This window comes from Desulfosoma caldarium (assembly GCF_003751385.1).
GTDB classification, from domain to species: domain Bacteria; phylum Desulfobacterota; class Syntrophobacteria; order Syntrophobacterales; family DSM-9756; genus Desulfosoma; species Desulfosoma caldarium.
Genome location: NZ_RJVA01000015.1, coordinates 1 through 190,335 on the forward strand (window position 1 = coordinate 1; position 190,335 = coordinate 190,335).

163 protein-coding genes, 3 tRNA genes, 1 other RNA gene and 5 pseudogenes are annotated in these 190,335 nt (G+C 56.9%); 99 read left to right on the top strand and 73 right to left on the bottom strand.

What is annotated here, in order from left to right:
* Nucleotides 1-226: 226 nt before the first annotated feature.
* Nucleotides 227-490: a hypothetical protein gene (locus EDC27_RS13540; protein WP_123291178.1), complete on the bottom strand. Its 264-nt coding sequence runs from the start codon at nt 488-490 to the stop codon at nt 227-229.
* Between the two features lie 207 nt (nt 491-697).
* Here EDC27_RS13540 and EDC27_RS13545 point away from each other — a divergent pair.
* The 5 genes from EDC27_RS13545 (at nt 698) to EDC27_RS13570 (ending at nt 4,766) form a co-directional block, all read left to right on the top strand.
* Nucleotides 698-774, top strand: a tRNA-Trp gene (locus EDC27_RS13545).
* Nucleotides 775-1,177: 403 nt separating this feature from the next.
* Nucleotides 1,178-1,378: an ATPase domain-containing protein gene (locus EDC27_RS13550; RefSeq protein WP_281273161.1), complete on the top strand. Its 201-nt coding sequence runs from the start codon at nt 1,178-1,180 to the stop codon at nt 1,376-1,378.
* Nucleotides 1,379-1,931: 553 nt separating this feature from the next.
* Nucleotides 1,932-2,768: an ATPase domain-containing protein gene (locus EDC27_RS13560; RefSeq protein WP_170161823.1), complete on the top strand. Its 837-nt coding sequence runs from the start codon at nt 1,932-1,934 to the stop codon at nt 2,766-2,768.
* Nucleotides 2,725-3,060, top strand: a complete 336-nt coding sequence (locus EDC27_RS13565; protein ID WP_123291182.1) for a circadian clock KaiB family protein — start codon at nt 2,725-2,727, stop codon at nt 3,058-3,060. The genes EDC27_RS13560 and EDC27_RS13565 overlap by 44 nt, the downstream gene beginning before the upstream one ends.
* Nucleotides 3,057-4,766, top strand: a complete 1,710-nt coding sequence (locus EDC27_RS13570) for a hybrid sensor histidine kinase/response regulator (RefSeq protein WP_123291183.1) — start codon at nt 3,057-3,059, stop codon at nt 4,764-4,766. The genes EDC27_RS13565 and EDC27_RS13570 overlap by 4 nt, the downstream gene beginning before the upstream one ends.
* Before the next feature lie 58 nt (nt 4,767-4,824).
* Here EDC27_RS13570 and EDC27_RS16945 read toward each other — a convergent pair.
* A pseudogene (locus EDC27_RS16945) lies at nt 4,825-5,235 on the bottom strand (efflux RND transporter permease subunit); the annotation flags it as partial.
* A 920-nt stretch (nt 5,236-6,155) separates the two neighbouring features.
* Between EDC27_RS16945 and EDC27_RS13585 the strand changes: the two are divergent.
* Nucleotides 6,156-6,716 (top strand): hypothetical protein, encoded by a 561-nt coding sequence (locus tag EDC27_RS13585; protein ID WP_148045772.1) that lies wholly within the window; start codon nt 6,156-6,158, stop codon nt 6,714-6,716.
* 152 nt (nt 6,717-6,868) lie between these two features.
* Here EDC27_RS13585 and EDC27_RS13590 read toward each other — a convergent pair.
* Nucleotides 6,869-8,182: pseudogene (locus EDC27_RS13590) on the bottom strand (IS1380 family transposase); the annotation flags it as partial.
* 18 nt (nt 8,183-8,200) lie between these two features.
* On the opposite strand from EDC27_RS13590, the gene EDC27_RS13595 reads away from it, so the two are divergent.
* From EDC27_RS13595 to EDC27_RS13620, 6 genes and pseudogenes are all read left to right on the top strand, one after another.
* Nucleotides 8,201-8,635, top strand: coding sequence for a GAF domain-containing protein (locus tag EDC27_RS13595; RefSeq protein WP_123291185.1), 435 nt, complete (start codon nt 8,201-8,203; stop codon nt 8,633-8,635).
* Between the two features lie 211 nt (nt 8,636-8,846).
* Nucleotides 8,847-9,155, top strand: coding sequence for a sensor histidine kinase family protein (locus tag EDC27_RS13600; RefSeq protein WP_148045773.1), 309 nt, complete (start codon nt 8,847-8,849; stop codon nt 9,153-9,155).
* Nucleotides 9,156-9,189: 34 nt separating this feature from the next.
* Entirely contained in the window at nt 9,190-10,215 is a 1,026-nt protein-coding gene (locus EDC27_RS13605) for an IS481 family transposase (protein WP_123291187.1), read from the top strand.
* A gap of 20 nt (nt 10,216-10,235) precedes the next feature.
* Nucleotides 10,236-10,448 (top strand): annotated as a pseudogene (locus EDC27_RS16095) (ATP-binding protein); the annotation flags it as partial.
* A gap of 78 nt (nt 10,449-10,526) precedes the next feature.
* Entirely contained in the window at nt 10,527-13,265 is a 2,739-nt protein-coding gene (locus EDC27_RS13615; protein WP_123291189.1) for a cation-translocating P-type ATPase, read from the top strand.
* A gap of 209 nt (nt 13,266-13,474) precedes the next feature.
* Nucleotides 13,475-13,810 (top strand): transposase, encoded by a 336-nt coding sequence (locus EDC27_RS13620; protein WP_170161824.1) that lies wholly within the window; start codon nt 13,475-13,477, stop codon nt 13,808-13,810.
* A 764-nt stretch (nt 13,811-14,574) separates the two neighbouring features.
* Here the strand turns inward: EDC27_RS13620 and EDC27_RS16950 are convergent.
* Nucleotides 14,575-14,928, bottom strand: coding sequence for a TrmO family methyltransferase domain-containing protein (locus tag EDC27_RS16950; RefSeq protein ID WP_170161846.1), 354 nt, complete (start codon nt 14,926-14,928; stop codon nt 14,575-14,577).
* Nucleotides 14,929-15,450: 522 nt separating this feature from the next.
* Between EDC27_RS16950 and EDC27_RS13635 the strand changes: the two genes are divergently transcribed.
* Both EDC27_RS13635 and EDC27_RS17100 read left to right on the top strand, forming a co-directional pair.
* Nucleotides 15,451-15,726, top strand: a complete 276-nt coding sequence (locus EDC27_RS13635; protein WP_123291192.1) for an RNA recognition motif domain-containing protein — start codon at nt 15,451-15,453, stop codon at nt 15,724-15,726.
* 416 nt (nt 15,727-16,142) lie between these two features.
* Nucleotides 16,143-16,346, top strand: coding sequence for a PAS domain S-box protein (locus tag EDC27_RS17100; RefSeq protein WP_407923355.1), 204 nt, complete (start codon nt 16,143-16,145; stop codon nt 16,344-16,346).
* A gap of 347 nt (nt 16,347-16,693) precedes the next feature.
* Here the strand turns inward: EDC27_RS17100 and EDC27_RS13645 are convergent, their stop codons facing one another.
* A complete protein-coding gene (locus tag EDC27_RS13645) occupies nt 16,694-18,847 on the bottom strand; it encodes a cation:proton antiporter domain-containing protein (RefSeq protein WP_123291194.1) in 2,154 nt (717 codons plus the stop codon).
* A gap of 66 nt (nt 18,848-18,913) precedes the next feature.
* Nucleotides 18,914-19,420: a hypothetical protein gene (locus tag EDC27_RS15825; protein WP_148045775.1), complete on the bottom strand. Its 507-nt coding sequence runs from the start codon at nt 19,418-19,420 to the stop codon at nt 18,914-18,916.
* 63 nt (nt 19,421-19,483) lie between these two features.
* Between EDC27_RS15825 and EDC27_RS15830 the strand changes: the two genes are divergently transcribed.
* Nucleotides 19,484-19,843 carry a hypothetical protein gene (locus EDC27_RS15830; RefSeq protein WP_148045776.1) on the top strand — a complete coding sequence of 120 codons (360 nt, stop codon included), beginning with the start codon at nt 19,484-19,486 and terminating at the stop codon, nt 19,841-19,843.
* Nucleotides 19,844-20,679: 836 nt separating this feature from the next.
* Here EDC27_RS15830 and EDC27_RS13655 read toward each other — a convergent pair.
* The 5 genes from EDC27_RS13655 to EDC27_RS16350 form a co-directional block, all read right to left on the bottom strand.
* Nucleotides 20,680-21,342 (bottom strand): response regulator, encoded by a 663-nt coding sequence (locus EDC27_RS13655; protein ID WP_123291196.1) that lies wholly within the window; start codon nt 21,340-21,342, stop codon nt 20,680-20,682.
* 9 nt (nt 21,343-21,351) lie between these two features.
* A complete protein-coding gene (locus tag EDC27_RS13660; RefSeq protein WP_123291197.1) occupies nt 21,352-22,500 on the bottom strand; it encodes an HD domain-containing phosphohydrolase in 1,149 nt (382 codons plus the stop codon).
* Nucleotides 22,501-22,509: 9 nt separating this feature from the next.
* Nucleotides 22,510-23,715: a response regulator gene (locus tag EDC27_RS13665; protein WP_148045777.1), complete on the bottom strand. Its 1,206-nt coding sequence runs from the start codon at nt 23,713-23,715 to the stop codon at nt 22,510-22,512.
* 146 nt (nt 23,716-23,861) lie between these two features.
* Nucleotides 23,862-24,122 carry a hypothetical protein gene (locus EDC27_RS16345; protein ID WP_211334911.1) on the bottom strand — a complete coding sequence of 87 codons (261 nt, stop codon included), beginning with the start codon at nt 24,120-24,122 and terminating at the stop codon, nt 23,862-23,864.
* Between the two features lie 281 nt (nt 24,123-24,403).
* The gene (locus EDC27_RS16350; RefSeq protein ID WP_211334912.1) at nt 24,404-24,784 is read right to left on the bottom strand and encodes an AAA family ATPase; all 381 of its coding nucleotides are present in this window, start codon (nt 24,782-24,784) and stop codon (nt 24,404-24,406) included.
* A 131-nt stretch (nt 24,785-24,915) separates the two neighbouring features.
* Between EDC27_RS16350 and EDC27_RS13675 the strand changes: the two genes are divergently transcribed.
* The 3 genes from EDC27_RS13675 (at nt 24,916) to EDC27_RS13685 (ending at nt 28,174) form a co-directional block, all read left to right on the top strand.
* Entirely contained in the window at nt 24,916-25,536 is a 621-nt protein-coding gene (locus EDC27_RS13675) for a pyridoxamine 5'-phosphate oxidase family protein (RefSeq protein WP_170161825.1), read from the top strand.
* A gap of 633 nt (nt 25,537-26,169) precedes the next feature.
* Nucleotides 26,170-26,727 carry a NapC/NirT family cytochrome c gene (locus EDC27_RS13680; RefSeq protein WP_123291200.1) on the top strand — a complete coding sequence of 186 codons (558 nt, stop codon included), beginning with the start codon at nt 26,170-26,172 and terminating at the stop codon, nt 26,725-26,727.
* Between the two features lie 97 nt (nt 26,728-26,824).
* The gene (locus EDC27_RS13685) at nt 26,825-28,174 is read left to right on the top strand and encodes a multiheme c-type cytochrome (RefSeq protein ID WP_123291332.1); all 1,350 of its coding nucleotides are present in this window, start codon (nt 26,825-26,827) and stop codon (nt 28,172-28,174) included.
* 119 nt (nt 28,175-28,293) lie between these two features.
* Here the strand turns inward: EDC27_RS13685 and EDC27_RS13690 are convergent, their stop codons facing one another.
* From EDC27_RS13690 to EDC27_RS13710, 5 genes are all read right to left on the bottom strand, one after another.
* Nucleotides 28,294-28,848: a hemerythrin domain-containing protein gene (locus EDC27_RS13690; RefSeq protein WP_123291201.1), complete on the bottom strand. Its 555-nt coding sequence runs from the start codon at nt 28,846-28,848 to the stop codon at nt 28,294-28,296.
* Nucleotides 28,849-28,887: 39 nt separating this feature from the next.
* Nucleotides 28,888-30,066, bottom strand: a complete 1,179-nt coding sequence (locus EDC27_RS13695; RefSeq protein ID WP_123291202.1) for an FprA family A-type flavoprotein — start codon at nt 30,064-30,066, stop codon at nt 28,888-28,890.
* 149 nt (nt 30,067-30,215) lie between these two features.
* Nucleotides 30,216-30,410 (bottom strand): ferredoxin, encoded by a 195-nt coding sequence (locus EDC27_RS13700; RefSeq protein WP_123291203.1) that lies wholly within the window; start codon nt 30,408-30,410, stop codon nt 30,216-30,218.
* A gap of 696 nt (nt 30,411-31,106) precedes the next feature.
* Nucleotides 31,107-32,651: a mercuric reductase gene (locus tag EDC27_RS13705; protein ID WP_123291333.1), complete on the bottom strand. Its 1,545-nt coding sequence runs from the start codon at nt 32,649-32,651 to the stop codon at nt 31,107-31,109.
* 219 nt (nt 32,652-32,870) lie between these two features.
* Nucleotides 32,871-35,957, bottom strand: a complete 3,087-nt coding sequence (locus EDC27_RS13710) for a DUF5714 domain-containing protein (protein ID WP_123291204.1) — start codon at nt 35,955-35,957, stop codon at nt 32,871-32,873.
* Nucleotides 35,958-36,806: 849 nt separating this feature from the next.
* Between EDC27_RS13710 and EDC27_RS13720 the strand changes: the two genes are divergently transcribed.
* Nucleotides 36,807-37,055, top strand: coding sequence for a hypothetical protein (locus EDC27_RS13720; protein ID WP_123291206.1), 249 nt, complete (start codon nt 36,807-36,809; stop codon nt 37,053-37,055).
* A gap of 350 nt (nt 37,056-37,405) precedes the next feature.
* Here the strand turns inward: EDC27_RS13720 and EDC27_RS13725 are convergent, their stop codons facing one another.
* Together EDC27_RS13725 and EDC27_RS13730 are read right to left on the bottom strand one after the other, a co-directional pair.
* Complete coding sequence (locus EDC27_RS13725) at nt 37,406-37,600, bottom strand: ferredoxin (RefSeq protein ID WP_123291207.1); 195 nt, start codon at nt 37,598-37,600, stop codon at nt 37,406-37,408.
* Nucleotides 37,597-38,067, bottom strand: a complete 471-nt coding sequence (locus EDC27_RS13730; RefSeq protein ID WP_123291208.1) for a universal stress protein — start codon at nt 38,065-38,067, stop codon at nt 37,597-37,599. Before EDC27_RS13730 ends, EDC27_RS13725 begins: the two co-directional genes overlap by 4 nt.
* 149 nt (nt 38,068-38,216) lie before the next feature.
* On the opposite strand from EDC27_RS13730, the gene EDC27_RS13735 reads away from it, so the two are divergent.
* Both EDC27_RS13735 and EDC27_RS13740 read left to right on the top strand, forming a co-directional pair.
* Nucleotides 38,217-38,909: a translation initiation factor IF-2 gene (locus EDC27_RS13735; RefSeq protein ID WP_170161826.1), complete on the top strand. Its 693-nt coding sequence runs from the start codon at nt 38,217-38,219 to the stop codon at nt 38,907-38,909.
* Nucleotides 38,896-39,549, top strand: coding sequence for a class I SAM-dependent methyltransferase (locus EDC27_RS13740; protein WP_170161827.1), 654 nt, complete (start codon nt 38,896-38,898; stop codon nt 39,547-39,549). Before EDC27_RS13735 ends, EDC27_RS13740 begins: the two co-directional genes overlap by 14 nt.
* Before the next feature lie 323 nt (nt 39,550-39,872).
* Here EDC27_RS13740 and cooS read toward each other — a convergent pair whose 3' ends face one another.
* Nucleotides 39,873-41,777 (bottom strand): anaerobic carbon-monoxide dehydrogenase catalytic subunit, encoded by a 1,905-nt coding sequence (gene cooS, locus EDC27_RS13745; RefSeq protein ID WP_123291211.1) that lies wholly within the window; start codon nt 41,775-41,777, stop codon nt 39,873-39,875.
* 137 nt (nt 41,778-41,914) lie between these two features.
* Between cooS and EDC27_RS13750 the strand changes: the two genes are divergently transcribed.
* Nucleotides 41,915-42,553: a TetR/AcrR family transcriptional regulator gene (locus EDC27_RS13750; protein ID WP_123291212.1), complete on the top strand. Its 639-nt coding sequence runs from the start codon at nt 41,915-41,917 to the stop codon at nt 42,551-42,553.
* A 57-nt stretch (nt 42,554-42,610) separates the two neighbouring features.
* On the opposite strand, the gene EDC27_RS13755 is transcribed toward EDC27_RS13750, so the two are convergent.
* The 3 genes from EDC27_RS13755 to EDC27_RS13770 all read right to left on the bottom strand — a co-directional run bounded on the left by EDC27_RS13755 (nt 42,611) and on the right by EDC27_RS13770 (nt 45,510).
* On the bottom strand, nt 42,611-43,666 hold the full coding sequence (locus EDC27_RS13755) for a methyltransferase domain-containing protein (RefSeq protein WP_123291213.1): 1,056 nt from the start codon (nt 43,664-43,666) through the stop codon (nt 42,611-42,613).
* A 608-nt stretch (nt 43,667-44,274) separates the two neighbouring features.
* Entirely contained in the window at nt 44,275-44,382 is a 108-nt protein-coding gene (locus tag EDC27_RS17105; RefSeq protein WP_407923356.1) for a hypothetical protein, read from the bottom strand.
* A gap of 696 nt (nt 44,383-45,078) precedes the next feature.
* Entirely contained in the window at nt 45,079-45,510 is a 432-nt protein-coding gene (locus tag EDC27_RS13770) for a pyridoxamine 5'-phosphate oxidase family protein (RefSeq protein ID WP_170161828.1), read from the bottom strand.
* A 331-nt stretch (nt 45,511-45,841) separates the two neighbouring features.
* On the opposite strand from EDC27_RS13770, the gene EDC27_RS13775 reads away from it, so the two are divergent.
* Genes EDC27_RS13775 through EDC27_RS13790 form a run of 4 tightly spaced genes read left to right on the top strand, consistent with a single transcriptional unit; the run spans nt 45,842 to nt 50,190 of the window.
* A complete protein-coding gene (locus EDC27_RS13775; RefSeq protein ID WP_123291217.1) occupies nt 45,842-46,861 on the top strand; it encodes a DctP family TRAP transporter solute-binding subunit in 1,020 nt (339 codons plus the stop codon).
* A 27-nt stretch (nt 46,862-46,888) separates the two neighbouring features.
* Nucleotides 46,889-47,368: a TRAP transporter small permease gene (locus EDC27_RS13780; protein ID WP_123291218.1), complete on the top strand. Its 480-nt coding sequence runs from the start codon at nt 46,889-46,891 to the stop codon at nt 47,366-47,368.
* A 15-nt stretch (nt 47,369-47,383) separates the two neighbouring features.
* Nucleotides 47,384-48,667 carry a TRAP transporter large permease gene (locus tag EDC27_RS13785; protein WP_123291219.1) on the top strand — a complete coding sequence of 428 codons (1,284 nt, stop codon included), beginning with the start codon at nt 47,384-47,386 and terminating at the stop codon, nt 48,665-48,667.
* A gap of 47 nt (nt 48,668-48,714) precedes the next feature.
* Nucleotides 48,715-50,190, top strand: coding sequence for a cryptochrome/DNA photolyase family protein (locus EDC27_RS13790; RefSeq protein WP_123291220.1), 1,476 nt, complete (start codon nt 48,715-48,717; stop codon nt 50,188-50,190).
* 48 nt (nt 50,191-50,238) lie between these two features.
* On the opposite strand, the gene EDC27_RS13795 is transcribed toward EDC27_RS13790, so the two are convergent.
* Nucleotides 50,239-50,871, bottom strand: a complete 633-nt coding sequence (locus EDC27_RS13795; protein ID WP_123291221.1) for a hypothetical protein — start codon at nt 50,869-50,871, stop codon at nt 50,239-50,241.
* An 84-nt stretch (nt 50,872-50,955) separates the two neighbouring features.
* On the opposite strand from EDC27_RS13795, the gene EDC27_RS13800 reads away from it, so the two are divergent.
* A complete protein-coding gene (locus EDC27_RS13800; protein ID WP_123291222.1) occupies nt 50,956-51,594 on the top strand; it encodes a hypothetical protein in 639 nt (212 codons plus the stop codon).
* On the opposite strand, the gene EDC27_RS13805 is transcribed toward EDC27_RS13800, so the two are convergent.
* From EDC27_RS13805 to EDC27_RS13820, 4 genes are read right to left on the bottom strand one after another with little or no spacing between them, the layout of a single operon-like run.
* The gene (locus EDC27_RS13805; protein ID WP_123291223.1) at nt 51,591-51,893 is read right to left on the bottom strand and encodes a PG0541 family transporter-associated protein; all 303 of its coding nucleotides are present in this window, start codon (nt 51,891-51,893) and stop codon (nt 51,591-51,593) included. The two genes, EDC27_RS13800 and EDC27_RS13805, sit on opposite strands and share 4 nt — an antisense overlap.
* A gap of 3 nt (nt 51,894-51,896) precedes the next feature.
* Nucleotides 51,897-55,031 carry an efflux RND transporter permease subunit gene (locus tag EDC27_RS13810; RefSeq protein WP_123291224.1) on the bottom strand — a complete coding sequence of 1,045 codons (3,135 nt, stop codon included), beginning with the start codon at nt 55,029-55,031 and terminating at the stop codon, nt 51,897-51,899.
* 53 nt (nt 55,032-55,084) lie between these two features.
* Nucleotides 55,085-56,224, bottom strand: coding sequence for an efflux RND transporter periplasmic adaptor subunit (locus EDC27_RS13815; RefSeq protein WP_123291225.1), 1,140 nt, complete (start codon nt 56,222-56,224; stop codon nt 55,085-55,087).
* The gene (locus EDC27_RS13820; protein WP_123291226.1) at nt 56,214-57,656 is read right to left on the bottom strand and encodes a TolC family protein; all 1,443 of its coding nucleotides are present in this window, start codon (nt 57,654-57,656) and stop codon (nt 56,214-56,216) included. The genes EDC27_RS13815 and EDC27_RS13820 overlap by 11 nt, the downstream gene beginning before the upstream one ends.
* Before the next feature lie 583 nt (nt 57,657-58,239).
* Between EDC27_RS13820 and EDC27_RS13825 the strand changes: the two genes are divergently transcribed.
* Together EDC27_RS13825 and EDC27_RS13830 are read left to right on the top strand one after the other, a co-directional pair.
* Nucleotides 58,240-58,425, top strand: a complete 186-nt coding sequence (locus EDC27_RS13825) for a hypothetical protein (RefSeq protein ID WP_123291227.1) — start codon at nt 58,240-58,242, stop codon at nt 58,423-58,425.
* Nucleotides 58,426-58,591: 166 nt separating this feature from the next.
* Nucleotides 58,592-59,491 (top strand): TIGR01777 family oxidoreductase, encoded by a 900-nt coding sequence (locus EDC27_RS13830; RefSeq protein ID WP_123291228.1) that lies wholly within the window; start codon nt 58,592-58,594, stop codon nt 59,489-59,491.
* 200 nt (nt 59,492-59,691) lie between these two features.
* Here the strand turns inward: EDC27_RS13830 and hutH are convergent, their stop codons facing one another.
* Nucleotides 59,692-61,221, bottom strand: coding sequence for a histidine ammonia-lyase (gene hutH, locus EDC27_RS13835; RefSeq protein ID WP_123291229.1), 1,530 nt, complete (start codon nt 61,219-61,221; stop codon nt 59,692-59,694).
* Nucleotides 61,218-62,309: a bile acid:sodium symporter gene (locus tag EDC27_RS13840; protein ID WP_148045778.1), complete on the bottom strand. Its 1,092-nt coding sequence runs from the start codon at nt 62,307-62,309 to the stop codon at nt 61,218-61,220. The genes hutH and EDC27_RS13840 overlap by 4 nt, the downstream gene beginning before the upstream one ends.
* 366 nt (nt 62,310-62,675) lie before the next feature.
* On the opposite strand from EDC27_RS13840, the gene EDC27_RS13845 reads away from it, so the two are divergent.
* From EDC27_RS13845 to EDC27_RS13855, 3 genes are read left to right on the top strand one after another with little or no spacing between them, the layout of a single operon-like run.
* On the top strand, nt 62,676-64,439 hold the full coding sequence (locus tag EDC27_RS13845; protein WP_170161829.1) for a gamma-glutamyltransferase family protein: 1,764 nt from the start codon (nt 62,676-62,678) through the stop codon (nt 64,437-64,439).
* Nucleotides 64,440-64,472: 33 nt separating this feature from the next.
* Complete coding sequence (locus EDC27_RS13850) at nt 64,473-65,015, top strand: TRAP transporter small permease subunit (protein ID WP_123291334.1); 543 nt, start codon at nt 64,473-64,475, stop codon at nt 65,013-65,015.
* Entirely contained in the window at nt 65,015-66,331 is a 1,317-nt protein-coding gene (locus tag EDC27_RS13855) for a TRAP transporter large permease (RefSeq protein WP_211334914.1), read from the top strand. Before EDC27_RS13850 ends, EDC27_RS13855 begins: the two co-directional genes overlap by 1 nt.
* A gap of 117 nt (nt 66,332-66,448) precedes the next feature.
* On the opposite strand, the gene EDC27_RS13860 is transcribed toward EDC27_RS13855, so the two are convergent.
* Nucleotides 66,449-67,549, bottom strand: coding sequence for a TRAP transporter substrate-binding protein (locus tag EDC27_RS13860; protein ID WP_123291232.1), 1,101 nt, complete (start codon nt 67,547-67,549; stop codon nt 66,449-66,451).
* 258 nt (nt 67,550-67,807) lie between these two features.
* On the opposite strand from EDC27_RS13860, the gene EDC27_RS13865 reads away from it, so the two are divergent.
* Nucleotides 67,808-68,818: a DMT family transporter gene (locus EDC27_RS13865; RefSeq protein WP_123291233.1), complete on the top strand. Its 1,011-nt coding sequence runs from the start codon at nt 67,808-67,810 to the stop codon at nt 68,816-68,818.
* Here EDC27_RS13865 and EDC27_RS13870 read toward each other — a convergent pair.
* The 4 genes from EDC27_RS13870 to EDC27_RS13880 all read right to left on the bottom strand — a co-directional run bounded on the left by EDC27_RS13870 (nt 68,766) and on the right by EDC27_RS13880 (nt 72,785).
* Complete coding sequence (locus EDC27_RS13870) at nt 68,766-69,470, bottom strand: Crp/Fnr family transcriptional regulator (RefSeq protein ID WP_245994600.1); 705 nt, start codon at nt 69,468-69,470, stop codon at nt 68,766-68,768. The genes EDC27_RS13865 and EDC27_RS13870 overlap by 53 nt on opposite strands.
* Before the next feature lie 250 nt (nt 69,471-69,720).
* Nucleotides 69,721-71,331, bottom strand: coding sequence for a cache domain-containing protein (locus EDC27_RS13875; protein ID WP_170161830.1), 1,611 nt, complete (start codon nt 71,329-71,331; stop codon nt 69,721-69,723).
* Between the two features lie 104 nt (nt 71,332-71,435).
* Nucleotides 71,436-71,780, bottom strand: a complete 345-nt coding sequence (locus tag EDC27_RS16100) for a hypothetical protein (RefSeq protein ID WP_170161831.1) — start codon at nt 71,778-71,780, stop codon at nt 71,436-71,438.
* A 135-nt stretch (nt 71,781-71,915) separates the two neighbouring features.
* Nucleotides 71,916-72,785 (bottom strand): DMT family transporter, encoded by an 870-nt coding sequence (locus EDC27_RS13880; RefSeq protein ID WP_123291235.1) that lies wholly within the window; start codon nt 72,783-72,785, stop codon nt 71,916-71,918.
* A 191-nt stretch (nt 72,786-72,976) separates the two neighbouring features.
* Between EDC27_RS13880 and EDC27_RS13885 the strand changes: the two genes are divergently transcribed.
* The gene (locus EDC27_RS13885; protein WP_170161832.1) at nt 72,977-74,236 is read left to right on the top strand and encodes an EAL and HDOD domain-containing protein; all 1,260 of its coding nucleotides are present in this window, start codon (nt 72,977-72,979) and stop codon (nt 74,234-74,236) included.
* Nucleotides 74,237-74,249: 13 nt separating this feature from the next.
* Here the strand turns inward: EDC27_RS13885 and EDC27_RS13890 are convergent, their stop codons facing one another.
* The 14 genes from EDC27_RS13890 to nuoF all read right to left on the bottom strand — a co-directional run bounded on the left by EDC27_RS13890 (nt 74,250) and on the right by nuoF (nt 89,656).
* A complete protein-coding gene (locus EDC27_RS13890; protein ID WP_170161833.1) occupies nt 74,250-75,086 on the bottom strand; it encodes a GAF domain-containing protein in 837 nt (278 codons plus the stop codon).
* A 37-nt stretch (nt 75,087-75,123) separates the two neighbouring features.
* Entirely contained in the window at nt 75,124-76,590 is a 1,467-nt protein-coding gene (locus tag EDC27_RS13895) for an NADH-quinone oxidoreductase subunit N (protein WP_123291238.1), read from the bottom strand.
* A 10-nt stretch (nt 76,591-76,600) separates the two neighbouring features.
* Complete coding sequence (locus EDC27_RS13900) at nt 76,601-78,169, bottom strand: NADH-quinone oxidoreductase subunit M (RefSeq protein ID WP_123291239.1); 1,569 nt, start codon at nt 78,167-78,169, stop codon at nt 76,601-76,603.
* A 30-nt stretch (nt 78,170-78,199) separates the two neighbouring features.
* Nucleotides 78,200-80,119, bottom strand: a complete 1,920-nt coding sequence (gene nuoL, locus EDC27_RS13905; RefSeq protein ID WP_123291240.1) for an NADH-quinone oxidoreductase subunit L — start codon at nt 80,117-80,119, stop codon at nt 78,200-78,202.
* A 23-nt stretch (nt 80,120-80,142) separates the two neighbouring features.
* A complete protein-coding gene (gene nuoK, locus EDC27_RS13910) occupies nt 80,143-80,448 on the bottom strand; it encodes an NADH-quinone oxidoreductase subunit NuoK (protein ID WP_123291241.1) in 306 nt (101 codons plus the stop codon).
* Nucleotides 80,449-80,523: 75 nt separating this feature from the next.
* A complete protein-coding gene (locus EDC27_RS13915) occupies nt 80,524-81,042 on the bottom strand; it encodes an NADH-quinone oxidoreductase subunit J (RefSeq protein ID WP_123291242.1) in 519 nt (172 codons plus the stop codon).
* Between the two features lie 20 nt (nt 81,043-81,062).
* Nucleotides 81,063-81,464, bottom strand: a complete 402-nt coding sequence (locus EDC27_RS13920; RefSeq protein ID WP_123291243.1) for a NuoI/complex I 23 kDa subunit family protein — start codon at nt 81,462-81,464, stop codon at nt 81,063-81,065.
* Nucleotides 81,465-81,488: 24 nt separating this feature from the next.
* Nucleotides 81,489-82,517 (bottom strand): NADH-quinone oxidoreductase subunit NuoH, encoded by a 1,029-nt coding sequence (nuoH, locus tag EDC27_RS13925; protein WP_123291244.1) that lies wholly within the window; start codon nt 82,515-82,517, stop codon nt 81,489-81,491.
* Between the two features lie 13 nt (nt 82,518-82,530).
* The gene (locus tag EDC27_RS13930) at nt 82,531-85,224 is read right to left on the bottom strand and encodes a molybdopterin-dependent oxidoreductase (RefSeq protein ID WP_123291245.1); all 2,694 of its coding nucleotides are present in this window, start codon (nt 85,222-85,224) and stop codon (nt 82,531-82,533) included.
* 2 nt (nt 85,225-85,226) lie between these two features.
* Nucleotides 85,227-86,402: an NADH dehydrogenase (quinone) subunit D gene (gene nuoD, locus EDC27_RS13935; RefSeq protein ID WP_123291246.1), complete on the bottom strand. Its 1,176-nt coding sequence runs from the start codon at nt 86,400-86,402 to the stop codon at nt 85,227-85,229.
* A gap of 9 nt (nt 86,403-86,411) precedes the next feature.
* The gene (locus tag EDC27_RS13940) at nt 86,412-86,894 is read right to left on the bottom strand and encodes an NADH-quinone oxidoreductase subunit C (RefSeq protein ID WP_123291247.1); all 483 of its coding nucleotides are present in this window, start codon (nt 86,892-86,894) and stop codon (nt 86,412-86,414) included.
* Nucleotides 86,891-87,427 (bottom strand): NADH-quinone oxidoreductase subunit B, encoded by a 537-nt coding sequence (locus EDC27_RS13945; protein ID WP_123291248.1) that lies wholly within the window; start codon nt 87,425-87,427, stop codon nt 86,891-86,893. Before EDC27_RS13945 ends, EDC27_RS13940 begins: the two co-directional genes overlap by 4 nt.
* Nucleotides 87,418-87,774 carry an NADH-quinone oxidoreductase subunit A gene (locus EDC27_RS13950; RefSeq protein WP_123291249.1) on the bottom strand — a complete coding sequence of 119 codons (357 nt, stop codon included), beginning with the start codon at nt 87,772-87,774 and terminating at the stop codon, nt 87,418-87,420. The genes EDC27_RS13945 and EDC27_RS13950 overlap by 10 nt, the downstream gene beginning before the upstream one ends.
* A gap of 34 nt (nt 87,775-87,808) precedes the next feature.
* Nucleotides 87,809-89,656 carry an NADH-quinone oxidoreductase subunit NuoF gene (gene nuoF / locus EDC27_RS13955; RefSeq protein ID WP_123291337.1) on the bottom strand — a complete coding sequence of 616 codons (1,848 nt, stop codon included), beginning with the start codon at nt 89,654-89,656 and terminating at the stop codon, nt 87,809-87,811.
* Between the two features lie 232 nt (nt 89,657-89,888).
* Between nuoF and EDC27_RS13960 the strand changes: the two genes are divergently transcribed.
* Nucleotides 89,889-90,485: an NUDIX hydrolase gene (locus tag EDC27_RS13960; RefSeq protein ID WP_281273160.1), complete on the top strand. Its 597-nt coding sequence runs from the start codon at nt 89,889-89,891 to the stop codon at nt 90,483-90,485.
* A gap of 89 nt (nt 90,486-90,574) precedes the next feature.
* Nucleotides 90,575-91,045 (top strand): GreA/GreB family elongation factor, encoded by a 471-nt coding sequence (locus EDC27_RS13965; protein ID WP_123291251.1) that lies wholly within the window; start codon nt 90,575-90,577, stop codon nt 91,043-91,045.
* A 25-nt stretch (nt 91,046-91,070) separates the two neighbouring features.
* Here the strand turns inward: EDC27_RS13965 and EDC27_RS13970 are convergent, their stop codons facing one another.
* Together EDC27_RS13970 and EDC27_RS13975 are read right to left on the bottom strand one after the other, a co-directional pair.
* Complete coding sequence (locus tag EDC27_RS13970; RefSeq protein ID WP_123291252.1) at nt 91,071-92,528, bottom strand: RtcB family protein; 1,458 nt, start codon at nt 92,526-92,528, stop codon at nt 91,071-91,073.
* Nucleotides 92,529-92,574: 46 nt separating this feature from the next.
* A complete protein-coding gene (locus EDC27_RS13975; RefSeq protein WP_170161834.1) occupies nt 92,575-93,021 on the bottom strand; it encodes an archease in 447 nt (148 codons plus the stop codon).
* Between the two features lie 306 nt (nt 93,022-93,327).
* On the opposite strand from EDC27_RS13975, the gene EDC27_RS13980 reads away from it, so the two are divergent.
* The 14 genes from EDC27_RS13980 (at nt 93,328) to EDC27_RS14045 (ending at nt 107,204) form a co-directional block, all read left to right on the top strand.
* Nucleotides 93,328-93,403 (top strand) — tRNA-Gly (locus EDC27_RS13980).
* Nucleotides 93,404-93,630: 227 nt separating this feature from the next.
* Nucleotides 93,631-94,143, top strand: coding sequence for a ribosome maturation factor RimP (locus EDC27_RS13985; protein ID WP_123291254.1), 513 nt, complete (start codon nt 93,631-93,633; stop codon nt 94,141-94,143).
* Nucleotides 94,144-94,209: 66 nt separating this feature from the next.
* Nucleotides 94,210-95,556, top strand: a complete 1,347-nt coding sequence (gene nusA / locus EDC27_RS13990; RefSeq protein ID WP_123291255.1) for a transcription termination factor NusA — start codon at nt 94,210-94,212, stop codon at nt 95,554-95,556.
* Nucleotides 95,557-95,558: 2 nt separating this feature from the next.
* Nucleotides 95,559-95,927, top strand: a complete 369-nt coding sequence (locus EDC27_RS16955) for a YlxR family protein (protein ID WP_123291256.1) — start codon at nt 95,559-95,561, stop codon at nt 95,925-95,927.
* Nucleotides 95,928-95,939: 12 nt separating this feature from the next.
* Nucleotides 95,940-98,888, top strand: a complete 2,949-nt coding sequence (gene infB, locus EDC27_RS14000; protein ID WP_123291257.1) for a translation initiation factor IF-2 — start codon at nt 95,940-95,942, stop codon at nt 98,886-98,888.
* A 54-nt stretch (nt 98,889-98,942) separates the two neighbouring features.
* Nucleotides 98,943-99,254 carry a DUF503 domain-containing protein gene (locus EDC27_RS14005; RefSeq protein ID WP_245994603.1) on the top strand — a complete coding sequence of 104 codons (312 nt, stop codon included), beginning with the start codon at nt 98,943-98,945 and terminating at the stop codon, nt 99,252-99,254.
* Between the two features lie 158 nt (nt 99,255-99,412).
* On the top strand, nt 99,413-99,760 hold the full coding sequence (rbfA, locus tag EDC27_RS14010) for a 30S ribosome-binding factor RbfA (RefSeq protein WP_123291338.1): 348 nt from the start codon (nt 99,413-99,415) through the stop codon (nt 99,758-99,760).
* Nucleotides 99,723-100,796 (top strand): DHH family phosphoesterase, encoded by a 1,074-nt coding sequence (locus EDC27_RS14015; protein ID WP_170161835.1) that lies wholly within the window; start codon nt 99,723-99,725, stop codon nt 100,794-100,796. The genes rbfA and EDC27_RS14015 overlap by 38 nt, the downstream gene beginning before the upstream one ends.
* 16 nt (nt 100,797-100,812) lie before the next feature.
* Nucleotides 100,813-101,775, top strand: a complete 963-nt coding sequence (gene truB / locus EDC27_RS14020) for a tRNA pseudouridine(55) synthase TruB (protein WP_170161836.1) — start codon at nt 100,813-100,815, stop codon at nt 101,773-101,775.
* Nucleotides 101,776-101,791: 16 nt separating this feature from the next.
* Nucleotides 101,792-102,061: a 30S ribosomal protein S15 gene (gene rpsO / locus EDC27_RS14025; protein WP_123291261.1), complete on the top strand. Its 270-nt coding sequence runs from the start codon at nt 101,792-101,794 to the stop codon at nt 102,059-102,061.
* A gap of 41 nt (nt 102,062-102,102) precedes the next feature.
* Nucleotides 102,103-104,220 (top strand): polyribonucleotide nucleotidyltransferase, encoded by a 2,118-nt coding sequence (gene pnp, locus EDC27_RS14030; protein ID WP_123291262.1) that lies wholly within the window; start codon nt 102,103-102,105, stop codon nt 104,218-104,220.
* Nucleotides 104,210-105,460 (top strand): M16 family metallopeptidase, encoded by a 1,251-nt coding sequence (locus EDC27_RS14035; RefSeq protein ID WP_123291263.1) that lies wholly within the window; start codon nt 104,210-104,212, stop codon nt 105,458-105,460. Before pnp ends, EDC27_RS14035 begins: the two co-directional genes overlap by 11 nt.
* An 11-nt stretch (nt 105,461-105,471) precedes the next feature.
* Nucleotides 105,472-106,257, top strand: coding sequence for an MBL fold metallo-hydrolase (locus EDC27_RS14040; RefSeq protein ID WP_123291339.1), 786 nt, complete (start codon nt 105,472-105,474; stop codon nt 106,255-106,257).
* 11 nt (nt 106,258-106,268) lie between these two features.
* Nucleotides 106,269-107,204: a universal stress protein gene (locus EDC27_RS14045; protein WP_123291264.1), complete on the top strand. Its 936-nt coding sequence runs from the start codon at nt 106,269-106,271 to the stop codon at nt 107,202-107,204.
* A 197-nt stretch (nt 107,205-107,401) separates the two neighbouring features.
* Here EDC27_RS14045 and fdhF read toward each other — a convergent pair whose 3' ends face one another.
* The 10 genes and pseudogenes from fdhF to EDC27_RS17170 all read right to left on the bottom strand — a co-directional run bounded on the left by fdhF (nt 107,402) and on the right by EDC27_RS17170 (nt 120,206).
* Nucleotides 107,402-109,447, bottom strand: coding sequence for a formate dehydrogenase subunit alpha (gene fdhF / locus EDC27_RS14050; RefSeq protein ID WP_123291265.1), 2,046 nt, complete (start codon nt 109,445-109,447; stop codon nt 107,402-107,404).
* Between the two features lie 51 nt (nt 109,448-109,498).
* Entirely contained in the window at nt 109,499-110,299 is an 801-nt protein-coding gene (locus EDC27_RS14055) for a 4Fe-4S binding protein (protein WP_123291266.1), read from the bottom strand.
* 127 nt (nt 110,300-110,426) lie between these two features.
* Nucleotides 110,427-110,831: pseudogene (locus EDC27_RS16105) on the bottom strand (hydrogenase iron-sulfur subunit); the annotation flags it as partial.
* Between the two features lie 46 nt (nt 110,832-110,877).
* The gene (locus EDC27_RS17160; RefSeq protein WP_342778663.1) at nt 110,878-113,259 is read right to left on the bottom strand and encodes an FAD-dependent oxidoreductase; all 2,382 of its coding nucleotides are present in this window, start codon (nt 113,257-113,259) and stop codon (nt 110,878-110,880) included.
* Between the two features lie 96 nt (nt 113,260-113,355).
* Nucleotides 113,356-115,326, bottom strand: a pseudogene (locus tag EDC27_RS17165) (NAD(P)-binding protein); the annotation flags it as partial.
* Nucleotides 115,327-115,352: 26 nt separating this feature from the next.
* Complete coding sequence (locus EDC27_RS14080; RefSeq protein ID WP_123291270.1) at nt 115,353-116,042, bottom strand: response regulator; 690 nt, start codon at nt 116,040-116,042, stop codon at nt 115,353-115,355.
* A 420-nt stretch (nt 116,043-116,462) separates the two neighbouring features.
* Complete coding sequence (locus tag EDC27_RS14085) at nt 116,463-117,902, bottom strand: sigma-54-dependent transcriptional regulator (protein ID WP_211334917.1); 1,440 nt, start codon at nt 117,900-117,902, stop codon at nt 116,463-116,465.
* Nucleotides 117,902-119,119 (bottom strand): ATP-binding protein, encoded by a 1,218-nt coding sequence (locus tag EDC27_RS14090; RefSeq protein WP_123291271.1) that lies wholly within the window; start codon nt 119,117-119,119, stop codon nt 117,902-117,904. The genes EDC27_RS14085 and EDC27_RS14090 overlap by 1 nt, the downstream gene beginning before the upstream one ends.
* Nucleotides 119,120-119,311: 192 nt before the next feature.
* Nucleotides 119,312-119,698, bottom strand: coding sequence for an ammonium transporter (locus tag EDC27_RS14095; RefSeq protein WP_170161839.1), 387 nt, complete (start codon nt 119,696-119,698; stop codon nt 119,312-119,314).
* Nucleotides 119,634-120,206 carry an ammonium transporter gene (locus tag EDC27_RS17170; protein ID WP_170161840.1) on the bottom strand — a complete coding sequence of 191 codons (573 nt, stop codon included), beginning with the start codon at nt 120,204-120,206 and terminating at the stop codon, nt 119,634-119,636. The genes EDC27_RS14095 and EDC27_RS17170 overlap by 65 nt, the downstream gene beginning before the upstream one ends.
* Nucleotides 120,207-120,566: 360 nt before the next feature.
* Between EDC27_RS17170 and EDC27_RS14105 the strand changes: the two genes are divergently transcribed.
* The 5 genes from EDC27_RS14105 to EDC27_RS14125 all read left to right on the top strand — a co-directional run bounded on the left by EDC27_RS14105 (nt 120,567) and on the right by EDC27_RS14125 (nt 123,345).
* Entirely contained in the window at nt 120,567-120,893 is a 327-nt protein-coding gene (locus EDC27_RS14105; RefSeq protein WP_123291274.1) for a DUF2845 domain-containing protein, read from the top strand.
* A gap of 195 nt (nt 120,894-121,088) precedes the next feature.
* Complete coding sequence (locus EDC27_RS14110; RefSeq protein ID WP_123291275.1) at nt 121,089-122,159, top strand: MASE3 domain-containing protein; 1,071 nt, start codon at nt 121,089-121,091, stop codon at nt 122,157-122,159.
* A 77-nt stretch (nt 122,160-122,236) separates the two neighbouring features.
* Complete coding sequence (locus tag EDC27_RS14115; RefSeq protein WP_123291276.1) at nt 122,237-122,542, top strand: MFS transporter; 306 nt, start codon at nt 122,237-122,239, stop codon at nt 122,540-122,542.
* A 41-nt stretch (nt 122,543-122,583) separates the two neighbouring features.
* Nucleotides 122,584-122,799 (top strand): hypothetical protein, encoded by a 216-nt coding sequence (locus EDC27_RS14120; RefSeq protein ID WP_148045779.1) that lies wholly within the window; start codon nt 122,584-122,586, stop codon nt 122,797-122,799.
* Nucleotides 122,800-123,120: 321 nt separating this feature from the next.
* On the top strand, nt 123,121-123,345 hold the full coding sequence (locus EDC27_RS14125; RefSeq protein ID WP_123291278.1) for a hypothetical protein: 225 nt from the start codon (nt 123,121-123,123) through the stop codon (nt 123,343-123,345).
* A gap of 130 nt (nt 123,346-123,475) precedes the next feature.
* Here EDC27_RS14125 and EDC27_RS14130 read toward each other — a convergent pair whose 3' ends face one another.
* Nucleotides 123,476-124,909, bottom strand: coding sequence for a sigma-54-dependent transcriptional regulator (locus tag EDC27_RS14130; RefSeq protein ID WP_123291279.1), 1,434 nt, complete (start codon nt 124,907-124,909; stop codon nt 123,476-123,478).
* A complete protein-coding gene (locus EDC27_RS14135; protein ID WP_123291280.1) occupies nt 124,909-127,461 on the bottom strand; it encodes a c-type heme family protein in 2,553 nt (850 codons plus the stop codon). The genes EDC27_RS14130 and EDC27_RS14135 overlap by 1 nt, the downstream gene beginning before the upstream one ends.
* 372 nt (nt 127,462-127,833) lie before the next feature.
* On the opposite strand from EDC27_RS14135, the gene EDC27_RS14140 reads away from it, so the two are divergent.
* From EDC27_RS14140 to EDC27_RS14190, 11 genes are all read left to right on the top strand, one after another.
* Nucleotides 127,834-129,588 (top strand): putative sulfate exporter family transporter, encoded by a 1,755-nt coding sequence (locus EDC27_RS14140; RefSeq protein WP_123291281.1) that lies wholly within the window; start codon nt 127,834-127,836, stop codon nt 129,586-129,588.
* A gap of 45 nt (nt 129,589-129,633) precedes the next feature.
* Nucleotides 129,634-129,801, top strand: a complete 168-nt coding sequence (locus EDC27_RS16110; protein WP_170161841.1) for a hypothetical protein — start codon at nt 129,634-129,636, stop codon at nt 129,799-129,801.
* A gap of 160 nt (nt 129,802-129,961) precedes the next feature.
* Nucleotides 129,962-130,825 (top strand): branched-chain amino acid ABC transporter permease, encoded by an 864-nt coding sequence (locus tag EDC27_RS14145; RefSeq protein ID WP_123291282.1) that lies wholly within the window; start codon nt 129,962-129,964, stop codon nt 130,823-130,825.
* Nucleotides 130,826-130,832: 7 nt separating this feature from the next.
* Nucleotides 130,833-131,723, top strand: coding sequence for a branched-chain amino acid ABC transporter permease (locus EDC27_RS14150; RefSeq protein ID WP_123291283.1), 891 nt, complete (start codon nt 130,833-130,835; stop codon nt 131,721-131,723).
* On the top strand, nt 131,720-132,487 hold the full coding sequence (locus EDC27_RS14155) for an ABC transporter ATP-binding protein (protein ID WP_123291284.1): 768 nt from the start codon (nt 131,720-131,722) through the stop codon (nt 132,485-132,487). Before EDC27_RS14150 ends, EDC27_RS14155 begins: the two co-directional genes overlap by 4 nt.
* Nucleotides 132,477-133,214: an ABC transporter ATP-binding protein gene (locus tag EDC27_RS14160; protein ID WP_123291285.1), complete on the top strand. Its 738-nt coding sequence runs from the start codon at nt 132,477-132,479 to the stop codon at nt 133,212-133,214. Before EDC27_RS14155 ends, EDC27_RS14160 begins: the two co-directional genes overlap by 11 nt.
* A gap of 93 nt (nt 133,215-133,307) precedes the next feature.
* The gene (locus tag EDC27_RS14165) at nt 133,308-134,462 is read left to right on the top strand and encodes an ABC transporter substrate-binding protein (protein WP_211334919.1); all 1,155 of its coding nucleotides are present in this window, start codon (nt 133,308-133,310) and stop codon (nt 134,460-134,462) included.
* Nucleotides 134,463-134,796: 334 nt separating this feature from the next.
* Nucleotides 134,797-136,521 (top strand): urocanate hydratase, encoded by a 1,725-nt coding sequence (gene hutU / locus EDC27_RS14175; RefSeq protein WP_123291287.1) that lies wholly within the window; start codon nt 134,797-134,799, stop codon nt 136,519-136,521.
* On the top strand, nt 136,518-137,435 hold the full coding sequence (gene ftcD / locus EDC27_RS14180) for a glutamate formimidoyltransferase (protein ID WP_123291288.1): 918 nt from the start codon (nt 136,518-136,520) through the stop codon (nt 137,433-137,435). Before hutU ends, ftcD begins: the two co-directional genes overlap by 4 nt.
* Nucleotides 137,432-138,691 (top strand): imidazolonepropionase, encoded by a 1,260-nt coding sequence (gene hutI, locus EDC27_RS14185; protein WP_123291289.1) that lies wholly within the window; start codon nt 137,432-137,434, stop codon nt 138,689-138,691. Before ftcD ends, hutI begins: the two co-directional genes overlap by 4 nt.
* 15 nt (nt 138,692-138,706) lie before the next feature.
* Complete coding sequence (locus EDC27_RS14190; RefSeq protein ID WP_123291290.1) at nt 138,707-139,351, top strand: cyclodeaminase/cyclohydrolase family protein; 645 nt, start codon at nt 138,707-138,709, stop codon at nt 139,349-139,351.
* A gap of 71 nt (nt 139,352-139,422) precedes the next feature.
* Here the strand turns inward: EDC27_RS14190 and EDC27_RS14195 are convergent, their stop codons facing one another.
* The 3 genes from EDC27_RS14195 to EDC27_RS14205 all read right to left on the bottom strand — a co-directional run bounded on the left by EDC27_RS14195 (nt 139,423) and on the right by EDC27_RS14205 (nt 141,452).
* Nucleotides 139,423-140,208 carry an ABC transporter permease gene (locus EDC27_RS14195; protein WP_123291291.1) on the bottom strand — a complete coding sequence of 262 codons (786 nt, stop codon included), beginning with the start codon at nt 140,206-140,208 and terminating at the stop codon, nt 139,423-139,425.
* The gene (locus EDC27_RS14200; protein ID WP_123291292.1) at nt 140,205-141,125 is read right to left on the bottom strand and encodes an ABC transporter ATP-binding protein; all 921 of its coding nucleotides are present in this window, start codon (nt 141,123-141,125) and stop codon (nt 140,205-140,207) included. Before EDC27_RS14200 ends, EDC27_RS14195 begins: the two co-directional genes overlap by 4 nt.
* Before the next feature lie 251 nt (nt 141,126-141,376).
* Nucleotides 141,377-141,452 (bottom strand) — tRNA-Arg (locus tag EDC27_RS14205).
* A gap of 541 nt (nt 141,453-141,993) precedes the next feature.
* Between EDC27_RS14205 and EDC27_RS14215 the strand changes: the two genes are divergently transcribed.
* Nucleotides 141,994-142,536, top strand: a complete 543-nt coding sequence (locus EDC27_RS14215) for a hypothetical protein (protein ID WP_123291294.1) — start codon at nt 141,994-141,996, stop codon at nt 142,534-142,536.
* A 269-nt stretch (nt 142,537-142,805) separates the two neighbouring features.
* Here EDC27_RS14215 and EDC27_RS14220 read toward each other — a convergent pair whose 3' ends face one another.
* Both EDC27_RS14220 and EDC27_RS17125 read right to left on the bottom strand, forming a co-directional pair.
* Nucleotides 142,806-143,015: a hypothetical protein gene (locus tag EDC27_RS14220; RefSeq protein ID WP_148045780.1), complete on the bottom strand. Its 210-nt coding sequence runs from the start codon at nt 143,013-143,015 to the stop codon at nt 142,806-142,808.
* 1,114 nt (nt 143,016-144,129) lie between these two features.
* Nucleotides 144,130-144,417 carry an AMP-binding enzyme gene (locus tag EDC27_RS17125; protein WP_123291296.1) on the bottom strand — a complete coding sequence of 96 codons (288 nt, stop codon included), beginning with the start codon at nt 144,415-144,417 and terminating at the stop codon, nt 144,130-144,132.
* 383 nt (nt 144,418-144,800) lie between these two features.
* On the opposite strand from EDC27_RS17125, the gene EDC27_RS14230 reads away from it, so the two are divergent.
* Together EDC27_RS14230 and EDC27_RS14235 are read left to right on the top strand one after the other, a co-directional pair.
* A complete protein-coding gene (locus EDC27_RS14230; protein ID WP_123291297.1) occupies nt 144,801-145,127 on the top strand; it encodes a hypothetical protein in 327 nt (108 codons plus the stop codon).
* 93 nt (nt 145,128-145,220) lie between these two features.
* Nucleotides 145,221-147,131, top strand: a complete 1,911-nt coding sequence (locus EDC27_RS14235; protein ID WP_123291298.1) for a PAS domain-containing hybrid sensor histidine kinase/response regulator — start codon at nt 145,221-145,223, stop codon at nt 147,129-147,131.
* Here EDC27_RS14235 and EDC27_RS14240 read toward each other — a convergent pair.
* A complete protein-coding gene (locus tag EDC27_RS14240; RefSeq protein WP_211334920.1) occupies nt 147,118-148,668 on the bottom strand; it encodes a DHA2 family efflux MFS transporter permease subunit in 1,551 nt (516 codons plus the stop codon). The genes EDC27_RS14235 and EDC27_RS14240 overlap by 14 nt on opposite strands.
* Complete coding sequence (locus EDC27_RS14245; protein ID WP_170161843.1) at nt 148,668-149,942, bottom strand: HlyD family secretion protein; 1,275 nt, start codon at nt 149,940-149,942, stop codon at nt 148,668-148,670. Before EDC27_RS14245 ends, EDC27_RS14240 begins: the two co-directional genes overlap by 1 nt.
* 333 nt (nt 149,943-150,275) lie before the next feature.
* On the opposite strand from EDC27_RS14245, the gene glyQ reads away from it, so the two are divergent.
* Nucleotides 150,276-151,160, top strand: a complete 885-nt coding sequence (gene glyQ / locus EDC27_RS14250; RefSeq protein WP_123291300.1) for a glycine--tRNA ligase subunit alpha — start codon at nt 150,276-150,278, stop codon at nt 151,158-151,160.
* A 49-nt stretch (nt 151,161-151,209) separates the two neighbouring features.
* Nucleotides 151,210-153,282: a glycine--tRNA ligase subunit beta gene (glyS, locus tag EDC27_RS14255; protein WP_123291301.1), complete on the top strand. Its 2,073-nt coding sequence runs from the start codon at nt 151,210-151,212 to the stop codon at nt 153,280-153,282.
* Between the two features lie 190 nt (nt 153,283-153,472).
* Here glyS and EDC27_RS14260 read toward each other — a convergent pair whose 3' ends face one another.
* Nucleotides 153,473-154,666, bottom strand: coding sequence for an MFS transporter (locus EDC27_RS14260; protein ID WP_123291302.1), 1,194 nt, complete (start codon nt 154,664-154,666; stop codon nt 153,473-153,475).
* A gap of 325 nt (nt 154,667-154,991) precedes the next feature.
* Between EDC27_RS14260 and EDC27_RS14265 the strand changes: the two genes are divergently transcribed.
* Complete coding sequence (locus EDC27_RS14265) at nt 154,992-155,663, top strand: OmpA family protein (RefSeq protein ID WP_123291303.1); 672 nt, start codon at nt 154,992-154,994, stop codon at nt 155,661-155,663.
* On the opposite strand, the gene rsmG is transcribed toward EDC27_RS14265, so the two are convergent.
* Nucleotides 155,644-157,119, bottom strand: coding sequence for a 16S rRNA (guanine(527)-N(7))-methyltransferase RsmG (gene rsmG / locus EDC27_RS14270; RefSeq protein WP_123291344.1), 1,476 nt, complete (start codon nt 157,117-157,119; stop codon nt 155,644-155,646). The genes EDC27_RS14265 and rsmG overlap by 20 nt on opposite strands.
* A 63-nt stretch (nt 157,120-157,182) precedes the next feature.
* Here rsmG and EDC27_RS14275 point away from each other — a divergent pair, with 63 nt between their 5' ends.
* From EDC27_RS14275 to EDC27_RS14360, 17 genes are all read left to right on the top strand, one after another.
* The gene (locus tag EDC27_RS14275) at nt 157,183-158,004 is read left to right on the top strand and encodes an RluA family pseudouridine synthase (RefSeq protein ID WP_123291304.1); all 822 of its coding nucleotides are present in this window, start codon (nt 157,183-157,185) and stop codon (nt 158,002-158,004) included.
* Between the two features lie 185 nt (nt 158,005-158,189).
* On the top strand, nt 158,190-158,732 hold the full coding sequence (locus EDC27_RS14280) for a nitroreductase family protein (RefSeq protein ID WP_123291305.1): 543 nt from the start codon (nt 158,190-158,192) through the stop codon (nt 158,730-158,732).
* A gap of 131 nt (nt 158,733-158,863) precedes the next feature.
* Entirely contained in the window at nt 158,864-159,010 is a 147-nt protein-coding gene (locus EDC27_RS16115; protein WP_170161844.1) for a hypothetical protein, read from the top strand.
* A 256-nt stretch (nt 159,011-159,266) separates the two neighbouring features.
* Nucleotides 159,267-160,133 (top strand): M1 family aminopeptidase, encoded by an 867-nt coding sequence (locus tag EDC27_RS14285; protein WP_148045781.1) that lies wholly within the window; start codon nt 159,267-159,269, stop codon nt 160,131-160,133.
* Nucleotides 160,115-161,401 carry a DUF3458 domain-containing protein gene (locus EDC27_RS14290; protein ID WP_123291307.1) on the top strand — a complete coding sequence of 429 codons (1,287 nt, stop codon included), beginning with the start codon at nt 160,115-160,117 and terminating at the stop codon, nt 161,399-161,401. Before EDC27_RS14285 ends, EDC27_RS14290 begins: the two co-directional genes overlap by 19 nt.
* Nucleotides 161,402-161,805: 404 nt before the next feature.
* Nucleotides 161,806-162,261, top strand: a complete 456-nt coding sequence (locus EDC27_RS14300) for a Fur family transcriptional regulator (RefSeq protein ID WP_123291309.1) — start codon at nt 161,806-161,808, stop codon at nt 162,259-162,261.
* Nucleotides 162,262-162,319: 58 nt separating this feature from the next.
* Nucleotides 162,320-162,895: a rubrerythrin gene (rbr, locus tag EDC27_RS14305; protein WP_123291310.1), complete on the top strand. Its 576-nt coding sequence runs from the start codon at nt 162,320-162,322 to the stop codon at nt 162,893-162,895.
* A gap of 71 nt (nt 162,896-162,966) precedes the next feature.
* Nucleotides 162,967-164,163, top strand: coding sequence for an FprA family A-type flavoprotein (locus EDC27_RS14310; RefSeq protein ID WP_123291311.1), 1,197 nt, complete (start codon nt 162,967-162,969; stop codon nt 164,161-164,163).
* 55 nt (nt 164,164-164,218) lie between these two features.
* Nucleotides 164,219-165,535: a cytochrome ubiquinol oxidase subunit I gene (locus tag EDC27_RS14315; protein ID WP_123291312.1), complete on the top strand. Its 1,317-nt coding sequence runs from the start codon at nt 164,219-164,221 to the stop codon at nt 165,533-165,535.
* A gap of 26 nt (nt 165,536-165,561) precedes the next feature.
* A complete protein-coding gene (gene cydB, locus EDC27_RS14320; protein WP_123291313.1) occupies nt 165,562-166,605 on the top strand; it encodes a cytochrome d ubiquinol oxidase subunit II in 1,044 nt (347 codons plus the stop codon).
* 2 nt (nt 166,606-166,607) lie between these two features.
* A complete protein-coding gene (locus EDC27_RS16120) occupies nt 166,608-166,850 on the top strand; it encodes a hypothetical protein (RefSeq protein WP_123291314.1) in 243 nt (80 codons plus the stop codon).
* A 410-nt stretch (nt 166,851-167,260) separates the two neighbouring features.
* On the top strand, nt 167,261-167,776 hold the full coding sequence (qrcA, locus tag EDC27_RS14335; RefSeq protein WP_245994609.1) for a menaquinone reductase multiheme cytochrome c subunit QrcA: 516 nt from the start codon (nt 167,261-167,263) through the stop codon (nt 167,774-167,776).
* Nucleotides 167,777-167,852: 76 nt separating this feature from the next.
* A complete protein-coding gene (locus EDC27_RS14340) occupies nt 167,853-170,261 on the top strand; it encodes a molybdopterin-containing oxidoreductase family protein (protein WP_123291317.1) in 2,409 nt (802 codons plus the stop codon).
* 74 nt (nt 170,262-170,335) lie between these two features.
* A complete protein-coding gene (qrcC, locus tag EDC27_RS14345; protein WP_123291318.1) occupies nt 170,336-171,097 on the top strand; it encodes a menaquinone reductase iron-sulfur cluster-binding subunit QrcC in 762 nt (253 codons plus the stop codon).
* A 37-nt stretch (nt 171,098-171,134) separates the two neighbouring features.
* The gene (qrcD, locus tag EDC27_RS14350) at nt 171,135-172,376 is read left to right on the top strand and encodes a menaquinone reductase integral membrane subunit QrcD (RefSeq protein WP_123291319.1); all 1,242 of its coding nucleotides are present in this window, start codon (nt 171,135-171,137) and stop codon (nt 172,374-172,376) included.
* A gap of 227 nt (nt 172,377-172,603) precedes the next feature.
* Complete coding sequence (locus EDC27_RS14355; RefSeq protein ID WP_123291320.1) at nt 172,604-173,392, top strand: hypothetical protein; 789 nt, start codon at nt 172,604-172,606, stop codon at nt 173,390-173,392.
* 24 nt (nt 173,393-173,416) lie between these two features.
* On the top strand, nt 173,417-173,866 hold the full coding sequence (locus EDC27_RS14360; RefSeq protein ID WP_123291321.1) for a hypothetical protein: 450 nt from the start codon (nt 173,417-173,419) through the stop codon (nt 173,864-173,866).
* A 324-nt stretch (nt 173,867-174,190) separates the two neighbouring features.
* Here the strand turns inward: EDC27_RS14360 and nadB are convergent, their stop codons facing one another.
* Nucleotides 174,191-175,858: an L-aspartate oxidase gene (gene nadB, locus EDC27_RS14365; protein ID WP_123291322.1), complete on the bottom strand. Its 1,668-nt coding sequence runs from the start codon at nt 175,856-175,858 to the stop codon at nt 174,191-174,193.
* Nucleotides 175,859-176,026: 168 nt separating this feature from the next.
* Between nadB and EDC27_RS14370 the strand changes: the two genes are divergently transcribed.
* The 3 genes from EDC27_RS14370 to ffs all read left to right on the top strand — a co-directional run bounded on the left by EDC27_RS14370 (nt 176,027) and on the right by ffs (nt 177,874).
* Nucleotides 176,027-176,746, top strand: coding sequence for an HAD family hydrolase (locus EDC27_RS14370; RefSeq protein WP_123291323.1), 720 nt, complete (start codon nt 176,027-176,029; stop codon nt 176,744-176,746).
* Between the two features lie 116 nt (nt 176,747-176,862).
* Nucleotides 176,863-177,492 carry a hypothetical protein gene (locus EDC27_RS14375; protein ID WP_148045782.1) on the top strand — a complete coding sequence of 210 codons (630 nt, stop codon included), beginning with the start codon at nt 176,863-176,865 and terminating at the stop codon, nt 177,490-177,492.
* A 126-nt stretch (nt 177,493-177,618) separates the two neighbouring features.
* An RNA gene (ffs, locus tag EDC27_RS14380) (signal recognition particle sRNA large type) lies at nt 177,619-177,874 on the top strand.
* 44 nt (nt 177,875-177,918) lie between these two features.
* On the opposite strand, the gene EDC27_RS14385 is transcribed toward ffs, so the two are convergent.
* Nucleotides 177,919-178,371, bottom strand: a complete 453-nt coding sequence (locus tag EDC27_RS14385; protein ID WP_123291325.1) for a hypothetical protein — start codon at nt 178,369-178,371, stop codon at nt 177,919-177,921.
* A 364-nt stretch (nt 178,372-178,735) separates the two neighbouring features.
* Between EDC27_RS14385 and EDC27_RS14390 the strand changes: the two genes are divergently transcribed.
* The 7 genes from EDC27_RS14390 to EDC27_RS14420 form a co-directional block, all read left to right on the top strand.
* Nucleotides 178,736-180,211, top strand: coding sequence for a hypothetical protein (locus EDC27_RS14390; protein ID WP_123291326.1), 1,476 nt, complete (start codon nt 178,736-178,738; stop codon nt 180,209-180,211).
* The gene (gene glnE, locus EDC27_RS14395; protein WP_170161845.1) at nt 180,192-182,987 is read left to right on the top strand and encodes a bifunctional [glutamate--ammonia ligase]-adenylyl-L-tyrosine phosphorylase/[glutamate--ammonia-ligase] adenylyltransferase; all 2,796 of its coding nucleotides are present in this window, start codon (nt 180,192-180,194) and stop codon (nt 182,985-182,987) included. Before EDC27_RS14390 ends, glnE begins: the two co-directional genes overlap by 20 nt.
* Nucleotides 182,988-183,067: 80 nt before the next feature.
* Nucleotides 183,068-183,346, top strand: a complete 279-nt coding sequence (locus tag EDC27_RS14400; RefSeq protein WP_123291328.1) for a hypothetical protein — start codon at nt 183,068-183,070, stop codon at nt 183,344-183,346.
* Between the two features lie 453 nt (nt 183,347-183,799).
* The gene (locus tag EDC27_RS14405; protein ID WP_123291329.1) at nt 183,800-184,189 is read left to right on the top strand and encodes a hypothetical protein; all 390 of its coding nucleotides are present in this window, start codon (nt 183,800-183,802) and stop codon (nt 184,187-184,189) included.
* A 1,588-nt stretch (nt 184,190-185,777) separates the two neighbouring features.
* On the top strand, nt 185,778-186,893 hold the full coding sequence (locus EDC27_RS14410; protein ID WP_123291330.1) for a class II glutamine amidotransferase domain-containing protein: 1,116 nt from the start codon (nt 185,778-185,780) through the stop codon (nt 186,891-186,893).
* Nucleotides 186,872-188,506, top strand: a complete 1,635-nt coding sequence (locus EDC27_RS14415; RefSeq protein ID WP_123291331.1) for a glutamate synthase-related protein — start codon at nt 186,872-186,874, stop codon at nt 188,504-188,506. The genes EDC27_RS14410 and EDC27_RS14415 overlap by 22 nt, the downstream gene beginning before the upstream one ends.
* A gap of 28 nt (nt 188,507-188,534) precedes the next feature.
* Nucleotides 188,535-190,335 (top strand): FAD-dependent oxidoreductase (locus EDC27_RS14420; RefSeq protein WP_245994611.1); only part of this gene is annotated, 1,801 nt, incomplete at its 3' end.

Consider the following 190,335-nt stretch of genomic DNA (forward strand, 5'->3'; position numbering starts at 1 on the left):
CTCCATGTTGCGTTTGAAACCATGACGCGCAGCCTCTCGCGGGCACGAAACAGCGGATAGCTTCTTCGTGGAATACTATAACATGGGACCCAACAGCTGGGTCCTTAGCGGTCCACATCAAGGCCCCGACGCGCCGCAGGATGCTCGTATCATGAGCCTCATGCAGGGATCAAGGATGGATTGGGGTGGGAAAACTGTCGTGTTTCGGCAAGATCCATCGAAACGGCTAGGCGCGCACGGCCGGCCTTTTTCTCTTTTCACGCCGCCTTCGGTTCATCTGGTTCAGGTATTCCCGATCCAACAGGTGGCACTTGAAAGGCTTGATGACCTCGCTCACTTCCCACTTGGGCCGGTTCACGTCCTGAAGCAGTTCCTTGATGCTGCTCCAGGTCACCGGGCTGTAGAACTCACAAGACGCCCCCTCATTGAAAAATTCACAATGCTGCTGACTCACATACTTTTCGTATTTCTTGCAATACTTGATCTTCATAGCACCCTCCTGGGCTTCCTTCACAGCTTGTCTTTACGACGAAAACACTTTTTTATCACAAAGTAATCTTAAGCACAAACCGTGCCGAAGGCAACCGTACCGTGATGCTCTTTCATGCGGGGTGGATTTTCGAACCGGAATCGCCGCGTAAAGGGCGACATTTTCCTTTACAAGCCTCACGGGAACCGCTATAAGGTGCCCGCGTGTAGGCCAGTAGCTCGAACGGCTAGAGCACCGGACTCCAAATCCGGGGGTTGGGGGTTCGAATCCCTCCTGGCCTGCCAACGACATCAAGGGGGGTGCCGTCAGACGGGTGGACCCTCCGATGCATCACAGACTGCCTTTCCGATTCTTCATCCATCCCCAGCTAAACCTCAAGCGCAACTTCCTCCGTATCTGTCGTGTTTTCGAGCCAATAACATGGTCCAGGATGTCGCGTGGGTCACTGCCTTTTTGGTGTTGGTAAGTTAAGCCTACCTAATTTGTCGCATCCGGCGGTTCTCGTCTACGGGCTTGATTTAAAAAAGCTTCATGCGAATCAACTTGGCCGGGGTCGGGACATTCCACTGGACTCGGAACCCCGATGGCTCCAATGGCGCATGGGCGAGTGGAGAAAACGTTCTGGAAAGCCACTAGAACACGGAAAAACAAGGGCATCGAATTCGTCTGAACAAGGCACCGACCTATATCGACGGGCTGGACGATATTCTGGAAGGAGGGCTCCCGCGAGGGCGCACCACCGTGGTCCGGGGTGGCGCGGGATCGGGAAAGACCCTTTTGGGCCTGGAATTTTTGTACCGCGGCGCTTCGCACGGGGAACCGGGGATCTTTTTCGGCTTTGAGGAATTCACTCAACAGCTTCGAGAAAACGGCGCCGTTTCGCGCTGAGCACGGAAAAGCCTCAATCAGCAAAACCGGCTCGCGCTGCTAGACGAGCGCATCGAGCCGGAAACTGTCATCAGCGGAGACTTCAGCCTAAAGGGGCTGTTGACCATCGCTTGGGGGATGCAGTCAACAATGAACGCTCGACGCATCGTCATGGACGCCCTTGAACTGGCTCTGCGCCTCTTCGATACCCCGCAGACCATGCGCAACGAATAGCATGCCCTCGGCGCTGGTTTCAAACGGCGGGGCTTTCGGCCGTGTTCACCATTCGAAAACCCCGCAGAGGGTCTTCGGTCTGGGAGGCGATCTTTGATTCCCTGGCTGATTGCCTCTTGTGCATGGATGCCCGAGTGGACGCGCAGATCACCACGAGGCGACTTCGCGTCATCAAATACCGAGGATCCAATTTCGGCCGCAACGAGTATCCCTACACCATCGCGACCGGCGGCTTGCGCCCATTTCCACTGTGGGACTTCGACACAAGCCCATGGGACAGCGCAACCACCGATATGTCGCGCCTGGACGACGTGCTGGGCGGCGGGTATCGGCGCGGAGCGTGCATTCTTTTTGCCGGGTTGCCCGGGACCGGGAAGACCCTTTGGCAAGCACCTTTGTGGCTGAAGCCTGCGGCCGAAGCGAACGGGTTCTCTACATCGGGTTTGAAGAATCCGAGGCGGTGATGCTGGAGTATGCCCGCAGTGCTGGTCTGGAACTGAAAATGCAAAGCGATTCTTGTCGTTTGTCTTTTCTTGTGCACTATCCCGAGGCCATGGGGGCGGAAGAGCATGACGTTCCAGCCATGGAGCGCATTCAGGCGTTTTCGCCCGCCCACGTCGTGGTGGATGCCATTTCGGCTTGCGAGCGCATGGGCGGAAAGCAGGCTTCCTATGAATACCTCATGCGTTTGCTCAATGGGTGTGAGGAGCGGGGCATCACGGTGTTTTTGATCAACCAGCTTTCGGGGGCCATCGGCTATGTGGAAATTTCCGGCAACGAAATCTCCTCCATGGTCGATACCGTCCTCGTTCTTCACTACCAGCCATGCTCCGGCGAAACCAAGCGTGTCCTTCAGGTGTTCAAATCCAGAGGCTCCAAGGATTCCAGTGTGAAGCACCCATTCGTCATCACCGGCGCCAGAATTCGTCTTCTTGACCCCTATGTGGGCCAAGGCGATGGGCTCACCGGCACACTGCGACAGCGCCAGGAACTCAAAGACCGTCTGAAAGCACAACGCCTCGCCTTTGGTATTCAGTTGAAGGAACTGGAACTGGAGCGATTGCGCCTTGCTCAACATGTCGTCCACACCGGCAACTTCGCTCCATGGAGCCGGAGAAAGTCAGGAATAGGTTGTGACGCGGCACGCTCAAGATGTTCAAGACATTCAGACTCATAACCATAAGCCCAGGTATCGATTGCGCCTTTTCGTCGCCGGCGACGAGCCCAATTCGGTCAAGGCCAAGGCGATGCTGGCTCGGTTGTGCGACACGGTCCTACGCCACAACTGTCAGGTGATCGTGGTGGACGTTCTTCAAGATTATCAGGCGGCCATCGAGTATCACGTAATAGTCGTGCCAACTTTGATGGTGGAATGGCCGCCGCCTGTGCGAAGCATTCTCGGGTCTTTGACCGATGAGGACAAAGTGGTGGCCGCTCTGGGACTGCTCAAAGATGGAGGCGCGCCATGAGCGGGGACGGGCCTCTGGCGGATGTTCTGAGGGAGAGACTTGCCAGGGCGGAAGCGGCCCTGGAAGCCCTGCGGCGCGGCGAAGTGGACCTGGTCATCGGTGTAGATGCACCTTTAGTGGTGCGATTCCGTCATCTTGTGGAAGAAAATGAACGCCTGGCCAGGGAATGGCAGGCGACCTTTGACGCCCTCAACGACGCCGTCTGGATCATGGATGCCGATCAGCGCATTGTGCGTTGCAACAAGGCAGCGGAACACATCGTCACACAAGATGCCACAGCCGTGATCGGCCGCCCATGCTGGGAAATCCTCCACGGTCATTCAGAAATCTCTCCAGATTGCCCCATGCGTCGCCTGCGTCACACGCTGCAGCGGGAAAGTCGGGAAATGTGCCTCTCGGGCCGATGGTACCATGTGACGCTGGACCCGATTCTGGATGAGAATAAGGGCCTTGTTGGAGCCGTGCACGTCCTGCACGACATAACGGATCACAAGACCGCCCACGAGGAACGAATCAGACTTCAGGAACAACTCCAGCAGGCGCAAAAACTGGAGTCGGTCGGGCGATTGACGGGCGGTGTCGCCCACGATTTCAACAACTTGCTGATCATCATTTTAGGCTACGGCGACATGGTCCTCAGCAAGCTGCACCCTCAAGATCCCATGCGGCAATGGGTCAAGGAAATCCTAGGCGCAGCGAACCGCGCCGCGGCCCTCACCCGCCAGCTTCTGGCTTTCAGCCGCAAACAGACCCTGCAACCCGTCGTCTTGAACCTCAACGATGTGCTGCGCAGTCTGGACAAGATGCTTCGCCGGCTCATCGGCGAGGACATTGCCCTGGAAATCTCTTTGGCGAAAGACCTTGCGCGCGTGGTGGTGGATCCGGGACAGATTGAGCAGGTCATCATGAACCTGGCGGTCAATGCCCGCGATGCCATGCCTCAAGGCGGCACACTGCTCATGGAAACCGCCAACGTCGTCTTAGACGATATCTACGCGTCCACCCATCCCGAGGTCACACCCGGGCACTACGTGCGGCTGAGCGTCACGGACACGGGCTGCGGCATGAGCAAGGAGGTTTTGGACCGCATTTTTGAACCCTTTTTCACCACCAAGGAAAGGGGGCGAGGAACTGGGTTGGGGTTGTCGACGGTCTATGGCATCGTGAAGCAGTCGGACGGCAGCATTTTTGTTTACTCGGAACCGCACCGGGGCACAACTTTCAAGATTTATCTACCGGCCACCGAAGCCGAAGCAGGGCCTGTGACGGCAAGGGCCGGCCAGGTGTACGCCTCCGATAACGGGGAACACATTCTGGTGGTGGAAGATGACGAGAGCCTTCGCACAATGATGGCCAGCCTTCTTTCCGAACTCGGCTACAAGGTAACCACTGCGGCGAACGCCGGGGAAGCTTTGCTCCTGGTGGAGGAGGTCGGCTTGAATCCCGACCTCATCGTCACCGATGTGGTCATGCCAAACATGAGTGGCAAGCAGTTGATGGATCGGCTTCAACGCACGCGCCCCCACCTCAAAGCGCTCTATATGTCCGGATATACGGACAACGCCATTGTCCACTACGGCATTTTGGACCCCGGAACGGCCTTCATCCAAAAACCTTTCACGCGAGAGGCCATTGGAGTGAAGATTCGAGAGGTTTTGGGCAAGGGCTTCACGGAGCCTTTTTCCGGACCTTCCGGTACGCGCTGAGGTTCGCGGACGCCTTTGCTGCTGTCCGCGTGCCGACGGTTAGGCTGTTGAGCTTTTACAGAACCCGGGAGCGCGCCCAGTAAAAGTCCTCATTCTCTTTGAAGATGACGTAAATGCTGGAAAACCCGAACATGGAATAGCTGCGGATGCTCTTGACGCCGGGAATACCCAGCAGGGCGACGGTCAAAGGGTAGGTGATCTGATCTTCCACGTCCTGGGGCGATCTCCCCCTCCACCCCGTAAAGACGATTTGCTGGTTTTCCCCAATGTCCGGAATGGCGTCCACCGGTACCGGATCCCGGGGGAGCCATCGCAAATTCTAATGAAAGGTTGCCACCACGATGCCCCGGGCCACCGCCGCCAGAACAATCAAGAAAACCACGATCTTCATTTCCAGGCAAAACCGGATCAGCCGCGCAATCCAGGAGGATCCGTTGGTTGTTCTTTGGGTATGTTCCGTCGTTGTCATCTCGCTCGGTTCCTGCCCTTTTCAGTTCGTGGGGTTTCCAATGGGCCCGGCCGTTGTGTCACGGCCGTCGTCGGCTGCTCTGCGTCATGCGACCCCATAGATCACAGTACTGCATCGGCTTCCGCTTATGCGGATCCACGAGTCTGGCCCCTCTCGAAGACCCATTGGGTCTTCCCGCTTGCTCCCCTGGGATGGGAGCGTACATGCCAGGAGCGGCTAGGCACATTCCCGAAGGTTCTCTATGGGCTCCCGCTTGCGCATGAGCGGCGCTGTCGTGAATTGCCGCCATACATGCGGGACCTCTCGTCGATATGGAAGAGTAGGCAGGACAGCCTCCCTTAACCCTAGATCGGGCACACACCCTCGCCCATGAACGAGCTGCCAGGTCTTGCTGTCATCCCCGCCAAAGCGGGGATCCAGTCTCTGTTGTAAGCTATGGACTCCCCCTTGCGCGCCACAATGCTCCGCGGGGAGAGCTCCATCCATCCGCGGACCATACACCCCCTGGGTGAATATTCACATGCGTCTCCCCCATTGTCATCCCCGCAAAAGCGAGGATCCACAGTTTCTAGCCATAACCTTTCTTACCCATGGTGTGTAGGATTCTAGATCTACCGGCCCTTGCTGCTAGAGCATTGCATAAAGATCACGCCTATCTGGATTTTGTTTCTCGATCAATTCGATCTCCACTGTCGCCTCAAATTCTTAACCCTCTTCTCTCTTGTGATGGCTTCCCTGGCAGACTGGTATACTTCGAAATAGACACGCATCTTGATTCCATACATTTTCTTAAACCCCTCGACAACGCCCTGTTTATGTTCCCACACCATCCTTTTAAAAGCAGACGTCACTCCCGTGACCGATCACAGAGGTTAAACTTTTCGCTGGCGTCGTGAGCCGGCATTTGTTTGGATGCTGTTATGGATACGACAGCACCAGTTTACAACATCTGGGGCCGCAGCCTCTACCGGGCTGCCAACTGGATTCGGGGGGCTGAAACCAAAGGCCGTGACACATATGACCGTAAAAACCAGCGGGCCGAACCGGTCAAGGCGGTGTTCTCTATCCGTTCACCAGGGATTTCCGGGAGGAGCTTCGTGGCTGACCAGGGCCCCATCACTGCTGACGGTCGTCCACTTCATCCTCTACAAGCAAAGGGCACCGCCTGCGGGAAAACCCGCAAGGGCACTGTCCCTAAGAAATGCCGGAGCGGCTTCGGCTCCCACCTCTGCGCCCTGGTGGCCAAAATCGGCGCAATCGACCGCAGCAGCCGGGAGACCATCCAGAGCTTCTGCCCCTCGGTGCCGGGCGTCAAGCTCATCCTCGGGGCTATTGAGAAAGTTATCGACCGGGCGTTCAAGACCATCCTCTCCCATGACGAGGCGATCAGAGATAAAGCTCGCAGCATGAAACCTGAATCCGTGAGAGCCACTACATTCCCTCATTCCCACAGGGGTGTTTCTTTGAAAAAATCGCCATAGGCACTCCTGCATAACACAAGACAGGGTCAACACCCTGTGTTCTTTCCTGCGATCTTTGAAAAATTAGCCCATTTCGGCGAACCGTGCGCGGACTTATCCAGCCGGGTCGTTGCCACCATTTCAAGATAGGTGAGGTTGATCCCAGGCTCTTCGGCGGCCATGAACCGATAAACCTTCCAGAAGGCGTCATAGGCACGGCAATGTCGGCTGAATCTCAGCTTCAGCCGGCGCCCGCTTTCTATCAGCCGGGAGGCGCGGTAGACCAGTTCCTGTATCACCGCCTTGATACGTCGTCGTTTGACGGCCTCACGGATCGGTGACCAATTCCCCACCAGGCCAAGCTGGCCGTTAAAGCGCGAAATGTTCTAGGTCAGGCCGGCAGGCACCATGATCAAGGCAGTGGTGGCGAACTTGCCTGACGGTCGACGATCTCGATCCATGTTCGTCTTGAATTCGCTGTGGAACGACTCGCCGGCACCGTGATTCTGGTCGAGCTTGATGATCTCCTGTTCCGGTAGGTCAAAAGAGGTCCACCAGCCTTCCACTTTGAACTCCTGTAAAAGCCGCCGCTGACCGTAGCAGTCGATGGTCCGTTCCGTCACTCAGAGCACCAGGCGGCGACTGATTTATTGTCCTTGGCGTTCCTCAAGCTGGTTGTCGCTGAAGACCACCCCCCGCTGGCCTTCCCTGGGGGTGGTGAGCTTGCCCTCTCGCAGGCCCTGCGCGAACAAAGCCTCGCCGTCCTGCTGGCGGGACTTCCACTTCAGGATAGAGTCAACCTTGCGGCGGTTGAGCCCCTCTCTGGTTTCAAGGGTATCGTGGGCGGAATCAAGCCTGAGCAGAAGGGGGCTCTTGGTCAACACTCTGGCCCGCGCCGGTGATTCTTGCAGAAAGGGGATAAAATTGTTCTGGCTGTGCTGGCTCCCCTCCCGGAACTCCAGTTTGAGACACCAACCTTCCTCACCACGGTCGGCGAAAATGGGAGCGTAACCATAAAATCCTCGGTCGGTGTAACCTATTCTCTCTTTTTTGGTACCGGAGTTGTCCAAGCAGAACACATCCATATCCAAAGGGACATAGCCGCCGGTCGGCGGAGTTATTCTGCCCTTGACCCGCTGGATGAATTCGGTTTAGGTTAATAAGACTATCGGCTGCGCCGCTTCCGTTATCTCATCAAGTCGCCGGTGTAGGGTCTCGGCCCAGGGTAGGCGTTTCAAGCCCATGGACTCGTGAAAGAAACGATCCTCCTGCATGTAGGTGATGGCCTCGTCATCGCTCTTGCCCAAGGCGAGCAGCCCGATAGGGCTGCGGACCATGTCGATGTTGCTGATTTATTTTTCCGGTATGGCTCTTTTTAGCTTTCCGTTCAGTTTGGTGAAGCGGTTGCCTCCCAAGCCGACCAGGGCCGGCCCGGAATAGGAGGTGTCGAATTCGTCCTCCGATCTTTCAATGATGGATGTGCGCATTTTGGGCACCCGTTGAGTATGATTTTTGGCGGGTGCACATTACCCTATATTTATATAGATCAACTGGATTCCGGCCGCGTCTATTTGTTCGACGCGGATGAGACCAGCCTTAATCTGGTCGCCCACCACGGAATAGACCCCCAAGGTCTCGCAAAGGTAAGCATCCGAGCGGGATTTTCCGGTAAAGCGGCGAGAACGAAATCGTTTATCGCCCGGCATGTATCCGAATTGGAGGCCAGGGAGCGGGTCCATCTTCTCGGGGAGCGAGGATTGGAAGTTGTTATGTGCGTTCCCTTGATAACCAAGGACAGGGTCCTGGGGGTCATGAACCTGTCCGCCAAAAAGGATATTGTGCTGGATCATGGAAAGATCGATCTTCTGACCACTATCGGGAACCAGATCGCTGTGGCCATGAAAACGCAAGGCTTTATAAAGACATGGAAGACAAGGTAGCAGCCCTTGAGGAACAGGAGAAGATGATCACCTTTTTTACCTATTTGAACTCCCACGACCTCAAGACTCCTGCTGCCAGTCTCTATGCCCTCGCAAACCGGCTGAAGGAAAAATACGGCCCAGGCCTCGACGCCAAGGGAATGGAGTGCTGCGATCTGATTTTGAGGACCGCCCGCCAGATGTTGGCCTTGGTGGAGAGGACAATGCCTACATGGCTGCCAAAGAGGCGCCCCTTCATGTGGAAGAGATCCCTGTCGGCCACGTGGTGGAAAGGATTGTGGGGGAGTTCTCCGAGCAACTGGGTGGGCGTCGGATCCGGGTGGTGGACGCAGAAGGACTGCCTTCGGTTGTTGCGGACAGCGTGGGCATGACGCGCGTCTTTCGCAATCTCCCTAACAATGCTCTGAAATACGGCCGAGACGGTCTTTCCGAGCTGTGCATCGGATACCAAAGTGTCGGGTCCCATGTTATAGTATTCCACGAAGAAGCTATCCGCTGTTTCGTGCCCGTGAGAGGCTGAGCGTCATGTTTTCAAACGCAACATGGAGGTCATCATGCTTGTAAGAATACACAAAAGAGCTCGAACCACCCCGGCCATCCGCAAGGAGATCCAGCAGTCCACCCTATCGGAGCGAGCTTTAGCCACCCAGTATGGGATCACCAGAGCCACCGTGCGCAAATGGAAACACCGCGACAGTTGTGAAGACCGCCCCACGATGCCCAAGACTTTGCATACCACGCTTTCGGCCATCCAAGAACGTGTGGTGGTCGAGCTGCGAACCACCCTGTTGCTCCCACTTGATGACCTCCTGGCCGTTACCCGTGAATTCATCAACCCGAAGGTCTCGCGTTCAGGACTCCATCGCTGCCTTCGCCGACACGGGGTGGCCAACCTCAAGGAGCTTATCCCACAGGAACAAGGTCCTAACAAGGCCGTTACCAAATCATTCAAAGATTACGAGCCCGGTTTTGTCCATGTTGACGTGAAGTATTTGCCGCAAATGCCCGATGAAACCGCCCGCAAATACCTCTTCGTCGCTATTGATCGGGCCACCCGCTGGGTCTTCTTTGAAATCAAGGCCGACAAATCCGCTGCCTCGGCCAGTTCCTTCCTCAAGAACTTGGTGAAAAAAGCACCTTTTAAAATTGTCAAAGTGCTCACCGATAACGGCAAAGAGTTCACCGACCGCTTCTGCGCCACCGGCTCACGCAGGCCCACCGGCAATCATCTCTTTGACCAGCTCTGTGCCCAATACAATATCCAACACCGCCTCATTAAACCCAACCACCCTCAAACCAACGGAATGGTCGAACGATTCAACGGCCGAATCCATGAGGTCTTATCGCAAACGAGGTTCCATACGGCAGCTCAACTAAAAGAAGCCTTGACTCACTATCGCCGGCTCTATAATCACCACATCCCCCAGAAAAATCTCGGCCATATAACCCCGATTCAGGCACTCAAAAATTGGCAACAAAAAAGACCTCAACTTTTTGTGAAATCGGTCCATGACTTTTCGGGACCTGACACCAAAGGAAGGAGGACTTTTATGTATTCTCCTTTGCGGACAACGGGTTAGGGTTACATGAGGAAAACAGTGAAAGGTTTTCTGAGCCTTTCGAGAGAAGAATGAATTCAAAGGGGATAACCGCGATGCGCATGGGGCTGGCGATTGTCCAGGAGATGCTGAAGCGGCACGGGGGCCGGATCTGGATGGACCCGAACACACAAAAGGGCGTCAGGTTCTATCTCTCCACCTCCACAGACCCGAAACCGGACCCGCCGGAACTGCCTATTCCAGAAGACGCCTAAAATTACCTGCCTGTGTCACGCCCTAGTACCACAGCGGTGTTTCTGGAAAATGGCATCACGGCAACCAGAGGCTTTAACATGAAGGAAGATACAAAATATTTGCACAGGCACAGACTCTCCGATCTGAGATGGCATTCTCTTGAAGCGGAAGCGGTTTACAAAAAGCTTCAGAGTCGGCCGGAAGGGCTGGATGACGAGGAGGCAGCCGATCGGCTGCGGTTTTACGGTCCGAATACCCTCCCCCTGAAAGAGCCCCCGGGCATCTGGACGATTCTGCTGCACCAGGTACTCAATCCGTTGATTTTTATTCTCCTGGCTGCTGCTGTTGCATCCGTGGCCATCGGTGAGGCCACCGATGCCATATTCATCCTGGTGGTCATCGCCTTGAACAGCGGTTTAGGCGCATACCAGGAGTATCAGGCCGAAAGGAGCGCGGCCAGTCTGCAGCGTCTGCTCAAATTCAAGGCGAGGGTGCGGCGAAGCGGCAGGGAAAACGAGATCCCTTCGGAAGAGGTGGTCCCCGGCGACATCGTGCTGCTGGAGTCGGGAAATAAGGTCCCGGCTGATCTGCGTCTCGTTGAGATCCATGGTCTTGCAGCGGACGAAAGCTTTTTGACCGGCGAATCCATGGCGGTTGAAAAGCAAATAGGGCGTCTCCCTGAAGAGACCCGCGTCAGTGATCGGAGGAATATGGTCTTTGCCGGATCGACCATTACCAATGGAAGAGGCGCTGGAATTGTTGTCGGGACCGGGATGGAAACGCAGGTAGGCATCATTGCCGAGACCGTCAGCCAGTCGGAAGGCGGGAAGCCCCCTCTGGTGTTGCGGATGGAAAGATTCGCAAAACATGTCAGCATCCTGGTGTTGTTCATCAGCGTAGGGCTGGTGTTCCTCCTTCGGTTCCAGGGCTATGATGCCGCGGCCATTTTCTTCTTCGTGGTCGCCCTGGCGGTTTCAGCCATCCCCGAGGGACTGCCGGTGGCTCTGACCGTGGCCCTATCGATTGCCACCAAACGGATGTCCGGCCGCAACGTGATCGTCCGCAAACTAACCGCCGTGGAGAGCCTTGGAAGCTGTACCATGATCGCCAGCGACAAAACCGGCACCCTGACCGTCAACCAGCAGACCGCCCGCCGGATTGTCCTTGCGGATGGTAGGGCATTTGCCGTTTCAGGGGAGGGCTATATCGGCGAAGGAAAGGTTACGGCCGCTGAGGAAGCCGGAGCCCCCGGGAGCGCGCGGGATCGGCTGGAGAGGCTGGCCCGACTGGCGATCCTGGCCAATGAAGCCTCACTCGTCAAAGAAGATGGGGGCTGGAAGTATTATGGCGACGCCATGGACGTGGCCTTTCTTGCTTTGGGATATAAGCTGGGAATGGATCCTGCGGAAGTGAAACAGGGGGTCGACCTCAAGGGTGTAATCCCGTATGAATCGGAGCGGAAGTTCTCAGCGGCCTTCTACGAAAAGGATGGCGCAAGGCGTGTGGCAGCCAAGGGTGCGGTGGAAACGATCCTGGATTTCTGCACGCGGATGGATCAAGACGGTGACCCTACAGCGCTCGACCGTGAGGTCATCGAGCAAGAGGCCGAGGCGATGGCGGAAGAAGGGATGCGCGTGCTGGCGGTGGCCGGAGGGGAAGCCTCCGCAGCCTCAGCCGACAAGGGCGATGCCGACACGGTCCTTTCCGGACTCGTTTTTCATGGTCTTGTGGGGTTTATCGACCCACTGCGGCCCGAGGCGGCCGAGTCGGTCATTAAATGCAAAGATGCGGGCATTCAGGTCATCATGATTACCGGTGACCACCCCTCTACGGCCGGGGCCATTGCCAGGGAACTGGGCCTCTCCGACGTGGATGAGGTGCCGGTGACCGGAAGTCAGTTGACGGAAGCTGGCACCCCGGACAGCCCTGCATTTCAAAAGTTGGTCTCATCGACCCATGTGTTTGCCAGGGTGTCACCCGCTCAAAAGCTTGAGATCGTGGATGTGTTAATTCGTCGCGGGGAGTTCGTGGCGGTAACCGGCGATGGGGTCAACGACGCCCCCGCGCTCAGAAGGGCCAATATTGGCGTGGCCATGGGTTCGGGAACGGATGTGGCTAAAGAGGTGGCTTCGATGATCGTTACCGACGACAACTTTGCCTCCATTGTCGCAGGCGTTGAAGAGGGACGGTTTGCCTATGACAATGTGCGTAAGGTCATATATCTCCTCATTTCCACCGGTGCGGCGGAAGTGTTGATGTTTCTCGGGGCGATCCTTGCCGGCCTCCCCATTCCACTGCTGGCTGTGCAACTGCTGTGGCTCAACCTGGTCACCAACGGAATCCAGGATGTGGCCCTCGCCTTTGAGGGGGGAGAGCCGGGCGCCATGAAGCGAAAGCCCCGGCGACCCGATGAGAGGATCTTCGATTCCCAGATGATCGGACAGACCCTTGTTTCAGGCCTGACTATCGGCGCCATGGCCTTTGGATTTTGGTACTGGATGATAAACGCCCAAGGCATGGACGAAGCCCCGGCCCGAAACATGGTTCTGCTCCTAATGGTCTTGTTGCAGAACGTGCATGTGTTCAACTGCCGCTCCGAAACGGAATCCGCCTTCCGGACCCCCCTGCGTCGGAATGTCATCCTCATCTTCGGGGTAGCGGCTGCCCAGGGCATCCATATTCTGAGCATGTTCGCACCCTTCATGCAGACCATCCTGGGGACTGAACCGATCGTGTTTACCCAGTGGCTCTCGGTCCTGTTGCTGGCGTTGAGTGTCCTGGCGGTCATGGAGGCGTTCAAATGGGTAATCAGGCATAGGAGGAAGTTTGCGTCTTAGCCGAGCTGTTTGATTAGGAGGGTTTTCCCAATTCCCCATTCATTCGGCGTCGGTATGGCCGTTGCCGGCCCCCTGAGAATCCGCACCAACCGCCGCATCCAGCACACTCAGCCTGCCCCCGTCCAAGCTTCCTGTGGGCGCGGCTATAGTGACCCCGCACTGGACTGGACCAGCCATAAGCCGTCGATTTGGTCAGCAAAAGGGGGTGTGTGCTGGAGGAAAGAGTGGTTAAGCCAGTTCGACAGCAAAGATGGACGGCCAGTCGTCAAAGGGAGATCGTGCTAGAAATTCTCAAAGGCCACATAACCATCGTGGATGTGGCACGTGAGCACGATGTCAAACAGAGCGAGATCCGGCAATGGATCGATACCTTCATTGCCTTCGGGACGCAGGCCCTCAAGGTCCATCCGAAATCCGTGGAAGCGGTCGAGCAGAAGGAGCTGAAGCAGCACCGTGAAAGGATCGGGGAAATGGTGCTGCAGATCGAGGTTTTAAAAAAAGCCGAGGCTATTCTCAGCGAGGAAGAGAGCCCGTTTTACGATTGAAAAGGGAGCGAGAGGCCCAGGGCCATAAAGTGATTTTGCGCAAGGTCGCTGAGTGGGTGGGGGTTTGTGGGTCGACGGTGAACGACAAGCCTCGAAGGTGCAAGCCGGCGGGAGGTGATCGTGGATGGAACAGGCCATCTATCAGCTAATCCGGCGTTGTCCCTGCTATGGCTATCAAAGGATCACTGTCAAGATTTGCCGGCTTATGGGTTTGATTGTCAACAAGAAAAAGGCCCATGGAATCATGCCGCGCCATGGTTGGACCATGTCTCCTCATCATCTATGACCCACTGTTTCTGCTCGGATTCCTGGTGATGTCATCTGCTTGCGGTGATCGACTGTTGGAACCGGGAGGTTGTGGGTTATCGCATCGGCCGGCGACAAAATGCCAAGGTGGCGAAAAGGGGCTTTGGAAGATCATTTGCCGGCTTAACAGAATCAGGCCGCCTCCCGGGGGCTTGCCCTGAGAAGTGACAACGGGCTCGCCTTCACGTCGAAACGTTATCTCAAGCTGGTGCGTGCTTGGGATCTGCGCCCTGAAGACATCACCCCTGGGATGATTGAGCGGTTCCTGGGGCCGTTATTGCCATCCATTCCTTCCGACGCTAAGTCTTATCAACCGCGGCTCGAAAAAGCGCGCCATAACGGCATCCAACGAAGTGAATTACTGCGCATGAATCCCTACGGCAAGAATGTTTTCCGCTGCGCTGTCTTCATCGGAACACGCCAGGCAACTCGTTAGCACCTGGTACACCCCGCTTGCGTCACACACCGCTTCTTGTGGACGTATTGTCACTCTCGTGAAAAAGGTTATCAGCCCCGCCGTCCGCTCGATCATGTTGCGTCCGCACGATCCAGAACGATCGCAACGGCGTCTCCCCCACGAAAGCATCTACATACGGCTTGATATCCCGCAAAGGCGTACCGTCGAGCATACCAACATAGACCACGTGCAACACATTCCCTTCTATCCGCTCCAGCACAACCACTGAAATACCAATGGCATTCGGCCTCCTCGGAGCCCGCGTGGCAAACACACCCCGCTCGACGGTGTCCGGATATGGCAACACCTTGAGCCGATAACCCTCGCTTCGGTGCAGATGGTAGACCAGCGTGATATGCTAAAATCCGCCCATGTCAGCCAGACCCTCGGCATACTACTTCTCGACGACCACCCGCCCTTTGCTTACGTATGCGTACTTCGGCTGGATAGGCGTATCCTTGGGCACTGTGAAAGGCGTGTGAATAGCCACGACGGGATTGTATACAATTGACTCCAAACCACCTCTAGGGCAGATCGACCCTGTCAAGTATATGTCCGACCGCCGCTCACGTCAACGAGGCAATACGAATTGCAACCCCGCATGTGCCGGCGAAAATGTCGGTTTGGCAATAGCTTACTGCAGTCGTCGCATGTGTTTTCCTGCTGACATTTGCAAAATTTGCCGATACGATTGGGATATAGAAACACGTATCCCAGGTGGTTTTTGTCAATGTTTGGCTTTGTCTGTCAAATCTTTGAAAAAAGCTGATGCAGGGAATCGTCGCGCCATAGTTCGCACGAACGTGCCCGTCTTTCCATCGTCGACCACGGGTGCGGCGTGTGGCAAAAATGCAGGCGAGCACGACCGGAGAGTAGAATGAATATCTGCGTTGGAAACCTCTCGTACGATACGACTGAGGCGTCGCTCCGCCAGGCCTTCGAGGTGTGTGGCGAGGTTACGAGTGTCAACGTGATCACGGACAGGTACAGCGGAAAACCGAGAGGGTTTACCTTTGTGGAAATGTCCAACCGTGACGAAGCTATGGCCACCATTGCCGAACTCAACGGCAAGGAAGTCGATGACCGGACATTAAACGTCAACGAGGCTCGCCCCGCCGGTGGCGGCGATTATCGCAGCGGTCGCTCCTGGTAGGGAGATCCAGAACAACAGCCTTACCAGACCTATCCAGATTACCTCAAAAGACTGACGTTGCGTCCGTCTCTTTGCTTTTGATCCATAACCATCCCTTGCTGCCCGCATCCCCAAAACCCATACAAGCTCAATCTGCACCTGGCACTGCCAATCGGATCCGAGGACTGCCACCAGCGCCTTCTTTCCGCTGTCCCGCCAGATCACTATCACGCGACAGTGTTTAGCGGCAGCACAGGTGTCAAAGCTCTCCAGGGAGGGAGGCATGAGGAAGTCAAGGAGAGGGCGCGGACAAACATTGCCACAATCAAGGCCCGTGCCGCGACACGATTCTGCCGACGAGATCAACAGCGCTTAGGATTCGCTTGAGCAGAAAGTAGACACTGACCGTTCCGGCCTCCCCCCTCTTCCTGACCCTCATCTCAAATCTCGCTGATGCTGTCTTTGCCCATGACCTTGATGGCAACTTCATCATGGTCAACAAGGCAGCGTGCCAAAGTGTGGGCTGCACTGAGGACGAACTGCTTCCCATGCCCGTGGCAGACATTGGCGGCACCGACAGCCTCCCGCCGGTTGATCGGCGCACGTTCTCGCTGGCCCTCAAGCCGAAAGAAAAGACCTAGTTTCGCGCAACACGCCGGCGGCGGGACGGCAGCGAATACCCGGCCGAGCGACATCTCAACCGCATTGGAATCAATGGCCGCCCTGTCATCCTTGGGGTCACAAGAAACCTGACCGATCTCGTCCGTGCACAGTACTGTTACCGTGAAAGCCAACGGATGCTGGAGCAAAGCCAGCGCATCGCCCACATGGGCTGCCTTCGACGAGACCCGAGAACCAACGAGGTCACCTGCTCGGGCGAGCTGTGTCCAGTTAGCGGCTGTGATCTGTGTCAGATTGTTCTGAACGTCGACAATGTAGCCCGCCTCATGCATCTGCATAATCGCGATCTGGTCTGGTCCAGCCCACGCTACAACGGCTCCCTTGCCTTCAGATTCCTGATGGCCCGGCTCTTGCCGATGACAATCAGGCAATCTCCGCCCATCACTCTGTCCGCGGGACTGATATTGGTCATCTGCTTCTCGCCTCTGCGGATCCCAACCAGCGTGACACCATATTGCTGACGGAAACGGAGATCGGCCAGTGACTGTCCGAAAATCTTCGAATCCCTTGACACTTTGATCTCCGCAATCTCAAACCGATCCTGATCCTCTGCGGTCTTCTGCGCCCGTAACTCATTGATGCACTTCTCCGCCTCCTTCAGTTCATCCGGTGAGCCCATCAAGACCAAACGGTCAGCGGGAAAAATCCTGAAATCCGGCTCCGGCTCGTAATAAACTTGACCGCCACGACTGACGGCAATGACCGAAACTCCTCTGAAGGACAGTGGAATGTCTCTCAGGGTCTGGCCGGCAGCATAAGCATCTGACCGAACGCGCACTTCAACAAACGATATGGGCCAGTCGACCTGCTTCGGCAGGAAGTCCAGGGCAGTCGTCAGGGCATCGGCGGCCTGTTCCGTAGCATCCTTGAATGGCCGAAACACCAAATGCGCACCTGCTCGTTCGAAATCCCGCGCCTCGGAGTCGTCCCTCGCCGTCAGTGCCACCTTACCCTGATAACGGTTCTCCTTTAGAGTACTGATCAGCGCCAGATTCATCTCTCTGGAGCGGACGGCGCTGATCACCCAACGCGCCCTGTTCAAGGGAAGGTGTTCGTGCATCTCCGGATCGGCCATATCTCCATAAACGACCGGAACACCGCGTGCTCGCCATCTCTCCAGAACGCCGGGATCAAAATCAACCGCCAATACACTCTTGCCTCGCCGCAAAAGATATTCTGCAAGCCCGCTCCCGTAGTTGCCCAGACCAACAAGAATCACGTCGAGCGCCTCGGCGTCTACCGCGGTGTCGATGGCCGCCTCCCGAATTGGGTCCCGCCGTTCGAACAGCCGCAGAGGACCCGAAAGGATATGATAAAGCTGACCGGAGTAGAGGATCATGTAAGTGGAAACGAAGATGGTCACAACTCCCACGAGCGTTATCAGCCCGACGGTTTCATTCGTAATGTGACCGATACTCAGTCCCAACGCCGCAACAATCAGCGAGAACTCACTGATCTGGGCCACCGTGAGCCCGGCAAGGAAGCTAGTCCGCCGACGATAACCCATAAGCCCCATGATGACCAGCACGATGAGCGGGTTGCCGATCAGGACAAACAGCGAGAACGTTAGCGAGGCACCAAGCTGGGAGCCGGCGGCGGACCAGTCCAGTCGCGCTCCGAGATCGATAAAGAAGAACAACAGCAGAAAGTCCCGGAGACTCGTCAATCGGGCTCCGATCAACTCCCGGTAGTCTGTCGACGCCAGCGAAACGCCGGCCAGAAACGCACCCACTTCTTTACTAAATCCAAGAAGCTCACTCCCCGCACCGAGAACAACCGCCCACGCAATTGCAAACAGCGTCAGCATCTCCGGAGAGTGCGCAAGCCTCCTGCAGATGTATGGCAACACGTACTTCATCAACAGCGCGACAACCCCGAGAAATCCAACGCCCTTCGCCCCGATCAACAGAGCCGAGCCCAGTGCCCCCCCGGGATCGGTGGCTGCTGAGCCGAAAGTCGTCAGAGCCACCAGCGCCAGAATCGCAGCAATGTCCTGGACGATCAGAAAGCCGATCGCGATCTGACCGTGGAGCGAATCTATCTCCCTCTTGTCTGACAGGAGCTTAACGATGATGATCGTGCTGGAAAACGTCAGGGCAACCGCTACATAGGCAGCGCTCAGATACGTCATGCCGAATGCAAGTGCGATCAGAAAACCAATGATCGACGTGAAAATAATCTGTCCCAGACCTGTCGCCAGAGCAACCGGGCCGGTTGTGCGGATCAGGTGCAAATCGAGCTTGAGACCGACGATGAACAGTAGGAGCGCTATGCCTATATGAGCCAGCAGCTCGATCTGCTCGTAACTGTGTATGATGCCAAAAAACGAAGGACCGGCCAAAATACCGGTCGCAAGAAACATGATTATCAGAGGCTGCCGCAGCTTCTGGCCGATCATTCCTAGCAGCGTTGCAAGACCCAGAATTGCGGCAATCTCCACAAAGCTGTTCTCACCGGTCATATCACTTCACTCCTCCATGTGGAGTTGACATTATGCGTAAAGTTGAACGCTTGATCAAGGGCTTACTTATCCATAAACTAAGACCTTTAAGCGAAAAAAAATCCCACCTAATGGGCTAACTACTTGGTATGGTAGCGTTATCTGGCGCATCCCATACCGCGCAACTGTATCCCAGAAGGTAGGAGCATCACAATGACACGTACCAAAACCGCGACAAAAAGCAAAGCAACGATTGACGGCGTTGAGGTGACCCACGATACGCTCACAGGCCGCGGTGATTTGAGTCTGTTTGTTCGCCATCTTCGCAACATCCAGATTTTTCAGCAGATCGATACTTTCTTTGGCTCCATGCGTCGCCGCCGCAAGGGGCAGCCGATCACCGAGATTTTTAAACAGCTGCTGTGTTTTTTCATGGACGGCACGAGCCGGCACCTGGTCGACTTCGACGCCCCGGCCAAGGACGCGGGCTATGCCGCTGTCACCGAGTGTGAGCCAGGCAGAATGCTTTCCTCCCACGCCGTCAAACTGTTCTTCTGCCCTTTTTGGCGGCCACGCCTTGAGCTGTTCCGCCACCTTTCGCAGCGGCTGTTCTTGTGGCGTCTTAAGCTACAAGAGCCCGATCGGATGGTTTTGGGCATGGACACCCTGGTCACGGACAACGACGAGGCCCGGGGAGGCCACGGCGTCAAGCCCGCCTCCAAGCGTGTCAAAGGAATTCAGCCGCTGCAGAGGACGTGGCAAAACGACATCATCGATGCGGTCTTTCGTCGCGGAGATCCCCACCGCCACTTCGGCGAGAGGCTGGAGCGGATGGTGCGCCATGTGGTGGCCAAAATCCCCAAGCCCTATCGAGCCGAGGTGGCCACGATCGTTCGCATGGACAGCGGGTTTTTTGACCGAAAGCTTTTCGATGTTTATAAAAATTTGGGCATTGGCAACATCTGTGGCGGCAAGCTGTATGAGCCGAACAAGGCATTTGTGGCCCAAGGCCAGTGAAAACAGGCCGCCTGGGACCGCTACAAGCAAGGGAGCCAGGTCTGGCAATACCTGGAGCTTGGCACAAGGTGCGGTCCGTGGAATCCGTTTCGTCCAGCGCTGTTTGGCCGTCCGCTGTATCAAGATGCCCAGATGCTGCGGCCTTTGGCCCGGCCCGATACAGTGGTGGTCACCAACCTGGGTATGGGACAGAGCATCGATTGAGCGCTCACCAAGGCTCGATACGGTCTACGGCTTCAGGGCCAAGGGATCCTCGCCGGCGACCACGGCCCGGGCGGTGACGAGCTGGGGAGTCGGGCCCTGAAGGATTTCGGCTTCGAGCCGCTGCCTTTCAAGCGCTTTGCCCCCATGCCGCCTTTGAGGCCACGATGCTGGTGACCTTTTTTCTCGACGAGAGCTTCAAGCCCGACGTCTGCGCGCCGGTGGTCGAGCCCGCTGGCTAGGACACCACGCTGCGCCGTAGGGTGATGGACATCGCCGCCAAGATCGTGCGTCACAGCCGCCGTGTGGTGCTGAAAGTGACGGGGGCAACCTTTGAGGCCCTCCAATTCGAGAGGCTTTGGCCAAAAAGCGGGGCGCCGCCCAGATATTGCTGCGGGTAAGAGACGCGCCGCGCCCAAGAGATGACCTGCAAGTGAAGAGGTGTCTCCTAAATGGCGCATATTTGACGATACACTAAACATCAGGGCTCATTCACAAAAAAATGCACAGTTAGTCGCTGAAAGATGGCCATCGGCGTGCCACAATCGACGCTTCGATGGTCAGGGAAACGATCATTGGCTCTGTCTTGCGCCAGAATCGCTCAAATTAGGCATCGGATTCTTCAGCAGAATCTTTCAGACCTCGTACAGTTCCTTGGGACGTCGTTCGCTTCTTTGGCCTGATCGCTTCATCACCTTGTCGGCCTCTTTTTTGCCCTGTTCTGTGGCCTCCAGCTCCTCTGGTTTGGATACAATCTCCAGCGTTTCTTGAGGAAGGCCCAGGTTGGCATCATCCAGCAAGATGGCCCCGGTTTCGTCTATCTTGAGACGCGTAATGCCCGGGTGATGGCGCTCCAGTTCCTCCATGAGCGCGGCAGCTTCAAAACTCGTCGCCTTTACCCCCTGTTTTTGGAAAGACCGTTCCAGGGCATTTTGGAAGGCGAGCGCTTGTCGAAGAACCTGGCACAGGTCCTGGGTGTGGCATGGCTTGGTGAGAAACCGGTAGATTTCCCCCTCGTTGATGGCCCGAATCGCCGCTTCCAGCGTGGCATATCCCGTGAGCATGATGCGCAGAGTGCGCGGATGCCGCTCACGCACCAGGGCCAGAAACTCTGATCCAGTCATGCCCGGCATGCGCTCATCGGAAACGACCACATCCACCGGCTCTTCGCTCAACAAGCGCAGGGCCTCCATGGCCGAATGGGCCGTAAGAATTCGATACGGTTCATGACGCAGCGCCCTTTTGACGGCGCTGGTAAAATTGGGCTCATCGTCCACGAAAAGCACGGTCTTTTTCATGGCTCGCGCTCACCTCAATTTTACGGGCAGCAGGACGCGAATGGGTTCCTGCACGCCCACCGTTTTGGCAAAATTACGGAGTCGTTCCAGTAAAGCCGGTGTGATCTCCTGTCCCTTCTTGATGAGCAGCACGCCCTTGGCACTCAACACATCCTGGCCCACGATCATTCCCAGTTGCAGGTCCTGAATGCTCATGTCCCGCACCTCAAACCGAGCCTCATCCCCCAGGACGTCTTCCAGGGCTTTGAGCACCCGGGGGTCATAGCAGCCAGGCCGCCGCTTCATCTGCAGCAGGGCGGCCGCTCGCGGCAGACCCGCCGATTCCAGAGCGTCGAAGTCCAAAACCACTTTGAGGATGCGAGCCGCCATGGGAATGGCATCACCGTAGCAATCGTCTTTCGGAATACCGGAGCCGTCGAAATGTTTTTCCTGGTACGCGATGATTTCGCTCACATCCTGCAGCCTGGGAATCTTGGCGATGAGATCGGCGCCCACCGAAGGATGCATGGAAAAGAGCTGTGTTTCTTCGGCCGTGAGGGGCTGTCCCGTATAGATCTTGTGCAGCGCTTCTTCGGGCAGAATCACGCACCCGATCTGGCTCAACATGGCGGCCGTCTCCAGCTGCCACAATTTCTGGACCTGCAGGCGCCGGCCTATGTCTACGGCGTAGCGGCGAACTCGGGAAGCCCGCCCAAAGGCTTCCGGATTCACCAGACTCAGCACGTCGGCCATCACCTGAATGGCGCCGCGCAGCGTCTTTTCCAAAAGATCCTTTTCGGCTTTCACCAGCCGGTACTGCTGCAGGCCCGCCTGAATGGCCAGGATGAGGGTTTCCAGCGGGCACGGCTTGGTCAAAAATCGAAAAATGTTTCCCCGGTTCACGGCCTCCATGGCCGCCTGAAGATCCGCATTGCCGGTCAGAATCATGCGCACGGTCTCCGGGCTGATTTCGCGCACTTTGCTGAGAAACTGAATGCCATCCATGACGGGCATGCGCAAGTCCGAGATGATGAGCGCAAAGGATCGGTTGTTTCGCACCACCCGCAGCCCCTCTTCGGGGCCCACGGCCGTCTCGATGTCGTAGTGCTTTCTCAGGGTTCTTTTAAAGGACGACAGAATATTGGGATCATCGTCCACGAAAAGGATTTTTTCAGCCATGGCGTCTTCCTATTGTCCTTGGAGGACATTTACGCACGCGTTTTTCCATTCCCTGAGGCGGCCCAGGCATTGCAACTGGTCCAGGTAGGCCGCATCCGCAAGGTTCGGCCCCTGATAGGACGGCCCTCCATGAATGGCGTAGTCCAGCAGATCCGCGGCATGCACCGCCGTCAGCGCACTGAATTCTCGATGGGGACAGCGGCCGGGAAAATGGTGAAACGCTACGGCCTCCACAATATTGTCCGGAAGCCCCCACACTCCCAGCAGATAGGCGCCCAATTCCCCGTGCGTCGTGCCCACCAGGGCTTCTTCGCTTTTCCATAGGGGTTCGCCGGTGGCCTCGCAGCGCTTGCCCACGTCGGCCGCCTTGTCGGGAAAAGCCTGCCAGAGAATCAACTTGCCCACATCGTGGAGCATGCCGGCCATGAAGGCGTCGTCCACGATGATGGGCTCCGCGTGGGCCGCCTGGGCCACCGCTTTGGCGCTCACAGCCGTATTGAGGCTGTGTGTCCACAGCCTGTCCATCTCATCGGCGGGCAGCCCCTTGGCTTGAAATTCGGTGAAAATCTGCGTGGAAATGACCAAGGCTCGGATGATGTTCAGTCCCAAAAGGACCACGGCCTGCTCGGGGCTGCTCACATGGCGGGTCAAACCGAAAAAGGCCGAATTGACCAATTGCAAGATTTTAGCCGTCATGCCGACGTCCCGGGCAATAATCTCCCCCACCCTTCGAATGCTTGGGGCCTCCGATTCCAGCTCTTCCATGATCTGCTGGTACAAAGACGGCAAACTGGGTAACGTGTCTACGCTGGACACCAGGGCTCGAAGGGGTTTTTCCTCCAACAAGGTGCGCAGCGTTTTTACCCGATCGATCGTGCTTTTCAGTTTTTCCGCATCACAGGGTTTGGCCAAATACTGGTGCGCCGACCGCACCGCGCGCATCACAAGATCCTGTTCCGAATACCCGGACAGGGCGATGCGAATGACATCGGGATGCTGCTTTTTAACTTCCAGTAGAAACTGCGCGCCATCGATGCCCGGCATGCGCATGTCTGAAACGACCACATCCACGGGTTCTCGAGCCAGAAGATCCAAGGCCTCTCGAGCTTCCAAGCAGAAGTGCATGGTCCATTCCGTGCGCATGGGTCGCAGCATGCGGCGAAGGGCCTGCAAGACATGGGGCTCATCGTCTACGAAAAGGATTTTCCACGCCACGCTTCGCACCTCCTTGGTGAGCCGTTGTGCCTGATACACTATTCGGCACAAAACAAGGATGCCATGAGACGATTCTTCTTTTCAGCCTTTGAAACGCGAACTCATGAAGATCCGGTGTCCAAGGTACGCCGACCGGGGCTGCGGCCTTATACCATGGGACGACGCGCGGTGGAGCCTGACACGTTGGCCAGTGAAAATGGCGTGGCGATGACATGGATGAGCCGTTCCATGTCTTCCAGGGACTGGCAGGGCATGAAGATGTGGCACAGAGGCCGATAGACGCTGACGGCCGAATCGCCCGTGTCCCACAGAGGCTCAGGCTGCAGGTCCAAGCGCCGCACGCGCTGCAGAAAGGCCACGAGCTGGGCGATAAGTTCCGCCGGGAGGTCGGGCACGCGCGCGTGCACAATCTGCCGTTCCATTTCGAGGCAAGGAAAATCCAGGTACAGGTATAGGCAACGGCGCTTGCTTCACTCAATTCCCGCGTGCTGTTGCTGGTCATGACCACAAAAGGGCGCGTCAGCGCTTCGATGGTCCCCAGCTCGGGCACCGAGACCTGAAAATCCGAAACGACCTCCAGCAAGAAGGCTTCAAATTCTCCGTCGGCCTTGTCCACTTCGTCAATGAGAAGCACGTTGCCGCGCTCTTCTCGAATGGCTCGAAGCAGCGGGCGCGGTTCCAGGAAATGTTAGGAAAAGAAAAGATCCTTAAAGCCATGGATCTGGGCCATGCATTCCTTCAGATCCCGAGCTTCTCCAAGCATCGCGTCCATGCGGTCTTTGAGAATTTGGGAATAGAGCAACTGCTTGCCGTACTGCCATTCGTAGAGCGCCTTGGATTCGTCCAGACCGTCATAGCACTGCAGGCGAATGAGGGGCCGACCAAGGACTCGAGCTGCCGTCTTGGCCAACTCCGTCTTGCCCACTCCTGCGGGCCCTTCCACCAAGAGCGGCTTTCCCAGGCGATCCGCAAGAAAGAGCGTTGTGGCCACTTCCAGCGAACACACGTAGCCTTCCTGAAGAAAGGCTTGCCGCACGGCTTCCACCGAAGTAAATTCGCCTTCGTTCATGATCCCTCGTCACCGTTTCGTATGAATCGACAAAAAACGACGGAACCCATGAGTCCACACGGGCGAGGACCATGCCACGAGGGGAGAGTTTGGTGCAACCCAAAAGGGGCAACGACCCAGAAGACCCATGCATGCGCAGAAAACACTGTGAGGTGACGGATCCCAAAGCCATTCGCACGCTGCTCGAATCCTGCACCATCGGGCGCCTGGCGACCACCGACGCCAATGGCTACCCCTACATCACGCCGGTGCATGACGTGTTCTGCAACGGGCGCATTTACCTGCATTCGTCCCCGAAAGGTGAAAAAATCGACAACATACGACGAGACAACCGCGTGGGCTTTCAGGTGGATATTCCTTTGGCCTATGTGGATTTGCCGTTTCGCCCTGCCCAAGGCCCGTGCCGTCTCCATCAGCTTTATCAAAGCGTTGTCATTCGAGGCCGGGCCCGACTGGTGGAAAACCTTGCGGAAAAAACCGCCGCGCTGAACGCTCTGGTGGCCGCTCACGAAAAGGGAAGCCAGGTTCCTCACGTCACCGAAGACCTTCCCGCCGTGCAGGCCTGCGCCGTCATTGAAATCACGCCGGAAAAGACCACGGCCAAGTTCAATCTGTGGCAGAACAAGCCCCCGAAAGACCGTAAGGCCCTGGCCGACGAGCTTCGCCGCCGCAACCGGCCTGAAGACCGAAAAACCCTCGCCGCCTTGACCTTAGAGAACCAAGTCACCGATGGGGATCAGACCCCCGAGTGAGGCTTTTTCCTTGCCCCAAGGAGAGCCTTTCTGCTCCATGGTTGGGCGGGGCATCAGGTTTGCTCGCCAGATCATGACGCCTCCAGCGCTTTCATGAACAGCGGCCAATCTTCTTGAATGGTCTTCCGCAGGATGCTTTCATATGCCAAGTTAAAAGACGAAAGCTTTCCCTGGAATAGGTCCATCTCACGACGCCCGTGCATCCCTTTGCAGCTTCCGACACGACGCTTGTCCAGAACCTTCACACGATCCCAAGCTCTTCCTGACCCGAATCAAAGGCCTAGATTCCCTTCCCGATCCTTGGGTATCCACTCCTCGTCCATCTCTGCCCCCTCAAATCTTCAGCATCGTAGGGCTGGGCCTTTTTCACGCCACCCCTTCAGGCAGTGAATTCTGCTTCTTAACTTCAGCCCTTGCGGGTCCGCCACCGTCCCTTAAACGTGAGCTCCTCGGTCTAGGCGGTGGCCATGGACCTTTCACGGCAAAAGAAATTCCTGTTGACACGCGGAAGGCTTGGGGGATAAAGAGAATACAAATTCACAACACTAATGGGCCCATAGAGTCTGCAGGCGAAGGGCCGTCAAGGTGGCGAGGCGGCCGTGTGGACTTCAACCCGCGCGGGAGGGAGAACTCATGAAGCGGTGGGTGAAAGCCGTTCTGTGGATTGCCTTGGGTGTTGTTTTAGCTTTTCCTTTGTTTTCGATAAGCTACTACACCATGGTGCGCACGTCCACTCCCCGGTTTTGCGCCTCCTGCCATGAAATTCAGTTTGCCTATAACACGTGGAAGACATCAACTCACACGAACAATGCTCAAGGTTTTGTGGCCGACTGCATGGATTGTCATTTGCCGGCGCCTCACGACACAGCGGAATTCTTCTACGCCAAGACCTTGCACGGCATCAAGGACATTGTCGTTCATTTTGTTCAGGGTGCGGAAGCCTATAACCGGGCCAAAGCTCGCGAGGCGGCCTACGCCTCATTCAAGAACGACCAATGCCAGAAATGCCATCGAAACATTCTTTATATGCCCGAAAAGCGCGGTGCCATGCTGGCACATCGGTCCGTGGTGTATGCCCGGCCGGGTTATGAAAAACGCTGTGTGGATTGTCACCGCAACCTGGTGCACGTGGCAAGGGATCGTTACGGATACAAGCAGCTGGAGAGCAACTACAGGGGCTTGGGCTTGTAGGGGCTCAAGGTTTTTTAGTTTTTTTTTGGGGGCGAGAGGAGGGTGAGCCGTGAAGAAAAGACGTCGGCGGAATAAGGTGTTGGGGGGCATACTGCTGATGGGCGTGGCCCTGGCGGCGGCGGCTTTGGCCCAGACGGCGGTGAACACGCCCAAGTCCAAGGAATTTCGTATTGAGCGCAGCATGCCCAAGGAAGCCGTGGCCTGCATTGAGTGCCACCGCAAGGAAAGTCCGGGCGTGTTTGCCGACTGGGCACACAGCCGGCATGCCAGCGCCAACATCACGTGCCTGGATTGTCATCAGGCGGAAGCGTTCGACCCCGATGTGAGCCAAGAACATTATAAGCAGTACGAAAGAAACGATGTGCCCTATGGGAACAAGGACTACCGCGTTCCCGTGGCGGCCGTGGTCACGCCCAAGGATTGCTCACGGTGCCATCCCGACGAGGCCAAGCAATACAGCCGAAGCAAGCATGCCAACACCGTGGAGATCATTTGGAAAATTGATCCGTGGCTGCAGTTGGGCATGAACAGCAATGCGGAACGCGAAGCGGGCTGCTTTCACTGCCACGGCACCGTGCTCCGAATGAAAGACGGCACGTTGGATCCGGCTACATGGCCCAACGTGGGCGTGGGCCGCGTTAATTTGGACGGCAGCAAAGGGAGCTGCACCAGTTGCCACACCCGGCACCGCTTCTCTGTCATGGAAGCGCGCAAACCCGAGGCGTGCGGTCAGTGTCATTTGGGGCCGGATCACCCGCAGATAGAAATCTATATGGAATCGAAGCACGGAGACATCTACACCGCTTTTGGTGATCAGTACAATTGGAACGCCGCTCCGGGCACCTGGACGCCGGGTGTGGATTATCGTGCGCCCACCTGCGCGGGATGTCACATGTCCGGGGCCGGTTCTGTGCTCACCTCACACGACGTCACCGAAAGGCTCTCATGGGAAACCCAGGCGCCCTTGACGGTGCGCCCTTCTGAATTTGCAGCATTTCCGGCTCAGACCAACTGGCAGGTGGAGCGGGAAAAGATGCAGGTCATCTGCATGCAATGCCACGGCAAGACCTGGGTCGTGGACCATTACGCCAAACTGGACAAAGTGATTCAGGAATACAACGAGGTCTATTTCAAGCCGGCAAAGGCCATGCTGGATGAGCTCTACGACAAGGGTTTGCTGGACAAGACCAAGTTCTTTGATGAGCGGCTGGAAGTGGAATACTATGAATTGTGGCATCATGAAGGGCGCCGAGCCCGCATGGGTGCGGCCATGATGGCGCCGGATTATGCCTGGTGGCACGGCTTTTACGAATGCAAGAAGCGATACAACAATTTTATGGAAGAAGCGCGCCACCTGCTGCAATCCAACCAGAAGGCCTACAAGGCCACCGATTATCCCAACGCCACGGGCAGCACGGAGCGCCCAAAGGAGGTCTTCGGCCAATAGAACGCTCGAGCGTTTCGAAGACGGAGCCGAGGAGCCCGCGCCCCTCGGCTCTTCTTTCGCCTTTTCAAGCCCCGGGGCGCGCCAATTTTTCCCATGCCCAAGGGACAGTCCGGTTCGTTTCAAGCTTGATGTCTTTTGTGAAGCTGTTCCATAAGATCATGAAACGCCTGGTGCTTGCCAGACCCGATGCGCTCGCGCTCCAGTCGACCAAAAGCTTCATGGAGGTCTTCGTCTTCAGAAGGTCCAAGACGCGCCTCGGCCATGGCAAACAAGAGGTTCTCCTCCTTGTTGATATGGTTTCTTAAAAGCACATCGTATCGGCCCGCCGTCTCCTGCAAGAGAGAACGCCCTTTGGAACCTCCCGCCCGAATGAGGGCTCTCGCATCTTCCAGCTTGGCAACAAGAGCTCTCCCCTGTTGATGTTCGGCCAACATCACACCGATGGGACCGCCCTCTCGCAGCACGCCAACCGCTTCCAACGCCGGAAAAAGAAAATCTTCTTCCTTTCCGTGATGGCAGCGGTCCACAAAAACCTTGAAGAACTCCAACAGGCCATCCAAATCCCCCTCGAGGACCTTCTCCTCACGGCCGATCTTTGCGCTCAACGTTTTCAGGATTTCGAGCATGCTTTCGATGCCCCTGTGTTCACTTTTCAATTCATCGATGGATTTCATGACCATCCCTCCTTATGAACTGGCTCGCCACGGCCCGGTTCAGGAAAATCCGTTTTCGCGATGCTTCGACGCGATGGTCGAGGCCAGTCGGTCTAGGGCTTCGAAATCTTTATAGGTTGGCAACCCCTTGCACAGCACGGGATCCAAAACCTCCACCTTGAGGTTGAAAAACATGCTGGACAGCATCTCCACGGTCTTCCCTCCCCATCCATAAGAACCAATCACGGACAAGAGTTTTGCTTTCGGCCGAAGGGCATTGGCGACAAATGCGGCGTAAGCGGCTAGAGGGTGAGGACCGGCCAAAACCGTCGGTGTCGCGACAACCAGCGTTGCGGCATCCACCAGCGCCATGGCGAGTTTTCCAATATCGGCGACGGTCAGGTTGAACGGTTCCACGGCAACGCCTTGTAAGGCCAGAGCCGAAATGAAGTGGTCCACCATGCGCCGGGTGCTGTCGTGCATGGATACAAAGGGAAGCACCACCAGGTTTCTTGGTGGGTTGGAAATCCAACTTCGATAGGCTTCTATAATCCAGGACGGATCATCAAGGATTTGGCCATGACTCGGAGCGATCATACGAAGGTCCAGGGCTTTGACCTTTTCAAGGTTCTTTGCAATGACCGCTCGAAAAGGCATCATGATCTCAGCGAAGTACCTCTTGAAAGCCTCACGGACCTGCCCCTGATCGACCACGAAAAGATCGCTCGAGGCGATGTGCGAGCCGAAAAAGTCGCAACTGAAAAGGATGCCCTCTTCGGGCAGGTAGGTCACCATAGTTTCCGGCCAATGAACCCAGGGCGTGTGCAGGAACTTTAAGGTGCGATCCCCTAGACTAAGAGTGTCCCCGTCATCCACGGTTACGAAGACATTTTCGGGAAGGTAAAGCAGGTCCTCAAGCATGCCCTTCGCCTTGGGAGTGCAGACCACTTTCGCTTTCGGAAAGCGTTCCAGGACAAGCGGGATGGTTCCTGAGTGATCCTGTTCGGCATGGTGCGATACAATGAAATCGAGATCCTGAGCCCCGTCAAGTTGGGCGAGCAGCTTTGGAGCCATGGGGGGATCGACGGTGTCCAGCAAAGCCGTCTTTTCGCTTCCCCGAACCAGGTAGGCATTGTAGGAAGTGCCGTCGGGAAGTGGTATGAGAGCGTCAAAGAGACGCCGATCCCAATCCACGGCACCCAGCCAGAAAACCCTTTCGGTGATTTTTCTTTGATCCATCAGCGTGCTCCTTTCCCGTGGTTGTTGGGCAAAAGCCTATCGGCCACAAGCGCGGCACATCCCGGCGTTCAAATGGCCCCACAAAGCAGCTTCGAGCTCACCCTCCACGGGTTTAAACCATCTGCCATGCAGCATCCTCACGCATGGGCTCAGTCTTCCCAGCTAATGCATTCGGCCGGACAGGACGCCATGGCCTCTTCAATGCAGGCCTCATCGCCCGCAGCCTCGTCCAGCACATAGGCTTTTTCTTTGTCCGAATCCATCGCAAACACGTGAGGGCAGAGCTCCACGCAGGTTTCACAACCCAAACAGCATTCCTCGTCCAGAGCAATCCTGCGTTCCATGTCGCGCCTCCTTTCTCGCCCACTCGTGGCAACCACGTTGAGATGTGAATTTGCTTTCACTTCGCGACTTTGATAATTCAACTCCAGACCCCTGTCAACGGGGCGAAGGTATTTTTATCTCTGTCATTCATGGAATTTGAAAAGATATAAAAGGTGTCATGCGACGGTTTTTAAGGAGAAATAGGATTCACCTGTGGGTACTTTGAGTCGACGCTTTCCTTTTGAAGGGGCTGGGTGCCTAGGCGTCTTTCATAGAACCGTCATGGGTGTCGGCAATCGGAAATGGGTGAAGTGAAGGCGCCGCGTAGCACAGCGTGAAGGTTTGTATTTTGAAGCACCGCAGAGCCTCCGGTGAAGCCTTCGCTACAGAAAGATTCCCAAGGGTCCAAAATTGTTGAAATCAGGCATGCCCATAGCGGAAAGAAAGGTGGTGATTTTCCATGCCCCACTGTGGCCTCTGTGGAGCCGAGGCGCCGCCACAGCCTTGCGTCACGGAAAAAGGGCAATGCGATCTGTGGGGGCGAAAAGCCGTTCTGGCGGAGGACAAGAACAAGGAAAAAACCGAGAAGTGTGCATGCAGCGCACCGCATTCGCCTTGTCCGTAAAGGACACATTTCGGGCACCTGTGGGCTTGCGCATGCCCCAGTTCCGGACTCCGGTGGAGGTTTGCGTGCGGGCACGGTCCCGCCTGCCGCTTCACATCGGCTTCCACAGACGCCAAGCCATGATCTTGGTGAGAAGCCTTTTGATTGATGGGGTGATCCGCGATCGGTTGTAGAGATCGCCGACCTTGCGCAGGGCTTCCCCCACGGTGGGGTAAGGGTGAATGGCGGCGGCCAGACCCTTGAGGCCGATTCGATGCGTCATGGCCAAGCTCAGCTCCCCGATGAGGTCCCCGGCGTTGGATGCCACAATGGTCGCCCCCAGGATACGATCGGAACCTTTCCGCACATGCACTCGAACCAACCCTTCGGCGCAGTCTTCCAGGACGGCGCGATCCACTTCCGAGAGGGGAAGCGTCAAGGTCTGCACCGGTATGCCTTGGTGCCGAGCTTCTTTTTCATAGAGCCCCACGTGAGCGATTTCCGGATCCGTATAGGTGCACCAAGGAATGGTGAGGGCACTGGCCTTGGCTCGACCCCAAAAAAGGGCGTTTTGAATCACGATGCGGGCCATGAAATCGGCCGCATGGGTGAACTGGTAGGGGGAACACACATCCCCTGCCGCATAGATCCTCGGATTAGTGGTTCGAAGGCCGTCGTCCACCACCACACCCTTGGGTGTCGCATCCACCCCCACGCGTTCCAGATCCAGTCCTTCCAGGTTGGGGGCTCGACCCACCGCCACCAGAAGCCGGTCCACCGCCACACGGGTCGCCCGGCCGTGGGTGTGCACATGCATGCGCACGGATCCGCCCTTCCCCGGTTCCAGGACCAGGTCCCGCCCGCAGCATAAAAGCTCCACGCCGTCAGCTTCCATGGCCTTCAAGACGACAGCCGACGCATCCGAATCTTCGCGCGGCAGAATGCCGTGTGCCGCTTCCACCACAAAGACCTTGGATCCGAGTCGGGCAAAGGCTTGCGCCATTTCGCAGCCGATAGGGCCGGCGCCGATGATGCCGAATCGTTTGGGAAGTTCCGTGAGCGAAAAGAGCGTTTCATGGGTGAGGTGGGGCACCCTGTTGAGGCCGGGTATGGGCGGAACCGCCGCTCGAGCCCCGGTGGCGATGACGGCCTTGTGAAACCGCAGTCGGGTCCCGTCCACATCCACCGTTTCCGAATCCACGAAGCGGGCGTTTCCGAAAAAGATGTCCACACCCAAGTCGGCAAAGCGCTGAGCGCAATCGTTTGAGGCAATGGAGGCTCGAAGGCGCCTCATGCGTTCCATGACCTGGGAAAAGTCCACCCGGGCGCCTTGCCGCACGTGGATGCCAAAACGGTGAGCTTTGCGAACGCTCGCGGCGGCCCGGGACGCCGCGATGATGGCCTTGGAAGGGACGCAGCCCACGTTGAGGCAGTCGCCGCCCAAGAGGTGCCTTTCCACCAGGGCCACTTTGGCGCCCAGGCCGGCGGCTCCGGCGGCGGTCACCAGCCCAGCGGTGCCCGCTCCGATAACCACCAGGTTATAGCGAAAGGCCGGTACGGGAGGCTTCCAATCCGCGGGGCGGATCAACGCAGCCAGTTCTCGATTCCACTCATCCCATGGCTCCAGTTGGATCCAGCGCTCTTTCAAAGGGCTCATGGTTTCTTCTTCACCTTGCGTTCCCATACCTCTTGGGTGGCTTGTCGGGACCGATGACGTGCCCTTCACCCACCTCTTCAACCCCGCCGGGGCCTTTGTTCGCATCGTGTGCCGATCCTAAAAGCCATCGAAGCACACCGCTTTTCCGCGGGATGGACCCGCGCCCTTTTTTCTTCAATTCTGGAAGCTTAGCCCTTAGCGCTGAACGCCCATTCCAGCTTACGCCAAGAGTCCCTCACCGACGCGACCGTTAAGGCTTCTCATGACCGGGCATCGAGCCCCCTCGCATTCAAGGTTTCTGGCCTGCTGGCGGCACTTGAGCGTGTGGTTGGCCGAAAGACTCCGGCCTAGAAACGGTTCGGAAAGTTCCGCGGCCTTCTTGAGAGCGATCCAGGAGTCACGCTGGCAGCAGCGGGCCGCATCCAGAGAGGAAATCGCCGCCAAGGCCGCCAGGGTGGCCTGCTGGGCCACGCAGCGTTGCCGACCTTTGACCGGATTGGCTTCCAGCAGAATGGAAAAGGCGATCCCGACCCCCACCGCCGCGCCGCAACAGCCCATGAACCCGCAGGATCCTCCGGGAACCTGGGATCCACGGCGAAGGGCTGAGCGGATAGCCTCGTCGCTCACCGCTTCCCCTGCATTGCGGGAAGCGGTCACAATGACGGCGGGCACCAGTGCGTGGTGTTCGGGTCCATGAACGGGCATGGCCGGGTGCCGGCGGATTTTGTCCATGAGCAAGATCAGGTCCGTTTCGTTGGAAGAAAGGCACAGGTGTTCCATGACCGCCAGGGCGTCCCCGGAATGGCAGGCATCGCAGACGAAGTGACCCTTGACGCAGTGGGCCGACGACAAGAACCGATCCCCGCAGTAGGTGCACGTCTGCAAACGTTCGGACGGTGCGTAGCAAAGAGGTTCTCCGCACACCATGCAGCCGGAACGGCGCCGAAGCGCAATGCTTTGACCAGTTGTCAGACTGGATGAAACGGGCGTTCGCCGCATCGGCGCAACGGAACCGGTGGCGGCCCGGTCTTCCGGCCGAGCGCACGCGCAGCCGCCTTCTCCTTGCCGGTTTGTCACGGCGCCCGCATCGTCCAAAATCCACAATTGGTCATCCAGAATTTCCGCTTCCGACGTCGGAATATGTTCCACGGAGCCGGGCCTGAGCGTCTTGCCGCCAAAAGTCTGAACCAAGGCAAAGGGGCCTGGATAGAGGACGGAAACGGTGTCTGCGTCCGCTTCTTTTCGGGCTTCAAAAGTGAGGCTGTAGAAGCGATGGCCGCGCACCGTGCGGTAGGGAAATCTTTTAAGAAAACGAATCGTCTGAAAGCCGGATTCTTCCAGAAGACCCACAAGATCCCTTTGCGTGAGCGCGCCGGCGAGGCATTCGCCGTGAAGCACGGGGTCGTTTCGAATGGACGAATCGGGGTCGGTGTCGCACACGACGTCGGAAACCACCAGCCGTCCGCCCGGCCGCAGTACGCGATAGATTTCTTGAAAGGCGCCGCGTTTGTCGCTGGACAAGTTGAGCACGCAGTTGGAAACGACCACATGCGCCGTATGGTCTTTCAGAGGAAGGCTTTCCAAAAGGGCACGGCAAAAGGCCATGTTGTCATAGCCAAGGCGCTTCACCGTGGCGCGAGCTCCCTCCCGAGCTCGCTGCAGCATGGCTTCCAGCATGTCGATGCCGATAACGCGCCCATTTTGCCCCACCTGCTTGGCCGCCATAAAGCATTCCAGGCCACTTCCACAGCCCAGATCCACCACCGTCTCACCCTCTTGAAGTTCGGCATCCACCACGGGACTGCCGCATCCGTAGCCGCGAAACCGGTATTTTTCCGGAACGTGAGCCATCCATTCCACAGGGTAGGTCGCGGGATTGAGAATGTCCAACTTGGGGCGCACCGCAGCTTCGGCATAAAAGTCTCGCACGACGGACAGGCTCGATGGAGAAGCCAGAGCCAACAGGCAGTTGGAATGGGTGAAAGTGACCCCATGGTCAGCCTTTGCACAACTTTGCAGGACGTCTCCCATCTTGAGCCTCAGTGCGGGCCGATGGGTGACGGCGGGTTCCGAAGCGCGACGCACGATGAGCCATTGTGCCAGCCTTTCGTAGAGATCCATGTAGGGGTCGGCGCCCAGAAATCGGCCGGCAGCCAGGTAGCTGTGGTCCGAATCGCCTCCTCCCAAAAGGAAGCGCAGCGGATGCTCGAGCGCTGCAACCGTTTCCCGCCGAATTCGCTCAAAGACGGAGCTCTTCTTCCAGGCCTTTTCCAGGCCGTGAGGCCACGGGACCGCCAGTTCGGCAAGGCCCACCAGAGCCGCCGACGGATAAAGGTTTCCGTCGGGGCCGAGAGCCAACGATTCCCAGGCCATGCCGGTGCCGTCATGACGCGTTCCCGGCGGTGAAAAGACCTGGGAGGCAAGCGCTCGCACATTGTCCACCGAAACGCCCAGGAGTTCGGCGCGTTCAACGGTTCGGCGCACGGCATCGAAGAGTTCATCAGTGGGAACGAATTCGTTCGGCACACCTCGACCCCGCACGAAATACCACATGAAGTGGATGTTGGATGCGCCCAGGTCTCGTGCCACGTCCGCGAGGTGCGACACGTCGGCCAGGTTCGATCGAGTGGGACACATGGACAGAGTGAATGGAAAACCCCTGCGGGAAAGGGCTCGCAGTTCGCGAACCGTTCGTGAAAAGGCGCCTTTGCCGCGCACGGCATCATGGCGCTTTTCCAGGCCGTCCAGGCTCACTTGAAGGTGCAGCCTTTCGGGATTCCACCGGTGTCTTGTCAGGACGGCTCGGGCGCCCAACGCATTGGTGAGCACCACCACATGGGTATCCGGCAGGCGAAGAATTTCATGAACTATGGCGGGAAATTCGCGATAAACGAAGGGCTCACCCCCGGTGAGGGCAAAGAGGCGGCAGCCCAGTGCGTGGGCCTGGCGGACGGCTTGGAGTGCCACGTTCGTCGAAAGCTCTCGAGACCGAGACGGCGAAGCTGCAAAAAGGCAATGGGTGCAGGACAGATTGCAGCGGTCCGTGAGATGGATCCAGAACTCCTTGAGACCGTTCAGGCGCAGCACGTCCCCTCGCCCCGTATAATCGGAAGGGCACCCGTCGGGAAGACGCTCTCGAAAGCGAGCGCCTTCCGGAGTTTCGAGAACACTCGGGTCTTTCAGCGCTTTTTGAAGAAGACGGTCGGCCGCTTCGTTGGGAACGAACCAGCAGGGCGGATCGGGCCGAACATAAACGGGAATGTCTTCCCAAAAAAGTCGCCGCCATTCGTGAGGTTCAAAGGGCATCGATCAACTCCTCGGTGCTTTGGGCAAGTGGAAAACAATTCCGGGAAATCTCCTCAGCCGCACTCTCACCGCGCTTTACCTTCATCTGCTAATCATTCTGTGCCGCAAATGCCCGCAGGCGGTGGGCTGTGACGTGCCCTCCAGGAAACTCCAATCCTCAAGAAACGATTTCATGGCTTCGTCGTGTCCAGTTCCGCTTTCTTCGTTCGGTCCTCGTGAAGCGTCATACTGCTCGGTCCCCCCCTTCCCGTGTTCCATCGTTGGGCTGATCCGAGTTGTCTTGCCTTTGAACCTTCCGGTGCAGTGCCGCTCTGGCCATCCTGTGAGCCCTCATCGGCCCGGTCATAACTTGGGGTAAGGACGCCGAGTGTGACTGCGCCGGTTTGCGCCAGGGCCAGGTCCGATCCCGAAAAGTGCACAAAGACGCAGGTGAAACCCACGCCCGTGACGCCAAAGTTAAGGATTGGCAGCAAGGGACGGCTGCGGAAGAAGACGGCCGCATGAAGTGCCATTCACAAGAACCGCTGCCCCGACCAAGGCTCCTGGGCACTTCGGTGTGAAGGATCATCAAAAGCGAAAGGCGTTCATCCTCCTGAAACAGCCACGCCGCATAGGGAACCGCGAAGATCCTTATAGGCAAGGGTGATTCGAAAGATCAAGAACGGCGCAAATCATGGCCTTGGAATGCTGTGAGACAAAGGGACGACTGAAGCCATGAACGCCGTGTGGACCACGGGCTTTGAAGCTTAGTCATGGGATCATAATTGCTGCAGGTCGACGTTCTTGTCCCTGAGTGGCCACGGATTTTAGAAAAGGGCATGAAAATCGGCTTTCAAAAGGATTGAACTCATGGCCGAATCCTCTCTTTCTGTGAACGAAAACGAACTCAGACACTGGATCGCCCCGCATGTGACCGAGGTGCTTCGAGACAAGGCGGACGCGCTGTTTTACGAAAAGATTGCCGCTTTTGTGTCGAAAAATGAGCCGCGTGCCCGCGAATTGGCCCTCAGAAAAAAGGTCGGTCGCATGGAAGAAGAAATCAAGGCCTTGCCGGAAATTCACATGGCTCACTTCAACGCTGCGGAAAAAGCGCTTTAAAGCCATGGATAACCAACTGACCATGGATCAGTGAATCATGCGGTTGGGATTTTCCGTTATGGTGGCCTCGATGAGCCTCCTAAGAATTTGGCCCTTACCCTGTATTCAACAAGGTTTTACTCGTTGATACCGGAGGGTGAGTTCCTCCAGTTTTGCGCGGGCCAGAGGCCCGCGCTCCCAGGAAGGACCCTCTCCGTCCTTTTTTTAGGGAATACCACTGGTCATTTTGTTGCCCACAGCCGTTGGGCTGATCAATACACCTTCGCATTGCCCTTAGACCGTCGTGTTCGGCGTCATCAACCCTCTCGTCGCTCAAAATGGGGCACTGGCGGCCTCGTTCACCGAGTGTCTTATTCCTCGATGAGGATCGCCCCCGGGGCGCACTCTTCCGCCGCCTGCCGCACTTTCGCCTCCAGATGCGCAGGGACGACGTCCACCATTACCCGCGAAAGCAATTGGTCTTCATCGTACTGAAAAACTTCGGGGCACACTTTGCTGCAATTGCGATCTCCCATACACAATTCCTCATCGATGCGAACTTTCATGACAAACCTCCCGTGCCGTCTCCCGAGGTGTGCGGTCGAACCACCAGAACCGGCTTCTTGGCGTTTCGAACCACGCGTTCAGCCACACTGCCGAAGGGAAAGTGTCCTTTGAGCCCGTGGCTGGTGAGCACCACCAAATCGATGTCTTCGTCATCTATGGTTTGGAGGATCTTTCTTGCCGGATCTCCCCCGAGCACGAGCCGTCGAAACCTTGGGCATCCCTGCAAATGTTCACGACACAAGGCGTCCAGTCGATCTTCCGCTTCCTTGACAATCCACTGATGAAAGGCCTCCAGATGCTTTCGCCCCCACTCGCCATACCAGGGCTCATGCCCTGACATATCTTCGACCACAAACAGAAGAAACACCTCCGAGCCGAACTTACCCGCCAGATCCAGCACGTAAGGTAAGGCAGCTGACGAACTCTTGGAAAGATCCGTCGGCCAGAGAATTTTGTTGACTTTCATGGCGGCCTCCTTTGCATTAAGTCGAACTTTTGATCTAAAACTAAGCGTGTTCAGAAGGGATCACAAGAGGCGGTGAGACGCTGCTTAGAAGCTGGACCGTCGCCGATGAGGTTTGAAGCCCGCCGCGGCGCTCGGGAGGGTTAATGAAAATGCCTGAGCATAAAGCAAAAAAGTCTTCCGGGAAGAGCAAAGAAAAAGCCATCGCCAAATCCCCTGTCCAGAGCACAGCTCAGCACCCTGCTCTTGAGGTGGTCATCAAGGCGGACACGGTGGGCACTTGTGAAGCTCTCGAAGCGGCGCTGGGAAAAATCGCTTCAGAGGGGAGGCGCATCAAGATCATTCACCGCGGTGTCGGCGAGGTCTCCAAGTCCGATGTTCTAATGGCGGCCACGGCAAGCCACCTGGTTCTAGGACTTGGGGTGGGCTTGGGACCTAAGGTGGGCATGGTGGCCCGAGACATGGGTGTGGACATTCTGCTCTCTGATGTGATTCACGATCTGGTGGCCGCCCTGGCGGCCCGCGTGTCGCCAGCTTCGGAGGCAGCGAGCGGCCCGACGACGTCGGGAAAGATTCTGGGCCAAGGCACAATCATCGCCCTTTTCAAGAGCAGTCGGCACGGGATCATCATCGGGTGCCACATCACCGAGGGCATGTTTCGAGTGGGCGCTCCTTTCCGCGTCATTTCAGCCATGGGCCCCGTGTATTCCGGCGTCATTCAATCCATGCAAATCGACCGAAAACCCGTCCAGGAAGCCGTCAAGGGCCGTCAGGTCGGGATCAAGATCCCCGACTGGAAAGGCGCCCGCCTGCATGATCTGGTGGAAGTGTATGAAAAGAGCTGACAAAGCCAAAGATGATTACGGCACGATTTCACGCGTCTACCACCTGGTGGATGTGGTGTTGGAGGGGTGCCGCAATGGCATGACACGTGCCCTTCAGCGGCGCGAGCTTTCCAGAGTCTTGGATGTGGGGTGCGGAACGGGTACGCAGGTGGTCAAGCTTCGTGCTGCAGGTCTGCGCGCCGTGGGTATTGACATCTCCGCGGCCATGCTTTGTCGCGCCCGAGCCAGGGAGCGTGCAGGCACATCCTCCTTTGTCCTTGGTGACGCTCTTCGGCTTCCATTTCCTGACCAAGCGTTTGACGCTCTCGTCTTTTCTTTCGCCCTTCATGAAAAACCCCATCCGCAACGCCTGGCCATGTTGGCCGAAGGGCGCCGTGTCTTGAACTCTGGCGGCCTCGTGGTGGTCTTAGACTATGTCCGCCCCAATGACAGGCGTGCTCGACTTGCGGCCGGATTCCTGGCGTGCATTGAACGCATGGCAGGACGCGTCCATTACCGTGCCTTTAGGGATTACATGCAACGGGGCGCCGCCGATGGGGTGCTCACCGCCGCCGGCCTTCGGCTCATGTCCCGCACCCTTTGGCTTCAGGGCACGGTGGGGCTTTTTGAAGGCCGGTGGGAAACCCCGTCTTCAGGGTGATTTGACAGGCATCATGTCAGCTATAATTCCGGGCCTGCCGCCCGCCCCAATCCAAAGGGTCAGCGCTTCTTCTGAGGGACGGCGTCTGCGTGGTCCGAAAATCATGAGCGGCCACAAGGGCCGCCCCTCCAAGCCCAGAAGCCATTCGCCCAACCGATGTCGGCCTCAAACCCGCCGAGCAAAGGTGCTGACAAGGCGGGGGAACGAAAGGCCCCATAGAAGCCGATCGCTCTCCCAAAGAGGGGTGCAGCGCCTTGCCAGCAGGCCATGGGTTCGTGAAGGTCTTGGCGACGGGCCTTTTGCTCCCCTTGGAAAACACGACGTTAAAGGCCGAGCTTTTGGCGATTCTTTTCAATGTGCGCCAGGAGCGCATCGGCAGCTTCCTGGGCATCTGGGTTGACGTTGAGCAGACCTCCGGTCACGTCCGTGAGATCCTCGGTGAGCAGCTTCACCAGATTGGGCGCTCCCGTGACGTTGGGCACAGGATTCACATAGGTGTAGAGCCCAAAAGCCAAGGCAAAGATGGCATCGATGGTGGCCTTTTGTTCCATGTATTCCGGGGCGCAGGCCACCACGGGAAGATCGGGAATGGGAACCCCTCCAAGCGCCTGGGAGATCGCAGCCACCAAATCCGCGCAGCGGCCCGTGTCCGTGCAGGTGCCATAGCTGAGAACCGGCGGCACCCCTAGAGCTTCACAGACCGCCTTGAGGCCCGGGCCCGCCAGAGCCTTGGCTTCGGGAAGACACAGTCCGGCCACTTGCAGAGCCGCATTGCCACAGCCCATGGACAACACGAGGATGTCTCGCTTGATGAGTTCCTTGGCCATGCGCACGCTGTGCACATCTTGGCCGGAATCCCTCAGAGTGGTGCAGGAGACGAATCCTGCCACACCACGAATGGCGCCATCCTTGATAGCCTTGAGCAGAGGGTCCAGAGACCCGCCCAGGGCCTCGAGGATGCTTTCCGTGGAAAAGCCCACCACCGCTTCACCGAGCCGCAGGCCGGTCACCGGTTCGACACCCTTTCGCCGCTCAGGGAAGTTTTCAATGGCCATGGTCAGAAGGGTCGCGGCCTGTTCGGCCGCCTTTTCCGGCACGTAATCCAGACGATCCGTTATGCCTTCAAAGGCGACGAGATCACTGACTGGAATGAGTTTGAAGTGATACTTCTGCGCGTACAGGGGATCAATGGGCATGGAACAGTTCATGTCGCAGGCAAAGAGATCCACGCAACCGCTGGCCAAGACCGCCTCCTGCATGATCCAGTTGCCCGTAAAGCCGTAAAAGGCCTCGTCCATGGTCCAGCGCTGAATCATTTCCTGGCCCGTTTCGATGGAGGCCACAACCCGCAGGCCCTTGGCTCCTGCGGCTCTGGCCTTTTGTTGCCATTCGGGCTGGCGAGCCAGTTGGACCATGGCAAAACCCAGAAAGGGCTCATGGCCGTTGGGAAGCACGTTCACGTAGTCGGGGTCCAGCACGCCTAAGTCCACGCGCATGCGATGGGGCCTGGGAATGCCAAAGAGCACGTCCTGGCAGTCTTCGTTGACAATCTGGCTCTGATACGCCATGGCCACGGACATGCGCATGGCCTTGAGGGCCAGACTCACATAATAGCCGTCCACGTTGGTGAGGCAGGAACTGGTGGCGCGCAGCATCTCGCCGTAGATGCCTCCCGGAAAGATATCCAACTTCTTCCACAGGGCCTGGCGGTCCGGCGGAGCCAGGCGGGCCACAATGTCACTGGGTTCATGGGCCGGCTTGTTGAAATCGTGCTGGGCAAAATCACACAGGCGCAACGCCGTCTCTTCCGCCGACCCCGAGGTGTCCACGCCCAGGCGCTCCGCAAACGCTTTTAGCTTCTGCGGCTCCGCCAGCCCAAAAGGGGTTCGGCCTTGAGCCGTGGCCCGCAGGGTGCGCAAGGTCTGTTCCGTGTGATAATGGTAAGTGGAGGCGCCCAAGACATTGCGCAGCACCATCATGCGCATGGCCATGCCGTCCGCCTTGATGCCGCATACACCCCGCTTGTCCTTTTCCGCATCAGCTCGACACGGCCCATTGGAGCATAGATCACAGCGTACACCCCCCATGCAAAAAGGACAACGCTTGTCCGGATCGTTGCCGAGCCCCTGGGCCGCATACCGGTCCCAGATGTTGGTCATCTCGTCGCGCCGAATCCGATCCACCATGGTCTGCACCGACACGTGGTACGACAATCGTTCCTTTTCCATACCCTTCCTCCATGATAAGAAAGCCCTGGCCGTGGGGCGCAGGCAAGGTTCGCGCGCCGCCGTGAAGTGAAATTTGCTTCACTCATTGGAGCTCATGAGAAAAAAAACGTCAAGGGGTGGATCGGAAAGGTTGTTTTATGGCCCCACGTAAAGTGAAAGACAATTCTACTTCGAGAAAAGCTTCCCCAACCGCCTGGGGGCGTGGGGGGCGCCGTCAGGAAATCGCAGAGGCGGCGTTGCGCCTCGTCAATCGTGAGGGTTTGAAGCGACTCAATGTGTCACGTTTGGCCCGAGAACTAGGCGTGGTGCCGTCGGCGCTCTACCGCCATTATGCCAACAAAGACGCCATTCTTGATGCGGTCTTGGAGCTTGTGGGGGAGCGTCTTGCAGAACACGTGGATCAAGTGCGGCGGGAACACTTTTCGTCCCTGGCCCGTCTGGATGCCCTGCTGGCGCAGCATGTCTTCTTTATCACGTCCCATCAGGCCCTTCCTCGAATCCTTTTTTCCGAGGAGATCATTGGCGATGCCGAGCAAAGGCGAGCTCGGCTGGGCGAAATCATTCACGCTCACGTCATGCGCATTGCGGCCATCATTCAGGAAGGGCAGCAGGACGGGGAACTGCGCTCCGACGTGCCGGCGGAAGCCGCTGCCGTTATGTTTCTGGGTATTGTGCAGCCCGCCGCCATTCTGTGGCATGTGAGTGGCGGGCGTTTTGACTTTTCCGAACATGCCCGTACGGCCTGGAAACTCTATCGACAGTGCCTGAAGCCATAAAAAAGGACCGCCGCATGCACGGCAGTCCTTGACTCGGTGCCTTTTAGAACCTCGCCTTTATTCCTCGTCGACGATGCTTTCTTTCAGAGCGCGCAGGGTCGGCACGGGAACGGGCAGAAGAATGTTGCGGTCGGGATTGTACATCATGCGATAGGAAAACCCACGGTTTCCCTGGGATTCCATGACGCTCCAGCCTCGCACGAGGTACGGGCACGCGTCGTTGAAGCAAATGTACATAAACTCATTGTCCCATTCGGTAAAGGGCGTCTGAGGAACCCTCCACTTTTTCATGCGCTCTCCACAGTGTGGGCATTGGAGGGTTTTCGCCACATGGCGCTTCCTTTGTTCAACCTCCTCAGCCGACTTCGCCTCACCTGCATTCAACGCCACGACAGGCCTTGGGCGTCGCCCTTTGGGCACCCCCTTTTTTTCAGCCCACATGGCGTAGACGGGATCGCTGGGAAGGCCCAGATGGGCATACTTATCGTCGGCAGGGCGTGGTTTACCCTTGGAGATGGCCAGGTGAGTCTTTTCGAATTCCGGCACGCTGGCAAAAAAATCTTCCACCAAAAAGATGCGTTCTTCTTCGCTGCTTTCCTTCCAGATTTTGACGGCCTTTTGAGGAAACATGCGGTTGGAAAAAATCACCAGAAACATGCCCCCAGGTTTGAGGATCCGCGCCACCTCAGCAAAAACCCGAAAGGGCTGCGTCATGTAGTCCACTGAGACCGTATTCAGGACCACGTCAAAGGTGTTGTCGGCGAAGGGAAGCCGAGGATTGGCGTTGAGGTCGTGAAGCACGTAGCGACTGAGCGCCTTGTTGGACTTCAGTTCGTTGACGTTGAGCCCCAAGCCCACCACTTCAGCGGGCTGCACCGTAGCGGGAATGTGGGAATCCCATCCCGCCATGAGATCCAGAATCACCGGTTGATCCTCGATGATTAGGGTACCGATGATCTGTTCCACCGTCTCCAGGGCGACGCGATCCAAATGAGAAACAAAGCGATCCGTTTGATAAAAGACCGCATCGTCCGTCTCATCGACTCTTTGAAAGGCGTCTTCCGTGTAGACCCATTGCTGGACCTTCTCCTGCATTGCGTTTCTTTCGACCATGCCTCGCTCCTTTCCATGTGCGGACAACAACCTGTCGGGGTTTGTCCGCTCTTGAAAAAAACCACTCTGAGCAGACATGGCAAGAGGGTTTAGGAAAAATACAGGCCCAGATCGTTTGAAAGTTCAGTTTTTTTGAGAAACCGCGTCAAGGCGCGCACATTCCGTGCGGGCGTTCTTGTTATTCGGACCTAAAGCGAGCGATTTAAGCGCAAGAAAATCTCACCTCATGGACTATTGAGGTGGGATTGTAGCCAGATCGGGCGCATCCCATACCGCGCAACAGCAACCCAAAAGGTAGAAGCATCACAATGACGCGTGCCACACCCACGACAAAAAGGCACAGCATGATTGGACGGCATTGATGCGTTTTGTGGTCACGCATTTGAATTGACCGATGTTTACGTCAATGGAATGGGACGCCGGACCGTTTGGTGGCCTCGTCGGGGCGCCCCCCGGGTCACCCCGACGGTATTCGCAATCCAAGTGATGCCGTGCGCATGATTGGGCATGCCCACAAATTCGTGTTCGTCCAACCGTAGTGATGTGCGGGTAGACGCCGAGGCGAACCACTCCTCGCGCGCAATTTTTCCGGCGTCATCTGACCGCATTTATCCATTCAGCCCTTCGCTGACCTTAAAATGCCGGGCAATCGCCTGGAAGGGGCCGTGGTCAAGGGAGGCGGGTTTCCAGAACTTGTTTATCTCATCATCGGGCACGAGAAATTCGGCAACGATGCGGCTGCACGCTTGCTCAATTTTCTCTTTGGTAGCCTGCAAGGTATGTAGGTCTAGTGCAGTACTGCTGCCGAGCTAAACGTGTACCAGCTCATGAGCCTGCGTAAACATCTAAGCCGCTTTACCATCAGCTCCACTGATAAAGACGAGCGGCGCGTCATCACCCACTAAAACAAAATGACGTAAATTTGACGATACACGAAACATCAGCGCTCATCCGCAAAAAAGTCACAGTCAGTACCTAAAAGATGGCCATCGGCGTGCCAAAATCGACGCTTCGATGGTCAGGGAGACGATCGTCAGCTCTGTCTTGCGCCGGAATCGCTCAAATTAGGTCGGAAATATCGGGCGCACACAAGGAACTGTCCTCACGAGAGTGAGGGACCGTCCGTGGTATCGAAGAGACCACATCCTCGCGAAAATCTTTGGACCGGCACACAATGTGACTTCAGCATTGTACAATGGCCGAACGGCGCGATGTTTTTGATCGTCCCGCGATCATGGTCTTTCGGGTCATCGTGTCGCGGCGAGCACCGCTTCTGCAAAGTGAAAAGGCCATTTATGAAGCTCCCGTGAGACAATGGGACCCATTGCGACGCCGGTATGGATGGGCTCAACGCTTTGGCTGCAGCCTTTGCCCTTCTTGTTATCCCGCTAAGGACCGGGAAACTTGTGCGATCATTTGACCATCATGTGGGTGGCCTTTTCCGGTCCTTCCAGCAAGAGAAAAGACCGCACCCTCACCTCGATAAAGGTCGACTGGGGGTGATTGAGTAGGCTGTGAATCTGAGGGTGCCGCTCTTGAAAACGCCGCCGCACCTCAAGCTCTCGGACGGCATCCGTTAAGGGTGCGGCCCACCCCTCCACGGTCAGGGCTCGAACGGAGGCGCGATCCGCATCATCTTGACGCGTGTCCACAAGCAGGCTCACCTGCCCGTTTTCCCTGATGTTTTGAAACTTGGTGGTGTCTTGCCGTGTGGCCATGTACACGATAAGGCCCTGTTCATCGGTCACGTAGGCCATGAGCGAACAATGGGGCTTGTGATCTCGGCAGGTCGCCAAAACGCACATATCGTGAGACGTGAGCAAATCGATCATTTTCTTTAGCATGGCACCTGATTCCTCCTTTTTTCCAGCGCACGCCCGTGCGTCGCGTGGCGTCGCATGGGATCTGACAAGCCGCCTGGCCGTTTCTTGTCCACATCCGGAGAGCGCACACCAGACCGCGGACCCTGGACCTTCATGTACGTCGCCATGGACCTCAGAGCATCGCATGTCGGAATGCTATGATCAGAGAAAGCCTTGACGACGGTGTTGACAATCTTCCTTGATCAGGGCACCTATGGCAAGAGCGTCTTTTCTGCAGCACTGGCGTGAAAAGGGGCGGCACGAAGGCGCCGCCGAGAACTCAAAAACTTTAGAGGACAGAAGGAGGGCGATCATGAGAGGACGTGGTTGGTGGGCGATTGTAGCGGTCTTGACCGTCCTGGTGATGGCTCCTGGCTGGACCATGGCCGGAACCTACAAGGACGAGTACAAAATGAGCATCGTCGTGGGCCCCAAAGGGCCGTGGGGCGAAGGGGCCCAAAAATTCGCCGACCTGGTGCGGGAAAGGACGCAAGGACGCATCAACATCAAGTGTTACTTTGCAGGGCAACTCTTTGCCGGAAAACAAACCAATGAATTTATGCTCATGCGCCAAGGGGTCATCGATTTCGCCCTCGCATCCACCATCAACTGGTCACCTCAGGTGCCGTCCCTGAACCTGTTTGCTCTGCCGTTCTTCTTTGAATCCTATGAGCAGCTCGATGCCGTGAAAAACGGCGCACCGGGCATGGAGTTGTTCCGCCAGATTGAAGAGCGCGGTGTGGTGCCTTTGGCATGGGGAGAGAACGGTTTCCGGGAATTGACCAATCGCGTGCGGGCTGTGGATTCGCCCGAGGCCATAAAAGGCCTGAAGGTGCGTGTGGTGGGTTCCCCCATTTTTATCGATACCTTTCGAGCCTTGGAAGCCAATCCCATCAACATGAACTGGGGTGAAGCCCAAACCGCTTTTCAACAGGGTACCGTGGACGGTCAGGAAAACCCGGTCAATGCGGTGATCATTCCGTATCAGCTCTGGCAGGTGCACAAATACATTAGCATTTGGCACTACGCCATCGACCCGCTTATTCTTGGAGCAAGCCAAAAGACCTGGAAAACCTTTAGTCCCGAAGACCAAGCCATTCTGAAGCAAGCCGCTGTGGATGCCTGCGCCTGGGAAATTCAGCAGGCACGCCAAGGGCTGCAAGGTGACATGAGCGCTTTAGATACCTTGCGCCAAAACGGCATGGAGGTCACGGTGTTCACACCGCAGATGCGCGCCGCCTTTCGTGAGAAGACGCAGGCCGTTTACAACGACTGGAAGGAAAAAATCGGGGCCGACCTGGTAACTCAGGCCGAAAAGCTTCTCGGGCGATAGGCCTTTGGATTGAGAAGGCATGGTTCAATGCCTCGGGCATGGATTCTATGGCTTCGAGATCATTTTGAAGAGGCTGTGTGCGCCCTGCTCCTTCTCGTCATGGCGCTCGTTGCCTTTGTCAACGTGGGCATTCGCTATGGCACCAACTATTCCTTTGCCTTTGTGGAAGAGGTGGAGGTGAGCGCGTTGGTGTATCTGACGGTTTTCGGCGGGGCCGCAGCGTTTCGCAAGGGCTTGCATCTGGGGCTGCATTTTGTGTTCGTTCGCCTTCCCCTTTCGCTTCGGCGTGCGGTGCTCCTGCTTTCCATGTCCCTCATCGTTTTCGTGTTCGGGACCCTGGCCTACTATGGCATCGTTCAAATGCGCGATGAAATGGCCCTGTCCACCTTGTCCGAAGCCCTTCAGGTGCCTCAATGGGCCTATACCCTGGCGGTCCCGCTGGGAAGTCTGCTCATTATCCTGAGGGCTTTTGAACGGACCCGTGTCCTCTGGCACGAGCACGAATAGGACGAAAGAAGCCTCATGGACCCGGCGTTTTGGCTTTTTTTCGCTTTCTTGGTGCTGCTCTTTCTTGGCATTCCCATTGCGGTCGCCTTAGGCAGCGTGGCCATCTTTATGATTTGGCATTTCCAGTTGGGCATTCCGGTGGTTTCTTCCAACTTTTACGCCGGCATTGCCAAGTATCCGCTGCTGGCCATTCCTTTCTTTATCTTGGCTGGCATGATTCTTGAGCGCTGCGGCGTGTCGCAACGTCTGGTCCATTTGGCCAGTCTGCTCGTGGGGTCTCTTCCCGGCGGCTTGGCCATCGTGGCGGTTCTGGTGTGCGTGTTTTTCGGGGGGATCAGCGGGTCCGGCCCCGCCGATGCCGCCGCCATGGGCGCCGTGCTCATACCCGCCATGGCTCGAAAAAATTACGCTCGAGAATTCAGCGCAGCGCTCATCGCCGCCGGGGGGTCCACGGCCATTGTGGTCCCTCCCAGCATTGCCTTTATCCTATATGGTGTCATCACCACGACGTCGGTGCCGGCCCTCTTTGCGGCAGGCATTTTCCCTGGGATTCTCGCCGGTCTTTCCCTGATCGTCCCCGCCTATTGGATTTCCAAGCATCGCGGCTACATGGGCGAGCGTCGCGGCACCACCAGGGAACTGGTCGTGGCCTTCAAAGACGCCTTTTGGGGATTGCTCGCCCCATTGGTGATTCTCGGGGGCATTTACGGGGGCATCTTTACCGCCACGGAAGCCGCCATTGTGGCCGTCTTTTACGGTATCTTCTTGGGTTTCGTGGTCTACAGGACCCTCAACCTTAAAAGCTTCTACCAAATTCTTGTGGATGCCGCCGTGTCTTCGGCCGTGGTGCTGCTCATTGTGGCCCTGGCCGGCCTCTATAGCTGGGCGGGAGCGACCCTTGGAGTCATGGAAAAAATCGCTGATTCCCTGCTGTCCATATCCTCCCATCCCGCCGTGGTTTTGGTCCTGGTCAATGTCGTCATCCTTGTTGCCGGTATGCTTTTGGACGCCATTTCCATCTACTATGTGTTCCTGCCCATTTTGATGCCCATCATGACCCATTTCGGTTGGGATCCTCTGTGGTTCGGCGTGCTCATGACGTTGAATTTGGCCATCGGACAGTTTACGCCTCCTGTCGCCGTCAACCTGTACGTGACCACGAATTTGGCCGGCATTTCCCTAGAAAAAACCTCTGTAGCCACCCTCCCCTTCGTAGCGGCCATGGCCGTGGCGCTTTTTCTTGTAGCCCTGTTTCCAGCCCTGAGCCTGTGGCTGCCGCGACTGTGGGGACTTTACTGATTCGCTGTGTGTGGCGGCCACCATAAGGTTTTCGAAAGTCTTGCCCTATGGACGATCTTTTCGTACCTCAAGAACGCCTTCAAGCGGTCAATTCCCAAGCCGTGAACCCACAGGGGGCTTTCGTCCTTTACTGGATGACGGCGTACCGGCGCTTGTCATGGAATTTCGCTCTGGATCGGGCCGTTCAATGGGCCCTGGAACTCAAAAAGCCTCTGCTCATTCTCGAAGCCTTGCGTCTGGATTACCCTTGGGCCAGTGATCGCTTTCATGCGTTTGTTCTGCAGGGGATGAGGGAAAACGAGGCCCTGTGCCGCGCCACACCCGCCACTTATTATGCTTACGTGGAACGATCCATTGGGGAGGGTAAGGGCTTGCTGAGCGCTCTGGGGCAGATGTGCTGTGTCGTGGTCACGGACGATTTTCCCGCCTTTTTCTTGCCTTCCATGATTGCGGCTGCCGGTCGGAAACTTCCGGTGCTATTAGAAAAAGTGGACAGCAACGGCCTTCTTCCCATGATGAGCCCGGGCAAGGCGTTTTCTTCCGCCTATGCCTTTCGAAGATATCTTCAGCACACACTTCCGAATTATCTGGAACAGAGGCCACTGGAAAATCCCCTGGACCTTTTGCCCCCACTCCAATCCACCCTAGATCTTGACAGCTTGTTTTCCAGATGGCCTCCATGCACTGAAAAGCATCTTGCACACCCCGAAGATTTGGTCTCGACACTGCCGATCGATCACCAAGTGGGCATCTGTGCGACGCTCGGAGGTTCCACTCCGGGGCGCCGACGGCTGGAGCATTTTATCGCGCGAAACCTTTCCCGCTATGCCCAGGACCGCAACCATCCCGACGAAGACGCCACCAGCGGCCTTTCGCCTTACTTGCATTTCGGGCATGTGAGTGCCCACGAAATCTTTAACGCTGTCTGTCGTCATGAGGCTTGGACTATAGAGAAGTTGGCCACCAAGGCGACAGGATCTCGTTCGGGATGGTGGGGTATGAACGAAGGGGCCGAAGCGTTTTTGGACCAGTTAGTTACATGGCGGGAGTTGGGCTTCAACATGTGCCGATACACCACCGACAACGATGCCTATGAATCTTTGCCCTCATGGGCTCAAGAAACCCTGGAAAGGCACGCCGCCGATGCCAGGCCTTACGTGTATTCCTTGAAGGATTTTGAAAAGGCCGAAACCCATGACCCCTTGTGGAACGCCGCCCAAAGGGAGCTGCTCTCAGAGGGTCGTATCCATAATTACCTTCGCATGCTATGGGGAAAAAAAATCCTGCACTGGACCCGAACGCCACAGGAAGCGCTGCAATTCATGATCGAACTCAACAACAAGTACGCTCTGGATGGCCGCGATCCCAATTCTTACACGGGCATTTTTTGGGTTCTTGGGCGCTACGACAGACCCTGGGGACCCGAACGGAGTGTATTTGGAAAGGTCCGTTACATGTCGTCAAAAAACACTGCGCGAAAAATTCACCTGGAAGACTACCTTTCCACATACGGAAAAACCTGAGGCGCCCGCGCTAGCTTTTTTCTTTTGGCTTGGGATGCTCACCACCCCTCAGATATGTTCATTTTCGACCACTCGAAACGCCACAAAATCCCAGGCGCTCAGCCGATGGAAATCTAAACTCATGAACGACACTTCTTTGCCGTCCAGCCAGGATCGCTCGGGTTTTTTCTTCTCCAAAACCTTCCAGTCTTTGAGGCATTGCACGGCCTGGTCCCTTTCCAGAAGAATCCCTTTTTGGAGCAGCATCGGCCCCAGTTCGCCAATAAGACGGTTAAAGAGTTTCACGCGCAGGCGCACCGGGGCCGCCTCATCAACCGATGCCGCATCCATTCGAGGTTTTTGACCATGGCGCAGCCCGGCCAAAGGACTATTTTTTCGAAGGATGGCTCCCGCCAACCCCGGCATGGGACCTGAAAGGGCCAGAACATCCCCGTCGCTCAAAAAGGTCGAGCCCACATCATCCACAGGAATACCGTTCAAAAAAATGGTGCCGACGTGTTTTTCGACGGTTTCCAGGTCCAGGTCCCACTGGTGTGTCAGGAGATCGGCCACGGTGGTCTTTGGTTCAACGAGGACCCACAGACCCGACTGGAACCAGGGGAAGAGGGCTCCCAGAGCGTCTCCGCCTTGCAGGACCAGCTCGCCCACGTTCTTGTCTGCCATTTTCTGCGCGAAAGTCATGACATTCCTTTCTCCATCATGTTATGGACAAACCAACGGGCGAGGCCGATGCCCTTCACTCACTTCCTTCACGAGGAGCGTTCCATGACTCAGATTTTCGGCTACCAGACACCCCACACCATCCTTTTGGCCACAGACAGCTTGGCCCTGTGTCCCGATACCCAGGGCGGTTGGGAACGTAAGACGGTGCGTAAGATCGTTTCCCTGTCCCCATCCGTTCTCATGCTCTCGGGAGGTTCCGGACTGGGCTTGGCCTTGAGCCACCGCTTTGCCAGGGTCGTGCGTTCCCAGGGGCTCTGGGACGTGGAAAGCATCTTTCCCAAGGCGTTGCCTTTTGCCAGAGCCCAGGTGGCGTCCCTGCGGCACGAGCTGGGAGCCTTTTCAAGACCGGACGGTGCCGACGTGGACCGTTACTACATTCTGCTCGCCGGCATCTCCCTTCGATCCGATCCACCGTCCGCTCATTGGATGCTCCTAGGTGCCGAATCCCATGAAGCACCCATTGAACGCATTCCCCTCGGGTCCGCATTGGCCATTCCTCGTCACATGGGGTTTGAAGTGCAGGCGAGCCGTCTTTCGGGCTCGGCGCAAGATCTTGACACGGTGAAAAGGCTCATGGAAGATCTGCTTCGGCGACGCGCCGAACAGTCCCAGGACGCCGCACCGCCCTTCTTCCTTCTTCACCTGGATGCCAACGGCATTCAAGAACGGCAGCTGCCCTAGACCTGTTCATCTTCGATGCGTTCTGCGCCGGTGCGAAAGATTTCCATGCCACGGCCTCCCAGTTTCTTTCGCAGCTCCAGAAGAGACGCTCTCAGATGGGCGCTCTCCTCGTCGAGAGCGACCACCACCACGGCGCAGTTGTATCCGGGCCACACGGCATTGTCCATCTTGGGCACGGCGTGGGGGCCTTTGCCCAAGACCCGGTCCCATTTGGTAAACCCGGTGACGCAACATCCCTCCAGGGTTTCCATGACGTCTTCGTCGTAGGCCGCATCGTAAAAGACCCAGTACATGTCCATGGATCACCTCGAGGCCCTTTCGGTTTGCCATGCCTTGGCGGCCTGGCGCCGCTTTTCCAACAGATAATAAAACGTGGGCACCACAAGGAGCGTCACCGAGCTGGAAAGGGTGAGGCCTCCCAACATGGTGATCCCCAAGGGGTTCCAGGTTTCTGCGCCCACGCTGCGGGAAACGGCCAAGGGCAGCATGCCAAAAAAAGTGGTCAGCGTGGTCATGAGCACCGGGCGAAGGCGGTTTCGGCCCGCTTGGGCGACGGCATCAAAGAGTTTCAAACCCCTTTTTTCCAAAAGGTGCGTGTAATCCAGCAAGACAATGGCGTTGTTGACCACAATACCCAGCAACATCACGACGCCCATGAAGGACACCACACCCAGGGTGGTTCCGGTAAAGTAAAAGGCATACAAGACGCCGCTCACCGCAAAGGGCACGGAAAACATAATGATCAGAGGGTCTCTAAGGTTGCCGAAAAGGGAGGCCATCACCATGTAAACCAACACGATGCCCAGGACAAAGAGGGTGGTCAGTTCACGAAAGGCCTTTTGCTGCTCTTCCACGTCTCCTCCAAAAGCGAGGCTCACCCCTTCCGGAATGTCCATGGCCGCGAGTCGCTTTCGAATCTCCGCGCTGGCCGATCCCAAGGATCGTCCCAAAAGGTCTGCTTCCACCTTAACAATCTTTTGGCGATTCTTGCGTTCGATTTCAATAGGCCCAGAACCTTCGCGCAGGGTCACGAAATTCTTGAGTTGCACTGTTCGGCCGTCTGGCAACAGTACGGGCGAGCGCAAAACGTTTTCTAGCCGATTTTTGTCCGCTTCTCCAAGCCGCGTGAAGATATCAAAGCTGTCCCCGGCATCCCGGTACAAACTCGCTTCCTTGCCGTAGAAGTAGTTTCTCAGCACCGCGGCCACCTGGGCCACGCGAAGGCCCAAGGCCGCCGCCTTTTCTCGATCGATGATCATCCACAATTCCGGGCGCGGCGGCTTTTGGCTGATTTCCACGTCCACAAGGCCGGGCATGGATAAGAACATTTTTTCTACGCGCTGCGCCATATCCATCAAAACATCCATGTCCGCCCCCTGAATTTCCAAGGATACGGGTTTGCCACGGCCCTTGAGGATCTGGGCGATGGGGTCTTGGGCCGTGACCATGATGCGGCTGATGCCAGGAATCTTCTGCACTTCCTCGCGCAAAAGGGCCGCAATCTCCTTGGCGCTGCGATCCCGCTGGTCCCGATCCACCAATTTAAACCCAATGGACCCCACGTTGGCACCTTCTTCAAAACCCAAGGCCACGCCGATACCTTCTTCGGACTGCCCGGCAAAGGCATAGGAATGGCGAAACTCCCCAGGCTTCACCACTCGGTCGATCTTTTCCAGAATGGCTTCCACCACCCGATTGGTCTCCTCAATGCGCGTGCCTTCCGGAAGCCTGAAGTCCACCAAAATGTCTCCGCTGTCCACTTCGGGCATAAACGATGTGGAAAGAAAGGGAATTAAAGAAAGGCTGCTTACAAAAAGGGCAAAGGCTAAAAACAAGGTGGTCTTGCCGTGGCGAAGACACCACTCCAGTGTGGCCTCATAGCTGTGTTCAACTTTCAAGAAAGCGGCTTCGCTCCAACGATAAAGCTTTTCCATCAGCCCCGTGTGGCGTTCCGGCAAAAAATACCGTCGATGTAGCCATTGGGAACACAACATGGGAGTCAGGGTGAGCGCTGTGAACAGGGAAACCCCAAGGGTGATCACGACGGTAACCCCCAACTGCTTGAATAGGATACCGGCCAAACCGGTCAAAAACATGAGCGGGACAAAGACCACCACTGTGGTCAGCGTGGACGCCGTGATGGCCAAGCCCATTTCGCTGGCCCCAAACATGGCCGCTGCCGTTCTTCGACTTCCCCGCTCCATGTACCGCACGATATTTTCCAGCACCACAATGCCGTTGTCCACCACCATGCCGGAGGCAATGGCCAGAGACATGAGGGAGATCAGGTTAATCGTAAAACCGAATAAAAACAAAAAGATAAAAGAAAGAATCAGGGAAAAGGGAATGGTCAAAGCGATGATGAGAGCGGAACGAAATTGACGAAGAAAGACCACGGTGACCAGTACCACCAGGGCGATGCCGTAGAAGAGTGTGATGCGAAGGTTCTTGATGGAGGTCAAAATATTTTCGGCCATTTCCATGACGATGTGAATACGCACATCGGCTGGCAACGTCTTTTGAATCTCTTCGATTTTGGCGCGCACTCGACGGGACACCTCCACGGTGTTTTCCCCCGTCTGCTTTTGTAAAATGAGCACAATGGCGGGCTGGCCATCCCCCCAGCCGTTAAGTTCCATAGGTTTGAAATCGTCTTGGACGCGGGCGATATCACGCAGGTACACGGGGCGGCCTTCATAAAAACCCACCACTGTGCCTTCCATTTCTCGAACGTCGGCAAAGCGAGCCGGCACGCGCACGAAGTATTCCTTTTGGCCCGCTTTGATGGCACCGGCCGGAATATTGACGTTTTCCGCCGCCAACACGCGATTGATTTGTTCCAGAGACAGTCGAAACCCTTCCACCTTTTCCAGATCAAAGTAGACATTGATGCGGCGCCGCATCCCGCCGTAGAGCTGAATGGCTCCCACCCCAGGAACCCTTTTGAGCTCATCGGAAATGCGCTTGTCCACCAGGTGATACAATCGAGGCCAGCTGGTTTCGCCCGTGACGGTGATAAAAAAGATGGGCGCCGTGGCGCTGCTGAACTTGTAGAGCATGGGCGGTTCCACATCGGGAGGAAGGTCTCTTTTGGCTCTTTCCAACCAATCTCGAATATCGTTGGTCGCCACGGAAAGGTCGGTCCCCCAGGTGAAACGGCACATCACTAAGGAAAGGTTGTCCAAGGACTTGGAGGTCAAAGTGTCCAGGTTGCTGACGGCGTTCACCTGGTCTTCGATGACTTTGGTCACCTCGGTTTCCACGTCCGAAGCGCTAGCTCCCGGCCACGTGGTCAGAATAGAAACCACCGGTGGGCTGATGTCCGGAAACATATCAATGCTGAGGCGCAGCAAGGCCATGATCCCCAGCAACAGGCCCGCGGAAAGGATCATCAGAGTCGCCACAGGCTGACGCACGGCGAATTCGGGAAGTCGCATGATGCACTCTCTCGATAGCTTCTAGATTTTTTCACACGTCGGCGAAGCCGGCTTTAGGATGCCTCCGTATCAACCACCTCCACCCTCGACCCGTCCACGACCCGGTTCTGGCCGCGCACAATCGCCTGGTCTTTCAAGTCAAGTCCTTCCACGACTTCCACAAAGGTTTCCTGTTCTATGCCCAATCGCACGTTGCGTAACCGCGCCTTCCCCTCTTCCACCACAAACACGTAAGGTTGCCCCGTGCCGGGAAGGCGCACCACGGCGTCTCGGTCCACAACGAGGGCCTCGCGTGTCCTGAGGGGGACTGTCACGTGGGCGAACATTCCGGAGCGCAGGGCCATATCAGGGTTGGGGAGGTGCAGTTCAGCCAAAGCTGTGCGTGTTCGGGGGTCCAGCACGGGCGAGAGCACCTCCACCGTGCCTTCAAAAGTCCGGCCGGGATGGGCATCCAAACGACACAGGCCTTTCATCCCCGTCCGCATATATCCGAAATCCTTTTCGGGCACGTGAAAGACAACTTTTAAGACCGTTTCGTCTGTAATGCGCACGATTGGTTTTCGGGTGTCCGTGAGGTTTCCCGGATCCAAATAGCGTTCTGCCACGATTCCACTAATGGGGGAACGGAGAAAGAAATCGGCATGGATTTCCTCAAGAGCCTTCAAGGCCGCCTGGGCCTCCTCCACGCGGGCTCGTGCCGCTTGAGCCTCAGCTTGAATATGATCGAGCCGTTGTTTAGCGACAGCTTTTTCACGATACAGGCTTTCAAGGCGTTTTTTATCTTTTTCCAGCAACGCCATCTGAATTCGCGCCGCTTGAAGACCGGCTTTGGCCTGTCGAAGCCGTGCGACCACTTCCGCGTCGTCCAACTGCACCACCAAAGCACCTTGCGAAACGGGCTGACCCCGTTCAAAAAACACCTGCTGGATTCTCTTGCCCGGCACGGCGGGATACAAGTACACATCCCGCATAGGGACAAGATCTCCGGTGGTTTTGAGGGATTCTTCCACGGCGGCTAGCTTTACGGAACGAACCGCCACGGGCACCACGAGGTCAAGATCCCGAGTTTCCGGAGGGCGCGAGCGCCACCGCACCACATTGAAGGCGCTCAGCATCAGGAAAGCCACCGCGATTCCAAGAACCACGAGCTGCGTGTTTCGCCTCATGGGCCCATGTGCCGATCTATCGTCCATGCAAATCCCCTTTGTTCAAGTCTCGACGGCCCACGGCGCGCGCCAGTTCCGCCACAGCGATGTGGCGACCGTAGTGCGCTGCGTAGAAATTACTTTCCGCCTGCGTGAGGTAAGTTCGTGCATCGAGGACTTCCGTGACAGTGGTGACTTGCTGCTGGTATTGAAGCCGGGTGATTCTGAGGTTTTCCTTGGCCTGTTCCAAGGCCTTTTTCGCCGTCAGGATATTTTCCTCCGCGACCTGCACATCCGCCAGCGCGGCTTTGACCTCCAATAAAACGCTGCTTTCAATCTCGGCCAACCTTTCCTCAAGGGCCTTGAACCTGTGGCGTTGGCGACGTACTTGGGATTGGGTTCGACCCCATTCGAAGATGGACCAATCCATGCGCACGCCCACGGCCGCGGTATCCGGATTCCGATAGTCGTTCTCTTCCCCCAAAGGATCCTTGCCCGTGCGCTCGTACAGGCCTACGGCAAACACCTTGGGATAGAAGTCGCTGGCCGCCAACCGCACCGCCTCTTTCGCCTTGCCGACCTCAAGCCTCAAGATCGCCAGTTCCGGCCGCGCACGTAAAGCTTCTGCCATGAGATCGTCCAAGGACAGTGCCTGGGGCACAAAGGGCTCGGCCTCTTCCAGCCGCACGGGACGGGCTAAATCACGACCCAAAAGGCGATTGAGATCCGCTGAAGCTAATTCGAGATCCTTTTGCCGACGCACATGCACCTGCTGCGCTTGCGCCAAGGCCACTTGGGATTTCAGCACATCGTTATAGGGAATGAGGCCCTGCTCGTAGAAGCGTTGCGCATCCAAAAGGTGCGCCCTTAACTGCTCCTGTGCCTCTCTGGCCACATCCAGCTGACGTTGCGCCAGAAGCACTCGATAATACGCCGTTTTTACGTATTTGATGACGTCAAGAATCGCTGCCTCCCTGCGCACCTGGGACACCGCCACGTCCAAGGCCGCAATCTTTTTCTTGGTGGAAAGAGCAAAGCCGGTAAAAAGGGGCTGGGTCAGGGTCACGTTCCAGGTATAGGTGCTTCGATGGCCCATCTCCACTTGCTGCACCCCAAGGTTTGTGCGGAAAACGGCGTACGGATGGTCTTCCAGACGAATATACTGGTAGTGAGCTGTAAGGGACGGTTTCAAAGCGGCCTGGGCACTCTTTTCTTCATTCATGGCCGCCTTTTCCAACTCCTCAGCTTCTCGAATCAAATGATGGTTGGCCAACGCTTCGTCCACAGCCGCCTGCACCGACAAAACTTCATCCGGGGCCGTATCGGCGGCGAAAGCCAGCGCTGCAAAACTTCCAAGCCACAAGAGGCAAAACCCCCACCAAAGGCCCCACTGGGTGACTTTTCCCCATCCTTTCGGACTCGCTTCATCTCTCGCCGATAAAGCCACAAGGACTCCATCACCGCTCAGACTCATCATCATTTCTTTCCCCTGTCACCCTGTCCACATGCCCTTCACACCAAGGCGCCCTGGCTCCGTTTCCTCTGGACGCACTCCAAGGGCAGTCATTGGGGCGCCCCTGTTTCGCGGATCGAAAGCCCCAGTACCAAGATCCCGTGCTTCATGAAACATTTTACATGCGGCGTCAACACCTGGTAAAAGCCAGAGGGCCAAGGCATGGAGGTGGCATTTTTTCTTTGACGAATTGAGCGGTCATTGTGTAAGGAAGTTTCATTCTTGCGTCGTGGCCTAAACCGATGTGCATAGGTGTGGGACGGCACGGCATGAAGCATAACTTTCCGGGGTTTCCTCGCAATTTTCAAGAAGCTCTTGACCTCTCATGTGAACTGAGTTATCAACCTTCGCCCTCGCAGAGGGCTCAAATTTTTTTGTGAGCATGGAGGAATTTTATGGATGTGGTGTGCTGGGCCATCGCCGCCGCGGGGTTCTTGCTTTTGGGTATGTTGTGCAAGCATTCCGCCGACAGGTAAGCGACTTCGGTTGGGCATTCAATTGCAAAACAATGGTTTTGGATACTCTTATGACGTGTCACAGGAGGTTTCCCATGACGCGACAGTCTTCACAACGATGCGCTGTTTCGACGCCCCAGCCCATTCCCAATCCGGTCAAGTGCAAGGAAGGCAAAGGACTGCGCAATTTTGACTGTCTGCATTACGACGATTGTTTGGACAAAGCCGCTAAGGGCATGTGGAGCGGCTTTACGTGTGAAAAATGCGCGTATTTTCAATGACATGAATATAGACAACACAAAAAAACCCGCCCTCGCTAGGGCGGGTTTTTTTGTGCCCCATATCTTGCGTTTGTCTTGGAATACCGAGGTTTCCGGGTTATGCTGCGCTTCGAGCGTATCGAGCCATCATCCATCGCACAACTGACGACACAGTGAGGAGCTGGCCATGAAGGTTCTGATTACCGGAGCTTCGGGTTTTGTGGGCACCCAGCTGTGTGTTCGACTTGTCCATCGTGGGCATCAGGTGACGGGCGTGGCCCATGGACCTCGACCGAGTGCCATGCCGTCCCAAGTGTCCTACATCGCGGCGGACACCACACAACCGGGTTCATGGCAGGAAGCCGTCGCCGATCAGGATGTCTTAATCAATCTCGCCGGAGCCTCCATTTTTCGGCGCTGGACGGCCAAAGCAAAAGAAATCATTTATCAATCCCGCATTCTGACCACCCAGAACCTGGTCCAGGCCATTCCCAGCGAGTCTTCCAAGACGCTTTTGAGTACCTCGGCCGTGGGGTATTACGGCCCAAGGGGGGATGCCAGTCTAACAGAAGAAGAGCCCCCCGGATCCGATTTTTTGGCTTCCGTGTGCGTGGACTGGGAAGGGGAGGCTCTCAAAGCCCGCGCCAAAGGCGTGCGCGTTGTGTGCTGTCGATTCGGCATTGTGCTCGGCAAGACGGGTGGAGCCTTGGGACAGATGATTCCGGCTTTCAAGCGGTTCGTGGGAGGTCCTCTGGGTGATGGACGCCAATGGTTTTCGTGGATTCACATGGAAGACCTTCTCGGCGCCATGTTTTTTGTCATGGAAAAAGAGGCCATTGAAGGACCCGTGAATTTCTGCGCTCCAAATCCCGTGCGCAACGAGACACTGGCCCAGGTGTTGGGAAGACTGCTCCATCGCCCCAGTTTTCTTCGCACGCCCGCCTTTGCCTTGAAATGGGCGCTTGGGGAATTCGGTTCCGTGCTTCTGGAAGGCCAAAGGGTGTTTCCCGGCGTGCTTCTGCGCCACGGGTATGTCTTTCGCTATCCCGCAATCGAGGACGCTCTTAAGGACATCCTTAAGGATTAAGACCGACCGCCTCATTTCTTGACGGGGCGCCGGGAAAAGAGCCTTCGAGAAGGCAGGCTGAAGGTAAAGCGGGATTCATGAAGCCGCCTAGTACCCGGCCACACTCCGACAAAAACCTCCTTCGGGCACCCAGCCGAGGAGGCTGCGTCCGGCGCAGTAGGAAACTCTTGTGGATTGATTCAAGATGTGACCCCAATGCTCTAGGGGTGAAGCACCCCCACTTCGGCTTCGACGGCCCGCACCAGGTCTTGGCTGCGGACGAGGGCCGCGGCGGCTTCAATGTCTGAGGCCAGAACGCGATCCTTATCCAAATGGGGAATGTCGCGCCGAATTCGCCGATAGGCCGCCAGAGTGCCTACGCCGGGCCGCATGTTCGTGAACAGATCCAGCGCCTGAGCGCCGCACAGAAGTTCTATGGCCAGCACGGTTTCCACATTGCGCATCACATCCCGGCATTTTCGTGCCGCAAAGGTTCCCATACTCACATGATCTTCCTTGTTGGCGGAAGTGGGGATGGAGTCTACCGAAGCGGGATGGGCCAGGGTTTTGTTTTCCGAAACCAGGGCGGCCGCCGTGTACTGCGCGATCATGAATCCTGAATGCAATCCTCCCTGAGAGACCAAAAACGCCGGCAGGCCGCTCAGGTGAGGATTCACCAATCGTTCGATGCGCCGCTCCGAGATGTTCCCCAATTCCGCCAGTGCCATGGCCAGAAAGTCCATGGCTAGGGCCACAGGCTGCCCGTGGAAATTGCCTCCCAGAAGAAATTCCCCGCTGTCGGCGAAAATCAGAGGATTGTTCGTTGCCGCGTTGATTTCCCGTTCAATGACCCGTCGGCAGTAGGCAATGGCGTCTTTGGTCGCGCCGTGAACCTGAGGTGAACATCGCAAAGTGTAGGCGTCCTGAACTCGAGAACAGTCCTTATGGGACGAGATGATGTCGCTCCCGTGAGTCAAGCGACGCATATTGTGCGCCGCCTTGGCCTGGCCGGGGTGAGGCCGCACGCGATGGATGCGTGGGTCGAATTCCATGCGGCTACCCATGAGCACCTCTAGACTCATGGACGCCGCAATGTCGGCCGTCTTGGAAAGGTTCTCGGCGTCATACACCGCCAAAGCTCCCAAGGCGGTCATGAGCTGCGTGCCGTTGACCAAAGCCAGTCCCTCTCCGGCCTCCAGTTCCAGGGGTTTCAGACCCATACGCCGCAGCGCCTCGGCTCCCGAAAGTCTTTTTCCACGATACAGCACTTCTCCCATGCCGATGAGCGGCAGGGCCATGTGGGCCATAGGGGCCAGGTCGCCACTGGCTCCCACCGAACCCTTTGCCGGTATGATGGGGAGAAGATCAGCGTTTAGAAAATCCCTCAGACGAAGGGCTGTTTCCAAGCGAATGCCGGAATGGCCGCACGCAAAATCTTTCAGGCGCAAGGCCATCAGAGCCCGCACTTCTTCGGGAGCTAGCTCCGGACCCACGCCCGCCGCATGGCTCATGAGAATGTTGCGCTGCAACGTCCGCACATCCTTCGCCGAAATCACCACATCGCTCAAAGCCCCAAAACCCGTGGTCACCCCGTAAATGACGCGGCCTTCGGCAACCCAGGAATCCACCAGCGCCCTGGCGTTGGCAAGGCGATGTCGCGCTGCCTCACTGAAATCTACCGGTACATGGCGCCGCGCCACGGCCACCAACTGTTCCAGGCTCAGACCCTCTTGATCCAAAAAGATCGTCATGGTGAACCTTTCTCATGTCTTTTGGTTCGCATCCCAGCATCCCCTTCCTCGAGCCTTCTCGTCCCTTCTGCGCTCCGTGCCATGCCATGGCTCGCGGACAGCCGTGCGTTTTTGAGAAGGCTCAGCACACCGCCATCCATGATGAGATGCACCAAATGATGGGCCACACAAAAAATCAAGGCTTCTCCGTATTGAGGAAACACCGCCGTTTGAATGAGCACGGAAAGGGGCAGGGTCTTTTGGCCTCCCATGAAGATCACGGCTTCGCGGCGGCCCACGGAGAGATCGAGGAGGCGCGTGATAAAAAAGCCTCCGACGAGAAGACCGCCGTGGAACACGACGGCCAGTGCCAACAGAAGAGGCATAAGGTTGAGGCCTTGAAGGATCGTGTGTCGAGACCCACACACACCTAGCCAGACAACGACGATGACGAGAAAGGTGTTGAGGGTTCCGGGTTGGGGGCATCGCACCCGCCGCATCAGGGCCAAACAGGGGTTTCTCAGACGCATCCCCACGGCCAGAGGCGTGAGGACCAAAAGGGCCAAGGTGGCCATAAGGGATGGCGTGTTCAAAACCGCGGTGGTCGATTTCACGGATTGTCCCAAAAGAAACTTAAGCAACAGCGGCGTAACTAAAATGGCCATGGCATTGGAAACGATGGTGATCAAAAGTGCCGTGGCCGTATTACCGCCCGCAGCACCCGTCATGACCACGCCGCTGCTCAAGGTAGTGGGCATGGCCGCCACGAGAAAAAGCCCAACGACAAGCCCCGGGCTCATGGGCCAGTACGCCAGAGTCAAAGCCCACAAAGGGGCGAGGACAAAAATGAGGAACAGGGCCCCTCCTATGGCCTTCAGGTCCACAAGGCCTTGAGACAGGCTTTCTTTTTCCAAGGTCATGCCAGAAAAGAAAAAAATGGCGGCGATAATGCCGTCCGGACCATGATGGGTTTTTAGCCAACGCCCCCATCGAACACTCATCTCGGCGCTGTCCGCCAAAGTCAGGGCTGTGACGACCATAAGACCTATCATAAAGCCGTGACTTCGCCAGAAAGACGCCAGCACCCTTCGTGGACCACGCCGACTCACGCCATTCGCCTCCTTTTTTTCGCGCTGCGGCTTTTCACACCACTTAGGCCGAGTCCTTTAAGAGCTCCATCTATAAGTCGAGTCATAATCCACAGTCCAGGCTTGAATTTCATGCTTTGTTTGAGTATGGAAGCTGGGTATTTCGCACAGGCGTGAGACGTGTCAGTAGCCCATCGCCAGGGGATGAGCCGGATTACCCTGACTCGCGACACCGCTCCCGTAACACCCGCTCTCGGCCCTGTTCCGTTTCGGCCCACCCCGCACCGCCCCCGATCTCGATGATCCGTTTTCCCCTTTTAGGTGGGGAAAAGTTTTTGGCGATCGAACCCTGATGTTGAGATGCTCGATCTGACAAGGAGTCCATTCATGCGCTATTTTGGAAAGAAAGACGAGTCCGGCGGGGATTTCCGTCCCGCCATGGGTTTTCACGGAGCGGTCGCTTCCGAACATTATTTGTCCGCTCAGGCAGCCATGGACGTGCTCAAAGCCGGCGGCAATGCCTTTGATGCCGCCGCGGCAGCCGTTTTCGTGGAAGGGTTGGTCAATCCGCACATGTTCACTCTCGGTGGCGAATGCCCCATGGTGCTCTATTCCGCTCGGGACCGGTCGGTCACGGTGGTCAACGGCAATACGCAAGCCCCGGCCGCCGCTACTCTTGAGGCCTATCGCGCTCGGGGCTTGACTTTGATCCCTTCCCAGGGAATGCCGGCAGTCGGCGTCCCCGCCGCCGTCGCTTCGGTCTTGGACATGCTGGAAAGGTTCGGAAGCCTCCCTGTGCAAGATGTCTTGGCTCCGGCCAAGGCCTTGGCTCAGAACGGCTTTCCCGTACATGAAGGGCTGGTGCACATGCCCAAATTCGGCATTCAAGAAAACGCCGAACTGTTTCAAAGACAGTGGCCCACCTCAGCCGCCCTGTACCTGAACAGGGACGGCACCGTGCCGGAGCCGGGATCACGCCTTGTCAATGCCGCCTACGGACGTTTTTTGGATTATCTCATGGAAGAGGCCCGAAGCCGAGGCGAATATCCGGCGCAAGGGGTACGCGCGGCGCGTGACGCTTTCTACAAGGGGGACATTGCCGATGAGATCGACCGGTTCGTTCAGGAGCGTGATGGTTTCCTGCGACGAACCGATCTGGAATCTTACGAAACGCGGTTTGAAGAACCGGTGAGCGTGGTCTTTCGAAACACACAGGTGTTTAAATGTGGCCCATGGTCTCAGGGCCCTGTGTTTCTCCAAATGTTACGACTTCTTGAAGGCTTTGATCTGGAATCCATGGCCTGGCATGATCCAGCCTATGTGCACCTATGGCTGGAAGCGGCCAAGCTCGCCTTTGCGGATCGCGAGCAATACTACGCGGATCCTCGTTTTGTGGACGTCCCCTTGAAAGAGCTGCTCAGCTCTTCTTACGCCGCACTGCGGCGCCCTCTTCTGGACCTTCGTAAAGCCAGCCGAGCCCATCGTCCCGGGGATCCTCGAGGTGCAAAGGCCCTGCTGGCCCCCGAGGCCGTCTTTCGATGGGAAAGCTGGGGTTACGGCACGGTGCATGTGGCCGTGGCTGACGCAAGAGGCAACATGGCTGCTGTGACACCCAGCGGCGGATGGATCTGCGGCAACGAAATCGTGCCCTCCCTGGGGTTTTCACTGGGCACGCGGCTTCAGACCTTTTACCTGGATCCTGCGCATCCCAATGCCCTGCAGCCGGGCAAACGCCCGAGAACCACCCTGACGCCATCCTTGGCCTTTCGGGACGGCCAGCCATGGATGGCCTTCGGCACCATGGGCGGGGATCAGCAGGATCAATGGACCCTGCAATTTTTCCTCAACCGCGTAGTCTTTGGCATGGACACGGCCCAAGCCATCGAAGCGCCCAAGGTCTGTTCGGACCATTTCCCCGGGACTTTTTATCCCCATGACGCCTATCCGGCACGGGTGCGTGTGGAATCGCGCATGCCCGAAGCGACTCGACGCGCCCTGGAATCCCTAGGCCACGATGTGGTGGTGGATCCGCCCTGGAGTTTGGGCTTCATATGTGCGGTGTCCCGCGAAAGGGACGGGCTTTGTGTGGCAGGGGCCGATCCTCGAGGCCATCGCCACGGTGTGTTCCCATCCTGCGCCTTGGCCTGGTGACGTCGTCATGATCTTCGTGATGGAGGAGAACTTATGGAAAAATTAGCCGAATTGTGCGACCGCCTGGACACCGTGAATCGAACTATCGGCCGTGGCATCGCCTGGGTGTCGTTGATCATGGTGGCCGTGGTGACCGTGGACGTCATTCTGCGCTACCTTTTCAAAATCACTTTTGTTTTTGTGCAGGAATTGGAGTGGCATCTGTTCGGTTTTCTCTTTCTTGTGGGTGCCGGCTACACCCTGCTCTACGATTCTCATGTGCGCGTGGATGTCTTTTATCAACGCTTTTCCCCGAAAACCAAAGCGTGGATTAATTTTCTGGGATGCCTTCTGTTCCTCTTTCCTGGCTGCTACCTCATCATCGCCACTTCCATGACTTTCGTGGCAAACTCCTGGTCCATCGCCGAGGGGTCTCCGGACCCCGGAGGGCTTCCTGCCCGCTACGTCATCAAGGCCATGATCCCTCTGGGATTTGCTTTGGTGGCCATCCAAGGGGTTCCCATGGCTTTGCGCAGCCTTATGGTGCTGATGGGCTCGACCGAAACCTCTGCGAAAGGCGCGAAAGGAGAGCACTGATGGAATCCTTGCCAGGACTGATGTTTCTTACTCTGACTATCCTTCTCATGTTCGGGTTTCCCGTTGCCTTTACCCTTTTGGGAACGGCCCTGTTTTTCGGTCTGTACGGGTTTGGTTGGGATTTTTTTCATCTGCTGCCTCTGCGCATCTGGGGCGTCATCACCAACTTTACGCTCATTGCGGTGCCCCTTTTTGTCTTCATGGGCGTGATGCTGGAACGTTCCGGCATTGCCGAAGAGCTTTTGGAGACCATGGCTCTGCTTTTTGGTAGAATTCGAGGAGGTCTGGCCGTTTCCGTGGTTGTCGTCGGTGCACTTCTCGGCGCATCCACGGGCATTGTGGGAGCCACCGTGGTGACCATGGGGCTTTTGAGTCTTCCCACCATGCTGCGGCGAGGCTATCAGCCCGAATTGGCTACAGGAACCATTTCCGCCTCCGGGACCCTAGGACAGATCATTCCTCCCAGCATTGTTTTGGTCCTTCTCGGCGACATCATCGGGGTTTCCGTCGGTGACCTCTTCGTCGGCGCCGCAATTCCCGGTCTGCTCCTTGTGGTTCTCTATATCTTCTACCTCCTCGTTGTGGCTCGAATCAAACCCGCTTGGGCACCTCTCATTCCCCAGGAGGAATGGCGGGAGATACTAGAAGCTGGGCTTTTTCGACGCCTCGCCAAGGCCTTGATTCCGCCCCTTGTGCTGATGGTGAGCGTCCTAGGCTCCATCTTTGCCGGCATTGCTTCACCGACGGAAGCCGCGGCCGTGGGAGCCACGGGAGCCATGGTGCTGGCGGCCGCATACCGCAAATTTTCCTTAGAGATTCTGGTTCAGGTCATGCAAACCACCACGCGTCTCACCTGTATGGTGTTTATCATCTTGGTGGGTGCAGGGGCGTTCGGGCTGGTTTTTCGAGGATTAGGTGGAGATCATTGGGTTCGGAACATTCTGACGCATATTCCTTACGGCAAATGGGGCGTGCTCTTCATCTGCATGAGCATCGTCTTTATCATCGGCTTCTTTTTGGATTTCATCGAAATCACCTTCATCCACATTCCGGTTCTTGCGCCCATCATGAAAGCCATGGGCTTTGACCCTCTTTGGTTTGCCATCCTGTTTGCCGTCAACCTTCAAACGTCTTTCATGACGCCGCCCTTTGGGTTTTCTCTGTTTTACCTCAAAGGCGTGGCCCCTCCGGAAATCACCACAGGCCACATCTATCGAGGCATCATTCCCTTTGTTGTTTTGCAACTTCTTAGCTTGTTAATTTTGGTTTTTTTCCCCACCTTAGCCACGTGGCTTCCACACAAGCTCCTGCGCTGAGAAAAAAGAACGCGCGCCCAAGAGACCCCTGCCGGGCGCGCGTTCTGTGACCCCTCCCCAGCCCCCCTTGCGGGCTGCCATGGATGCAAAGGCACACCGCAAGGGCGGTGACGTTTCTCAGGCGCCGGTCTTCGCGGCGATAACATCGTAGTACGCTTTTTCTGAAACGGATCCCCACGCGCCGATCTTTGCCTTGAACGCTTTGAAGGCTTCATGGACCTTACGGGCAACGGGGTCCTTGTTGGCTTCTTCTTCGATGGTTTCTTCGGCAAGCTTCCGCAGTCCGTCCAAGACCTGGTCGGGGAAACGCACCAGTTTCACTTTGTGTTCTTTGACCAAGGTTTCCAGGGCGGCCCCGTTCTGCGCCTCGAACTCGCTCAAGCTCCAAAGATTCGTTTCCATGGCCACGGCATCGAGAATGATCTGCAGGTCCTTGGGAAGCGACTCATAAGCTTTCTTGTTGAAGATCACCTCTAGTGTCGTCCCCGGTTCGTGCCAACCCGGGTAATAGTAGTACTTGGCGGCTTGATAAAAGCCCATGCGCAGGTCGTGCATCGGGCCCACCCACTCCGTGGCATCGATCACGCCGCGTTCCAACGAGGTGTAGATCTCTCCGCCGGCCAACAGGACCACAGTCCCTCCTGCCTTTGACAGAACCTTTCCGCCGAGGCCCGGTATGCGCATCTTAAGGCCTTTAAAATCGTCAAGGGTCTCAATTTTTTTGTTGAACCAGCCGCCCATTTGCACACCTGTGTTGCCCTGAGGTCTGGGCACCACATTAAAGGGCGCGTACACTTCCTCCCAGAGCTTCAATCCTCCGCCAGAATAAAACCAGGCGTTGATTCCTTGAGCATTGAATCCAAACGGCACGGCTGAAAACCATTGTGCCGCCGGACTCTTACCCGCCCAATAATAGGAAGCGGAACTGCCGCATTCGACGGTGCCTTGCGAGACGGCATCAAAGGTACCCAGGGGTGGAACCAGTTCCCCGCCTGCATAGACCTCGATCTTCAAGCGCCCTCCACTGGCTTCCTCCACGCGCTTGGCAAACCGCTCAGCGCCGGTCTGCAGCACGGGCAACTCCGGTGGCCATGTGGTCACCATGCGCCACTTATAAGTCTGCCCTTTGGGCCACACGTATGGGGCGTTAACGGTCGCCGCTGCCACTGCCGCAGCCGATCCCAGTCCCACTTTCTTGACGAACGATCTTCTGTCCATTCCGTCCTCCTTCGTTTCACCTTGGTACGTGTCCTTGTTGCCACCTTGACTCCCTGGAATTGAGCCACTGTCGCAGGCGGGGGTAAGTAGGTTGCGCAGCACAGGGAAAATCGAGAGAGGGAAAAGGAGTAAAAGGGATCCTCGCCTGACCCGTTCGTCATTTCCCTTTACCACAGCTAGCCATTCATGCCAAATACTCTTCGACGCGGCGCCCAACCACGTCAGCCTTTTAAACACAGCTCCAGGAGCTGAACCGTTATGATTCGTCTGGTTATGTGGGGATTGGCCGCATCGGCCTTCTTTAGCGCCACCTTCATTGTGAATCGGGCCATGAGCCTCTCCGGCGGGCACTGGGTCTGGTCGGCCGTGCTTCGCTATTTCCATATGTTGTGGATTCTTACTTTATGGATCATTGTCCGACACGGATGGACCTACTTGACCGAAGTTCTTGGCGTCTTTCGCACCCATATCCTCTTTTGGATCACCGCGGGAAGCATCGGGTTCGGCGTGTTTTACGGCGCTTTGTGCTTTGCGGCCGATCATGCGCCCGGATGGGTCGTCGCGGCCACATGGCAGATCACCATTCTGGCGACGCCCGTGGTTCTCTGGGCGTTTAAGCGTCCTATACCCTATGTCGGTGTCGTGTTCACAGGCCTCATCTTTGTGGGCATTCTTCTCGTGCATGCACAACAGGTGGAACAGCCCACACAGATGCGCGAAACCCTCTTCGGAGCCCTGGCCGTGGTCCTGGCGGCTTTTGCCTACCCTACGGGAAATCAAATGCTCAACGCGGCCCGTCACGGCGGTTTTCAAAGGATACCGTTCGTGCGCCATCCCCACCTTCGCGATGCCCCCACGTGTGTCCTCCTCATGACGCTGGGATCCCTTCCCTTCTGGATTCTTCTGTGGGCGGTGGTAAGCCCTGCGCCACCTGAGAGCTCCCAATGGATGCAAACCGCCATTGTGGCACTGTCTTCCGGTGTCGTCGCCACATCTCTTTTCTATAAGGCCCGAAACGCCTCTCACGAGCCCCTGGCCATCGCCGCGGTGGACGCCACGCAAGCGGGAGAAGTGGTTTTCTCTCTTGTGGGCGAAATCCTTCTCTTGCACGGTGTCTGGCCCACTCTGTGGGGCTGGACCGGATTGACCCTCATCGTTGGAGGACTTGTGGGCTATTGCCTTGGAAATCCTCAAACAGGTCTTGGGCCACGCCTTTTCAGCCGAGCTTCTCCCCTTGGGACAAAGCCGCGAGACCTTCCCGATCCTTGATAAGGATGGAGCGGCCCTGCACTTCAATAAGCCCGGCAGCCACCATTTTGGAAAAGATACGGGACAAGGTTTCCGGAATGGTGCCGAGCACGGCGGCTAAATGGGTTTTGGTCACATCCAGGTCCACCGTGTCGGCGGAAGGGTTGCGTTCGTTCAGGTAGAGAAGATAGGACGCGAGCCTTCCGGGAACCTCCTTGAGGGAAAGGGTTTCCACAAGGGCCGTGAAATGACGCAGCTTGCGGGAAAGTACCGCCAACATGGAGAGCGCCAGGCTGTTGTCTTCTTGAATGAAGCGGATGAAGGCATTCCTGGGGATAAAGAGAGCTTCCACGTCCGTCAAGGCTTCTGCATGGGCAGGGTAGGTTCCGCCGGTAAACACCGGCACCTCTCCCAGAATGTTTCCGGCATCAAAAAGATGAAGGATCTGCTCGCGGCCGTCAAAAGAGACCTTGTAGACCTTCACACGGCCACTGCAGACGACGTAAAACCCTTCGGCTTTCTTGCCTTCTGCAAAGATCGCTTCCCCTTTGCGATAGAGGCACTCGGTGCACATGGCCGCAAGCCTTGCCAGCTGATCTCGCGACAGGTTTTCAAACAAGAGCCCGTGGCTCAGGCATTCCATCTTGTTGGCAAGCGATCCTCTGTCCTTCATAGCCTGCCTCCCCGCCAGCGGGTCAACGGGGTCACATCTTGATTTATGCCATGGCAATCAGACCTAAAGTGATCGAACAGGTCGTCCGCACGCGTGTCCAGGCATTACTTTTCTCGGAGCAGCACCAAACGCCAAAAGACCTGGCGAACGCTTCAAGGTCTCCGCGTCCGCCAGGTCCTTATATCATGCCGCCCCGGGAAGCCTTTACGAAAAAAGGGGATCATGTTTTTCTCGAGGCATGGGCGCAACGTCAAAAATCGCCCACCGAATCCACTTTTTGGCCAGGCCGCGCTTTGATTGGGCGTCCAGCTGCAGGCACCATTTCTGCAGCGCCGTGCGCGGCTTCATCTGCGGCCTTGCCGTTGCCTTTCTGGAAACGCCGACCGCGGCGTGGGGTGCGCTCAACGTGCTCTTCCATAACGGAGACGCCCACGATGCTTTGCAGCTCCGCCACAAAGTGTTTCATGCGCTCGGCCAAATGTTGCAATTCGCTGGAGGCGGACGCCGTCTCTTCCGCATGGGCCGCATTTTGCTGCACCACCTGATCCAATTGGGACACCGCTTTGTTGATTTGTTCGATGCCCTCGGCCTGTTCACTGCTGGCCGCTGCAATTTCCGCCACCAGATCCCCGACGCGCCGGCTCCCCGTTTCCACCTTCGTAAAGGCCCCATTGGCCCGCGTCACCATCGTGGAACAGTCCCGAACTTTTTTCACTGTATCTTCAATAATTTCAGCCGTACTTCGCGCCGCCTCGGCAGCTCTCATGGCCAAACTGCGCACCTCATCGGCCACCACGGCAAAGCCGGCTCCGGCGTCGCCGGCTCGAGCGGCCTCCACGGCCGCATTGAGGGCCAGCAGGTTGGTCTGAAAGGCAATTTCATCGATGGTCTTGATGATCTTTTGGGTTTGTTCACTGGCTTCTGAAATGGCCTGAATAGCCCTGGTCAGGTCCCCCATGGCTTCCGTGGCTTCTTCGATGTCCCGGGCCGCTTCCTTGACAATGCCATGGGCCTGGCCGGCATTGTCTGCGTTTTGACGGGTCATGGACGCCAATTCCTCCAGAGCGGACGATGTTTCTTCAATGGACGCCGCCTGCTGGGAGGCGCCGTCAGCAAGGGATTGACCGGCCTCAGCCACCTGATCTGAGGCGGCCCCCAGCTGTTCAGAACCGTTATGTAGCCCGTGAACCACGCCGTAAACGGGACGAGTCACCGAGCGCACAATCCACCAGGTGGCCAAAAGCCCCAGCACCAATAGCGCCCCGACAATCAGTCCAAAGGTAAGGCGAATCTGATTGGCCTGGGCGCGCACATCATCCACGTAAATGCCGCTGCCGACAATCCATCCCCACGGCTGAAAAAGCTTCACGTAGGACACCTTGGGCACTGGCTTTTCCATACCTGGTTTGGGCCAGAGATAGTCCACAAAACCAGCCCCTTTTTCACGGCACACCTTGACAAACTCCACGAAAAGATGCTTCCCGTTTGGATCCTTGAAATCCGCAAGGTCTTTTCCGTCCAGTTCGGGTTTGATTGGATGCATGACCATGACCGGCTTAAGATCGTTAATCCAGAAGTAATCGTTTTCTCGATACCTCATGGTCCGAATTTGATCCAAAGCCTGCTCTTTGGCTGCGTCTTCGGCGATTATTCCCTGTTGCGCCATCTTGGCATACTTCTCCAGGACCGAATAGGCCACCTCCACGATGTGTTTCGTGGCAATGCGTTTTTCTTCCATGAGGCGCGATTGCAACGAAATGGAAATCCAGACCAAGACGGCCGCAAAGGCCACGACTCCCCCGCCACAGTACACGATCAACCTTGTGGAAAACTTGCCTCCCTTTCGCCCAAACTTTGCCATCACCATCCCTCCTGTGCATACCCTCATGAATCCAAAAACTTCCCCTGTCTTGTCTTGCTCTTCGGAAGGATGGGAAGAAAACTTGAGCGAAAATAAGGCCTTTTTTATCGAGGGCGCAGATGCGCAGGAAGTTTTTCCGGGTCCACATCCCCTTCGGTGAACCTGGGTGTGTAAGCACGCACCGCATCGCGATAGCCGTCGCGCAGGCCGCGCCAGAAGTTTCGGGGCACCGGCCCTTGCGCCGCCAGGGCATCCCGCGTCATCTCGGCATAGCGGCCTGCCGTCATCGATGGGTCTTTGGCTTTCCATGCCAAAGCATCTCGAAAGCCCATGACGTATCCTGCCCGATAGATGTTGTTTCTAGCGGCAAATGCCTGTGAAATAGCCAACGCGTTCAAGCTGGCTGTCACCAAAAGGATTACAAAACTCTGTGTCCACTTGACCCTCACGCCGATTCCTCCCTCTCCATGGGCTCAAAACACCGTGGCATGGCGCCTTGACCCACCACTTTTTCCATCAAGCCCCTTACAAGAGCACGTCCCACAATTGTATTGTTTATCGTAACGCGCGCAAGCCATCTGAGTCTAGCCGCCCACGGCCACCAGGGCCGCTCCAGCAACCATGATGGCCGATCCCACAAGGCGCCAGCCCACATGCTTTTCACGAAACAGCCATGCGCCATAAAGCACGCCAAAGACGGCACTCAACCTCTTGAGTGATATCATGTAGGCGGCCTGGGTCATGGAAATGGCCCATACGTGCAGCATCACATGCAGGTAGTAGAGCGATCCCACAAGCAGGCCTTTTGAAGCATTGGACAACGTCATGAAAAGGCGGGCATCGGCTTGGCCGGTCAGGATCGCCCAGATCACCAACAAAAAATTTTGAAGAACGAAGAAAAAAACGCCGAAAAACATAGGAGAAGAGTGAAGGATGGCTTTTTTGCCGAGCACGGCAGAAAAGCTGTAAATGAAAGCCACCGCCACCATGGCCAGGGATCCCTTTTCCCTGGCGAGGGATCGCAGGGGCTCCAGCATCCCTTCTTGTGCGGAAGGAGCGTTAAGTAGATAGCCTCCGCAGACGATAATGGCGATGCCCAACACGGCGGGCCACGACGCCGCTTCCTGCAAGAAGGCGTATCCCGTGATCACCATGAAGGCGGGAGTCAAGGTCAAAAGGGGCACCGTCAAGGATAAGGGGGAAAGGCGAATCGCTTCCATGTAAAGCACAAAGCTGAGACAGTTGATGGGAACGGAGAGCCCGAAACACCACCAGAATGTGGCATCCAAGGTCGGGACAGGCACGAAGGGCCATGTGGCGAGAAAAAGCGGCAGGCTGTAACCCAGTGGGTAGAAAGCCATGGTGACGGCATCGCGATGGCCGAAAAACTTCTTCGTCCAGGCGTCGACGGACGCGGCCGCCAGAGCGGTCAGAACAGAGAGGGCCACCCACATGATCTCATGGCGCAGAAGCGTACAGAAAAACCGTTATGGAAAATGCCCGAGGATTTCATGTCCAAGCCACCCCGACGTGGATCATGTCTTGCCGCACATCGTCTTCTTACCTTACAGAAAGAGGTGCACACATGCTTATACGTGAAGCCAAAACACCACCTTCCTCTCCCGCACCACGGAAGGCGCACACCATGAAGAGCCCAAACGCCCTCTTGAACCTCATGGGATCGGTGGAAAGTTTCATCGCCCGACAGCCCATATTCGATCGAAGGCTTCAGGTCTACGGCTACGAGATCCTTTATCGGGCCGCGTTCCAAGATCAAGAAGCCCATTTTCATGACGGGGACGAGGCTTCGGTATCCGTCATTCAAAACCTTTTCTTCACCATGGGCACGGAACTTTTTGCCGGAGGCCGTAAGGCCTTTGTCAATTTCACGGAAAACCTTCTGCTGCAGGAGGCCCCCTATCTTCTGCCCAAGGAATGGGCTGTCATCGAAATCCTGGAAAGTGTGAAACCCACGCCGGCGGTGCACAAGGCGTGCCGGCGTCTGAAGGATTCCGGCTACCTATTGGCCCTGGACGATGTGATCGTCTTGACAGATTCCCACTGTGGACTGCTTGATCTAGTGGACATTGTCAAGGTGGACTTTCAGGAGACATCTCCCGCCGCGCAGGAGCGCATAGCTCGGGATCTGCATTCTCGAGTCCCACATCTTCTGGCCGAAAAGACCGAAACGCGGGAGGAATTTTACAAAGGGCTGGAAGCCGGCTACACACTTTTTCAAGGATATTTTTTCAGTCGCCCCGTCATCATTCAACGCAAAGACGTGCCGGTATTCAAGTTCAACGCCCTCAAGCTCATCGCCGAGCTCAACCGGCCTGACCTTGACATGGAATCGCTCCACAACGTGATCAAGCGGGACCCCGCTCTGGTTTACAAGCTGCTTCGCTACATCAATTCGGCATTCTTTGGGCTGCGCCATAGGGTCACATCCATCCGTCATGCCCTGGCGCTGCTTGGGGAGCGGGAAATCCGCAAGTGGGCCATTTTGAGTGTGTTTTCCCGGCTGACGACCAAGCAACCCAATGAATTGCTCAAGCTTTCTCTGACACGAGCCCGATTCCTGGAGCTGCTGGCGGATCTTATGGGCATGGGCGCCCAAAAGGATCAGCTGTTTCTTATGGGCATCTTTTCCGTGATGGACACGTTGCTGAGCCGCCCCCTGGACGAGGCCCTTGAGGAACTGCCTCTGGACGAGGCCATCAAAGCTGCTCTGCTGGGCTCCATGAACCCGCAACGCGTCCTCTACGAAATCGTTCTCGGCTACGAACAAGCCAAGTGGGACACTCTGTCCCGCATCGGTTCCGAACTTCACCTTGACCCGTCCGCGCTCACAGCCCGATACCTTCAGGCCGTGGAATGGACGGAACGCGTCTTTCGCGTTCAATAAACGCCGCGAATTCTTATTCCGGTCGGTAGGCGCAGTATTCGATCCAGTTGTGCACTTCGGAAAGCAGAGACCGGTACTTTTCTCGGCCTTTACTGTACATTAGCGCATTTTCGATGGCGATGCCGCACTGTTCGGCCACGGCCATGGCGTATTCCACTTCGTATTTATGAAAACGGCGCTTGTTTTCCGTAAAAATGCGCATGCTGCCGATGACACGATCCCGAATGACAATGGGCACAGCCAAAATGGAACCGATGCCTTCCATGGCCGCTTCCGCCGGGTACTGGACGCGCGGATCGTCTTGCACATCGTAGATCTGCACGGGCGTTCCCGCGGTGGTCTCGGCGATGCTTCGCGCCGCGTCCACCGGCCCCTTTTCCAGATATTTTTCACTCAAGCCGTAGGCCGCCACTTGGTCCAAACGCGACTTTTGCTCATCCAGCAGCAGCAGTGTGCAGCCTTTGGCCTTAAAGATCTTGGTGACTTCCTCCACAATCACCTGTAGCACCCTGCGATACTCCAGCGTGGATGTCACCGTGCGACTGATGTTCATGAACCCTTGTAGGTAGGGATTCTTGAAAAGCCGCAGCATGGCCACAGAATCTTCGTCGATATCTTCGCCCACAAACGCCTGGCGATGAAAGCATTCCAGAGACAGCGCCGTAAAGGGGCACGCTTCCAGGTCCGAGACATCTTTGATATTGAGCGGGCAGCAACCGTCCTGTTGCACCTTTCGAGCCAGGCGATCCACCACCAGATCGGCCACCTGCGGCTCCGCAAGGCTTTCCAATAGCCCCTGCAGCACGAGGGTCAGCGCCCGTTGCACCTGAGGACTGGTCTTCTTTTCCATGGCGTTTCCTTTCAATCCCGGCTGTGGATCAAAGCGTTCAAAACAGCACATGCACGGCTTGGCGCGCCAGGTTCCAAAAGGCATGGGGCCACACGCCCACCAAGGCCGTTAGAGCGCCCGCGCCCAGCAGTGCGCCTTTTTCCCCGGCACTGAGCGTCGCCGTCATGGGTTCTGAAAAGACCTCGCTCGATTCGTCCCCGGGCTTGTAGATGGTGATGACGACGCGAAGATAATAATAAGCGGCAATCACCGAATTGATCACGGCCACAATCACCAACCCTGTATAACCGGACTGCACGGCCGCGGAAAAGACCATGAATTTGCCCACAAATCCCGCTGTAGGCGGAATCCCGGCAAGTGAAAACAGAAAAAGGGCCATGCAGGCTGCCAAAAAAGGCGACCGCCTGCCCAGACCTCGAACGTCTTCCAACCGCTCCCCACTTTCCTGCCGGTTTTGCACCGTCACCAGGACGCCAAAGGCCCCCACGTTCATCACCGTGTAGGCCAAAAGATAGACAAGAAGAGCCGTCAAGGCATCTTGAGAATCGGCCACCACGGCCATGAACAAGTACCCGGCATGGGCCACGCTGGAAAAGGCCAGCATGCGCTTGATGCTGTCTTGGGCCAGGGCCATGAGATTGCCCACGGTCATGGTCATGGCCGCTAGCGCCCAAAAGAACAGGGTCCAATGGGCATGCACCGCGGGCAGAGCCACCCAAAAGGTGCGCACCAAGGCGCCAAACACCGCCGCCTTTACCCCTACCGCCATGTAAGCCGTCACGGGCGTCGGAGCCCCTTCGTAGACGTCGGGAGTCCACAAATGAAAGGGAACCAGGGCCAATTTGAACGCAAATCCCACTAAAACCAGAGCGGATCCCAAAAGCAGGTAGGGATTGAAGACCGTTTCGCCCTTACCCAAATGCGCGGCGATGGCGTTCATGGAAAGAGAGCCCGTAGCGCCGTAGATGAAGGTCAGTCCGTAGAGCAGAAAGCCGGAGGCAAACCCACCCAGAAGGACGTATTTCACGGCGGCTTCGTTGGCACGCTTTTCATGGCGCGCAAGGCCCACCAAAATGTAGATGGCGAGGGAAAAGATTTCCAGCCCCAAAAAGAGCACAATGAAATGAGCGGCTTGCACCATGAGGATCATTCCCGTGGTGGCGAAAAGTACCAGGGCATAGTATTCGCCGCATTCCAAACCGGTGCGCCGCAGTTGGTCCAGGGAAAGGAAAATGACCAACACGGACCCCAACAGCAACACGCCGCTCAAAAACACACTGAACCGGTCCCAGACAACCATACCCTGAAAATAGGTCGACCCGGCAGAATCCATGCGCAGCAAAGCCAACGCCAAAAGGGTTCCGGTCACGGCCACGGCCCCCAGTCTGCCTTTGCGTCCAAGAGGCGAAAAGGCGTCGAGAAGCAGCACGAGGATTCCCGTCACGGAAAGGATCAGGGCGGAAAAGATCCCTTGACATTCATAAAGAAGCGTTACCACCGACATGGACCATGCCTCACTTTCCCTTGATGTGTTCCCATGCCGCGCAGGCTGTCATCCACGCACTGGGGCGCTCTTCGGCCGTCGGCACCCGCTCCCGCACCTTCTGCAACACATGAGAGACGGCGGGTTCAGATTTTTCCAGAAAGGTCGTGGGGGCCACGCCGATCCAAACGATCATACCCACCACAGGCACCAACACACCGATCTCGCGAGGCACCAGATCGCGAAGCCGTTTGTTTTCGTCGTGGGTCACGGCTCCGAAAAACACACGCTGAAACATCCACAACATGTACCAGGCAGCCAGAATGACCCCGGTGGCCCCCAGCACAGCCCAGACGGGCTTAGCTCGAAAGGTCCCCAGCAGAATGAGAAATTCGCCCACAAAACCGTTCAGGCCCGGCAGGCCAATGGAGGCCAGTGTGGCGATCATGAAAAAAGTGGTCAAGGCGGGGGCCGGCGTGGACAGGCCGCCAAAATCCGCAATGAGGCGCGTGTGCCGCCGCTCATAAAGCATGCCCACCAGGAGGAACAAAGCCCCGGTGCTCAACCCGTGATTGATCATCTGCAGCACACCGCCCTGCATGCCTTGAAGCGTGAAGCTGAACAGGCCCAAAATGACAAAACCTAGGTGACTGACGCTGGAAAAGGCGATGAGGCGCTTTAAATCCTCTTGAACAAGGCACATGAACGCGCCGTAGATAATACCCACCAAGGCCAGCGCCACCATGACCGGCATGAAAAAGACAGAGGCCTCGGGGAAAAGGGGTAGATTGAACCGCAAGAAACCGTAGGTGCCCATCTTCAGCAGCACGGCCGCCAGCACCACACTGCCCACCGTGGGAGCTTCCGTGTGCGCGTCGGGGAGCCATGTATGAAATGGAAACATGGGCACCTTGATGGCAAAAGCTACCCCAAAGGCAAGGAACAACCAGAGCTGCAGAGAAAACGGCAGATTCAGGCCGCTCAGCGTGACCAGATCAAAGGAAGCCACGCCCGTGGTGCGCGCATGATGGAAATACAGCACAAGGATGCCGACGAGCATGAACACGGATCCGGCCATGGTGTAGAGGAAGAACTTGACGGCGGCATAGATCCTTCGCGCGGGATGGCCCCAGATGAGAATGAGCAAGGCCATGGGAATGAGCATCACTTCCCAGAAGATATAAAAAAGCACCAGGTCCAAGCTCACGAAAACCCCCAGCATGCCTGTCTGCAAGAGCAGAAGGCAAATGAGGAATTCTTTGAGCCGATACCGAATATCCGACCAGCACGCCAGGACACAAAGGGGACCCAGAAAGGCCGTGAGCATGACCAAAAGCAGGCTGATGCCGTCCACACCCAGGTGATAGGTCATGCCCAACCCAGGCATCCAGGGAATCTTTTCTTCGAACTGGTACGCCACGTTGGTCGCATCAAATCCCGCATAGACAATAAGGGCCAGGCCGAAACAGCCTCCCATGACCGTCAAGGCCGTCCAGCGTTGCACCGGTTCGTTGTCCCGGTCCACCACGAGGAGCACCAGTACGCCCAGCAAGGGAAGAAACACGAGCGTGGAAAGCAGAGGAAAGGACACAGACTCCATCACCCCATCCTTTTATCGAGGCACGTTCGGTCAGAGGGCCATGATGAAAAGAAGCAGCAGGCACGCTCCCGCCATCACCGACAGGGCGTAGTGGGGAAAAACCCCCGTTTGCACGCGGCGCACCAGGCCGCTCAAGGTGCGAAACAAATTTCCCGTTCCGTCCACGGCCCCGTCAATGGTTCGCCGATCCACCCACTGATGCAGCCCCTTGGCCGCGTGTTTGAGCGGCTCGACCATCACCGCCTGATACACCTCATCCACATAGTACTTATGAAACACCCACCGATAGGTTCGAGAAAACCTCTGGGCCATGCGCACGGGCCGTTGCGGGTCAGCGATGTAAAACCGATAGGCGACGAAAATACCCACCAAAGCCACAGCGATCGAGAGGGCCATGAAAGCCCCTTCGACCCAAAGCGATGGATGCGCCGGGCCGTGGTGCCTTAGAAAACGCGCAGCTTCGTGAAAGACCGGTTCCAGGAAGCGGCCCAAGACGCGCCCCCCTTCCACTCCCGGCACCTGAATCCATCCACCCACCAGGGACAACACCGCCAGAATCATCAAAGGGATGGCCATGGTTTTGGGCGCTTCGTGAACATGGGCCGCTGCATGGGAATCCATGCGGGATTCACCGTAGAAAGTCAAAAAGACTAGACGAAACATGTAAAAGGCCGTCAAGCCCGCTCCGGCCAGCGCCAGAACGTAGAGGGTAATATGGCCGGTCATGAAGGTTTCAAAGAGAATTTCATCTTTGCTGAAAAAGCCCGCAAAGGGAAAGATGCCGGCAATGGCCAAGGTGCCCATCAAGAGCGTAGTAAAGGTGACCGGCAGGGAACGACGCAGGCCACCCATGTGCTGCATATCTTGTTCTCCGGACAGGGCATGAATCACGCTTCCCGCCCCGAGGAAGAGCAAGGCTTTGAAAAACGCATGCGTCATCAGATGAAAGATGCCCGCCACAAAGGCCCCCACACCGCAGCCGAGAAACATGTATCCCAGTTGGCTCACGGTGGAATAGGCAAGGACTCTCTTGATGTCGTTTTGCACCAACCCGATGGAAGCGGCAAAGACGGCCGTGACCGCTCCGATCATGGCCACGAAGCCCATGGATAATGGAGACAAGGCATAGAGCACGCTGCATCGGGCGACCATGTAAACCCCGGCGGTGACCATGGTGGCCGCGTGAATGAGGGCCGAAACCGGGGTTGGACCTTCCATGGCGTCGGGAAGCCAGACATAGAGCGGTATCTGGGCCGATTTTCCCATGGCGCCCACAAAGAGCAGCAGCGTGATGCCCACCAGCACGGTGTCGCCCACGGCATGGTGGGCCACGGCCGCCTCAAAGATTTCTCGAAAATTCAAGGATCCAAAGGTCCAAAAGGTGAGAAAGATCCCGAGCAAAAAGCCAAAGTCGCCGATGCGGTTGACGATAAAGGCTTTCTTTCCGGCATCGCTGGCCGATTGTTTTTCGTACCAAAAACCGATGAGCAGGTACGAGCACAGTCCCACGCCTTCCCAACCCACGAACATGACCAAGAGATTGTTGGCCATGACCAGAAGCAGCATGGCCGAAGCGAAAAGATTCAGATAGGCAAAATAGCGCGAATAACCTGGATCATCGTTCATGTAGCCGATGGAATAAACGTGAATGAGAAACCCCACCCCCGTGACCACCAGCATCATGACCATGCTCAGCGGATCCACGAGAAAAGAAACATGGACCTGAAACTCCCCCACCCGCATCCACGTGTAATAAACGGGTTCCCAAAACCTCTGGGACGGCGCCACCTGCAAAAGCCGCCAAAAAAGGCATAACACCCACGCGAACGCTAAACCCATGGCGCCGCACGCCACAAGACTCACCCACGTCTTGGGTAGCCGTCGTCCCCACAATCCGTTCACTACAAAACCGGCAAAGGGTAAAGCCGGAACGATCCACGCCGTTTCCATAGGGACCTCTTCTCTTTTTGCAATCAGCCTTTAAGAAGCCGAATTTCGTCCACGAAAATGGTCTTCCAGTTGCGATACAAGGTGACAATGATGGCCAACCCGACGGTCACTTCCGCCGCCGCCACCACCATGACGAAAAAGACAAAGAGCTGGCCGTCCAGACCTTCCAAAGCCCTGGAAAACGCCACGAAGCTCAAATTGGCGGCGTTGAGCATCAGTTCGATGGACATGAAAATGACGATGGCATTGCGCCGGGTCAGCACCCCCAACGCCCCTAAGGCAAACAACAGCGCGCTCACAAGGACATAGTATTCAACTGGAACCGCCATGCCCTACCCTTTCCTCTGTCGGTCTCGATCCATAGGTCTGTCCTCGAACCCCCAAGGAGTCTTATGGCTTCCCATCTACTTACGTTCCTTTTTGGCCAGCACAATGACACCCACCACAGCCACCAAGAGTGCAATGGAGGTCACCTCAAAGGGAAGAAAGGCGGAGGTGAACAGCATCCGGCCTACGGCACGCACATTGCCTCCCTGGCTGGCCACCCACGGCGCGCCTTGGCCTCCCATGGGCCCCAGCCGCGCCAACGGACTGGTGATGACGGTCAAGACGGCTCCAAGAAAAATGAACAGGAACGGCAACGCCCAGCGCAGCCGCTTCTTGAAATCCGCGCGGTCTTCGCCTCGTGGCTTCAAGTTGAGCAGCATGATGACGAACAAAAAGAGCACCATGACGGCGCCGGCGTAGACCAGAACCTGCATCAGCGCAATGAATTCCGCTTGCAACAGGAGATACAGACCGCCCATGGCAAAAAAGGACACGATGAGAAACAGGGCGCTCTTTACGGGATGTGGATGCATCACCACGGCGGCAGCGCTCAGCAAAGTGATCAGGGAAAAGACCACAAACAACACAAGTTCCATGCAACAGTCCTCACCACGTCCTAGTCTTGAAGAAGCTTTTCCTTGTCGTAGACCAAAGCGGCCTTGTCATACTGCGCCAGTTCGTATTTTCGGTTCAGCATGATGGCCCCTTTGGGACAAGCTTCCTGGCAAAAGCCGCAAAAGATGCACCGCGTCAGATCCACCACAAACCGGCGCGGCCTTTTCTCATGGATGGTCTCCCCTGCTTCCGGTTCGACGACGATGGCCTTGGACGGGCAGACCGTTTCACACAGATGACAGGCCACACATTTGATGCGGCCGTTTTCGTCCCTCAACAGTCTGGGATGTCCTCGAAACCTGTCGGACACTTCCCGCTTCTTTTCCGGATATTCAATGGTGATGGGCTTGCGAAAAAGCTGTTCAAAGGTCTTGGCAAGCCCTTTAACAAGGGGTCCCAGCATATGTTCTCCTTGAAAGGCTCCTCATCAACCCCACAACAGCACAAAACATCCCGTGACCACAATGTTGGCCAAGGACACCGGCAGCAGCACCTTCCAGCCGAAGTTCATGAGCTGATCAAAGCGCACGCGAGGGTACGTGGCCCGAACCCAAATGAAGAAAAACACCAGAGCGGCGGTCTTCAGCACGAACCAGACCCCGGAAGGCAGCCACGGCCCCTGCCATCCGCCAAGGTACAAGGTCACCGCCACGGCACTCACCGTGATGATGTGCGCGTATTCCGCCAGCTGAAACAGAGCGAACCGCATGGAGCTGTATTCCGTGTGGTAGCCGGCTACCAGCTCGTTTTCGCATTCGATGAGGTCAAAAGGCGTGCGGCACGCTTCGGCAAAGGCGGCGATCATGAACAGCACAAAACCCAAAGGTTGATAGACCACAAAGGGCAGGCGGCTCTGGGCCTCGACGATTTCTGTCAGCCGCATAGACCCGGCCGTCATGAGTACCCCCACGACGGCCATGCCCAGGGCCAGTTCATAGCTGATCATTTGGGCGGTGACTCGAATGCCACCCAAAAGGGAATACCGGTTATCCGACGCCCAGCCTCCCAGAACCACGCCGTAGGTGGAAAGGGAGGAAATGGCCAGGATGAATAGGACGGCTCCGGGAAGATCGGCGATGACCCCTCGATGCACGCCGTAGGCGGTAAGGTCCACGGTGTGCCCAAAAACCATGACGGCTTCCGGAAAGAGTGTGTCCGCAAAGGGAATGGCCGCAAAGGGGGTGAGCGCCGCCACGGCCGTCACCCACGGAGCGAGGGAATACAGGCGCGGTTCGGAAACGGGAAGGTCGATGTCTTCTTTGAAAAAGAGCTTGACGCCGTCGGCCAGGGGCTGCAGCAGCCCCCACGGCCCCACGCGGTTGGGTCCCAGGCGCAGTTGCATGAACCCCAGAACCTTGCGTTCCATGAGCGTGGCGTAGGCCACGGCCGTCAGCAGAACAAAGAGGACCAGCGCCGTCTTGGCCAGGGTGAGAACACCGTAAACGATCCAGTCCATGGTGTGTCGCCTTTCACTGCGCCTTGGAACTGAGGTTTTCCACACGCAAGGGTGTCAGGAGGTTGCCGTCGGTGATACGGCCCAGAGGCAGGTTTTCATAGTGGGTCGCGGCCTGCACGACCCCTTGAGGTACCTGCCGATCGATGCCCACCGGAGCTTCCATGGTCCCGTGCGGCGTGGACAACAAGACCGTGTCCCCGTCTTGGATCCCCAGACTTTGCGCATCCTTTGGGCACAGCCACACGCTCCCTTGGGGTTCCAGTGTCCTGGCCCCCGTACCGTAACGGCCGTAGGTGCCGGACTGAAACAGCGACCGGCACACCAGCAAAAGCATGGGGTAAGCTTCCGAGGGCTGTGGAGGAAATTCCAGCCAGGGAGTGACGGCACCCAACGAGGGATCCAGCACGCGGCGCCAGCTCGCCGAGCCGTACTTGGCTCGATACATGCGGTTCCACCAGTACCCTTCCTGGGGAATCTCCGAAAACGGATACTGATCGTAGTGCGGAAAAACCACACTGATTTCCCGAAAGATATCCTCGGCCGAGCCGTAGCCGAAATCCACGCCCAAACGTCGGGAAAGCTCCTGAAGAATCTTCCAATCATCCCAGGGACCTTCCACAAAAGCACGGGCTCGCTGCCGCTGCACTCGCAGTTCGCCGCTGGTCAGTGTGCCTTCGCTTTCCACCGCTGTCTTGGTCGGAAAGACCACATGGGCTCGAGCTGCCGTCTCGTTCAAGAACACTTCCTGGCTCATGACAAAGGCAGCGTTGTGCAGGGCCTTTTCCACCACGGGCCGAGGAAGGTGTGTGCCCATGAGGTTGGTGCCCATGAGAAGTAGGGCCTTGGGGGCGTCAGGGGCTCCTTCGGCTGCCAGATGCAGCATGCGGTCCAAAGAAAAGCCGGCTTCTCTGGGGATCGAAAGGCCCCAGACTTTTTCTAGCATCTCAGCATTGTCCAAGGCCATATAGCCCGGCAGCCAAAAGGGGCTCACGCCCATGTCCGAACAGCCCTGCGTGTTGGCTTTTTCGGCCGTGAGATGCAATCGCAGCTTTTTGCCAAGCACCAGAAGCAAATCCGCCACGTAGCACATGGCCACGTAGCCGTCCGCAAGACCGGCCAGATCGTAGCCAACAATGAGCGAAGGCCTTTCGGCGTCCAGAAGTTTTTGGGCGGCATAGGCCAGGTCGTGGCGCTGCAGCCCCGTCGCCTCTTCGACCAGACTCCACTGCGTGGCGTCCAGCCGCTTTCTCAGGACTTCTTCGCGCCGGAAATCACCAAACCCACGAAGCCGCGGATCGTTTTGTTCCAGAAGCGACTTGAGGATTCCCAGAATGACGAAGCCCGGACTTCCAGGCCGACAGGTGGCGTTCCACTGGGCTGCGGAACGAAACCGCGTGCGCCGCGTGCTGATGACAAGAAGGTCTCGAAGCCTCTTGTCCTTTTGCGCAGTATTGACCCGCCATGCCAGGGGAGGCATCTCTTTTTTGACATCGGAGCCCACCACCAGGACGGTGTCGGCCTTTTCCAGATCGTCGTAAGTGCCCAAAGCCAGCTGAAATCCGGAAACACCGCGAATGGTTCGAGGCAGACTTTCCTTTTCGTTGCCGTAGGTGACCTTGGGGCGACCCAACACATCCACCAGAGCCCTGAGCATTCTTTGGTGGTCCAAAGCGGTGGTGGCGTCCACGTGAGGTGTCCCCAGGACGGCTCGGCAGAATTTTTGAAACACATAGTTGCTTTCATTACTGGCACGAGGCGATCCCACACCGGCAAAGGTTTTGGCACCATACTGAGCGCGTAGCTGCTGAAGCTGCTGGGCCGCAAAATCCAAAGCCTCATTCCAGGAAACGGGCACAAGCCGCCCGTTTTGGCGAAGAAGCGGTTCTTTGAGGCGCGCCTCTTCCTGAACGATGTTCAACCCAAACCGGCCTCGACTGCAGAGAATTCCCGCATTGACGGATTCGTCAAAGGAACTGGTGACCCTTTTCAGGCGCCCCTTTTTGGTGTTCAACACCAAGTGGCAGCCGCCACCGCAGTAGGGACACACCGCCGTGTCTTTAACAAGCTGCCAGGCTCGAGCGCTATACTTGAACGTCTTGTCAATGATCGCACCCACCGGACACACGGCAATGCAGGAGCCGCAAAATTCGCAGTCCATCACCGCGCCGCCGGCGGTCACCGCCGTGCGATAACCTCGGTTATCGAAATACAGAGCCGCCGCGCCTACGCGATCCCGGCACACGCGCACACACCGTTCGCAATTGACACACCGGTCCGGATAGCGTTCGATGAGGGGCGATTGGCTGTCGTAGCGCGGCGTGAGCCGAGCCGCCTTGTAAGGCTGGTCCTGAATTTTCAGGTGCCGCGTCAGGTTTTGCAATTCGCATTCGCCGCCCTTGTCGCAGATGGGGCAGTCTAGAGGATGATTGATAAGAAGCAGTTGCAGCAGTTCACGACGGTAGTGGGTGAGCCGCTCCGATTCCGTGGTCACTTCCATCTTGTCGGTGACGGGTGTCGTGCAAGCGGGCACAGGCCGTGGCGGGCCCGGTTTGACTTCCACCACACAGATGCGGCACGCCCCGATGGGACTTAGCGCCTTGTGGTAGCACAATCTGGGAATGTAAATGCCGTGTCGGTCCGCCACGTCCATGATGGTCATGCCCGGTTTGGCTTCCAAGGCTTTGCCGTTGATGGTCACTGTGATCATCGCTATCGATCCACGTCCGCAAGCACAATATCAATGGTTCCGATGAGGGCGATGAGATCCGCCAGAAGCCTGCCTTCCGCCATTTTGCTGAGCACCTGCAGATTGACGAAACTGGGCGTGCGCACCTTCACGCGAAAAGGTCGAGAGGTGCCGTCGCTGACGATGTAAAACCCCAGTTCTCCCTTAGGCGCTTCCGTATGGTGAAACACTTCCCCTTGAGGCGGCCGAATGCCATCTTCCACCAAGAGAAAATGCTGAATGAGCGATTCGATTTTCGTAAACACATCCGCCTTGGGCGGATAGGCGATGGTGGGATCCTGGACGGCGATGTCCCCCGCCGGAAGACGATCCAAGGCCTGCATGATGATGCGGGCGCTCTGGCGCATCTCTTCCAGCCGCACCAGGTACCGATCGTAAGTGTCCCCGTTTTCTCCCACAGGCACCACGAAATCGAATTCGTCATACCCGCAGTAAGGATCCGCTCGACGCACATCCCAGGCGATACCGGAACCCCGAGCCACCGGACCGCTTAACCCGTAGTCCAAGACTTCATCCACCGTCAGCACGCCGACGCCTCGCGTGCGCCGAATCCAAATGGGATTCTTGGTCAAAAGGGTTTCATAGTCCTTCATCTTTTCGGGAAACGTGCGACAAAACTCTCGCACGGCCTCTGTCCAGCCGTCGGGAACATCCCGAGCCACCCCGCCGATGCGAAAGTAACAGGGAAACAGCCGCCCTCCCGCCACCGCTTCAAACAGATCCATGAGCTGCTCCCGCTCTCGAAACGTATAAAAGAGCGGGGTCATGGCGCCCAGGTCGTGAGCGTGGGTGGCTAGCCAAAACAGGTGACTGGAAATTCGCGTCATCTCCGCCATAATGACCCGCAGGTAGCGAGCGCGCGGCGGCACTTCAATACCCAAGAGCTTTTCCACGGCCAACACGAATCCCAAATTGTTGGCCGATCCGGCCAGGTAGTCGATGCGGTCCGTCAATGGCAGGCACTGGTGGTAGGTCTTGGATTCCATGAGCTTTTCGATGCCGCGGTGCAAATACCCAATGTCCGGCGTGCACCGCACAATCACCTCCCCGTCCAGTTCCACCACCACGCGCAACACCCCATGGGTGCTGGGATGCTGAGGTCCCACATTGAGGATCAAGCGTTCGGTCAGTTCACTCATGGTGCAGTCCTAGTCCAAATCCCAGTCGGGGCCCTCGGTGGGATAGTCCTTCCGCAACGGATGCCCCTCCCACGTCTCGGGAAGCAGGATTCTTCGTAGATTCGGATGGCCCGCAAAGTGAATGCCCAAAAGGTCGTAGCATTCCCGTTCATGCCAGTCGGCGGTGGTCCACAGCCCGCTTACCGACGGCACACTGGGCGGGTCCGTCTCCGCCCATGTTTTGACGCGAAGCAGAGCGTGATGCGCATGGCACCACAGATGGTAAACCACTTGAAATCGGGGCTTTTGCGGATAAAAATCCACCGCGGTCAGGTCGATCAAGTATCGAAATCCCCACCGGTTTCGAAGTTCGGTCATCACCGCAAGAAGGTCTTCGGCGCCCACGTCGATGGTCCATTGATCCCGAAAACACGTTCGGCCTCGCACCGCCTGTGCAGGCAACCCTTCGATCACCTCTTCCACATACGCCCTGGACAGCCCTTCGCCGCTCACGCCCGCACCCCCCGAAAAGACTGCGCCGCCTCAGGATTCACCACCACGGGGCCCTCCTTGCGGGTAAGGAAAGGATCCTTAAGAATCTTGTCGTGAAGTTTCAAAATGCCATACAAGAGCGCTTCCGGTCTGGGCGGGCATCCGGGAACATAGACGTCCACGGGAAGATACCGATCAATGCCCTGCACCACGGCGTAGCTGCGAAAGATGCCTCCCGAACAGGCGCAGGCTCCCATGGCTATGACCCACTTGGGCTCCGGCATCTGCTCGTAAATGCGCACCACCGCGGGCAACATCTTCTTGGTGACCGTGCCGGCCACAATCATGAGATCCGCCTGCCTGGGGGACGCTCGAAAGGCCTCCATGCCGAACCGAGCGATGTCAAAGCGATTGGCCGCCGTGCAGATCATCTCTATGGCACAGCACGCCAAGCCAAAGGTGGCCGGCCACACGGAAGACTTGCGGGCCCAGTTGACGAACTTTTCCAGTATGGAGGTGAGAATCTGGCTTCGGATCTGCTGCTCTAATCCCATTCCAAAGCCCCCTTTCGGTACAAATAGACCAGGCCGATCAGAAGAACCACAGTGAAGACAAGCATTTCCACAAATCCAAACCACCCCAGATCTCGAAAAATAACGCCCCACGGGTAGAGGAACACGGTTTCAATGTCGAAGATGATAAAGACCATGGCCAGCACGTAGAATTTCACGGGAAAATGGATTTCCAAAGTCCCGATGGGATCCATGCCGCACTCATAGGGCATCATCTTCTGTCGCGTGGCCTTGCGGGTGCCAATGCGCTTGGACACAAGGATGATGGCGCCCATCACAGCCATGGTGATCACAAGATAGAGCAGCACCGGGAGGTACATCGCCGTCATGGACCGGCCTCCTCACACCTCATGGCCCGAACCCTCATGCAGAGCACACGCCCAAGGGGCATTTCTTGTCCACAATATGGGCCAGGTATTCGTCTTTGAGCCGTTCAATGGTGGTGCGAACAAAAAAGATGGGGGACATGGCCAAGGCACAGTTGGCCGTGGCCGACATGGTCTGGGCCAGGTCGACCATTAGGGACAGATCGGATTCACGCCCTTCCCCTTGCGCGATGCGGCACAGGGTTTCATAGAGCACGCGCGTGCCCCGCCGACACGGCGTGCAAAATCCGCAGGATTCATGCTGGAAAAAGTGCATGATATTGCGCACCACATCCACCACACAGGTCTTTTCGTTCATGACCAACATGGTGCCGGAACCCAAGGCGCCGCCTTTTTTCTGCATGGATGCATAGTCCATGACCGTATCCAGGTGTTCCGCCGTAAAGAAGCCAAAGGAAGCCCCACCCGTTTGGCACATTTTGAACGGGATACCGTCCTTCATCCCGCCGCCGTAGACTTCAATAAGTTCTCGCAGCGTGAGCCCCAAGGGTGCTTCCACGATCTGCGGCGCATTCACGTGGCCGCAGATCTGATAGAGCTTGACGCCCGGGGAATCTTCGGTGCCAAAGGACCGGTACCAGGAGGCGCCGTTCTTGATGATGGCCGGCACATTGGCCAGGGTTTCCACATTGTTGACCACCGTGGGCATAGCCCACAGCCCTCGAACCCCCGGAAAGGGCGGCTTGACCCTCGGGTTGCCTCGAAGCCCTTCAATGGATTCGATCAGCGCCGTTTCTTCCCCGCACACATAGGCTCCGGCACCGGATCGAATCTCCACGTCAAAGGAAAACGTTGAACCCAAGATGCGTTGCCCGAGAAATCCGCGCTCCCGCGCCTGCTCCACCGCCCGACGCAGCCGGTGCATGGACAGGGCGTATTCGCCTCGCACGTAAATGAAACCCTTGCAGGCCCCAATGGCATATCCGGCAATGATCAATCCTTCCAAGAGCCGGTGAGGGTTTCCTTCCATAATGTAGCGATCTTTGAACGTGCCGGGTTCCCCTTCGTCCGCGTTGCAGATGACGTACTTTTCCGGCGCCTTCAAAGGCAGCGTAAAGGACCATTTCATGCCTGTAGGAAAACCGGCTCCGCCGCGGCCCCGAAGCCCCGATTGCTTGACTTCCTCCACCACCTGTTCCGGAGACATGCCCAAGACCGCCTTACGCAACGCCTCGTAGCCTCCAATGGCCAAATAGTCGTCAAGGCTTTCCGGATCGATGTCCCCCACGCCATGCAGGAGAATAGCTCGGCGATGAATCTCCCAGTCCGTGCGCACCCGCCCTCCGGAACCGGGCAACTTGCGGTAATCCACCACATCGCCGCGCCGATACCGTTCAATGACCTCATGAATTTTTTGGCGCGTCAGGTTGCCAAACACCACTTCGTTGATCTGCATGGCCGGAGCCACTTCGCACACGCCAAGGCATGAAGAAAGCTCCAGCGTGAAAAGGCCGTCGGGTGTGGTCTGTCCCACATCGATGTCCAGTTCCTCACGCAGTGCCTCCAGCACCGTTTGCGTCCCTAGAATGTGGCAGGCGGGGGATTCACACACGCGAACGATGAACTGCCCTCGAGGTTCCAAAGAGAACATGGTGTAAAAGGTGGCCATGCCGTAGAGGTAACTCAAGTGAACGTCCACCTCGTCGGCAATCCACGCCAACACATTGGCTGGAAGCCAATGGCCGCACGCCACTTGCACCTCGCTCAGCAGAGGAAGCAAAGCCCCTTTCGTGCCACGGTACCGATCAATGATCTCCTGAATTCGGGCAACCTCGGAAGGACTGAGGTCTTTGGAAGGGTTTTGGAAAACCGCAGGACGCCTCATGGAACCTCTACCCGCTTTCTCGATCTTTGGAGCTTCCGCGCGCCGATCATTCGCTGCCACCGCCACAAGAACCGTCACAGTGCACAACTATGGCCCGCTTTGGGGTCCGTGTCAATGAAATTCTTCACAAACTAGGCTCCTCCCTTGTGCGTCATCGGAAATCACGGGGCGGCATAAAAAGCTTTCCAAAAAGGCTACGGGTATTTTAATGTAATATGTACAGAGAATGCGCATGGAACCTCGAGCGGTGGAGCCTTTGGAAGCCATGGAAGAACGCCTTCGCACATTGGCCAGCCTTCATGCCAATCATTTCAGTGCTCATCTGGACGCGGTGCGGCTGCGCACGGGAAGGATGACGGAACGCATTCGCATGGAACATCCCGAAGCGGCAGCGGTTTTAGCCTTTACCGATCCCGAGTGCACGCAGATACTCATGGTGCGCCAGTGGCGCTACGCCATCGGGCGAGAAACGTTGGAAATCCCTGCGGGAAAGCTGGATCCTGGAGAATCGGCGGAAGACGGCGCCCGCCGCGAGCTTCTCGAGGAGACGGGCTATCGGGCGTCCGTTCTGGTGCCCATTTTTCGATACCATCCGGCCATCGGATATTCGGACGAAGTCATCGCCATTTTTGCGGCCTCGGGATTGAGGCGGGAAAAAGCGCTCGGAGACGAAGATGAGATTTCCCGTGTGGAAATTCTTTCGGTGGATCAAGTCATGCACAGCCTCCATGAAGGCACCATCACGGACGGCAAGACGGTCATCGCCCTGTGCCTTTATCAAAGTTTGAAGGCCCGTGGCGCCTTGACCTTGTTCCACGGCGCACCTTGACCTCGGCGGAACTCCCTGCCCTCGGTGGATTGCCCTAACCGGCGGGGTCATGGATCAGGGCATGCTCAGAGGACCGAAAAAGAACGCCCATGGAAAAGGTTCCCATCACACGCCAAGGCTTTCGAAAACTTTACGCCCAGCTGATCTATCTGAGGCGTGTGGTTCGACCGCGTGTGCTGGAAGAACTGCAAGAAGCCCGCCTATATGGCGTCAAGATCGACAACCAACAATACCTCTTGGCTCGGGAACAGCACCGCATGCTGCAAAGAGAGATCGACGATCTGCAGGCCAAGATTTCCCAGTGTGAAATCGTTGTCGGTGGAAAATTTCTTGTGCGGCGCGTGACCTTTGGTGCCCGCATCGCCGTCTTGAACATGGATACGGGCCAGGTTTATCACTTTCAAATGGTTGGTCCTTTTGAATCGGATGTGCGCAACGGCAAGCTTTCCATCGACTCTCCCGTCGGCCGCGGCCTCATGGGTCGAAACCCCGGAGAAGAAATCACGGTGCTCACTCCCGCCGGCGAACGCACCTACCGCATCCTTCACGTAGATTTTTAAGCCCACGGTCCAGCTGCAGGATGTTTTATCCTTTCATGACGCCGAGGGGGCGCAGCTTGGCCACGGGGCGACTGATGCCCGCCTGGGCCACCACTTCCACCACATCACTCACGTCCTTGTACGCCTCGGGCATCTCTTCCACCAGGGTGGCCTTGCTGGCGCCGAGCACGAAAACACCTCGATCTTCCATTTCCTTTACAATGCTGCGGCCTTTGGCGCTCTTGACCGCCTGGTGACGGCTGAGCACTCGGCCGGCACCGTGGCATGTGCTGCCAAAGGTGTCCTCCATGGCCCGATCCGTCCCCACCAAAACATAACTGTAGCGCCCCATGTCACCGGGAATGAGCACGGGTTGCCCCACGGATCGGTAGGCCTCCGGAATCGCTTCATGACCTGCCGAAAAGGCTCGCGTGGCCCCTTTTCGATGCACGCAAAGCTTGCGGCGCTGCCCTTGCCAAACGTGTTCTTCGATCTTTGCCATATTGTGGCACACGTCATAGAGCAAGCTCAGCCCCAGGCGTTCGGAAGATTGGCCGAAGAACTGTTCAAAGGTTTCCCGCACCCAATGGCTGATCATCTGTCGATTAGCAAAGGCGAAATTGGCCGCCGCACCCATGGCGCCCAAGTAACTTTGCCCTTCGAGGGAAGCCACCGGAGCGCAGCACAGTTGTTTATCGGGAAGATCAATGCCGTACTTTTGAGTGCTCTTGAGCAAGACGCGAATAAAATCGTCACACACCTGGTGGCCTAGACCTCGAGAGCCGGTGTGCACAAAAACCGTCAGTTGCCCTTGAAACAGTCCAAAAACCTCGGCCGTTTTCGGCTCGTAGATCTCTTCCACCACGCCGATTTCCACAAAATGATTGCCCGAGCCCAAGGTTCCCAGCTGTGATCGCCCCCGAGCTCTGGCCTTGGCAGAAACCTGGGCGGGATCGGCCCAGGGAATGCATCCGCCTTCTTCAATGCGTTCCAAATCAAGGGCGTCGCCAAACCCTTTAGAGACGGCCCATTGCGCACCTTTGAGAAGCACGCCGTCCAGTTCGGCTTCGCTCAGTTTGAAATCCTTGCGTGAGGATCCCACGCCGGAAGGAATGTTCCGAAACAGGGCTGTGACCAGATCGCGTATCTTCTCGGCACCCAACTCCAGAGCCTGCAGGTGGCTGGTCATGAGGCGCACACCGCAGTTGATGTCGTAGCCCACGCCACCCGGAGACACAATGCCTTCGTCCACCGAAAAGGCGGCAACGCCGCCAATGGGAAAGCCGTAACCCCAATGAACGTCCGGCATGGCCATGGAATAGCCCACAATGCCTGGCAGACAAGCCACATTGGCCACCTGATCCATGGCCTGATCCTGACGAATGGCGTCCAGCATTTTTTCTGCCGCGTAGATGATGCCATCCGTGCGCATGGCGCCGGTGCGAGGAATCTTCCAGCGCCACCCGTCAATTCTTTCCAATCTGAGACGATCCTTCACACTCATGGTTGAACCTCCTAACCTTCCCAAACCCCTCGCGCCAGGGCAGGCCTTAAATGTCGAAAATGACTTGAGCCGTCCAGAACCCGTTACGAAATTCCACGGAAGCCATGTGGTAGGTGACGGCCTTATAGAGCAGTTTCAATTCATGGCGTTGTGGATCAAAAACCTCTCCGTGCACGGTCGCTTTCACATGCCATGAAGGCTCCAGCACCACGGCCACCTTCTTGCCCAAAAAATTTTCCACGTCAAAGAGATAGAGCAGTTCGGAAAGCCAGCGCACCAGAAGCTCATCCAAGGCTTCGGCCTCCACGTGCACATGGCGAACCTGGCGCTCTTCAATGGCCGTCAGACCCGCCATGAGGTCGTAGAATCCCAGTGCGGCCTTTTCAAAGACGTGCCTCAGGTGCGGCCCATGCACGCGAAGGCCCACATCGGCCGTGTGATGGATAATTTCGTACCACCCCTGGTCCATGGCTTCGCCTTCGTACCAGCTCATGAGCGTATCCTTTTCACCTAGGCCAAAGGGTTTCATTCCGCCTAACAGATTCCGTGCCTGTATCGAACGGATTTTTAGCGGTCCACGTCTTAAGACGTAACCGGTCCTGCAATCAAAGAGAAGATGCGCGCCGCCCGCAGAAGACACTCTCAACGGCCGTGTTCGACAGGTGCTCGTCACCTATTTATAAAAAGGTTAAACTGCATTACATTACGCTCCCTGCCTGCCCTCAGGGCTGAGGCTTCGCCACATTGGGCTTGACTTGCCGAGGGGAACTCTCTAGGATGGAGTCGTTGTGGCGCTTGAGCGGGCATAGCTCAGTTGGTAGAGCACGAGCTTCCCAAGCTTGGGGTCGCGGGTTCGAATCCCGTTGCCCGCTCCACACGGCGAGAAGCTCACCCTTTCCTCGAGCGAAAGGGCTTCCCTTTTTGAGGTGGCGGGAGCGTGGTTTTTGGCGGACGCCGACTTCGATTAGTGGATGACAATGTTCAACACGGTCTTTTGTGAACGTCGCACCTCACGGCACTGAAGCCGGATTTTCTTTGATCATTGCTCTACTAATGGGAGTGGGCTCAAAGCCCGCTTTTTTTTTGCATCGGGCACCGTGGAATGAACGGAAAAGTAGAGGCGACTCGAGCGGTTGTGCAAAAAATTTGGGATCTCACCGCGCCGTTGGTCACGGCGGAAGGAATGGAGCTCATTGAGGTGGAGTACCGCAGGGAAAGTCAAGGCTGGGTGCTGCGCCTTTTTGTGGACCGTGACGATGGCGTCAGCGTGGAAGACTGCGCGTCGGTCAGCCGCATGGTGAGCGACCTCTTGGACGTGGAGGACCCCATTCCTGGGCCATACCATCTGGAGGTGTCTTCCCCGGGGCTGAACCGACCGCTTCGACGCTGGGAACATTTTCAGCGCCAGATCGGCAATGTGATTTCCGTGCGCACGCGCCTTCCCATTGAATCTCGAAAGAATTTCAAGGGCACCCTGGTGGCGGCCCATCCGGAAGGCATTCGCATGGAATGTGACGGAACATTCTTTGACATTCCTTTGAATGCCGTGGAAAGAGCCCGTTTGCGCTACTTCGAGTCATCTCAAAGGACGCCAAAGCCGATGCGGAGCGATTGAAACACCACTGAGGCATGTAAGACCCGTTTCAGGACCGAAGATGGGCACAGGAGGAGAAAGGGCGTTATGGCCAGCGAATTGAAGCGGTTGATCGATCAAGTGAGTCGAGAAAAGGGGATCGACCGCGCCGTGTTGATTGACACCTTGGTCGAAGCGGTCAAGTCGGCCATCAAGAAACGATACGGATCCAAAGTAGATGTGGAGGTTTCCTACAGTGACGAGTTCGGCGAAATGGAAGCCTTCACGTTCAAGGAAGTGGTGGAAGACGTCAAGGATCCGGAAAAGCAGATTTCCCTTGAGGAGGCTCGAAGTCTGGACCCGGAATCGGAAATTGGCGATGAACTGGGTATTCGCATGGACACGGACACTCTGGGCCGCATTGCCGCCCAATCGGCCAAGCAGGTCATTATTCAGAAGATGAAGGATGCCGAAAGGGAAGCCACCTACGAGGAGTACAAGGATCGAAAGCGTGAAATCGTCACCGGCATCGTCCAGAAGGTGGACCGTTCCGGCATCATCGTCAACTTGGGCCGCGCCGAAGCCATTCTTCCGGTCAAGGAACAAATTCCTCGGGAAGTATACCGCCAGGGAGATCGCATTCGAGCCTACATTCTGGATGTGAAAAAGATCAGCAAGGGGCCTCAGATTGTTTTGAGCCGCACCCATCCCGATTTTTTAATTCAACTTTTTCGCATTGAGGTGCCCGAGGTCAGTGATGGCACGGTGAGCATATTGGCGGCGGCACGCGAGCCTGGATCCCGTGCCAAAATCGCCGTGGTGTCCAAGGACCCGGACGTGGACCCTGTGGGGGCCTGTGTGGGTATGAAGGGATCTCGTGTCCAGGCGGTGGTTCAGGAATTGCGTGGCGAAAAGATTGATATCGTGCCATGGAACCTTGATCCGGCCAAGTTCGTGGTCAATGCCTTGGCTCCGGCCATCATCAACAAGGTCATCATTGACCAAACGAATCGAAGCATGGAAGTCATTGTGCCCGACGATCAGCTGTCTCTGGCCATTGGCCGCCGAGGTCAAAATGTGCGCTTGGCTTCGCGTATTACGGGCTGGCATATTGACGTGAAAAGTGAATCCCGCTATGAACGGCAAAAGCAAGCTGGCTATCAGGCACTGCTGCACATCGATACCCTTAGCGAGGAAATGGCCGATAAGCTTTACGAAGCGGGCATTACGTCCTTGAGCGATTTTTGTGAGGCGGGGCTCGATGAGTTGGAATCCCTGACCGGCCTCTCTCCATCGGCCCTGGAAGCCATGCAGGCACAGGCTCAAACCTTGCTTGCAACCAGTGGAGAATTGGAGGCCGACGAGATGAACCAACACGAGGCAGAAAACAACGCTGAGGACGAGGGGGAGACGCAAGAGTCCGAATCCGAGGAGCGCGCAGAGCCGGTGGAATAAGCATGCGAGGACGGGGGCACACACCTTATCGGACCTGTATCGTGTGTCGAACCAAACGCCCAAAGCGGGACCTTGTGCGGCTCGTGCTGGATGCACAGCGCCTCGTGGTTCCTGACCTGCGGCAGCGTTTACCGGGACGTGGCGCGTACGTGTGCCCGATGTGTCTCAATGGCGTCTCCAAGAGCAAAGCGCTCTCTCGAGCCTTTCGAGGTCGGCTTCAGGGGGTGTCACCCTCTTTGATGGGGGGAATATCTCACCTGCACAAGGGATTGACGGGCTGCGTGAACACGGAGGATCATTCACTATGTGTGCGTAAGACCACAACACGTCCGCGGCCTGAGTCCGGGGACACGGCTGTTGAAGAATTCTAGGGGGTTTTTTCCATGGCACGAATGAGGGTGCACGAGCTAGCCAAAGAGTTGGACATGAATAGCAGGGAGCTCCTCGACAAGATCCTCAAAATGGGGATCGTCGTAAAAAATCATATGAGCACCTTGAGCGAATCGGCCGTTGCCAAAATCCGTGAACACCTGCAAAGGGACGTGACCAGACAGGTGGAGGAAAAGCGGATCGGCCGACAGGTCATTCGACGACGAAAAAAGATCGAGGTCGAGCAACCTGCAGAGGTTCAGGTGGCTGGGGCGGGGGAAGCGCCCGAGGTCTTGGGACAAGAGGATCAGAAGGCCGCGGAAGAACCCGCCGCTACCGAGATCCCCGTTGCAACGGCTGCGAAGCCGCCCGTGGAGCCCGAAGACGTCGCGGAAGCTGCGAAGCCGCCTGCGGAAGAGCCGACACCCTCGGTGACTTCGGCTGCGGAAGCCGAGAAGGTGGAAGAGGTTTCTGAAAAGGCGCTGAAAACGGCCATTGAAGTGTCGCCGGTTCCAGAAGAGCCTGGCCTTGGTGAAGCGGCGGAAGCGGAAGCCGTGCACGAAGAGGCCCCCGCTGAGCCGATGTCGGCTCAAGAAGACTCTGTGACGGCCGAGGCCATGGAGGAAGCGGGTGCGGAACCCGTGCCTTCTGCCGAGAAGGAAAAAGAGATTCGAAAAGCCCCCGCTGAGGTCGAGGAGGAAACGGATCAACCGGCCCGCATCATTTCTCGCCCCGAACCCGTTCGAGCGGCCGAGGAGCCCATGGAAGCTCTGGCGGTCGTGTCAGAGAAAGGGGAAGAGGAAGAGGACAAGGCCAAGAAGAAAAAAGGCAAGCGGCGCCGGAGAAAGCGCCGAAAAGACGAGCCGGCGCGCATTATCAGCCTGCCGGAAATCATTCCCTCGGAACCCGAAGAGGAACCTGAGGTGCCGCCGACGGTGGTGCGCTTTCTTCCGGAACAGGAAATCAGTCGAGAACCTCTGCGCAAGAAGCGCTTGCGCCCGGACGAGGAACCCTCAGGGCCCGAAAAGAAGCTGCGCAAGGGCCGTAAGGAAGTCGTCGGGCGGGAAGAGCTTTATACCAAGAAGGAGTTGCGCGCTCAGGACGAACGGGGCAAGGAAAGTTTACGGCGCGAGGACCACGGGCCACAAAAGCCCCAGATCACCGTCCCCAAAGCCATCAAGCGGCGCATTCGCATCGATGAAGCGATCACGGTGGCCAATTTGGCGCGGCAAATGGGCGTCAAGGCCACGGAGGTCATCAAGAAACTGCTTGCCTTGGGCCTCCCGGCCAACATCAATCAGGCCATCGACTTTGATGCCGCGGCTCTGGTGGCCGCCGAGTTCGACTACGAGGTGGAAAAGGCCGGGTTTGAAGAGGAAGACATTTTGCAAACCGTCGAAGATCGCCCGGAAGACCTGCAACCTCGTCCTCCGGTGGTGACCGTCATGGGCCACGTGGACCACGGCAAGACTTCACTTCTGGACGCCATTCGCCACACCAGGGTCATTGACCAAGAAGCCGGCGGCATTACCCAGCACATCGGCGCCTACTTCGTGGAATTGGACGGGCGCCATATCACCTTTCTGGACACGCCTGGCCACGAAGCCTTTACGGCCATGCGGGCTCGAGGAGCCAAAGTGACGGACATTGTCATTTTGGTGGTGGCTGCCGACGACGGAGTTATGCAGCAAACGGTGGAAGCCATCAACCATTCCAAGGCGGCCGGTGTGCCCATCATGGTGGCCATCAACAAGATTGACAAACCCAACGCCAACCCCGATCGCGTCAAGAGAGAACTGTCCGAACACGGCCTGTTGCCCGAGGAATGGGGCGGGGACGTTACCATGGTGGAAATTTCCGCCAAGAAAAAGATGGGCATTGAAGAACTTCTAGAAATGGTGCTGCTGCAGGCCGAACTGATGGAACTCAAGGCCAACCCCAATAAGCCGGCTCGAGGCCGTGTCATAGAAGCCAAGCTGGACAAAGGTCGAGGTCCCGTGGCCACCATTTTGGTGCAGGAAGGGACTCTGAGGGAAGGTAACGCCTATGTGTGCGGCACCTATTTCGGCCGAGTGCGCAGCATGTTCAACGATAAGGGCCAGAAAGTGACGGCCGCGGGCCCTTCGGTGCCCGTGGAAGTCATAGGCCTGTCCGGCGTGCCCAATGCGGGCGACGATTTTGTCGTATTGGCCGACGAAAAGCAGGCCAAGCTCGTCGCCGAACATCGCCAGCTGAAAGCGCGGGAAAAGGAACTGTCACGAACCACCAAGGTCACTCTGGAAAAGCTCTACGGACAGATTCGGGACGGCCAAATCCAGGAAATCAGCGTCATTCTCAAGACCGACGTTCAGGGGTCTCTGGAAGCCATTCGGGATTCCTTGCTAAAGCTCTCCACTCCCGACGTGAAGGTCTCGCTCATCCACGCCGGCACGGGCGCTATTTCCGAAAGCGACGTCATGCTCGCTTCGGCCTCCAACGCCCTCATCATCGGGTTCAACGTGCGAGCCGATGCCAAAGCTCAGGAGCTGGCGGAACAGGAAAAGGTGAGCATTCGTTACTACGATGTGATCTACCAGATCCTGGACGACATCAAAGACGCCATGGTGGGGTTACTGGAACCTCAATACCAGGAAGAGATTGTGGGCCGTGCCGAAGTGCGCCAGACCTTTCACATTTCCCGTATTGGCACTGTGGCGGGATGTTACGTTACCGAGGGCAAGGTGGAACGCAGTGCCAAGGTGCGGCTCCTTCGTGATGGAGTGGTGGTCTGGGACGGTAAGATTTCGTCTTTGAAACGCTTCAAAGACGATGCGCGCGAAGTCAAAGCCGGCTTTGAATGCGGTTTGACCATCGAAAACTTTAACGACATCAAGGTGGGGGACCTGTTGGAAGTCTACCAGATGGTCGAGGTGGCTCCGGTTTTGGAAACCAGGCCGAGTCCAGAGGATCGGCCGCAGCCTTGATGGGCAAGTCCATGGCATGACCCAGCCAGGCGGTGTGTTCGTCATCGAAGGTGCATGAGTCGCATGAAGGAAACCACGGTCAATGTGGGAGTGGCCCGGGTCACGTTTCGGCTTCACGGAAACGATTCGCTGAAGGGAAAGCGCAAGATCGTCAAGAGCCTCATCGAAAGGAGTCGAAACCGCTTTCCCATTGCCATCGCCGAAGTGGATGATCTGGATCGTTATCAGCGGGCCACCTTGGGCATTGCCGTCATCGGCAACGATTCCCGCCTGCTCAACGCTATTTTGGACAAGGTGGTCGAGTACATGGCGGGAATGGGCCTTGCCGATTTGGAAAGTCACCACTTTGAGATCATCCCGCTCTAGGAGCCTGTCAAGCAACGGGCTTGCGGGCTTCGAGAAGGTATCCTTATAGGGGTGGCTCGGGCCGCCACAATAAGCCATGCGCCTTGCGGCGGCGTTAACACTCGAAGCCCTAAGAGCCTTACTCGGGCATGCTTGCAGCGGGAGACGACGGACAGACCATGCAATATAAAAGATCAGAACGTGTTGCAGATCTTCTGCAGCGCACCGTCGCCGAAATTTTGCTGCGGCGCGTGCGGGATCCTCGACTGAGCAAACTGACCGTGACCGGCGTAGACGTGAGCGCCGACCTTCGGTATGCCAAGATTTATTACTGCTTTGTGGGCTCTGAGGAGGAACGCCCTCAGGTGTCTCAGGCTCTGGAGAAAGCTCGGCCCTTCATCCGTCGTGAAATCGGCCGCCGAGTGGAACTGCGCTACGTGCCGGATATTCAATTCTTCTTCGACACCTCTTTTGATTACGGAGAAAAAATTGAACGGTTGCTTCATCGAATCCACGAAGAATCCTGACCTCTGCAGCGAACGCTCCAGCGCAGTGCTCCACGAGCGCCCTTGTGAGGAAACCCATCGAGGGCAGGTGCTGGCCGCCTTGAAACAGGTCATTTCCAAAGGGCGGCGCTTTGCCGTGGCCACGCACGTGCGTCCCGACGGGGATGCCGTCGGATCCCTTTTGGCCGCTACCACCATACTGCGCCTTTTGGGGAAAACCGTCGACGCCTATTGTGAAGACCCGCCCCCTCCGGGTCATGATTTCCTGGAAGGCATCGAGTGCATTCACCATTCCTGGAATGCGGCTGCAGACTATGACACGGCCATTTTGGTGGATTGCGGTGAATTTAACCGAGTCGGCACGGCCTTGGCGGAACCTCTTTCTCGAGTTCCCACCCTGGTCAATATCGACCATCATGTGAGCCACGATCCCTTTGGCACCGTGGCGTGGGTTGAACCAACAGCCAGCAGCACCTGTGAACTGCTCTATGACCTCGCGGTGTTTCTCGGCGTGCCCATCACGCCCGCTTTGGCCACCCAACTCTACACCGGCCTTCTTACCGATACCGGCTCCTTTCGGTTTTCCAACACGACCCGTAGAGTGTTGGCCATCGCCACGGAACTCGTGGGGCACGGCGCCCAGCCTGCTTTTATCGCTGCCCAGATTTACGATTCCGGATCCCCGCAACGGTTGCGGCTTCTGGCCCAGGTGCTTTTGACCGTAGCTTTTGACGCCGACAATCGCTTGGCCACCGCCGAACTGAGCCAGGCCATGTTTCGGGACACGGGAGCGACGCGCGCCGATGCGGAAAGTTTCATCAACCATCTGCGCAGTGTCCGCTCGGTCTACATGGCCGCGTTGTTTCGTGAAGAAGAAGATGGCATCGTGCATGTGAGCCTGCGGTCTAAGGACCCTGTGGATGTGGCAGCCTTTGCACGTCGATACGGTGGTGGTGGACATCGACACGCGGCGGCGTTTCGCACTCGAGGCGTCCTGGCTCAGGTGCGGGCGGCCGTGACGCAGAAGGCGCGGGAGTATCTCAACAGCCATGCATGAAACGGGGCAGATATCGATGAATTCGTTGAAGCGCTCGGCACAACGCGCCCCTTCTGTTGTCGTGCACGGCGTCCTTTTGGTGGACAAACCCGAAGGGTGGACATCCCATGACGTGGTGGACTCTTTGCGCCGTCGCCTGGGTGTTTCCAAAATGGGCCACACGGGCACTCTGGATCCCTTCGCCACAGGCCTTCTGGTGCTTTGCCTCGGCGAGGCCACCCGCATCGCCGACCTGCTCACGCACATGGACAAGCGATACATTTTCCGTATGCGCCTCGGTGTGGAAACAGACACCTTGGATCTCACGGGCCGGGTCACACGGGTCTACGAGGGACCTGCCGTGAGCCCGGAACGTCTTCGAAACACGGCAGCCGAAATGGTCGGTCCCCAGATGCAGCAGGTGCCGCGATACGCCGCCGTCAAGGTGCAAGGACGTCGCCTTTATGAATGGACGCGGGCCGGCAAGGAAATAGAGGCACCTCGCAGACCCGTGGAGATTTATTCCCTGCACATTGTGGAAGACACATGGCCCGAAATCTCGTGCCATGTGCATTGTTCCAAGGGAACCTACGTGCGGCAGTTGGCCGCCGACCTGGGACGCCGCCTTGGCTGTGGCGCCCACGTCACGGCGCTGCGGCGAACGGAAAGTGGACCGTTCTCGGTCCATGATGCTCTGCCTTTGGACGCTTTGGACAGGATGGCTCACGATCGGGAGTGGATGCGCCACGTCATTCCGCTTCATGCGGCCCTTTCCCATCTGCCTGCTGTGGTGGTGACCGATGCCGCCATTCGAAACCGAATACGCCATGGACAGTTGCCTGAAACCTGGCTGAATTCGCAAGCGGTGGTTGCGGAAGGACACGGCGGACCCGTGCGCCTCATGGGTCCCAACAACGTGCTGCTGGCCCTGTGGTGGCCCGTGGCTCAGCCTGGCCAACGTCGTCTAAAGGTCTTTCGATCATCGGACACTTTCATCTAGACAAAGGAGGATACACGTGGTTCTCACCCCAGAAAGAAAAAAAGAAATCATCGACACTTACAAAATTCACCCCACTGATACGGGCTCACCCGAAGTCCAGATCGCTTTGCTAAGCGAACGAATCAATTATTTGACCGAGCATTTCAAAGTTCACAAAAAGGACCATCACTCGCGCCGCGGTTTGCTCAAACTGGTCGGCCAGAGGCGACAATTGCTCAACTATTTGAAACGTAAAAACATCGATCGCTACCACACGTTGATCGAGCGCTTGGGGCTGCGCCGGTAATAGGGATACCGATCAACCCCGGAAAGACGAGGAACAGATCTATGAAGAAATCGGTCCAGGTTGACGTGGGCGGACGCCCCCTCATCATTGAAACGGGCCACGCGGTCCGACAAGCCAGTGGAGCGGTGTTTGTGCGCTACGGGGACACAGTGGTTATGGTGGCCGCCGTGAAAGAAGACCGCATCCGCGAAGGCATCGATTTTGTGCCGCTCATGGTGGAATACCAAGAAATGAGCTATGCCGCGGGAAGAATTCCGGGCGGCTTTTTTCGAAGGGAAATCGGAAGACCCAGCGAAAAGGAAACCCTCACTTCCCGCCTCATCGACCGCCCCATTCGGCCCTTGTTTCCCAAAGGCTTTGCCTATGAAACCCAGGTGATTGCCACGGTGCTTTCGGTGGATCAGGAAAACGAACCGGACGTGGTGGCTTTGACGGGAGCTTCGGCGGCTTTGCATCTTTCGCCCATTCCCTTTGCGGGACCCGTGGCCGCCGTGCGTGTGGGGCGCGTCGACGGCCGCTTCATTATCAATCCTAGCGCCGCGCAGCTTGAACGCAGCGATATGAACGTGGTTGTGGCCGGCAGCCGCGACGCCGTGGTCATGGTGGAGGGGGGCGCCCAATTTGTTCCCGAAGCGGACATTTTGGAAGCCATCGGCGAAGCGCATCGGGCCATCCTGCCCATTTTGGACGCTCAAGAAGAACTGCGGCGCCTGGCCGGCGTGCCCAAGGAAGAAATCGTCGAGCCCTCGATTCCTGCAGAACTGGAACAGGCAGTGCGGCAGATGGCCGCGGCCGGCATGCGCGAAGCCATGACGACGGCCGACAAGATGCAGCGTCGGGACAAAAAGAAAGCGCTCCATGCCAGCGTGCTTGCCGCCTTGGCGGAGACCTTCCCCGGCTCGGAAAAGGACGTAGAGCGCGTTCTAGAAAAGCTGGAAAAAGAAACGGTGCGGCGTATGATGGTTGAGGAACGGCGCCGCATTGACGGCCGCGCTTTTGATGAAATTCGCCCCCTCAGCATCGAGGTCGGCCTTTTGCCGCGCACCCATGGTTCGGCCCTGTTTCGGAGGGGAGAAACCCAGGTTCTGGCCGTCACCACTTTGGGCTCATCCAGCGATGAGCAAAAGATCGAAGCCCTCACGGGCGAATCCTTCAAGTCCTTCATGCTTCACTACAACTTTCCGCCCTACTCGGTGGGCGAAGTGCGCCCGTTGCGCGGACCGGGCCGCCGAGAAATCGGCCATGGCGCTTTGGCGGAACGTGCCGTGAAACCCATTCTGCCTCCCAACGGCACTTTTCCTTACACGATTCGCGTGGTCTGCGAAGTGCTGGAATCCAACGGCAGCAGTTCCATGGCAAGCGTGTGCGGCGCGTGCCTGTCGCTTATGGACGCTGGAGTCCCCGTGCAGGACATGGTAGCCGGCATTGCCATGGGTCTCATCAAGGAAGGTGACAATTTCCTGATCCTTTCTGACATTCTGGGCGATGAAGATCACCTGGGCGACATGGACTTCAAGGTCACCGGAAACGAAAAGGGTGTGACAGCGATTCAGATGGATGTGAAGATTGCGGGAATCAGCCGAGAAATCATGACACGGGCCTTGGAACAGGCCCGCCAGGGACGGCTGTTTATCCTGTCTCGAATGAGAGAGGTGATCTCCACCCCGCGTTCGGAATTGTCCCCCTATGCGCCGCGCATGGAAGTCATTCAAATCAACCCGGAAAAGATTCGCGATGTCATCGGCCCGGGCGGAAAGATCATTCGAGGGATTGTGGCGGAAACCGGGGCCAAGATCGACATCGAAGATTCGGGCCGCGTGGTGATCATGAGTCCGGACAAGGATGCATGCCAAAAGGCCATCGACAGGATTCGAGGACTGACAATGGAACCCGAAATCGGCCAGGTCTACATGGCTCGGGTCACCAAGGTCACGGACTTTGGCGCTTTTGCGGAAATTCTTCCGCATACAGAAGGCCTCATTCACATCTCACAGCTGGACCACAAGCGGGTGCAGAAAGTAACCGACGTGGTCAAAGAAGGCGATGAGGTGTTGGTGAAGGTTATCGACATCGATCGCGAAGGGCGCATACGGCTGAGCCGAAAGGCCGTGCTTGGCGATCCGGAACACCGCAAGGGGAGAGGCCGCGTTGGTTCGTAAGACCGTTCTTTCCAACGGCATTCGCATCGTGACCGAAAAGATGCCCGGAGTGCACTCCGTCTCCATGGGCATTTGGGTCAACGTGGGGTCCCGCGATGAAGAACCTCACGAGCAAGGGGTGACCCACTTCATCGAACACATGCTTTTTAAAGGCACGGCGCAGCGGTCTGCTCTAGACATCGCCATGGCGCTGGATGCGGTGGGAGGCTTCGCCAACGCTTTTACGTCCAAAGAAAACCTGTGCCTTCACGCCAAGGTTCTGGATAGCCACCTGGACCTGGTGGTGGATGTGCTCACGGACATTTTTCTCCATTCGCTGTTCGCCGACGAAGACATTGAAAAGGAACGCCAGGTCGTGGTGCAGGAAATCAACATGATCGAAGATTCCCCGGAAGACCTGGCACACATTCTTTTTCAGCAACACTTTTGGAGGGCTCATCCCCTGGGTGCGCCCATCTACGGCACCCAGGAATCCGTTATGGCTTTGGACCGGTCCAAAATTCTGAATTTTTTGAGTAGACGCTTCGCCCCACGGGCCGTGCTCGTGGCGGCAGCGGGCAACGTGGACCATGAGGCCTTTGTAGACCTGGTGGCTCCCCATGTGGCCTCCTTAAACCATTCCCGCCATGCCCCGCATCGGCAACCCCCTCAGGTCTTTTGCCATCGAACCCTACTGCCCAAGGACCTGGAACAGGTCCATATCTGCCTGGGTTTTCCTGGATGTTCCCAAGCTGACCCTGAACGCTTTGCCTGCCATGTGGTCAACGTGGTTCTGGGCAATAGCATGAGCAGCCGGTTGTTCCAGGAAGTGCGTGAAAAGCGTGGCCTAGCCTATTCCATATATTCCTTTGTGAACAGCCATGAGGACACGGGGCTTATGGGCGTGTATGCCGCCGTGTCGCCCGAGAACGTGGCCGAAACCTTGGATGTCATCACCGCCGAAATGGACGCCGTGCGCCGCGATGCCATCACCGCCTCGGAACTGGACGCCGCCAAGGAATACCTCAAGGGAAGCATGTACCTGAATGCGGAAAGCACCGATGCGCGCATGAATCGGCTGGCCAAGAATGAATTCGTCTTTGGCCGCCATGTACCTTTGGAAGAGGTGGAAAAGGCCATTGACGCCGTGACGGTCGACGATGTGCGGGCTTGGTTCGTTAAACACTATCAACCGGAAAACACCGCCGTGACGCTTCTGGGACCTGTGGAAAACACAGCCGACGACATGGCGGCCGCGTGAATGGGCAAGCCATGGCTTTGAAATTTCAAGTTCTTGCCAGTGGGTCCAAAGGCAACGCCATCTATGTGGCCAGTGAGTCCACGGCCCTTCTAGTGGATGCGGGGTTAAGCGCCAAGGAGGTTGTGCGGCGCATGGAGGGGAGCGATCTCAGTCCTCGAAGGCTGGCCGCCGTCCTGATCAGTCACGAACACAGTGACCATATTCGCGGTGTGGGGGTGCTGAGCCGTCGCTTCGATCTTCCCGTCTACCTCACCCAAGCCACCCTGGAAGGCCTTCCAAGTCAGCTGGGTGAATTGGCCGCAGCCCACATCATTCAATCCGGCCGCACCTTTTCTGTGGGCGACTTGACCGTCCACCCCTTTGCCCTTTCCCACGATGCCGCCGATCCCGTGGGCTATCTCGTAGAACACAACGGGTGCCGCCTCGCCATCTGCACCGACTGCGGCACGGTCACACAGTTGGTGCGCGCGCGCCTTCAACAATGCCACGGCCTCATCCTGGAAGCCAATCACGACGTGCATCGCCTGATCCACGGCCCCTACGCCTGGCATCTTAAGCAGCGTATTCGCAGCCGGCATGGGCACTTGAGCAACGAGGAATGCTGCGACCTGCTGCAGGAAGTCAACCACCGCAACCTGCAGGTCGTGGTTCTGGCGCATTTAAGCGAAATCAACAACGATCCCCGACTGGTTCGAGACACGCTCGGCCAAAAACTTCGCCGAGAACAGTGGCATCATGTGCGGTTCCTCATCGCCGCCCAGGACCGTACCAGCCCCTTGTGTGAGCTAAACCCCTGAGGAGGTCTTTCATGGTTTTGATGCCCAAAGCTTTCTTGCTGCCCATCGACGACACGGAAGAATCCCTTCGCCCCATCCGCTTCCTCACCCAGCTCTATGCAGATCGGTCGGAAATCAGCCTGACCGTTCATTACCTGGTGCCTTCCCTGCCACCCGTCTACGCCGAAGGGCGTCTGAGTCCCGCCCAGGTGGCGAAAAAAAAGGAGTTTCTCAGAAAACGGGAAGAAGCGGCCCAAAGAGCCTGCGCTCGAGCCAAGCAAGTGCTTCTGGAATCGGGCTTCAGCGAAGACATCATTCATGAATTCGTCCAGGAAAAGGAACTCACCGTTGCCCATCACGCCTGCCGCTTGGCCGACATCAAGCGGGTGGACGCCGTTCTGTTTCCCAAGCAGGCCAGCAGCCGATTGGAAGGGTTTCTCAAGGGGGACCACACCTCCGCCCTGCTCCATCACTGTCTCGTCAGCCCCATCTGGTTCGTGGACAATCCCGTGGACATATCGCGCGCCGTGGTGTGTGTTTCCGAGCACGCCGCTTCGGTGCGAGCCTTGGATCACGCTTTGTTTATGTTGGAAGGCACCTCGACGCGGATCGATGTGGTCCATTTTTCTAAACGGCTCTCCAAGAAAATCGTTGCCGAAGGCCGAGAATCCAGTGCGGAAATGGATCGGTGGGTGGCCGACCAACCCAAAGAAGTTCGGGAAAACTACGCCAAGGCTTTGGACATGATCGGGCAGAGCTCCATCGAAGCCGAGCGGTTACGCCTCGTGGCCGCCCCCCATTCCGGCAAGGTTGCCGCAGACATCCTTGCCTACTGCGCCGAACAGCGCGCCGGCATCGTGGTGTTGGGTCACGGAGGCTCGGAGGGCACCTGGGGCTTTCTCAAGAGTTCCGTCACAAAGAAGATCCTCGCGGACTTTCGCCACCAAGCCGTGTGGGTCAACCAATAAGACGACCGTCCGAGGCCTCATCGATCGCGCGGGTTGGCACGGTCGCGCAATTCCCCGTGCGAGTTCGCAGCACCGGTCAGCTCGGCGCTGTGGGATCCGACGTTCGACCTATGCATTTGGAGAACCGGTACAGCCGTAAAGGTTGTTCACGACGGGCGTGCGATGCCGGAACAGGACACGGGTTTCAACAGGATTTTTTAGTGTAAAACTTTGCTGATCGAGACGGCGCTCACTTTAAACTCGGGGATCTTGGCTACCGGGTCGTACGCTTCCGCGCTCGTCACCACATTGGCCGGGCTTTCTCCAAAGTGAATAGGGACAAAAACCATCCCACGGGAAACCCGCCGAGTCAGTCGTGCTGGAGCTTCGACTTGGCCCCGTCGCGAAGAAACCCGAATCAATTCCCCATCGCGAATGCCCATGTGCTGCGCATCTTCCGGATGCATCTCCACGTACCCGTCTTTTTGCTCCGCATCGAGACTCGGCGTAATGCGCGTCATGGTCCCTGTGTGGTAGTGCGCAAACATTCGGCCTGTGGTCACATAAAACGGCATTTCTGGGCTGGGCTGCTCCATAGGATCCTGGTGTTCGACCACATGGAATTGACCCAAACCCCGGCTGAACCGATGCCGGTGAAGAAAAGGCGTCCCTGGATGATCCAGCGTCGGGCACGGCCACTGCAGCCCGTCGATTCCCAGTCGTTCGTAGCGCATTCCACCGTACAGGGCTGGAGCCAAGTCGGCTATTTCCTCAAAAATCTCCCGGGGACCGCTGTAGTCCATGGGGTAGCCCATGGCTTGGGCCAGAAGACAGAGGATTCGCCAATCAGGAAGACTTTCGCCCACAGGTTCCACGGCGGGTCGAATCCGCTGACATCGGCGTTCCGTATTGGTCACGGTGCCTTCCTTTTCGGCACACGAGGCGGCAGCGAAGACCACGTCGGCCACCTGCGCCGTTTCAGATAGAAAGATATCCTGAACCACTAGAAACTCCAGGCGCTTCATGGCAGAGCGCAGGTGATTCCAGTCAGGATCGCTAAGGCGCGGGTTTTCCCCGATCACGTACAGCGCCTTCAGTCTTCCATCCGCCATAGCCTGCGCCATCTCCGTGATGGTCATACCGGGCTGTGCAGGAATGGGCACGCCCCAGGCGCGCGCGAATCTGTGGCGCACTTCCGCATCGGTGACCGGCTGATAACCCGGCAACACATTAGGCAAACCACCCATATCACATGCACCCTGCACATTGTTCTGTCCCCTCAGAGGATTAACGCCGCCGCCCCGGACACCAACGTTGCCACATAGCAAGGCCAGATTGCACACGGCCTTGACGTTGTCGACCCCGGTGCTGTGCTGCGTGATTCCCATGGCGTACACGATGGAAGCGGGCTTGTTCAGCGCGTAAAGCCTGGCCATCTTTTCCAGGACACCCGCTTGCACTCCCGTGATCGCTTCCACTCTCTCAGGAGTGTAGGCAAGCACCGAGCGGGAAAATTCTTCAAATCCTTCGGTTCTGTTTTGAATGTAAGCTGTATCGTGCCAGCCGTTGCGCACGATGTGATACATCATCCCGTTTAGCAAGGCCACGTCTGTGCCCAACCGATGCTGCACCGCCACGTCAGCGTACAGGCCCAGGTGAATCCGTCTCGGGTCGGCCACCATCACCACCGCCCCTTTTTCTCGAGCGCGCCAGATTCGTGTGGCGATCACAGGATGGCATTCTGTCGTGTTAGATCCGATCACGAAAAGACACGCACTGTCCTCCATATCGGCGATCGAATTGGTCATGGCTCCACTTCCAAACGCGGCGGCAAGACCTACCACCGTGGAGGAATGTCAAAGCCTGGCACAATGATCAATGTTGTTGGTGCCCAAGACCGCGCGAGCAAACTTTTGCGCCAGAAAGTTTTCTTCATTGGTCATCTTGGCGGACACAAGCACACCAATGGCTTCAGGTCCGTGCTTTTCCTTAATCTCCGAGAGTCGATGCGCCGCAACGTGCAGCGCCTGTGGCCAACTGGCCTTATGCAAACGCCCCAAAGTTCGCACGAGAGGCGCTTTGAGCCTCAGCGGGTGGTGCACGAAAGCATGAGCATTCCATCCCTTGATGCACAGTTTTCCGTCACTGACCACGTGGCCTTTCAAAGGCAGCACGCCCAGGATGCGGCCGTTCATGACCTTGTAAAGCACACCGCACCCTACGCCGCAATAAGGACACACGGACGGCACGCACTGGTAATCCATGGCTATTCCTCCACGTCTTGAGAAAGGCAATCCGGCGGCGTTGCCCTTTCTTCATGTTCCCGACGCCAAAGCCTCCCGCTCTGCGTCGCTCAGTGGCCCCCAGATCAGTGGAATGGCGTCTTGACCCGGCACATATCCGTAAAGATCTCGAACTAACACGCCGACTTTTTGGTACAACGTTCGCAAAGGAATATCGGCCGGACATGCCTCTTCACATAACCCACAATCAACACATCGACCCGCCATGTGGACGGCACGGACAAGATGAAACAAAGGTACCTCGACGGGCAGACTCCCCGTCTTGATCAAGTCCTCGTCCTGAAGGGTGCATTCGCGACAGACGCACACTGGACAAATGTCCCGACATCCATAACACTTAATACATTTTTCAAACTCGTACATCCACCTGGAAAATCTTTCTTCAGCACTCATGGAATCCACAACACTAAAGCTCTTCCCCTTAGGAATACCTTCTCCCGGAACTCGTGATAGATCTTCGCCTCGATCAAGACCGGAACAGATAACCTGGGTCTGCATGGGAGACGCACAGCAGGGGGTGCGCAACAACTCAATCCTTTCTTGATCAATGGCGCGCAGAGCATGCAATACGGTTGTGGCTCTTTCCGTACACTGGCGGGCAAGAATCCCGATCCGCAGGTGGGGATCTTCTTGAAGAATCTCTCGGGCAATTTTTTCCAAGGGATAACGATACGGTCCTTCGCGAAAGTCATCAAGATCATCCAGAGCCTTCTTGCTGAAAACCCAAGGGATGGCCAGTCCATCTACCGCCTTGTAGCCCACAAACAGGTCCACAAGACCGTCTTCAAGCCACTGTCTAATGGTCTCACGCATGGTAGCCTCCTGTACCCTCCCCCAGTTGCGAGTGACCGGGACCTATCTCTGGCGCCACGCCCGGTGGAAAGCGCCGGGCTGTGAGAACAACCTGGGGCATGTGCTCTATAGCCTTGCGCCTCGTCTTCATCGGGACAGGACCCAAAACCCTGATCTGCTCGGTGAACTCCCGAACCACTTGAGCAAACTTTGAAGCTTCGGCGGAGGAAATCCACTCGAGCCGCAAACGGCCTTCTAAACCCACGAAGCCAATCAGCTCTTGCAAGAACCGGATTCGCTTCAGAGCCTGATGATTACCAACCTGGTAATGGCAATCACCGATGTGTCAGCCTCCCACCAAAATCCCATCTGCACCGCTTTGAAAAGCACGCAAGATGTGGTGCAGGGAAACGGAAGCCGAACACATGACACGAATGGGACGAAGGTGCGCCGGATACCTTAGACGACTCACTCCGGCCAGGTCCGCAGCCCCATAAGCGCACCAGTTGCATAAAAAGGCCAAAATCTTTGGGCGATATGTCCCTTCTGCCATGTTTTCCTCCCCGCTTCGAGTCCTTCATGTGTGGGACATCTGAGGCTCAAACTGCCAGAACGGCTTGGATTTGGGCGTAAATTTGCCGATGCGTAAATCCCTGCAGGGCCGGGGCCTCGGCCGGACAAGCGGCTCCGCAGGCGCCGCACCCCTTGCAAAGCGCCTCAAGAACACGGGCCGTTCCGGTGGCCTCGTCGCGCTGGATGGCTCCAAAAGGACAAATCTCAACACACACACCGCATCCTGTGCAACGCGTGGCATCTATTTCACTGATGATACCGCCTAGCGTAACCTTGTCGCGTCGGAGAATCCCGATGGCCTTGGCGGAGGCGGCCAGAGCGTGAGCGACACTTTCGTCCAACGGCTTGGGGTAATGAGCTGTGCCGCAGAGGAACATCCCGTCATTAAAAAAGTCAACGGGCCGAAGTTTCGGGTGCGCTTCCAGAAACCAGCCGTCTCGATCCAGGGGAAGCTTATAGAGACGAGCCAGATTCGCGTTGTCTTGGGGCATCGACGCTGCGGCTAAGCAGAGTAAATCTGTTTTCCACGCGACGGGTCGTTGGAGTATCGGGTCATGGATGCGAACGATCAGTCCGTCGCCATCCTTTTGAAGCTGTGGTTTGTTGCTGGGATCGTATCGAAAGAAAAGAACGCCAACTCGGCGCGCGTGCTGGTAAAGCTTTTCCCACGGTCCATACGTTCTCATATCTCGGTAGAGCACGGCAATCGTTACATCCGGATTGATTGCCTTAAGTTCCAAGGCGTTCCGAATGCTATGCCCACAGCAGACCCTGGAGCAATAAGGGCGCTCTTCATCGCGGGATCCCACGCACTGAATAAAAGTCACAGTGGAAAGACGACTCAGTGTGGCATCGCGCCTATTCAGCCACTCATCCAATTCCACATTCGTTATCACCGCCGGATGCTCGCCATACAGGTACTCAGTCGGCTTCCTTTCTCGGGCCCCGGTGGCGATCAGAATCACACCGTGATCGATGGTCTGAAGGGAGCCGTTTTCTTGAATGGTTGTTCGAAAGTTGCCCACGAACCCTTCGGCATCAACGATGGTGGCATTGCAGTGCAGCTGAATTTTCGGGTTGGCAAGAACCTCCTTGGTAAGTTGCTCCACAAAAGAACGAACCGGCTCTCCACGCCATGTCTTGTAAAGTCGAGCCGCCATCCCGCCCGGCTCGTTTTCTTTTTCCACTAAGTGCACCGTATAACCATGCGCTGCCACGTTCAATGCGGCCGTCATCCCGGCGACACCGGCCCCAACGACCAAAGCGGACGGCGTGACCGGCAACGAAATCTCCTGCAATGGGCTCAGCAACGCCGCCTTGGCCACCGCCATACGCACCATATCCATTGCCTTTTCTGTGGCTTGTTCTTTCTCTTCACTGTGCACCCATGAGTCTAGATTCCGAATGTTGGCCATCTCCAACAGGTACTTGTTGAGTCCTGCTTGGGTTAAAGTTTCTTGAAACAGCGCCTCGTGGGTTCGAGGAGAACACGCCGCCACGACGAGGCGGTTCAGCCCTTTGTCTTGAATCACCTGTACGACACGGTCTTGAGTGTCCCGGGAGCACGTAAAGAGGTTGTCTTCCACGTGGACGACGTGCGGTAGACGCCACGCCAGTTCAACCACCCGGCCCACATCCACCACACCACCGATGTTGATGCCGCAATGGCATACAAAGACGCCGATGCGAGGAGGTTCTCCGTAGACGTCGCGTTGAGCTGGAATTTCCTTTTCCTTGACCAGCGTGCCGCGCACCGCTCCCAAAAGCCTTCCCGCGGCCGCCGCCGCCGCACTGGCCTCCATGACCGATTGGGGTATGTCTTTGGGGCCTTGAAAAGCCCCGCACACAAAGACACCGGGTCGGGAACCGGCCACGGGGTCAAAGGAAGAGTGTTCGGCGAAAAGATCCTCGTTGAGTTGAACGTTCAGCCGGTCGGCCAAAGTCTTGGCGTGCGCGGGCGTCTGCAGCCCCACGGACAACACCACCAGATCAAAGACTTCTGAGACCACTCGGCCGTCTTCCGTGACGTAACGGACTTCCACGTCCCCGCCACTGCCAGGCACTTCTTCCAAGCTGTGGACACGAGAGCGAATGAAGCGCACCCCGTGCTCTTCCATAGCTCGGTTGTAGTACCTCTCAAAGTCTTTGCCGTGCGTGCGCATGTCCATGTAAAAAATGGCCGCCTCCAGATCTTTGCCCACATGCTCCTTGGCAATGACCGCTTCCTTGATGGCGTACATGCAGCAGACGGCCGAACAGTACGCATGGTCGCAGTGGTGAATGTCTCGGGATCCAACGCACTGCAGCCACGCGATCTTTTTGGGTTCCTTGTGGTCCGACGGCCTCACCACATGGCCCATGGTGGGACCCGAGGCCGAAAGAAGCCGCTCGAATTCCATGGCCGTCATCACGTTGGCCAGCCGCTTATAGCCGTAGGTGTCATAGACGCTGGGATCAAACGGTTCAAAACCGGGCGCCAAAATCACCGCCCCCACCTGAAGCTCTCGAACCCTTTCTTGGTCCTCATGCACCACGGCGTTGGCCAAACAGGCGTCCACGCAGCGGTAACATTCCGAACAAACGCCGCAGTTCAGGCACCTTTGCGCTTCGCGGCGCACCTGCTCTTCGCTGAAACCCAACTGCACTTCGTTGAAATTGCCCCGCCGCTCCTCGGGACTCAGCCGGGGCATGCGCTCTCGAGGCATGCGATCGTAGCCTTCCGTCGGCACATCCTGCACCGCTTCCCAGCGCTTTTCGCGCCCCTTCTTCAAATCCTCACCGCGCAAAAACCGATCAATGGAAATGGCCGCCTCTTTCCCCGCCGCAATGGCTTCAATGACCGTGCGCGGCCCCGTCACCGCATCGCCTCCGGCAAAAATGTCCGGATCGTCCGACTGCAAGGTCACCGGATCCACCTTGAGGGTTCGCCAGTCACTGAGCGAGCAGGCACATTCCGGCGTCAGACACGCCCAGTCCGTCTCCTGGCCGATGGCCGCAATCACCGCATCCACTTCCAGAATAAAGTTGGATCCCGGAATCGCTACAGGTCGGCGCCTTCCGCTGGCATCCGGTTCTCCAAGGGCCATCTTGACGCATTCGATGCCCTTGACCTTGCCGTTTTCCCCAAGGATCCGCACGGGATTGGTCAGGGTGAGAATCTCGATGCCTTCCTCGCGGCACTCCTCGATCTCTTCCTCATTGGCCGGCATCTCCGCTACGCTTCGTCGATAAACAATAAAGGGCTTCGTGGATCCCGTGCGCAGAGCCGTGCGCACACAGTCCATGGCCACGTTGCCGCCACCCACAACCGCCACGCGGTCGCCCAAATAGATGCGTTCCCCCAGGTTCACGTCCCGCAGGAACCGCACGCCCGGAATCACCCCTTCCAGATCCTCACCCTCGATGCCCAGCTTCTTGCACTCATGCGCTCCAATGCCGATAAAAAACGCCTTGTAGCCCTGCTCACGCAGCTGCCCGATGGTGATATCCTTGCCGATCTCCACGCCGGTTTTAAATTCCACCCCCATCTCGCGAATGACCTGGATTTCCGCTTCAACGATCTCCCGAGGCAGCCGGTAGGACGGAATGCCCACCGTCAGCATGCCCCCGAGAACCGGCAGCTTTTCAAACACCGTCACCCCATAGCCTTCCTGAGCCAGGTAATAGGCGCAGGTCAACCCCGCAGGGCCTGATCCAATAATGGCCACCTTTTCGTCCCGCTTCACCTTAATGTCCGGCACAAACCGGGTTTCGGCTTTGAGATCCAAATCGGCGATGTAGCGCTTGATAAAATCAATGGCCACCGGCTCATCCACCGTGCCTCGCCGACACGCCGTCTCACAAGGATGGTGGCACACCCGGCCGCAAATGGCCGGAAGCGGATTGTCCTTCTTGATGAGTTCCAAAGCCTCGCGATACCGGCCCTGGGCCGCCAGAGCCACGTAGCCCTGAACCGAAATGTGCGCCGGACAGGTGGCTTTGCACGGAGACGTTCCGCGCTTTTCAATAGCAAAAGCCCCAGGTACCGCTTGAGCGTACCGGCGGTACGCCGCCCGCCGCTCGCTCAAACCCATGTCATACTCGTTCTTCAAGCCCACAGGACACACCCGAGCGCATTCCCCGCAGCCCGTGCATTTGTCCATATCAATGAAACGCGGCTTCTGCCGTATTTTCACCCGAAAATTCCCGGGCTCCCCCTCCAGGGCTTCCACTTCACTCAACGTCAAAATTTCAATATTCAAATGCCGGCCGACCTCGACCAGTTTGGGCGAGATGATTCACATGGCGCAATCGTTGGTGGGAAAGGTCTTGTCCAACTGGGCCATCACACCCCCAATGGACGCCTCCTTTTCCACTAAATACACGTAATAACCCATTTCCGCCAAATCCAGCGCTGATTGCATGCCCGCAATTCCACCGCCTACCACCAGGACCGATCCAGCCGGTGATTTCACGCAAGCACTGTGTCCATTCATGGTTTGGACTCCTTGTCGTGCCGGACTTACCAAAGCCCCATTTCCAAACGGCTGTGAAGGAAGAGCAGCTGCTTTTGAGTGAGTTCTCCGATGTGCTCGTTGATCCACGCAAGATCGCCTGAAAAAATGGCCGCCTTGGCCTCCGGGCTCAGCTTGTACTCACTCAAAGCCTCTGGTCCCTTTTCCATGAGTTGCCTCCAGAACGTTTTGTCATCCGCCGCCCGGTTCAAAACGCGCATGACTTCTCTGCGCTCGATAAGCTCGCTTTCACGATCCGCCTCAGGTTGAGCAAGCCCCTTGGTCAATGCTTCCAAGCGTTCCTTCAACGCTTCACTGATAGACTTTTTGAACTCCTCCTCACTAAAGGGCTTCGGCAAATAATCCCGCGCCCCGATTTTCATGGCCTCCACCGCCGATTCCAAAGAAGAATATCCTGTGATGACAACAACTTCTGTTTGTGGACGGCGTCCTTTGACTTGCCGAATCACGTCGAGCCCGTTCATGTCCGGCAGCTTGAGGTCCGCCACCAACAGGTCAAAAGGCTTTTGCGCGATCTTTTCTAGGGCGCTCCTGCCCGTGACGGCGCAATCCACTTCGTAGCCTTCTTCCGACAATACCATCTCCAAACCTTTGGCCACGTGGAGCTCATCCTCCATCAAAAGAATGTGCGGTGTGGCCTTGTTCATCGTTTGCACCCTTTCTGCCACCGCGCTCATCGTTGCTCCTCCCTGCTCGACCTTTTCTCGGCTCTTCCGGCTGTGGACCTTTCGACCATGTCCTCAACTCCCCATCGTCCCCCGGACGACACCCCATTCGAAAACGGTGGGCGCCGAATCCGTCCACAGCCGACATCCGTGTCTTTGATGCCCATGTGAAGTAACGGCCCATAGCCCGCACGCAAAGGAGCCCTTAAGGCCGCTTTTCAACACACGTGTGGCAAAATTCATGCACGATGCGTCAAGGCCCTCGCAGGGCGCCAAGATATTGGGTAGCTGTGGAAATTCCGTCGGTTACGGGTGCACCCCTTTCCTTTACCATAGGCACACCAAGTCCGAGGTGTCTTAAAACCCATACGGCCCACACCGGACCATGACAGGATTCCTTAGAAAAGCTTAAGCTCAGATGTGTATAGAAAACTATACGGTGGAATGCTGAGGCGTGCCTGCAGGGATACGGTAGCGCTTCATGAGAGCGGAGAAGTTGGATCGTTGCATGCCCACGGCTTGTGCAGCCTTGGTGATGTTACCGCCATGATCTTGCAAGGCTCGAAGAAGAAAAAGCCTTTCCACGCGCTCATAGTGTTCACGAAGAACGGTTTTCTTAAAACTTTTCATTTCCGCCCAGGTTGAAGGAACGCCATCCGATGTCCGAAGACGCCGGGTCTCGAGGGCATCCAGGAGCGTCTCCAGATCCACCGAAGGTTTATCATCGGAGATGATAACCAGCCTTTCTACAGCATTTTTGAGTTGGCGCACATTGCCCGGCCATGGATGCTTCACCAGGGCTTCCAGCGCATCCTCGGTAAAGCCCTCAATCCGTTTCGACATTTTTCGACAGAAATAGTGTAGAAAATGATAGGCTAGTCGAGGAATATCGTCTTGACGTTCACGAAGTGGTGGAAGGAAAATAGGAAAGACATTGATACGATAATACAAATCCTCGCGAAATTGTCCTTGAGTGGTCAAGGATCGAAGATCTTTATTGGTCGCGGAAATGACGCGCGCCTCTGTCGTTTTAAATTCCGATGCGCCCACAGGCTTGTATTCACGGGATTCCAAAACTCGCAGAAGCTTTCCTTGAATTTCCAGATTCAGGTTGGCAATATCATCAAGGAAGAGTGTTCCCTTGCTTGCAATCTGAAAGATTCCGGCTTTGTCTTGCGTGGCGCCGGTGAACGCTCCTTTGACGTGACCGAACAGTTCGCTTTCCAGTAGTGTTGGGGACAAAGCACTCCCATCGATGGCAACAAATTTTTCCAAGGCTCTTCGACTGTGCGCATGAATGGCTCGAGCCACCAGTTCCTTTCCCGTGCCGTGTTCTCCATAAATGAGTACGCTGGAGTCTGTGGGGGCCACCCTTTCGATCTGTTTGAAAACCTCCAACATCTTGGGGTTTTCCCCCACGATGTTGGAAAACCCATAGCGGTCCACCAGCTCCTCTCTAAGCCGCGCATTTTCCTCCACCAGCTTCTTCTTCTCCACGGCACGCGCCACAGCCAACATCAGCTGATCGTCCGTAAAAGGCTTGGTGAGATAATCAAAGGCCCCCATCTTCATGGCCTTGACCGCGTTGGGCACCGTTGAAAAGGCGGTCATGATAATAATATACGCTTTGTGATTTATGCTTTTTGATTCTTCGAGAATACGCATTCCGTCCATATCCCCGAGGCGCAGGTCCAGAAGCACCACGTCGAAATCCTCCCGACGAAGAAGCTCAAGCCCCTCGCAGCCCCTCATGCACGTGCGAACGTGGTGACCATCTTCTTCAAGGACGGTACGGCACGCGAGCGCGAATTTCTTCTCATCGTCGATAATAAGGATGCGAGCCCTGAAGGACGTGGTCATGCTCATGGCCATCAAGGTCCTCCTTCATCCAAGGGCAGAGTGATGGTGAAGCATGCTCCTTTGCCCTTTGTGCTTTGTGCGGTGATCTCGCCGCCGTGGGCCTTAATGATGCCGTGGCACACTGCCAGTCCGAGGCCTGTTCCCTTGGGCTTTGTGGAAAAGAAAGGTTCGAAGATCTTATTAAGAACCTCCGGATCGATTCCACACCCGTCGTCACGGATCGTCGCCCCATAAACTCCTTCTACTCTATCGACAAAGCTCTGAATCTCCAAGTTCCCACCCGGACTCATCGCCTCTACCGCGTTGAGAAGGATGTTGACAAACACCTGCTGCATTTGCCCACGGTCTAAAAGCGTGTCGGGCATATCGGAAGCCAGATGCTTATGGAGATTCACGTGATGCAGCATGAGTTCGTTTTGTAGGACGACGAGGACCCTTTCGATAATTTTATTGAGGTTTTCCAGAGTCCTTCGAGGCTCCCGGTCTCGGCTGAACTCGAGAAGATCCTGCAAGACGGTTCGACACCTCTGAGTTTCGCTGACGATGATCTTAAGGGCCTCTCTCAGCGGGCTGTCAGACGCAACTTTTTTTAAGGCGTTCGAGCTGTAGAGAAGTATACTTGCCAGCGGATTGTTAACTTCATGTGCGATACCCGCAGCCATGCGTCCCAGAGCTGCAAATTTTTCGGTATGAAGTGCCAGTTGGTCGTAGCGCCGCTTTTGCTCTTCAATCAGCCTCGCCTTTTCCAAAGCGCATGAGGTCAAATGGGCCACCGCACTGATAAAATCCAATTCCTTCTGAATAAAAGTTCGACGCTCCGAAAAGAAAATCCTTAGCACTCCAAGAAGATTATCCTGAACGCACATGGGCGCATCCACCACCATGGCGATCTCTTGACTGTGGCCTGACCGAGGCTCTTTTACATGACAATCCACGGGTAGGTCGTCCGTGACGTTGAGGCAATTGTTTTTACACAGCCGCGCGATCGCTTCGTGGTGCAAGATCAGCCCTTGGGGCAGGCATTGTTCATCAAGCCCATAGACGGCATGGAGCTCCATCTCATGCGAGGCCATATTCATCACACTGAGGACCGCCCCCTTTGCCCCGAGAAGCTCTGTGACTCTCCAGACCACCAGTTGAGAAACATCTTGCGGGTCTGTGCTCGACTGAATCAGGGCGGCAATATCACGAAACGCATAAAAGAAATCCACGATTTTTCTAGAAGGCATGGCTTCTTGTCCTTAAACGCGACCTAACACAACATAGCCTAAGCCTTGACGGCAATTCGTCCACCCAAAGGCATGGCCCGTGTCGGGCCTCATCTTGCCCCATGGTCGCGCGGCGGCGGAGTCGCGTGCGTCGGTTAGGCCCAAATCCCAAAACGAAACGTCTTGCATGCTTATCATTTCAGTAATTTTAGCTTAAATAGTCCACACCCATGGGGTCAAGATCCGCCCGGAAGACGTTCCGAGGTCATTTGAACGTGGCTGTTGCTTGAGGCGGACTTGCGGCGCGCCCTGGTCGTCACCCAACTTTTCTTTGGCCGCCACGGCTCCGTAACAAAACGATCCGGCCACCAGACCGATGCCCACTGCGGCTATGGGATCCACAAACCCAGTCGCTGGTGTTTTCACCACCAAAGCAGCCACGGCGCAGGAAGCCGCTCCCAAAGTGGTGAGCTTGCCGATCGTGATCCCTTCCGCCGCAATCCAGGCCACGGCCGAGGTGCCGATGGTCACCTGCCTATTGAAAAGCGCGGCGGCGGCCCCTGAATTGATGTAAATGACCGTTACACCGGCAAAGTCCAAGGCGCCAAGCCTGCCAATCCATTCGCCGCCCCACACCCAATAGCCCACGAGAAAAATACACGAGAAGTGTCGAGAGAATGGGGAACGGTAAAAAGCTCGAAAACTTCAGGCGCTCGGCAAAGGCTTCGGTGATGAGCCCCGGCGCGATGATGGCAAACATGAGCTGAAAGGCCGAAAAGAGCAGGCGGGGAATGGTGGCGGCATAGGGGCCGGGATCCAGTCCCACCGATCGCATGAAAGCCCAGTCTGAACGGCCCATGCCCCCCAGTGGTCGGGCCCAAACGCCACGCTGTAACCACACACCACCCAGAGAATGGAAACCACTCCAAGGTAAAGAAAGCTTTGCATCATGGTGGCCAAGACGTTTTTGGAACCCAACAGACCCCCGTAAAACAGAGCCAACCCCGCGGGCATGAACATCACCAATGACGTCGCCAAAAGCATATAAGCTGTATCGCTGCTGTCCATCTTTTCTTTTCTCCTTTTTCTCGGCCTTTATGCTGTCCATTTGACCTTCACCCTGTGCCCAAAGTTTTTCTTTCTTTAGGCAAGGTTCGGGCCACAACTGGCAAAGACCCTGACTGTTCAAAGTTTTCGGCATGCCTTCTCAGTCAAGGCTTAGCGACAACACAACTTTTGTTGACAAATTTGTTCGCCCGTGAGTGCCGATTTGCCGGCATGGCAAAGGTTCGACGCTGTAAACCGAAATTTCGGTGTCTCCGCGCGAGGGAACCAAATTGTGCATGGTTCTAAACCGGGTTATCATCTTTGTGATTATAGCAAAATCGAGAGGGATTGGAGCACTCTGGTTGGGCGGAAAAATTTGGGTCGCCAAAGAGTCGACCCATGCGCGGGTGAGGAGCGGAGGATGAAAAAGTGGTTCATGCCAATGATCGTAGGGCTGTGTCTCGGGCTTACGCCGACCTTGGCGAAAGCTCAGGGTTCCCTGTCGTCGCTTCGCTGCGACTCTCGGCTGGTCCTTATCGGTGATACCAAAGGGAGTGTGGCCGCAAAGTGCGGCCCGCCACTTTATCAGCAGTATGTGGGAGAAAAGATCGTTCGCACTCGTTACGGCTACGACAAGAGGGTCGTAGAGGAATGGGTCTACAATTTCGGCCCCACAGATTTCGTGCACACTCTGCGATTTGAAGGCGGGCGGCTGGCGGAAATTCATCGAGGAGAACGGGGCCACTGACAGCTCGACCGAGAATGGGTTCAATGGGCTCTTGGCTTCCATTAAGCCTTTGCGGCTCATGGGTTTTCCCAGGGATGGCCTCCGATCGCCGGCCAAGGCTTGGGCTGTAAGGACGCGGTCCTTTCCTCGGAACACGCGCTTTTCACCTTAAAAGCGTTTGAGAAAACGCCTCAAAAAAAGCAAAGGAGCGCCATCATGACGTCATCGACACCATCCAGTGCTCCTCTTTTTATCCTTCCTCGACTGCGAGTGGCCACAGGGGCCTTGATGGCCGGGGCATTGTGCGCCATCAGTTTCTACAACTATCTGCTTTTTCATACTCTTGTGGAAATGTTTAGTGTTGTGGTGGCAGCCATGATCTTTGTTTTGGCGTGGACGGGTCGAGCTTACATTGCCAACCACTATCTTCTTTTCCTCGGCATTGCCTACCTTTTCGTGGGTTTTATAGACCTGCTTCATACCCTGGCCTATAAGGGCATGGGAGTCTTCCCCAACATCACAGCCAATGAACCCACACAACTGTGGATCCTGGCCCGCTATATGGAAAGCCTTTCTTTACTGGCAGCTTCGTTTTACGCGCGCCGCAGGGCCTCGGCCGGCTTTTTGGCCGCCGGCTACGCGCTCATCACCTTTGCGGGACTCATTGCAATCCTTCGCTGGAACATTTTCCCTGACTGTTTTGTGGAAGGCCAGGGTCTCACAGGGTTCAAGATCGTGAGTGAATACGTTGTGTGCGGGATTTTGCTGGTGGCGGGCGTTCGACTCTTTCTTGTTCGGCACATTTTCGACGCCAAAGTTTGTGCATTGCTTTGGGCCGCCATGACCACCACCATGATCGCCGAATTGGCGTTCACCTTTTATGTGAGCGTCTATGGTCTATCCAACATGATCGGCCACCTCTTCAAGCTACTTTCCTTCTTATTCATCTTTGAAGCCCTGGTGCGGACAGGCATTCAAGAACCCCTTGCCGTTCTGTTTCACCAATTGAAGCAGAGTCAAGAAGAACTTTTTCAGGAGAAGGAAAAACTGAAAGCGGCCCTGAAAGAAATCAAGACCCTACAGGGACTCCTCCCCATCTGTTCGTATTGCAAAAAGATTCGGGACAATCAGGGCGATTGGCATAGTTTGGAAGTCTATCTGCGGTCCCACACGAACGCCATGCTGTCCCACGGCATCTGTCCGGATTGCCTTAGAAAACACTACCCGGACATGGCGGACCAAATCCTCAAAACGGACACCTCCCAAAAGAGTCAAACGGAAAAGTGAAAGGGGGGGTAGATTCTTGGCGGGTAACCCCCCTTGGCACAGTTGAACATGGAGGGCGATTTGAACGGCTCGGACCCATGCGGACCCACCCTGGGCGATGGACCGTCTTTGGATTGTCCTCGCTCTTTTTCATCCTCTCGCAACTTTACAGCGTCTCCAACGCCATCATTGCGCCGGACCTGCAAGAGGATCTTCATCTGTGTGCCGAGCCATTGGGGCTTCTGAGCGCCGCCTTTTTGTATGCCTTTGCCCTGGTGCCGATTCCGCTGGGCATCGCGCTCGACCGATTCGTCACTCGCCGCACCATGACTCTTTTGACACTCCTGGGGGCCGCCGGGGCGTTGGTTTTTTGCATCGCCCCCTTCTTTGGCATGGCCCCATAGTCGGGCGAGCCCCTTCAGCGCTTGGCATGGCTGGCCATCTCATGGGTTCTATGAAACTCCCCACCCGCTGGTCCTCACCACGCGAATTCGCCACCCTTTCCGGCCTCATGCTGGCCTTGGGCACCCTGAAAAACATGCTGGCGGCCATGCCCCTGGCCGCCGCCAAAGAACTGGTGGGATGGTGGGGATCCATTGCGGCTCTGGGACTTTTTACAGGCTTGGAGGCTGCCGCCTTTTTCGCGGCTGTGCGGGAATAATACTCTTTGAGCAGATCTTATCAAGAAACGGTTCATCTTCGTGCCCGGACTTCCTGGAAAAACGCCCTGAAAATTCTTGGCACAAGCCGTGAGCATTGGATCATTTCCGCGGGAACCTTTTTTCGTAACGGACCTTTTGTCGCCATTTAGGATCTCCGGATCGGTCCCTCCACGATTTGACAACTGCGTCTGTCGGCCATTGAGGCCGGAAATCTGCTGCTCCTTTTCAACGTGGGTCTCATTGTAGGGTCCCCTCTGAGATGTTGGCTTTCGGATCGAGCGCTGCAGTCGAAAAAGAAGGATATTGGTCTGGGCCTCGCCATGATGGTCCTGATTCTATGGGCCTTGGCCGCTGGCTGGGGTAAAAACAGCACGGCGGTTTTGGGAGCACTTTCTTTTGCCTTCGGGCTTTTCGCGGCCTTCGGCACTGTCATGAACGCCCATATCAAAGAACGGATGCCCTCGGAAATGAGCGGCACGGCACTCACGCCTCTGAACCTCTTCACCATGCTGGGAGGGGCCGCCGTCTTGCGTGGTTTAGAATGAGGGTTGGACCACGTGACCACCGCAAGCGGCCTCGCCGAGCTCGATGAGCATCCGGCCTTCATTTTATGCGCAGCCGGAGTCGGACTTGCCCTTAGGGCCTACCATTGGGCTTCCAACACCCATCCTTGAATTATGTTTCAGAGCGGAATTCCTGGGAATGAATTCCGTAACGGCGCATGATCTTTTGGAGCGCCGCCCGGGTCAGGCCGCTATATTCGGCCGCGCGAGATACATTACCTCCTGTCCTCTCCAAAAGATCTTTGATATAGCGAAAGGTAAAATCCTGAAGAACCTTTTCTTTCGCGTCTTTGTAAGGTGTCAGGGGTTTCGAAGAACCCATCGTGCATCGGTGCTCAACCGTCCCGACACTTCCAAGACTCATCTCGATGCGCATGAGGTCTTCCCAACGGATCACGTCTTCGGGTGAAAAAATGACCGCTTGGCGCACCACGTTTTGCAATTGGCGTACGTTGCCAGGCCAATCGCATTCCATGAGGGCTTCCAGCGCGGTTTGAGAAAACCTCTTTACGGGCACATCCAGCTCCCGACAGGCGATTCGCGCAAAGTGAGCGGCCAAGAGCGGGATGTCTTCCCGCCTTTCCCGAAGACTGGGCGTGCGCAGCGTCACCACGTTGAGTCGATAGAACAGGTCCTCGCGGAAGGTCCGTTGTCGAATCTTTTCCTTCAGATCCTGGTTAGTGGACGAGAGAATCCGCACATCCACCTTTTTCGCCTTAACGTCTCCCAGAGGCTTGATTTCCCCTTCCTGAAGAGCGCGCAGCAGTTTGGTTTGCACACCGACGGGAATGTCACCGATTTCGTCGAGAAACAACGTTCCTTGATGGGCTTCTTCGAAAATTCCACGATGATCCCGGTCCGCCCCGGTGAAGGCTCCTTTTTTGTGGCCGAACAGCTCACTTTCCAACAGGTGTTCTGGAATGGCAGGACAATTGACGGCAATAAGGGCTTGGTCCCGCCGAGGACTTAGGCTGTGAATGGCTCGAGCCACCAACTCCTTGCCAGTGCCGCTTTCACCCTGAATCAAGACAGCGTAGTCCGTGCGCGCCACGGTTCGAATTTGTTCACAGAGGCGCCGCATTGCTTCCGATTGCCCGATGAATTGGTCCAGAGGCGGCTCCCCTTGGGCCCGGCGGCGTAGATCAAGGTTTTCTCGAATAAGGCTGTTGCGTTCGATGGCCTTGTTGAGCGTTTGGAGGAGAACATTCTTATCAAAGGGTTTCGTGACAAAATCATAGGCACCTCTTTTGATGGCTTCCACGGCCGTCTCGATGCTGCCGTAGGCGGTCATCATCACCACGGTGAGCCAAGGATCTTTCTGTCGCAAAATCTTTAAGAGTTCCATGCTGCCTATGTCGGGCATTCGTATGTCCAAGAGCACCACATCGTAGGCGTTGCGCTCCACCATAGCGACGGCCTGCTGAGGCCGAGAAGCCGTTTCGACGATCACCTGAGGTAGTTCGTAACCCAGGAGCCGCTCTAAACCGGTGAGCATGTCCTGCTCGTCGTCCACGATGAGCACCTTGCTCGCACCTTCCTTTTTCATCACGTCGTCCTCTCCATGGGCAACCGTATGATAAATTCCGTCCACTGCCCCGGTTCGCTTTCCACGAAGATTTCTCCTCCGTGATCCTGAACGATGCCGTAACTGACGGCCAAGCCCAAACCGCTCCCTTCCCCCGGGTCTTTGGTGGTAAAGAACGGGTCGAAGATCTTATCGCGTATGCTCGGATCAATCCCAGGACCGTTGTCCCACACACGCACCTCCAAGGTGTCGCTATGGCGCCGTGTGGTGACACGCACCAGACCTCGCCCATTGAGAGCCTGTATGGCGTTCATGAGCAGATTGACCAGCACTTGTTGCATGCGTTCCACGTCCAGCAACACCTCCGGCAATGTCTCATCCAGGTGGCACTCCAGTTGAATGCCTTTTTTACGAAACTGATGCCCCGTGATCTGCAAGGCCTCTTCCACAACGGTGTTCAGTGAGGCGAGTTGAGGTCGACCCCCTCCGTGGCCTCGAGCGAATTTGAGAAGGTCGGAGACAATGCGTTTGCAGTTGAGTGCATGTTTTTCGATCACGGCCACGTCCTTGAGCCCCAGGGGAAAGTCGGCCATTTCCCGCTTAAGCAGGTCCGTGTAGCAGAGGATAACTCCCAAAGGATTATTGAGTTCATGGGCCAGACCGGCCGAAAGCTGTCCCAGAGCCACCAGCCGCTCTGTCTGTTGAATTTTCTGCTCCACCCTTTTCTGTTGGGTGACATCTTTGCCGTAGAGAATCGCTCCGGTCACCCGTCCCGATTCATCCGTCACCGGATAGAGGTACAGAAGGTAAACCTCGCCTCGCGCCCCCACGACCTCCTGTGTAGTGGGCTTGCCTGTGCGCAAGACATCTGTCAAGCTACAGTCGCCAAAAGGACACTGACTGTCGGCATGCACTTCCGTGCACAGCCTACCCATAACTTCTTGAAGGTTTATGCCAAACCGTTGCAGGTACGCTTTGTTGACCATAAGAATGCGAGACTCTCGGTCCACCAGGATCAGCAAATCCGTGATCCCGTTAAAGACCGTCTGGAGCAGTTCCTTACTCTCCAAAAGCTTTTCCAGGTTGGTCAGGCTCTCCAGAGCCACACCGATCTGACGGCCGATGGAAAAGAGGAGCTCTTGCATTTCCGGCCGCATGGAGTTCACATCAACACCATGAAAGCTCATTACGCCGAGCACACGGCCGCGACAGCACAGAGGGATATGAAGATGTCCCATGCCGTCCTTAGCCTCATAGAAACTGACCTGGCCACACGCTGCTTCATGCAGAGTGCCGGCCAAGTCGGCATGGTCTTCTTCCAGAACGACGGGGCAACGCGAACCGTCAAAAAGCCATTCCGGCTGGGCATCGTCCGCATTATGGGCGATCTGTAACTCCAAACGATTGGAGTTTTCATTGATAAGGTAGATGGCGCCTCCGTGGGCCGGCACAAGAGCCAGGGTCCGAGCCAGCACCTGGGGCAGAATATCCTGAATCCGCTGGGCCTGCGTGGTGAGCTCTGCGATCTCTGTGAGGGTGTGCAATTCCCGGTTTCTTTGAATAATCTGAGCTCGAAGCTTTTCCTGAGACCGCTCCAAGGCCCGCGTTCTTTCCGCCACCATGGCCTCCAGTTTTTCCGAATGAATCTCCAGGCGACGTCGAGCTTCGTTGAGATGCTGCACCATAAGCTCGGCGCTACGGCACAGATCTTCAATTTCATCAGAGCCCCAGGACGCCTTTGAGCGGGACAAAACCGGCACTTGAAGCCCTACCAACCCTCTTTCAAAAATGGCCAATAGATCTTTGAGATTGTGGACGACCACCTTGTTGAAAAAGAGGCTCAAGGTAAGATACAGGACACCCATGATCATAAATCCAATCAAGAAGATGGAAGTGACGATGTCGCGAATGTTAGACAAGGCCGCGTTCACAGGAATGCCAATACCCACAAGGCCCACCACTTCCCCGGGCTTGCGGCCGAATCCTCGTTGCGAGCCGTAGAGGCGCACCAGGTCTTGTGGGGCATCCTCTGGTTGCCCATGGCAGTGCAGGCATTCCGGTTCTAAAATCACGGGCCTAAACCGAAAATAATAGGAAGTGCTGTCGCGCTTCACGAGCCCTTTCCATTCATGGGGGGCGTCAGGTCGGGTGAAAAACTCAATCATGCGCCGCTCCATGGCATCCGCCTCACTTTGAGGATTTCGGGCATTGATCGCCACCCTTCGGTACACGTATTCGGGCAGATGCGTGGAAAACAGGTCCATGACGGAACGGCTCACAAACGAGGTGGACATGGCTTCCAAGACAAAGGCATGCTCGCCCATGAGACTATACATTTTGGGACGCAGCACCTCTTTGACATATTCCATGTTTGCTTCCACGGCCCTCATCAGGATTTCCGATTTCTTATAGGCGTTTTCTTCTAGAAACAGCCGCTCCTGAACGTAGATCAACACAGCCCCCACGGTACAAAAGAGCATCAAGAGCACGGCCGTTCCGGTAAGGAAGCGTTTCTGAACATAGAGAAGACGACGAGACCCCGTAGCCTTTTCGGCATTTTTCTCTTCCACCATGGCCCCTTCCTCCTGGGTTCACATGGACGGTCCCACGAACTCATAGCAATTATCCTGCACGGCATGAACGGAAGCAACCCGTGGCATTCTTGCCTGTTTTTGAAACATTCGTTGGACCCACCTTATGCCAACGCATGGAAGCACTGCTGCCGAGGGGAAGCACCCTTTTGTTTGAGAGAGGCTTCGTATATTCCTCGTGATGTTGATTTTCCTGAAGATTTTCGTCACCGCATCACTATCTGGACCAGGCCTCGATGTTGCATAACCCGGTTTGGAGACCAAACCTGGTGCTCCCGCTACCTTGAAGGAACCCTTGGAAAGTGGTCATTGTGGCAGACTGGTATCACAAACATGAAGGAGAAAGGAGTTTTCATGGAAGAACAGGTGTCAAAGAAAGGATTGAACGAAGACTGGTTGGCACTGATTTTGGGGATGGTTTTTTTCGTTTTGTCCCTGGGCGTCTTTGCTGGGGTTGACATCCTGGGATGGGGCGTCAAGACGAGCATTTGGACAAGCCCATCAAAAGCGCTTTCCGTCGTTTCGGCCAAATACGCCCCCATTAAGGGACAAGTGGTCAAGGTGGAAGAACAGACCCTGACGGTGCGCACGGCCGACGGCAAAGAAAAAACGGTCAAGGTTCCAAATGCCGCCCAGTTCAAGGTAGGGGACCATTATGAAAAGAGCGGTGTTTCTGGCTTTACCGCGCTGATTTTGACTTTTGTGGCCATGTTTTTGATTACGGGCATCGGAGCCGCACTGCTTCGGTTAAACCTTCCGAAATTTCTTTTGGGGTTCGCCATCCTGTTTTGGCTGGCCTACGCATGCTGGTTCGCGGGACACTACGCCCACATCGCCGCCACCAAGAACCAATTTGGCCACTACGGCATTTCCTGGTCCCTCAGCATGACGGGTGAATTTGGATTCATCATCGCCTTGGTCGTCGGCTTGCTTATTGGCAACTTTCTTCCAGGAGTCGCGGAATACCTTCAAGAGGCGGCACGGCCTGAACTTTATATTAAGACGGCCATCGTCATCATGGGCGCGGGCCTTGGGCTGAAGGCGGCGGAATCCCTGAGTCTTGCAAGCAACATTATGTTTCGAGGCTTCTGCGCTATCGTGGAAGCCTACCTCATTTACTGGGCTTTGACCTATTTCATCGCCCGCCGTTATTTCAAATTCAGCCGGGAATGGTCTGCACCGCTGGCTTCGGGAATTTCCATCTGCGGTGTATCGGCAGCCATCGCCACCGGCGGAGCCATCAATGCGCGTCCGGTGGTTCCCATCATGGTCTCTTCGCTCATCGTGATTTTCGTCGCCGTGGAAATGGTCATCCTGCCCTTCATTGCCCAAGCCTTTCTCTATCATGATCCTCTGGTGGCCGGCGCGTGGATGGGCCTTGCGGTCAAATCCGACGGTGGGGCCGTGGCCAGCGGCGCCATCACCGACGCGCTCATTCGAGCCAAAGCGCTCAATGCCCTAGGCACAAAATTTGCCGAGGGCTGGATCACCATGACCACCACCACGGTAAAAATGTTCATTGACATCTTTATCGGCATTTGGGCCTTTATCTTGGCAGTGCTGTGGTGCAGCAAGATTGAATGCAAACCCGGTCAAAAGGTTCGTGCCATAGAAATCTGGCATCGCTTTCCCAAGTTCGTTTTGGGATATGCGGGAACGTTCTTTCTGCTTCTGCTCCTGTGCTGGCCGGCCTCTCGAACGGTGGGTGTCGTGAAGGCCAAGGTCGACAACCTGAACAAGGACGCAACCGCCATCACAACCCAACTGGCGTCCACGGAAGACGAAGCTGAAAAAACCGCTTTGCAACAGCGGCTCAGCCAAATCAAAGCCCAAATCGCCGACCTAAAAGCCACGGCGGCCGGCTCCGAAAAAACCCTCAAGACCGCTAAGGCCTCTGCCGCGGAGGGAAACGTCTTTCGCGTACTCTTTTTCGTGCTCACCTTTTTCAGCATCGGCTTGGTGTCCAATTTCAAGAAGCTTAAGCAGGAAGGCATCGGCAAGCTGGCGGCCGTATATGTGATCTGCCTTTTCGGGTTTGTCATCTGGATCGGCCTGGCCATCTCGTGGCTGTTCTTCCACGGCGTGCTGCCCCCTGTGCTGCCGGCTTAATGAAAAGACTCAAGGACGCGGAATTGCGAAAGAGGAGGTATTTTCATGAGCGCTCAAAATGAACCGACCATTTCTGAAGAAATGCAAAAGATGGAATATGAGCCGCTGCTGCCCGTGGAGAAAAAGCTCATTGCCTGGAGTCTTCTACTCGGAGTGGTCCTCCTCGGAGTGCTGTACAAAGCCAGCCACTTCTTTTTCCCGGGTGGCCACTAAGCGTCGGCCCTGAAAGCATCGCCCTTACACAGCGCACCCGGACCAGAAATGGTCCGGGTGCGGTCGTCTTGCACTTCACCCCTCTTGACGGCGGCATTGGAATTTTTGTATAAGCCGGCCGCTCTTTGAGACACGAACCCACAAGTGCGGATATCCCCCAATGCATCTTTTCCTGGAGCAGCTCCTCAACGGCATGGCCGTCGGATCCATTTATGCGCTGGTGAGTTTGGGTCTTGCTCTTGTTTACGGCATCCTGCGCATTCTTCACGTGGCCCATGCCGCCGTCTATACGGTGGGCGCTTATCTGGGACTGTTCTTCTTTCAGATGACCCAAAGCCTGTTAGTGGCCTTCCTGGGGGCCATGGCCTGCTGTGCCCTGGCGGGCGTGACCATAGAACGCCTTGTGTACTTTCCTTTGCTCAAATATCCCCCGTACGTGCCACTCATTGCAAGCATCGCCATTCTGCTCGCTTTGGAAGAAGTCTGCCGCCTCGTGGCAGGACCCTACATCCTCACCTTTCCGGCCTCCCTTCCCTTTCCGGCCGTGCATGTTCTTGGCGTGCACGTCCCGTCATCCGTATCGACCATCTTTGCCACAACCGGACTGATTCTGCTCGTCCTATGGTTTCTGACCACGCGCACGGAAACGGGCCTGGCCATGCGGGCCGTCTCCCAGGATCTGGCCATCGCCGAGGCTATGGGCATCGACGCGCACGCCGTGGTGAGTTTTACTTTCGCCTTGGGATCCGCCATCGCCGCCGTGGCGGGCATTCTCGTGGGCATCTATTACAACCAGGTTTACGCCACCATGGGATCCGTTCCGGCTTACAAGGCATTGGCCCTCATCGTGGTGGGCGGGTTGGGGTCCGTGCCCGGAGCCGTCGCGGCCTCCCTTTTGCTCGGCATCGCAGAAACACTACTTATTGGCTACGCTCACGTCCCTTTGCCACGAGACGCCTTGGCTTTCATCGCCATGATCGCTGTGCTCATGTGGCGTGCGGAAGGCTTGTTCGGTTCGCGCTGAGGAACCCATGAACGCCTACGTCATCACGGTCGCCACACTCGTGACCATCCAATCCATCGCGGCCTGCGGCCTCAACGTCATCGTAGGTTACGCCGGGCAAATCTCGTTAGGGCATGCGGCCTTTTTCGGTATCGGCGCTTACAGCTCGGCGCTGCTCACCACCAAAGCCGGCCTTTCGTTTTGGACGGCCATGCCTTTGGCGGTCGTCATCACGGCCTTGATCGGCGCCATGCTGGGCCTGCCAAGTTTGCGCGTGCGCGATGACTTTCTGGCCATTACGACCATCGGTGTGAATTTCATCGTCGAAGCCGTTTTTCAGTACATTCCTTTCTTTGGCGGAGCCCTGGGCATCGGTGGGATTCCTCGGGTGCATCTTTTTAAGGTGCCTTTGAAGGGCATGGCGTATCTTCTGTTCTGTCTCGCGTTTCTTGCCGTGGTGTTGGTTGTGTGCCGGTGGTTTACGCGAAGCTGGGCCGGCTTAGCCTGTTTTGCTCTTCGAGAAGAGGAAACGGCGGCCTCCAGCATGGGCATTTCTCCGGTGCGTTTCAAGTTGCTGGCGTTCGTGGTCGGCACGGCCATGGCCGGGTTGGGCGGAGTGCTCTATGCCCATTTCATGCGTTTTATCAGCGCGGGAGACTTCAGTTTTCCCGTCTCGGTCATGCTCCTTTCCACCATTGTCCTGGGCGGCATGGGCACTCTGTGGGGTCCGGTACTGGGAGCGGCCATCTTGGTAAGCCTTCCCGAAAGCTTTCGGCCTCTCATGGAGCTACGGTTTCTCCTCTACACTGTGGTCTTGCTGGTCATGATTCGTTTTCAGCCGGGCGGATTGCTGGGTGAAGCGAGCCTGGCTCAGCGGATTCTTGCCAGGTTCCACCCGATGAAGGCCGATCACCCATGAAAGCTCCGCTTCTTCGTGTTCATAACCTGACCAAGCTCTTCGGCGGCCTGCGTGCCGTGGACGGAGTGAGTTTTGATGTTCATGGCGGGGAAATTCTCGGGTTGCTCGGCCCCAACGGCGCGGGCAAAACCGTCTGCTTCAATTTGATTTCCGGAGTCTACGCGCCTACGGCCGGCGAAATCCATTTCTCGGGCCGTCGCACCGACGGCTTGCCCCCTCACCGCATGGCCGCTTTGGGCCTTGGACGGACTTTTCAAATCGTCAAACCCTTTGCGCAGCTTCGTGTCCTGGACAACGTTCTTGTGGCCTGCGGCGTTCATCACTATGGTGGACTGCTGCGATCTTTCACATCATGGACGGGACAAAAAACCCGCCAAAGGGCGATGGAACTGCTGGAAAAGGTCGGCTTAGCCGACGAAGCCCATCGCAAAGCGGGTCTTCTTCCGCTGGGGCATTTGCGGCGCCTGGAAATTGCTCGAGCCCTGGCGGTGGGGCACCGCCTCGTGCTGCTAGATGAGTCCTTTTCAGGACTGCGAGAAGAAGAAATCACCCCGCTTATGGCGCTGGTGGCGTCCATTCGTCAAGAGGGTATCTCGGTGCTGCTCATCGAACACAACATGCGTGTGGCCATGAAGCTTTCGAACCGCATCGTGGTCTTGGATCACGGCTGCAAAATCGCCGAAGGCACGCCTGCAGAAATCGCTCGAAATCCTCGAGTCATTGAAGCGTACTTGGGCCGAGGGGGACGCGCCGGTGCTGCTTGAGGTTCAGGGTCTGCACATCGCTTATGGGGATGTCGTTGCGGTGCGGGGTGTGCACTTCAGCGTGGCTCCAGGAGAACTGGTTTCCATCATCGGCGCCAACGGCGCCGGAAAGACCTCCATCCTCAATGGCCTCATGGGTTTGGTGCCACTGCGTCGCGGCATCGTGCGTTACCAGGGAGAGGACGTTTCCTCACTCCCACCCCACAAGCGGGCGCGACGCGGCCTTCGCTTGGTTCCGGAGAGGGCCAGGGTGTTTCCACGCCTTTCGGTCCGCGAAAACCTCATGATCGGGGCCTACGGTCTTCGAAGAAAAATTCCCATGCCCCTACGTCTGGAATGGCTTTACGAATTGTTTCCCGTGCTCAAGGAACGTCAGGATCAGCCGGCCCAGACCTTGTCCGGCGGGGAACAGCAGCAGTTGTCCATTGCACGCGCCCTGATCTCCGACCCGCAGTTGCTGCTGGTGGATGAAGTGTCCATGGGGCTCATGCCCAAGCTGGTGGAGCAAGTCTTTGACCTGCTGCAAAGGCTTAACCGCGACCACGGCCTCACCATTTTGCTTGTGGAACAAAACGCCAGGGCGTCTTTAGAGATTTCCCATCGAGCCTACGTGCTGGAAACGGGAACCGTGGTCATGGAAGGGGACGCCTCCCGGCTGATGCATGATCCTCACGTTCAAAAAGCCTACTTGGGTCTTGCAGAAGGTGAGTTGGAAGGGCGACAATAGTCGAGGTCGTGGGCTTCTGGCCCGCGAGCCTTGAGGACCCGGGGGCAGGTAATTTCAGACAAACGAGGTGCAACCGTTAAAGAGGAGGTGGCTATGATGCAGAGAATCGCTATTTGGTCCGTGGTCCTGTCCTTGATGTTTCTGCCCCTAAAGACCGCTCTGGGGGCAGAAAGTGTCAAAATCGGCCTTCTCGCCCCTCTTACGGGTCCAGCGGCCGCCGACGGCGCCAGCGTGAACAATGCGGTGCAGTTGGCGGTGGAAAAAGTCAACAAGGGCGGCGGCCTTTTGGGCAAGCACGTGGAACTCGTGGTTTACGATGACCGGGCCGACGGCAAGGAAGCCGTCGGTTTGGCTCAGAAACTCATTCAGCAGGACCGCGTGGTGGGTGTGGTCGGCGGTTCCTACAGCACGCCGAGCCGCGCGGTCGCGCCCATCTTTCAGGAAGAGGGCATTCCGTTCATTGCGGCCTATGCCGTTCATCCGGACATCACCACGGCCGGGGATTATTGCTTTCGAAACGGTTTTTTGGGCATGGTGGAAGGCCGAGGAGCGGCCTATGTGGCCGTCAACAAACTGAAAGCCAAAAAGATTGCTCTGCTTGTGAGCGACAACGACTTTGGCCGCACTCTGGCCGCCGGTTTCAAGGAATATCTTGCCAAGAACGCTCCATCCGTGGAACTGGTCTACGAACAAGCCTATCCCTTTAAAGAGCAGGATTTTAAGCCATACCTGGCCAGCATCAAGGAAAAGAGCCCTGATCTTATCTTCGCCAGCGGCTACTATTTTCAGACGGGGCCCATCGTGAGTCAGGCTCGGGAACTGGGCATAACAGCCACCATTTTCGGGGAAGAAGGTGCGGACTCGCCCAAATTTTTGGAGATTGCCGGCAAGGCCGCCGAGGGCTTTCTCATCGTCACGAACCTGAACCGGGACGACCCGCGCCCGGAAGTGCAGGAATTCCTCAAAGTTTATAGAGAACGGTACCGCATCGAACCGGACATGGTGGGTGCCTCGGCCTATGACGCCTTCATGATCTTGTGCGATGCCATTCGCCGAGCTGGAAGCACGGACGGCCCCGCCGTCAAGAAAGCCCTGGGCGCCACCAATAACTTCAACGGGCTGACCGGGACGATTCAGGGCTTTACGACGAACGGCGAAGTGGTCAAGGACGTTCAGGTTCAAATTGTCAAAGACGGCGCCTTTCGCTACTTTGATGTGGTCAAAGACCCTGCCGTCATCACGCCGTAAGCCGTAAAGGGCTTTCCGTCAGGGAAGGGCTTCCTCGCGCTGCGTGGTGAAGGGGCCTCGTGTTTGCCCCTGATAATCGAAGGCATCGCGTCCTTGCCGTACGAAATCAAAGGGACCGAGCCCCCGCGGTTCCCAACGCCGTGGACGGAAAAGGATGTCGACCTCCTGAAACCACGGGGTGGCCCTGCCCTTGAGAAGATCGGCACGCTTGAGAGGGCACCCAGGACAGCGGCCCCTCATCTCAAGGCTTCCAAGCCCACGGCGTGTGGCTGGCAAGAGTTGCCGACATGATCGGCCCTTTCAAGAGGCCAGAGCTCCAACGGAGGACACAACCATGAGCCTCACCCCAAGAGAAAGACTCCTCAAGGAACTTCAAATCGGCTGCGGCAAACCCCGCCCGGTTCGAGCTCCTCGAGGCAACACTTTGCATTGCAACGGCTGGCACCAAGAGGCGGCCCTGCGCATGCTGTGCAACAATCTGGATCCGGAAACGGGCGAAAAACCTGATGAACTCATCGTCTATGGAGGCACCGGCAAGGCGGCCCGAAACTGGGCCTGCTTTGACGCCCTCGTCCTGTCCCTACTGAACCTGGAAAACGATGAAACCCTTCTGGTGCAATCAGGAAAGCCCGTCGGTATCGTCAAGACTTACCCCACAGCCCCGCGCGTGCTCATCGCCAATGCCAACCTGGTGCCCGCCTGGGCCACTTGGGACTACTTTCATGAATTGGAAGCCAAGGGGCTCATCATGTTCGGCCAAATGACCGCGGGATCCTGGATCTACATCGGCACGCAGGGCATCTTGCAAGGCACCTACGAAACCTTTGCCGCATTGGCGGAAAAGCATTTTGGAGGCTCCTTGGCCGGGAAGATCACCGTCACCGGAGGTTTAGGCGGCATGGGGGGAGCACAGCCCCTCGCAATCACCATGAACGATGGAGTGGCCATCTGCGTGGAAGTTGATCGTCAGCGGATTCAACGCCGCCTGGACACTCGTTACCTGGACGTCATGGTGGACGATCTGAACCAAGCCATCGCCATGGCTCGACAAGCGGCGGCGGCCAAAAAGCCCATTTCCATTGGCCTTTTGGGCAACTGCGCCGAGGTGCTGCCCGAAATGGTGTCCATGGGGTTCGTTCCCGATGTGGTCACGGACCAGACCAGCGCCCATGATGAACTGAACGGCTACGTTCCGGCAGGCATTCCCTACGACGAAGCCCTGTCGTTGCGGAAAAAGGACCCCAAACGCTACATCGATATGGCCATGGATTCCATGGCCGTCCACTGCCGCGCCATTTTGGACATGATGCAGCGAGGGGCCGTGGCCTTTGATTACGGCAACAATCTGCGAGGCCAGGCTTTGAAGCGAGGGGTCCACAACGCTTTTGATTTTCCTGGGTTTGTGCCCGCCTACATTCGGCCGCTTTTTTGTGAAGGCGAAGGGCCGTTTCGATGGGCGGCCTTGTCGGGAGATCCACAGGACATCGTTGTCACCGACCATGCCCTCATGGAAGCTTTTCCGGAAAAGACGCGCATGGTCCGCTGGCTGCAGATGGCCGAGGCCCGCGTGGCCCACATGGGCTTGCCGGCGCGCATCTGCTGGCTCGGTTACGGCGAACGGGACAAGGCGGGTAAAATTTTTAACGACCTGGTGCGCAAAGGAGCCGTCAAAGCTCCTCTCGTCATCGGCCGCGATCATCTGGACTGCGGCTCCGTAGCTTCTCCTAACCGGGAAACGGAAGCCATGCGAGACGGTTCCGATGCCATCGCCGACTGGCCTGTGCTGAACGCCCTGGTCAACACGGCGTCGGGAGCGAGCTGGGTGAGCTTTCATCACGGCGGTGGCGTGGGCATCGGCTACGCGCTGCATGCGGGACAAGTTACCGTGGCAGACGGCACGGACGAAGGAGAAGTGCGGGTGACCACGGTACTGCGCAATGACCCGGCCATGGGTATTATTCGCCACGCCGATGCCGGCTACAATCGCGCCATTGAGGTGGCGCAAGAACGCGGCGTCAAAATCCCCATGATGCCCTCACAAGAGAAAGGCCGCCCATGACCCCATGGATTGAATGTGTCCCCAACTTCAGTGAAGGTCGTCGCCCCGATGTCATCGAAGCCATCGTGGCCCCGTTTCGGTCCAAACGCGGCTGTGCCTTGTTGGATTACCGAGCGGATGCCAATCATAACCGTCTGGTGGTGAGTCTGGCCGGAAATCCCGAACCCATACAAGAGGCGCTTCTGGAAGCGGCTAAAGTGGCCGTGGCGCACATTGACATGAACCAACACCAGGGCGCGCACCCTCGCATCGGGGCCGTGGATGTCATTCCCTTTGTGCCCCTGCGCCACATGAGCATGGACGAGTGTGTGGCTTTGGCCCATGCGTTCGGCACGCGCTACCATGAGGAAACGGGGATTCCCGTGTACTTTTATGAAGAAGCCGCCCTACGCCCAGAACGGTCACGCTTGGAAGTGATTCGTCACGGCCAGTACGAAGGTTTGAAGGCCGCCATTTCCAATCCGGACCGACACCCGGATGTGGGCGAACCTCGACTGCATGCCACGGCCGGTGCCACCGTCATTGGAGCGCGAAAGTTCCTGGTGGCCTTCAACGTGAATCTGGGCACCTCCGATGTACGCATCGCCAAGGAAATCGCCAAGGCCGTCCGTGCCTCGAGCGGCGGCCTGTGCCACGTCAAAGGGATCGGACTGGCCCTGGAAGACCGAGGTTTGGTGCAGGTGAGCCTCAACGTGGTGGATTACGAAAAGAACGCCCTTTACCGCGTCACAGAACTCATTCGCATGGAAGCTAAGCGCTGGGGCGTGCCTGTGGTGGAAACCGAAGTCTACGGCATGGTCCCTGCCGCCGCCCTTTTGGAAAGTGCCGCGTATTACCTACAAATCTCCGGTTTTTCCCCTGACCAAGTCATCGAATTCAAGATGCTGGAAATGCTTGGAAACAACACCCCATGATCACCAAGCTTTTTCGAAATGCCGCTATTTTCACTCCCGTGGATTCCGGCAGCCCCAAGGCCGGCCCTCGGCAAGGGGCCGTTCACGTCCTGGATCGCGGCGCTTTGTTGTGCCGAAACGGGCTTGTGGAAGCCGTCGGCCCGGAAGAAGACGTTTTGCGAAGGCTTGCCTCCACGGGCCACGATAAGGACATAGACCAGGAGATCAACCTCCAAGGGCGATGCGTCATTCCGGGGTTTGTGGATCCGCATACGCATTTGTGTTTTGTCGTCGCTCGTGAAAAAGAATTTTCTCTGCGCCTTCAAGGCGTGGAGTACTTAGAGGTTCTGCGCCAAGGCGGCGGAATTCTTTCCACCGTGCGTTCGGTCCGGGAAACCGACGAATGGGCACTCTATGAAGCCACCTATCGAAGAGCAATGACGGCCTTGGGACTGGGCACCACCACGGTGGAAATCAAGAGCGGCTACGGGCTGGATACGGCCACGGAACTCAAAATGCTTAGGGTCATTGGACGTCTCGGCAGGGAAACGCCTTTGGATGTGGTGCCGACCTTCATGGGCGCACACGCCGTGCCGGAAGAATACCGCAATCGAGGTGACGCCTATGTTGACCACGTCATCCATGAAATGCTACCGGCCGTGGCCGCTCAAGGAATCGCCAGGTTCTGTGACGTGTTCTGTGAAAAGGGCGTCTTTTCCGTGGAGCAAAGCCGGCGAATTCTAAAGGCCGCCCAAGCCGAGGGGCTCGGAGCGAAAATCCATGCCGATGAAGTGCACGACTTGGGCGGCGCGGCCTTGGCTGCGGAAATCCGCGCCGTTTCGGCGGAACATCTACTGACGGCTCGAGAGGAAAACCTTCGGGCCATGGCCCGGGCAGGCACCATTGCCGTGGTGCTTCCGGCAACAGCGTACAGCCTGCGCAAACCTTTCGCCCCGGTGCGCACCATGATTGATCTCGGAGTGCCCGTGGCTTTGGCCACCGATGCCAATCCGGGATCGTCCTACACGGAATCCATGCCGTTCGTCTTTGGATTGGCCGTGCTTATGATGGGCCTTTCCGTGGAAGAAGCCCTGGTGGCGGCCACCTTGAATGCCGCCTACGCAGTGGGAACCGCGGCACGGGTCGGCAGCTTGGATGCGGGCAAGCAAGCCGATTTCGTCGTGCTTGACGGAGAAACTCCCGCCGTCATCGCCTACCACGCTGGGGTTAACCCCATTGTCCAGGTTTACAAAAAAGGCGAAAAATGCACCCCATAAAGAGGATCAAACGACATGCCCAAGGATCTCAATCGCTTGACCGTCACCGAATTTCTTGAAGAACTGGCCTCGGCCCAGCCTGCCCCCGGTGGCGGCACCGTGGCCGCTTTGGCCGGCGCTCTGGCTGCAGCCCTCACCACCATGGTGGCCCGCCTTACCCTGGGAAAGAAAAAGTTCCAGGACCGCCATGCGCTCATGGCAACTATCGAACAGCGCGCCGAAAAACGCCTCGCGACCTTTCAGGTGCTGCTTCAGCAGGACACTCAAGCCTACCAAGCCGTGGTGGAAAGTTTCCGACGACCCAAGAACACAGACGAAGAAAAAGCGCAGCGCGCTGCCGCCGTGGAAAAGGCCTTGCAAGAGGCGGCTCGAATTCCTTTGGAAACTCTCGCCCGCTTGGATGAACTCATGGACGATGCGGCCCATGTCCTGCGCTCGGGCAACCCCAATGCGGCCAGTGACGCCGGAGCCGCCGTGCAGCTCATTCGAGCCGCAGCCTTCGTTGCGGCCTACAATGTGTGGATCAATCTGAAGTCACTGCGAGACGAAACTTTTCGTAAGGATGCTGAAAAAAAGGTTCGCGCCGCTCTGGAACGCATCGAAACGAGGGCCGCTCGCGGCCACGACGACCTCAGAAGCGCCCTTGAGCCAAGCTCGTGAAACGGTTGGTCAAATTCTTGGCCACCGATGCCCGCACAGGATGAGAACCCTTCAGCCTGCCGGCCAAAGGATCAGTGAATCAGGCGTCTTTTCATGGCATGGACGGCCAGGACGATAAATACCGCCGAAAAAATCAAAAGGTACACGGCGCTTATTCCCCAAGACGATTCCGCCGCTCCAATCTGCGCTCTGCGGCACAGTTCAACCAGGTGATACAAAGGAAGGACTTGAGCGGCATGGGCGGCCCAGGACGGCAAAGATGAAACGGGGAAAAAGGTTCCCGAAAAGAGAAACATGGGCGTAATCAGGAGAAAGACCGGCAGGTTGAACATTTCGATGTGTGGCGTGATGCCGGTGATCCACAGCCCCAAAGCGCCAAAGGCCAGTCCGCCCACAAGGGCCGTCGGCACGAGCGTCACCACGGACCAGGGATCGACAAATCCCAGAATCGCCAAAACACTGCTCATGAGCCCGGCGGCCACCACGGACTTGGTGGCGCTCCAGACAATCTCTCCGATCATGATCTCTTCCAGACTGAGCGGCGTGGCCAGCATGCCGTCAAAGGTTTTCTGGTAATACATGCGCACAAAGGAGGCGTAGGTGGTTTCAAAGAAAGCGTTGTTCATGATGGCCGTGGCCACCAAACCTGGCGAAATAAAGGTCGCATAATCAAAGTGTTTACCTCCGTAGACGATTTCTCCGACAAAGCCGCTGAGTCCCAACCCAAAGGCGGCCACAAAAAAGAGGGGCTCCAGAAGCGGCGTCAAAAAGCTCACCTTCCACATGCGCCGATACGTCCAGAGATTGCGTCTCCAGACCTTAATAAATCGCCAGGATACCGCGCCCCCGCTCTTCATTCGCGAAGCTCCCGGCCTGTCAACCGCAAGAAGACATCCTCCAGGGTGCTTCGACGCCACGTGCATTTTCGAACACAAAACCGGCTGCGGACCAGATCGAGAAAAGCAGATCCTTCCGGGACATACAGCAGAAGGCGGTCTTGTAGGTCGTCGTGCTCGAGGCGCATTTGCCGAACATAGCGGCGCAGCGCTTCGTCCGGCTCTTCAATTTCCACCACCTCCGCTCCGGCATAGCGCTTCACGAGGGCGTTCGGGGCCCCTTCCACAAGAATCCTTCCATGATCTATGATCACCAAACGATCGCATAATCGAGCGGCTTCTTCCATGTAGTGCGTGGTGAGGACCACCGTGAGGCCATCGGCTCGAAGTGATTCCAGCTTTTGCCAGAGCAGATGCCGGCTTTGCGGGTCCAGGCCCGTGGTGGGTTCATCCAAAATGAGCAGTTCCGGGCGGTTCATTAAGGCCCGAGCCAGAATGAGGCGGCGCAACATGCCCCCGGAAAGATCCGCCACTTTGGAGGACCTCTTATGGGTTAAGGCAAAAAATTCCAGGAGTTCCGAAGCCCTTATGGTCGCTTCCTTCAAGGGAATGCCGAAATAGGTTGCGAAAATCCAAAGATTTTCTTCTACGGTGAGATCCGGATCCAGTGTGTTTTCTTGGTGGCACACCCCCAGGCGCTGCTTGATGGGACGCCAATGGGTGGCGATATCCATGCCGAGGATTCGAACCCGGCCGGAAGTGGGAGGAGAAAAACCGTAAAGAGCCCGTATGGTGGTGCTTTTGCCTGCACCGTTGGGCCCAAGAAGGCCGAAAAACTCGCCGCGCTCTACAGTAAAGGAAATGCCATCCACCGCGGTCAAATTCCGAAACCGCTTGACCAGACCTTCCACCGCCACCACGCATGCCATGCCGCTCATCGTCGCACCGCCACAAACAAGAGGCTATCATCGTCTTGAATTTTAGAATTCACTAGTGTCCTGCAACAAGCCGCATACTTCTACCACAAGGCGTTGCCCCTTGGGCAATCGACCCTCACGCCCAAAAAGTAAATAATTCGAGAAGCGGGACGCGTACCCAACTGCCCCGATGAACCGGGAAGAAGCGCCATCCCGTCACGTCATGTGGGCGCTAGCTTATCAGCGGACCTCAACCATTGTTTATTGTTTATTGGCGGGCGACCCGGGGATCGAACCCGGGACCTTTGGTTCCGGAGACCAACGCTCTCTCCACTGAGCTAGTCGCCCGCAGTGGGAAAATGTCGAAGGTGGGCTGTTGTCTACCACACGCCCTCAGGCCTGTCAACGGCGTGACGAGGTGGCGCCAGGATAGGCTGCAGCAGAGCCGGTCACTGAGCATGCCTCTGTCGTTGACATGCCGACCTGGATCACATCGTGCCACGGGATTTGTGATGCCGCGACTGAAGTCGAAAAAACCGAGAGGGATGATTTTCGCCACACGGGATCGTAAGGTCGCGCCAACGCACACGGGAAAACAGAAGGAAACGGGCAAAGCGTCCTGGAGCCAGAGGGCACAACGGCCATCATCTCGCCGTCGGCCTGATGTCTCACCGGCATGGCCTAAGAGCCCTTGTCAAAGGCGCGTCAGATCCCAAAGGGCTTGACCTTGACACCGGCTCCGGCCATGCTATTCCATGAAGGCAGACCGTGAAGGCCGGCTTCATGCTGAGCGCCCAAAGACAGCGTGAGACCAGCTGCTTTTCCACATGAAAAATTCCAGTCTCCGTTGAACCAAAACAAAAGTTCGTGGGAAAAAGGAGGGGGCACCGTGGAAATTAAGGAAGCCATTCGAGCAGTCTTTCAGGAGCTCATCGTTCCCGAGCTCGATCAAATCAAAAGCGACCAGGCGGATATAAAGGCCCAGATCGTTGGCGTCAACAAGCGGCTGGACGACGTGAATGCGCATTTGGTGGACCAAAGCCGACGCATTGATGAAACCAACAACCGCATTGACGCCGTGCGTACCGAACTCACCCAGCGCATAGATGCCGTCCGTGAGGACCTCACCCAACGCATTGAGCACGTGCGAGACGAACTCACAGAACGCATCGAGGCCGTGCGTGCCGAACTCACCCAGCGCATGGATGCCGTCCGTGAGGACCTCACCCAACGCATTGAAAGCGTGCGGCAGGAACTCAGTCTGCGCATCGACGGCGTGCATACGGATCTTATCCACCGTAACGACAGAACCCACTCGCGGTTGGATCGCATCTGGGAAGTTATTGTGCGGCGAGAAGAATACGAGGAGTTTAAAAAGCGCTTGAAATCCTTGGAACAGGAAGTGGAAGAACTCAAACGCAAGGTCGCCTGATGGCCGACGCCAAGATCGCCGAGCCCATCAAAGCAATGAGCCTTGACCATTCTTCAAGTCTTTTTGGCGTGCTGATTGCGGGCACCCTTGCACGTGAGCGCGTAGGTTCAAGGCCATCAAGCCCCCACCGTTTGTCCATGGACGAAGTCTCAGGAAACCGCTCTTTCCAAAGCCCTTGAGACGAAGTTCAACCCCACCAAGACCGTCCAGTGACCTTTAAACGACGCAAGGTGTTTTCAGGCCGCTTTTAAAACCCCCTGGCCCACCCTCTATGGCTCCTCGAATTCCTCGTAGCTTAGCCAGCTTTCCAGTTCGTTCAAGGCGCCGTGCACCGGGGCGGTGGCTTCCCCCAAGCAGCTCAGAACGGACGCAATGGCCCTTTCGGTCATGCCGCCCGTTTGAACAGCCACGGTATCCAGGATGCATCGCGCGTCGTTCACGTAACCCATGGCCGGTTGCAGCATTTCTTCGAAGTCCACAATTTTTTTCCGTGTAGACTCGGCACAGGTTGATTTGGTGCCGGGCTTCGGCCAGATCCTCCATGAGCTCCACCGCAGAAACGGCCCCTTGGCACAGGACATCGTGAGTTCTTTCCACGATCCGCAGCGCTTCGTACAAATGTTCCACGGCCTTGATCAATTCTTCGGCTGGAAGGGAAGCGGGCGGCATGGGTAGCGGGGTATAGAGAAAGCTTTCGTCCATAAAGGGTCCCTTTTGGATTGGGCGTCCCCAAAGCCTGCTCGAAAAGGCACGGCGAGGTCCAGAGCCCCCCTTTCAAGGAGACGCAACCTAGGGTCTCTTTTTCCGTCCTTTCGAGGCGTGTGAGAAGGCCTTCCGGGTAAAAAGCCCCGGCGGGCCCTTTCCCTGAGAATACAAAGGCCCCTCCTGGGCACTGGGCATTTTTCGATGCTTTTCTCACGGGGACAAAACTAAATTCAGGCCTAAGGGACTTCCCCAATAAATCCCCTTCGGCCGTATAAACGCCTGTGGAACACTTGACACGGCGTTTGGCTCAATGTCAAGAAAGGATTGTCATACCGTTCAGATCCCATCGTTGATCAGATCATCTTTCAAAGCTCATCTGCTCTTCTCCCTGCGCCCAAGAATCCTCTTGCGGTTCTTGTTTCAAGGGCCGCTTCCGCGGACGCGGAACTTCATCAACCCGCATCAAGGGAGAAAGTGATAATTCCGACCCATGAAGGAGAGGCATTTGCCAGGGTCAGATCTAGAAACTCATGCGAGGCAGGGAGCATTATTACATCGATGTCTGCGAAGTCATTGCAGGAGAAAGCCCTCATAGATACTGGGCCTTCCCCAATTTGATCTTCGTGAAGGTCCGCCGGCGTTGTTTCGGAAAAGGACTCACGGAAAGGGAGGCCCTTTGGGACTGGTTGCGTCGCGTGCGTGCCGTTTCGATGGAGCAGATTTTTCCCGACCTGCGGGACAACGACAGTCCCTTTGACCCGGGGAAGTCCTGCCGATGCACCTCTGCTGAAGCTTACGACGACCCCAGGGCCCGCCCGTGTCGCTCAGCACACCAAACGGTTCATCACCAGATCGTCCATCGCGGCCGGTTCGGTACCGGTGAACGTATCACTCAGGTCTGCGATGTCGTTGGTCGCCACCTTTCCCGGAAGGCGGCGCAGATCGTGCCCGACAGGGTTTTGGGCAGCGCCGGCGCCCACTCAATGACGTCCACGTGGCGATGGGCTCGATTTCCTTGGGCACCCATTGCACCAGCTGTTTGCCTAATACCTCGGTGGCTTTCATCCCTTTCACCAAAGTGACACACGCATAGATGCTCTGCCCTTTGAAGTCGTGCGGGCAGACCACCACGGCGGCTTCCGCCACGGCTTCGTAGGTGACGAAAACGCCTTTGATCTCGGCCGTACCCGGTCAACGCTCGAATACGCCTCGTCCACGCGCCCCGCAATCCAAGAGCCGCCGTCCTCATCGCGCCTGGGCTCATATCCCGTCAAACACATGCCCGCGTACTGGACGAGATACGTATTCACAAATGGCTCATGATCCCTGTAGACGGTGTGCACCGAGCCCGCCTAAAAATTCAGACCAGAAGAGATCCCGCGGGGTCGCCCCACGAATCCAGCAACGGACCGTGGTCTAAACTTTTGCTGCCAGGGCAGGATGGCCCTTCTTCTTTTTCTCAAGCGTTCGGCCCTTGCTGACGATTATGACAGTGATGCCGATGGAGCACGTGAGGCATGGGATGTGGGAACGATTTGCGCAGGTAAGGTCATCGCTCAATGGCTTACATTCTGGAACAGACATCGTCCGTGACGGCCCAAGCCAAAGGGCGTCGGTTTTTCTTCTTGACTTTTCAAGGTCGGTTGCAGGTGGACCGGCGACAGGAGATCACTTTTGAAGCGGTGTATGAACCGTTTGAAGGCTGGAAAATTCACCGAGCGTCCGATGAGGAAGCCTTTCACCGTGCCGTTCCCGACGGCTACTTTCAGGCCTTCTGCCTGGATGTGCTCAAGGAATCCCACATGGATTGCCTGGTGCGATGGCGTTTGGAAGCCAAGGACGGCAAATTGCTGATCAGCAAACTTCGAGGTCTCATTTCCGCCTGAGAGGCAAATTATCTCTGGAACGGCGCTCGGGTTTTATGGTAAGTGTGCGCGGGTCTTGAAAAAGGCTCGACTTTGTGGCGCACGAGGAAACTCATGAACTCCCACGAAACCGAACACGATCTTCGCCTGCAGAAAGCCTATTTTGAAGCCATCTTCGACTTCAGTCCGGACGCCGTAGCCATCCTGGATGCCCAGGACCGGGTCGTCATGATCAATCAGGCCTTTACCAGGCTGTTTCAGTACACCGCGCAAGAGGCGCGCGGCGCGTTCATCAACGATCTTGTGGCCCGGCGGCACATGCGTGCCGATGCGGAAAACCTTTCTGTCCGGGCGCTGCAAGGATTTTCCGTCGAAGTGGAAACGCGCCGGGAACGCAAAGACGGTACTCTCGTGGATGTGGCCATCACCGCCGCTCCCATATACATCGACGGAGTGATGGTGGCGATCTATGCCAGCTACAGGGACATCACGGCCCGCAAGCAGGCGGAACAGGCCCTGCGAGATATGGACAAAAAATACCGTCTCATTGTGGACCATTCCACCGACGCCGTTTTCGTCGTTCAGGACGAGCGGGTTATTTTTTGGAACCCCATGTTTCGGAATTTGTGCGGGTACACAGACGAAGAGATACCACGCCTTCACGTCGCCCAATTGCTGCATCCGAAGGACCGCGACTCGGTTCTCACCTTGCATCGAAAGCGCCTTGCCGGTGAAACGGTTCCAGGCACTTACACTTTTCGCGCCCTATCCAAGGACGGCCGCACGTTGTGGATTAACCTTAACGCCATCGCCGTGCAATGGGACGGCAAACCAGCAACCATCAATTCCGCGCGGGATTTCACCCGAGAAAAGGAACTGGAAGCTCAGCTCGCCCATGCACAAAAGATGGAAGCCGTGGGCACCTTGGCCGGCGGCATTGCCCACGACTTCAACAACCTGTTGCAGACGATTCAAGGTTATGCGGAACTGTTGGCCAATCGTGCCGACAGCCATGACATCGATCGGCAACGGTTGGATAAGATTTTTGACGCGGTCCAACGGGGCCGCGAACTCACCCGCAACCTGCTCACCTTCAGCCGCAAGATGGAACCCCATTTGCGGCGCCTGAACCTAAACCGAGAACTGGCCGAAATGCAGGACATTTTGTCCCACACTTTGCCCAAGATGATCACGGTTCGGCTGGAGACCGCTCCAGAGCTTCCCGCCGTGCACGCCGATCCGTCCCAGGTGGCCCAGGTGATCATGAATCTGGCTGTGAACGCAAAGGACGCCATGCCCGACGGCGGCACTTTGACCCTCAAAACACAGTGCCTCACCCTTCCCCAAGGGCACGCTTCCGGCCTGAAACCGGGTGACTACGTGTGCCTCAGCGTGGAAGACACAGGAACCGGCATGCCGGAGACTGTTCGCCAACGCATCTTTGAGCCGTTTTTCACCACCAAGCCGTCGGGATCAGGCACGGGTCTGGGGCTTTCCATGGTCTACGGCATCATGGCCAGCCATCAGGGGACGGTGCTTTGCCACAGTGTTCCGGGACAAGGCACGCGGTTTGACTGCCTGTTTCCCGCCCTGCCCGAAGCGGCTTCGGAGGTGGACAGTCCACCTAGGCAACAGGCCCCCACGGCACCGCCAGCTCACGCCACCGTGCTCCTTGTGGACGATGAGGAACATTTGCGCGTGTCCGGCCGGGAAATGTTGGAGTTTTTCGGGCACCGCGTGCTCACGGCCGCCGACGGCGAAGAGGCTCTGACCATCTTCGCTCAGGAAGGTTCAAACATCGATGTGGTCCTTTTGGACTTGATCATGCCCGGCATGGGCGGGCGAAAATGTCTGGAAAAACTTCTGGCCCTTCGTCCCAATGCCAAGATCATTGTGGCCAGCGGCTTTTCGGCCAATGACTCCATTCAGGACATTCTCATGGCCGGAGCCTTTGATTTTCTGGCCAAGCCTTACTCGGTGGAAACCCTGCTGGGAAAAATCGCCGAAGCCCTCAAGGCTCCATGACCACCGTGGTGGGCTTTTGAGGGCCGCGCATGACAAGGGTGAGAGGAATCAAGGCGGCGGTAAACCAGGTAAAAAGCCAAAAAGTGTCGTTAAAGGCCATCATGGTGGCCTGCCGAAGGGTTTCTCTGTAAATGCCCGCCAGCGCTAGTTTTCGATCATAAAAGGACGACCAATCCCCGCCCATGAGGGCCAGCATCTTGTCCATGGCTTGCCGGAAGGGCAGGTCATAGGGCGTGAGCCGATCCACGAGCGTGTTTTGGTGCCATTGGGAGCGCTGGGACAAGACCGTGGTGCTGAAAGCCACGCCAAAACTGCCGCCCAGGTTGCGCAGAAGATTGAAAATTCCCGTGGCATTTCCCATGTGTTCTCGAGGAATATTCACGTAAGTGGCGGCGGACAGGGGCACGAAGAAAAGACCCATACCCAGAGCCTGCACAATGCGAGGCCATGCTGCGGAGAAAAAGTCAGCCTGCAGATTCAGTCGGGACATAAGGCCTAAGGCCACGGCGGCCAAGGTAAGTCCCACAGCCAGAAGGCGATTGGGCGGAACGCCTCGCTTCATGATCATGCCCGCCACGGGCATGATCATGAGGCTTGCCAGCCCACCGGGGCCCAGCACCAAACCGGCCCACAGAGCTGTATAGCCCATGAGGTTTTGCAGGTACAGCGGCAACAAAACGATGCTTCCAAAGAGGCAGAAGTACCCGGTAAACATGGTGATGTTGCCGGCCGCAAAGGTGGGGTCCCGGAACACACGCAAGTTCACCACCGGATGGGGCACGCGCAGTTCCACCACGATGAAGGCCGCCAAGGCCACCACAGCGATGACGGAAAGCGTGACAATAAAGTGTGAGGCGAACCAGTCTTCACGCTCCCCTTTGTCCAGCACCACTTGCAGGCAGCCCAACCCCACCGTGAGCAGAGCCAGGCCCCAATGGTCGATGCGCACGGTGCGCGTTCGAATGTACGGCGGATCATGCACGAATAGCCCGGCCATAAAAACGGCCAAGAACCCCATGGGCACATTGATGTAAAAGACCCAACGCCACGACCAATTGTCCGTAATGAAGCCCCCCAGGACCGGCCCCAAAATGGGCGCAAAAACCACGCCCATGCCAAAGACCGCCATAGCCACGCCGTGTTCCCGCACAGGAAAGGTTTCCAACAAAATAGCTTGTGACAAAGGCTGAAGCCCTCCACCTCCAAGCCCCTGAAGCACTCGCGCCACCACGAGCACTTCCAGAGATGGAGCCGCACCGCACAGCACCGAACTCAACGTGAATACCACGATGGAAAACAACAGATAGTTGCGCCGCCCAAAGAGGCTGGCCAACCATCCCGTGATGGGAATGATGATGGCGTTGGAGACCAGATAGGAGGTGAGCACCCAGGTGACTTCATCCAAACCTGCGTTCAAGCTACCCTGAATGTGCGGCAAAGACACATTGACGACACTCGTGTCCATCACCTCAATGAAGGTGGGGATAATCACCGTCAGGGCGATGGCCCATTTACGCCTGTCCGGATGCATGGCCATCACCGGGACGCCCTGTGGGCACCACCGCGCAACCTCGGCCCACTACGGTCGGACGTGTCCACGGTGACCTTCAAAGAAAAGCCTAGGCGCAGTGGGTATTCTGGAGAAAAGGAGTCGGTGAGCCGAATCTTGACGGGCACGCGCTGGGTGATCTTGATCCAATTGCCCGTGGCGTTTTCGGGAGGAAACAGGGAAAAGGCGGCCCCTGTTCCCGCACGAATCCCTTCCACTGTACCGGAAAAACGTCGGCCCGGATAGCAATCGGCACGGATATGCACAGGCTGGCCGATGCGAATGTTTTCCACCTGGGTTTCCTTGAAATTGGCTTCCACGTAGGCATCCTGGAGCGGCACCACGGCCAGAAGCGGCTGGCCGGGAAGAACACGCTCGCCCACCTGAACCTTTTTCTGGGCCACATAACCGGCGATGGGGGCCACAATGCGGCAGTACGACAAGTTCAATCGCGCCGCGTCTCTTCGTGCTTCCAGTTCTTTGGCATGCGCCAAAAGCGCTTTGAGCCGTTCCTGCTCCACGCGCACGCGCAAACGGCCTGCCTGAGCTTCTTGCAGGCGAGCTTCGGCTGCGGCCGCTTCCTTGCGCGCCGCCTCCAGAGCCGCCTCGGCCGACCGAAGCCGTGCTTCTGAGGCTCCCACGGCCGCTTGTGCCTTGCTCAGGGCCGTTTTCATGCGATCCCGATCCCGCACGGATGAAGCTCCTTGTGCGGCCAGAGCATCAAAGCGTTCCCAATCCCGTTTGGCATGCCGATATTCGGCAAGCACGGCTTGGTGTTCCTGTGACGATTCCAAGACTTTTTCCTGTATGGCCTGCACCTGGGCCTGGGCGGCGTTCCAAGAAGACAGGGCGGCGTTCACCGCGGCCTGGGTTGAGGCCTCCATATAATCTACGGTGGCGCGCGCCGCATGGATGTCCGCCTGGACTCGGCCCAAAGCCGCTTCCACTTCCCGCAGCCGAGCCTGCTCATCCGCCGTATCCAGTTCAATGAGAACCTGCCCCTGGGCGACGGAATGGTCGTTATCCACATGCACGGCCGCCACGGTTCCGGGAATGCGCGACGAAACCGCCGCCACATCCGCCATGACATAGGCGTTGTCCGTGGTTTCTTTGTTTCGCAAAAAGATCCACCAATAGAGCGTCCCCACGATCAGAGCGGCAAGCACCGCACCCGCAAAGGCGCGCTTGACGATGAGTTTGTTGTTCTGCCGCGTTTTGACGGGCGCTGGTTCGGGTGTGGTCTGCGCCGTGTGTTCGCCCATATCCTTCGTCCCGCCTCCTTTCCTTGTGGGCCATGATTTCATAGGACACCAGGGCGCAACTGCCCACCTCATATGTCTATGGCGTGAGGGTACGGAAAACGTCAACGGAAAAAAACCTCGTCGAGAACACAAGATTTGGGGGGACAATGGGATTCTTTTTGAAGCATGGACATCCGGAGGGCGCGCAGAAGCTTTTCGCTTGACAGATCTTTGGGTTGCCCTTTATTTGTTGAAATTTACAAGGTTTTTTGAATGAGAGATCCCCGCACGAAGGGGCGTTTCATTGAGAGCTTTTTTTGCCGCAGGGCAATCCTGCACGAGGAAGGAGTCGTCATGACTTTTCAGGAACTCATTCACGCCTTGAATGCCTTTTGGGCCGAAAAAGGGTGCGTCATTCAGCAGCCCTATGACCTGGAAGTGGGTGCGGGGACCTTTAATCCCGCCACCTTCCTTCGCGTCTTGGGTCCGGAACCTTGGAAGGTGGCCTATGTGGAGCCGTCTCGAAGACCCACGGATGGCCGCTACGGAGAAAACCCCAATCGGTTGCAGCACTACTACCAGTATCAGGTGATTTTGAAACCTTCCCCGCCGAACAGCCAAGACATCTATTTGGAAAGTCTGAAAAGCTTTGGAATCAATCCTTTGGACCATGACATTCGTTTCGTGGAAGACGACTGGGAATCCCCCACGCTCGGCGCGTCCGGGTTAGGTTGGGAAGTGTGGCTGGACGGCATGGAAATCACCCAGTTCACCTATTTTCAGCAGGCGGGCGGTCTCAGCCTTTCACCCGTGTGTGTGGAACTCACCTACGGCCTGGAACGCATCGCTATGTATCTGCAAGGTGTGGACAACGTCTACGACCTGAAATGGACCGAGAGCGTCACTTACGGCGACGTGCACCACAAGGGTGAGGTGGAATGGTCTCATTACAACTTTGAAGATGCCGACGTCTCCATGCTTCTGGAACTGTTTAACATGTACGAAAAGGAATCCTTGCGCATGTCCGAGCGAGGCTTGGTGCTTCCCTGCTACGACTACTGCCTCAAGTGCTCCCATGTGTTCAACCTGCTGGATGCCCGCGGGGCCATCAGTGTCACGGAACGCACTAACTACATCGCGAGGGTACGCAATCTGGCGCGCCTGGCCGCCCACGGCTATGCTAAACAAAGAGAAGCCATGGGGTACCCGTTACTGAAAAAAAGCGCCTTTCGGGACTGATAAGCCTGCGGAGTGATAACCGTTCTGATTGCAAAAGACGAGGGACCGTATGGGACAAGAATTTTATTTGGAAATCGGCAGTGAAGAAATTCCGGCGGGCTATATCACTCCGGCCCTGGAATCCATGGCGCAGCAGATGGTTCGATTCTTGGACGACCATCGCATTGCGCACGGAAAACCCTTCACCACGGGCACGCCACGCCGCTTGTGTCTATGGATTCCCAACGTGGCCGAACGACAGGAACCCACGGTGGTGGAAATCATCGGACCGCCCAAGTCCGTGGCCTTTGACGCCCAAGGGCGGCCCACCAAGGCGGCCGAAGGGTTTGCCAAAAATCAAGGCATCGACGTTTCGCAGCTAACCATCAAGGCCACGCCCAAGGGCGAATACGTGACCTTAGTCAAAGAGGAAGCCGGAGGACCCACAAAAGACCTTTTGGAACGCATGCTTCCCGATTTTGTAGCCCATATTCCCTTTCCCAAATCCATGCGATGGGGAAACCTTTCCGTGACCTTTGCGCGGCCGGTGCACTGGATTGTATGCCTTCTGGGCCAGGACGTGGTGAACTTTACCTACGGGAATGTGCGCAGCGGCCGTCTATCCTTTGGGCATCGGTTCATGAGCCCTCAGTGGGTCGAGGTGCACAACTTTGCCGATCACCGCGAAAACCTTCGGCGACACAAGGTCATCGTGGACACGGAGGAACGCAAGCAGCTCATCTCGAAAGGCATTCGGGAAAAAGCGGCGTCCGTCGGTGGGCGCATTTTAGAAGACGAAGATCTTTTGGACGAAGTGGCGCACCTGGTGGAGTACCCCTATCCGATTCTCGGTTCCTTTGAAGACAAATACCTGGCCCTACCCCCCGAACTGCTCATCACGGTCATGAAGGAACACCAGCGCTACTTTGCCGTGGTGGATGAGGCGGGTAACCTGAAGGCCCATTTTGTGACCGTGGCCAATACGGTCCCCAGAAACCCCGATCTGGTTGCGGCGGGCAATGCTCGCGTGGTGCGCGCTCGGTTGGAAGATGCTCGATTTTACTACGAAGAAGACCAAAAGGTGCGGCTGGAAGACCGGGCCGAAGCCCTGAAGTCCGTGGTGTTCCATGCCAAGCTGGGCACCAGTTGGGAAAAGGTAGAACGGTTCACGCACCTGGCCAAATGGCTCTGTGAAAGGCTGTGCCCCCAGTCCATGAACCACGTGCTGCGTGCGGCTCTGCTGTGCAAGGCAGATCTGGTGAGCGGCATGGTGGGAGAGTTTCCTGAACTGCAGGGGGTCATGGGCCGAGCCTACGCGCGACTGCAGGGCGAACCGGAACCGGTGGCACAAGCCATCTATGAACATTATCTACCCATTCGCGCCGGCGGCCCTTTGCCGGAATGTATGGAAGGCACGGTACTCAGCATCGCCGACAAGATGGACACCATCGTGGGCTGTTTCGGCGTAGGCCTGCTGCCCACAGGCACCGCCGATCCCTTTGCGCTGCGCCGCCAAACTCTGGGGATTCTTCGCATCATTTTGGAAAAAAATCTGCGCTTTTCCTTAGAAGAACTCATCGATCAGGCAATCCCGCTGCTGCGCTCCAAAATGACCGAACCGGCCGATACGGTGAAAAAAGGCGTCATGGACTTTTTCCGCGGACGACTCCATCACCACCTGGTCACTCAAGAGGGGTACGCTTCGGATATCGTGGAAGCCGCCTTGGCTTCAGGCATCGCCTATCCAGCCGACGCGGTTCTGCGCGTCAAGGCTTTAGCCGACTTTACACGGCGGGACGACTTTGAAGCCCTGGCCATAGCCTTCAAACGCGTGGGAAATATCATCAAAGAAGGGAAACCGGAACCTTTGCGGCCGGAAGCCTTGGCGGTCCCTGCAGAAAAGGCACTCTACGAAGCCTACCGACGCGTGCACGACGACGTGGTGGACATGGCGAGCCGAGGCGACTACGCCGCGGCTCTGGAAGCCCTCACGGCTTTGAAAAACCCCATTGACACCTTCTTTGACGCCGTCTTGGTCATGGATCCCGATGCGGCGGTGCGCCGCAATCGGCTGGCTCTGCTCACGGCCGTCCATGAATTGTTCAACCGCATCGCCGATTTCAGAAAAATTCAAACGGGCTAAAAAAATGAGGGCGGACTTTTCTGTCCGCCCCAACGTGCTTTTTTCAACGAGCACCTGGTGGGTTTTTGACGCCCTTTGCAGCTGCCTACTAAAGGAACGCCTTTTGTCGCTCGAGGGGAGCGCCACAACGCACGAAGATAAGACCGAGCAGCCTGCGGCGCTTTCGCATGTTTATTTCTCAAATAACCACCTACGACGACGGCGCCTGCATGTGCAACACCCGCCGTATCCACGGCAGGAGCGCCAGGCTTCCCACCAAAACCACCACACCACTGGCCACGAAGGCACCTCGATACCCAAGCACGGGAATGACCAGGCCCGCCGCATAATTGCCCACAAACACGCCCAAAGTTCTCACAGCATAAACCACCGCGGAATGGCCTCCCAATCGGCCCTGAGGAAAAAAGGCCGCCGTCATGATGCCCATGGCCAGAATCACCGGCACATCCCCAGTGGTGTGCAAGACGCGCACGGCAATCATCTGTGGAAGTGTCTGCGCGTAGGCGGTCAGGCTCTGAAAAACGGAAGAAACCACCAGCCCCAAAGTGAGCAGCCACACCACACTCTGGCGCACATCAAAACCTCGACCCGTGGCCGGAGCCATGGCAGCCATCCATAATCCCACGGCCAGGTAGCTTAAGCCCACCTGGACGCTGGTAAAACCCAGGTCATGCCTCATGAGCAAAGTGTAGGAAGTCTGTTCCACACCGAAATGGGTCGCATAGAGCAACCAGACCACGAGGAAGACCAAAGCCCTCGGTTGCTTCAAGTCTTCACGATAATCCCCGAGGTTGAATCGAATGGGGTCGCTGTCCTGCAGGGTGAGCACAAGGACGATGAGCAGAGCGGCTCCGGCCACGGCAAATCCCAGCATGCGCACATAGTTCGCATCCCCCCACAAGCTTCCGGAAACCAGTGGGCCAATGCCAAAGCCCAGGTAACTTCCCATTTGGTAGACGGCAATCTTGACGCCACGGCGTGCCGGCGAGATGATTTTAAGAAAAAGCGCCAGCAGAACGGTTTGAAAAATGGCCCATGAAAGCCCGCCCAGAACGGCAAGGGCAAGAAAAGCATACCACGCCTCCGCGATGCGAAGCCCGGCCATATGGATAAAGAGAAGGACGGCTCCGCCGACAAGCACTTTCTTGGGACTGACCCTGTCAGACAAAACGCCCAAAGGAATCATCAGAATGAGGGCGGAAATGGAATAAAACCCCATGATCATGCCCACCATGCCGTCGGAAAAGCCGCGGGACTTGAGATGCAGAGGAAGAAAAGAAAACATCATCCATAGCACCGCCGTGTACAGGAATCCACACAGGGGAAAAGTCATGATCCGCGCAGAAAAAGGAAAGGTCAAAACAACTCCGGTACCGGGTTTCATGGAATCTTGCGTGCCTCCTCCAAATCAATTCATCGTCGAATCGGAAAGGACGCACTCTACCTCATTGGCCGTGGGACGCAAGCGCCTTGCCACAACTCGACGAAGCTCAAGACCTAAGGCACGCCATTCAAACCCTTGGCGGCAGCGCCTGTCGAAAAGGTCTTGGAAAATGAGCTTGATTAGCGCAGGCCGAATAAAAGTTTCGAATGGCCTTGTGCGTACCGGACCCTTCAAGGCCGACTTCCAGCAACTTTGACATACGCCACCATTGAGGTTAAAAACAGAGACGTTTGATCAACTTTGTGTGAACCTGGGAGGAGAGAAAATGAAACATTGTCAGTCTTCGAAACTGTGGATCATTCTTGGCCTTATTCCCGTTTTCGCCTTGACCTCGTGCGCGGGGCCTCAAAACAAAACAGAACAGGGAGCGCTCATCGGCGCCGGCGCCGGGGCCGCCACCGGGGCACTTTTGGGCCAAGCCATCGGGCGCGACACGAAATCCACCCTCATCGGCGCCGCCGCGGGAGCCCTTGTGGGCGGCGCTGCCGGCGGCGCGATCGGCAATTACATGGATCGGCAGGAACAAGAAATGCGCCAAGCCTTGGCGGCCACAGAAGCCGCCAACGTGCAGCGCACGCAGGATGTTCTGGCGGTGACCTTCAAATCCGACGTGCTTTTTGATTTCAACTCGTCCACCTTGAAACCTGGAGCCCACAGCGAACTGGATCGCGTGGCTCAGGTGCTCAACCGCTATCCCCAAACCCGCATCACCGTGGAAGGTCATACAGATTCGGTCGGATCCCTTCAATACAATCAGCGGCTTTCCGAAAGGCGCGCCTTGAGTGTCAAGGAAGCTTTGGTGAGCCGTGGGGTCAGCCCGGATCGCATCGAGACCATCGGTTACGGGGAAACTCGGCCCATCGCGTCCAACGACTCCGAAGCGGGCCGCCAGCTCAATCGTCGCGTGACCATTCTCATCACCCCCGTGCAGGGTTAACGGCGCGGCGCCGCCATTCATAGAGGGCCACCGCGGTGGCCGTGGCGGCGTTCAAAGATTCGACGCCCGGAACCATGGGGATGGCGACGGCCTGGCGCCTCCATGGTTCCGGCAGTCCGGGCCCCTCCAATCCGGCCAGTAAGCCAAAGGTTTCTGGAAAGATCGCCTCATGCAAAGGACAGCCGTCCTGGGACAAGGCGATCATGGGCAGTGTGGTGGGCAGATCGGCAACCGAAGGCCCAAAAAACAGTCGAAGTCGAAAGGCCGCCCCGGCCGAAGCGCGGACGGCCTTGGGATGGAAAGGGTGTGCGCTTTCTTTTAGGAGCACGACGGCGGTGACGCCAAAGGCCGCCGCCGTGCGAAGCACCGCCCCCACGTTTTCCGGGTCCTGAAACGGCACAAAAAGGGTGCACCCCGGGCCCAGGCCATTCTCCGGGGTCCAATACAAAATGGGCGGCACCTGCACACTCAACAAAGGATGCCCCGTACCGAACAGGTCCAGAGTCTCAAAAAGATTCTTGTCCAGTTCCAGCCAGGTCACATGTTCCCCGCAGGCCGAAGGGGGTGGCGGCCCACCGGCAACCGAAATCCAAGCCTGAACCAGGTTGGGCCTGGACGCCAACACATCTCGAACCACCTTGGCCCCGCTTACCAGACACAACCCTTCCTTTCGAATCCCCCTTGGGGTTAGGGCCTTCTGAAGCCTTTTGAAAGCCGCATTATCAAAACTGGCCATGCGCTTGTGGCGCCCCGAAGCGGAGGCCGCCTGACGCACCAGGGCCGCACGCTCACTTTGCCTCACAAAAACCACGAGGCGCCGTCGGTGGGGCGTTCCTGGAATCACGTAGTGTCGGTCTTCCTTCAGCGCAAAACGCCCCTCAAAACGTCGCACAGCGCGGTCCAGTTCATCGTCGCAATGGGGCCCTTTCATGAAGATGAGCAGCCCCCCCTTTTCCAAGCACCCTTCAATGCGTTCCATGGTTTCCGCCATGGATTCCACAGCTCGCGTGATCACGCCACGCACGGGCCGGTCATACGAGGGCCCGATGCGTCTTCCTTCGATCGAGACACCGGAAAGCCCGAGAGCCGCACAGACGTCCTCAAGGAAGCGAACGCGATGCTGACGGCTTTCTGCCAACACCACTTCAAGGTCAGGGTTAAAAATCTTTAGGGGAATGCCGGGCATGCCGGGCCCGGTGCCCAGGTCCATAAGGGGTGAAGGCAAGGACACCATGAGGCCCGGAAGAATGGAGTCCAGGTAAAGTTTTCGAACCATGTTGTCGAAGTTGTGCACCCGGGTCAAATTGAGTTCCACATTGTGCTTTCTCAGCCATCGATGGTATATCCACAGCTGGTGCACTTGTTGCGCGTTGGCCCGCACACCGCTTTTTTCCAGAATGGAGGCCAGGGCTTGAGGGCTTGGCTTCACAGATGGGGTCATCGACCTTTGCGCCATGAAGAGGCTGCTTTTCCTTTCGCGTTTCACGTCCGTTGCGGATTTTTCAGGCGGAGTCTTGCCATGAGTCTTCACAACGTTGGGCAGGCTGATCCTTTGCATCTAGCCTGTGCGACCAGTCAAAAACCCCTAGCGTTCGTCCACCCACTCTGGCCTGTGCTGCACGTCGACAATCATCTTCTCGCCGTTTATAAACCCGCCGGGCTCTTGGTTCAAGGTGATCCCTCCGGGGACCTTAGCCTTTTGGATCTGGCCAGAAAATGGATCAAGGAACGATACAAGAAGCCCGGCAACGTCTTTGTCGGCCTTGTGCACCGGCTGGATCGGCCCGTTTCCGGCCTTGTCCTGCTTGCTCGAACATCCAAGGCGGCCTCACGCCTGAGTGCGGTGTTTCGTGAAAACCGTGCACAAAAGATCTATCTGGCCGTGGTGGAGGGCCGCCCGAGCAGGGCTTGTGCCACCCTTGTTCACGGGCTGATACGGCAGGAGTCGAAAAGCGTCGCTGTGCTTCCCGTGAAAACTCCTGGCACGCAAAGGGCTGAGCTGCATTACCGCACTGTGGCCTTTTCCGATCAGCGCACGCTGCTTGCCGTGCACCTCAAGACCGGCCGAAAACACCAGATTCGAGCCCAATTGGCCCATGAGGGCTGTCCCATCGTGGGTGATGTGCGCTACGGAGCACCCACGCCCCTGCCGTACCGCAGCATCGCTCTGCATGCCTGGAAACTGACCCTGCCCCATCCCACCAAGGGTGAAGCCGTGGAGATTTCCTGCCCCCTTCCCCTAAACTGGCCATGGTCTCAAGAGGATATGGGAAATCTTTCCATTCTCAGCCCTTTTCGACCTCTGTGGCATTGGTGCCAATACGAACCGAATCTCACTTGAAGCCGACGCGCACACGATGAAAAAAGGGGAACGGGAAGCTCAAAGAGAGGGCCCATATTTGGACCAACGTATAAACTCGCTCCGTTCACCAGCCCGCGTTCTTGTCACGGGGTGGGTTTTGTGAAAAAATGTTTACTGTATCCGTGCTTTGTTTTTTCGCCTTCACCCCACAACAGGAGGACACCATGGCCGAATTGATGGACGTGATTCGATCCCGACGCAGCATTCGAAACTTTGAAGACAAAGATGTTCCCGATGAACTGCTTCAAAAGGTTCTGGATGCCGTCAAATGGTCGCAGTCCTGGGCCAACACCCAGTGCTGGGAAGCCATCGTTGTGCGCCATCCGGAAACCAAGGCCAAGCTTCAGGAAACCTTGGCCAAAGGAAATCCCGCCACCAAATCCATCACGGCGGCTCCTGTGGTGGTGGCCCTGTGCGGCAAGCTGCAAAGCGCCGGGTACTATAAGGGCGAGAAAACCACCAAGTTCGGCGACTGGTTTCTTTTTGATCTGGGCATTGCCACACAAAACTTCTGCCTGGCCGCCACCGATTTGGGACTCGGCACCGTGGTGGTCGGCCTGTTTGACCACGACAAGGCTAAGGAAATCCTCGGCGTACCGGAAGGCTACGAACTGGTGGTACTCCTGCCTCTGGGGTATCCATCCAAGGTGCCGTCGGCTCCAAAGCGACGGGAAATTGAAGAGTTCACCCATTATGAAAGGTTCTAAAGCTGCCCCTGCAGTGCACGGGCGCCTCGCGTGAAAAAAAACGGGCGGGACGCCCGCGCCTCCAGGCAATATCGTGACGTCGTTGTCGGCCTGCCCCCGCGTTTTGCTTATCGCTTTCGGAGCCACTATTCATGCCTCCCAGCAAGTTTCTGTATGAACGTGAAGATATTCTTACCTTTCCGGCCACCATTGAACACATGGAAATGGTGATTCGTTTCTTTGAAGATCGCGTGGAAACGTCCAACACACTCCATCTTCGCGCTTTTGAACCCCCTTGAGGACGTCACTTTGAATGCCAGGGACCTGGAAATGCGTTCTGCGCGCCGGCGCGCTCATGGTGCCTCTGTCCAAGAAACCGTTCCGTTCCCCTATCACCTGGAACAAGAACACCTCAAGCTTCTCATGGCGCCGCCTCGGCTCTTATAAGCGGGGGAACGGTTCATCGTCGCCACAGAAAACCTATGGTACCCTTCTGACCGTCTTCTGGAAGGCATCCACCGCGATGTCACGCCGCCCGAAGCCTCTCAGTAGGACGTGTCCCAATGCCAGCAGTGGGGATTTCAAAGAATCATGCCCGTCATCGACGACTGCCGAGCCAAGTGCACCATGACCACAACCCTGGAAGTGGACGCGCGCTATACGCACATGATCACCAACGGGATAATCAGCCCCCGGCACAATCCCGACGGCCTCCCCATGCCCATTCCGGGCTTACCGCATCGAAAACCCATGACCAACCACAACCCCGTGCCAATGGCGCCATACCTTTTTATCGCCTGTGCCGACAGCTGGGATGAACTGCTGGATGTCGTCACCTGCCCTTCGGGCCGCACCGTGCGCCTGGAATACTTAGTGCCTTTGGGTCGTAAAGATGATGCTCGCATTCCCATGAACATTCTCAAAGATGCGGTGCTCTGGATCTATCACCATCAGGGCCATGAACACGCCGGGGAAACCTATCGCACCACCTCTATGACCAAATCCAACGACGGCGGGATGAGAAACGTGGGAAACACCACCATCGTCACCCACGCCGCTCTGGTCTCCGAACACAGCTTGGACAGCCACCTGCTCTGCGCCAATGCTGTCATCGTCCATGAATTCGAACACAACCAGTGCGGCAGCGAAACGACCATGGAAACTCCCTTTGACATGTGGCTGAACGATGCCTACACCGTGGACGTGGCGCGCCGTTACCTGGCCCACCGGTTCGATCCCACCTTTGTGCGCCTGCAACAGGTGGACAGCCCCCGCCATCCCCTGCTAGGCCCTTTGGCCATAAAAGACGGAGGCCATGCGGGAGCCACTCTGCGTCAAGGTTTTAACGACCCCGAGGAACTGCTGGATGCGGTGAACTATGTGAAAGGCGCTAAGTTGTGCACATGCTTCGGCTCATGCTAGGTTCCAATGCCTTTGGCGCAGGAACCAGACTCTATTTTTCCCGCTACCGAAACGCCAACGCAAATACGGACCAGTTTTTTGAGTGCTTTGAAGAGGTTTCCGGGATTTCTCTTGCCACTTTTAAGAAAAAGTGGATGGAGCAACCGGGCTATGCTCGCGTCACAGCCCGCACCCAGTACGACGCGGCAACTCAAAGTCTGACGGTGCCGCTGCGCCAAGACCTTAAGGACGGCGAAGAACCTTTTCCCGTCCCCGTGTCGGCGGCTCTGGTGAATGCCCAAGGTCGAGACATGCATGGCACCTGCAAAATCCATCTCCTCTCGGAGCGGGAACAGAGCTTCACCTTTTCCGGCCTACTGGAAGAACCGGCCTTTGTGTCCCTGAAGCGCAACGCCTCCTTTTACGGCACCTTTGACGACGCCACGGCAGACGAAACCTTTCTTCAGAGCCAGACTCTGCGGGACCTCAATGCCTTCAACCGCGTGGAAGCGTTTCGAAAACTTACGCACCGTGAACGCTTCACCCAGATCACTGCCCCTGGAACCCCCGTTTCCAACAGCTGGCTCCATGTTTACCGCACCATTTTCCACGGTGCCATCCTGCCCTGGGCTCTCAAAGCGGCCATGCTACGCATCGACGAACAGCCCCTGGACCGGCGCTACGCCGCCTGGTTTCCGGAACTGGTGAGGGCTCGAGAAATCCTGATGCAAGCTGTCAGCTCCCGCTTTCACGAGGATTTGGCTCACGCTGTTCACGAACTGCGCCACGCCATGAAGCCTGAGGATGCGCTTCAGGTAGGCATTCAAAAAGGGGAACTCTACGGCGTGCTGGTGGACCTTTTGGCCGTGGCGGACACGCCCGCGGTGCACGAAATCCTTTTGGACCATTTGGATCACGCGCGCACCGCTACGGAACGGTTTCGACTTCTTATCGCCTTGAACCGCAGTTCGTGGAAAGGGCGCCTGGAACTCCTGGAACAGACCTACCGGCAGGGGTACGGCGATGTGACCGGCTATGCCAACTACCTGAAGGTGGTGGCCCTGGGAACACACCCTGATCTGTGGCACCTGGTGGAAAAGGAAAAAAAACGACCGGGATTTGATACAGCCCATCTGAGCGTCAGCCGGGCTCTTTTGGTCGCAGTGGCCACCAATACCAAGAGGGTCTGGACCGAGGAGGGCATCGACTGGATACGACGGCACGTGGTGGACATGGCCTCGATGAACGCCAACATTGCCGCAGAGTCGTCAACACCTTTCAACACGTGAAGAGCCTTCATCCACAATGGCGCCGTCGCGTCTGCACAATCATTTAGAGTATCGTGGCCCGCATGTCCTTACAGGATAGTGCCATTATCGCCGGGGAGGCTCACAACCACCTTTTCCGATGCCAACAAATCGATACCCATTTTGACCCGTAAAGCACAACGGCCGGCTCGGCAAAGCATGATCTGAAAAAGCCTCGGACCCCTTTTGCTAAAAACAGCGGGAACATATTTGAAGACGATGACCGCCAAAGCACGACATTGCGTGGGCCCCTTGTGCGCACACTTTTTTTACCCCTCCCCCCTTGACTTTGCTGAGGCTAATGATTTGAATAGGAATCGTTACTAGTTAAGACTTCGTTTCGATTCATGAAAAGATGAACGTTTCGAAAAGGAAATGGCACAACAATGCCTCGAAGGTCTCGACATCGTGACGCCGTTTTAGATGTTTTACGGCGCTCGCACGACCATCCGACGGCCGATCAAATTTACGATGCGGTGCGCCAGACCTTGCCGCGCATCAGTTTGGGGACTGTTTATCGCAATTTGGAAATTTTGGCTTCCCAAGGTTTGATTCAAAAGATCGTTACGGGCTCGGGTCCCATGCGCTTTGACGGCAACCCTCATCGGCACGTGCATCTACGCTGTGAGCGCTGTGGCGCTCTGGAAGACGTGCCCATGAAACAGCCCTTGAATCCCACGGCCTTTGTGGACGAAGGTTCGGGCCAGGTGGTGCGTTCCTTTGTCCTGGAGTTTTCCGGCCTGTGTCGGCGTTGCGCCTCGGCGGACGTTTCGGGAGGCGCTTCGGGAGGGTGTATGCCGGCGCGAGGAACGGAACCGGCCCCCTTTGAGGGGATCGATTGAGGTCACGGCGTGAAATCTTAAAACCTTTGGTCATGAAACCACTAGAAGGAGGAGAATCATGTCTAGACTGAAAGGTACGCGTACGGAAAAGAACCTTTTAACGGCCTTTGCCGGAGAATCCCAGGCCCGAAATCGCTACACCTACTTCGCTTCGCAAGCGCGCAAGGAAGGTTACGTGCAAATGGCTCTCATTTTTGAAGAAACGGCCAATCAGGAAAAAGAGCATGCCAAGCGTTTTTTCAATTTCCTTGAAGGAGGTGACGTGGAAGTCCAAGCCGCTTTTCCCGCGGGAAAGGTGGGATCCACTCTGGAAAACCTCAAAGCCGCCGCGGCGGGCGAACACTATGAACACACGGAAATGTATCCGTCCTTTGCCGCCGTGGCCAGGGAAGAAGGCTTTGACGATATTGCAGCGGTTTTCATGAACGTGGCCGTGGCTGAAAAGCAGCACGAAAAGAGGTACCGAGACCTGGCGGAAAACATCGAAAAAGGGCGAGTGTTCAAGCGGGAAGCCCCTGTGATGTGGCGTTGCCTCAACTGTGGGTTCATCTACGAATCCGTGGAAGCTCCCAAGCAATGCCCGGCCTGCGCCCATCCTCAGGCGTATTTTGAGCTCCTGGGAGAAAACTGGTAAGGCTACCGCAACATGGGGCGTCCGCTGGACAACCGGGCGCCCTTTGATGCCGGAAAGGAGGTGATGGCCTCATGGTCCCCGTCGCCATCAAGGACAAGATCTTCAACGTGGGAGCGGTGGATTGGAACATTCGAGATTTCCACGGCTACTCCACATACAAAGGCACCACCTATAACGCCTACCTGGTCATGGACGAAAAGATCACGCTTTTTGACACGGTCAAGAAGCCTTTTAAGAGCGACCTGCTGCATCGCATACGCAAGATCACCGACCCTCGAAACATCGACTACCTGGTGGTGAACCACGTGGAAATGGATCATTCGGGGTGCATTCCCGAAATCATTGACGCCGTAAAACCCCAAAAGGTGTTTTGTTCCGCCATGGGGAAAAAGGCTTTGGAAGCGCATTATGGATCGCAGGACTGGCCGCTGGAGGTGGTCCAGAGCGGGCAGGAGATCTCCTTAGGACAGCGCACGGTGCGTTTCCTGGAAACGCGCATGCTTCACTGGCCTGACAGTATGTTCAGCTACCTTCCTCAAGATAAGCTCCTCATTTCCAGCGACGCCTTCGGCCAGCACTGGGCTACCAGTGAAACCTTTGACGATGAGGTGTCTCTGTCCGAACTATTGCGCCATGCCGCCAAGTATTATGCCAATATCCTTTTGCCCTATTCTCCTTTGGTCCAAAAGTTGCTCACCTCGGTGGCCGAAATGAAGCTGGACATTGACATGATCGCTCCGGACCACGGTATCATTTGGCGCAGCCGCCCCGATGTCATTCTGGACGCCTATGACACGTGGAGTTTACAAAAGGCGCAACGCAAGGCTTTGGTAATTTACGACACCATGTGGCAGTCCACGGAAAAAATGGCCCATGCCGTCGCTTCGGGCCTGGCTGAAGAAGGTGTCACCTACAAGGTGCTCAGCCTCAAACGCAATCACCGAAGCGACATTCTTACCGAAGTTTTGGACAGTGCCGCCGTGATTTTCGGCTCTCCTACCCTCAACAACGGCATGCTTCCCACCATGGCCGACATCCTCTGCTACATGAAAGGGCTCAGACCCACGGGAAAAGTGGGCTCAGCCTTCGGTTCCTATGGCTGGAGCGGCGAAGCGGTCAAGGACATGGTTCGGTGGATGGAAGAGATGAAGATAGAGATCGTGGCGCCGCCCGTAAGGGTGCAGTACGTTCCCGATCATGAGGCCTTGGCGCAGGCTATGGAACTCGGGCGCCTCGTGGGCCGTGCCGTCAAGGAACGGACAGGGTAAGCCTTCAAGACCGACTCGAGGGAGCACCGGGCCGGACATCAAGGAGGAACACTCGATGGATGCCTTGTTTTTATCACGTCTACAGTTTGCCGCCGCCACCTATTTTCATTTTCTCTTTGTGCCCTTGACGCTGGGTTTGTCCATTCTCATCGCCGTCATGGAAACCAAGTTTGCACGATCGGGGGATGACGAATATCAACGCATGGCCAAGTTTTGGGGAAAAATCTTTTTGATCAATTTCGCCGTGGGCGTGGTCACGGGAATCACCCTGGAATTTCAGTTTGGTACCAACTGGTCGCGATATTCTCGCTATGTGGGCGACATCTTCGGTTCCTTGTTGGCTATCGAAGCCACGGCGGCCTTTTTTCTAGAATCCACCTTTATTGCCGTCTGGGCGCTCACGTGGAATCGACTGTCCGCCAAGGCTCATGCCGTTACTATCTGGCTTGTGGCCTTTGCGTCCAATCTTTCCGCCGTATGGATCCTTACGGCCAATGCCTGGATGCACCATCCCGTGGGCTACACGCTTCGTGGCGGCCGAGCGGAACTGACGGATTTTCTCGCCGTGGTGACCCAGCCTTTCGCCTGGCATACGATTCTGCACACCCTCAGCGGCGCCTACATTCTCTCGGGCATGTTCGTCATGGGCGTGAGCGCCTATCATCTGCTTCGGCGCCAGCATGTGAGTTTCTTCAGCCGGTCGTTTCGCATGGGGACCGTCATGGCTCTCATCTTTTCCGTGGTGGCCGTGGTTCACGGCCATGTGCAGGGTTCCGAAGTGGCACGCGTGCAACCCTCCAAGCTGGCGGCCATGGAATCCCTGTGGGAAACCAAGCAGAGGGCCCCTCAGTATTTGCTGGTCATTCCCGATGAAAAGCGAGAACGCAACCGACTGGAACTGGGAGCTCTTCCCGGCGTGCTCAGCCTGCTCGCCTACCACGACGTGAACGCCACGGTCAGAGGCCTCAAGGATTTTCCCAAGGAAGACCGCCCTCCCGTGACCCTCACCTTTCTCGCGTTTCGCCTCATGATCGGCCTGGGATTTCTCTTTCCCGTGCTGGCCCTGTGGGCGTGGTGGAAAAGGCACCGTCTGCTGGAAAGCCCCCGGCTTCTCAAAGTCATGCTTTACTCCATTCCTTTGCCGTATCTCGCTTGCCAGGCGGGCTGGACCGTCACGGAAGTGGGCCGGCAGCCGTGGGTCGTCTACGGCGTCATGCGCACGTCCGATGCCGTCTCACCCATCGCCGCCTCTCAGGTGGCCGTGTCGCTCACCGCTTTCATCGTGGTCTATTCCCTGCTGGGTCTCGTGGCCTTTGTGCTCATGGCCCGCTACGCCAAACGAGGACCGGCGATGGAAACAGCGCAATCGTGACGGGATTTTCAACAGGAGGTTGGTCCATGCTTGCAACCGTATGGTTTCTGCTTTGGGGCCTGTTGTGGGCCGTCTATTTCATGCTAGGCGGGTTTGACCTGGGCCTGGGTGTGGTGCAGCCCTTCGTGGCACGATCGGAAGAGGATCGGCGCCTGATCGGCCAGGCCATGGGTCCGTATTGGAACGGAAACGAGGTGTGGCTCATCGCCGCCGGCGGGGTCACTTTTGCCGCCTTTCCTACCACCTATGCTGTCATGTTCAGCGGCCTCTACGCAGCCCTCATGCTCATTCTTTTTGGGCTCATTCTGCGAGGGGTCGCCTTGGAGTTTCGTCACCTGGGTTCCGGGTCTGGCTGGAAATCCCTATGGGACGCCTGTCTTTTCGTGGGAAGCTTGCTCCCCGCATTTCTTTTGGGTGTGGCCTTTGCCAACATTTTTCAAGGCATTCCCATCGATGAAAACGGCGTGTTTCAGGGAAGCCTTTTGACCCTTCTGAACCCGTATGGACTGCTGGGAGGTTTGCTGTTTCTGCTGCTTTTCGTGGAACACGGCACGCTGTGGTTGGCGCTTAAGACCACCGGCACCCTGCACGATCAAGCCGCACGGCTGGCCAAAGGCCTCTGGTGGGTTCTGGCCGCCACGGCCGTAGGCTTTCTTGTGGCTACCTGGTTCGCCACACGCCTCTACGCCAACTACCTCGAAAACCCCATGCTCTTTTCCGTCCCTATCGTGCTCATTCCGGCTCTGACCGTGGGGGCCCTTTTCGCCATGCGTTTCTTTGCGGCCAGGAACCATTGGGGGCGTGCCTGGGTGGCTTCGGCTCTAACCATCGTGGGGGCCACCTTTTTCGGCGTCGTGGGCCTGTACCCCAACATGTTGCCTTCGAGTCTCAACCCCACCTACAGCCTCACCGTGCACAACGCCTCTTCGAGCCCCTTGACTCTCAAGATTATGCTTGTCGTGGCGGTGATCTTTGTGCCCATCGTCCTAGCCTACCAGGGCTGGGCCTACAGACTGTTTCACCGCAAGGTGAGCCTGGATGAGGCGGCCTACGCCTACGAAGAGGCCTAGATATGGCGACAAAGCCAGCTTGGATCGAGGAGGCCAAGCTGGCTTTGTCGGCCCTGGCCGAATGCTTTGAGAGCGCCTTTGAAGAAGTGGGGCTCTTTCCTGAGCGGCCCATGCCTTCACCGGTTTTTTCGCGGGCTGAAAGCCTGCACGCTTGGGAAGGAAGATCCCTAGCCGAAAAGACCCTTGTTGAAAGCGGGCCTCGAAGACCCGGCATCAGAAAAAAAACCACGCCAGCCAAAATGTGACGAACACGGCCCATGCCAGAGGCCCGCGCTCCCGGGAAGGTCCCTTTCATCCTAGGCAAGGTCGTCCCGGAGCGAGAGGAAACGCTCGTGGGGCGCCACAGATTTGCTGAAGCCTATGGCTGACCCAAGTGCTGAATCCCACCTTGTCCTTGAGCGCGAAATGGCCTTCGCGCCCTTTCTTTGGCCGCCTCACGTTGCCCTTTTCTTGCATTCCCATCCTTGACAAGCGGAAAAAATTGTAGGTAAAAGAACTGTGTTTGTGAAAAAATGCTTTTAACGGAAGGTCAAAGTATTGAGCGGAAAAGGCCTCATTCTTTTTTCTCGTGTTTTTTCTTTCTGTTAACCCTTCAAAGGCGTGGGGCGGACTCATGGGCGAAGTGAAAAAGAGCGCGTCACAAAGGGGCGTCGGCATGATTGCTTTTCTTGCCGGATTTATTGGAGCGCTTCTCGTGGGATGGGTCGTCTTTCCCAACGTGTTGTATTCCACAAAGACGCAGCCCATTACGTTCCTGCATTCTTCCCATCAGGACAGCGACTGTCAGGACTGCCATTTTTTTCGCGAGGACGGGTCCTATAATGGGCTGCCCAAGCTGGAAACCTGTGCGGAATGTCATGAGGAGCCGATGGGGGAAAGTCCTGAGGAACAAAAGCTGGTCGAAGAATACATTCAGCAGGAACGGGAGATTCCGTGGTTGGTCTATGCGTGGCAGCCGGACAACGTGTATTTTTCCCACGCCGCGCACACGGAAACGCAAGGCATCGAGTGTGTGCGATGCCATCGGGACGTGACCAAAGAAACCAAGAATCCGCCTTTTAAGGAAAACCGTCTCACCGGCTACAGCGACAAGACCATGAAGATGGTGGAATGCGAAAAATGCCATGCGGAGCGGGGGGTCAGCAACGCCTGTCATGTGTGTCACAAGTAGGGCAGGTGCCGCCGCGGGCTGAAGGTTTGGCTGAGACCCATGAGGTCCCTAACCGAATGAACGCGAGGGATTTGGAATGAGTCTTGGGCGAAGAGCGTTTTTACAGTTTGTGGGCGGAGCCATTGGGGGCACGTTGCTCACCCCTATCCCCTGGAAATTAGCCGACGATTCCGCCATATGGACGCAAAATTGGTCGTGGCGGCCGTCGCCCGAGCGGGGCGAGATCACGCGCGTGCACAGCATTTGCCAGATGTGCCCGGGAGGGTGCGGTATCACGGTTCGTTTGGTCAACGGCCGCCGCGCCGTGGCCGTGACGGGCAATGCGGCGCATGCCTTGAGCAGGGGCGGCGTGTGTCCCTTAGGGGCGTCCGGTTTGCAGTACCTTTATGCCCCCTACCGCATTGCCAAGCCGTTGAAGCAAAAGGGGGCGCGAGGCGATGTCAAGGGATTTCAAGAAATTTCCTGGGATGAAGCCCTGAAAGAGGTAGCCACCAAACTGACCCAGCTGCGCGCCGAGGGCAAATCCCATACCGTGGCCTGCCTCACCGGCCAGAAACGCTCCACCATAGCCCCGCTGTGGCGGCAGTTTCTTACGGCATACGGATCCCCCAATTTTTACACCATGCCCGATGCCTCCGACAGCGCGCGCTTGGCCGTGGCGCTGACCACGGGCACCGACGCAGACATCGGATTTCGGTGGCACAAAGCCTCCTATGTGCTTTCCTTCGGTGCCCCTTTGCTGGAAGGCTGGGGAAGTCCCGTTTACTTGCAACAGATTTTTAGCCTCTGGCAGACAGAAAGACTCGGGGTTCCCAAGACACTGTGGGTTCACGTGGATGCTCGAGCGAGCCTCACAGCGTCCAAGGCTCATCGCTGGATTGCCTGCCAGCCGGGCACGGAGGCGGCTTTGGCCTTGGGCATAGCACATGTTCTGGTGCGGGAAAAACTCTACGATGCGGCTTTCGTGGCGGACAAGGTCTTCGGCTTTGAAGATTGGGTGGACCTCTCGGGCGCGCAGCGCAAAGGGTTCAAGAGCCTGGTGCTGACCCAATACGGGCTGGACGAGGTGTCCAAGATCACCGGCGTGGCGCCTCAAACCATTCAGGAACTGGCTCGGCAATTGGCGCAGCAAAAGTATCCACTGGTGGTCTGGGGCCAGGACAAGGGAGAGAAACCCAATAACCTTTACCACGACCTGGCCTTCTTGGCCCTCAACGCCCTGTTGGGCAATCTCTCACCTGCCGGAACACTGGCTCTGGTGCCCCATGATCCATGGACGGTATTTCCGGAACCCGTTCTGGATGCGGAAGCCTACCGAGGGCTTGGACAACCCGCCTTGGGGCGCCCTGCCACGGTGCCTCGCACCAAGGTTCCCGTCAACACGGTCATGCTCTTCCTGGAAGCCATGGCGGCCGGGTCCGAATATCCCGTGGAACTCCTGTTCGTCCACGAAGCCAACCCTGTCTACAGTTTGCAGGAAACGTCACTGGTCACCCAGGCCTTTCAAAAGGCGGGCATGGTCGTCTCCTTTTCTTCCTACATGGACGAAACCTCGCAGTGGGCAGATCTGGTCCTTCCCAACCACAACGCGTTGGAACGGCTCGATGACGTCATCGGGTTACCCGGCGCCCCCGTGGCCACCTATGCGCTAGCATCCCCCATCTTGAAGCCGCACCATGACACGCGGTCCACCGGAGATGTTGTGCTTTCGCTGGCCGCGGCGCTGGGGGGCGGCGTGGCGCAAAGCCTTCCGTGGAAGTCTTACGAAGAAGTGCTCAAGAGAAGGGTTTCGGTCATTGCAGAAACCCGATCGGGCCTGGTGGCGGCTGCAGGCAGCTTTGACCCTGCCAGGGTCTCCGCGGATCGAGGCTTGGCACCCAATTACAAGGACGCCACAGACCTGTGGAACAAGCTCAAAGCCGGAGCCTGCTGGGTGGATGCGGCGCCCACGCCGCTAAGTTTTGCTACACCGTCGCAGCGTTACGAACTGGCCTGCCAGGGACTCATGTCCAGCGTCTCCCCTTCGGCTTCCGACGAACTGTTCTTGCCGAGGTTTCATCCCCTGAAACCTTCGGGCGACGAAAGCGAATACCCCTTGTTGCTCACAACCTACGCCACGCTGATGCTTTCGGAAGGCTATGTGCCCAACGCTCCGTTCATGAACAAACTGCTTCCGGACGATCTTCTGCGCGCCCAAGACGTGTTCGTGGACATTCACCCGGAAACGGCGCGGTCCTTAGGACTGACCGACAAGGGATCTGCGCTGCTGAAGACTCCTCGAGGAGAAGCCCGCGTGCGGGTGCGGATCACGACGGGAGTACGGCCCGGGGTCGTAGCCGTGCCTCAGGGATTCGGGCACACGGCCTACGACGCCTATGTGCAGAACAAGGGCTTCAATGCCAACAGCCTCGTCGAAGTACAGCTGGATCCCGTGACGGGTCTGGGCACGGTGTGGGCGACTCGAGCCCAACTTCGGCGGGCTTAGGAAATTCAATGCATCGGTCGCCCGGCTTCTGTCCTAGCGGCCTGTGGTTGTCAGCCTAACAGAGGATGTCACCCATGAGTGGAAGCGCACATTCGGAGCATGCGGAAAGCAAGGTCCGTTACGGCATGGTCATCGATTTGGACAAGTGCACCGGCTGTGGAGCCTGTTCGGTGGCCTGCCAGCAGGAAAACAACGTCTCTTTTCGGCCCGATGAAAGCGACAAACTGCGCACCTTGTCCTGGATGACTTTGTATCGGCTGGAAAACGGTGCGGACTATCCCGACTATCGCGTGGCCATGCTGCCTCGGCCCTGCATGCACTGCGATTCGCCACACCATTCCCCGTGCACTTTTGTGTGCCCGGTCAACGCCACCATTCGCGACGAACACACGGGCATCGTGGACCATGTGGCCGTACGCTGCATCGGATGCCGCTACTGCATGGTGGCCTGCCCCTATCATGCCCGTTCCTTCAACTGGTGGGATCCCACATGGCCCAAATCCATGGAAGCCATGCTCACACCCGAGGTGAGCCCGCGGATGCGCGGTGTGGTGGAAAAATGCACCTTTTGCCATCACCGCTTGAACCTGGCTCGAGACCGCGCTCGACTCAATGGAGAAGACCCGGACACGGTCGTCTACACGCCGGCGTGCGCGGAAGCGTGCCCCACCCGCGCCATCACCTTTGGCAACCTCAAGGACCCGAACAGTGAGGTGGCCAAGCTGGCCAAGGATGCTCGAGCCTTTCGCATTCTGGAAAAACTGCACACGGAACCCAAGGTCTATTACCTGAGTTCCGCGCAGTGGATACGGCGTCAGTCGGACAACAATCTGTGATGTCTTGAGCATTCCTAGACTTTTTCAGGAGTCCGCTATGGATAAGGCTTTGATTCCGGAAGGTGTGAAGCGGTGCCCACTGCCGGTTTTTGGCTTGTGGATGTTGTTCTTGCTGGCGGTGATCGCCTGGGGCATCTACGCCGGCCTGACCGTCCTCATCAAGGGGTTGAACGTTACCGGTTTAAACAACTACTTCGGCTTCGGGCTCTATATCACGGTGGATCTCGGCATCATCGCTTTGGGTGCCGGAGCCTTCTTTTCCGGCTTCATGTATTACGGCCTGTCCCGATTCTTTCCTCGACTCAAAGAGCTTCACAAGATCATCAATCTGGCCGTCATTGTGGGGTTTTGCTGTTACACCGGTGCCTTGTTGGTGCTTCTTTTGGAAATCGGGCAGCCGCTTAGAGGCTGGTTCGGCTACTGGCACGCCAACGTGCATTCCATGCTCACGGAAGTCATCTTTTGTATTTCCTGTTACGCCATCGTGTTGATCATCGAATTTGTGCCCATCATATTGGAAAATCGTAAGCTGGACGCCGTGAAACCCCTGCACATCTTTGGGCATAATCTCCATGAGATCATGGCCATCTTTGCCATGACCGGAACCTTTTTAAGCTTTTTCCATCAGGGCTCTCTGGGCGGTGTGCCCGGCGTCATGTTCGGACGCCCCTTTGCTTACCGCACCGGGTTTTTTATCTGGCCCTGGACCTTCTTTCTGTTCACCCTTTCGGCCATGGCCTGCGGTCCCGCCTTTACGGCACTCATTTGCCGGATCATCGAAAAGGTGAGTCGCAAGACTCTTGTGGACCGCAGTGTTTATGAACTGATTGCCAAGGTCACCGGCAGCTTGCTTCTGATCTACCTCATCTTAAAAACCCTGGATACTCTCTACTGGGCCCTGGACACGGCGCCCGGCTTCGGATTCAAGCTCAGCGACTTCTACGAGGCGCCCTACGGCATGTGGCTTCTCTTTACAGAACTGGGCGTCTGCGGTGTCCTTCCGGTCATTCTGCTGCTCACGCCCCAGACCAGGAATTCCAACGGCCTGCTCTTCCTGGGCTTCTTCCTCAACTGCGCAGGAATCGTCATCAACCGGTTCGTCATGACCGTGCAAGCGTTGGCCATTCCCGTGATGCCTTTTGATCAGTGGGCGGTCTACATCCCTACATGGGCCGAATGGGCGCCGTGCATTGCCATGCTGGCTTACGGGGCCGTCATCGTGTCGTTGTCGTATCGGTATCTGCCCATATTCCCGAGAGAAAAAGAGCTGAATCCTTGAGAGCGCTCAGATCCACCTGTTCCTCTCATGAACTCGGTTTCAGGAGTGAGTCTGAGGGGGCTCGGTGCTCATTGGAGCGGTACAGGGTATAGCAGGGAGCGACGGCGCAGGGACGCCTCGCTCCCTGTGGCTTTTGTGGGTCGGCCTTAGGGTTTGACACGCCCTGTTGTAGGTGTTACCCTTCGACCTTCTGAATAACTTTATCACGGCTGAGGCGTTGGTCTTTCATGCGTACCGAAAAACCCCGGCTTCTGGATTTCTTTGAAAGCCACCACCATTTGAAGTTAGTCCTGTCCCTGACGGTGCTTTTTTTGCTCATTCTCGAAACCCTTATTTACCTGACGGCAGCCAGTCAGGCGGGTCAAAGGACGCGGCTGATTATCACCAACACGGAAGGACAAAAGGTTTACGAGACCACGGGAAGCACCCTGTCGAGTTACGAAAAAATGGTCTTTGAAAGTACCTTTGGGCCCTTGGACCGCTATCGCATGCAGCTGCACAGCGAGGAGCGCCCGTTTCCGTTTCGAGCCTGGCTGTCCGCGGCCGTGGGGATTCCGGTAGGCCTCATTTTGATCATCGCCTTTGCCATCAAGGCATTCTTGAGTCTCCTATACGGCGATGCGGAGCCACCGCCTGCTGCCCAGGCCCAGATGGGATCCGCCGAAGGGCGTTTGGGTTCCGTCTTTGAACTGTTCCGAGGCATTTCTGTCTTTCACGTGGGCATCCTGGTCGTGGTGAGCGTCATTTTATTTTGGATGGTTCCCAATCTGCTGGGCGACTTCGGCCGCGTGACCTGGACGTTTCTCAAAGAATACAAAATTCTGGTTTTTGGAGGCGCCTTATTCCTGGCCGGTATCTTGATTTGGATCATTTATCTGCGTTATCGATTGTCGAAGCAGGTTCTTCAAAACCAAGTGGAAATCGAAAAACTTCGGCTCGAATACCATCGAGCGTGCGACAATCGTCCTCTGGAACTGCTGACGGCTTCGCACTCCGAGCCCCGCTCCGACGCTTAATGTGCCCGGGGAAAGGATTCGCCCATGTTCTTCAGCCGCCTTTTCAAGAAAAAAAAGCAAAAACCTGAAGAAAAAAAGCCCGATATCAATCAGGGCATTTTTTATCTCTACCTCATCATCGGCCTTCAGGTGCTCTTTGTCTTCGGTCTCATGGCCGTCATCATCACGCTGGGCAAAGTCCTGGCCACGCCGCTCTGGGTGTTTCTGTTCAGCCTGGCCGTCGGCTCGACGGCCTGCTACTACATATACAAGAAGGCGCAGAGGCAATTCCGAAAGATGCGCGAAGCTTTAAAGCACGTGGATTTGTCGGACCGCAACTATGAAATCAGCATCATGGGCGGCATGCTGACCATGAAGGTGGAACACAATCCCCGAAAGCTTTTGGAAGACCGTTCCACCGCCGTGGTGGATCCCGAAGCCCTGGACGCCACGACCGCAGCCATCCCCCCCAAAATCGCCGGCCTTTCTCGATAGCACGGGCAGCCCCGCCGGCCCAGCCCATCGCTTTTGACGCACACCAAGGTCGCCGTTTGTCTCGAGGTGTGGCCCTTTGAGCCGCAGCGAGAGTTCAGGGAGCCACTATTTCTTCCAGGTCTGAGCAAGTCGTTCGAAAGTTTGCGCTTTGGCCCTTTCCGCAAACCGTGGCCTCGATTCGACGGGCGGCCAAAGCTCATTGGGCTGAAGGAACTCCTTGGATCCCCGCGTTTGCGGGGATGAGGCGGCGTGTGTCCACGTCCCATGTCTCCAAAGACTCGATCCTACCTTTTGCGGGAATAGCACGTGGAGTTTTCTCTGTGTCTAATCGAGGCGGGACAGGCTCATGGCCGGCAAGGCGGGCTCCTTCCAGCGGGTGAGCACCGTGTCTTTTCGCCAATGGAGATCGTCCTTTTGCGGATGATCCACGTTGTAGTGCAAACCTCGGCTTTCCTTTCTCGTGATGGCACAGCGCACGATGAGTTCCGCCACCAGAGCCAGGTTTTGCAATTCCACGAGGTCGGGGTGCAATGGAATGTGAGGTAGATGTTCCCTGATTTCCATGCGCACCTGCGCAATGTGCAAGCTGGCCAGATGAAGCCTTTTATCGGTGCGCACAATGCCCACGTAGTTCCACATGAGCCGGCGGATCACATCCCAGTTGTGGGAAATGAGTATCATTTCGCTCTGGAATCCATTACCTGCCGAGGTTTCGATGTTCACTTCCGGCACGCGAGGGAACGCTCTTTTTTGCCATCGAGGCAGGTTTTCAAGGCAATGAAGGGCGGCGCGATGCGAAAACACTGCGGCTTCCAGCAAAGAATTGCTGGCCAGACGGTTGGCCCCGTGCAGTCCCGTGCAGGCACATTCCCCGATGGCGTAGAGATTTTCGATGGACGTTCGGCCCCAAAGGTCTGTCACGATGCCTCCGCACATGTAATGGGCCGCCGGCACCACCGGAATGGGGTCCTTGGTGATATCGATGCCGAGGCTGAAGCATTTCTTGTGGATATTGGGAAACCTTTGTTTGAGAAACTCGGCGTCTCGGTGCGTGATGTCCAAATAGACGCAATCGTCTCCCGTTCTTTTCATTTCCGTATCGATGGCTCGAGCGACCACGTCCCGGAAAGCCAGGTCCTTGAGCGGATGATATTTTTCCATGAACGGGCGGCCCCGCTTGTCGATAAGACGGCCGCCTTCTCCGCGCACGGCTTCCGAGATGAGAAAGTTTTTGGCATGGGGATGATAGAGGCAGGTGGGATGAAACTGGACAAATTCCAGATTCGCCAGGGATGCTCCGGCTCGATAGGCCATGGCCAACCCATCTCCCGTGGCCACGTCGGGATTGCTCGTGTAAAGATACACCTTACCTGCTCCGCCGGTGCACAGCAATGTGGCGTGGGCCGTAAAAATATGAATCTCACCGCTCGTTTCATCCAAAACATAAGCGCCCCAACAGCACTGTCTCTGCTGCACCGTCACGGATCCGGCGCGAATGGCCTGGTGATCGATGATGAGGTCCAAGGCCAGATGGTTTTCAAAGATGGCCACGTTGGGATGGGATTCCACCGCTTCCACCAGCACCCGCTCAATGGCCTGCCCGGTCATGTCTTCGGCATGCACGATGCGGTTTCGGCTGTGCCCTCCCTCACGCCCCAGGTCAAAAAGACAATTAGGACTCTGGCCCCGTGAAAAGGGAACGCCGATGGACGCCAGTTCCTGAATTCGCTCGGGACCCGACCGCACCACCAGTTCAACCACCTCGGGTCGACTCAACCCGTCGCCCGACTTCAATGTGTCCTCGATGTGCAACTGAAAGGAATCGTCGGGGCCCAGCGCCGAGGCGATTCCTCCCTGAGCATAATTGGTGCTGGTTTCCAGCTTGTCTTTCTTGGTCACAACGGCCACGGTGGCCTTTTGCGCCACTTTCAAGGCAAAGGTCAGACCCGCAATGCCGCTGCCGATGACCAAGAAATCAAAACGATGTTCCATGCCCGCATCCTTTCCTAAGTCTTTAAGAGCCAATCCAAGCGCTCGGTGGCCACAACTAGAAAATCCGACATCGCGTGGCGGCCGTTCTTGACAGGGGCAACTCTAGTGCAGTAGAGAGGCTGTGTAAAGTATTGGAAGATCAATCACTTCTTAAGCAATGAGCTACTTATGACGATCGCTTCGCCCGATAGTCTCAACATTCCTTTGCCCTCCCAGAGCCTGTTTGGGCCGGGGCTGCCTTCGGTGGTCGTCTTTGATTGCGATGGCGTGCTGTTTGACTCTCGAGAAGCTAACGTGCGCTTTTACAATCTTGTCATGGAACGGTTTGGCCGGCCTCCCCTTCAGCCGGACCAAATGGACTATATCCACATGCACTCGGCGCGGGAATCCCTGGAATATCTCCTGGGTACGGGTCCGGTTCTCGAAGAGGCCTGGGCGTTTTGTCAGGGTCTGGATTTTCGTATGTTCAACCGCTACCTGAAGAAAGAGCCGGGCTTGGATGAGTTGCTGCGCTACCTGAAACCTCGATGCCACGTGGCGCTGGCCACCAACCGCACGGTCTCCACACGGGACCTTCTGGCCTCATTTCACCTGGACAGCGCCTTCGACCTGGTGGTCACTGCAGCGGATGTGAGCCATCCCAAACCGCATCCCGAAAGCATGGAAAAGATTCTCAAAGCCTTTGGCGCGCCGCCCCAACATGTGCTGTTTGTGGGAGACTCCCAAGTGGATGCACTGTTAGCGCAAAACACCGGAGTCGTCTTCGCCGCCTACAAAAACCCGTCGCTTTCCGCGCACCTCCACGTACCCTCCTTTCATGCTCTACAGGCCCATTTGGCCACGACTTTGGACGGCACGGGTTTGAGCCACGGCTCGGCGACCCCATGACTTGTGATGCCCGGCGTTTTCCAAGTCTTTTTCTTGTGGGCACATCTCATCGTGACCCAAATGGCTTGCGGCGATGCCGAAGACTTTTGAGGGCACTGAATCCCCAGGTCATCCTGGTGGAAGTAAGCCCTTTTGCCGTGCGTTTTCGCCTAAAACACGGCCGTTTCTTGTTGAAGCTCCTGCTGCAGAACCTTCATAAAGCTACGGCCATGACCCGCATCCCTGTGGCCCTCGCGCTGCGCTCCCCCTTCATTCAGCCTATTCTTCGCCAATGCACTCTGCCCTTTGAATATCGAGCCGCCTTTCAAAGATTTCGCGAAATCGGCACGCCGCTCTTTTGTGTGGATACCGGAGAAGCGAGCCGTCTATTTGTAGCCGACTGGCCCGAAATGCTATCTTCAGAAAACCTGGCCCGCCTTCTCACATCTAGCCTACCGTCGCCTCTTTCGGCGGCGGACGAATATGCTCTGGCGCGTCGCGCCTTGACCCAGGCAAAGCCCGGCGCCCAGCGCCGACACTGGAATGAGGACTTTACCTTGCGGCAGCAGAGAGAAGCATGGTTGGAAAAAACGGTTCGCGCCACCCTGGAAAGGCTTCAGCCCAGCCCATTGGTCTACCTTGGAGGATGGCGTCATGTGGTGCCCGATGCGGGACAAAGCCTTTACGATCGGCTGTGCGACCTGAATCCTTGCCCGCTCCTTTTGGATCAGGCTGATGAGGGGCCGCGGAATGATTTCAACCCCTAGCCGCGCGTGCGCCAAAGCGGAGGTTGTCGTTGTCATGGCCGTTCGTTTATGGTAGATAGAAAGGATAGTGCAGGGCCGGCCTGCGGCAAGGATGGCGTTCAGACACGAGGACGCATTCGCCCTTGGTCGTGCTAGGCGGGGAGCTAGCGGTTCCCTGAACCCGAAATCCGCTCAGCGGGGCCGAACTCCCTTTCGAGGGATCGGCTGGGGGGCCCGTACGGAACTGCTTCACCGGTCGGACACCTCGCAACAGACGGATGTGAACCCCGTCAGGTCCGGAAGGAAGCAGCGGTAAGCATTGCGGTCTGTGTCGAGGTCTATTCTGATTGGGTGAGGCAGGAAAGGCGGGTCGGCACCAGGCGACTCGACAAAGGGTGCACGACCAAGGGTCTTTTTGTGGACGCGGCTTGACCTTTCCACACCCTCTCATTCATCCAGCGTGTGGGTCACAATGTTGTAATGCTCGGCAAAGATGGGCCCTCGACCCTTGAACATGCTCACGTGCGTCAGAATCCACTCGGCCACTTCCCGCCGTTTGGGTTCCGACAGAGCGTTGAAGCAGGCAAACATGGCCTCTTCCGAAGAGGCTTGTTCCATCTGCTGCCAAATATCCGAGGGACTCATGGAATTCTCCTCATCCGCTTTCTGTTGAGCTTCCATGGTTTGTACGGCTTCTTCGGCCCGATGCACAAGGCCTTCCAGATTTCTCACTAGGTCGCGCACGGCTTGACGCAACTCATCCACAGACCCGCATCGCACAAAGACTGTGGGCGTCGCTCCCTCCCGCTTCCATCGAATCTCAAACGTCGATCGGGACGGGTCGGCGGCGTTGGCTTGAATTTCCAGATCCAAACCCATGGGCGCTTTCGACGACTTCATGCCTTTCCTTTCCTGTAGAGAAAAAAGTTGCCATGGATGACGGCTTTAAGCTAACGCCTTCTTGGGCCCATGACAAGCAGCGCAAAACACTTTGACGGAAACACGAGTTTGGGGCCAAAAAACCTTGAGCCTTCGGGCGATTTTTCTCAAGCTTTTCAGTGCGCATCTAGAAGATGCATAGGTTTGAAAATGAGCCGTTAAAAAAACTGGCCATAGTGTAGGCCCAACGCGGAGCAGGATGTCCGAGCAGAGTCTGGGGATTGGTTTTGCAGGTGCGCCGCAAGATGCAATGAGGTGTCGCCGCCAAAGCGGCTTTCACAAGGTCCAGTCCCAGACGAGTTCATAGCCGCAGAGGATTCGAGCCGTGTCGAGACTTTTCGATCAAACTGATGCTCAAAAAACGAGCCCGTGGACGGGACCGCCTGTCGCCCTTTTCTGGGACCAATCTCTAGTCTGGGGTCTTGTGCTGGTGGAAGCCCTTGAAACCATGGGTGTGCCTTATCGCCTCGTGACCGCTGCTCAGATACGAGCCCAGGCGCTTGGGAATCATCGCGTGCTCATGGTGCCCGGAGGTTGGGCTGCGCACAAGGCGCGGGCTTTGGGTCCGGAAGGTCTGGAACAGATGCGGGCCTTTGTGCGAAGCGGAGGCGGCTACGTGGGTTTTTGCGGCGGCGCAGGGCTCGCCCTTGCCGGCACATCGTCTCTCAATCTTGTGCCCATACAAAGAAAGAACCTGTCGCAACGATTGCCCAATGCCAGCGGTGAAGTGTGGATCGAAGGGAATGAGGACCATCCCTTCTGGAAAAATCTTCCACCGAGGATTCCCGTCTCCATCTGGTGGCCTTCCCAGTTTGCCTGGGATAACGGCTTGGGCGTGGACGTCCTGGCTCGGTATCGAGGTTACGGAGAAGACTTCTGGGTGGCGGATCTGTGTGCCGCCGATGTGGCCCGATGCGGCGCTTCATGGAAGGACTTGGAAAAGAGTTACGGCATCAATCTGAATCCCGAGCTGCTTGATGGGCAGGCGGCCATTCTGAGCTGTCGAGTGGGCAAAGGTATGGCCGTACTCTCCTACCCTCACCTGGAAATGCCCGAGGGTTGGGGAAGACGCCTTTTGGCGAGCATGTTGAATGCCCTTCAGAAGACGTGCCATCCCATGGACGTGGAACGAAGGAAACCGTCCTCGCCTGCTGCATCGGTTCCCTGCGCGCAGGTCTCCCAGGCAATCGACAACGGTTCGGTATCCATCACGCCCTTGGAAGCCCTTCACCCCAACGGACAGGCTTTCATTGTGCCGGTTCCCAGCGTGACGGCGTTTCGAGCCCTGGAGGAAGCCTTGGAAGAAGCCCAATCCTTGATCGCCTTTGGGGAAAGGCATCTTCTGTGGCGCTGGCGCCGTCCGTGGCTGTTGCAGTGGCAGCGCGGCCTGCGCGGGCTCGAGTACGGGTCATTGGCGGTGTGTCTGCGGTTCGTGGTTTCCTACTGTGCGCAGGAAAAGCTTGTCGCGCATCCCTCAACACCCTGGGATGATCTGGCCCAAGGTCTTTTAGAAAACACGCGCCTTTTTTGTCGGCAAGCCCGTAAACTTCTTTTGCATGAAAAGGTGGCGAGTCATCAAGGCCCGGTGAATAAGCTGCAGCCGGTCAACGCGCAGGTGGACGCGCTTCGGGACGCCCTGTTTGGTCGAGGCATGAGCCACACCGGTCTTTCTCAGCAAGTCTTTGACACGCTGGACGCCTTGGTCTTCTGCGCTTTGGAGCGCCGCCGGATGGGCGATGCTATGCCGAGTGGTTTTTGGACGCAAAGGCCCACGAAGGCCCATGGGCACGGGCATGCATGAGGCGGAACAAGCCATGGCCGACGAGCTGGAAACAATCAGCCGAGCTTCCACGTACTTGGCCACGCTTCTGCGCCGTTCACCGGAAGACGTGGCCTGGCTCTGGGATCACAAGAATCTTCTTCGACGCTACGCCATCACCGACCTTTACGATGACTTGGCCCGCACCCTGGTCAAGGCGGCGTCCTGGATCGATGCGCAAAAGGCCGTGCGACGCTTCAAACAAAGGCACTTCTTGCGCATCGGAGGCCGCGATCTTCTGGGGCTGGCAGACCTATCGGAAACCACGGCACAATTGAGCGATCTCGCTCAGGTGGCTCTGGAAGGAGGTCTGCGATGGCTTCGGGATCACCCCCATCTTTGGGCGCCCTCGGCCGTGGCCGCTCAAATGCCAAAGGTTTTCGACCTTTATGGCCTGAGCCTCCTGGGTTTGGGAAAGTTGGGAGGTCGAGAACTCAATTATGTTTCGGACATCGATCTTCTCTTTTTGCGTCAAGACAAAAGGACTTCCACTCCTCGCGGCAACACCGAAAGCCTGTATGAAACCCTGTGCTTTTTGTGCCAAAAGCTGGTGAGTCTTCTGGCGGATTCCGTGGAAGGGGATCGCGTCTTTCATGTGGACCTTCGCCTGAGACCTCAGGGAAAAGACGGCGAACTGGTGCCGTCCGTTGCCGGCGCCGCTTTCCACTATCTGCTTCAAGGGCAAGCCTGGGAACGCCAGATGCTTTTGAAAGCTCGGCCTGTGGCTGGGGACCGCGCTCTGGGCATGGCGTTCTTGCACGAGGTGCGCCCGTTCGTTTTTCGACGCTTTCTAGATTTTCAGGCCCTGGATGAACTCAAGGGCATGCGCGACCGCATTTTGCACGAACTGCGTTCTCAGCTCGCGGACGCACCCTTTGACGTCAAACTGGGAGTGGGCGGCATTCGTGAAGTGGAATTTCTCGTCCAGTCCTTTCAGCTTATTTACGGAGGCCGCATGCCCCAGCTGGACGAACCTAACACCTTGACGGCTTTGGAGAAACTGAAAACCCTTCGACTTCTTCCGGCGGACGCCGCCCAGGAACTTCGGGAAGCCTATGTGTTTTTGCGTCGCGTGGAACATTGGATACAGCTGGATCAAAACCGCCGAACCCAAAAAATCCCATCTTCCACAAAAGCCCGGGAAAGGCTCGCGGGGGCCCTCGGTTTTGATGGCCATTGGACTCGGTTTCAGGAAGCCCTCACCATGCACACTCAAGCGGTGCACCGGCATTTCACCGCCCTCTTTAAACCCCACGCCCCCAAACGCTCTCAGGAAGACGAAAGCCACGTCGAGCCAGACACCGACGATGCCTCTCTCTCCTTGACAGCATCGTCCGTGGGTCGACTCCTTCCGTCCTTGGACGGCCTGGCCACGCCTCTTAAAACGGCCGTTCTCAGGGCGACTGAGTCTCTTGTCGCCGGGGTCGATGTGGACACCCAAAAGACCATGACGTCCCGCGTGGACCGGTACATGACCCAAGTTCGCCGGCGCCCGGGCTTGCTCCATTTTCTCGGCACCCATCGAGCTTTGATCCCGGTCATTGTTTCGGCCCTGGGGCGCAGCGACCTTGTGGCCGACCTATTGACCCACCAGCCTAGCCTGGTGGAAGCTCTGAGCACGTGGCGTGTGGCCCAGGTGCCACACCCGCAGTGGGAAGCGTTGGCCAAAGGGATTCTCGACAAGGCCTCTTCCTACGAAGAACGACTGGAATGGCTGCGGCGCCTCAAGAACGAACGGTTTATGCTTCTGGCCTTGGCGGACCTGGCCGGCGCCATGCCTCATGAGGCTTTAGAAAGCGCACTCGCCGACCTGGCGGATTTTGTGGTCCGCCATACCCTGCGCGCCGTCATGGACGCCGTGGGCCTTGACCCTCACCTGCCCCTGGCCGTTATCGCTTTGGGTTCCTTGGGTAGTCGAGAAATGGACTACCTTTCCGATCTGGACTTGATGTTTGTCTATGACCCTCCTGAAGGTGAAAAAAGTGACCAGATTCCCCTGCCGGTCATTCGCATGCTGCAGCGGTTCATGCGCATGCTGAGCACCCCACTGCAGGAGGGGCCAGGCTATGAGGTGGACGCTCGCCTGCGCCCCACGGGATCCTATGGCCCACTGGTGGTGACGCGAACCACGTGGCAGGACTATTACACGAACAAGGCGGACATTTGGGAAATTCAAGCCCTCCTGCGGTTTCGGTTCGTGGCCGGAGACTCGGTTCTGGGATCGGCTCTGGAGCGTGCCGTGCATCGTCTGTGCTTTCGAGAGCGGACCCACGCCATGGTCTGGCCCCGCCTGTGTCAGCTTCGAAGACGCATGGAGGAAGAGCGAACCGTGGAAAGGGACGATACCGTAGACATTAAACTGGGGGTTGGAGGGCTTGCGGACCTAGAGTTTCTCACCCAGGGACTGCAACTCATTCACGGCCATAAAAACCCGGCTTTACAGAGGGGATCCACGGCGGCCCTTTTGAGGGAAGCCCTGACTTACGTTCCGGACGGCCCGCGAACCTCCGCAGAAATGCTCGAGGCTTTTCACGGCTTGCGCATGTTGGAACATCGGTTCCACCTCATGACCCATCGGTCGGGATCGGTCGTGAGCAAGCAGCATTTTCAGCAGATGACGCGCCTTGGCCTGTGGCCTGCGGCGGCCGAAAGCCGTCCCATGGAAACGTGGGAAGACCTTTTGGCCGTGCGCCGTCGTATCCGCCGTCTCTTTCAGAGCCTTTGTGAGGATGCGCCGTGGCATGTTGCCACATCGTGAGATGATCGAAACAGAATCCCTAGGCGGTGCGATACGCCCTCTGACACAATTGCCCTCGCCCTACAGCCTCGCGGACCCATATGTCTTTTGAAAGCCGATCGAAAGAAATCGCCCGGCGCCTGCACATGGATAGCGCAGCGGAACCGGTCCCCTCGGCCTCGAATGTGGACATCGGCGTGCAACCTCGGCACGGGATGAGACTCTCCCCTCGAGATGGCATCGGCATTGCCATTGTTCTGGAAGACCTTTCCGATGTGGACCGTGTGAATGCGGTGTTTTTGCCAAAAGCCGATCCCCACTTGGCCCTCAATGTCACTCCCGGTGAATTGTTGGACCCCGACGGCGACCGTGACGATTAAGCCGCTACGAGCTTTATGTCTTTCGGCGGGCCGAGGACCTCATGCCCTGGAAGAAAAAGCGCATGCGCGTGATCCTCAAGGAGGGCGCCCGATGACACCGTCAGGCATACCTCTATCTGTGGTCACCGAGAGAAACGCTTGGATTCGATGCATGGTTGAAAGCACTCGACGGCTTCTATGGTGACCCCGCACCGGACCGGACCAGCCATAAGCGTAGGGTCTGGTCCGCAAAAAAGGGGGAATAAGAAAGAATAAAGAAGAGTGGTTAAGCCAGTTTGAAGGCAAAGATGGACGGTCAATCATCAGACGGAGATCGTGCTGGACATTCTCAAGGGCCACAAAACCATCATGGATGTGGCACGCGAGCACGATGGCCAATAGAGCGAGATCCACCAATGGATCGATACGTTCATTCCCTTCGGGACGCAGGCCCTCAAAGTCTATCCGAAATCCGTGGAAGCGGTCGAGCAGAAGGATCTGAAGCGGCACCGTGAAAAGAGCGATCAACGGGTGCTGCAGATCGAGGTTTTAAAAAGCCGAGGCTATTGTCTGCGAGGAAGAGAGCTCGTTTTACGATGGAAAACGAAGCTCGAGGCCCAGGGCCATAAGGTGAGTTTGCGCAAGGTCGCTGAGTGGGTCGGGGTTTGTTGGTCGACGGTGAACGACAAGCCTCGAAGGCGCAAGCCGGCGGGGGTTGATCGGCAGGTGGAAAAGGCCATCTATCAGCTTATCCAGCGTTATCTCCGGTATGGCTTTGGAAAGATCAGCGTCAAGCGTCGTCGGCTTATGGGCGTGATTGTCAACAAGAAAAAGGCCCATCGAATCATGGCGCGCCAAGGTTGAACCTTGTCTCAACGTCATGGAGGCATGCGGCCTCGTGTTCAAAAGAAAGCCTCGGTAGTTGAAGGTCCCCATGAGCGGTGGGCAACGGATATGATCCCCTTTTTCTGCTCGGATTCCGGGTGGTGTCATGGGGTTGGGGTGATGGATTGTTGGAACCGGGAGATTGGGCGTTATCGCATCAGCCGGCGACAAAACGCCAAGGTGGCGAAAAGGGGCTTTGGAAGATGCGCTCATTTGATGGCTTAAAAGAATCAAGCCGCCTCCCGGGCGCTTGCCCTGATAAGTGACGACGAGCGCGTCTTCACGTCCAAACGTTATCTCGAGCTGGAGCGTGCTTGGGGTCTTCGCCCTGAAGTCATCACCCCTGGGATGATCGAGCGGTTCATGAGAACGCGTAATGAGGAGTGTATCTGGCTCGACCTGTTTTCGTCTTTTCATGAGGCCAAGGAGATGATCGAGGGCTGGATCCAAGAGGACAACAGCGAGAGCACCTCGCACACAAAACGAAAATTTTGGTCTTGATTCCTAAGGGTCATGACACCGTCGAACGGCCGGATTTCCTGGCAATGGGCATGGATGCCTCGCCTAGGGGCAGGCCCCCGTGTCTGGCCCATGTAGGGGCAGCCCTTGTGGCTGCCCTTACGATGGAGTGGCCCGATGTGTGGTTTAAATGTTCTTGCGGAATGTCGTCCAAATGTTGTTGCTGAATGGGGTGCGGATGTCGCTGCCAGATGGAGTGCAGCGGTTTAAAACGATCTAAACCCGTCGGTATGGGCACGAGGTGAAAATGTCGCCTGCCCTGATGGGCTCCACCCCGAGCCTGCCTTTTGGGTACGCCCATCGATACCGGGGCACCACGTAGGGGCAGCCACAAGGGCTGTCCCTACGTGATCCCAACAGACAAGCCAAAAGTAGCGCGGTCACCTGAACGCACATTTTGATCTTGATTTTTAGGGGTCATGACACTTCCCCTGGGAAACCGCGAAGTTTTTGGCAGCGCCCCTTGAAACCCAGCGGCGGCCGAGTGCTCCTGGCACCACGCTCTCGAAGGGCTCTTGGATCTTGGCCCACACATCTTGGCCAAGGGGTTCGGCGCTGCCGCCACCGAATGCAAAGAAGTCGCGAGACAACTCATCAAACACAAGGTGCTGACCCGAAATCAAGCTCAGACGAAGCGCACCTCAGCCCGGGGACCGGAACCGGCTCGTGCCTTTCTACGCTGAAGCGAGCAACACGGAATGTTATCGCATCTGCACGGTACAGATGGACGACATTCCCCTTGTGTTCGACCGACTCCTTGTCTGAGTTGAGGCGCATTCGCCCTTGGTGGGTCGAACCGCATGACGATCCTCCCAAGGTGGCGTCCACTGCGGCAGGACATGCGATGAACGGCAGGTGAGCATTTTTTTATTTGACACGCTTTGACAATCTTGTCAGTCTTACATCCCCTCCAGACAATGACGTTTGGATTCCACCATCGAACACCGCTGTTCGAAAAGGCCCTTCAACCATGAAAGGGCCTTTCTTGCCTTGATTTTCGGACAACGTCGTCCCGGAAAAGAACAATTAGGAAGGAGAAGCATCAGCCATGTGTCGGCTATGTGCCTTGACCAGCACGGAACCTTTGTCCCCCATGAAGGCCATCGAAGCCTTGGATGTCATGCGCGAAGGCCATGACGGGTCTGGGGTGGGGCTCTTTTTGAGTGACCTGGGTGGGCCGTGGGAAGAATTGGAGGGCGCGCCCATTCTTTCCGGCACCTTCACCAACGAGGGGCTCAAGCGCCTGGACAGTTTCATGATGGAAATCGGCTTTATGACCAAATACAAGCTGTCCATCAAAACGCCCAAGACGGCGCCGCCCGGCGTGCCCAAACGCGACGTTTACCTTATTCGAGCCTACGAACTGCCCGAGGAATGGGATCATCTGCCGGGGGACGAAATCCGCAATCGCCTCATGCAGGTGCGGCTGCAGTTGCGTCAAATGGGTGAGGAAAAGCAAGATATGATCGTCTTCAGTTTCTGGCCCGATTGCATCATGATCAAGGAAATCGGCGATCCCATGACCGTGGCGGAATATCTGCGGCTGGACCGCAAAGAACTCCATGCGCGCATCATTCTAGCCCAAGGGCGCCAAAATACGAATTATGCCATCAATCTTTATGCGTGCCACCCTTTTTTCCTACAGGGCATTGCCACCATGACCAACGGGGAAAACACGGCTTTTGTGCCCATTCGCGAGTTCCTCTCATCGCGAGGTTTTCCCGGCTACATGGGGTATCAGTCCGATTCCGAGGTCTTCACGCACATCATGCACTATATGCGCCATTTCTTAGGGCTGGATGTGGCATACTACAAGCACATCATCACGCCGCTTCAAGATGAGGTCCTGGAAAAACATTCCAACGGCACCTTTTTGAAACACCTTAAGAGGTCCTGTCGGCGCCTGATCATCGATGGGCCCAACTGCGTTATCGGCTGCCATCCCGACAAGCGCGTCTTTATGGTGCAGGATCGAAAGAAACTGCGCCCCGGCGTCGTGGGTGGCAGGCCCGGCCTATACGCCTTTTCTTCGGAACTGTGCGGGTTGGACGCCATGGTTCCCGATCGGGACAAGTCCAAGGACATTCAACCCATGCACCTTGACACGGTGATCGTGGGACCGGATCGCCAGGAGGTTCGGCTATGCTCGCAGATGGATACATAAGCCCCAGTTCCTTGAGTCTTCGGGACTTGCCATGGCAGGTGCACTGGAGCCTTGACAAATGCACGTTGTGCGGCCGCTGCACCACGGTGTGTCCCGTGCACGCCATTGAATTGGGCGTGTTTCGCAAGCGTACCGTGGACACGCCCCTTGGCGTGTCGCAGGCCCCGTCCAACGTTTTCAAGGTCTTTTACGGCATTCGTCAAAAGACGGACCCGGCCTATGCCTGTATCGGCTGCGGCATGTGTTCCATGGTATGCCCCAACGATGCCATCATGGCCTATCGCTCCGAGGAATTGGACAAGTTGCGGTTTCACATCAATCGAGGTGGTCAGCCCAGGCGACGCGGCGGGCGGCGCAACGTTCCGGGAGGCATTCTGGACCGTATTAAATTCATTCGCATCTCCATGCTCACAGATCCGGCGCTCGATGCCGGCCGCCACGAATTCGAGCTGCGCACCCTTCTGGGGCGCGTGCTGCCCCCTGAGGAAAACCTGAGGCTTCTTAAGGAAAACGGCTGGATACCCCCCGTTCGCGAAATCTATCCTTTGATCATCGGCGGCATGTCCTTTGGCGCTCTGTCGCCCACCATGTGGGAAGGCTTGCAGATGGGGGTGGCATATCTGAACGAGGAACTGGGCATGCCCGTGCGCATGTGCACAGGAGAAGGTGGATGCCCGCCGCGCCTGCTGCGATCCCGCTTCTTGAAATACGTCATTTTGCAGATCGCCAGCGGCTACTTCGGCTGGGACGAAATCATCCATGCCATACCTGAAATGAAGGAAGACCCCTGCGCCATTGAAATCAAATACGGCCAAGGCGCCAAACCTGGGGACGGCGGCCTGCTCATGTGGTACAAGGTCAACAAGCTCATTGCCGCCATTCGGGGCGTGCCGCCGGGGGTGAGTCTACCCAGTCCGCCGACGCATCAGACCAAGTATTCCATCGAAGAAGCCGTGGCCAAGATGATCCAATCCATGTCCATGGCCTGGGGTTTCCGCGTGCCGGTCTATCCCAAGATTTCCGGCACATCGACGGCTCTGGCCGTCTTGAACAACCTCACGCGAAACCCCTACGCCGCGGGACTGGCCATCGACGGAGAAGACGGCGGCACGGGCGCCGCTTACAACGTGTCCATGAACCACATGGGACATCCCATCGCGTCCAACATTCGAGACGGCTACCTCACGCTGGCGCGCCTGGGCAAACAAAACGAACTGCCTCTGTTTGCCGGAGGCGGTATTGGAAAAAACGGAAATCTTGCCGCCAACGCGGCGGCCCTCATCATGTTGGGCGCCAGCGGGGTCCAAACCGGAAAATACATCATGCAGGCCACGGCCGGCTGTTTGGGATCGGAATCCGATCGTTGCAACGTGTGCAACATCGGCGTGTGCCCCAAGGGCATCACAAGCCAGGATCCGCGCCTGTACCGACGCCTGGATCCCGAAAAGGTGGCGGAACGCTTGGTGGATGTCTTTGTCGCTTTTGACAAGGAACTCAAGAAGATCGTCGCCCCTCTGGGCCGCTCCACGTCCCTTCCCATCGGCATGTCGGACGCCTTGGGAATCGATGACGCCGCGGCGGCGCAACGGCTGCACATAGCATACGTGGTCTAGACGAGACCGACCGTGAGGTGAAGGAGCGATGGAACAAAGCATGATGCAAGATGCCTATTGGATTTCTGGGCGCGAACACGGTCGACGCCTGGAATCGAGAATACTGGAAGAACGCCTGCAGCAGGCCGTGGCCCAAGGCCATCGGCGGCTGGAAGTGGAAGCTTTCGGCCAGCACGGCATTGGAGGCCGCCTGTGGCGTTCCGACGGCGAACCCGTCCATGTGACCGTCCACGGCACGTCGGGACAACGCTTAGGGTCCATGGGCTTTCCCAACACGGTCATCGAAGCCTTGGGACCGGCTTCGGACGATGTGGGCTGGTTGAATGCCGGAGCGGAAATCATCGTCCACGGCCATGCCGGCAACGGCGTGGCCAACGCCATGGCCCAGGGCAAAATCTTTATTGCCGGCAGCATCGGCGCCCGCGGCATGACCATGACGAAACACAATCCTCGGTTTGCGCCCCCGGAACTGTGGGTGCTGGGTTCCGTTGGGGACTATTTCGCCGAATTCATGGCCGGAGGCATCGCTGTCATCTGCGGCCATGAACCGGCCAACCCCGGCAATATTCTGGGGTATCGGCCGTGCGTGGGCATGGTGGGCGGAAAAATCTTCTTTCGAGGCCCTCACGGCGGGTACAGCCAAGCCGACGCCAAATTGGTGCCCTTAAGCGACAACGATTGGCATTGGTTGGTCAAGAATCTTCAAGACTTTCTGGAAAAAATTCGCAAAACGCACCTCTTTCCGCTCTTTGCTCAGCGCAGCCAGTGGCAGCTTTTGGAAGCGCGAAGCCCTCATGAAAAGGCGGCCGTGCCGCGCACGTCCATGAGCGCTTTTCATCGGGACGTGTGGGAGCGAGAACTGGGCCCCGGAGGTCTCATCGGAGATCTGACCGACCTGGACCGCAGTCCCATACCGGTCATCGTGACGGGACGTCTGCGCCGATACGTGCCCGTGTGGCAAAACAAGAAATATGCGGCACCCTGCGAGGCCTCCTGTCCTACGGGTATACCGGTTCATGAGCGGTGGCGGCTCATTCGAGAAGGTCGTGTGGACGAAGCCGTGGACATGGCCTTGGCCTACACGCCGTTTCCGGCCACGGTTTGCGGGTACCTGTGCCCCAATCTATGCATGCAATCTTGCACGCGGCAAGGGCTTCGCATGACTCCCGTGGATGTGACGCGACTGGGCAAAGCGAGCCTCAAGGCCAAGCTGCCGCCGGTTGAGCCTCTAAGCGGCAAGAAAGTGGCCATCATTGGCGCCGGACCCGCCGGGCTTTCCGTGGCCTGGCAACTGCGCCGCCTGGGCCATGAAGCCGTGCTCTACGATCGCGCTCCCGAACTAGGAGGCAAAATCACGGCCGCCGTTCCCAAAACCAGGATTCCCGATGAGGTGGTTCAGGCCGAATTGGAATGCCTGCGCAGCGTTTTGCCTCACGTGCATCTTCAACAGGAGCTGACGCAACACGATGTGGAGCAACTCAAGGCGGACTACGACATGATCGTCATCGCCGTGGGGGCACGAAAGCCCCGCCTCTTGCCGGTCCCCGGCAAGGAACGGCTCATTCCCGCCCTGGAATTCTTACAAAAAGCGCGGCAGGATGACGCAAAGGTGGGCCGCCGCGTGGTGATCATCGGAGCCGGCAACGTGGCCTGCGATGCGGCCACGGAAGCGTATCGACTCGGCGCTGAAACGGTAACCTTGATCGATATTCAGGAACCCGCGTCCTTTGGTAAGTGTTGGGTCCCATGTTATAGTATTCCACGAAGAAGCTATCCGCTGTTTCGTGCCCGCGAGAGGCTGCGCGTCATGGTTTCAAACGCAACATGGA

Bases quoted from the DNA above. Each gene is read 5' to 3' on its own strand.
- EDC27_RS13540 (WP_123291178.1), bottom strand. From the start codon at position 490: ATGAAGATCAAGTATTGCAAGAAATACGAAAAGTATGTGAGTCAGCAG.
- EDC27_RS13570 (WP_123291183.1), top strand. From the start codon at position 3,057: ATGAGCGGGGACGGGCCTCTGGCGGATGTTCTGAGGGAGAGACTTGCC.
- EDC27_RS13585 (WP_148045772.1), top strand. From the start codon at position 6,156: ATGGATACGACAGCACCAGTTTACAACATCTGGGGCCGCAGCCTCTAC.
- EDC27_RS13595 (WP_123291185.1), top strand. From the start codon at position 8,201: ATGATTTTTGGCGGGTGCACATTACCCTATATTTATATAGATCAACTG.
- EDC27_RS13600 (WP_148045773.1), top strand. From the start codon at position 8,847: ATGGCTGCCAAAGAGGCGCCCCTTCATGTGGAAGAGATCCCTGTCGGC.
- EDC27_RS13605 (WP_123291187.1), top strand. From the start codon at position 9,190: ATGCTTGTAAGAATACACAAAAGAGCTCGAACCACCCCGGCCATCCGC.
- EDC27_RS13615 (WP_123291189.1), top strand. From the start codon at position 10,527: ATGAAGGAAGATACAAAATATTTGCACAGGCACAGACTCTCCGATCTG.
- EDC27_RS13635 (WP_123291192.1), top strand. From the start codon at position 15,451: ATGAATATCTGCGTTGGAAACCTCTCGTACGATACGACTGAGGCGTCG.
- EDC27_RS13645 (WP_123291194.1), bottom strand. From the start codon at position 18,847: ATGACCGGTGAGAACAGCTTTGTGGAGATTGCCGCAATTCTGGGTCTT.
- EDC27_RS15830 (WP_148045776.1), top strand. From the start codon at position 19,484: ATGGACACCCTGGTCACGGACAACGACGAGGCCCGGGGAGGCCACGGC.
- EDC27_RS13655 (WP_123291196.1), bottom strand. From the start codon at position 21,342: ATGAAAAAGACCGTGCTTTTCGTGGACGATGAGCCCAATTTTACCAGC.
- EDC27_RS13660 (WP_123291197.1), bottom strand. From the start codon at position 22,500: ATGGCTGAAAAAATCCTTTTCGTGGACGATGATCCCAATATTCTGTCG.
- EDC27_RS16350 (WP_211334912.1), bottom strand. From the start codon at position 24,784: ATGAACGAAGGCGAATTTACTTCGGTGGAAGCCGTGCGGCAAGCCTTT.
- EDC27_RS13675 (WP_170161825.1), top strand. From the start codon at position 24,916: ATGCGCAGAAAACACTGTGAGGTGACGGATCCCAAAGCCATTCGCACG.
- EDC27_RS13680 (WP_123291200.1), top strand. From the start codon at position 26,170: ATGAAGCGGTGGGTGAAAGCCGTTCTGTGGATTGCCTTGGGTGTTGTT.
- EDC27_RS13685 (WP_123291332.1), top strand. From the start codon at position 26,825: ATGGGCGTGGCCCTGGCGGCGGCGGCTTTGGCCCAGACGGCGGTGAAC.
- EDC27_RS13690 (WP_123291201.1), bottom strand. From the start codon at position 28,848: ATGAAATCCATCGATGAATTGAAAAGTGAACACAGGGGCATCGAAAGC.
- EDC27_RS13695 (WP_123291202.1), bottom strand. From the start codon at position 30,066: ATGGATCAAAGAAAAATCACCGAAAGGGTTTTCTGGCTGGGTGCCGTG.
- EDC27_RS13700 (WP_123291203.1), bottom strand. From the start codon at position 30,410: ATGGAACGCAGGATTGCTCTGGACGAGGAATGCTGTTTGGGTTGTGAA.
- EDC27_RS13705 (WP_123291333.1), bottom strand. From the start codon at position 32,651: ATGAGCCCTTTGAAAGAGCGCTGGATCCAACTGGAGCCATGGGATGAG.
- EDC27_RS13710 (WP_123291204.1), bottom strand. From the start codon at position 35,957: ATGCCCTTTGAACCTCACGAATGGCGGCGACTTTTTTGGGAAGACATT.
- EDC27_RS13720 (WP_123291206.1), top strand. From the start codon at position 36,807: ATGGCCGAATCCTCTCTTTCTGTGAACGAAAACGAACTCAGACACTGG.
- EDC27_RS13725 (WP_123291207.1), bottom strand. From the start codon at position 37,600: ATGAAAGTTCGCATCGATGAGGAATTGTGTATGGGAGATCGCAATTGC.
- EDC27_RS13730 (WP_123291208.1), bottom strand. From the start codon at position 38,067: ATGAAAGTCAACAAAATTCTCTGGCCGACGGATCTTTCCAAGAGTTCG.
- EDC27_RS13735 (WP_170161826.1), top strand. From the start codon at position 38,217: ATGCCTGAGCATAAAGCAAAAAAGTCTTCCGGGAAGAGCAAAGAAAAA.
- EDC27_RS13740 (WP_170161827.1), top strand. From the start codon at position 38,896: ATGAAAAGAGCTGACAAAGCCAAAGATGATTACGGCACGATTTCACGC.
- cooS (WP_123291211.1), bottom strand. From the start codon at position 41,777: ATGGAAAAGGAACGATTGTCGTACCACGTGTCGGTGCAGACCATGGTG.
- EDC27_RS13750 (WP_123291212.1), top strand. From the start codon at position 41,915: ATGGCCCCACGTAAAGTGAAAGACAATTCTACTTCGAGAAAAGCTTCC.
- EDC27_RS13755 (WP_123291213.1), bottom strand. From the start codon at position 43,666: ATGGTCGAAAGAAACGCAATGCAGGAGAAGGTCCAGCAATGGGTCTAC.
- EDC27_RS13770 (WP_170161828.1), bottom strand. From the start codon at position 45,510: ATGCTAAAGAAAATGATCGATTTGCTCACGTCTCACGATATGTGCGTT.
- EDC27_RS13775 (WP_123291217.1), top strand. From the start codon at position 45,842: ATGAGAGGACGTGGTTGGTGGGCGATTGTAGCGGTCTTGACCGTCCTG.
- EDC27_RS13780 (WP_123291218.1), top strand. From the start codon at position 46,889: ATGCCTCGGGCATGGATTCTATGGCTTCGAGATCATTTTGAAGAGGCT.
- EDC27_RS13785 (WP_123291219.1), top strand. From the start codon at position 47,384: ATGGACCCGGCGTTTTGGCTTTTTTTCGCTTTCTTGGTGCTGCTCTTT.
- EDC27_RS13790 (WP_123291220.1), top strand. From the start codon at position 48,715: ATGGACGATCTTTTCGTACCTCAAGAACGCCTTCAAGCGGTCAATTCC.
- EDC27_RS13795 (WP_123291221.1), bottom strand. From the start codon at position 50,871: ATGACTTTCGCGCAGAAAATGGCAGACAAGAACGTGGGCGAGCTGGTC.
- EDC27_RS13800 (WP_123291222.1), top strand. From the start codon at position 50,956: ATGACTCAGATTTTCGGCTACCAGACACCCCACACCATCCTTTTGGCC.
- EDC27_RS13805 (WP_123291223.1), bottom strand. From the start codon at position 51,893: ATGGACATGTACTGGGTCTTTTACGATGCGGCCTACGACGAAGACGTC.
- EDC27_RS13810 (WP_123291224.1), bottom strand. From the start codon at position 55,031: ATGCGACTTCCCGAATTCGCCGTGCGTCAGCCTGTGGCGACTCTGATG.
- EDC27_RS13815 (WP_123291225.1), bottom strand. From the start codon at position 56,224: ATGGACGATAGATCGGCACATGGGCCCATGAGGCGAAACACGCAGCTC.
- EDC27_RS13820 (WP_123291226.1), bottom strand. From the start codon at position 57,656: ATGATGATGAGTCTGAGCGGTGATGGAGTCCTTGTGGCTTTATCGGCG.
- EDC27_RS13825 (WP_123291227.1), top strand. From the start codon at position 58,240: ATGACGCGACAGTCTTCACAACGATGCGCTGTTTCGACGCCCCAGCCC.
- EDC27_RS13830 (WP_123291228.1), top strand. From the start codon at position 58,592: ATGAAGGTTCTGATTACCGGAGCTTCGGGTTTTGTGGGCACCCAGCTG.
- hutH (WP_123291229.1), bottom strand. From the start codon at position 61,221: ATGACGATCTTTTTGGATCAAGAGGGTCTGAGCCTGGAACAGTTGGTG.
- EDC27_RS13845 (WP_170161829.1), top strand. From the start codon at position 62,676: ATGCGCTATTTTGGAAAGAAAGACGAGTCCGGCGGGGATTTCCGTCCC.
- EDC27_RS13850 (WP_123291334.1), top strand. From the start codon at position 64,473: ATGGAAAAATTAGCCGAATTGTGCGACCGCCTGGACACCGTGAATCGA.
- EDC27_RS13855 (WP_211334914.1), top strand. From the start codon at position 65,015: ATGGAATCCTTGCCAGGACTGATGTTTCTTACTCTGACTATCCTTCTC.
- EDC27_RS13860 (WP_123291232.1), bottom strand. From the start codon at position 67,549: ATGGACAGAAGATCGTTCGTCAAGAAAGTGGGACTGGGATCGGCTGCG.
- EDC27_RS13865 (WP_123291233.1), top strand. From the start codon at position 67,808: ATGATTCGTCTGGTTATGTGGGGATTGGCCGCATCGGCCTTCTTTAGC.
- EDC27_RS13870 (WP_245994600.1), bottom strand. From the start codon at position 69,470: ATGAAGGACAGAGGATCGCTTGCCAACAAGATGGAATGCCTGAGCCAC.
- EDC27_RS13875 (WP_170161830.1), bottom strand. From the start codon at position 71,331: ATGGCAAAGTTTGGGCGAAAGGGAGGCAAGTTTTCCACAAGGTTGATC.
- EDC27_RS13880 (WP_123291235.1), bottom strand. From the start codon at position 72,785: ATGTGGGTGGCCCTCTCTGTTCTGACCGCTCTGGCGGCCGCGTCCGTC.
- EDC27_RS13885 (WP_170161832.1), top strand. From the start codon at position 72,977: ATGAAGAGCCCAAACGCCCTCTTGAACCTCATGGGATCGGTGGAAAGT.
- EDC27_RS13890 (WP_170161833.1), bottom strand. From the start codon at position 75,086: ATGGAAAAGAAGACCAGTCCTCAGGTGCAACGGGCGCTGACCCTCGTG.
- EDC27_RS13895 (WP_123291238.1), bottom strand. From the start codon at position 76,590: ATGTCGGTGGTAACGCTTCTTTATGAATGTCAAGGGATCTTTTCCGCC.
- EDC27_RS13900 (WP_123291239.1), bottom strand. From the start codon at position 78,169: ATGGAGTCTGTGTCCTTTCCTCTGCTTTCCACGCTCGTGTTTCTTCCC.
- nuoL (WP_123291240.1), bottom strand. From the start codon at position 80,119: ATGGAAACGGCGTGGATCGTTCCGGCTTTACCCTTTGCCGGTTTTGTA.
- nuoK (WP_123291241.1), bottom strand. From the start codon at position 80,448: ATGGCGGTTCCAGTTGAATACTATGTCCTTGTGAGCGCGCTGTTGTTT.
- EDC27_RS13915 (WP_123291242.1), bottom strand. From the start codon at position 81,042: ATGGAACTTGTGTTGTTTGTGGTCTTTTCCCTGATCACTTTGCTGAGC.
- EDC27_RS13920 (WP_123291243.1), bottom strand. From the start codon at position 81,464: ATGCTGGGACCCCTTGTTAAAGGGCTTGCCAAGACCTTTGAACAGCTT.
- nuoH (WP_123291244.1), bottom strand. From the start codon at position 82,517: ATGGACTGGATCGTTTACGGTGTTCTCACCCTGGCCAAGACGGCGCTG.
- EDC27_RS13930 (WP_123291245.1), bottom strand. From the start codon at position 85,224: ATGATCACAGTGACCATCAACGGCAAAGCCTTGGAAGCCAAACCGGGC.
- nuoD (WP_123291246.1), bottom strand. From the start codon at position 86,402: ATGAGTGAACTGACCGAACGCTTGATCCTCAATGTGGGACCTCAGCAT.
- EDC27_RS13945 (WP_123291248.1), bottom strand. From the start codon at position 87,427: ATGGGATTAGAGCAGCAGATCCGAAGCCAGATTCTCACCTCCATACTG.
- EDC27_RS13950 (WP_123291249.1), bottom strand. From the start codon at position 87,774: ATGACGGCGATGTACCTCCCGGTGCTGCTCTATCTTGTGATCACCATG.
- nuoF (WP_123291337.1), bottom strand. From the start codon at position 89,656: ATGAGGCGTCCTGCGGTTTTCCAAAACCCTTCCAAAGACCTCAGTCCT.
- EDC27_RS13960 (WP_281273160.1), top strand. From the start codon at position 89,889: ATGGAACCTCGAGCGGTGGAGCCTTTGGAAGCCATGGAAGAACGCCTT.
- EDC27_RS13965 (WP_123291251.1), top strand. From the start codon at position 90,575: ATGGAAAAGGTTCCCATCACACGCCAAGGCTTTCGAAAACTTTACGCC.
- EDC27_RS13970 (WP_123291252.1), bottom strand. From the start codon at position 92,528: ATGAGTGTGAAGGATCGTCTCAGATTGGAAAGAATTGACGGGTGGCGC.
- EDC27_RS13975 (WP_170161834.1), bottom strand. From the start codon at position 93,021: ATGAGCTGGTACGAAGGCGAAGCCATGGACCAGGGGTGGTACGAAATT.
- EDC27_RS13985 (WP_123291254.1), top strand. From the start codon at position 93,631: ATGAACGGAAAAGTAGAGGCGACTCGAGCGGTTGTGCAAAAAATTTGG.
- nusA (WP_123291255.1), top strand. From the start codon at position 94,210: ATGGCCAGCGAATTGAAGCGGTTGATCGATCAAGTGAGTCGAGAAAAG.
- EDC27_RS16955 (WP_123291256.1), top strand. From the start codon at position 95,559: ATGCGAGGACGGGGGCACACACCTTATCGGACCTGTATCGTGTGTCGA.
- infB (WP_123291257.1), top strand. From the start codon at position 95,940: ATGGCACGAATGAGGGTGCACGAGCTAGCCAAAGAGTTGGACATGAAT.
- EDC27_RS14005 (WP_245994603.1), top strand. From the start codon at position 98,943: ATGAGTCGCATGAAGGAAACCACGGTCAATGTGGGAGTGGCCCGGGTC.
- rbfA (WP_123291338.1), top strand. From the start codon at position 99,413: ATGCAATATAAAAGATCAGAACGTGTTGCAGATCTTCTGCAGCGCACC.
- truB (WP_170161836.1), top strand. From the start codon at position 100,813: ATGAATTCGTTGAAGCGCTCGGCACAACGCGCCCCTTCTGTTGTCGTG.
- pnp (WP_123291262.1), top strand. From the start codon at position 102,103: ATGAAGAAATCGGTCCAGGTTGACGTGGGCGGACGCCCCCTCATCATT.
- EDC27_RS14040 (WP_123291339.1), top strand. From the start codon at position 105,472: ATGGCTTTGAAATTTCAAGTTCTTGCCAGTGGGTCCAAAGGCAACGCC.
- EDC27_RS14045 (WP_123291264.1), top strand. From the start codon at position 106,269: ATGGTTTTGATGCCCAAAGCTTTCTTGCTGCCCATCGACGACACGGAA.
- EDC27_RS14055 (WP_123291266.1), bottom strand. From the start codon at position 110,299: ATGCGTGAGACCATTAGACAGTGGCTTGAAGACGGTCTTGTGGACCTG.
- EDC27_RS17160 (WP_342778663.1), bottom strand. From the start codon at position 113,259: ATGACGGCCATGGAATTCGAGCGGCTTCTTTCGGCCTCGGGTCCCACC.
- EDC27_RS14080 (WP_123291270.1), bottom strand. From the start codon at position 116,042: ATGAGCGCGGTGGCAGAAAGGGTGCAAACGATGAACAAGGCCACACCG.
- EDC27_RS14085 (WP_211334917.1), bottom strand. From the start codon at position 117,902: ATGGCCATGAGCATGACCACGTCCTTCAGGGCTCGCATCCTTATTATC.
- EDC27_RS14090 (WP_123291271.1), bottom strand. From the start codon at position 119,119: ATGCCTTCTAGAAAAATCGTGGATTTCTTTTATGCGTTTCGTGATATT.
- EDC27_RS17170 (WP_170161840.1), bottom strand. From the start codon at position 120,206: ATGGACAGCATAAAGGCCGAGAAAAAGGAGAAAAGAAAAGATGGACAG.
- EDC27_RS14105 (WP_123291274.1), top strand. From the start codon at position 120,567: ATGAAAAAGTGGTTCATGCCAATGATCGTAGGGCTGTGTCTCGGGCTT.
- EDC27_RS14110 (WP_123291275.1), top strand. From the start codon at position 121,089: ATGACGTCATCGACACCATCCAGTGCTCCTCTTTTTATCCTTCCTCGA.
- EDC27_RS14115 (WP_123291276.1), top strand. From the start codon at position 122,237: ATGCGGACCCACCCTGGGCGATGGACCGTCTTTGGATTGTCCTCGCTC.
- EDC27_RS14120 (WP_148045779.1), top strand. From the start codon at position 122,584: ATGGGTTCTATGAAACTCCCCACCCGCTGGTCCTCACCACGCGAATTC.
- EDC27_RS14125 (WP_123291278.1), top strand. From the start codon at position 123,121: ATGATGGTCCTGATTCTATGGGCCTTGGCCGCTGGCTGGGGTAAAAAC.
- EDC27_RS14130 (WP_123291279.1), bottom strand. From the start codon at position 124,909: ATGAAAAAGGAAGGTGCGAGCAAGGTGCTCATCGTGGACGACGAGCAG.
- EDC27_RS14135 (WP_123291280.1), bottom strand. From the start codon at position 127,461: ATGGTGGAAGAGAAAAATGCCGAAAAGGCTACGGGGTCTCGTCGTCTT.
- EDC27_RS14140 (WP_123291281.1), top strand. From the start codon at position 127,834: ATGGAAGAACAGGTGTCAAAGAAAGGATTGAACGAAGACTGGTTGGCA.
- EDC27_RS16110 (WP_170161841.1), top strand. From the start codon at position 129,634: ATGAGCGCTCAAAATGAACCGACCATTTCTGAAGAAATGCAAAAGATG.
- EDC27_RS14145 (WP_123291282.1), top strand. From the start codon at position 129,962: ATGCATCTTTTCCTGGAGCAGCTCCTCAACGGCATGGCCGTCGGATCC.
- EDC27_RS14150 (WP_123291283.1), top strand. From the start codon at position 130,833: ATGAACGCCTACGTCATCACGGTCGCCACACTCGTGACCATCCAATCC.
- EDC27_RS14155 (WP_123291284.1), top strand. From the start codon at position 131,720: ATGAAAGCTCCGCTTCTTCGTGTTCATAACCTGACCAAGCTCTTCGGC.
- EDC27_RS14165 (WP_211334919.1), top strand. From the start codon at position 133,308: ATGATGCAGAGAATCGCTATTTGGTCCGTGGTCCTGTCCTTGATGTTT.
- hutU (WP_123291287.1), top strand. From the start codon at position 134,797: ATGAGCCTCACCCCAAGAGAAAGACTCCTCAAGGAACTTCAAATCGGC.
- ftcD (WP_123291288.1), top strand. From the start codon at position 136,518: ATGACCCCATGGATTGAATGTGTCCCCAACTTCAGTGAAGGTCGTCGC.
- hutI (WP_123291289.1), top strand. From the start codon at position 137,432: ATGATCACCAAGCTTTTTCGAAATGCCGCTATTTTCACTCCCGTGGAT.
- EDC27_RS14190 (WP_123291290.1), top strand. From the start codon at position 138,707: ATGCCCAAGGATCTCAATCGCTTGACCGTCACCGAATTTCTTGAAGAA.
- EDC27_RS14195 (WP_123291291.1), bottom strand. From the start codon at position 140,208: ATGAAGAGCGGGGGCGCGGTATCCTGGCGATTTATTAAGGTCTGGAGA.
- EDC27_RS14200 (WP_123291292.1), bottom strand. From the start codon at position 141,125: ATGAGCGGCATGGCATGCGTGGTGGCGGTGGAAGGTCTGGTCAAGCGG.
- EDC27_RS14230 (WP_123291297.1), top strand. From the start codon at position 144,801: ATGGCTTACATTCTGGAACAGACATCGTCCGTGACGGCCCAAGCCAAA.
- EDC27_RS14235 (WP_123291298.1), top strand. From the start codon at position 145,221: ATGAACTCCCACGAAACCGAACACGATCTTCGCCTGCAGAAAGCCTAT.
- EDC27_RS14240 (WP_211334920.1), bottom strand. From the start codon at position 148,668: ATGGCCATGCATCCGGACAGGCGTAAATGGGCCATCGCCCTGACGGTG.
- EDC27_RS14245 (WP_170161843.1), bottom strand. From the start codon at position 149,942: ATGGGCGAACACACGGCGCAGACCACACCCGAACCAGCGCCCGTCAAA.
- glyQ (WP_123291300.1), top strand. From the start codon at position 150,276: ATGACTTTTCAGGAACTCATTCACGCCTTGAATGCCTTTTGGGCCGAA.
- glyS (WP_123291301.1), top strand. From the start codon at position 151,210: ATGGGACAAGAATTTTATTTGGAAATCGGCAGTGAAGAAATTCCGGCG.
- EDC27_RS14260 (WP_123291302.1), bottom strand. From the start codon at position 154,666: ATGAAACCCGGTACCGGAGTTGTTTTGACCTTTCCTTTTTCTGCGCGG.
- EDC27_RS14265 (WP_123291303.1), top strand. From the start codon at position 154,992: ATGAAACATTGTCAGTCTTCGAAACTGTGGATCATTCTTGGCCTTATT.
- rsmG (WP_123291344.1), bottom strand. From the start codon at position 157,119: ATGGCGCAAAGGTCGATGACCCCATCTGTGAAGCCAAGCCCTCAAGCC.
- EDC27_RS14275 (WP_123291304.1), top strand. From the start codon at position 157,183: ATGAGTCTTCACAACGTTGGGCAGGCTGATCCTTTGCATCTAGCCTGT.
- EDC27_RS14280 (WP_123291305.1), top strand. From the start codon at position 158,190: ATGGCCGAATTGATGGACGTGATTCGATCCCGACGCAGCATTCGAAAC.
- EDC27_RS16115 (WP_170161844.1), top strand. From the start codon at position 158,864: ATGCCTCCCAGCAAGTTTCTGTATGAACGTGAAGATATTCTTACCTTT.
- EDC27_RS14290 (WP_123291307.1), top strand. From the start codon at position 160,115: ATGCTTCGGCTCATGCTAGGTTCCAATGCCTTTGGCGCAGGAACCAGA.
- EDC27_RS14300 (WP_123291309.1), top strand. From the start codon at position 161,806: ATGCCTCGAAGGTCTCGACATCGTGACGCCGTTTTAGATGTTTTACGG.
- rbr (WP_123291310.1), top strand. From the start codon at position 162,320: ATGTCTAGACTGAAAGGTACGCGTACGGAAAAGAACCTTTTAACGGCC.
- EDC27_RS14310 (WP_123291311.1), top strand. From the start codon at position 162,967: ATGGTCCCCGTCGCCATCAAGGACAAGATCTTCAACGTGGGAGCGGTG.
- EDC27_RS14315 (WP_123291312.1), top strand. From the start codon at position 164,219: ATGGATGCCTTGTTTTTATCACGTCTACAGTTTGCCGCCGCCACCTAT.
- cydB (WP_123291313.1), top strand. From the start codon at position 165,562: ATGCTTGCAACCGTATGGTTTCTGCTTTGGGGCCTGTTGTGGGCCGTC.
- EDC27_RS16120 (WP_123291314.1), top strand. From the start codon at position 166,608: ATGGCGACAAAGCCAGCTTGGATCGAGGAGGCCAAGCTGGCTTTGTCG.
- qrcA (WP_245994609.1), top strand. From the start codon at position 167,261: ATGATTGCTTTTCTTGCCGGATTTATTGGAGCGCTTCTCGTGGGATGG.
- EDC27_RS14340 (WP_123291317.1), top strand. From the start codon at position 167,853: ATGAGTCTTGGGCGAAGAGCGTTTTTACAGTTTGTGGGCGGAGCCATT.
- qrcC (WP_123291318.1), top strand. From the start codon at position 170,336: ATGAGTGGAAGCGCACATTCGGAGCATGCGGAAAGCAAGGTCCGTTAC.
- qrcD (WP_123291319.1), top strand. From the start codon at position 171,135: ATGGATAAGGCTTTGATTCCGGAAGGTGTGAAGCGGTGCCCACTGCCG.
- EDC27_RS14355 (WP_123291320.1), top strand. From the start codon at position 172,604: ATGCGTACCGAAAAACCCCGGCTTCTGGATTTCTTTGAAAGCCACCAC.
- EDC27_RS14360 (WP_123291321.1), top strand. From the start codon at position 173,417: ATGTTCTTCAGCCGCCTTTTCAAGAAAAAAAAGCAAAAACCTGAAGAA.
- nadB (WP_123291322.1), bottom strand. From the start codon at position 175,858: ATGGAACATCGTTTTGATTTCTTGGTCATCGGCAGCGGCATTGCGGGT.
- EDC27_RS14370 (WP_123291323.1), top strand. From the start codon at position 176,027: ATGACGATCGCTTCGCCCGATAGTCTCAACATTCCTTTGCCCTCCCAG.
- EDC27_RS14385 (WP_123291325.1), bottom strand. From the start codon at position 178,371: ATGAAGTCGTCGAAAGCGCCCATGGGTTTGGATCTGGAAATTCAAGCC.
- glnE (WP_170161845.1), top strand. From the start codon at position 180,192: ATGGGCACGGGCATGCATGAGGCGGAACAAGCCATGGCCGACGAGCTG.
- EDC27_RS14400 (WP_123291328.1), top strand. From the start codon at position 183,068: ATGTCTTTTGAAAGCCGATCGAAAGAAATCGCCCGGCGCCTGCACATG.
- EDC27_RS14410 (WP_123291330.1), top strand. From the start codon at position 185,778: ATGTGTCGGCTATGTGCCTTGACCAGCACGGAACCTTTGTCCCCCATG.
- EDC27_RS14415 (WP_123291331.1), top strand. From the start codon at position 186,872: ATGCTCGCAGATGGATACATAAGCCCCAGTTCCTTGAGTCTTCGGGAC.